This is a genomic window from Hymenobacter crusticola (genome assembly GCF_002154225.1).
GTDB classification, from domain to species: domain Bacteria; phylum Bacteroidota; class Bacteroidia; order Cytophagales; family Hymenobacteraceae; genus Hymenobacter; species Hymenobacter crusticola.
The window spans coordinates 519,045-749,730 of sequence record NZ_MTSE01000001.1 but is presented as its reverse complement, the minus strand read 5'-3'; the positions used below and the strand labels follow the sequence as shown (position 1 = coordinate 749,730).

Below are 230,686 nucleotides of genomic sequence, written 5' to 3'. Positions count from 1 at the left end.
TTCCCAGTAATGTACGGCTTGAAACATGGCAGCCTGCCCTTTCTCATCTTGCGAAGAGCGCCACGTATAGTACCCAAAGGCACCTACTACAGCCAGCACGACCACCGTCAGTACTCCTAGCAGTACAGTTTTATTCCGGCGCAAGAAGTCTTCCGAGTTAGCTAGGCGTTCTGCCAAAGCATCAGGGTTCTCTAGCAACGGATGCTCCGGATTCACCTCACCAAGGGGCTGGTTCGGGTCAGCGGGCACCTGCGTGGTTTGCTGGCGTGCCGTTGGGCTATTGCGCGTATAAGGAATCTTCGACATTCTGTAATTTCAAAGGACGACCTAGCAGTCGGCGGATATATAATGGAGGATGCTAGTCGCGGATGTAAGGGTAGTCCTGCTGCACGTACACGTCTTTGTACAGTTCATCAGGAGTTGGGTATGGCGACTTTTCTGCAAACTCCACAGAGGCATTAACTTGTTCCTTAATGCGCTCATCTATTGCCGTTAAATCTTCTTCCGATGCCATGTTGTTCGTCAGGATGGTATGACGAACTGCTTCGATGGCATCGCGGTGGCGGTACTCTTCTACCTCTTCTTTGGTGCGATACTTCGCTGGGTCGCTCATAGAGTGACCCTTGTAACGGTAGGTTTTGAATTCTAGGAACGTTGGCCCCTCACCGGCGCGGGCACGCTCAGCGGCGCGAGCTACAGCTTGGTGCACATCTTCCACGTTCATGGCGTTCACTGGCTCCGATGGCATGTCGTAGCTTAAGCCTAGCTTGTAGAGTTCCGTTACGTTGGAGGTACGCTGGACCGAAGTGCCCATAGCGTAGCCGTTATTTTCTACTACGAAAATAACGGGCAGCTTCCACAGCATTGCCATGTTGAAAGCCTCGTGCAGGGCACCTTGGCGCACAGCTCCATCGCCCATGTAGCAGATGCAGAGGTTACCCGTTTCGTTGTACTTCTCAGCGAAAGCGATACCAGCGCCTAGGGGTACTTGCGCGCCTACGATACCGTGGCCCCCCATGAAGTTCACTTCCTTATCGAAGATGTGCATGGAGCCGCCTTTACCTTTTGAGCAGCCCGTTGCTTTAGCAAACAGCTCAGCCATGATGGCATTCGGTGAAGTACCGAGGGCTAGCGGGTGCGCGTGGTCGCGGTAAGCGGTGATGTATTTATCACCTTTTTGCAAGGCCGATACGGCGCCAGCAGCGCAAGCTTCCTGCCCAATATAAAGGTGGCAGAAACCTTTGATCTTTTGCTGACCGTATAGCTGACCAGCCTTCTCCTCAAACTTCCGCATGAGTTGCATTTGCTCATACCAAGCTAGGTATTGCTCCTTCGAGAACTCTGGGTTCTCGGTCGATTCAGCTTTGGGCGAACCTGCTGCTGCTTCGGCTTCATCGTTAGAAGGCGGTAGCATAGGATCTGGCTGTTTTATCGTATCGGTAGCAGCTGTAGGGTTGTTAGCTCCTTCTTGGTTCGACGAGTTGTCCGCCGAGTTGGAAGCATTTGAAGCAGCCTTTACTTTCGTTTCCGCCATTGTGCTCTTGGTTGTTCGCGTTTGGGATGCGAAAATACGTAAAAGGATTGCAATTCCGAACCTGAATGATTCTCGAAAGTCTACACCTTCTGTTCTTTAAGAATTACGACGAAGCCAACTTAGGCTTCTCGCCCCACATCAATTGCTTTGTGGGCGATAATGGCAGCGGCAAGACCAACTTGCTAGATGCCATTCATTACTTGTCGCTTACTAGAAGTGCTTTTACTTCTACCGACGCACAGAGCATTAAACAAGGAGCCGAATTCTTTGTGGTGAAAGGCAAGTTTCGTACGCCACCAGATACGACCGAGACCATTCAGTGCAGTCTCCGCCTAGGGCAAAAAAAAGTTGTCACGCACAACAAGCAGCCCTATGATCGAATCACGGAGCACATTGGCCGCTACCCAGTGGTGCTTATCTCTCCTTATGATACTGATCTGATTCGGCAGGGCAGCGAAGACCGGCGTAAGTATTTCGATAGTATCATGTCACAACTCGATCATGAGTATCTGGAGTTGCTGATCAAGTACTCTCATTTATTACGTCAGCGCAATTCGCTCTTGAAACTAGCAGCCGACCGGCAGGGGTACGACCGCGATTATTTATTAGTGCTCGATGAGCAGCTGACCCCTTTGGGCGAACAGCTAGTACAGCAACGTCAACAATTTCTGATGGAGTTCATCCCGATCTTTCAACGGCATTACCAGCAGCTAGCCGACGGCCAAGAGAACGTCACCTTAGAGTATAAGAGCCAGTTGCCAGAAGCAGACTTCGGCCAACTCTTACGCATCAACGAGCGAAAAGACTTAGCATTGCAACGGACTACCACTGGGCCACATAAGGACGATTACGTATTTCTGATGGATGACTTGCTCGTTAAGAACTACGGCTCGCAAGGCCAGCAGAAGTCGTACGCCATTGCCTTGAAGCTGGCTCACTTCGAAATAATCGCCTCTCATAAGCACCACAAGCCGCTCCTGTTGTTGGATGATATTTTCGACCGTCTTGATGAAAAGCGCATCACTCGCTTAATGCAGCTGGTAGCTAACCATACCTTCGGTCAAGTTTTTTTGACCGATACGCACTTAGAACGCACCGACCGTATACTCCAAGGCGTGTCCGATCAGGTTGCTCGGTTTCGAGTTGAAAACGGTCGAGCCCACGCACTATAGCTGTCTAGGTTCGCTGTATCTTTGTTGCCCCTCCCACTCTTCGAGTGCCATAGTACTTTATTTTGAAAAAACCTACTTCTTCTGAAAGCTCCCGCCAAGCGGATATCGTACCGCTAAAAGACGGTATTAAGGCGTTGCTGAAAGCCTACCGTTTACAAGGCAAGCTAAACGAAGTAACGGTTGTGTCGAGTTGGGAGCGGATCATGGGCAAGGCTGTAGCGCTTAAAACGCAGGAGGTGTATGTGAGCAACCGTAAGCTCTTTGTTCGCCTCAGTTCTGCTCCTCTCAAGCATGAGCTTGTCATGGCGAAGACTCGCGTGATGGAAATCATCAATGCAGAAATTGGAGAGCAAGTTATCCAAGAAGTAATCTTCTTATAAGCGCCGCATCCTCTTACGTCTTCGCTTTTTTCTACCAGACCTCTTCTCGGTTTATTTGGCGTACTCGTCTTTGACGCAGCCAGCAAGAATGTCATAGACTTGTTTCGTGTGCTGTTTCGGAGCGCTGACTATTACTGTCTGTCGGCTCCTTTGCTCTCCTGTATTAAAGACATACTTAGCTCCAAATCTCTTAGCTATACTTAGCCTAATAGAATACGACCTAACTCAACAGAAGGCTAGATCATTTTCATATAGACGCTTGACTTGCGTCGTGGCTAGGTGTTGCGGACAGCAATAGCTCTGTAATCTGTGTGCTCTTGCTACTGCCTGTGTGTTCTGCACCTAGCAAGCATGTCTGTCTTTGTACACCCTATACCCTGGCACTGTACTTTCATATCAGCTAGTAGCTGGGTTCCTACTAGACTGACTCGCACAAAGTATAGCTGCTTCAAACCTCAACTTCCCTATGAGTGCTTCTTCACTTTTGCCCGACTTCCGTTCGGTCTCCTACTCACGTGTAACGCTCACTGAGCTGATGATTCCTGGATACGCCAACTTCGGCGGGAAGATCCACGGCGGTATCCTTCTATCGCTCATGGATAAGGTGGCTTATGCTGCTGCCTCCAAGCACGCCGGTACTTACTGCGTGACGGTGAGTGTCGATGGAGTAGATTTCTTGCAACCAGTAGAAGTTGGCGAATTAGTGTCGCTCCTAGCTTCCGTTAATTATGTCGGCCGCACCTCTCTCCTAGTTGGTATTAAGGTCATTGCTGAAGACGTGCGCACCGGTTTGGTGAAGCACACAAATACCTCCTATTTCACCATGGTTGCGAAGAATGATGCAGGTCAACCAACGATGGTACCGGGCCTCATTTTAGATAGCCCCGTCGACACCCGTCGCTTTCTTGAAGCTATCAAAAGGCGAGAATTTAAACAGCGTTACCAGCAAGATTTCGCAGCTGTTCGGGAGACCCTCACAGGTAACCAACAGGAAGAACTACTGGCCAAGGAGCGCTGCAAATTTGGGTATTAATCACACGATTTCGTAATCTACCTTTTACTGCTTCTCGCTCATTCTCGCCTGTCAGAATCGTACAATCTGATCCTGGATGATTAACAGAAATGTTCCACGTGAAACATTTCTGTTACTTGGGCCCATACACTTTCAACAGCAGTTCATTGTACGCCTCCAACAAGGCTATATACTTGGTTTGAAGAGCCAGAAGCTGTTTAATAGGGTCTGTATCGCTGCTTTGTGATACGAGTTGCTTAGGCATTACACCTTGTAACACAGGTTGTGTTACACTTGGCGATACAAGAGGCAACACCCCTTGTTGTAAATCTGTAAAATCTTCGGAAAAGTTATGCCCAATTATATCGCCTACCCTCTTTACAAAGTTGTAATCAAGTGTATCCTCTTTGAATTTGCGATAGATAGTTGGCCGTGTAATGCCTAGCTCATCAACAATCCTGGTAATTGAAATACCACTGTTCTTTATTGCTTCTTGAAGGATTTCGCCTTGATGTGGCATGAACCAAACTTGTAATGTAGCAGGAGATGTAAATATGTTAAACTTGTTGCATTTAACAAAAGAGTACATGTAAAACACACCACAAGATGTAACACCAGTTTGTACACTTGTAACGTATTGTGTGTATACACTTGTATTGATACACGTGTACACTGTAAATTATTACAGTGTGATACAGCAGATCTTTTTATTACATATAACGCTTGAAAGCGCCTATTAGAGTGTCCAAAGGTATTTTCAAGCATTGAAACATACGATCTTCGGACATTAAAGCTGGTGTACGTTTACCTTCCTGTTAAGTGAAGGCGAAACTGCAAAGTTGGAGCAGTAGGTAGCTACGTTGTAAACGGTGTAGTGTGCTGCACCCGATGGCTTACAGCCGCTGCAAAAAGTTAAGTAGCCGGTCGGGATAATCCGTTGTGATGCCATCGACACCTAGGGCAAGAAGCCGGCGCATGTCGGCAACTTCGTTGACTGTCCAGGGCACAATGCGCATGTCATGCGCCCGTACTTCAGCCATGAGTTTCGCATCGACTAATGGGAACTCCGGGCCATAGAGTGCAGGAATAAAACCTAGCTCTTGAAGGTGCTGATGGAAAGGTTCAGCGTCTTCTACTAGTAAGCCGAGTGGTAGCTCTGGAGCCTGTTGGCGGGCGGCTTGGAGTGCGCGTTTATCAAAGGAAATAAATGCGGTACGGGCAACGACACCAGCTGCGTGCACCTCCCCTAGTATTAGCTCTACAAACCTACTAGGTGCTGGGTGAAACACGGTGTCTTCCCTAGCGCTACTCTTCACTTCAATACTATAGTGGACGGGTGCGCGGTCGAGTTCTTGCGTGCGTTTTTCAACTGCCCGCAGTACCTCTAGCAGTAAAGGTTTGTACGCTGGCACTTGCTGCTGTTCGGGGAAACGGAGCTGCTGTTGCATCCCACAGTCACAACGTCGAATGTAGTCGTAGGGCAGCTGAAATAAGTTGAACGCTCGTTCTCTAGTAGGCTCAATGGGCCGCCCATCAGCATCCAAGCAGAGCGCCGCGGAAAGCCATGGCTCGTGCGAAACGACCACCTGCTCATCGGCAGAAATCACGACGTCGAGTTCCAGAGTGTCTACTCCTAGCTCTAAAGCATGCAGAAAAGCTGGCAGTGTATTTTCGGGTAGTAAGCCCCGGCACCCCCGGTGGCCATGTACCTCAGGGCTATTCGTGAAATAGGGTGTTTTTATCATGCGCATAGCTACGTAAAGCGAATGGTTGTAGCTATCAGCAAGCAACTGCTTTCGTGATCTTGCAGGACCACTAGCACCTATTAGAACTACTTATTTAACCAGCTTAGCTTGCATTAAGCAGAAGTAAGCTAGGTAATAACCGCCACACTTTAGCACCACTTTATGCTGCCAAACGGCTGCCTATAGGCTAGCTTGGCAACCATCTTTCCGCTGCCACGGTTAGCTAGGAGCCCCCATTTGAATGTCTCTTATGAAGAAAACTGTCGTTCTATTTGTGCTACTTGGCCTGCTAGCAGGTGGCTATTTTTATTATCGTAGTCTGGCTTCGGGGCCTACTTATGCTTTGATGCAAGCAGCACGGGCTTTTAAATCGCACGACGTGACGGCTTTTGAGCAATACGTAGATGTGCGTAGTGTGTCGTCCAGCCTGATCAATCAAGTGGCTGATCAAGGGTCAGCCTTAGGATTACCTAGCTCAAATAGCTTGTTGCTACAGGGCGCATTACAAGTACTCAAGCCCCAACTGTCTGAAATAGCTAGGCAGGAAGTGCAGCAGCTAGTAGCATCAGGTGCAGCACCCACCGCCGACAAACTACCTCCGACACCGCTAGGCAAGATCTCGGTGCTAGGTGCAGTAGGCAACGTGGTAGGTTCCAACAGCCAATTCAAAGGCATTGCCTATACGCGGCAAGAAGGCGACCAGGCCCTGGTAGGCCTCGAGCTAAATCAGCCTGCCTACGACACTACCGTGGTTGTGGAGTTGAAGATGCTCCGCGAAGGAGACCACTGGCAAGTGAAAGAAATTGCGAATGCTCGTGCATTGGTAAAGCGTTTAGCTCAATTAAAAAAGCGCAAGCAGTAGGACGTGAAGCATTGAGAATCCGAGCACAAAAAAGCCCCGCCGCAGAATTGCGACGGGGCTTTTCTAGTCAATATGGATGCCGTTTAGCTTGCGTTGCCACGACCGGCGAACAAGTAATACAGGATCAAACCACCTAGGGGGAAGACGAAAATAATGGCAGCCCACAGAAGCTTCTTACCAATCGACCAAGGCTGACGGAAAACATCGAACAAGGCCAATACGTCCAGGGCAAGCAAAACATAGCCCCAGATAGCTAGGCTGCCATCCGCATTGAAGCGAGCACAAGAGGACGTGATGAGCAGGAGTGCCAACATAGGCACGTACAGAAACAGGCGTGTCGAAAGAGAAGCGAGTTTGTTCATGGTGTGGAGAGAGAAAGTGAACATTGTTTGGCGTTTTTACGCACACCTCTCCGAATAGATATAAAATTGAACAATTTTATATTGTAAATCAATGATAATCAATTAATTAAAACAAATATTGTTTGACTTGGCTTAGAAAAATAGACCCAGCTTCCGGAAACATTATCAGCGTGACTAGCATGCCGTAGAGTGCACCGTAGAAGTGAGCATCGTGGTTAATGTTGCCTCCTTGTCGGCGCCCTTGGTAGTACGAGTAGCCTAGGTACAGCAACCCGAACAGGAAAGGCTGAATGGGAAATGGAATGGGAAAGACGTAAATACCACTTCCCTTGGGCGCTACTGGATTGAATAGGATACTCGCGAAAATAACAGCAGCTACGCCCCCAGAAGCACCTAGGCTCCGGTAGTCAACATCTTTGCGGTGGCGGATGTAAGACGGAATATCAGACACAATGATACCTCCTAAGTAGAGCACTAGGTAGCACAAGAGGCCATCTTGGGGGCCAAAAAACCGTTCGAAAACCGCCTGAATGATAACGCCAAATGAGTAGAAGGCAAACATGTTAAAGATCAGGTGCATCAGGTCGGCGTGCAGGAAACCGGCGGTCAGGAAGCGGTACCACTCGTTGCGCTTGCGCATCACAAAGGGGTTTAGGATCCAGCTATCCTGAAACTCAGGGTTCGACCAAGCATAGATGGAAATAGCTGCCGTCAGCAGAATCAGAACGAGGGTGGCATCGACTGCGAACATGGAGTTGAAAAGACGTTGTATGATGGGATTAATTACTTGATGCGCTAACCGGGGCGTGAAAGACTAGCCGAAAGCTATTCGGGCACACTGCTTCCACTTGCCGGCCTGCATCTAGCCTAGCTTTCGCGCTCCATGAGTTGAAGGGCTAAGCGGCGTAGCGGCTCTTTACGGTCGGCGGGAACAGCTACTTGGTCGAGGTGGCGCAGTGCTTGGACGAAGTATTCGTTGATGATTTCTTCCGTCTGCGGCCGTATCCCGAGGGTGTCGTACACGGCCGTGACGTCCCGCACTTTGGCCTCCGCATCTTGCACAGGTTGGCCGATGTATTGGGCGAGGGTTGCCTGCTGCTCGGCAGCTGCTTGGGCCTGGGCGGTGAGCAGCAAGAAGGTCTTCTTGTCCGATACAATATCACCGCCGACCCGCTTGCCAAAGGTGGCAGCATCGCCGTATACGTCGAGCAAATCGTCGCGCAACTGGAAAGCTAAGCCGATGTCTGTACCGAACTGCCGCAAGCGGTCTGCATCAGCGGCCGATGCACCCCCGAGCAGGGCGCCTAGCTCTAGGCAGAAGCCAAGCAGCACGGCCGTTTTCAGCCGAATCATGTCGAGGTATTGCGGGATGCTGACCTGGGTTTCCGTCTCGAAGTTCATGTCCCACTGCTGACCCTCGCATACCTCAGCGGCCGTCTGACTGAACTTGCGCAGCACAGTGGGTAGCAACGTAGGTGACACATCAAAGAAGAGTTCATAGGCCCGCACCAGCATTACGTCGCCGCTCAGAATAGCCACGTTGGGATTCCACTTTTCGTGTACTGTCTGCTGGCCGCGCCGCAGGGGCGCTTGGTCCATGAGGTCGTCGTGGAGCAGGGTGAAGTTATGGAAGACTTCAGTAGCTAAGGCAGGGCGCACCACCGGACCTAGGTCGTCGGTGAACAAGTGCGCCCCAAGCAAGGTGAGCAAGGGGCGAATGCGCTTACCACCCAGCGCCATGATGTAGCGGATGGGTTCATACAGGGCTTCGGGTGCGGCGCCGTAGCGCAGTTCAGCTAGGCCGGCAGCAATTTTTTGCGTGAAGAAAGAGAGGTCCACAGGGGCAAGAAGGGGTTGAGCGAACAAGGTACGGAGGAAACACTTGGTGGTTTGGACGCGGGAAAGTACGGTCGCTATTTATCCCTTCTGCCCTCCTCCAGGTACCTAGCCTAGGGCGTAAATCTTGGGCTAGCAAATAAGCTGTCTGGAAACGGGAGCACGAGCAGCATTTGCCATAAAAAGCCCCAACATCCACAGACATTGGGGCTCCTTACAAATAGCACCTAGCTTAGTCCTTAGCGCCGACGGCTGCCTTTGCCACCGCGCGACTCGCGCTCTGGTCGGCTGCCTTTGCCGCCGCTTCGGCCACCACGACCACCGCGGCTTTCACGCTCTTCCTGCTCCCGGCGCTTCACAGAATCGGGGCGGTTATCCACCAATTCGAAGTCGATGGTGCGGTCGAGCAGGTTGGCGGCTTTCACGATGATCTGCATCTCATCGCCGAACTGAATGATGCGCTTAGTGCGCTGCCCTACGATGCGGTAGTTGTCCTTGTCGAGCTCGTAGAAGTCGCCGGGAATCTCGCTCAAGCGCACCATGCCTTCGCACTTGTTCTCCTCGATTTCCACGAACATGCCCCACTCCGTTAGGCCTGATACCACGCCCTTGAAGGTCTCGCCAATCACGTTCGACATGAACTCGACCTGCTTGTATTTGATACTGGCCCGCTCAGCGTTGGCCGCTACTTTCTCGCGTTCCGAGGAGTGTTTGCAGTCTTCCTCAATCGGCTCGACTTCCACGTTCTTGCCACCTTCCAGATAATGCTCCAGCAGACGGTGCGCCATCATATCGGGGTAGCGACGAATGGGCGAGGTGAAGTGCGAATAGTGGTCGAACGCTAGGCCGAAATGACCTAGGGGTTCAGTGGTGTATTTGGCTTTCGACATCGTCCGTACTGCTAGCGTCTGGATGACGTTTTGCTCCGGGCGGCCCATCACTTCCTCCGAGAGGTCGTTGAGCTCATTGCTGAGCTTCTTGGGGTTGCTCAAATCGAGGGTGTGGCCGAACTTCTTTGCGAAGAGCGCGAAGTTCTCTAGGCGGTCTGGGTCAGGCGCATCGTGGGTACGGTACACCATCGTGAAGCGCGGCTTGCGAGACTTGAGTTTGAACACGAACTCAGCCACCTTACGGTTGGCGAGCAGCATGAACTCTTCAATCATCTTGTGCGCATCCTTGCGCTCCTTCACGTACACACCTAGGGGCTTGCCCTCGGCATCGAGACGGAACTTCACCTCTTGCGTTTCGAAGCTGATGGCGCCCTTCTTGAAGCGGGCTGCGCAGAGCTTTTTGGCAATGTCGTTGAGCAGATTGACTTCCGCAGCGTAGTCGCCTTCCTTGGTTTCGATACGTTCCTGTGCCTCCTCGTAAGAGAAGCGACGGTCGGAATGGATAATGGTTTTGCCAAACCACGAGTCGTACAGCTTGCCCTTTTCGTCGAGTTCAAACACGGCCGAGAAGGTCAGCTTATCCTCGTTTGGGCGCAGCGAGCAAAGCCCGTTGGAGAGGCGCTCGGGTAGCATCGGAATCACACGGTCGACCAAGTACACCGAGGTAGCGCGGTACTTAGCCTCACGCTCTAGCTCGGTACCAGGGCGCACGTAGTGGGTTACATCGGCAATGTGCACGCCGATTTCCCAGTGTCCATTTTCGAGCTGCTGAATCGACAAGGCATCATCGAAGTCTTTGGCGTCGGCGGGGTCGATGGTGAAAGTAGTTACCGAACGGAAGTCACGGCGGCGAGAAATTTCGGCGGCATCAATTACATCCGGAATACCTTGCGACTCTTCTTCCACAGCTGCGGGGAACTCGAAGGGCAAGCCAAATTCCGCCATGATGGCGTTGATTTCGGCCTCGTTCTCTCCGGCGGGTCCGAAGCTGCGCACCACCTCACCTACCGGCGAACGAGCGTAGTCGTTGGGAAACTCCGTGATGCGCACCAGCACCTTTTCGCCGTGCTTGGCATCGTGCAGTTCGGCTTCCGGCACAAACACATCGAAGTACAACTTGCGGTTGTCTGGCTTCACGAAACCAATGCCGCCTTGCACGTACAGTCGTCCCACAACTTCGGTACGCTGGCGCTTGAGCACTTCTACTACGTCGCCCACGGGGCGGCCGTCACGGGAGCCGCGCAGACGCACCCGCACGGTGTCGCCCTGCATGGCAAACTTCAGACGGTCGGTGAAGATGCGCACGTCGGTTTCATTCTCTTCACTTACCACAAAGGCATACTTATCGGTAGCCAAAGACACAACGCCAATAATGGTGTCGCCACCAGTATCACGCCGATGTCTTACCTCGGGCTGATCGGCATCGGGAAAGTCGAATCCGGCTTCCCGCCGGCGATGCACCACGGGGCCTTGACCGAATTCTGTTTCTATGGGCCGAGCGCCACCACGGCTTACGAGCGGCGTTTCGTTTTTGCGCGTTTTGCGGCTGCTGGCGGGCTCAGTAGCGTTCAGAAAGGTTGCGCCATCAGTTAGGCGGTAATCGTCGTTCTGAAGGTGCGTAAGCTGGTTGCTATTACGCAAGGCTTTCAGATGAGCAAACACGTCTTCGCGCTGTTCCTTCGTCGTCACACCTAGGCGACGCGAAAGCTGACGGTAGGACAATACTTTGCCAGGGTTGTCGGCAAAAATCCGGAAGACCTGTGTTTTGGTTACCGGAGTACGTTCGCCTTTCGGCGCACGGGTGGCTTTCGCGGCGGCGCGGGGAGCCGATGATTCATCTTTTCTTTTCATGTAGAAAATGGGCGCCGCCGGTTTGTTGTCGGTTTCTCAGGCGGCCAGAAAATGTAGATTGGAGCTTACGTAGATGCATCGCTCCAGGATTAAGAATAACTAAGTGCGGCACTAGCCAGCACATCACAGAACAACGGCTAGCTGCCGTGTTCGATCAGATACTACGGAATATATCTGAGAATAACTATTGGCAGCGCAAAATGCCGGGTCATGCGAGACTTACCATAGCTACCTGATTCAACGATAACGGCGTAGAATTCATTCAAAATAGGCACGCGTTTGTGGCATAACGCCTAGTCATTGCGCATCGTCCTACGACAGTGCTAGCAGCCACTCCCATCCTCCGTTTGACTGCCTGCTGCTGGTCCGGCGCTGTAAGTGTCCGACCGGTATTGTTGGGGGTTTTCTGACCCAAGGTTATGCGCCTAGCTTGTCCATACAACTGCACATTCACTGGCCAGGCACCTAGGTACCTGGCCAGTGAATGTGCAGTTGTAACGGTGCGCGAAACTGAGTCTTGGCGCTATAGGCGCCGGGCTACGGCTGCGCGAATGTCAGCCGGCTCATCCTTCGGGATGGCGCCGAGCAGCGTGCGGGTGTATTCGTGTTGTGGGTGCGCGTACACTTGCGCGGCGGGGCCACTCTCCACGATCTGCCCTTTGCTCATTACCAGCAAGCGGTCCGACATAAACCTAGCTACCGACAGGTCGTGGGTAATGAATAGGTAAGTGATGCCGAAGTCGCGCTTCAGATCATTGAGCAGATTCAGCACCTGCGCCTGCACCGAGACGTCAAGGGCCGAAACGGATTCGTCGCACACAATGCACTTGGGTTGCAAGGCTAAGGCACGGGCAATGCAGATGCGCTGGCGTTGGCCCCCGGAGAACTCGTGCGGGTAGCGCAGGTAATGATCATCGCGCAAGCCCACGGTAAGCAGTAGCTCTTGTACCCGCGCCTTTTGCTGTGCTTTGGTGCCGCCTACGCCGTGTACACGCATGGGTTCTAAGATGGCCTCACCTACTGTCATCATCGGGTTCAACGCCGCGTATGGGTCTTGGAACACCATCTGAAATTCGCGACGCCGCCGGCGTAGTTCGCCCGTTGGCAAGGCAGCTAGGTCGGTGCCTTCAAATAAGATCCGGCCAGCCGTGGGTTCCACGAGCCGTAGCAGCGCCCGGCCTAGGGTCGTCTTGCCGCAACCGGACTCCCCTACCAAACCAACGGTTTCGCCGCGGTAAATATCGAAGCTCACGCCGTCGACGGCCTTCACAAACTCTGGCTTGCGGTTGAAGAAGCCTTTACGAATCGGGAAGTACACCTGTAGGTTCTCGACCTGTAAGAGTGGCGTTGAAGCACTAGCAAGCGTTGCAGCTACTACGCCATTCTCCTGATGGGGACCATTTGCAGCAACCCTACCTCCTTGCTTTCCAGCGGTAAGATCTTCTATTACGCCAACAAGCGAGGGTACAGCAGCAGTACTAGGCAAAGGCTGGCCTGACTCTGTAGCAGGAGCCGTATTGAAGCCGACAAGCGGTTCGGCCAGCTGTGAAACGCGATGTTCCACGGGGAACGTTTTGGTAGTCTCATTGCTATTCTGAGGGTTGCTTATCGACAGGACAGCGCCTTCGCCATCAGCGGGTTGCGCAAAGGCAGTTTCAGTAGTAATAAAGCTCCCATCGGGTGCTTCCCGCATGAAATCAGCCACTACGGGCAATCTTTTTTTGCCTATTGATAATTTTGGTCGGCAAGCCAGTAGCCCTTTGGTATAGGGATGTTGCGGATTGGTGAAAATGTCGAGGACGCGGCCCTGCTCCACTACTCGCCCGCGATACATCACGAGGATGCGGTCGGCAATTTCAGCTACTACTCCTAGGTCGTGGGTAATGAACAGCACGGCGGTGTTATGCTCCCGGCGCAGGTCGTCAATGAGTTGGAGCATGCGCGCCTGCACCGTCACATCGAGGGCAGTGGTAGGCTCGTCGGCGATGAGGATGGCGGGGTTACAAGCCATGGCCATGGCAATCATCACACGCTGCTTCTGGCCGCCGCTGATTTCGTGCGGGTACGACGTGAAGATTTTCTCGGGGCGCGGCAGCTGTGCCATCGTGAATAGCTCCACGGTGCGGGCAGCGGCTTCCTTTTCGTTCAGCTTCGTGTGTAGGCGTAGTGCTTCCACCACCTGACTGCCGCAGGTGTACACCGGGTTCAGCGAGGTCATTGGCTCCTGAAAGATCATGCTGATGTCGTTGCCGCGCACCTGTTGCAGCTGCTGATCCGAGAGCTTTAGCAAATCAATTTCCCCGAGTTGCGCCGACTGAAACCGCGTCTCCCCCGACACGATGCGACCGGGCGGCATCGGAATCAGCCCCATCAAAGCCAGCGACGTCACCGACTTTCCCGAACCCGACTCACCCACAATAGCTAGGGTCTCTCCTCTGTGTAGCTCAAAGGAAATATTGTTCACTGCCCGCGTGGCACCCCGGTGCGAGTTGAAATCAATGGTAAGGTTGGAGACGGAAAGAAGAGGCTGCTGCACGAACAAAAGAAGCTAGGGGAAAGCAGTGGTTGTTACCAAAGCTACTTAAAAAACGGCGGTCCTGCTGATGCAAGAAGGACCTTATTGGCAACTCAAGGGCGAGAGAACTACGAGCAAAACGCGTGTCAGCCTAACGAAGCAAGGACCTTACCTCGCGAGCAACTTCTTGCTACTAGTACGAGGTAAGGTCCTTGCTTCGTCAGGCTGACACCTAGGTTCTACAGAAACATCAAACCGGCTGCACGGGCTCCGACGTGGAAGGCGCTTCAGTACTGTGGCGTGGTGCTTCCACCGTCGGGGCAGACTCTTCGTGCTCGAAGAAACGCTTCTGATTAAAGAGAATGAGTACAACGCCGATGAAGATGGCTGAGTCGGCGATGTTGAAGATCGGGTAATCCGGAATCATCTTTCCGCCGATGAGTGGCCACGCCGCCGGAAAGAAGCCATCGGGCGAATCGAAGAAAAGCATATCAATTACCTGTCCGTGAAACCACGGCGTAGGGGCTCCGAAGGGCGCGTTATTGTAAATGATACCGTAGAAGATAGAGTCGATGAGGTTGCCGATAGCGCCCCCTAAGATCAGCCCAACGCATACTAAGAAGCCGGCAGCTGCGTGCCGCTTCCAATAGTAGCGGATCAGGTACATGATGCCTACTACGGCTATTAGGCGGAAGCTTGTGAGCAGAATCTTACCGTAGGGCGGCGGCAGTTCCACACCGAAAGCCATGCCTGGATTGAGCGTGTAGTGCAGCTTAAACCAGTCGCCAAACACTGGAACTTCGCCGGGCATACCAGGCTGCATGTAAGTGTGCACGGCCCACTTCGAGAGTTGATCAATAGCGATGACCAACAATGCCACCAAGTAATATTTCCAGTACTTCATTCTTGAGAAGTGAGAGATTAGAAGTGAGAAGTGAGACTTCGCCTCTGACACGCTGTCAGACTTAGAACCTCTTCTCTCCTAGGGTACAAAGTGACGAAGATTTTTGGACTTTGCGGCATGGTCGTGCAGCGTGGCCTCTACGTGGATAGTATATGGTTCGGAGGGTGTTTTATGCCCTTTTTAACCGAATAAGCAGGGCGACAAAACGCTTTGTGCGGCGGTGTACTCACCCGCCTTTTCGAGGGGCAGGTGAGTCGTTCAGCCTCAGCTCGTTGCGACTTCTAGCCGCACGGGCACATTATAATCATCAAACTCCAGCACAGCACCGCCGTTCACATCAGCCGCGAAATCCAGAGCTAGAGCCTGCGTTTCGGTGCGAATGTAGTCGCCGAACGACTGCACGGCGGCGGTTAGCTCGGGCTGCTGGTTGCCTAGGGTCACCCGGATCTTATCCTGCACCTCCAAGCCGCTGTCTTTGCGCAGGTTCTGCAAGCGGTTCACCAACTCACGGGCTACGCCTTCCTGGCGCAGTTCCTCGGTCAGGGTCACGTCGAGCGCTACCGTGAGCGGACCGTCGGTGGCTACGAGCCAGCCGGGCAAGTCCTGGGTGCGGATTTCTACGTCGTCGGTGGTGAGCGTGTATGCTTCGCCTTCTGCTTCAACGGAGAGAGACCCTAGCTTTTCCAGCTGCGTGATTTCCTCTGGCGTCATCTGCTGGATGCGGGCACCCACTACCTTCAGCTTCGGACCGTACTGCTGGCCTAGGCGCTTGAAGTTGGGCTTCACCGACTTCACTAGTACACCGCTGGTATCGTCGAGGAACTCCACGTGCTTCACGTTCACCTCGGCGCAGATCAAGTCTTCCACCTTTCCTACTTGCTCGCGCGTCGACTCGTTCAGCACGGGCACCAAGATGCGCTGTAACGGCTGGCGCACCTTCAGCACCGACTTCTTCCGCAGTGAGTGGGTGAGCGAAGAGATGCGCTGGGCTAGCTCCATACGCTCTTCTAGCGCCGCGTCAATTAGCTCCGTGCGCGCTTCTTGCAGCAACGTCAAGTGCACCGATTCCACCTTCTCGCCTGTCGTCTGTGCCTCCATCAAGTTCTGATAGAGCCACTCAGCGAAGAACGGCGCGATAGGCGCCATCAGTTGCCCAACGGCGTAGAGGCATTCGTAGAGCGTATCGAAAGCAGCGCGCTTATCAGCCGTCAGTTCGCCTTTCCAGAAGCGGCGACGAGAGAGTCGCACGTACCAGTTAGAGAGCTGATCGGTTACGAAATCTTGAATGGCACGGGCCGCTTTCGTGGGGTCGTAGCTGTCGTAGTGGCCGCGTACTTCCAGCAGGAGCGACTGCAGCTTGCTCAATACCCACCGGTCTAGCTCAGAGCGCTCAGCAGCCGGTACGGCCGAAGCAGCATCGTAGCTATACTCGTCGAGGTTGGCATAGAGCGCGTAGAACGAGTACGTGTTGAACAACGTGCCGAAGAAGCGGCGCTGCACTTCCGTCACACCAGTTGGATCAAACTTAAGGTTATCCCACGGTGGCGCGTTCACAATCATGTACCAGCGCGTCGCGTCGGGGCCAAACTGGGCTAGGGTCGCAAACGGATCCACGGCGTTGCCCTTACTTTTGCTCATTTTCTCGCCGTTCTTGTCGAGCACGAGGCCGTTGGCAATCACGTTCTTGTACGCCACCGAATCTTCCAGCATGACGGCCAGCGCGTGCAAGGTAAAGAACCAGCCACGCGTTTGGTCGACGCCTTCAGCGATGTAATCGGCAGGGAAGTTCTTCTGGAATTTCTCGGCGTTTTCGATCGGGTAATGCCACTGCGCATAGGGCATGGCACCGCTATCGAACCACACGTCGATGAGGTCAGTTTCGCGGTACATGGGCTGCCCGCTCGGCGACACCAGGAAGATGTCGTCGACGTAGGGCCGGTGCAGGTCGAGCTTGTCCCCTTCTCCAAGCGGACTGTGCGTCATGATTTCGGCCGCTATGGCCTTCTCAATCTCCACCTTCAACTCTGCGATAGAGCCGATGCAGATTTCCTCCGTACCATCTTGCGTGCGCCAGATGGGCAACGGTGTACCCCAGTAGCGCGAGCGGCTCAGGTTCCAGTCAACCAAGTTCTCCAGCCAGTTGCCGAAGCGCCCGGTGCCGGTGCTCTCAGGCTTCCAGTTGATGGTTTTGTTTAGCTCGATGAGCCGGTCCTTTACCGCCGTCGTCTTGATAAACCACGAGTCGAGCGGATAGTAAAGCACGGGTTTATCGGTCCGCCAGCAGTGCGGGTAGGTGTGCTCATACTTCTCGGTTTTGAAGGCCGTGCCCGCCTTACGCATCTTGATGGCGATGCTTTCATCCAGCGTCTTATAGTCGGCGCCAGACTGGTCGTGGCCGTCGTAGTTCTTCACCCAACGGCCACCGAATTCGCCCATTTGTGGCACGTAGCGGCCCGTACGGTCTACGATGGGACCTAGCTTGCCATCGGCATCTGGCACGAGCAGTGCGGGGATATCTGCGAGTTGGGCAGCCCGGAAGTCATCGGCACCGAAGGTGGGCGAGATATGCACGATACCAGTACCGTCTTCCGTCGTCACGAAGTCGCCTACGATAACCCGGAACGCCCGCTCTTCGCCTTCAAACGCCGGAAAACCCTGATCTTGGCCAAACAGACGCTCGTAGTGGATGCCTACTAGGTCGGAGCCCACGAACTCGCCTTCTAAGCGCCAAGGCAGTACTTTGTCGCCAGCTTGGTACTCTTCCAGCGAAGTCGTAGCGCCTTTCTCCGAGAAGTAACGGCTCACCAAATCCTTCGCCAGCACCACGTGGATGGGCGCGTGCGTGTACGGATTGAAGGTGCGCACCAGTACATAGCGGATGTTCTTGCCCACGGCTAGGCCGGTGTTGGCAGCTAGGGTCCACGGCGTGGTCGTCCAGGCCATGATGTACACCGGAGCCTCATCGGTAGCGGCAGCAAACAGCTTCTCCGAAGCCTCCTCACGCGTCACCTTGAACTGAGCCACGATGGTGGTGTCCTTCACGTCGTGGTAGGTGCCGGGCTGGTTCAGCTCGTGCGACGACAAACCGGTGCCCGCCGCCGGCGAATACGGCTGAATGGTGTAGCCCTTGTACAGCAAGCCTTTGTCATAGAGCTTCTTCAGCAGCGCCCAGCAACTCTCGATGTACTCTGGCTTGAAAGTGATGTAAGGGTCATCGAGGTCGACCCAATAGCCCATTTTCTGAGTCAGGTCGTCCCACTGCGCCTTAAAGCGCATCACGGTTTCGCGGCACCGTTGGTTGTAGTCCTCGATGCTGATTTTCTTCCCGATGTCCTCCTTCGTGATACCTAGCTCCTTTTCCACCTGTAGCTCGATGGGTAGGCCGTGGGTATCCCAGCCCCCTTTGCGGGGCACTTGCTTGCCGAGCAGTGTCTGGTAGCGGCAGAAGATGTCCTTCACCGTCCGGGCCATCACGTGGTGAATGCCGGGCGCGCCGTTGGCCGAGGGCGGACCTTCATAAAACACGAACGTAGGCTGCCCCTCGCGGCTGCTCACGCTCTTCTCAAAGATGCCGTTCTCTTGCCACCACTTCAGGATGTCGGTGCCAACCTGCGCGTAGTTGAGCGGCTGTTTAAACTCGGGGTATTTCATGGTTGGAAAGTAAAAGCTATACTATAACCCGTCAGGCTGCGCTGGTCGAAGCACAACGAGTTGGTACTTAGGCACTCGGTGCGTCACCCAGCCGCTTCACGGTCATGCGGTTGAGGTTGAGTTCAGTGTCGTCGTCTTCCTCGTGGTAATCGTCGTCGTAGTGGCGCAGCATAGATTTGTCGATTTCCTCGTCCTTGCCGTGCTCGAAGGTAACGAGCAAGCAGGGCAACAAAATCAGGTTGGAGAAGTTCGTAATCAGCAAGCTAGCCGACATCAGTAGACCTAGGGCCTTGGTGCCGCCGAACTCGGAGAAAGCAAACACCGCAAACCCCAGGAACAACGTAATGCTGGTATAGAGCATACTGGTTCCCGCCTCGCTCAGCGTAGTGCGGATAGCGGCTTTCACGCGCCGACCGTTCACGGCTAGCTCCTGCCGAAACTTAGCCAGCAAGTGAATGGAGTTGTCGCCGTCGATACCGAGGGCAATGCTGAAAATGAGAGCCGTGCTAGGCTTCAGCGGGATGCCGAAGAAACCCATTAGCCCGCCCGTGAGCAAGAGCGTGACAAGGTTTGGCAGCAGCGTGAAGAACACCGCCCGAATGGAGCGGAACAGCAGCAACACCACCAGTCCCACCAAACCAAAGGCCCAAAACAGGCTTTCTTTCAAGGTGTTAATCAGAAACTCATTGCCTTTGGTGAAGATGATGGTGGTACCCGTCAGCTTCACATCCATGCCCGTGCCGTTGAAGATTTCCTTGATCTGGGGCTGAATCTGGTGGGTGAGCAGCGTATCGAGGTTGCGCGAGCCGATGTCGGCGATTTTGAGCGAGATGCGCGCCTTCTGTCCCGTCGAATCTACGAAAGAACGGAGCAGTTTGGCATTGCCGGCGCCAGTAGCCTGCGCTTTAGCTAGGTAGCTCAGCACGAAGTTTTTCTCCGAATTATCGGGCAGGCGGTAGTACTCGGGGTTGTCGTTGTAGAACGCTTGGGTAGCCGCTTTCAGGAACGTGACGATGCTGACTGGCGTGGTGAGTACTGGTTGGGTGCGCAAGAACGCCTCAAACCGGTCGATTTTTTCGAGGTTCTTCAGCTTGAAAATGCCGCGCTTTTTGCCCGTGTCCACCACGATTTCTAGGGGCATGATGCCATTGAAATGCTGCTCGAAGAACTTCAGGTCGCTGTTTACAGAGCTGTCTTTCGGCAGGTCGTCCACCATGTACGCCACCGATTTCACCTTCGAAATACCTAGCAGCGACAGCCCCACCATCACGACGGCAGCCACGTACACCGTAGCGCGCTTATCGAGTACGAGGTGCTCGAAGAACTCCAGCAGCTTGGTCAACGGCTTGGCGTCGAGGTGCTCCAGCTGCTTGGGCGTGGGCGGAGGCAGATAGGTAAACACCGCCGGAATCATGATAAACGAGATGATGAAGGCGGCGAAAATATTGACTGTAGCTACTAGCCCGAACTGGTAAAGAATAGCAATGTTGGTGAAGCAAAACACGAAAAAGCCGATGGCCGTCGTGGTGTTGTTCATCAGCGTTACGAGGCCAATTTTGCGGATAACGCGCGTCATGGCCAGCACTTGGTTGCCCGATTTGCGGAAGTCGTAGTGGTAGCGCGAGAGCAGGTACGTGCAGTTCGGGATGCTGATAACAATCAGAATGCTAGGTATCAGGCCCGTAAGCAGGTTGATTTTGAAACCAAACAGCACCATCGAGCCCACACACCAAATAACCACCACGGCTACTACCAGCAGCGGAAACAGCACCGCCGACCACGTGCGGAAAAACGTCAGGAGCGTAACGCCCATCACCAGGATGGTCAGCATCACGAAGAACTTCATTTCGCCCGCCACCTTCGAGGTCATGGTAGAGCGCACATAGGGCAAGCCCGCGTAATGCAGCCGAATACCAGTTTTCTGTGTGAAACGCTCGGCATGGCCTAGGATTTCGTTCATCACCGCTTGCCGCCGCGACGAGTTCAGGTAGGCCGGGTCCATGGTGAGGGCGAGCAGCGTAGCGCCGGTGGTGGAGCTAATGAGCTGGCCCTTGTAAAACTCCAGCCGATTTACCACCCGCATTAGGCTGTCGAGCTGCCCCTGCGTCTCGGGAAATTTTTGAAAAATGGGGTGCGCTACAAATTGTTGCTTCGCCGTGTCTTTGCCCAAGGCAATAAGCCTAGTGACCGAGAGCACGCCGTTGACACCTTTTACCTTCGTCAGGGTGTCGGTGAGGGCACGCAGCTCGGTAAAATTGCCAAGGCGGTAGATGCTGCTGTCTTGCAAGCCGAGCACCAGCACGTTGCCGTCTTCGCCAAATGTTTTCTTAAAGCGCTGGAAGTAGACCATCTCCGGGTCGTCGGGACTTACCACTTGGGCGAAGTCGTAGGTCATTTCTACGTCCTTAGCTTTCCAGGCCATAAACACCGTGATGACCGCTAGCAGGAGCAGCAAGAAGCGCCGCTGCTTGATGACGAATAAGGCAAGTTTACTCCACATAGGCCGCTAAAATGGAGCAAAGGTACGCAAACCTAGGCAGCTAGCTGATGCTCAATTCTTCAACCGCCTGATGCTATGACTTTTTAAAGAAAATAGAACTTTTTTATGCGGTTAAGCGCAACCTATTAGGCGAAGATTTGCGTACAATGCCCTTGTTCTGTCATTCTACCGCTCCCACCTAGCTCTTCACACACCGTTGCGCCGGCTTGCTGGCTTTGCTTCTCCCTGCAAATGACTTTGTACCAAACGCCGAATGCCTCGCTCATCTATCATTCGGATACGGCCACGCTACGCCTGCGCTACAACGCGCTGAGCCTAGAAGCGGGCTTTGAGCAAGCATATCAACAGGCACTGCAAACCATGCAGCAAGAGCAAGTCGCGAAGCTTCTGCTCGATCTGAAGCGCAACGCCCCTCCCACCGACGACGCCGAACAGTGGCTGCTAGGTCCTCTGGTGCAACAGCTGAGTACTTCGCTGCGCTATCCCATTTTCATCGCGGCGGTTGTTTCGGAAGGTCAATACCAGTACCAGGTTGGTAATCTACTCGCAGTAAGAGCGTTACCACCTAAGCAAATAGAGTTCAACTACTTTACGTGCCGGCGCGAAGCTACTGCTTGGCTCAGCACCAACTAACCTAAAAATTCCCACGTCGCCCACCCAGCGAAAAGCCCCGGCATTTGCCGGGGCTTTTTTTGTGCTAGGTTTATTTCTGATTTGCCAACGCGGAGCCTAGGCTAGCGGTTCACTTGCAGCCAGCCTTTCCACGACTCGCCCGTTTTGGTTAGGATCTGGTAGTAGTATGTGCCTACTGGAGTTGTCGAATCGCCCCAGCCGCCGGTGTAGTTCGCGTTTTCAAACACCTGTTTTCCCCACCGATTATACATCTTCAGCAGCACAGGCTGGGTACTTACCTGCGGTACGAAATGGTCGTTTAGCCCGTCATCATTGGGCGTGATGATGTTCGGGACAAAGACGTCGCGGATGGTAATCGACTGTGCGATTTCTTTCTGGCAGCCGTTTCCGTAAAAGGCGGTCATTTTGATGGCGTACGTGCCGGGGTTAGCGTAGCGGTGCGTCGGCGATGCATCGGAGCTGTTTTGACCGTCGCCGAAGTCCCAGAGGTAGCTAGTTGCGCCCTGCGACGTATTCAGAAAGCGTACGTCCCGGTTCACGTACTCTAGGGGCAGGTTGGAGAAAGCTAGGTTGGGCTGGGCGTAAATCAGAACCTGCACCCGGGCTTCGTTCGTGCAACCATTGGTGGCGTTGGCCCGCACCGTGTATTGCGTTGGCACTTTGGGCGAAGCAATGACACTTGGCCCCGACGTGGTATTTAGACCTGTAGCTGGCGACCAAGTGAACGTGCCGGCAATAGTTGGCGACACCGAAAGTGTAACGGAGGCATCAGGACAAATGGTGCGAGTAGGACCAAGAGAGATTTGTGCAGTAGGGTCTAGTCTTACCACTACGGTGTCTTTGTTTATACAACCATTAGGCACCGTTGCCGTTACGATATACGTTGTAGTAGCACTAGGAGAGGCTATTACAGTGCGCCCCGTGGTGGTATTGAGCCCAGTAGCGGGTGCCCACGAGTAGGTCACGCCTGGCCCAGCATCGGCAACAGTAAGCGTAGTAGTGCTACCGGCGCAGATCAGCTGATCTGCGCCGGCGGCGGAACGCGGCAAGCCATACACTTTGATCGTATCGACGATGGTGGCACTTTGTAAGCACCCATTCGGATCCGTGACGGTGAGGCGCACGGGGTAGCTACCCGGCGTTGTGTACAAGGTCGATACCGTACCAGTGGCCGTTGATGTCTGCCCGTTACCAAAATCCCAGCTTACACCGCCAGAAGCAGTAGTAGGCCGGAAGTACATACGCAGCGGCGCGCAGCCGCTCGTCACGCGCGGGCCCGCGGGGGTAGTAGAGGAAACGAAATCGGCGCTCAGCTGCAATACATCCAGCTTGAACGCTACAGCATTCCGACCGGCCGTATTGCCATAGGTAGTGGCCCAGGCGTTGGGTGTGACGGGCACCAGCGGATAGAATGACCCCGTACCGGAACAAACCGTTTGATAAATGACTCCGCGCTTATCAAAGCGGGAAGCGCCTCCATCGACGTGGAGCGTGCCGTTGCCGAAGTACGTTCCGTAGAGTAGCTGCTTTACGTCGGCCGACAGCTGCATGAGGTAAAAGTCGCCGTTGACGCTGGAGCTACCCGACGGGTTTGTGGGTTTGAGCTGAATAGCATCGGGTGTGGTGGGCATGTCGGAAATGTAGGCGCCGTAACCCGAGAGCAGAATTTGCCCGCAGTCATTCACCAAAAACGCCGTGGGCGAAATGTTGGTGAGCGAGCCCGACGCGTTTCCGTTGCCAATAACTGTGGAAAAGCGCGACGCGGTGAGCTCCGGGCTAAGCTTATGAATAAACTGCCGGCTGTTTGGGTTAACGTACAGGCCCGGCGTGACGGGGTAAGCGCCGCTGGTCTGCCCATACACGTACACCTCCCCCTGCCGGTCGAGCTGCACAAAGTACGCCTGATCGTAGTCATTGGTACCTAGGTAGGTAGCCTGCGTTAGCGTCCGGCCGTTAGCCGTGATGCGCGCCACAAAGCCGTCGGTACTTCCGCCCTGGTAAACGGCTTTGTACCCGTTCGTTACGCCCGGAAAGTTTGTGCTCGTTGTGCCGCCGCTCACAAATACGTTGTTGTTGCCATCCAGCTGAATGGAGTACGCAGCGTCTTGGCTCGTGCCACCCAGAAACGTGCTCCACTCGATAGCGCCAAGGCTACTAGCTAGCTTTAGTACAACGGCGTCGCGCGGACCTTGCAAGGTGGTTTGAAAACCGCCAACTACCGGAAAATCAGCAGAGATGGTAGAGGAAGCTACGTATACATTGTCCTGGCTGTCGGTCGTGATGTCGCCGCGGAACGAGTCCCCGAAGTTGCGCGACAATACGTTGCCGAAGGAGTAATCTGGCAGTTGCCCATCGGTGGAGCTGCCACCTAGGTAAGTGGAAGCTACCAGCGCTGTCCCCGTCGGGTTCAACTTCGTAACGATGATATCGGCGTCGCCTTTGAGCACACGACTATAAGCCCCGGCGGTGGTCGGAAAGTTGTTGGAGGAGGTAGAACCGTAGATAAGCAGGTTGCCCGCGTGGTCGACTAGCAAGCTGTGCGGATGTTCTTCGCCGCTGCCCCCTAGGTAGGTGGAGTACACACGACTCGCCGCACCTGAGGCCTTTGGGTCAAACTTCGTGATGGTGATGTCGCGCAAGCCGCTAAACATGACGCTGTAAGCACCCACGCTCGTTGGGTAGCCAATGCTGAAAGCCACGCTGCCGCAGTAAAGGTTGCCCTGGTCGTCGTAGGTGGCCGAATATCCCCAGTTGGTCGCGACTGAACCAGAGTAGGTCGAGTACACCAGCACTGGGTCGATAACGAGAGGCAAAGCCGAATTATAGCCCTTGGGCAAGCGGAACGAAACGGTGCTGCCGTTGGGGTCCAGCGCGTATTCGCACGCCACGGGTACTGATCGGTCGCCTATTTTCTGGTACGCATAGGGCCGCTGCTCTAGTACTTCCCCTACTGAGGTGATGATGTGCAACGCCCCATCCACGACGCGCACTTGCTGCTGCCCATCGTAGCGCAACCGGATCAGGCGCGGGTCGGCGGCGGGAGCTAGCTCAAAGTCGTACTCCAGCGTATTTTTGTGGGTATAGAAACGCAGGTTGGTGCCTTTGTATAGTTCCTGGTAGCGTACTTCGCCGTAGGAAGGCACTTGGCTAGCCCAGTGCTGCGGGTCGTTGCCGATGAAGTAATTCGTGACGTCGCCGGTTGCCGCCTCTCCTTGCACCAAAGCCGCCTGGTTAGCGCCTTCAAACGTGACGGAGTAGGCATGGGCCTTGATCCGCTGCTCTGCGTGCGCAGCGGCGCTTTCGTGGTGCGCGGCCACAGCTTTAACATCGTAGAGCACCTGAGTAAGACGCCCTTGCTCCATGAATAAGCGGCCACCCGGTACATCGGCGGCAAATAGCACCGGCTTGTCCCACTGATTTCGATTGGCCACAAACTGGAACGGCCGACTCGGGGGTGGGCCAACTACTTTGGCAGCAGTTTGCGCTACGGCAGGTACTTCTTGAAATAAACTTGCAAGTAATAACCCAACTAGCCAGCCGGCGCGGCCAACAAGTGTAGAAATGCGCATAAAAAGCAATAATACAGAGTGGAAAGTCAGGGCAAGTAGCCGCTGAGTAAAGCTAGCAATTCCTAGGCGTCTGACTTATCCTATAATCAGATTCGATAGTAATATTATCCTTGATGAAAAAGAGAGACAAACGATAGAGCGTATAAAAGCAGCGCAGGCTGATCAATATTCCAGTGGCCTAGACCCTGCGCATCCGCGTAGCTAGGCGGTTGGAGGTGACTGCTAACGGAATAGCTAGCCTTCGCTTGACGCCGCTTTCGGTCCACGAAACTGTTTTGGCTTCAGCTGTTGATCGGCTAGCTCTACGATTTCGGTAATTCGATTTTGGCGGGTTGTTGGCCATTTGGCCAAGACGAGCCATTGCAGCAGATTTCGCTTGTCGGTTCTGCTTAACTTTTCAAAATAGCGGTTGGCGTTTGGTCTTTGTTGAAGCGCCTGTTCCAAATCTGCCGGTAGCGTTAGCGCTTCTACCTCGTCTAGCAGTGTCCACGAGCCGTTCTGTTTGGCCAGCTCAATGCAAGCAAGGCCGGCTTGGGTCATCTGGCCTTCGGCAAGCAGCCGCTGTATTTTTTCCTTGTTGACCTTAGACCAACCGCTTTTCGGTTTTCTTCGGCTGAAAAACTGCCGGTATTTTTCTTCGTCCATGGGCTTGGCCTGACTATCGATCCAGCCAAAGCACAAGGCCTCATCTACTGCTTCGCTCCAAGTAAGAGAAGGAGTAGCCGCTTTCTTTTTGTAGTACACCAGCCACACGGATTGTTTGGTGTCATGGTGCGCTTGCAGCCACGTGCGCCACTCTTGGCGGCTGGCAGGACAAATCATTTCTGGCTCTTTCTCTGCGACCATGATCGTGTAGTTTTCTAGCTGACAATGCCTTACAAGAAGCTTACGTAGTAGCTACCTTGCTACTGACAAAGGTCGGGGCCGCCACTGACAACCCTTTGTCAGTAGCCGGATCGGAAGCGTAGAAAAGACAGGAACTCGTTGCGTCAGCTTGCACCAGAACCTAGGTTTAGCTGATCTTGCCTAGGCACTAGCGCCCCATAACAAAAGCCCCGCGCTCTACGCAGTAGAACGCGGGGCTTATTTGGTTTGAGACCTAGGTTATAGGTGCTCGAAAATACGGCGGAAGCTCACGGCCTCGCCGATGTAGTTGCGCAGTTCCGCAATTGGCATGCGTGTTTGCTCACGCGAGTCGCGGTGACGTACCGTCACGGTATCGTCTTCCATGGTTTGCCCATCGACCACGATGCAGAACGGCGTGCCAATGAGGTCCTGCCGGGTGTAGCGTTTGCCGATGGCGTCTTTATCTTCAATCAGCAACCGGAAGTCGTGGCGTAGCTCTTCGAAGATGGCCTGCGCCTTTTCGGGCATGCCGTCTTTCTTTACGAGCGGGAAGATGGCAGCCTTCACCGGCGCCAGGGCTGGGTGCAGCTTCAGGAAAGTGCGCGTTTTGGTTTGCTCTTTCTCGCCCTCGCCTTCCGTAATCGTTTCTTCGGTGTAGGCCTGGCACAGCGTAGCCAAGAATAAGCGGTCGGCCCCCACCGACGTTTCCACCACGTAGGGCACGTAGTTGCCGTAGGGCTTGCCCGTTTCGGGGTCTAGGTCGTTGTCGAAGTACTGCTGCTTTTTCCGCGACAGGGCTTGGTGCTGGGTCAGGTCGAAATCGGTGCGGGAGTGAATGCCTTCAATTTCTTTGAAACCAAACGGGAATTCGTACTCAATATCGACGGCCGCGTTGGCGTAGTGAGCTAGCTTGTCGTGGTCATGGAACCGGAGCTTATCGGTAGGCAAGCCCACGGCTTGGTGCCAACGGTGCCGCGTTTCCTTCCACTTGTTGTACCACTCCATTTCCGTCCCAGGCCGGATGAAAAACTGCATTTCCATCTGCTCGAACTCGCGCATCCGGAAGATGAACTGCCGCGCCACAATCTCGTTGCGGAAGGCTTTACCGATCTGGGCAATACCAAACGGCACCTTCATCCGAGCCGACTTCTGCACGTTCAAGAAGTTCACGAAAATGCCCTGCGCCGTTTCCGGACGCAGATAGATTTGCGCAGCATCGCCTTCTACGGCGCTGCCCTGCGTCGAATACATCAGGTTGAACTGCCGTACATCGGTCCAGTTGCAAGTGCCCGATACGGGACACATGATTTTGTAGTCGATAATCAGCTGACGTACACCAGCTAGGTCTTCGGCGGTGAGCAAGCGGCCCATGTCGGCTAGCAGGATGTCGGCGCCGGCCTGGTCGCCTTGCTTAGCTAGCTCGGCGGCTTTGTCTTCGATAAGTACGTCGGCGCGGTAGCGCTTCTTCGAGTCGAGGTTGTCGATCAGCGGGTCGTTGAAGCCATCGACGTGGCCACTTGCTTTCCACGTAAGTGGATGCATGAAGATGGCGGCGTCAATGCCTACTACGTTGGCGTTCAGCTGCGTCATGGCCCGCCACCACAGTTGCTTCAGGTTGTTTTTCAACTCCACGCCGTTGGGGCCGTAGTCGTACACGGCAGCTAGGCCATCGTAAATTTCGGACGACGGGAACACGAAGCCGTATTCCTTGGCGTGCGCCACGATGTCCTTGAGTTGGGTATTTTCGAGAGAAGGTTTTTGCGTCGGATTGCTCATGGGGACAAAGATAGTCTGAAGCGCAAATGGAAAAGATTTTCCGTCATTAACAAGCTTTGTTTGTTGACTTGCCTGTGCCCGCCGCTTAAGGGTCTTTCCCCGAATTCAAGAGTGCAACTTTTCGGTCAGCAGCTTGCATGCCTTAACAATTTCATAATCTTGCCGCCTTTGCCGGTCAGCCTACCTTTGACTGCCCAACATTTGATTTTACTTTAACGCACCCCTTATGCTTGGCTTAGAGCCTCATGTGCTGCTGTTGCTGCTAGCCTGTTTGCTGGCAGCCTGCGCCTTCGAATTTGTCAACGGCTTCCACGACACGGCCAACGCCGTAGCGACGGTCATTTACACCAATACCCTCCGGCCGTGGGTAGCCGTTATCTGGTCGGCTTTCTGGAATTTTATCGGCGTGTTTGCCGGTGGTATCGGGGTTGCGATGGGCATCGTGTACCTATTGCCCGTCGAAAGCCTCGTTGACCAGAACGTGTACCACGGCATAGCCATGGTGGGCGCGCTCATTGTGGCGGCCATTATCTGGAACGTGGGCACCTGGTACTACGGTTTGCCCTCGTCTAGCTCCCACGCCCTGATCGGGTCGATCCTAGGGGTAGGTATTGCCTTCTCCTTTCTGCCCGACTCGCGCGGGGCGGCCGTCAACTGGGGCAAAGCTGGCGAAACGGGCCTAGCACTGCTGATTAGCCCCATCTTCGGTTTTTCGCTCACCATTGTCATGATGTTTTTGCTCAAACGCTTCGTGCGCAGCAAAGCCATCTTTAAAGAGCCCCACAAGCGCAAGCCACCACCCCTCTGGATCCGCCTCATCCTGATTGTGACTTGTACACTGGTAAGCTTCTTCCACGGCTCCAACGATGGGCAGAAAGGCGTCGGCTTGGTCATGCTGATTCTGATTGGTATCGTGCCTACCTTCTATGCTCTTAATAAGGATCTCAACCCCTTGGACATGCGCGAGTCGCTAACCAAAGTGGAGCAGGTACTGGGGAAAGTAAACGCCGCCAGCTTGAGCGAAGCCGACCAGAAACTACTGGCCGAATCGCGCGCCCAGACCGCCGACCTCGACCGCATCTTCGCCGGCAAAACCAGCGTGGAAGACCTACCCCAGAAGGCTCGCTTTGAAATCCGCCGCGACATTCTACTGCTTAATAACCGTGCGTCCAAACTGGTAGCGAGCAAGCAGCTGCCCATCAGCACTGCCGACCGGGAGCAGTACGACGCCGCCATCAAAAACATGCGCACCTTCACCGATTACGCGCCCAAGTGGGTGCTGATTATTGTGTCGGTGTCGCTGGGCCTAGGTACCATGATTGGCTGGCAGCGTATCGTGAAAACCATCGGTGAGCGGATCGGTAAAGAGCACCTCACCTACGCACAAGGTGCTTCTTCCGAACTGGTAGCTGCTAGCATGATCGGGGTGACCACCGCCTTCGGATTGCCCACCAGTACCACCCACGTGTTATCGTCAGCCATTGCCGGTTCCATGGTCGCCAACCGAGGCATTAAAAACTTGAATCCACAGATGGTGCGCAACATTGCCCTCGCCTGGGTGCTCACCCTCCCCGTGACAATGTTCTTAGCAGGCGGCATCTTTCTGCTGTTCCGCGCTATCCTGTAAGCTGCTGAGGTTCCTTGAAATAACAACAAAAAAGCCGCTCCAGTTGGAGCGGCTTTTTTGTTGTCCGATTACTAAATCGTTACGCATCGATGAATTAAGAATTTATATTAATTCAAGAATTCATTTTTAGAAACCAAGCACCGGTAGTGAGTTATCCACTTATCCACAGTCTAAAAGGGCTGTTTTGTGGATAACTACTCAGTTAGCTAGGCCATTGTACTTCTAAGTCATCGTTGATGAACACACCAAAGTTGACAAACTGAAGCTCATCCTCATCAAAGTAAAGGTCAATCATTTCCTTTTCGTACGAGAGGCGCACTTCGCCGGTATCCATCTTCTCTATCTCACTGGTTTCGTGGCCGTGACGGCGCATCAGGGCCTGAATTTCCTGTTGTGATTTGCCATGAACCAGCTCTCCGTAGAGGCGCATGTCGGGGTCGTCGGTCTCGATGCAGCTCAGGCGATAGTCGTCTTCGCGGTCAAAGTACAGGGAGTATCCTTCGTCCAGGTAGTTCCAGGCTTGGTGTTCAAATTCGTCTTCGTCGTCCGATTCTTCGATTTCTTCCGGCTCGCCCATCAGGGCACGTACGTCGTCCATGGAAGCACCGAAGCGGAGCGGACCCATGCCGGTGCCCAGCACGATGTCGGCATCGGTAGTACCGGATGATTGGGGTTGGGGCGTTTGCATAGTGGTAAGCAACTAGTGAATGCTAGGTTAAAGGTAGGTATTCGGCGGTCAGCGGCCGTACTGAGCCTCGAAAGAGGCTCGCTGCTGCACGTAGTCGGGGTGAAGCTTAGCCTCGTCCCATTTCCGTTTGAAGATGGCAGCAGCGGCAGCTTTCTCAGCATCCTCCGGGGCACGTGGGAGTTCGGCCCGCCCGTGGGCGCCGCTCTGGCCTTTTTTATCGGCTGGTACTGGTCCTTCGTACTTCTTCCCCCCGCGGTGGTTGGCGTAGCGCCTGGCCCGTGTGAAGCCCATCTGTAAAAACTTGCGCGCCATATCGGCACCAATGAAATCACTGGCTTTGAGGTAATCGAGAAATAACGCATAGATGCGCTCCGATGATTCATGAGCTATTTCCGGCGTGCGAAAGCGCCAGTGCGGAAGTATCTCCGATTTGTACGGCTCAACCAGCAGTACGCCCTGCTCTCCTTTGCCGACCCGGTATAGTTCGGGATGCTGCCGAAAATCGACAGTGCGGAAATCCAGGTCGTAATTGAAAGGCATACGCGGCGGTAGGTGGTGTCAGTAGCTTATACGCTAGCGACGATTGAATAGCTAGCCCGTCCAAAGTTTTCCACATTCCGGGATGTGGAAAAGTGGATAACTCGTTTGCCAACCAGTTATCAATGAGGTTTTTGACTAGTTGAAATTCAGCTTTCAACTGCGCTACCTCCCTACTAGGCTTCTTACCCTATCTGACCACCGACATTTGCTACCGGGCGGGTGGCGCTCATTGACTCCATGGTGTAGCACCGGCGCACAATAAGCGACGAGCCGTACTCTGTGGGCCGGGACTATTGCCGCTTGACCTACGCACTTATCAACAGCATTGTAAACCCTAGCAGACCTAGCTCCTTGGACAAAGACACTACTTACGTACTGGCGCTGCTCAGCTAAGCGCACTTTCCTTTTCGCCGCAAAAGCCTCGCTACGTTTTTTCGCTTGCGTCAATGCTAACCTTGCTTTTCAGAAATGCGAGTTCAATTCACTTTTCCACACCGTTAATAACTTTTGAAAAAATATTTTTTAAATAAATCTTTTTAATCCCTGTCATTAGGGGTGTGCATAAGTGGATAAAAAATAAACGTTATCCACAGCGGGGAAAACTTGTGTACAAGTTTGCATTTATACACCGTCTATCAACAGGGTGTGTGGATAATAAAACTCTGATAAATAACGACTTGTAGCAATTATTAACAATCCACAGAGTTATCCACTAATCCACAATCCACACAAAATCCCCATTGTGGATTAGGGTGCTTTTCCCACGAAGTTATCCACGCTTATCCACAGACGAATTGCCCTGTGCTGGATTTGTGAACAGCAAAAAAACTTATCAGCAATTTCTCCACGAGTTATCCCCACATTTCCCCAACATTATCCACAGTTTACGCCAAGTAGGTGGTAGGCAGTGGAAAACTATGTGGAATACGTGTGGAAACGGCCATTACGTGTTGGAAGGGCGCTTTTTGCTGTGGATAAACTAGCTTGCTCCGCCGCGGATAAAGAGTTGCGGTGGAAAACCTAAGTCAGGCGAGTGAAGCAGCTAGTTGCTGCAAACGGTTACCTTTTGCTCATAGATGGCATTTGAGCCACAGCAATAGAGATTACCAAATGCTACCTAGCTCTGGTTGAAAACATGAACCCCATCCGTCGTCTCGCCTATCGCAAAGACAATGGATGGGGTTCAGAACAAGGCTAGCTTGTGAGTCCTAAAACTTCAGCAAGATTTTTTCCTGTTCCCAATTGGCGCGTACTGGTTGAGCAATTGGAAAAATGAAAAGCGGCTCAGCGGGTATCCGAAGGTTAGGGTCGCCGGCGTTCCATTTACCGTCGCCGTTAGCATCGATGAGCACCCGAAACCGATAAGCGCCCGGAGCTAGGTTTTCGAAGCGAAAGGTGCCTTTCGGATTATTCAGCATCGCAATCGGTTGATACTCGTTGTTGATAACCTGAAGCTGAAACTTCTGGTACTTAGTCTCGATGGTACCCGACAGGCTGCCTGTGGCTGATTGCTCAGTAATGCGTAGGCGAATGGGTTTAAACCGCATTGGTCGGCCGGTAACGGAGGTAAGCACGGTGCTATCGAGCAGTACGGTCACGAAGTCCTTGGCCTTCGTGTTAAGCGTAATGGTAAGCTGCTCCCGCTCCGTGTTCAGCACGGCATCCGTTGGGATGCGTAGGGGGCGCCGCTTGACAGAGTCTTCCACCAGTGTGGCGAAAGGCTTATCGGCTAGAAAGCGGACGGGGTCAGTGAACTGAATGCGCAACTGCCCTTGAGCGTTAATCTCCCGCGGGTTGCCTTCCACTGTGTAGGCCGCGCCGCGCCGCGGAGGCGGCGTGCCCGGAAACCGCACGTTGATGGTATCGCGGGAATTGTTGCCCACGCTGTCGGTAGAGGCTAGCACGTAGCGGCCTTCGGTTAGCACATTGGTTTTGTAGAGCACCACGGTGCGGCCGCGCTCGGCGAGTTGCAGGGCCTCGTTCAGAGCCGGCGTAAGCGCGGTAGGCGTTGCTAAGGGCGCGAGGCTAGCTAGCGTGAGCCCCTCGTTGTAGCCTATTTTGAACTGCACGGGGCCGGGCGTCTGGCTGACGGCCAACGGCCGGCGGGCATCGGGGCGCGTGAGCACGAGCGGGATGGAGTCGAGCCCAGCTTTCACCGTAACGAGGTCGGGCAGGTAGGCAATCTTCTCGCCCTCGTTGTAGCGGTTGTTTTGATTCTTATCGGCTAGCGCAAACAAGCGGTAACTACCTTCTTTGATGTAGCGGAACGCATAAATGCCTTTCTTATCAGTATGAGTAAGGTAGTAGGGTCGGCCTCGCCGGATGTTGGCGGTGTCTTTCTCCGGATATAGCATCACGGCTACCTCGGCTACCGATTTTGCCGTGAGCAGATCAGTTACCCGGCCCTCTACCCGGCCCGAGTCAAGCTCTGCGCCCGTGCTAAAGGCCACGATGGGATTTATGACAACGTTGCTTTCGGTGATGTCGGTAATGGCATTCCCGAAGTTGAAGGAATACGTAGTGTTGGTCGCGAGTGGCCTCTCGTAGGTCAGCGTAATCGCCGTCCGCTCCTGCCGGATTTTATAACGGTTCGAATCAGAAATAACTGGCGCTACAACCAGGTTTTTCTGCAAATCTTTGAGTTGCACCGTCTCCGAAAACTCCAGCCGAATCGACTGGCTTTTCACGTTACGAGCCCCATTCGTGGGGAAACTGTTCGTCAGCTTGGGCGGCTCTTTGTCGCGCGGTCCGCCTTGCGGCGAGCTAATAGCCGCGCAGCCACTGAGCAGCGCAACCCCAGAAAGTACAGACAACAGATGACGAACAGACATGCAAAAAGTACTAGGAGTATTCCCGTAGGGGCTCACCATTGAAGAAGTTGATTGTGAACGAACGCAGCCGCCAAATTAGCATACGCTTCGTCGCTCCTTGCCCCTCCCCTCCCCTACTACTTGCGCTTAGCGACGTAGGTCAGGCTCGAGTAATTACCGTCGCGCCGGGCCGCTTGCGCGTTCGAGTGGTAGCCTGTGCGCAGCACCGTCAATAGCCCTTCGCCACGCTCAGCCCGATTTTTCTCGCTGAGCATGCTCACGTAGTACGCATCCAGCATCATAGGCAAGGTCTCTTGTACCTGCATCTTATGCTTTTTCAGCAGTTGCGTAAGGGTTTTTGGGCTGAAATGGTACAGGTGGCGCGGCACGTCGTAGGCGGCCCAGTCTTGGCGGTAGTGTTGGGCGTCGGGGCTATCTACGTTGGGCACAGCAATGATCAGCGTGCCATCAGGCTTCAACAAGCCAATGAGCTGGCGCAAGGTATCGTTCAGGTCGTGAACGTGTTCGAGCACGTGCCACAGCGTAATGGCATCGAAGGAGCTAGGTTCAAAGGCACCTAGGTTGTCGGCTTCTATTGGCTTTCCGACGCGTTTCGTGGCTTCGGCGCGAGCCCGAGGGCTAGGTTCCACCCCTTGCACCTGCCAGCCATTGGCTTTGCAAGCCGCCAAAAAATGACCCGTGCCGCAACCATAATCCAGTATTTTGCCTTTGCGCGCCACCTTATTGAGCAGCGCTACTTTGCGTCGCATGGTAAAGAAGCGCGCTATTTTGTAGGCCTGGTTGATCAGGCCCGCCGCTGCGCTGTTGTGCGACACGTACTCGTCCGATTCGTAGTAGCGCCCAATGCTCGCCGCATCCGGCCGCGGATTCGTAAACTGAAAGCCACACGCCGTGCATTGCACGATGGCAAAACTTTCTTGGCTAACTGACTTATCCTCCACTACCAGCTTATTGCGAAAATCAGTTTTTCCGCACACTGGGCATTTTTCGAGACGTTCGTAAGACACAAAAGGAAATGTTGAATGCTAAATGTTGCGTGTTAGATGGTGAGTGTTGAATGAAAAGCTAGGTCTGACGACAACTTAACACCCAACACGCACCATTCAGCACGCATCATTACTTCCCAAGGTACACCATCAGTACCGAAATATCGGCCGGCGATACACCACTGATGCGGGCGGCCTGGCCGATGGTTTCGGGCTGCACGCGCAGAAGCTTCTCGCGCGCTTCGTGCGAGAGAGCCGGCATCTGCTTGTAGTCGAGGCGACCCTGAATCACGAAGTTTTCCAGTTCGGTGAGGCGCGCCGCTTGCAGGTGTTCCTTCTGGATGTAGGTTTCGTACTTGATGATAATCACCGCCTGCTCCAGGCTGTCGGGCGAGTACGGCGCTAGCTCCAAGGCCATCGTTGGCAAAGTGCGGGTAAGGTCGGCTAGCTCGAGGTTGGGACGGCGCAGCAAATTCACGGCGCGGGTTTTCTCGCTGATTGTAGCCGAACTTAGCTCCGTTAGCAAGCCGTTGATTTCGGCTGGCTCCACGGTTTTGTTCTTGAGGTATTCTACTACTTCGGCCGTTTCGCTTTCCTTCTGGCGCACTAGTTCCATCCGCTCTTCCGAAGCTAGGCCTAGGGCATACCCTAGCGGCGTGAGGCGCAGGTCGGCGTTGTCTTGGCGCAATAAGATGCGGTGCTCGGCGCGGCTCGTGAACATGCGGTAAGGCTCGTCGGTGCCTTTGTTTACTAAGTCATCGATGAGCACGCCGATGTACGCCTCGCTCCGCTTCAGGATGAACGGCTCTTTGCCGTGCACACGGTTGTGGGCGTTGATGCCCGCCATCAAGCCCTGGCAAGCCGCTTCTTCGTAGCCCGTCGTGCCGTTGATCTGGCCGGCGAAATACAGGTTCTTGATGCGCTTGGTTTCGAGCGTTAGGTTGAGCTGGGTGGGCGGGAAGAAGTCATACTCGATGGCGTAGCCAGGACGGAACATCTTCGCATTTTCGAAGCCCACGATTTTACGCAAGGCACGATACTGCACGTCTTCGGGCAGAGAAGAGCTGAAACCGTTCACATACACTTCCACCGTGCTCCACCCTTCCGGCTCCACAAAAATCTGGTGCCGGTCCTTGTCGGCGAAGCGGTTGATTTTATCCTCCACCGAAGGGCAATAGCGCGGGCCTAGGCCTTTGATGCGGCCTTGGAACATCGGCGACTTCTCGAAACCCTCGCGCAGGATTTCGTGCACCTCCGCGTTGGTATAGGTGATGTAGCACGGCCGCTGCTTGGTGAGAGCGGGCGTGTGGAGGTAGCTGAATTTGCTGGGCACCTCGTCGCCGGGCTGCTCTTCCATTTTGGAGTAGTCCAACGAGCGGCCATCCACGCGGGGCGGCGTACCAGTTTTCATCCGGCCGGCTTCAAAACCTAGCTCTTTCAACTGCTCTGTGATGCCAGTGCTGCCACGTTCGGCTGCGCGACCACCACCGAAGTTTTTCTCCCCGATATGGATCAGACCGTTCAAGAATGTGCCATTGGTAAGCACCACCGACTTGCCCCGGAACTCAATGCCGAGCTGGGTTTTTACACCTACGACGGTGTCATTTTCCACCACCAAGCCCATCACGGCTTCCTGCCAGAAGTCCACGTTCAGCGTTTGCTCCAGCGTAAGGCGCCATTCTTCAGCGAAGCGCATCCGGTCGCTTTGCGCGCGCGGGCTCCACATAGCCGGCCCTTTCGAGCGGTTCAGCATGCGGAACTGAATCATGGTTTTGTCGGTCACGATGCCGCTCTGACCACCTAGCGCGTCGACTTCGCGCAGGATCTGGCCTTTGGCCACGCCGCCCATGGCCGGGTTGCACGACATCTGGGCGATGGTGTTCATGTTCATCGTGACCAGCAGCACCTTGGACCCTAGGTTCGCAGCGGCCGCAGCCGCTTCGCAACCCGCGTGGCCGGCGCCTACTACAATGACATCGTATTCTTCTTGCTGAAACATGGCGGAAAGTTGTTCAAAAATGAGCAACAGATAAGACTTCTAAATTGTGCCCACAAGCTGTTATTCCCAAACTATTGCTGTGCCGACGAGGAGTTGGGCCACGAGTTCTTGTCTGGGCGTGAGCTGATCTGAGATAAGCAACCCTGTTTTTAGCAGTACTACAGTAAGAGGTGCTTGTAATGCTGCTAATGCGTACAGGAATGCCGTTCTCAAACCGTAGATGGTTGCCAACTCAAGCACTGCCGTTAAGCTCGCCGCTAGCACCCATCCACGGTAGGTAATGTAAAAAGCTTCTTCAACGACGAAGCTTCCAACCTTTTTAGTCATTTACTTTGAAAGTAAAAGACCGTCTCCTCGTCTAGTGGAAACGGTCTTTGTATCTCAATTGAAATAACACCTAATCTTCTCAGAGCGTGTGCAAAGATAAGCAATCTGCTGTTTTCATTCTCTTACCCTAGGTTTGCCGCATCGTCCTCGTCCACGTCCCAGTTGGCCAGCAACTCTTCCGACTGCCGGGCTACTTCCGGCCACGAAAAAGGCACCCAGTAGCCTCTGATAGAATCGAACACTTCTGTGGCTTCTCGACAGGCAAACAGCTTGTAGTCAAACTTGGGATAACCTTGTACCAGATAGCCGGGGTAGTAATAATACATCTGCTGGCTAAAGGCATACTCAATTTTCAACAACATCAAGTATTTGCCTAGGCTGTGGCGGCGATAAGCAGGATCGTAGAAGTTCATGATACCGGCTAGGCTTCCTATACCACTGTCGAAGATGCCTCCCGCAATCAGCTTTGTTCCATCCCGCACTTCAATGATGCTGGTGGTAAACACCGTATGGGTAGCTCCATCCAGCAAAAATGATTCGATAGTGGCAGGTGCATCAAAAGTGGTGGAGGCGCGATAACGGGCATATAAAGCCTCGTGCTCCTCAGTGAGTTGCAAGGGCCGGATGCTGACGGAAAACGGCTGGTTTAGGCGAAGCAAGCGGCGCTGCTCGGCTCCGAATTGCACCAGCGGCAACACCAAGCGCAGCCAATGAACCGTAAACATATTTCCATCGACGGGCAGAAACTGGCAGGTAAATAAATCCTGCTGCATGCGGTAATACCCTTGCGCAAGGTAATAATCCAGTGCATCGCCCCTAAGTACCGGATACTGCGGAATAGCAGACATGATGGGGAAACTGTTTAGAAATAGGTCAGAACGGGCAGGTTGCGACCAGCTCAACCTGCCCGTTCTTTCTGCTCACACAACCTAGCACAAAAAACGCCCACCAAAAAGGCGGGCGTCTCGGAGTAGGCTGAGTAGTGCAGCTAGAAAGCGCGCAACGATAAGCAATCGTCTTCTTTTTTGCGCATGGCCGTCTGGCTCAATAAATCTTTGTCGGCGTAGCCCAGCAGATGTAGCACGCCATGGATCATTACCCGGTGCAGTTCATCATGGAACGAAATACCGAGCTGCTGCGCATTTTCGCGCACCCGTTCTACGCTGATGAAGATATCGCCCTCAATTACATCCGATGTATCGGCGTTGTCGAAGGTGATGACGTCGGTGTACGTATCATGATCCAAGTACTCCACGTTCACCCGGTGCAGGTATTCGTCGGAGCAGAAAATGTAGGTAAGCTGCACGATTTCGTATTCGTGCACTTTCGCTACCCGTTCAATCCACGAGGTGAGCTCCTCGGCGTCGGACAGCTCGAAATCCACGTCTTCCACGAGGAACTCGATGCCGTGTAACTCGTGTGATTCTTCGGGCAGACCAGTATTCATTTCTCCTTCGGTACCGGGTGGATGCAGGTTCATGCAGTGGCTTGATCGGATGAGGTGGATGACTCAGAAGTAGACGCTTCCGCCGCTTCGGTGGAGGGATGCGTGAGGTAGAACGTGAGCGACACCAAACGACCATCATTGGTGAACTCCACTTCGTCGGCTAGGTGCCGAATCAAGAAGATGCCGCGACCACCAGGATTTTCGAGGTTTTCGGGCGCTGTGGGGTCAATTAGGTTGGTGTAGTCAAAGCCTTCGCCTTCATCTTCAATCTCAAACCGAACCTGATCCTTCTCCACATACAATGACAAGTTCACGTGCTTGTCCTTATCAAACTTGTTGCCGTGGCGAATAGCATTGTTCACAGCCTCCGTAACGGCGACCATGATATTGCCATAAATGTCATCTTCGATGTGAAAAGTATCCTTCGAATTGTCGATGAAACTTTCTACTACGCGGATGTTCTCGACAAGCGACGGAACCTGGATTTTAACCTGCTTCATAAAAGAGTAAGAGGGGCGAGAGCGGTAAAAGTAGCAGAAGGCTATTTCATTTTTTGAAAATATTCACTCACCTCCCGCTGATAGTATGGGGTGAGTGCCGGGGGCACTGTGCGCAGGAGCTCCGTTTGCCGCTCTTTCGCTTGTTTGTACTTGTCGAAAGCGGGCGGGAAAACGGGGGGAAGGTTCTTGGCCGTTTGCGCTTCTCGTTTATCGTCCTGGTCTCGCTCGCGGGCCGATTTCTCAGCTTCCAGCAAGCGAGTCATGATTTGGCGTTGGCGCATGATGGTCTGCTCCGTCAGCCGCTTGTTTACGAGGTCGGTTTCGGTTTGTTCCATCATTTTTTTAATATCTCCTACGCCGCCCATTCCATCCTGGCCTTTGCCGTCTTTGTTCATGCCTTTTTGCTGCCCTTGTTGCCCTTGCTTGCCCTGCTGCATCTTTTCGAGTTGGCTTAAGGCGTCGCGGAGCATCTGCTGCTGACCAGCCAATTTGGCTAGCTCTTCGCTCAGCGCCCGGCCCGATTTGCCGCTTTGCTGCAACTGCTGAATCTGCTGGTTGAGCTGCTGTTGCATCTTACCTAGCTGCCCATCGCCGGCGGCGCTGCCTTTTTTCTTCTTTTTACCCGATTTGCCTCCGCCTTGTTGCTGAGCTTGCTGACTTTCGCGTTGGGCCTGCTGCATATCTTTCAAAGCATCGTTGAGCATGAGAGCTAAGTTGTTCATGCTGGTCATGGCAAGCTGCTCGCTGTTGGTCGCCCGGCCCACGTTGCGCTGCCGAATGTAATTCAGCGACTCGTTCATGCGCCCGTTCATCTCTCCTACTTCGCGGGTGACGAAGCTCTGGATCTGCGGTACTTTCTTGGCCAACGAGTACAGCGAATCCTGGATTACGGCTGCGTCGTCCTTGAGCTTACGCTGCGTTTGCCCTAGCTGCACAAAGCGCGGATCAGTCTGGTCGACTTGGCGGAACTGCTTCATTAGGCTTTCTTGGTCAAAGCTGAGGGTGAGCAGGTTTTCCAGGATGTCACGCAGGTTGTCGATGTTCTGCTGCTGTTGGTCGCCCTCCTCTTCTTCCTGCTGTTCGCGCATTTGCTGGGCCATTTTCTGCATCTGCTGGGCCGCGTTGCGCTGGCGCTGGCTAGCTTTCTGATTTTGGTTTTTCGACAGCTGCTCCTGGCTTTCCTGCATTTCCTGGTCTACCTGTTCCTGCTGTTCCTTCATCTCGTTAGCGCCATTTTCGCCGTCGAGTTGCTGGTCCATCTTCTTCAGGTCTTCCAGTTCCTTCTTTACTTCCTCGAACTCCTGCTGCTTTTCGGCTTGCTGCTGCTTGAGCTCCTGCTGCTTTTGCTGCAAGTCCGCTTTCGAGTCTTTCTTATTGTCTTGGTTGCCTTTGTCGTTCTTGTCGGAAGGCATATTGCCCTTATCCGCTTGGTCTGACTTGTTCTTGTCGTCAGCTTTGTCCTTGTTTTTGTCTGCCGACTTATCATTCTTATCTGACTTGTCGGCTTGCTCGGTTTTCTCGGCTAGCTTCTCCTGCTCCTTGGCTAGCTCTTCTAGCTTTTGGGTAGCAGCTTCTTGCTTCTGCTCGTATTGTAGCTGCTTGAACATTTCCAGCGCCCGATCCAACTCTTTCTGCAAGGTGTTTTCCTTGTTCTCAAGTTTTTGTAGCAGCTGCTGCATCTCCATCTGGTTGGCGTCCTTCTGGTTTTCGAGCAGCTTTTGCAGCTCCTCATAGAGCTTCTTGGTTTCTGGATCGAGCAGCGATTCCATGAGCTTTTGCAACTCTTGGGCCTTCTCCGCTAGCTCCTGGTTCTTGGGGTTGAGCTGATCCTGCTGCTGATTCATTTGCTCAAACGCCTTCTTCATATCGGCCAACTGTTGCTCAAACTGCTGCTTTTCGTTGAGCATGTCTTGCAGCTGCTTGCGATCTTGAAAGCTGAGGTCGCGCTTCGTCTTAAGCTTGTCCTCCGACTTTGCTAGCTCACGCTCTAGCTGTTTTGACTGTTGTGCGGCGCGGCTTAGCTGGTTCTGTACCGACTGCGACTGCGCATTGAGTTGCTTTTGCATCTCGGTGCGGCTCGGCAGACGGAACTCCGCCGAACGGGTGCGGGCGCTCTTCGGACCGTGTACGCCGTCGTTGTCCCATACCTCCACAAAGTACTCTAGCCGGCTACCAGGCTTCAGATTTAAGGCTCGCAAATCCCATTGGTAGGCATACGTCTGGGCTGGACCACTTTGCAGCGGCAACGCTTTGGCTTTGTAGCCAGCATTCGGGTTCTGCGGTGACGTAATGCGGTAGTGCAGCTCCAGGCGGGAGAGGCCATAATCGTCGCGCACCGAACCACCTAGGGCTAGGTAGTTGCGCGAGGTTGTATCGGCAAAGGCTTCTACCGTCACTTCCGGCACTTGGTCGGGAATGGCAGTGAGCTGGTATAAGATCGGGTCGCGGTTGAGGCTAGCCTCGTTTTGCAGCCGAACGGCGTATTCTTGGCTGCGCATTACGCGGCGAGTAGCCTGATACTGGTCGTTGCTTTCTGTGGCGGTTACCGTCTCATCCGGACTCTTGAAGAGCAATTGGAGCCGGTCGGTAGCGACCGTAGTGAACTCCCAGCGCAGGGTGCTGCCTTCCGGTACCGTCAGGTTGCCACTGTTGCGAATAGTTTCGGCAGGCTTCCCAATGTACGTTGGATAGGTCACGTGCACGGCAAAGTCGCGCAGATTGGGCCGTTCAAGCACTGCTAGGTTATAGTCGTCGGAAGTGAAGCCAGCGGCGGCTAGCTTAAACTCCGTGTTACGCTGCAGCTGCTTGAACTCGTAGCTGTAGCGGTTGCCGCTTTCCTTCGTCAGGTGCCGCTCACGGCCACCGTACAAAATGCTGATTTCGTTTGGCAGCGCTTCGCCTTGCACAGCTACTTCCAGCTTGAAGTCTTCGCCACGAAAGGCTTTCAGATCTTTATTTGCAACCACAAACTGAAATGGAGCCGGCGGCGAATAGGCTCGTCGGTAGTTCAGAATGCGCTCTGTGCCCTGCACAAACAGCGCTGGGTACACTAGTAGTAGCAAAACGATGATACCCGCCGGCACGGCCACATATTTCCACAGCGGCCGGGTTTGGTCTTTTATTTTGATGCCTTCCGCAAATTCCAACCCAGTGAACTGTGCGGCGCGCTGTTCCAAGCTAGCGGCTATCAAGGCATTTTCACGGGCTTGGCCTTGCAGCTGCAAGGCATTCACCAGCTTGTCTTGCACCTGCGGAAACAGCTCCCCTACCCTGCGGGCTGCTTGCTCATCGGTGAGCAGGCGCCGCAGATTGGTGAGAGCTGCCAGCGGCTGCCAAATCCAGTGCACGAAAGCGTAGACAGCTAGCCCCAAGAAGCCGAACAGCAATCCGCCCCGCACCCAGGTGGGCAGGTACAGGAAGTACTCAAGAAGGTTGAAAACGACGAAAAATGTGAGCAGCAAGCCGCCCGCCACCAGTGCACCGCGCACCAGTAGGTTGAGGTAGAACTTGCGCTTGAAGGCATCCAGTTGGCCTAGCACCTGTTGCAGGGCGGAGGATGCGGTAGTTGTCTGTGAAGTTGTAGCAGCCACGGGTTCTTTCTCCACCAGCATGAAAATAGCCCACTAGCAGGCTAAAGCAAGATACGTTTTATCTGGAAGGTGCGCCAAGTGTTTAGTTTAGCTACCGGTATAACTACGGCTCAGCCATAAAAAGTGCCGAACGGTTGTGGGAGTAAAATTGGTGTAGAGACACCTACCTGGTGGCCCCTCAATGCTGATGTTGTTTACCTCGTGTCGATAGAGCTAGCTCGTTCACGCAAAGTCATCCGATAACGAGACACAAGTAGGAGCCCTACAACTTCACCCAAGCCGGGCAGTGGTCTGAATGCACGGCATCCGGCAGCAGGCCCGCGTCGGCAATCCTAGGTTTTAGCGCATCATCGACGAGCAAATGATCTAGCCGCCAGCCCACGTTCCGCTTGCGGGCCCCAGCCCGGAACGTCCACCAGGAGTAATGACCTGTAGCGTCGCCGTGGTGGTAGCGAAACGAATCGGTGAATCCATCTTTTAAGAAATCAGCAAACCACTTGCGCTCCTCGGGCGTGAAACCAGGGCTGTTCTGGTTGGCTTTGGGATTGTGCAAGTCGATGTCCGTTTGGCAGCAATTGTAGTCGCCAGCAATGACCAAGGGCGGCACACTTGCTTTTAGCTGAGCTACGTACTGGCGAAAAAAGTGCAGCCACGCCACCTTGAACGCCTGCCGCTCGGCGCCGCTAGTTCCCGACGGCATATACACGTTTAGCACCGAGCAATCATCGAAGTCTAGGCGCAGTACGCGACCTTCGCTGTCGTAGTCGGCGGTGCCGCAGCCAATTTCTACGGCGTTTGGCTTTTGCTTCGTGAAAGTGGCCACGCCGCTATAACCGGGCTTTTCCGCCGGGTGCAGGTACGCGTAGTAGCCTAGCTCTTCGAATCCCGAAACATCGAGCGGTTCTCTGCCCGCTTTTATTTCCTGCAAGCACAGTACATCGGGGTCCGCTTGTTTCACCCACTCTAGTAAGCCCTTCGTCAGCGCCGAGCGCAAGCCGTTGACGTTGTAAGAAATGATTTTCAAAGTAGAGAATTGTTAAATGACTGAGTGGCTAAAAGGCTGCTCATGCAAAGCCTAGGTTTAAACGAACAACTCTTCAACCAACCAGCCATTCAATCATTTAGTCATTATTAATCGTATCGAAGTACTCCAAAATGTGCCACTTCAGCATGCGCTCTTGCTCCTTTAAGTTGGCAAACGGTACTGGGCGCAGTAGCTTGTAGTGCGGCCAGCCATCCTCGTCCACGCTTTCTAGCTCGTAGTGCCCCGAGATGCTAAAGAGCCGGCAGGTAGCAATGTGCATCAGGTCCTGCTTTTGCTCCTTCGTAAACGGCCCCGCGCCCTGACCTAGCTCCTGCACGCCAATAAGCAAGAGCAAAGCATTCAGATCCGGTTTTTTGCCAAAACGGGCGCGCATCTCATTCATCAGGCTCCACCAGCGCGCTTCAAATTCGGCTTCGGTTTCCTGCGGGTCTAAGCTCATGCCTCGTGCGCGTGAGGTGCCGTGGGCGTAACGGCCTCTGCTTTCAACTCTTCCCAGTATTCCACGGCCCGACGAAAATGCGGAATCACGATGCTGCCGCCGATGAGGTTGGCAATGGCAAACACCTCATAGATTTCTGCATCCGTGAGACCTTCTTCGTGGCACTTGCCTAAGTGGTACTTGATGCAGTCGTCGCAACGCAACACCATGGAGCAGGCCAGACCTAGCATCTCCTTGGTTTTTACGTCCAAAGCGCCATCCTGGTAAGCATTAGTGTCGAGGTTGAAGAAGCGCTTAATGACCTTATTATCAGCCGCCATGATCTTCTCGTTCATGCGGGCGCGGTAATCGTTGAATTCGGTAACGAGGCTCATCCGAAAAAATGGTGAGAGGGTGAAAAGTGAATTTTGAGCAGCAAAGCTTGGCTAGATAATGGCTTTGCGAACACAAAGGTTTACAAAGTATCGATAATAAGAACCTAGGTCCCCGGTGTCATTCCGCGCGAAGCAAGGAATCTGGAAATGACTACTGGGTGATTATTCCTGTAACGGCTTCTCTACTCCATGCTGTTCCGCACTGCGCTATCCGATTTCGTCGGTCTGATCTTCCCGCAAGTATGCCTAGCTTGTGAGGAGCCCCTCGCTCGCGGCGAAGACTACCTGTGTACTCTGTGCCGCACGCAGTTGCCATATACCGATTACCACAAGCTGCCCGCTAGCGAGAATCCATTGGCTCGCCGCTTCTGGGGCAAGCTGCCGATACGCTATGCACTGAGCTACGTACGCTTTCTGCGCCGCGGCCGTGTGCAGCACTTGTTGCACCAACTCAAGTACAAGGGGCAGCGCGATATTGGCTTGGTGCTAGGTCGTTGGTACGGAGCTGAGCTAGCTGAGCAGGGTATTGCCACTGACTTTGACTTAATTGTTCCCGTGCCCCTTCACCCACGTAAGCTGGCCAAGCGCGGCTATAACCAGTCGGACACGTTCGCCGAAGGTCTAGCCCTCGGTATGGCTAGGCCGTGGAGTGCTAGCGCCCTGCGACGCACGGAGCACACCGATTCGCAGACGCGCAAAAATCGCACAGAGCGTTGGAAGAACGTGGCGGAAGTATTTGAGGTAGCTGAGCAGCTTGCCATTGTAGGCAAACACATCTTGGTCGTAGATGATGTACTGACCACCGGCGCTACATTGGAAGCTTGCGCCGCTGCTCTGCTGGCTGCTGGTGCGGCTGAGGTGAGTGTCGCAACCATTGCCTGTGCGGAACACTAACGTCGCCTAGCGTACTTCAAAGTCAACAGCATACGTTTTGGCAGGTACCTGCCCTACTACTTTGTTGTTCTGCACAATATCGATGGCCGTCGTAAAGGCCGTACGGTATTTTCCAACGGGCAATAGTTGCTGCGGACTACGGCCGCAGAAGAACCCAACGGTTGGAATTGCTTTGTCCTCCGCCCACGAAATTTCTTGTGTTAAGGTGCTGTTTGCTAGCAGCAGATTAGCACCTTGGTAGGTACAGAAAACACCCTGGTACGGTACCCCTAGGGAGATACCTGCATTGTCGTTTTTTTCGCGCTGATATACCTCGCAGAAGTGTTCCGTATTGAAGATGGGATTCTTTAGCCCAACATCCTGGCCTGATTTATTGCGGAGCTGAAAGCTGAAGATGACGTTGTCACCTGCCGCGAATACCGTCGTCTCCTGCCGCTTTTCATTCAGCAATACAAAGCGCGCTGTTAGCTGGTCTTGTGGTTTTGCCTCTTCTTTTCCACAGCCTAAGAAAAGCAGAGAAGTAGCAAAACCAGCGAGCAGGAGCGTTTTGCGCATCAGAATAGTAGCTATAATAGTGTTCTTTGTAGAGAGTTCTAGTTAACCTCCTCTGGTTGCATAGACAACAAAAAAAGCCCGAACCATTTGGTTCGGGCTTTCTTATGAAGTGAAGCTAGCTTACTTGTTCGAGCCAGCGTTGATCATCGCGCAGCGGAAACCGATAGTAGCCGTTGCCGAGTCTTCGGCCATGAAGCGGCGCGTACCAGGCGAGAGCCAATACGCTACGTCGCGCCAAGAACCACCTTTGTACACGCGTACGTGGTCGTCGATGAGTGACTGATAACCTTTCTTGTCATACTTCTCGGCAGGGTCCAAGAAACCGTTACGACGGAAGGGGTTCAAGTCTTCCACATCTTCGAACGACAGCGGACGGTAAATGTCCTGTACCCATTCGTTGACGTTGCCCGCCATGTTGTACAGGCCGTAGTCGTTCGGAGGGTAGTTGTAGATATACTCCGTGATCATGGCGCCGTCGTTGAGCGAACCAGCGATACCGGCGTAGTCACCACGGCCGCGCTTGAAGTTAGCTAGGAACTGACCCATCTTCGCACCGTAGGGGTTCCGCACTTGGCGACCATCCCAGGGGTAGATACGCTTGTTTTCTTGGTTCTCGTTGCCCGTTTCCTGGGTGCCAATGAGCGCCTGTGCAGCGTATTCCCATTCAGCCTCTGTGGGCAGACGGTAGTTGGGAAGCGTGTTGCCGTTCTCGATCGAAATCTTTGGTTTGCCTGAGTCGTCGGTGCCTTCGGCAGCCTCGCCACCAGCGTCACCGCCTTTCTTCTTTTTCTTGAAGAGGCCACCGCCACTGCTGCTGCCACTTTCGTCGGCGTTGCCAGCGAGGGTTTCGTTTACCTTGCTCGTACGCCACGTGCAATAGTCGTTGGCCTGGAGCCAGCTTACGCCTACTACTGGGAAGTAACGGAAGCCGGGATAACGCAGGTAGTAATCAACGTAAGGGTCGTTGAACGACAGCTCACGCGCCCACACCGTAGTGTCGGGTAGGGCTGACTGATAGAATTCCTCCGAAGAGTCCTTGCGGACAAAGTGCAGGTATTCGAGCCAGTGGATGTTGGCTACTTCGGCTTCGTCCATGTAGAACGAAGCAATCGTAACGGTCCGTTCTATGTTGTCGTGGGTCATTGCCACATCTTCCTCGGAAGAACCGAGTACGGTGCGACCACCTTCAATGAATACGAGACCAGGACCTTCAGGAATGCCTTTATAATCAGCAACCTTCATACCTTCCTCGGTATTGTATTCCATGCCTGTGGTGGAGCTATACTTACCGGGCTTGGTGGCTGTTGGCGGACCGTGTTTGCAAGATGCCAGCGCGAAGGCTCCGACAACAGCATACTGCAAGTACTTGGAAAAATTCATGATCGAGTTGAAACTACCTGAGAGAAAAGGTTTTATATAAGGCAATTGCGTACAATATTACAACAAACTAAAAGGCCGGGCAAGGAATGACGGGGTAATTCCGCCGTTTCAGCCGGCGCCAGGCGGCTTCGAGCATATCGAAGTTGCGCACGGCTAAGGAAATCTCGTGAGCTCCGCCAAAATCGGAGCTAAACTGACTCAGGCTAGCGTCATAGCTATAACCGAGCCGAAATGATCCGAAGCTCACTCCTACTACACTGGTTAGCACTTGTTGAGGGTGATTTGCACCCGGCAAAGGCAAGCCCCGGTACACAATACCGAGCGTTAGAGGGGTCACGGTACCGTATAACCCTACTTCCGCGCGCTGTGAGCCGCCTTGTTTGGCATAATTCACAACCGGTGAAAGGCTGATTTCACGATACTCTTGCTTAACGGTCGATTTCAAGAAATAATATTTGTACCCGGCATTAATATTCAGGCGAATAGGCAAATTGGTCTGGGTAACGAAACCTAGGTCGGGCTGATTGAGGTGATGCCCCGCTACTCCCAGCCAAAACTGATCGGAGTACAGCAACACTCCCGTGCCTACGGTGAAATAGTTGGTAGGTTTGTAATCAAAAGCTTCCGATGATTGGTTCAAAACGAGTCCGTCGTCAGAAAGTTGGTCGCCGAAAACCAGGTTACTGTAGCTGATACGTTGGTTGCCGTAGCTAAGGTTGATGCCGCCGCTTAAGCTCAAGCCTTCGGTAAGGCGCGTATGATACGCATACACACCACCGGCTTCGAAGCGTGTGTAGCCGATGCTACCGGTGCGGTCGTAATCGATGAGCAAACCAACGGCGCTGCGCTGACTTGGAAAACGGTAATCGGCGGCAAGTTGGCTAGTTTGAAAAGAGCCAGCTAAGGTCGGAAATTGATTGCGGTAGTTTAGCGTAACCCCGTAATCATCGAGTAAGCCGGCAAAGGCTGGGTTGGTGTGCAGGCGTGAAGCAAAAGGTTGAGCAAAATATAGGTCTTGCGCCGTAGCGGTGGTAAACACTCCGACACTAAGCCCCACAGTTAGCGTAGTAGCAGCTAGCTTCTGCCGAAATGGTTGCCACCGCCGAGTTAAAAAAGAAAGCCAATATCCACGCATAACCGGGCCTTCTAACGCGTTGGATAATCGGTTTCGTACATAGTGCCGAACAAAAGCCGGAACTAAAGTGCTTATTTCCATGGGTTGAATTAGGGCAACCGAGTTCGGAACGTTTTATGTGGTGGCGCAAGCCACGAAGCTAGGTTTGGCCAACTGCTCCGAGCAAGGAAACTCATAAATAGCTACTAGGTTGTTGGCTCAACTTCTATGTTTGACTTGAAATCCTATGTTATGAGTGCACGCCTAAGCTGCCTCTCGGCTGACTACCTCGTGCTGAACATTCATTCTGACTGCGTCGCAAGCTCCGAACGAGTTGCGTATTCGCAGCATAACTTTTTTTCTTATGCGTAAAATTTTTGTTGGCCTAGCAATCTTCCTGGTCGTGTTGGTGGCAGCGCTGGCGCTAGCGCCGGTGTTGTTTAAGGACAAAATACAGCAGGCAATTGACAAGCAAATTGCAGAGCGCGTGAACGCGAAGGTAGAGTACAACCCGAGCAACATTGATCTGAGCCTGCTGCGCGATTTTCCTAACCTAGCGCTGAGCGTAAAGGAGTTGCGCATCATTGGTAAAGATTCCTTTGCCCGTGATACCCTAGCTTACCTGCCCGCTTTCCGCCTGGGCATGGACCTGATGAGCGTCGTGCGTGGCGAGCAAATCAAGATCAAGTCCATTCAACTGGATGAGCCTACTATCAGCATCAAGGTGCTGAAAAGCGGCCGTGCCAACTGGGATATATTCCTGTCCGACTCCACTATGGCCGAACAGGGCAAAGACACGACGCAAAACAACATGAGCCTAGCTATCAAGGGCTGGGAAATCACGAACGGCAAGCTGCGCTACGAGGATTTGAGCATTCCGTTTGCGATGCGCGCCGCGAATGTGAACCACACCGGCTCTGGCGATTTCGAGCAAGACGTGTTCGATATGACGTCGAAAACTACAGCCGACAACTTTACCATGAACTACGCTGGCACGGATTACCTATCCAAAACCAAGCTCGATGCCGATGTGACGATGAGCATGGACCTAGCTAAGATGTTGTTCACCTTCAAGGACAATAACGTGCGGGTAAACGACTTCCCAGCGAGCTTCGCCGGCACCATTGCTATGCCGGGCAAAGCCATGGATTTTGACTTGAAATTCAAAGCGCTGGAAACCGACTTCAAAAACATTTTGAGCTTGGTACCGGGTGTATTTACTGAGAAGTTCAAGAACATCGAGACGAGTGGCAAGATGGGCTTCGATGGCTACTTCAAAGGCACGATGGACGATGTGCGTATGCCGGGTTATGGTGTGAACTTGCAAGTGAAAAACGGCATGTTTAAGTACCCCGACCTGCCGCAAGCCGCCCGCAACATCAACGTGGACATGATGGTGGATAACCCCTCGGGCTTTACCAACAACGTGAAAGTGAACGTGAAGCAGTTTCACCTCGACCTAGGGAAGAACCCCATCGATGGCAACGTGGCCATTGATGGCTTAGAGCCGATGAACGTGAATGGCCGCGTGAAAGCCAACGTAGACCTAGCCGAAATGATGAAAGTATATCCGGTGCAGGATCTGCTGTTGCGTGGTCTGTTGTTCGTGGATGCTACGGCCAAGGGCACGTATTCTAAAACGCAGATGCCCGTAGTGAATGCTGCCATGCGCCTGACCAACGGCTACGTGAAGAGCAAGCAGTTTCCGGCTCCCATTGAGAACCTGACGCTGAACGGCACTGTGGTGAACACCACCGGCCAAGTAAACGACACCCGCATTGATATTCCGCAGTTTCGAATGCTGCTGGATGGTGAGCCGTTGGAAGGCCGCGTGGCCGCCCAAAATATTGACAAGCCCGTGTTTGACGCCAATGTGAAAGGCATAATTGACTTAACCAAAATTACTAAGATCTTCCCATTGGAAGGCATGACGGTGACTGGCCGCCTCAGCGGCAACGTGGCGGCCAAGGGCAAAATGGCTGATATCGAAGCGGGCCGCTACCAAAGTGTGGTAGCGTCGGGCACGGTAAACGCCCAGAATGTGACTTATAAGAGCACCGATTTGCCACAAGGCATGAAGGTGACCAAAGCCACCGCCACCTTCAACAACGACAAGATTGTGCTGCAAGACATGACTGGCTTTGTGGGCTCGTCGGACATTGCGGCTTCTGGAACCATTAGCAACTACATGGGCTATCTGTTTACGCCCGGCCAGCCGTTACGCGGCAACCTGACGGTAAACAGCAACCGCTTCAACGTGAATGAGTGGATGGTAGATGAGGTATCCGCTAAGCCCACCACAACTGCGGCAAGCAAAGCCCCCGCTAAGGCGGAAGGCGTCCTGGAAATTCCAAAGTATTTCGACCTAACGCTGAATAGCAATGTGAACCAGGTGGTGTACGACAACCTAAACCTGAGCAACGTGAAGGGCGTGGTGACCGTGCGTGACCAAACTGCCACTCTCAACAACTTGAACTTTAACACCCTAGGCGGCGCCTTCGCTACCAATGGCAGCTACAGTAGCAAAGATCTAGCTCACCCGAAGTTCAACTTTGGTTTGAACATCAAAGACCTGAACTTCCAAAATGCTTTCCAAGCCTTCAACTCCATCAAGACGCTGGTACCGATGGCTGGTTTGGTGCAAGGGGTGTTTTCGACCAACTTCAATGTGAGCGGCGAGATGGGTCCGGATATGATGCCAAACTACAACACTCTAAACGGCAAGGGCTTGTTTGAAGTGGTGAAGGCAGCAGTTGGCAACTTAGAAGTGCTCAACAAGATCAGCAGCCTTACTCAATTGCAGGAGCTGAAGAACTTCGCAGTTGCCAATAAGGATATATCGGCCGAGATTGTAAACGGCAACTTTATTGTGAAGCCTTTCGACCTGACGGTTGGCCAAATTAAGATGACTATTGGTGGCTCAAATTCAGTGGCGGGCGCTTTGGCCTACGTAACGGCCCTGAACGTGCCTACCGGCAAACTAGGTAGCCAGCTTAATAGCAAGGTTTCGCAACTTGCGGGTGTTTCGAACCTGCAAGGCACCGACCGCGTGACCCTAGGTTTGAACATCGGCGGTACCGTGACAAGCCCGCAAGTGAAGCTTACAACTAGTAGCGTGAAAGATCAGGCGAAAACGCTCGTGAGCAACGTAGTGCAAGCCAAAGTAGACGATGCCAAGTTAAAGCTGCAAGCCAGAGCCCAAGTAGCCCAGGATAGCATGCAACGCGAGCTAGCTCGTCGGCAGCAAGATTTGCAGGCTAAGGCGCAAGCAGAAGTGGAAAAGAAGCGCCTAGAGTTGCAAGCTAAAGCCAAAGACAAACTCAGTGGTTTGCTTTTCGGTAAGCCCAAGAAAACGACCTCTACCAGCCCAGCGCCCGGCAGCGCCGATAGCACAAAAACAGAAAAATAGAAATGTTCTAATTTTTTGGTAGAGTTCTTGCAAACAAGAAGCGGATCGACCTCAGTGGCCGATCCGCTTCTTGTTTCAGCTCTTCTCCCTCCCATTCATGCACGTATCGCGCGCCCTCCTCTCCTCCTTTACCCTAGCTTCCATGACATTGCTGGCTAGCTGCGGCAAAGACAAAGACAGTGACTCCAACATGGCAAAAATGGAGGTTCGCTTGACCGACGCGCCCGGCGACTATAAAGCCGTGACGCTGGATGTACGGGGCGTGGAAGTAAACGTGAAAGGCGACGACGTAGACCCGCAAGGTTGGCAAATACTCACGCTGCTGAAGCCCGGCGCTTATGATGTGATGTCCTTCACCAACGGCAACTCAGCCTTACTCACCAGCGCTGATTTTCCGGTGGGTCGCATCTCTCAGGTTCGCTTAAAGCTAGGTGACAATAACTTCGTAACGACCAAAGATGGTCAGACGTACGACCTCAAAATCCCAAGCGGGCAAACTTCCGGGGTGAAGCTAAAAGTGAATGCTGACCTGACCAGAAACGTAACCTACGCACTGGTGCTCGACTTCGACGTGGCAAAATCCATCGTAGAGCGCGGCAGCTGGAAGCCCGGTAGTGACAAAAAAGAGCGTTTTCTGCTCAAGCCCGTTATCCGCACGGTGGCCAACGCGGTGGCTGGTGGCATCAAAGGCATGGTTGCACCTGCAGAGGCTAAGCCCACCATCCTAGCCATTCGTACTTCGACTACGCCCAACGATACAGTAAGCACCACTTCCGATGCCACGGGCGGCTTTCTGATGCGCGGCTTGCCAGCCGGCACGTACCGCGTCGAATTCAAAACGGTGTCGCCTTACAAAAATGCAGTGGCTACGCCAATTACCGTAACCAACGACCAGATTTCGAGCCTAGCTACAGTAAAGCTCGACTAAACAGTATTTTCTCTCTCCCAATGAGAAGCCCCGTTATCAGGATGATGACGGGGCTTTTTCACTTATTGAAATATTCGTTGCAGAACCTAGGTTAGCTTACCGACCAGTTGCAACAGCTCCTGTTGGGTCGATTGCGTTTTGTCTTTTGCATACCAGCCGTGGACTTGCGTCACAAAATCGTCGTGTGACACGCCTTGGGCTTTTAGCTGCATAAACATTTCCTGCGCCGCAGCCGGGCGCGGGCCCCAGTTGATGACTTCCACGAGCGTATCGGCGTGTAGTATCACGAGCTTCGGAATGGAGCGGCCACCATTGGTAAGGTAGTTATCCATGAGGTCTGGGTGCTCGTCGCGCAGCAAGTAGCGGGTCTCGATCTTACCGTCCGAGGCTTGCGCCGCGGCTTCTAGCACGGGCACAATTTGAGCAGCGTCGCCGCACCAGCCTTCGGTAATAATCAGCCACACGTAGCGGTTTTGCAGGTTAGCCAAGGCCTCGCGGAGTGCTGGTAAAAGTTGCACCGTTTTGTCGATGCGACTCATGCGCTGCACATTCAGGCGGGTGTATTTGGTCAGCTCCTCCGATTGGTTGGGGCCGGTGGTGCGGTCTTGGGCAAGGGCCGCATCAATGAGCTGACGGTAAGAAGAATAAGAGTAACCTGTAGCTAGCTGCTCAGCAGTCAGGACGGGCGTGGTAGTAACAGACGATTCAGACATAGGTCAGAAAACTAGTTTGATAGCATACAACAAGAAAGCAGGCGCTTTGGATAAGCGAAGCCGCGAGAATTTACGCTGAAGCCCGTTGACCAGTTAAGCAATACTAAAAAACGTGGAAGCCCTTTCATCTTGGCAGAGTGAAAGGGCTTCGAACTTAACTCAAAAGAACAATTATAAACTCATGTGGTCTTTGCCTTGCGCATCCATCTCGCGGCAATAGGTGATGAAGTCGGTGTTGATGGGCGTGAGGCCCGCATCCCGCATTTTGATAGCCACCTGGCCGCGGTGGTAGTTGGCATGCACGGGCATGTGGGTGAAGATGTCGGACACCACGCTCGTGAAAGCATCGCCGGCGGAGTTGGTGTACGTGATGGTGCGGTTCAGCTCGGTCTCATCGGCAGCGCGCACGATGCCCACCCATTTTGCCGAGGTTTCTCCGTGCATGCGGTGCAACTCTTCCAGGGCGTGCTCCTGCCACACTTTCACGGGGCTAGGTGTGTTGGTGAGGCGGCCGACCCAGATGTACTGCGCGTTGAGCACGTGGCTGAACAGACGTAAGATGTTAGCGGGAATTGGCTGACCCGTTTCGGCTACGGTTTTATCCAGGTGACGCAGCAGCGTCTCGTTCGCCCACACGTTGTAAATGGCGAGTTTCTCGTTGGTATTAACCATGATGGTAGTACTTGAATGGTAGTGCTTGGTGCTTAGACTGCTCGTACTTGGCCGTAAAGGTGAGTAAACCTTTACTCAAAAACCAAGCACTAGCCACCAAGCTCTACGTAGGAAAAAATCAACGTGCGTCTTGCCAGACGAGTCTTTCCTCGGTGCGTTCCTTCGTGAAGTCGGGGCAGTTACCATCACCTTTGCCCGTAAGACCGCCATCAGGTTTGCAGAGCACCCGGCCGCGACTGTCGTAGAGCGTAGTAAACTGGTCGCAGCAGGGGGCCGTCTCATAGTAAACGACTTGGTTGCGGTAGCGGTAGCGAAGAATCTGAATGGGTGGGTTCAGCTTTTCCTGCGTCGACAACTTCTGAATGCGAGCCTCCAGCCACGGTGGCCGCGCGGTGGTATCGAAGGTCGCCACGGCTGCGTCGGGTACGGGAACGTTGGTGGCCGCACTCGTCGGAGATGGCGTTAAAGTAGTCGTGGGGTTGGTGGTGCCGGTGTTAGGTGGGTCGTTGGGTGTTTGCACGGCCAGCTGTTGCTGGCAGGCAGCCGAGAGCAGCAAAGCCGCACCGGCAACGAATGTAGAAAGCTTCATCTGGCGAGGTATGGGGTTAGAACGGCGGACGCAGATTGTAGAGCCTAGCATGCGCGCAGAAGTTGCGCTGCGGTAAATTAGTTAGCTCTCCATCCTCAACCTCTAACGAGCCGGCTCAACAATAGTTAGTGCAGAAGCGCTAGCACCCGCGGACCAAAAATGAACAAACCAACCAGCAACGCGGCAAAGGCAGCAACTAATACCGCTCCGGCCGCCACGTCCTTGGCCTTACCCGCCAGCGGATGGTACTCGGGCGATACCAAGTCGGTAAGCGCTTCAATAGCCGTATTCACGAGCTCCGCCGTCCAAACAGTGCCTACGGCTAGGGTTACCAGCATCCATTCTGTAGCGGTAAGCTCAAAGTAGAAACCTAGGCCAATGACTACCACAGTCGCTACCGCGTGAAACTGCAAATGCAGCTCTGACCGCAAGGCCAGCCAAATACCCCGAAACGCATGCCCAAAACTGGCGACGCGCCGCTGAAGCAAGTTGCGTTTGTCGGTCCTCGCTTTAGCCACGGGCGTCGAACTCACGGAACACGCTGAGACACAGCTCGTCCCACTCGGGTTTCAAGATGCTGAAATACACCGTGTCGCGACGTTGCCCACCCTGCGTCAGCATGTGGCTGCGCAGGGTGCCCTCTTCTGTGGCGCCCATGCGCTGCATGGCCTCGCGCGACTGCCAGTTACGCGCGTCGGTTTTCAGCTCGACTCGTTCGCACCCTAGCTCGCCAAAAGCATATTTGAGCAGCAAGTGCTTGGCAGCTCGGTTTACGCCTGTGCGCTGAAACGGCTTACCAAGCCACGTAGCCCCGATTTCCACCCGTTTTTCCTCTGGGGTGATGCTCATGTAGCTCGTACTCCCCACTATTTGGTTGGTCATCCGGTCGATGATGACGAAGGGGTAGCGCTTGCCAATGGCTCGCTCTTTCAGGGCATACGTTAGGTAAGTAGCTAGCTCCACGCTGTTTCTAGGCATTGGCGTGGTCATGAAGCGCCACACTTCTGGCTCGAAGGCAATGGCTTTCAGGGCTTCAAAATCGGTGGCCTCCAGCGGGCGGAGCCGGACGCGGGAGTTTTCGAGCGTAATACAGCGGGAGCAGTCCATAGAGGGGTGGATTTGGGCCGCAAAGATAGAAGTCCGAAAAAAGAAAAGCTGTTTTAGGAGGAGAATGATAGTCTGCCACTAACAGCCATAGTTAGTGCAGGCAAAGCGACGAACCTAGGTATGCACGAATCACTTATCAACTTAAGGGCCTCACTGTGCTTCGAAAACAAGGAAGCCTCACACATCATAGCCTAGCCCGCGTAGCAAGGTCTCAAAATCAGTTGGCGACAAATGACCGCCGCTCGCCTGCGGGTGCCCGTGAGCAAAGTTGCTGGGCGGCACAGCGTTTAGGCGCGCAAAAGCGCCGCGCAGCAGTTCCGGAATGTGCAGGTCGCGATTGGCCGTGCGGCCAGCTACTGCTATGTTGCCATCCGGCAAATAACCTAGGTTAGCGCACAGCACCACTCGATCGGGCAGCCGCTGAATCCATTGCTGGGCAATAAGCGGATGAATCTGACAAGGTGAGTCCAGGGTGATGAGCGCTACCGGGGCCGCATCGGGGCTAGCTTTGGGGAAGCGTGGCGGCAGACGACGGGCGGCTTGCAGAGCGGCGCTTACCTCGGCGCGGTACTCGGCCAGCACCGTATCCTGGGCCAACGGGCGCGGGTTATCGTCGGCCATCAGGTGGTGTAGTGGCCGGTCGAGGTCGAATTCGCCGGCACGGCGGGCAGCGTTGCACAGCGCAACGGCTTCCTTGAGCCACTTGGCAGTGTACTGCTTTTTCGTTTCGGCCAGTAGTGGCCACGGGGCGGAATCACCTAGGTCGGAGATGATGCCAATGGCAGCTACCCATTGTAAGTCGTTGATTTCGAGCTCGGCCGCTACTAGTTCATAGGCCAGCCACGCGGAGCACGGCACGGGGTCGAGACCATAACCCGTCAATACGGTACTGTTAGCGGACGGATAGCCTTCCGGGATGTGGTGGTCGACGTAAAGCACGGGCACGCCGTCAGCTTCTAGGGTACCGTGGGCGTGGACACCTAGGTCCGTCACGATGAGGGCATCGGGCTTAAGAGCGAGTAGCTTCTCGCGGACGGAAGGCGTGAGAAACGCATTTTCGCCTTTGCCAGACGGCAGCACTTCCACTTGCCAGCTAGGGTCCATTCGTTGCAATCCACGACCGAACAGGGCGCCAGCGGCCAGCCCATCGGCATCGAAATGGCAGAACACGACTACGCGGCCGTTGGGCGGAATCTTATTGAGAAAGGCACGAAAAGGCGCCACAAATTGCGGGAAAGCAGCAGGCATAAAAAACGGACTGCCAGCATGGTAGCCAGCAGCCCGTTGTTCGTAAAGTTCGGCGCTAAGGTTGTAGCGCGAAGCTCCCGCTTATTTTGGCAAGTCGCCAACCATATCTTCAGGCTTGAGCCACTCGTCGAACTGCTCTTCCGTGAGGTACCCTAGCTTCAGCGCAGTGGCTTTCAAGGTGCTGCCTTCGCGGTGCGCAGTTTGCGCAATTTCGGCGGCTTTGTAGTAGCCGATGTGCGGGTTCAGGGCCGTTACCAGCATCAGTGACGAATCGACGTGCTTCTTGATGTTGTCTTCCAAGGGGCGGATGCCCACGGCGCACTTGTCGTTGAACGACACGCACACATCGCCGATGAGGCGGGCCGAGTGCAGGAAGTTGTAGATCATCAAAGGCTTGAACACGTTCAGCTCGAAGTGGCCGTTCATGCCGCCGATGTTGATGGCCACGTCGTTGCCCATCACCTGCGCTGCTACCATCGTCATGGCTTCCGACTGGGTGGGGTTCACCTTGCCGGGCATGATGCTGGAGCCGGGCTCGTTGTCCGGGATGAACAGCTCACCGATGCCCGCGCGCGGACCCGAAGCCAGCAAACGAATGTCGTTGGCAATCTTCATCAGGCTAGCGGCCACCGTCTTCAGCGCGCCGTGAGCTTCCACGATGGCGTCGTGAGCAGCCAGAGCTTCAAACTTGTTTTCGGCCGTGATGAAGGGCAGGCCGGTCAGGTTGGCAATATGCTTGGCCACGTTCTCCGAGTAGCCGGGAGGCGTGTTGATGCCCGTGCCGACGGCCGTACCGCCGAGCGCTAGCTCCGACAGGTGAGCGAGGGTGTTCTTGATGGCGCGCAGGCCGTGGTCGAGTTGCGACGCATAGCCCGAAAACTCCTGCCCTACCGTGAGTGGCGTGGCATCCATGAGGTGGGTGCGGCCGATCTTCACGATGTTCATGTATTCCTTCGACTTCTGGGCCAGCGTGTCGCGCAGCTTCTCGATGCCGGGGATGGTCACTTCCACCAAGATCTTGTAGGCGGCAATATGCATGGCCGTCGGGAAGGTGTCGTTGCTGCTCTGCGACTTGTTTACGTCGTCGTTCGGAGCCAGGGCTTTTTTCTCGTCGAGCAGGTCGCCACCTTGTAGCACGTGGCCGCGGTAGGCTACTACCTCGTTCACGTTCATGTTGCTCTGAGTGCCCGAACCGGTTTGCCACACCACCAGCGGAAATTGGTCGTCGAGCTTACCTTCCAGAATCTCGTCGCACACGCGGCCGATCAGGTCAGCTTTTTCTTGGGGCAGAATGCCGGCATCGAGGTTGGTGAGGGCCGCAGCCTTCTTGAGGTAGGCAAACGCGCGGATAATCTCCTTGGGCATCTTGTTGATGTCCTGCGCGATTTGAAAATTCTCAATTGAGCGTTGGGTTTGGGCGCCCCAGTAGGCGTCGGCGGGCACCTGAACGGGGCCCATAGTGTCTTTTTCGGTCCGGAATTGCATGAACGGGAAAGCTGATGAAAGAAATCCGACTTGGTGCGGCAAAAGTAAGGAACTACCGCATAGTACGGCTTTCAACTTACGGGCTAGAATTTGGAATGGCAGAAGGCCGAACTGTAGAGACGCGACACTTCGCGTCTCCCCATTGAGCTACCTACCTAGGTAAACAACATCAGCAACGAGGAGACGCAAAGTATTACGTCTCTACACCGTTCGGGCGAGAAGCTAGCCTCGAAGCCACACCCTTGTCGACCTGGCTTGCGTACAGGAGAGCCTACCAATGCACCTCCAACCCCATGAGCACGATCAAAAAAGTAATCGAAGTACTGGCTAGCTCGCCAACAAGCTTCGAAGATGCCCTCCAGCAAGCCCTCACCGAAGCAAGCACTACCGTGCGCGGCATTAGCTCCATTTACATCAAAGACCAGAGCTGCAAAGTGCAGGACAACAAGATTATCGAGTACCGCATCACCGCCAAAATCACTTTCGAGGTGATGCATAAATGGAACCCCACTACCATTAGCGCCGAGGAAGAAGCCGAAAATGTACCTGAAGGCGGCGGGGCTCCCGATTACAGCCACATCGAGATTAAAACCCAGCCCGACTTGCCCCGCGAAGTAGAGCCCGGCGGCAGCGCCACCGAACCTGAAAGCGGCGGCGGCTACAGCGGCTAGGTAGTGAAATAGTGAGGTGTCGTTTTGATCTGCGAGCAGAACAGAACGACACCTCACTATTTCACTGTAAACGGCACGTTTACTTTAACTTTTTGGGCGGCGGGGCGGCCTTTGATGATGGCGGGGCGCCAGGCGGGGCCTTCTTGCACGAGGCGCTTGGCTTCGGCGTCGCATTCTTCACTTAGGCCGTCTGTTACCTTGAGGTTTTCAATTTTGCCTTCGGGGGTTACAGTAAATTCTAGGCGCACGGTGCCCTCTAGGTGCTTGCTTTCAGCTTCTTCGGGGTACTTCAGGTTTTTCTTGAGGTATTCGTCGAACGCGGGGAAGCCGCCAACGGGCATTGCCGCTACGGGTGGCGGGGTAGGCATTTTGCTTTTGCGCTTGCTGCCGTAGCCTATCGTCACGACTTCATTCAACGCTCTGGTGTCGGCGGCTAAAGCAAGGGTCAAGGTGGTATCGTTGGCTAGCTTCTTCTCTTGCGTTTCGTAGCCAATAGAGCTGATTGTCAGGCTCTTTTTATCTTTGGGCACTACCAGCGAGAAGGTGCCATCGGGGCCGGTACTGGTGCCGAGCTTGGTGTCCTTTACTGTAACCGTAACGCCCGGCAATGCCTGCCCTTGTTGATCGGTGATGCGGCCGGTAACAAATTGCGTAGTTCGCCGCACGGAGGTAGTTATTTGCCCAAATCGGGCGGCCGGGCTGCGAGGAGCCTTGCTTACGGCCACTCCGGCCACAGTTCCGGTAAGTGGGGCTGCCACCGAATCGGGTATGCCGACAGAGTTAGGGGCACTGGCTTGCGCTACCATATCTTTCGGTTCGGTACTGATGCTGTCGGCTACAGTTTGAAGTCGGCTGGCCTTCATCAAAGCGGCCTCGCCGGAAGTTGCTGGCTTGGCGCTTCGCCGTGCCGAATACGACCGAGAGGCCGCGGCAGAGCTAGGGGCCATCGCTACTTCGGGTGCTGCTGGCGGTGGTGGGCTAGGTGCTTCTAAGGTCGGGGCCACTTCTGGGGTGGCCAGAGGCGCATCGGCGGGCTGGGCACTAGGCCGCACCGTCACGGTAGCCACTTCCCGCGTCGAGTGCCGCGTTTTGAACTTCTGCCGCCCCAGCCAGCCAACCGTGCCCACTAGTACAAACAGCAGCACCGCTGCCGCAATGGTCGACAGGCGTTGCCAGGCAATAGGGGCTTGCCGCGGCTCCTCCTGTTCGAGGCGGCTGCGCAGCCGCAGCTGCAACTGACTCAGTGCTTTATCGGTAGTAGCTAGGTCTGTCACCGACAAACCTTCTAAAATTTCGGCGCAGTACGGGCAGGCCAGCGTGTGTGCTTCTACCTCGTGCTGACTGGCCGGCGTGAGCGTACCGGCCACGTACTGCCGCAACAAGGCCAGCGGCAGGTGCCCACCCGATTGCGCGGGCAGCGAAGAGGACGGTGACGGATTAGCGGGCCGCATTGGCAGAAGATTCGAGCGAGCGTTTGAGGTTGCGTTTACCGTTTTGCAAGTGACTTTTAACAAGACCTAGGTCGAAGCCGGTTTCATCGGCTATTTCCCGGTAGCATTTCTTTTGAAGGTAAAACAGTTCCAGGCAGCGCCGTTGGCCCTCGGGTAGCTCGGCCAAGGCGTGTTCCATGGCTTGGAGGCGTTCTTCGGTGAGGGTCAGGTCGTCGGCGTCATCTTCTAGATGCGCGGCGGGTGCTAATTCCACAGCCGTGGCGTCGGGAAAGTGCAGCACCAGCGGTCCGCTTTCGGGGCCGGCGCGTTGGCGGGCGCGCAGCTGCATGAGGCAGTAGTTGCGCGCCGTGGTATGCAGCCAAGCCGGAAAGTTGCTCACCTCATGCTGCCGCAGCGTCACGACGAGCTTTTCAAATAACTGCATCACAGCATCTTGGGCGTCTTCGTCGGGGCGCAAGTAGCGGCGGCAAATGGCAAACACCGCTGGCATGTGCCGCTCGTAGAGCGCACCTAGGTCGGCTACCTCGCCTTCGCGGCGGTAGCGAACGAGCAGTTCCTCGTCGGATAGCTCGGCGGGCGACTTCGGGCGGCGCTTGAAAAACATGCGTCACAGAGTTAAGCAGATTTTTCGAAAGCCATAAAAAAATCCGGTGCCGGCGTGTGGAATTCTCCGCACCCCAGCATCAAGATTTTCAAACAGGCCTTTCACCAACCCTTTGCTACCATGAACAAGCTCTTTCTTGCCGTTCTCGCCATCATGCTAGCGGCTGTGCTGCTCGCCCACGGCCAAATTCCTGCTACTTCGAAAATAAAGCCGGTTGTGGCGAAGTCGGCACCCGATACGCTCACCGTGCGCGGCCGCGTGACGGACAGTAGAGGCCAAGGCTTGCCGGGCGTAACTGTGTTGATTAAAGGAACTACGAAAGGCACTTCCACCGACGCAAAGGGCGCTTACCATCTGGTGGTACCAGCCGGCAGCAGAATGTTAGTGTTTAGCGCTATCGGCTATGTAAGGGCAGAAAAAGCTATTGGAAAGCAGCGTGTTATCAACGTGACTTTGGCAGAAGATACCAAGCAGCTAAACGAAGTTGTGACGATTGGTTACAGTAGCCCCAAAGGTGCATTGTTGGGAAAAGTTAGTGGCGTTATTGTTAGAAAAGGGCGTGCAAGTGCACCCGGTAAGTACGAAGCAGTACCCGATCAAGAAGGGCTCAATGATATTGCTGGTGCTGCACCCGCGCAGGAACTCGTCGAAAATAAAATCTACACCTACGCGCTACCCACTCCCGAAACCCGCGAATCGTACGGCAAAATTCAGGAAAACAGCTTCCACTCTGCCCAGCAAGAGCCGCTTAGCACCTTCTCCATCGACGTCGATGCAGCAAGCTACGCCAATGTGCAGCGCTTCCTCAACCAAGGCCAGCGTCCGCCGCGTGATGCCGTGCGCATCGAGGAGATGGTGAACTACTTCACCTATGACTACCCACAGCCCACCGGCACCGAGCCTTTTTCCGTTACGACGGAGCTAGCTGCTTGCCCCTGGAACCCGCAGCACCAGTTGGTGCACATCGGCCTACAGGGTCGCAAAGTGGAGACAAAGAATCTGCCGTCGGCCAATCTGGTGTTCCTCATCGACGTGTCGGGCTCGATGATGGAGGCCGACAAGCTGCCGCTGGTGCAAGCTAGCTTGCGGCTGTTAGTGAAGGAGTTGCGCCCGCAAGATAAGGTAGCCATGGTGGTGTACGCCGGCGCGGCCGGCTTGGTACTGCCGCCAACCTCCGGTGCGCAGCGGGAAAAAATCCTAGGTGCCATCGACCAGCTACAGGCCGGTGGCTCTACCGCAGGCGGGGCCGGGTTGCGCCTCGCCTACCGGGTGGCCCGCGAGCAGTTTCAAAAAGGCGGTAATAACCGCGTGATCCTGGCTACCGATGGCGACTTCAACGTGGGCGAGCAAAGCAACGACGCCATGGAGCAGCTCATTACCCAAGAGCGCGAGTCGGGGGTGTTCCTCACGGTGCTGGGCGTGGGCCAAGGCAACTTGCAAGACAGCAAAATGGAGCTGCTCGCCGACAAAGGCAACGGCAACTACGCCTACCTCGACAACCTCGATGAGGGACACCGCGTGCTGGTGCAGCAGTTTGGCGGCACACTGTTCACCATCGCAAAAGATGTAAAGCTTCAGCTCGAATTTAACCCCACCCGTGTGCAGCAGTATCGCCTGATCGGCTACGAAAACCGCACCCTCGCCGCCGAAGATTTCAACAACGACCGCAAAGACGCCGGCGAGCTAGGTTCGGGTCACACCGTCACGGCTCTCTACGAAATCGTGCCCGTGGGTGCGCCACCGGTAGTGGATAAGCTTAAGTATCAACCTACTGCGACAGTTGCATCGGCTGCTGGCTCCGCTGATATTATGACGGTGAAGTTGCGCTATAAAGAGCCACAAGGCTCCACCAGCCGCTTGCTGGAGCGGAGCCTGCGCGGAGCGGCTAGCCCCATCGATAAAGCTTCCGAAAACTTGCGCTTCGCGGCGGCGGTAGCCCAGTTTGGCATGCTCCTGCGCCAGTCCAGCTACCTAGGTTCGGCTACGTATGCCAGCACCATCAACCTAGCCAACGGCGCCCGCGGCAAAGATGCTGACGGCTACCGCGCCGAGCTGGTGCGGCTGGCGAAAATAGCAGAAGGGCTGCGGACGGAGGCGCCAGTGTACGGGGCCCGTTAGCTATAGAAGTGACAACAACTAGCGATAAATCAGTTTGATCATTAAAACCCGCGCTGATACCTTTCACCACGCCAAAAAGCCCCACCGCAATGCAGTGGGGCTTTTTATTTGGCAGTGGAAAAGGAACAAGAGAAATTAGAACGAGAAACTTGCCGAAGCTTTAAAGACCCGGTTTTGGGCATCGTAGCGGTTGCTGTTATCCAGCGACGAGAGGCCGTAGTCGTAGCCGGCGCTCAGGCCTAGGCCGTTGTGGAACTGATAGCCGAGGCCACCCACTACGCCGAGGTCGAGGGAACGGAATTCATCTTTCACATTAATATCGTTCTGATAGCCATTGGTCTCGGTGGCGCCGCCCGCTGTTACGTGCACCGTGCCCTTGGCTAGGTAAGAGGCCTGCGGGCCTGCGTAGAGGTAAAGGCCCTTCGTGACATAGGCTCTAACTAACACTGGCACATCGATATAGCTCATGCGAGCCGTCGCCGAGCCCTGCTGCAGGATGGTGACTTCGCCTTGCTCAACCGGCACCGTGCCCATCGCCGTAACGCCTTTCTGCGAGTATTGCACTCCCGGCTCGATAGCGAAGTGCTTACCCAACGGAACGATGACAAATAGGCCAGCGTGGAAACCCGTCCGAGTATCTTTGGCTAGGGCGCCGTTGGCCAATTTGCTGGTAGCTAGCAGCGTTTGTGCCGCTTCTCCCGACCAATCGGATACGTTTAGCCCAGCCCGCACCCCAAACTTTATCGGGCGCGCCATGCTAGGGTGAATGGGCTCCTCATAATAGGTATACACTGGCCGGTGGATCGGCTTAAATACCTGAGCCTGAGCAGTGGAGAAAGAAGCAGAAAGAAAAAGAATAGCCACAGCTAAGCAGCTGCCAAGACGCAGGATGTTCATCGCTAAAAAAGAAGGAAGTGGAAAGAAGAATACGCCAGCGTCTACTCTTGCGCGCTACTCGGTAGCTGAGCGTTGTGCTAGGTATATTTGAAAAATCGTGCCAAATCGTGAAATAATACTGTGCCTGCTTGCTAACTAACATTCGTTCAGAGGATTGAATGTGAATAGTTATCATAGGCAAAGTGCTATAATCAGCGCGCAAGAAAAGTTTTGGTCCTACTTACTCCTAAAATGTTGCTGTAATGAGTAGCAGGCCTAGGTGCATGCCTCATGAACGTGCTAGGTAGGTGTGATATTTTATAACAGCTCGTGGAGCGGCATATCAGGACGCATAGCTGCGCCTCGCTCATTGCCACCTCTTATCCATTTCGATAAGCTACCCTTTCGACCAGCGAGAGAAAAGACGCGTGCTATTACACGGTGTTCTCTAGGGGTAAATTCTTCCGATATCACTTTTTTATTATAGCCAGATCATCCAACACTGGTTGTTTAAGGGCCCGCCGCAAAGGTGCGCCTCTACAGCCTGATCAAAAAAAAATCTGAGTGCTTGTAACGTTTGGCGCTGGCGCCGGTACTCCTGTCAAATTACCGAAAAACACACCCTTTCACCCCTAACCAAACCCTGGTGGAAACGACCGATGAGGCGCTCATGACGCAGGTACAGGCCGACAACCTGGATCAACTCGTGCCGCTGTTCGAGCGCTACCACCAGCCGTTGTTCAGCTTCTTGTGCCGGCTTACCGGCGACCGGGAGGTGAGCCAAGATCTAACTCAAAACGTGTTCTACCGCGTGTTGAAATACCGGGCTAGTTACCACGCTGGCCAACCGTTTCGGGCCTGGATCTACCAACTAGCCCGCAACGTGCACACCGACCACTGGCAGCAAAACCGTCGGCCGGCCTCCGATGTGGATCAGATCGAGCACACGGCCAGCTACGGCCGCTCGGCTCTGGCCCACGCCGCCGCCACCGACCGCGATGCAGCCTTGCAGGAAGCGCTGGCCTTGCTACCAGCCGATCAGCGCGAAATCCTAGTGCTACACCGCTTCCAAGGGTTCGATTACGCCGAAATCGGGGAGCTGCTAGGGTGCACCGCCGGGGCCGCCCGCGTGAAAGCCCACCGCGCCTTGGAGGCGTTGCGTAAAATTTACTTCAGCTGATTTGTTCTTAGTGCCATGCATACGTCTTTCACCTCTCACAATCTGCCTGCTTCCTGCGCCGCGCTGGAAGACTTGCTGCCGGCCTACGCCGAGGGCGAGCTAGCCCCAGATGAGCGGGCTCACGTGGAAGCACACCTCGCTACTTGCCCCGCTTGCCAGGAGAAAATAGCCCAATACCAGACCCTAGGCCAGGAGTTAGTTGGCTTGCCCCTCGCTTGCCCCACGCCGGAAATGCGCACCGATTTCATGGCGATGTTGCAACGGGAAAAAGCGGCTTTACCGACAGCACAAATTGCACCCGTGGCAGAAGCCCAGCCAAAGGTTGAGCAGGAAGCTAAGGTACTCTCGCTGTGGAACCGGCCGGCTACGCGGCAGTGGCTGCAAGTAGCGGCAAGCCTCCTATTGGTAGCTGTGGGTGTAGTGCTCGGCATGACGTTGCGGCCTCGCTCCGAGCAATTTGCTGCCAGCCAGACGCGTAAACCTTCGCTAGCTACTCAACTCGCAACCGCGGCCACGCAGCCCGCCACCGCCAGCGACCGGATACAACTGGTGAGCAACGCACCTACTGTCAATCAGCAGAATGATGCTACGGTGCTAGTGCTCGTTAATACGCTCAACACCGATCCCAACCCGAATGTGCGCCTAGCCGCTTGCGAAGCCCTTTACCGCTTGCGCCAAGACCCTAGGGTCGGCTCCGCGCTAGTGCATTCACTGCCTTTACAAACCGACCCCAACGTGCAGATTACCTTAATCGAACTGCTCGTGGAGCTGCGTACGCCCGAAGCAGTGCCTCAATTAGAGCGCCTCGCTCAACGCCGCGACGCTCTGCCAGTAGTGCGTCAACAGGCCGAGCAAGGCATTGGCTTACTGATCTAAACTGCATCTTCTCACCTATTGCTCAGGCTAGTTCGGCCGGATGAAAATATCCGGCGCAGGCCTGCTTTTGCCCAAATCAAACCAATTGTTCGTTATGAAAAAGTCTGTTTTGCTGGCCGTTGCCGGCGTCGTACTCGCCTCATCCTCTGCCCTTCACGCCCAAGAATACCGCACTAAGCTGAGCGGCAAGGCCAACAAGATTATCATCGAAATGCAAGCCGGCGATGTGAATATAGAGGGCACAGACGGCGACGAAGTTGTCATCAAAGGCAACGGCTACGAAGAGCCTAATAAGCGCGCCGAAGGATTGCATCCGGTCTATAACTCGGCCGTCGACAATACGAAGCTAGGGTTGTCGGTAACCAGCACCGACAACACACTGCGCATCGTGAAGGCCTCGCGTAAGGATGCTACTTACACCATCCGAGTGCCGCGTCGCGCCGATGTGTCTTTCACCCAAAGCGGCTGGGGTGGCGGCGGCGACTTGCTGCTCCAGAACCTGAACGGCAGTGTGGAAGTGGCCATGAAAAACGCCAGCGCTAAGCTCTTGAACGTGACCGGCCCCGTGGTTGCCAACACCGTGAGCGGCGACATCACCGTGCGCTTCGCTACTCTACGCCCTGAACCTAGCTCCATCTCTGTCGTGAGCGGCGACGTGGACGTGACGCTGCCTGGTAACAGCAAAACCACTCTCACGATGCGCTCCATCTCGGGTGAACTCTACACTGACCTCGACCTGAACGTGCCCAAAGGCAATGGAAACGAGACCATGCGCCAGGTAGGTGGCCAAACGGTAAGCGGCACGCTCAACGGTGGTGGCACGCCCATCAACCTCAAAACTGTGAGCGGCGACGTGTTCGTGCGCAAAGCTAAATAACACGACACCAGGGCAGTAACTATGCTAGGTGCTTGCAAAAAGCTGCGGCCTTCTGCGCTTCTCAGCAAAAAATAGCATTCGCCTTATCCCTGCAATTATCCCCCTACAAACTCTCAACTCATCTTTAATACACAACGTCATGCGTACTTCTTTCTTCTCCCTTCTCGTAGCTGGATTTGCGCTGGGCGTGGTGCCTAGTGCCGTAGCTCAAAAAATCATTGAAAAAAATGCGCCCGTTGCCAAAGGGCAGCGCATCGTGCTCAACCTGCCTCAAGGCAATGCCATCCGCATTCGGGCGGGTGTGGGTAAGGCGTTGGCCGTGAAAGCTAGCATTGATATCAACCAGAATAAGCTGAACGATGCACTACAGCTGACGCTCACCAACACCAGCGACGCCATTACACTCAAGTCGGAGCTAGACGATGAGATGCTAAAGAACTCGAAGGACAGCGACTGCCCTGAGAACGGCCGGCGAACCTACTCGAATTGGTCGAATGGCAAGAAAGGCTACTCCATCTGCACCAACATCACCTACGACATCACCGTCCCCGAAGGCATCGACCTCACGGTGAGTACCATCAGTAGCTCCATCGACGTGCAAGGCCCCACGGGTGAGCTCGACGCCAAGTCCATCAGCGGCGACGTGAACGTGAAAGGCGCCACGGCCGCTATTAAAGCCAAGTCCATCAGCGGGGCCGTGGACGTAAGCTGGCCCGCCGTTAAGGGGGCTGAGCTAGCTATGAAAACCATTACCGGCGAAGTGTATACAGATCAGGATATTGTCTTCCAAAACAAGCGCAATAATGCCGGCCCCGTCGGCTACCAACTACGTGGCACGCTCAACGGCACTGGCCCGCTCGTGCAACTAGAGTCTATTAGCAACGACGTGTACTTTCGCAAGGCGAAGTAAGTGCCATAACGACAGCTGCTTGCGCCTCATAGTTGAACAACTAGCCCCGAGCGACTTTCGCTAGAACGAACCTAGGCTAAGCAAGAGTAGCAATGAGTGAGACACAAATAAGTGTCGCTACAACAGCCAGCCAAACAGAGTAACCTCCTCCTACTCAGAATAAAAACGAAATATTTCGTAGGCTAAACTTGATACTACGAATAAGTTCGTATATTTTTGACATACGATAGGATTCGTAGCAAAATTTATTCCTCTGTTGCTTTTCCCGCAGCCCCTGCCGCAAGCATTACCTAGCCTCACGCTCCGTCTTGCTGCCAGCACCTAGATAGGCCCCAACCTCCTGCTTTTTTCCACTCTTCCTCTGCCCGCTTTGCTGGCAGCTAACTAGTTACGTGCCTTCATTGGAGCTAGCATGCTCTATCAAAACGCTCATTATGAAACACTTATTCTTAATTCCTGCGTTCATAGGGCTCAGCCAGTCAATGCTAGCACAAGCACCCCAACCGGTGGCTACTGCTGCAAAAACGGCTACCAGCCAAGGCAGCCTCACGGGCTCAGTTGTGAATGCCACTACAAAACAACCTGTTGAGTTTGCCACTGTTGGGCTGCTCGACCAAGCCACTGGCAACATGATAGAAGGCGGCGTGTGCGACGCCAAAGGGGAATTCGCCTTCAGCAAACTAGCCGATGGTGAGTATAAGCTGACTGTCAGCTTCGTAGGCTTCCAACCCCAAACGGTGGAACACGTGAAGGTAGCCAGCGGTAGCTCGCAAAAGCTAGCCGTTGTGGCACTAGCGCCTACGGCCCAGCAGCTAGGAGAGGTGAAAGTGACCGGCGAGCGGGAGCTAATTGAAAGCAAAGCCGACCGCCTGGTGTACAACGCCGAGAAAGACCAAAGCAACACAGGCGGTACCGCCGCCGACGTGCTCAAGAAAACGCCCATGCTCAGCCTCGATTCCGATGGCAACCCCGAGCTGCGCGGCTCTACTAGCGTGAAGGTGCTCGTGAACGGCAAACCTAGCGGCATGCTCGCCAATAACATCGCCGATGCCTTGCGTCGCATGCCCGCCGACCGGATCAAGTCGGTGGAGGTAATTACCTCTCCTTCGGCCAAGTACGATGCCGAAGGCGCGGGCGGCGTTATCAACATCATCCTGAAGAAAGGCGACTTGTCAGGCACAACGGGCTCCGTGAGCGCGACGGTCGGCAACATGAACAACAGCCTAAACAGCAGCCTGACGCAGCACAAAGGCAAGCTAACTACTACCTCGGAGCTAGGGTTGGCGTCGTACTTCAACCGCTACCGCAGCGACATTAGCCGCACCGACGTACTAGCGCCTGGCGAATTGGGCCAACTCAGCCAGCGCACCGCCACCCGCAACTACAATCAGGGCCTGACCGGACGCCTGAACTTCGACTACGACCTGACCACAAAAGACGTGCTGACCCTAGGTGCCAACACGGAGTTGTTTCGCTACCGTGGCACGCGCGGCATGACCTCGACGTACCTAGCGCCGGGGCTCCCCGATGATAGCTACCGCCGCGACATTGAATGGCCCTACGCTGATAACCGCTTTCCGAGCCTTGATGTAAATGCTGGCTACACCCGCACCGGCAAGCGTCCAAAGCAAGAGTTCAGCGTGTTAGGGTTGCTGAGCACCAGCTCGGGGCGGCAGGCATACTTCCTGGATCAGTTTCGGACGGAAGGCTTGGATTACCGGGAAACGAACGTGAATACAAGCCGCAACCGCGAGCTGACTTTCCAGACCGACTACGCCCAGCCCACCGACAGCACTGGCCTCCTGGAAATGGGCGCCAAAACCATCCTGCGCCGCGCTGGCAGCGACTACACCGTGCAGGCTGATAGCCTCGAAGGCCGCGGCTTGACCTTGGTGCCCTCTCGCTCCAACCAGTTTGATTATCAGCAGAATGTGTACGCGGGGTATTTGTCTTATGGCTTCAGCTTGCACAAAGTCTACAGCTTCAAGCTAGGTACCCGCGTAGAGCACACCAGCGTGCTAGGCGACTTCGCCACCTCCCCCGACCGGGTGCGGCAAGACTACACGAACGTGATTCCGAACGTGCTGGCCTCGTACGACTTCGGGGCGAATAAAGAGCAGAAGCTGAAAGCGAGCTACACCCGCCGCATTCAGCGCCCCGATATTTGGCTGCTCAACCCGTATGTGAACGTGAACAACGGTCGTTCGGCTCAGTCGGGTAACCCTAACCTGCGCGCCGAACTAGCCGACGCTTACGAGCTAGGCTACAGCACCAGCCACAAGAGCAGCACGCTAACCATTGCGGCCTCTTGGCGGCAAACCAACAATGCCATTCAGCAGGTGTTTACTTCTGTGCCGGCCCGGACTATTTTCCCCGACGACACCACCAACGCTAGCCTGCTCTACAGCACGTTCCAGAACGTTGCCCGCCGTTCCAGCTACGGCCTGAGCGTCACCGGCTCCACCAAGCCCAACCCCAAGTGGACCCTCAACGCGACGCTTAACACTTTCTACCTCAGCGTGAAAAGCCCACTGCTAGGTTTCAGTAACCAAGGCTTCATGTACAACGGTAACTTCTCTTCGGCTTGGACCTTCGAGCACGGCTATAGCCTTCAGGCTTCCATGTACGTCACCTCGCGCCGCGTCTTGTTGCAGGGCGATGTGAGTGGTTTTCAAACGCATACCCTTTCCGTGAAAAAGGAGTTGTTCGACAAGAAAGGCAGCCTCACGTTAAATCTCGAAAACCCATTCTCCCGCACTCTCCTCTTCCGCGCCAACTTCGCCGTACCCGACAGCTACAACATGCGCAGCGACCAATACGCTTACAATCGTGCTGTGCGCTTGAGCTTTAACTATCAATTCGGCTCCACGGATGCTGGCTCTTCTCGTCCGCGCAAAGCCATCCGCAACGACGACCAGAAGAAAGGCGAAGGCGGCAACTAATCGAATTGTAGCACGAAGTCTGCGCCTCGCGTATCGTTGACCAATGCGCGCCTGTCGGTCGGCCACTTCGGCTTCGCACCGGCAGGCGTAACCATTCTCTCACCTGCGAGTTTTACAGGGAATGGAACACTCTCCCATTCCAATCTTCCCGTTTGGCAGCTACCCGCAAGCCGAGGAACCTAGCTTCCAACCGGTACCCAGCGAAGCCTTGGAGCAGCTCGTGGTGTACCGCCGCGAAGACAAGTTTGCCACCTGCCGCCAGCATATGGAGCTGCACCGGCGGCAGTTCTACAAGCTGTCGATGGTGGAGCAAGGGGGAGGCACGTTTTACCTGAACGATGAGGAAATAACGGTAGCGCCCCATTCAGTGCTACTTGTCAAGCCGGGTACTGCCCTGAGTTGGCATTTGCACGACGGACCTCAAACTGGGCTCTACTGCTTTTTCTCCGCCGAGTTTTATAATGCGGGGTTGCTGCCGGGCTATCAGCTACATGCGGTGCTCTCAGGTGCGGCCCCATACGTGTATCATGCCTGCACGGAGGCCGAGTATGCCGCGCTGCGCCAAAGCGGCGAGCAACTCTGCGCCCAACAGCACCAAGTGGAAAAGGCCCGCCACCACTTGCGCCTGCTGCTCGCCGACTTACGGGAGTGGGACGCACTTGCTCCGTCACCAGCAGTTGCCGCTAGCCAGGCGTCACTGGTGCAACAATTTCAGCAGTTAATAGAAGCGCGCCTCGCCGCCGGAGAGCCCGCTGCGACTCTAGAAGTTTACGCCGATGCTTTGTGTGTGACGCCGAAGCACCTGAGCGCACTGTGCCGCCAAGCGACGGGGCAGAGTGCAGCTAGCTTGCTTAAGGAAAAGGTAATCACGGAAGCCAAAGTCCTCCTCACGGGCACGCACTTGCCGGTAAGTGAGCTGGGTTATCGGCTAGGTTTCTACGATGTTGCGCACTTTTCGCGCTGGTTCAAGCAGGCAGCAGGACAAGCGCCTTCGGCTTACCGTATGCAATTCGCGACGTACAAATAGTTCGGCACTTGATACAAAGAGGAGGAAGAGCGGGCGCCTAGCTTTGCTGAGCGCCTTGAGAAGGCGCAGCGTTGCAAAACGCAACGCCGCGTCGGACCAGCGGAGCAACCTGCCGTATACAAGAACGGCGTTGTGGCTACTTACTCGCGGGCGTCTTTTTTAACCTCCTCTATATCATGGATAAAATTGCTTTAATCGTTGGTGCTAGCGGTATCGTTGGTAGCAACCTCGCCAACGAACTGCTCACCACGGGCTGGACCGTTTACGGCCTCGCGCGCCGCCCCAGAACCGACGTACCCAGCCTCCACCCCGTCGCCGCCGACTTGCTCGACCCCGCCGCCCTCGAAACGGCCCTCGCCGACGTGAACCCCACGCACGTTTTCATCACAACCTGGATGCGGCAAGAAAACGAGGTTGAGAATATTCGCGTGAATAGCGCTCTAGTACGCAACGTTCTAACGGCGCTTTCGCCTAAGCATACGGTGCAGCACGTGGCGTTGGTCACGGGCCTAAAGCATTACCTAGGGCCATTTGAGGCGTATGCCAAGGGCGGCACCTTGCCTCCTACGCCCTTCCGGGAGGAGTTGCCGCGGCTTGATATTGATAACTTCTACTACGCCCAGGAAGACGAAGTGTATGCGGCCGCGGAGCGCGACGGTTTCACCTGGAGCATTCACCGCCCGCACACCATCATCGGTAAGGCGGTGGGTAATATGATGAATATGGGCACTACGCTAGCTGTGTATGCCAGCATTTGCAAGGAAACCGGCCGCCCGTTCCAGTGGCCTGGCTCGGAAGCGCAGTGGAACGGCCTCTCCGACGTAACCGATGCCCGCATCATTGCCAAGCAGCTAGCTTGGGCTGCCACCACGGAAGCGGCTCACAACCAAGCCTTCAACATCGTCAATGGCGACTATTTCCGCTGGAGCTGGCTCTGGGGCCGCCTAGCTGATTGGTTCGGCGTTGAAGCCCGCAGCTTTGATGGCACGGTACACCCACTGGAAGAGGAAATAGCCGGCGACGCTGAGTTGTGGCGCGACATGGCTGCTCGTCACCAACTAGTTGAATCTGACCTAAATAAGCTAGCCTCCGCTTGGCACACCGACCTCGACCTAGGTCGTCCGCTGGAAGTAATGACAGATATGTCGAAGAGCCGCAAACTAGGCTTCCTCGAATACCAGCCCACAGAGGATTCATTCTTCGATCTGTTTGCGCAATTGCGCACTGATCGGCTGATTCCATAGTGCCTGTAGCGCGTACTAGGTCTAAAGCTAAAAGCTAGTTCCCCTCCTTTTTTAAGGAGGGGTGCCCGAAGGGCGGGGTGGTTAAGGTCGTTGAAAGGTTACTAGAAACTAAAACCTAGCTCTAGCTGAACCACCCCTAGCCCCTCCTTAAAAAAGGAGGGGAACTAGCTTCTAGATTTAGAATTAGGTCTAGGTTATATTTTACTACTTCTCTTCAAGCTACTTATGTCTAACGCCGCCGAAGACCCACAGGCCGATAACCGCCACCGTCCACCCTACCGCGCTACATATCAGACCACGACGGAGCCGCTTATCGTCACCCCTACTTTCCTGACGCGGGCCGATGCAACGCCTCGCAGCGTGCGGCCGCAAGACGAAGGCGCTACCCGCAGCAAGCACGGCGACTCACTCGATAACCCCGATGCCGAACCCGCTGAAATAGCCTTGGAGGCCGACTCTAACCTAGGATATGAACACTGGGACGAATATTGGCGGAAGGTGCACGGGCCCAAGTTTGCCTACGAAGAACCGGGCAGCACCTCGGAGCCCGTGTTGCGCTACGACCAAATTCACCGCGTGGCAGGCGGCCCCTCGTCGTATTTCCGCCCGCCCTACCACGCCATGGTGACGGACGATCAAAAGCTAGTTGCTGATCCTTACGCGCGCGTTCCTGCCTATCAGCGCCCGCGCTGGGACGGCTTTGCATACATTGCCTACGCCGCCGAAGCCGACATCAACCGTGTGCTCAAGCAGCCGCAGTACGACAAGCGCGTGGTAGCCGACGAGCAAACGGCCTTTCGTATGGTCACGCGCTCCATTACCCGCGAATACATTCTGCTACCGAGCCCTACGCACCGCGACCCCATCAGCTTGGTCAAAATTCACTATCGCAAGCCAGAGCTCACGCGGGAGGCGTTCCAAGAACGCTTGCTCAACCAGCACGCAGAAGTGGTACTCGCACAGGCAGCTACGCACACCTACGTGCGGCGCTACGCCCAGCTCCACAACATCGGCTCAACGCAGTATGACCCCGAAGGCAGCCTGATGGATGCTATTTCGGTGCTATCGTTCGCCAGCATGAACGACGTAGAGGACTTCCTCGTGTCAGATGATTACCAGACGATTGAGGCAGATGAGGCGTCGTTCACGGACCTAGCCCAGTCAGAGTTCTGGACGGGTATCACGTACAGTGTAATCAACCGGCTCTTGCCCGAACTGGCTACTAAGCGCTAAGTACGAAAATGTCGCCTGCCGGTCCGACGCCCTAGGGCGTCCGACCGGTTGTCGTCTGTTAATGTCTGCACGATTTAAGCGGCCATAGGTTACTCCACCAGCAATCGGTCGGATGCCTAGGGCGTCGGACCGGTAGGCGCGAGTTGTTCAACGATGCGCAAAACGTAACATTCTCATCTCCACCTCCACAATTATTTTTTGCTTTTCCAAAAAGCTTTTCTCACTTTTAGCCCATCAAGCATTGCAATTTCATGCCTACCCAATCGGCCCGCTTCTTTTTTAGCTACTTTTTCTACTACGCGAAAGCATAGCAGCGAGGCCTTTTTGTAGCATAGTCATACAGAACACGAAAAGCGCCTCCTGCTCACAGGAAGCGCTTTTTTGTTACCAGAAAACAGTACACCGAATGAAATTCCTAGCTTCTTTTTACTACGGCTTTTACTTCTTCTTTTACCGGAAGAAGCGGGCCCTCCTTTGTAACTCCTGAGCTAGGAAACACAAACGAAAAGGGCCCCGCACCGCGGAAGCCCTTTTTTATTGCTTATCACTTTCAACCGTCATGAGTCCCAAAATTGCCATCCAGGGTTTCGAAGGAAGCTTCCACCAAATAGCCGCCCGCCACTATTTCGGGACGGACATTACGTTCGCGACGTGCGCCACGTTTTCGGAAGTGGTGCGACAAGTGACCAGCGAGGAAGTAGACTGCGGCCTGATGGCAATTGAGAACTCCATAGCCGGCAGCATTTTACCTAACTACAACCTGCTGCAACAAGCCAACTTGCGCGTAACCGGCGAGGTGTACCTGCGCATTCGCCAGCACCTGCTGATGCTGCCGGGCCAGTCGCTCACGGATATCCGCGAAGTACACTCGCACCCGATGGCGCTGCTCCAATGCCGGGCTTTCCTGCGCGAGCATCTCGATTGGCGCTTAGTAGAGACGGAGGATACAGCCTTAAGTGCCAAGAACATCCGCGAGCAGCATTTGACTGGTACCGCCGCCGTAGCGGGCAGCCTTGCCGCTGAGCTGTTCGATATGGATATCGTAGCGGAAGACATTCACTCCGACGACCAGAATTACACGCGCTTCTTGGTAGTGGAGCGGGCCGAGAAGGCGAAGCCGGTGGCCAACGCCAACAAAGCCTCCTTGTACTTCCACACCGACCACCAGCAGGGTAGCCTAGCCAAGGTGTTGGTGCGCATCGCCGACCGTGGCATCAACCTCTCCAAGCTTCAGTCGTATCCGCGGCCGGGCTATACGTGGCAGTATTACTTCCACGCCGACCTAGAGTTCGACGACGCCCAGCAGCTCGAACAAGTGCTGGAAGACATAGCTCCCGTGACCGACAGCGTGCGCGTGCTCGGGGTGTACCGCAAAGGAGAGACTTACTAGAAATCAAGCGTTTAACCCTAGGCTACGATTAGCACCGATAAACGAAGATGACCATACAAATCAGCACCGCCCAACGGCTAGCGCACACCGGCGAATACTACTTCTCTCAGAAGCTCCGCGAAATCGAGGGGCTGAACAAAGCCGGCGCCGACATCATCAACCTAGGTATTGGCAGCCCCGACATGCCGCCGCACCCCAGCGTGATCAAAGCGCTAACGGATTCGGCTGAGCTGCCGAACACGCACGCCTACCAAGGCTACAAAGGCGTGCCCGCTTTGCGTGAGGCCATGGCCAACTGGTACGAGCGCAGCTACGGCGTGACGCTGAACCCTGACACGGAAGTGCTGCCGCTGCTAGGCTCGAAGGAAGGCATCATGCACATCTGCATGACGTTCCTACAGGAAGGCGACGAAGTGCTGATTCCAAACCCTGGCTACCCAACGTATCGTGCTGCGGCTCAGCTGAGTGGCGCCACCATCGTGGACTACGACCTCACGGCCGAACGCGGCTGGCTCCCCGACCTAAAGGACCTAGCCCAGCGTGACCTAAGCCGCGCGAAGCTGATGCTGGTGAACTACCCGCATATGCCTACCGGCGCCCAAGCCACGCCGGAGTTCTTCGCGGAGCTAGTTGCCTTTGCGAAAGCGCACAACATCCTATTGGTGCACGACAACCCGTATAGCTTCATTCTCAACGACAACCCCACTAGCCTACTCGCCACACCCGGCGCGAAGGACGTAGTGCTGGAGCTGAACTCCCTGAGCAAGTCGCACAACATGGCCGGCTGGCGCGTGGGCATGCTAGTAGGCCGCGCCGACTTATTGCAAGACGTGCTGCGCTTCAAGAGCAACATGGATTCGGGTATGTTCCTTCCGGTGCAGCGGGCCGCCGTAGCCGCCCTGGGGCTAGGTGCTGATTGGTATCGGGAGCTAAACCAGCACTATCGCGCCCGCCGCGAGCTGGTGTATGAGCTGCTCACCACCATCGGCTGCACCTTCGACCGCCAGCAAACCGGCATGTTCGTGTGGGCCTCTATCCCGGAGGGGTACGCTGATGGTTACGCCGTGAGCGACAAGTTCTTGCATGAAGCCCGCGTGTTCATCACGCCTGGTGGCATCTTCGGCAGCAACGGCAACGCCTTCGTGCGAATCAGCCTCTGCCAACCTGAAAACGTGTTTCGCGCTGCTCTGGAGCGCATTGTAAAGTCCTTGCAACCTAGCTCCGCTAGCGTTTAGAAAATGGTAGTTACCATAATCGGAATCGGTTTGATTGGCGGTTCGCTGGCGTTGAGCTTGCGGCAAACGGATATTGCTTCCCGCATCATCGGCCTCGACCGTAATCCTGAAAACCAACAGAAAGCCTTGGAGCTAGGCTTGGTCGATGAAGTCACCGACGACCTAGCTTCCGCCGTGCATCGCTCCGACTTGGTAGTCGTGGCCGTGCCCATGGACGCCATGCTCACGGTGTTACCGCAGGTGCTGGCGCTGGTTGATAAGCAAGTAGTTATCGACGTGGGCTCTACGAAGCAACAGCTTCTGGAAGCCATCAAAGACAACCCCAAACGCGGCCGTTTTGTCGCCGTTCACCCCATGGCTGGAACTGAATATTCAGGCCCGGAGGCCGCCATTCCGCACCTGTTCGATGGCAAGACGCTCGTGATCTGCGACGCTGAGAGCAGCGATGCGGATGCAGTGGCCTTGGTAGAAAGCGTGTTTCAGCAGCTGCCCATGCGCCTCGTGTACCTAGGAGCCACCGAGCACGATGTGCACACGGCTTACGTTTCGCACATCTCGCACATCACTTCTTTTGCCTTGGCTCTCACCGTTTTGGAGAAAGAAAAGGAGGAGCAACGTATATTTGAGCTAGCCAGCGGCGGTTTTGAATCGACTGTGCGCTTGGCCAAAAGCTCTGCGGCTATGTGGGTGCCTATCTTTCGCCAAAATCGCACGAACGTGCTCGACGTACTTGACGAACATTTGCGCCAACTACAACACATGCGCGACCTGATTGCGCAGGAAAACTACCCGGCGGTGACTGACCTGATTCACCAAGCCAACCTCATCCGTAAAATCTTGAAGTAGTTTATAAACCATGGAACAAACCGCACCCGTGGCCGCCGCCGAGCAGCCCCTCATCCGCAAAAAGCCACTCATCATCTCGGGCCCTTGCAGCGCCGAAACCGAGCAGCAAACCATCGAAACCTGCACGCGCCTAGCGGCTACCGGCAAGGTAGACATGTTGCGCGCCGGCATCTGGAAGCCCCGCACCAAGCCCGGCTTGTTCGAAGGTATTGGCACGAAGGGTTTGCCCTGGCTGAAGAAAGCCAAAGACCTAACAGGTCTGCCCATCACGGTGGAAGTAGCTACGGCTAAGCACGTTGAGGACTGCCTAGCCTTCGACGTAGATGTGCTGTGGATAGGGGCCCGTACGACGGTAAACCCATTCTCGGTGCAGGAAGTAGCCGACGCGCTACGCGGCGTGGATATCCCAGTGCTCATCAAGAACCCCATCAACCCCGACCTGGAGCTGTGGATGGGTGGCGTAGAGCGTATTGCGAAGGCGGGTATCAAGAACATCGGCTTGATTCACCGCGGTTTCTCGAACTACGGCAACACCGAATACCGCAACGCCCCGATGTGGCACCTGCCCATCGAGATGAAGCGCCGCCTGCCCGATATGCCGCTCATCTGCGACCCAAGCCACATTGGTGGCCGCCGCGACGTGTTGCAGAGCCTCGCTCAGAAGTCCATCGACCTCGATTTCGACGGTCTGATGATCGAGTCGCACATCGACCCCGATAATGCGTGGAGCGACGCTAAGCAACAAGTAACGCCTGAGCGCCTCGCCGAGCTACTCGACGGCCTCGTGTGGCGTCAGGAAACCACGGATAAGCAGGAGTTTCTGACCGCGCTGGAGAAGCTACGCCAGCAGATTAACCACCTCGACGACGAGATTCTACAACTCATCAGCAACCGCATGGCGGTGGCCGAGAAGATCGGTACCTACAAGAAGGAGAACAACATCACCATCTTGCAGCCCAACCGCTGGAGCGAAATAATTGACCGCGGCGTAGCCAAAGGCGCCAAGCTAGGTTTGACCGAAGATTTCATCCATAAGTATCTGGATGCTATTCACCTAGAATCGATCAACCGTCAGAACCGCGTGATGAACGGCTAAGTTTGCCAGCTGCCTAATTCTAGAACGTCATACGGAGCTTGCCGAAGCATCTTTACCGCAGTAGTAATTAGTTACTGTGGCAGTAGAGATGCTTCGGCAAGCTCAGCATGACGTTCTTTTTTATTTTACTATCAATCAATCAACTACCTGTGATTACCGGCCGGTCGCTGTGACCTAGGTGGCGGTCCGGCGAGATACGGTCGCGCACGAGCTGCTTCAATTCCTTCGACTCTGGAAAGCGGCTAGCTTCTTTGCGCGAGAAGATCAACTCCTCATTCAGTCGTACCTCGAAGATGCCACCGGTGCCAGGTACTAGCGCCACTTCGCCTAGCTCGGTGTCGAAAGTAGTGAGCAGTTCTTGCGCCATCCAAGCGGCGCGCAGGAGCCAGCGGCATTGGGTGCAATACGTTATTTCGACGCGGGGCGTAGGCATTGACGGATGCTTCGAGTAGGGAGCCTAGGTTATTGCTTATCAGTGTTCTTGTCTTTGTTTTCCGGCTGTGCTGCCTCTGGCGCGGACTTGGGCGCATCAGCAGCGGCGGGCGCTGGGCTAGTGGCAGGCTTGGTCGCCGTTGAGTCTTTGGGAGCCGCTTTCAGATCAGGTTTCTTCGTAGAATTCCTGGCCGACGGCGACTTGGGGCGGGAGCCAATCTTGGTGCTGCGGGCGTTGGGCTTACTCGCCGTTTTCACCCCGATGCCTTTGATCCGGTCTTCAATTTCGCTGAGCAAAAAGGCCGCGTCCGACTTGGGTTGATCATCCTGAAACTGGTCGCGGGCCAGTGTGGCTTGCTCGCGGGCCTTATCGTATTGCTTCAACTCTAAGTACACGAAAGCTAGGTTGAGGTGCGTCGGCGGGAAGTCTTTGCGCAGGTCAATGGAGTGCAGGAACGGCGCCACGCTTTGCTTGAACTGACCTAGGCGTTGATACGCATAGCCCACAGCAAAGTAGGAGTAATAATCGCCGTATCCATTGTCGTGCGCTACACCGTAGTGCTTGATAATGAGCGGGAAAAGGTCGTCTTCCAGGATGCCTTTTTCGGCACAATCGCACTGTTGCAAGCTGAAATAGTAGTCGCCTAGGCCCCGGTCGAGCTTGTAGTTTTTGGGGTAACGGCGCTTGAGTGAATCGAGGGCCCGGCCAACCCGGAAGCGGTAGATGGTGCCCCCAACGCCATCCTTATAGCGGTTGTCGTCCAGGGTTTCTAGGATGGGTAAGTCTTTGAAGGTGAAGGTGTGGTATTCGCGCGTAGCAATACTGTAGTTAAGCGCGTATTCCTCCTTCTTTAGTACCACCGCTAGCTTGGTGTTATGCGGATCATACTCCTGTAGCATGCGGAAGGCAGTATCATATTTTTTCTGCGCGACGAGGTCATCAGCCTTGTGGAGCACAGCCATGTTGGTCTGAGCGTAGGCCGTACTAGTCAGAAGCAGACAGGTAGCAAGAGTGCGTAGAAGAAAGCGCATGGAAGAAAAAGGCAAGAAAAATGCGTGGTAGTACGCTCGAAGGCAAGTTCGGGAAGCTAGGGCCTGCGCACTGGCTTTCCTTTACTATGAATTCGGTTTACTCCATCAAACGTTGAAGACGATAGAATGCTTATTCCCGTAACGGAGTAGCCCCGAAAAATACTACGGATTTTGTATCATGTACGACGACTAGCTCGCGCAAGATCTAAATTACCCCGCTTTCCCGCCCCGCCCCGATGCTCTTTTACACCCTTATGAAACCCGTGGCGCAGCTTGCGCTACGTATCTTCTTTCACCGCCTAGAAGTGCGGCATCGGGAGAGGTTGCAACTGCCTGGTCCGCTGTTAATTGCTGCTAATCACCCGAATACTCTGATGGACCCGCTAGTCGTCGCCATTCACCGGCGCGACCCAGTGGCTTTTCTGGCAAAGAGCACCTTCTTCCAGAACCCGGTTCTGCGCCGGATCATGACCTCCGGCAATTCTATCCCGATTTACCGGCGGCAGGATGTAGATGCGAATAGTACTGTAACGCCGGCTGAGCTAGCTCGCCGCAACGAAGCCGCTTTCAGCCGCAGCTACGATTACTTGGATCAGGGCGGCACGGTCATGATCTTTCCAGAAGGTACCAGCATCTCGGAGCGTCGGCTGCGGCCCCTCAAAACTGGAGCGGCTCGCATTGCGCTGGGCGCTGAGGCTCGCCATAATTTTCAGCTAGGGCTGCATATTCTGCCAGTAGGCATCAACTACTTCGACCCTACTCGCTTCCGCTCCGATGTGCTCGTAAATATCGCGCCGCCCATCGTGGTGGCTAACTACGCGGCTGCTTATCAACAAGATCCAGAGGCTGCGGCTGATGCCCTGACCGAAGAAATTCGCTTGCGCCTTGAGCGCCGCCTCGTTATCACCCGCGATGCGGCCGAGGATAGGCTGGTGCAACAAGTAGAAGACACGTTCACCAATCACCTGATTGCCGATGATGAGGAAACGCTGTATGACAACTTCCAGCTCAGTCGCACGCTGCTAGAAGCCGTTGCCTTTTTTGAGAAGCACGACCCCGATCAGCTACAACAGGTGCGCAGCCAGCTTACCACCTACCTGCTCCACCTCGACCGCCTGCGCCTCACTGATGCAGCCTTGGAACCTAGCTCCAAAGAAGGCCGCCTAGCTCGTGCTCTTCGCACCCTCTTAAAGCTGACGCTAGGTGCGCCAGTGTGGCTTTACGGCTTGATTAACAATTACATACCGTACATCTTGCCTTCGCTTGTAGCAAAGCGAGCCACCAACGACGTGGCGTTTGTCGCCCCTATTATGCTAGTAGTGGGCATGCTCACCTTTCCTCTGAGCTATGCCGCGCAGACGGTTCTCGTTCAGCATCTTACCCATGATTGGCGCTGGACGACGCTTTACACGCTTAGTTTGCCCTTTGCCGGTTTTTACGCGCTCAGCTACTGGAACAGTCTTGAGGCTAGGGTCCGGCGCTTGCGCGCGTGGCACTTGTTTCGGCAACAGCGACCAGTAGCGGAGAATTTATTCCAACAGCGTGCGGCTATTCTGCGCCTGCTCGATGAAGCACGCACTGCTTACCTGAAAGCGACTAGCGACGTTATAAGCAGGTAGATACGAAGAGTGACGTACAGACTAAGTAGAGTACTCTCTCATCTAGAAACGCTACCGCCCGCCTGCTTTCAACCCTAGCCCTAGGGTTAGAATCTCGGGTAAGCTTAAGGACTTGTTGGTGAACTTACTAACTAGGTGTAAATCGTTGGTGCTCAACTCGCCGTAGAGCGTGGTGCGGCGTGGCAACCCATTCAGGTTGTTGCCCACCACTTCATGTGTAATCCGGGCGCCGACCAACGCTCCTATCCGCACTGCCGGCGACCACCAATAGTAGCCTTTAGGGTAACGGCCTGCCGATTGATTGGTCAAGAAAAACTGCTCGCCTGTGGTGTAGTTCACAAAGCCTCCTATCGATACTGGGCTCACTTGCCAGCCATTTTGCAAGCTTGGGGAATAGGGCGTATAGGTGGTTTTCAGGGTGAATATAGCCATTGCCCGCCCGCCAACTGACGGCGGCACGTACCCAACCAGTACCTCCGGCTCTAGCTTCTGATCCGCCAGCCAAAAGCCCCCGCCTACAGCTACCAAGCCCTGACCGCCGCCTATCTGTACGGTTAGGAAAAAGGGCCCGTGCCGGTCGGGGGTCGGGTCATTCTGGGCCTGTGCCGCCGTGGCAAGCAAGCACAAGGCCAAGATTAACAGTGCATTAAAGTGCGGGCGCATAGGCAACGGTTTCGAGGTTGAACTTCCGCCGACCCCACACCGACAGAATGTTGTAGTGCCGCTTCCGGAAATTATACGCCGTCAGATACTGTACGCTGTCGTGGAAGGGCTGCCCATTGGTGAAGCGGTGAATGTGGCCCGACAGGTGAAAAACTAGTTGCCGACTGCTGCGGATAGTGCGCGCGTATGGCTGCACTAGGTTCGGATCGAAGTCCTCGTCGGTGGGTGGTACGTGGCACAGAACAATGCTGCGGCGTGTGTTGGCGGTATCAGCCAGTTGTTTACCTAGCCAACCTAGGTCGGGTACCTGGCCCTGAAAGCCATACTCACGCCCATTGGTATCCAAACAGATAAACTTGGTGCCGCCGTACACGAAAGAGTAGTTCAGCGGGCCGAAGACACTCTCGTACACGGCCCGGCCGTTGCCTACCTCATCGTGGTTGCCGATAACGGTCAGATACGGCACATTCAGCTTGCGCAAGCGGTGATGAATCCAGCGCATTTCGCGCACCAAGCCAAAGTCGGAGATGTCGCCCGCAATGATGACAAAGTCAATCTTGCGTTGCTGGTTTACGCTAGCTACAAAATCTTCGGCCTCATCGTAAAAGCGCTGACAGTCACCAATAAAGACGAAACGCAACGTGTCGCTCTCCTGCTTAGGGCGGCTCGTCAGGCGAATGAGGTTTTGGGTGGTAAGCTGCCGTTCGGCAGCGGGTACCAAGGTTTGATTGGGGCTGAATTCCAGCAAGCCGCAACTGCTCAGCGCGCACATCCCCAAAAGGCCGCTCACCTGCATCCAAGGCTCTAATAGTCTGCGTAGTAGTCTTCTCATCTCGATTGCGAAGCCGCGCTTACAGAACCCGATTTCCGCTACCAGCGCACAGCTTAGTACTAGAAAAATCGGCAATATGTTCTGCCTGGTAGTCTCAGAAATAAGGGCCTCCTAGAAATCCACTTTAACGCCCAGGCCAAGAGTTAAAATTTGACCGAGAGCCAATCCTTTCGTGTTGGTAAGCAAACTGACAAAATACAAATCGTTGGTACCTAGCTCGTAATACGCGGAAGCTACCCGCTTGCGGCCGGTTCGCGTGTTAAATCCGTAGCCCACGCGGCCTCCTAAAAAGGCCCCTAGCCGCACCGTCGACCCCCACCAGTAGTAGTTCTTGTACGAGTATTTGTCGTCGCGGGAGCGGTTCAACATTTGGGAAGGCGTGTAATTAATTAGCGCCCCGATTGCTAGTGGCTTGATCTGCCAATGGGTATCCACCGGCAAAGTGAAAGGCGAGTAAGTGCCCTTAAGCGTGAAAATGCCGAAAGCACGGTCTCCTGTGTACGTGCCTGGTACGTAGCCAATCAGTACATCGGCGTCGAAGCGACGGTGCGCCCCGAGTGCGTAGCCTACCCCGCCTGCTATCATCCCAATGCCGCCGGCCGTTTGCAGTACGGCATGCTCTGGCACATACCATGGCTGGCGGCTAGGTTCAGTCACCTGAGCATGGCCTGATAAGCAGAACAGCAAAAAACTGATAATCAGAGAATAAGTGCGCATAACTCAGTAGGCTATTACATCGAGTTTGTAGTGCTTTTGCCCCCACAAGGTGAGCAGGAGGTAGTGTCGCTGCTGAACACTATAGCCACTGATGTAAGTGACGCCGTCATCGTACGGCTCACTTTCGCCAAACTTGTCGATATGGCCGCTGAGGTTGAAGACCAACCTAGGTGCCTGAACCAGCGTGCGGGCAAAAGGCCCCGTTAACGCGGGGTCGAAGTCCTCATTGAAAGGCGGCACGTGACAAACCGTTATTTGCCGACGAATTCCTACCGTATCGGCGAGCTGCTGTTGCAGCCACGGCACGTTGGGTACCTGCCCGTTGAAGGCATACTCACGGCCGTTGGTGTCAGCCAGAATAAAGCGCGTGTCGCCGTAGGTAAAGGCGTAGTTCAGCGGCCCGAACAGCTTCTGATAGGCGGCGCGGCCATTACCCACGAGGTCGTGGTTGCCCACGACGGTGAGGTACGGAGCTTGCAAGCCGTCAAGTTTCTCCTGTACCCAAGTCATTTCTCGGCTGAGACCAAAATCGGAAATGTCGCCGCCGAGCAAAACGAAAGCGACTCCCCGCTGCTGATTAATGCTGCTTACGAGCGGATCTAGCTCATCGTAGTAGCGCTGCGAGTCTGTTGTAAAAACGAAGCGAAGCGTATCGCCGCCGGTTGGCTTGGGCTGTGCCGCTAATCGTGCTAGGTTTTTGCGGGTTAGCTCTTGTTGGGTATCCGAAACCCGTACATCGTTGGGGCTAAACTCTAGCAGCTCGCAGCTACTTAGCAGCAGTGCCACACCCCCAAAAAGAGTGGCCTGAAGCATAGAAAAGGAAGGACTTGCCATATAAGGAGGCGAAAAGGGCTTCTCTGATAAGAGAAGCGCACGTAATCATACCACCCAACCGGGGCAGATGTTTAGAGTGCAACCGTAGCGCCGCAAAACCAATGAGTTTTGACCGGTACAACACTATTCAAGTGAAAAAACCTAGCTCTTGGTAGAAGACAAAAAAGCAGCAACTGTCCGTGAAAAATCTATTTTTTGTCAAACTTTCCCTCGTCGTTGCGCATTATATCCTTTTACCCTATCTCCTGCATGGCGAAGTTAAAAACCCTTTATTTCTGTCAGAATTGCGGTGCTCAGTCCGCCAAGTGGATTGGTCGCTGCCCAAGTTGCGGTGAGTGGAATACGTACGTGGAGGAGGTAGTGCAGAAAGAAGATACCAAAGCAGCAGGCTCCTGGAAACCGCCAACTTCAACTCCTGGCGCCAGTACGACCGCAAAGCCGCGCATCATCACCGATATCCATTACGAAGAAGAAGCCCGCTTTGACACCAACGATGGGGAGCTAAATCGTGTGCTCGGGGGCGGGCTTGTGCCGGGCTCCTTGGTGCTTATCGGGGGCGAGCCAGGTATTGGCAAAAGCACGCTGATGTTGCAGATTGCCATGAGCTTACGTCAGCTCAAAGTGCTCTACATTTCGGGTGAGGAAAGCGAGCAGCAAATCAAAATGCGCGCCGAGCGCCTCGGCGACCAGCACCCGAGCTGCTATATTCTTACTGAAACGAACACCCAGAATATCTTCCGGCAGATTGATCAGCTTCAGCCCAACGTTGTTATCGTCGACTCCATCCAGACGCTGCAGTCGGGACTAGTCGAGTCTGGGGCGGGGTCGGTGTCGCAGGTTCGTGAGTGCACGGCCGAGCTGTTGAAGTACGCAAAGGAGACGAGCGTGCCGGTGCTTCTCATTGGCCACATCACCAAGGATGGCTCCATTGCCGGCCCTAAGATATTGGAGCACATGGTCGATACGGTGCTTCAGTTTGAAGGCGACCGGCACCTGAGCTACCGTATTTTGCGCACCATCAAAAACCGGTTTGGCTCCACGGCCGAGCTAGGTATTTATGAGATGCAAGGCTCCGGCTTGCGGCAAGTATCGAACCCCTCGGAGATTTTGCTGTCGCAGCGCGCCGAAACACTGAGTGGTATGGCCATCGGGGCAACCCTGGAAGGAAACCGGCCGCTGCTGGTAGAAGTCCAGGCCCTGGTGACCCCAGCTACATACGGTACGCCGCAGCGTAGCAGCACTGGCTTCGACTCAAAGCGCCTGAACATGCTGCTAGCGGTCCTGGAAAAGCGGAGCGGGTTGCGCCTTGGGCAGCACGACGTGTTCTTGAACATTGCGGGTGGCTTGCGTCTCGAAGATCCAGCCCTCGACCTCGCGGTGTGCGCCGCGGTGGTGTCGTCGCTCAACGACTTACCCTTGTCAGCTGATGTGTGCCTAGCCGCCGAAGTAGGGTTGAGCGGGGAGATTCGGGCTGTGAGTCGCCTAGATCAACGGCTATCGGAGGCTGAGAAGCTAGGTTTTCAGGAAATGTACATTTCGCAGTTTAACGCACGGGGCCTCGACCTAGGTCGGTACGGTATTCGCGTGCATCCATTGGGCCGATTAGATGAAGTTTTGAGTGGAATCTTCGGCTAAGCAGCTATTGCAAAATTTTGGCAGGGTAGCTGCATACGAAAAAAGAACCTGCTTGGATTGTACTTTCCTGATTTAGAAAAATTATCTTGCCGTACTGAATTGTCTTTTACCTAGAAAATTGGCTTTCATTTATAAAAAACCAGATTTAAGAAGGTAATGGCAATTCGGTGCTTCTATAAAATTAGCTTATCCTGTTTACAATGACTTACCTCTCGCGTATTGCTGCCAGCCTGACTGTGGCGGCTTTATTCATATTGCCACACGCAAGTAGGGCACAGGGGACGGTGGTGTTGACCGGCAAGGTCAGCAGTCGGACGGCTGATACGGTGGCTGTATCGGTACGTGAGAATGCGCTCGACCCCAAAGAAAAGATCACTTACGCTCGCCTCGACGACAAAGGAGAGTTCCGGCTATCGATTGCTGTTGGGGGGCCTACGCGTGCCGACCTTGTGTATGGCGACGACGTAACGGATCTGTTTTTAGAGCCTGGTAATAACATGGACGTGCGCTTTAAAGGCAGCGACATGGCCACGACCGTGAAGTTCAAGGGCAGTGGGGCGGCCGCCAACTCTTATCTAAGCGAAATAGATGAGAAGTTTGTAGAAAATGACGGGTTTCAGGTGCTCCCTGATAACATTATGCTTTATGAAGCGCCCTTTCTGTCGTTTCTAGATTATCGACGCAAAGAAGAGCGCAAGTTCTTCGATAACTACGCCCAGGATAACCAGCTTTCGGCAGCCTTCAAGGCGTACGCCAAAGCTGAAATTGATTACAGCTACGCCAATGACCGCCTGACCTTCCAAGACCTGCGCGAACAAGTAGTTGCCACCGAGTCGCGCCTGAAAATGACGCCGACTTACTACGATTTCTTGAGCGACAAAAGCCTAATCAACAGCCCTGATGCAGGCGCGCTACAGAGCGGAATGTACCAGGAATTTTTACTAAACTACATTCACTATCAGGCTACTACTGCTAACCATCAACGCAGCGACCCTGATTTCTACCAGGTTTGTTACGACCTAGCCAAGACGCAACTAACGGGTTCGGCGCGCTTGGTGTGCATGGGTCGGGTGCTACAGGAGTCGTTTCGCTTTGGTCACGTGAAGCAATCGGCCGCCATGCTCGCCGACTTCCAAAAGGCAGACACGAAAAACCAGTATTATCAAGTGCTACAGAACGATTTCGAAATGCACAAAGCATTTGCTATCGGTTCGCCCGCACCTAACTTTCACTTGATATCTGCTACCGGCGACTCGGTGTCGTTGCAGAGCTTCGCAGGCAAACTTATCTATCTGAACTTCTGGCGTACAACCAGCGGCCTAAGCTTGCGCGACTTGCCCTACGCGCAGGAGCTAGCGAAGAAGTTTGAGGGCAAGAACATTGTGTTTTTGAACATCGCCCTCGATGAAAACGAAGGGGCTTGGAAACAATTGGTTATCAGCAAAAAGCTGCCTGGCGTGCACGTGCGCTCGGGTGGGGGCCTGCGCTCGTCGGTAGCTAAATCGTACATGGTGCAGGATGTGCCTTCCTACTTCCTGCTGGCGGAAGATGGTACATTCCTCAACGTAAAGCCCAAGCGCCTGAGCAGCCGCGCCGCCGTAGATGAAATCAAAGAGGCATTCGGCAAGGCCGCAACTTACACGAGCTTGCTGCCAATGAACACTGGTAAGTAAACAATTTGCTGGAGCATTTACTTGCTAAGAGCCTGCCACCCTGCTATTGAGCTAGGTCGGCAGGCTTTTTTATGGTCCTTGTCGCGGCACCCGTCGGCTATCTTCCCGGCGCATTGCCGACCTTTGCTTTCCTATGGCATCCTTGCTCTCCGATGGTCTGAATTTTCTTTCCAAAGCTACCCCTAGCCGGCTGCTCAATGCAGGGCAGGTGGTGGGAAGCTACGTGCTAAGTAAGTGGACTGGCAAGGCCCACCATAAGGGACTACCATTAGCCTTGTCGTTTGAGCCGACAACGAGCTGTAATCTGCGGTGTCCTGAGTGCCCAAGCGGGCTGCGTTCCTTTACGCGGCCCACCGGGATGCTGCCCGATGAACTCTTCAAACGTACGATTGATGAGGTGCACCGGCAGTTGTGGTACCTGATTTTTTACTTTCAGGGCGAGCCGTACCTGCATCCGAACTTCTTGGACTTGGTGAAGTATGCTGCGGACAAAGGCATCTATACTGCCACTAGTACCAATGCGCACTACCTCACCGACAAGAATGCCCGCCGCACCGTAGAAAGCGGCCTCGACCGGCTGATCATCTCGCTGGATGGCACCACGCAGGAAGTGTATCAGCAATATCGAGTGGGTGGTAAGCTTGATAAGGTGCTAGAGGGTACGCGCAACATCATCCGGTGGCGTAAGGAGTTGAAATCGAGCACGCCGCGTGTAGTGTTTCAGTTCTTGGTAGTGCGGCCCAATGAGCACCAGATTGAAGAGGCCAAGCAACTAGCCAAGGACCTAGGGGTAGATGACGTGTGGTTTAAAACTGCGCAGATTTACGATTACCAAAACGGCTCGCCCCTCATCCCTACCATCGACTACTACTCGCGCTACGAGAACAACAACGGCAGCTGGCGCATTAAAAACCGGCTCTTAAACCATTGCTGGAAGATGTGGCATAGCTGCGTCGTGACGTGGGATGGCCTGGTGGTGCCGTGCTGCTTCGACAAAGACGCTGAATATCGCCTTGGAGACTTGCAGCAGCAAAGTTTCCGAGCTCTATGGCAAGCGCCTAAATACCAGCGGTTCCGGGCGTCGTTGTTGAAGGGCCGCGACCAGATTGACATGTGCCGTAACTGCACCGAAGGCACCAAAGTGTGGGGATAAAGTCGTAATTGCTCGCTGTTTCTGTCTCCAGAGCTAGCTTCGTTTTCCACACCGACTTTCGCTTATGTTTTCTGCCGCGCGCATTGCTGCCATTCGCAAGAAAAAGGGCCTCTCCCAAGAAATGCTGGCGGAACAATCGGGCATAAGCCTTCGAACTATTCAACGGGTAGAGCAAGGCGACACCGCACCGCGCGGGTATACGTTACAGGCGTTAGCGGCAGCGCTCGGGGTGTCTCTGGAAGAATTTCAGGCAGAGCCAGAGCCGGCCGCTGTTACTCCGAGTGCAGTTTCACTATTGCGTAACGATCCTGATTTTTTACAAGTTTTAAATTTAAGTGCGTTAAGCTTTTTGCTGCTGCCGTTGCTCAACATTCTTGTGCCGTGGTGGCTGTGGCGGGCTAGGCGCCATACGACGGAGCACGTGGCCATGCTAGGTCGGCGGGTGGTAGGGTTTCAGCTGCTGTGGCAAGTGGCGAGCTTCTTTGCCTTTATGCTGGTGGTAGTAGGGCAACAGCTAACAGGAGGCGCCCACCGCAGGCTCATGCCCGGTATCTACCTAGGAGTACTAGTCTTGACGTACGCTACAAACGTGTTGGTAATTGGCTACAATGCGTGGCGCTTGCGGCAGGGCAACCTAAACGTGTATCCAATAAGATTCTAGGGCTGTTAGCCATTTAATTATATACCAGCGTGTTATATAAAGTGGCGGCTAAATGACGTCCAGATGACGCACGATTGAAGAGAGGTAAGCAGCACTTTTGGCTACATCAACCAATAGCCGTAAGTTCTTATGAAACTGCTTCTCAAAATCACTCTGGTCGTGCTGGTTATACTTGGAGTCAGTGGGGTTGGAGGCTACTTCTACGTGCGGTATAAATTTCAGCCGCCTGCTAATCAACTTGCCATTACGGGTCTGCCCGCTACGTGTTCTTTTACTTGGTCAGCTGCTGGTGCCGCTACGCCTGCGCTAGCCCACGCCGCCTTGCTCGTTCCCATTAAGCTGGTGGGCTGCCCACGCACCTGCTACTTGCAGTTTGATACTGGCGCTCCGTATTCTTTGCTTTATGCTAAATCATTGGCTGCACTACGGGCCGCTTATCCGGCCACCCAACGCTCGCTTACCACGCAGCACGATACCATTCGAGACCTAGCTTTCACCCTCGGCCAAGGGCGCGTGCAGGCACGCCGCATATTGGTACGGCCGCTCGGTATGAGCCAACTGCCTGCCGATAGCATTCCCTTTGTGGTGGGTACCCTAGGTACCGACGTGTTAGCCGACCAAGTGCTCGTGCTGGATTATCCGCGCCAGCGTTTCACCCTGTTGCAGCAAGTGCCAGCGGCCCTGACCCGCCAAGCCACGTTTGTGCCCCTCGACTTTGCTAACCGGCGTGTGTTGGTGCAGGCATCCTTGCGAGAGCAACCGCAACAGTTTTTGTTCGACTCAGGCTCCAGCGCCTTTTCACTCCTCACCAGCCGCGGTACTTGGGAAAAGCTCGCTCAACCAGCTGCCACCGAACAAGTTGCGAAAGTCAACTCTTGGGGTAAAATCTTAGTGGCCCATACGGTTGCCTCCGAAGCCGCGTTGCAGTTTGCCACCAAACGCATGCCCCTGCGCACCGTGACCTACATCGAAGGCACTACCCTAATGCAGCAAGCCCTGACGCGCTTCTCCGGCCTGACGGGCATGCTCGGCAACGCGCCATTTGATGGGCAAACTATTATTCTGGATGCCCGAGGCAGCCGTTTTGGTGTGCTGAACAACTAAATGTTGGCTGGAGAAATGCCGGATGTAGCCTGGCCTGGCACTAGACTGTACTACGAACGCAAGGTAGAAGGCAGCGGCATTCTCAGGGTTTTGCTTATGTAGGATGAAAATAGAAGAGCCCGCGCCAACCTAGGTTGACGCGGGCTCTCCACAGGGTGGGATATCGTTGCGAAGAATTACTTGTGATTCTTGTCGAGGTTCTTGCCTAGGTCTTCTACTTTCTTCAGGAACTCGTCCGTGTCTGACTCGGCGTAGGTGCCGAAAGCGGTGGAGATAGTGCCTTTTACGCCGTCGTTGCACACGATAGCGTACAGAATAGACATATCATCCGGGTTGCTCTCTCCTTCGAAGCGGTAGAAATCCACAATCGTCACTTCTTCAGGACCGTAGCTTTTCTGCGTATCGGTGCGAAACGTCTGCAAGCGTCCATCCACGACGGTGAAGTCTTCCGTGAAACCATCTTTGGTCAACTTGTTTTCGACGTTTACCAATGAGCGTTCTTCTTCTTTGTCTTGCATGATTGGAGGGGTTTCAGTTGGGAGAGATGTACGGAATGGGCCGCAAAAGCAAGCCCCCGTATCGCGCTATACGCAGCGAGTACGGGGGCAGGTTGCCTTTATTTCGGTAAGTGCAAAAGCTAGCTTGCGTTAGCTGACTGTGCAGCTTTCTCGATCGTGCGCTGCAGCCGGTCTACGTCGATTGTGCCACATGCACCGCCGCACCCTTTCGCGCAGCCACCCTGGCTCTTCGCGAAGAATGATTGCCAAAAGCGCCGCCCCACGTAGAACGTTGCGGCCGCGAACAGAAGTCCGATGATGAAGTATTGCAAGAGCATAACGAGGGCAAAACCACGTGCGTCTAGGAAAAGTTTACGCTAACGCTTGTGATTCTGAGCAACGTGAAGAATCTGGTACCTAGCTTTTCGCTCAGATTCTTCGCGTTGCTCAGAATCACAAATTACGCCCAATACTTGCGGATAATAGCCTGGGTCGCGTCGTGAATGTGACCGTTGGTAGCTACCACTTCCCGGCTGAAGATAGGCTCACCGTCTTCCATGAACTGCGTGACGCGGCCACCGGCCTCGCGCACCAACAGGATGCCCGCGGCTACGTCGTAAGAGTTAATGTTGAACTCGAAGTAGCAGTCGAAGCGGCCCGCGGCTACATAAGCTAGGTCCATAGCGGCCGAACCCACCCGGCGAATGCCTTGCGTGTTCTGCATAAACTGGCTGAGAATCTGCAAATAGCCGTCGAGCTTATCGAACTTGTAGTAAGGGAAGCCGGTGGCGATGAGCGTGTTGTGCAAGTCGTTGGCGGCCGAAACGTGAATAGGCTGCTCGTTGCAGAAAGCGCCACCACCGAGTGAGGCGCGGAAGCATTCGTCGCGGTTTATTTCGTACACCACACCTACCACCAGCTCCATGCCCCGGATTAGGGCAATGCTTACGCAGTAGGCCGGCAAGCCGTGAATAAAGTTCGTGGTGCCGTCGAGGGGGTCAATTATCCAGTTGAACTCCTCGGCCCGCTCGGCACCTTCCGTGCCTTCTTCGGTGATAAAACCAGCTTCGGGGAGCAATTGCCGGAGCTCATCGACCAATTGCTTTTCGCTCTGCTGATCGACATACGACACCAAGTCGTGGAGGCCTTTGCTTTGCACGCGACCTAGGTCAAACGTGGCGGCTTCCTGACGAATAAATTGGCCGGCCCGACGGGCAACCTCGGCAACTTGTAGGCTGAGTTGATTGAAATCCATTGAATAGGGATGAATTGAAAATCTTCTGTCACGCTGAACCTTGCAAAGCATCTCGCGTGCAGATAATGGCAAGCCTGCCGAGTGCAGTTGCTAGTGCACGCGAGATGCTTCGTAAGGTTCGGTGTGCTAATTAATAAGTGCTTTTGGGCCTAGTAACAAAACCTGCCACAATCACCAGCACTAGCAGCAACACCGCTAATACTTGCGTAGCGGGACCAATAAGCTCGCCGTGGCGCACGTAGAACGTCAGTTCGGAGTTGAGCTGTACAGGATAACGGCGGGCCGTTTGAAGCCACCAGCCCGTTTGCGTCATAATCTCACCCTTTTGGTTGATGAAGGCCGAGATACCGGTATTAGCTGAGCGGGCAATGTCGCGGCGCGTTTCGATGGCGCGCAAGGTGGCGTATTGTAGGTGTTGCAAGTGACCAGGCGAGTCGCTCCACCAGCCGTCGTTGGTGATGATGCCCAGTAGCGTTGCCCCATTCTGCACGTATTTCGCTACGAAGTCGCCGTACACCGATTCGTAGCAAATCAGTGGGCCTAGGCTCAACGGCGAGCTGGTAGCAGGTAAGCGGAAGACAGAACGTTCTTCCTGACTGCCGTAGCTGCCCACCGTGCCCCCTAGGTCGATGCTGGCAATGAACCTAGTAAGCGCCGGCGGAATCTTCTCCACACCCGGCACCAGGCGCGACTTGTGGTAAAATTCAATTTTGCCCGTGGAAGTGGGGAAGAAAGCCGCCGTGTTGAACACGTCGTAGTAGCCAGCATCGTCGCGGTAACGGGCCGTTTCGCTAGCGGCTTCCTTGTTGGGGTAGGTCTTCAGGCTGGTGATGCCCGTAACCAACGACAAGCCAGGGTGCCGAGCCAAGAAGCTCCGCACGTTCTGAATCTTCAAGTTCCCGTCGATTAGGTTCTCCCAATACGATTCTTCCAAAGCCGTTTCGGGCCACAGCACCAGCTTCGTTTGCGGAGTCAGCTGCTGCTCCGTCAGGCGGATAAGGCGATTTAGCTGCTCTTCGTAGGGTACGAAGTTGCTAGTTCCTTCGAATTTCTCCTGATACGGATCTACGTTTGGCTGAATAACGAGCACTTCGGCTTTGGGTCCCTTTTCTTGATAGGCCTTGCCAATCAGATAGGAAGCTAGAATCGGCAAAGCAATAGCTAGCCCTGGTGCCAGCCACCGAATTGGTCCTGGGCGGCGCTGGCGCAGTTTGCGCGGTTTGGTAGCTACTCCAAATAAGGCGCTGAAAACAAGAATGTTGGTAAGCCAAATCCAGACGGAGCCGCCGAGGAAGCCCGTGTACTCATACCACTGCACAAGACCATTCGCCTTCGCGAAGCCATTGCCTAGGGTTAGCCACGGCCACGTAAGGTCCCAGTGGAGGTGCAGCTGCTCGAAGGCTATCCAGTAGATCGGCAGCGACACATAGCCCACCAGCGCACCTAGCCTTTTTTTGGTGTGGTAAAAGGCCATGGTGGGCAGGCACATAAGCAAGGCATTGAGCACCACGGCCGCAATGCCGCCGCCTAGCGTGCTATAGCTCACCCACCACGTTGTGAAGGCGTTCCACAACACGAGCGTGAGATAGGTATAGCGAAACACCTTCCAGCCGCTGGCGCCACTCCTCACGAGAAGCTGCTCCATGCGTAAGTACGGCACGAAGGCCACTAACAGCAGCAACGCCAAACCGGCCGGGTGCACCGGCCAGCCGGCCCACAGCAAAGCGGCGCTGAGCAAGGCCAAAATACTGGGTTCCCAGCCAACGAGGCGTGCGGAGGTATAGTCGGCGCCGCCGGCGACGAACGGGGTGGAGGTAGGTTTAGTCAGCACGGCGCTCTTCCTTGTGTCCTTGAACCACTAGTACAATTTCTCCTTTGATAGATGGCCGGCCGCCAAAGTCAGCAGCTAGCTCGGTCAATGTCCCGTTCACGGTTTCCTCGAATAACTTGGTTAGCTCCCGGCTCACGGAGGCTTGCCGCTCAGCGCCTAAGGCTTCGGCGAGTTGTTCTAGCGTTTTTACCAACCGGTGCGGCGACTCATAAAAAATTAACGTGCGGGTTTCGGTGGCCAGTTCCCGCAAGCGGGTCTGGCGGCCTTTCTTCACGGGCAGAAAGCCCTCAAACGTAAACCGTTCGGCCCCAAAGCCTGATTTTAGTAGGGCCGGCACGAAGGCTGTTGCACCCGGCAAGCACTCTACCTTCAGCCCCTTAGCCAAACACTCGCGCACCAGCAAGAAACCTGGATCAGAAATGCCCGGTGTGCCCGCGTCCGAAACCAAGGCCATCCGCTCGCCGGCTTCGAGGCGGGTGAGCAAGCGCGCGACGGTCTGGTGCTCGTTGTGCAAGTGGTAGCTGAGCATGGGCTTTTTCAGACCTAGGTGCTGCATCAGGCGGCCACTCGTGCGCGTGTCTTCAGCCAGCACCGTGTCGACTTCGCCTAGAATCCGAATAGCCCGAAGCGTGATGTCTTCTAAGTTGCCGATCGGCGTGGGTACCAAGTACAAAACAGTGGGCGTAGGCGTTTCAGACATGAAAGCAAAGGTAGGATGATTTAAGTGCTAGCGCAGTAATCTGCTACGGCTACCGCTGGCTAGCTAGCGGCCGTCGGCGCCCAACTGGTTGTCGTTAGTTAACCTGATACTGCTCGGCTAGCTTGTCTATTTCGGCAGCTAGGCGATGGTCGCGCTTGGTAACGGTGTTACCGGCGTCGTGCGTGCGCAGCCGGAACTCAATGGTGCGGTACTCACTGGCCATCCACGGATGGTGGTCGAGACGCTCGGCTATAGTAGCCACATCAGTCATAAAGGCGAAAGCCGTCTTGAAATCCGGGAAGTAGAAAGTGCGGGTGAGTGCATTATCCTGTTCGAGCCACATAAGAGTTTAGGAAAAAGCGTGCTGCTAGCCGAAAGCTAACGAGAAATCATAATCATGGTGGAAGCTAGGTAAACCCAAACCCGCAAACCACAGTACAACCTAGGACCAACACGCCAAACCCTACTGCTATGGCTATCGATCCGCACAATCGCCCTGTTCGCGTCATCAACGACGATACAACTGAAGAAGAATTCAAAGCTGGTCATATCATTTCCGGCGGCGACCCACCCAAAAATGAAGCTGCTCGCGGCGGCTTCGGCAACCGCGACGGCAAAGAAGGCTACGGCACCGACAGCAACAGCGGTATTACTTCTACCTCCGTTAACGAAGAAGCTGACAAAGCCGACCACCCGGCCGACAACTTCCGCTCGGATGATGAAGGCCGTCGTGACCGCCCAAACCAAGATCTGCCCTCTCCCGAAGATATGGACGAGCGCCGGGTAGCACCAGCACTCGACGAAATTGAGGCGGCTCCCGACGAAGACAAAGACGAAATGTACAACCCGAACTCGCGCGTGGGCATGGGCCAAATGGACCAGCCCCAACCAAACGGTGCCGATGTAGGGGCTACCCCAGAAACCAACGCCGACCTGCTAGACCCTAATGCCCAAGAGTCGGGACTAGATATTGGCGAACGATAGAGCAGGCCTGCTCTCCTTTTATTCACTGGAAATTCCCACAACACATGGCAAAAGAAGGAAATCAAATCAGTTCGCAATCAGCGAAGCACCAAGGTTCGCCCGCGGGCGGTGGTCAGTCGAAAGCCGAGTCGCTGCCCGTAGAAGACCGCGACCAGCAAACGGAGGAAAACCTGCAAGAAGACGCGCAGGATGCTCCTCAGACCCATCCTAATCGGAATACGCACAAGTCGAAGTAAAACTGAGTTAGCCCCAGGCTAGCTTGCGCGGTGTTCGTTGCCAACTGGAAAAGATGCGCCGCGTTTCTGTAGTTGTTTCACCTTTATTGTTGTTGAAGTCATGCCGTACAAAAGCAATAACACCAACCACCAGTCAAAGGAAAATCACGGTTCTCCGTCCACTTCTGAACAGCACAAAGCGGCTGGCAACATGCCCCTTGGCAAGGAAGGAGAAGAAGTCGAACGCCTCGCCGATGAGTACACGAACGATGGGCTGGACGAAATTCCATCGGATCTGCAACGGCATCCCAACCGCAACCACGATAAGCCTAGCCTCGACAAGCCCTCTTATAGCTAGCAGCTAGGTTAGCACGCAAATCAACAAAAAAGCACCTGCAACAGCAGGTGCTTTTTTGTTGGGAGTACCTGTCGCAAAACGACAACTAAGTAGGAGGCATGCAGTATAAATCAGTCTCACCCTATTCCTTTGTGCCATGGCGCGCTACGTCACCACCGACTTGCATGGCTGCCTGCTAACGTTTCGCTACTTGGTAGAAGACGTTTTGCATTTGCAGCCTACCGATGAGCTTTATGTACTCGGTGATTACGTGAACAAAGGGCCTGATAGCCGGGGCATCCTAGACTATCTAATGCAATTGCCTCAGCGCGGGTATCAGGTGCACTGTTTGCGCGGCAACCACGACCAAGAGCTACTAGATGCTGCCCACGCGCGCAAACATCTCACATGGGCTTCGCCCGCCGACCAGCAGCAAACGCTGCAGAGCTTCGGCGTGAGTTCTCCCACCGAAGTTCCAGCGCCCTACCTAGCTTGGCTCGACGCCTTGCCATATCAACTGGAGCTACCGGACTTTGTGCTGGTACACGCGGGCTTCAACTTCCGGCTACCGCCCGAACGCATGCGCTCCGATTGGCACACGATGCTGAATATCAAAGAGTTTACATTTGACGTCTCTCGTTTGGGAGGTAAGCGGCTCCTGCATGGCCACGTGCCTACGCCCACTGCCGAAGTGCAGCGCCAAGTGCGGGTAGAAGCTGGCTCTATCGGCCTCGACACAGGGTGTGTTTATCGTCATAATCCGGAGCTAAGCCACCTAGCCGCGCTAGAGCTAGACTCTTTCAAGCTGACACTACAGCCCAACATCGAATCGCCTTACCCAATAGCTCGCCGCTAAGCTGCCGCGGATAAGTTGCGCTACTTACGGCTTCAATACATCCGCTTGCAACACCTTGCGGGCGGCTTGCTGGTAAGGATTATTGGCATCAGCTGCTACTTGCTTCAGCACGGCACTCGCCTCCGAAAGTTGGTTGGCTTGCCAATGTGCCATACCTAGGTGGTAGAGGGCTTTGCGGGCCAGTGGCACTTTGGGTTGCTGGCTGACGCGTCGTAAAAACGTGCGGGCGCCCGCCGCATCTCCATCGCGCAACAGAAAAAGGCCCGTGTAGTACAGCAAAGTATCCTGCCCAATGTTGTTGGTAGGCACGCGGCGCAAGGAACGCAGCGCCGCCGCGTATTGGCCTTCCCGATACTGGCTCATCGACTCAGCCAGCAGCGGGCGAAGATTCGCATCTGTCTCGGCAGGAGAGAGGCCCGGATCGGGCTGGTAGTACTGCTCCCAGGTAACTTCCGGGACGGGCGCGGGGCGGCGGGTGAAAATCCAGAATGCCATGGCTAGCACCAGCACACCCACTACAATGGCTACCCACCGGTTTTGGGTGTGGCGCTGTTGGTGCTGCATGCGCGAAATAGCTGTCTCGCGTTGGTCGAGGCGCCGGTCGAGCAACTCCAGGCGCAGGCGTAGCGTTTCGTGGCCGGCTACCCAGCGCAGATCGGCCGTAAGCTGTTCGTAAGCGGCGTGCGCTTGGCGCAGTTCGTCATCCTGCTCCAAACGCTCCTCAAATTGTTCTTGCTCATCCGGGGTCATCTGACCGTCAGCAAAGCGTTCTAGCAACTCTAGATAAAGGCGAAGATCGGCGGCCGAATTCATGCGTGATAAAGCACTTAAGAAGAAAGTAAGCTTACGGGTAGCGTAGCAACTTAGCTAAGCAAATAACACAAAGAGAACGATGCCCTACAGATCTGTAGGGGCGGCTGCAGAAGCCTGTGGGGCGGGGCCACGACCAACCAGCTCATAGAGCGTGCGCAGGCAGCTGGATTTTTGCAGGCGCGCCACAGTGGCATTGGCGTAGCCCATTTTGCCCGCCACCTTCTCAAAGTTATAGCCCCGGAAGTAGAAGTACATCAGCACCTTTTGGCAGTCGGCACCTAGGTACCCAAACAGTACGAGTAGCCGCTGACGCCGGCCGGCTTCAGCGAGCGGCAACACCGCCGCCGATTTGCCCGCCGCAATGCGTTCGTACGCCATACTATACAAGTGCGCGCGCAAATCTTCGGGCAGTTTTGTTAGGCGCCCATCTGCTACTTGGTCGTAAAATTCCAGTAGCACCGCCCGCAGGAGCTCGTGTGCCTCGGCTGCCGGCAGCTGGTGGTTCAGGTCGGCCCAGTGCGTAAAATGCTCCCGGTGCTGTTGGTAGAAGTTGATAATAAAGTTTTGGTTACCAACGCGTAATCTGGTTAGAACTTCGGCTAGGGGCTGCGCCATAAATCAAGTAACAACTACTATTTATCAGTTAACAGCACGAAAGACGCACCGCCGCAATCAATAACTACGGATGCAAGTTAAATCGGGATAGGCGCTATTCGGTATTGTTAAATGGTAAATGTTAATTGCTAGATGATAAACGACTTGCCCGTACCTTTGAGCCTATGGAAACCCGTATCGCACCTCTAACCCAGGACACCGTCCTATTCGACCTCATCCGTCAGGAAAAAGAGCGTCAGACTCATGGTATCGAACTCATTGCCTCCGAGAACTATGTTTCGGAGCAAGTGATGCGGGCGCAAGGCTCCATCCTGACCAACAAGTACGCCGAAGGCTTGCCCGGCAAGCGCTACTACGGTGGTTGTGAAATTGTGGATCAAATCGAGCAGCTCGCCATCGATCGGGCGAAAGAACTGTTTGGCGTAGAGTGGGTTAACGTGCAGCCGCACTCCGGCGCCCAAGCCAACGCCGCCGTGATGCTAGCCGTGCTCAACCCCGGCGACAAGATTCTCGGCTTCGATCTTTCGCATGGTGGTCACCTCACCCACGGCTCGCCCGTGAACTTCTCGGGTAAGCTCTACAAACCTAGCTTCTATGGCGTAGAGCCCGAGACGGGACTTATCGATTGGGAAAAAGTAAAAGAAACAGCCCGCCGCGAACAGCCCAAGTTGATCATCTGCGGGGCCTCGGCGTACTCACGCGATTGGGACTATAAAACTTTGCGCGAAGCTGCCGACGAAGTCGGCGCGTTGCTGCTGGCCGATATTTCGCACCCCTCGGGCCTCATCGCCAAAGGATTGCTAAACTCGCCTTTCGAGCACTGCCACATCGTGACGACGACGACGCACAAAACCCTGCGCGGACCGCGCGGTGGTCTTATCATGCTCGGTAAAGACTTCGAAAACCCTTATGGCCTGAAAACACCAAAAGGCGAGATTCGGATGATGTCGTCGCTGCTAGACGGCGCCGTTTTCCCCGGCACCCAGGGTGGCCCACTCGAGCACGTGATTGGCGCGAAAGCCGTCGCCTTCGGCGAAGCCCTGAGCGATGTGTATACCGAGTACACGCACCAGGTTATTCGCAATGCTCAGGCGCTGGCCAAGGGCTTCGTCGCACGGGGCTACCAGATTATATCCGGCGGCACCGACAACCATCTGATGCTAATTGATTTGCGCAGCAAAGGCCTGACAGGTAAGCTAGCCGAAAATACGCTCATCAAAGCCGATATCACCATCAACAAGAACATGGTGCCGTTCGACGATAAGTCGCCCTTCGTGACTTCGGGGATGCGCATCGGTTCGGCCGCTGTTACCACGCGTGGCTTGGTAGAAGCTGATATGGAGCGCATCGTTGGCTTCATCGACGATGTACTGATGCACCACGCCGACGAAACGCACCTAGGTCGGGTGCGTCAGCAAATCAACGAGTGGATGCAGCAGTTTCCACTTTTCGCTTAAGCGAGTGACTGAATAGGAGAGTAGCTGCGTACGATAGAAATTACAAAAGCTAGGTAAGGCTACATCCTACCAAGACTAGTTTTCGTTTGTTTCTGTGCTGTCTTGCTCAGTTACTCCGTTACTCAGCTACTCTTCTCCTCCGTTACTCTCTTACTCAGTTACCAATTAAGTGGATCAAACCCGCATAGAAGCTGGACGGACGTTGGACGATTCCCACGAAATGTCCTTTATTGATCATTTGGAAGCCTTGCGGTGGCACATCATCCGCTCGGCTATTTCCATCATTGTTTTTGCCACGGCGGCATTCTTCGCCAAGGACTTTCTCTTTCACGACCTCATCCTAGGTCCGTCGCGCCCCGATTTTTGGACGTACCGCATGTTCTGCCAGTTTGGCCAATGGGTCGGCAACCCGGAGCTGTGCATGGACAAGGTGGGCTTCGTGATTCAGAACCGCGAGATGAGTGGGCAGCTGACGATGCACATCAGTACGTCGTTTATGGTGGGCATCGTGCTGGCTTTTCCCTACACGTTCTGGGAAATCTGGCGTTTCATCAAACCCGGGCTCTACCCGCACGAGCGCGCCAACTCACGCGGAGCGGTGTTCTTCGTATCCATTCTGTTTGCGCTTGGTTTGCTATTTGGCTACTACATTGCCGCGCCGCTGAGTATCAACTTTTTGGCTTCGTACACGGTTGACCCGACCATCGAAAACCAGATTGACTTGCAAAGCTACTTGAGCACGCTCACCACCATGTCGTTGTCTTGCGCCTTCGTGTTCGAGCTGCCCATGATTGTGTTCTTCCTGGCTAAAGCAGGCCTGGTCTCGGCCGAAATCATGCGTTTGTATCGCAAGCACGCCATTGTGGTTATCCTCATCATTGCCGCCATCATTACCCCGCCCGATATTTCCTCGCAGCTCATCGTCACGATTCCAATTTTGCTGCTTTATGAGCTGAGTATCAATATTGCGCGCGTTGTTCGCCGCAACGCCACCAACCGCCTAAACGCGGAGCTAGCAGCGAATAGCGGCGTCAGCTAGAAGCGACTGAGTAGCTAGGTCTAGGTGACGGCGTGTTGTCCAACGATTCAACAAGCCGTCACCTACCTAGACCTAGCTACTCAGTCGCTCTTTTATATACCCTAGGGGTGGCTGTGGGTTTGTATTGTGCAAAAACGGCAGGCACCTTATAGCGCAGTGTAGGCAGTAAGCCTACTTCGTCGATGATATAGTCGGGCGGAATGGGGGTGAAATTGTGCGCGAGGCGTGCTACAGCAGCATACTCCTCCAGATGGCCAAAGTCAACCTGCGCCAATGACCAATCGAGGTACGGTGTTGCCAGCCGGTTATGGAGGTAAGGGCGTTGGTCGTTGCCAAGTACCAGGATGCGTTGCCCCTGCACCGCACCATAAGCTGGATTAGGTTGCACGGCATACTGGCTTTCGGCTGGTAATTGAAGCACCTGCTCTATCCCTAGAATAGTTCGGTAACGAACTGTAACAATGGCACCTAGCACGAGCAGCAATAACACTTCGAGCAGCCAGGCACGCCGGGCCTTTTGCCACAGAAATAAGCTGAAGTACGTTAGTGGGGGGAGTAGTAAAACCAGCGTACCAGGAGCCGTACCACGCCCGGCGGCTACCATAAGAACCGTTACAAGCAGCCAAACTAGCATAAGCTGCTGAAACTTAACCTGGAACACTAGGCCTAACGACGTGCCAAAGGTGCGCGCCAAAGCTAACAGCAGCACTACTCCCGGCAAAATGAACAAGCGCAGCTGCACAAACAAAGGCATGCCGTCGGCGCCTGCTACAAGGCCACGCAGCGTAGGTCGTAAGTGAAACTGCACAAAGTCGGGCACCGACTCGGCGTAGAGAAAGAATGTAGCCGCTACGGCATACGGAAAAAAGAACCCACACAGCAGCAGCAAAAAGCTACGGAAAGAGTTGGCCGCAAAAATGATAACGGCAAACAACCCAACCAACAAGAACAGCGCTAGCGGTAGATAGCACAGCGCGGCTACCCCGACTAGAAAGCCTGCTCGGAACAAGCGGCGGTTGTCGTAGCCTTCGCGGGAAGTAGGGAGCAAGGCGCTCAGCGACAAGATGATAAACGTGTGTCCTAGCAGTAGTGGGGAGAGCGTGTCGAGGTCGGAAGTGAGACTAGCGAGCAGCAGGTACGTAAGGGCCGCCAGAAAGCCGCGCTCTGGGTGGACATCGGCGCGGTTGAGTACCACATTGAGCCGTAGCGCTTGAAACATCAGCAAGGCCAATGCTAGCACTCGGTAGAGCCACAGCGGACGGCTTGCCACAAAATCGAGGGCGCCAAAGAAAGCTGTAGCGAGTGGTGCGGTGCTGTCGTAGAGGCCCCGGTAGAGCAGCGCTCCTTCGTGCAACCGTTCGCCCACGAGCAGCGCCCGCAACTCGGCCGGGGTAAGCGGTACACCTAGCCAAAGCAGTGGCAGGCGCACGGCTAGCACCAGTACTAGCAACATAACCAGCCGAGTAGGTAGCGGACTTTTAAAGAAACGAAGCAGAAACGTGCGAACTAAAAGATGAGTAACTAAGAATCGAGCGAAACTGAGCGTGTGAACCGCCCGGCGGCAACCTTCCACGCCAGACCACGTCCGCAAAAGTAGCATAGGCATAGTTGCCGTGCTTGCTCTGCTCGGTGGCTGACTGCGAATTACAAAACGTTAAATAGCCGGAAAGGCACCTCCAGCTTTGCCCCAACTCGTTAACCTTCGCACTGAGCAGCAATCCGTACGTCGCCAATCCCTTATCTTTGTTCACTCATTATGGAAAGTAAACGCCAGCAAAAGTTTTCTAGTCTTCTACAGCAGGAGCTAGCTACGGTTTTTCAACGCGACCTGCCGCACCTGTTTCCAGGTTTGCCGCCAGGCATCAGCACCGTGCGCGTTGCGCCCGACCTAGGAGTCGCCCGCATTTATCTGAGCCTGCTCCTAACCACTAATGGCGACGCTGTCTTGCAGGAGGTGCGCGACCACACCAAAGAAATTCGCTTGGCGTTGGCCAAGCGCATTCGGCAGCAAGTGCGCGTAGTGCCCACATTGGTGTTTTTCCTCGACGATAGCGCTTCGTACGCAGCGCACATGGACCAGGTACTGAGCGACCTCAACATTCCGCCGACGACCACTAACGACGACGAGCCAGACTCAACCACGGGCCCGAAACGACCGAAGCTCTTCGCCGACGAAGACGAATAGATGAGTGAATGGGTAACTGAATGAAGCCGTTAATTAGCTATCCATCATTTAGTTACTCTGCCACTTTTTGCTCCATTACTCACATACTTCGTTACTCTTTTGTATTACGATCCGATTAAAAAGTCGTTGGGGGAGGTGTTCAATCGTACGCCGTGGCTGCGTCGCACTTTCTACCATCTGCTTGATTTGCTGCTGCTTCGGACCTGGCACGTACACCGGGAACTGCGCCAGTGGGCCAAAGGCCGTCAGGATGAAGCCCTAAATATTCTGGACGCTGGTTCAGGCTATGGGCAATACACGTACTGGCTGTCGGGTATGAGCAAGAAGTGGCATATCCTGGCCGTCGATGTGAAGGATGAACAAATTGCCGATTCCAACCGCTTCTTCCGGCAGATTGGGCGCACCAATGTGCAGTTTGCCGTGCAGGACCTCGTGCTCTACCAAGAGCCCAACAGCTTCGACCTAGCCTTGTCGGTCGATGTTATGGAGCACATTCTGGAGGACGTAGAAGTATTCCGGAACGTGCACGCCTCGCTTAAAGATGGGGGCATGTTGCTGATTTCCACGCCGTCGGACCAGGGCGGCTCCGACGTGCACGCCGATGGCGAAACCAGTTTCATCGAAGAGCACGTACGCGACGGCTACAACATCCACGAGATTCAGCAGAAGCTGCGCACAGCGGGTTTCGAGCGAATTGAGGCCCGCTACAGCTACGGCGAGCCAGGGCAGGTTTCGTGGCGCCTGAGCATGAAATACCCCATTTTGATGCTAGGTGCCTCAAAGTGGTTTTTTGTGCTGTTGCCGTTTTATTACCTTATCACGTTCCCGTTCTGCCTCATTCTTAATACAATTGACGCACGCATGAAGCATGATTCGGGCACGGGCCTAATTGTGAAAGCTTGGAAATAAGACCTTTTGCAGTGCGCCGCGTATCTTGCTGCTGTTAGAACCTAGCTTGCCTGATTCTTGCTGATACTTTAACGAGAGCTGTGAAATAAGTAATCTGCATTATCAGCAGAAAACATAGTTTTGACAGCCACGCTGAAGCACTTAGCTAAAGAAGGAATTCGTACACCATGCTTGCTAGCTAATTACACGTATTCATTAACCCAATTAATTTACGCGTCCGCGCCGCATGAACGTTCCGCTGCTCATTGCTCGGCGTTATTTCTCCTCCAAGAAGAAGCGCAACATCATTAGCATCATCTCCAACATTTCCATGATCGGCGTGGCAGTGGGGACGATGGCGCTCATCATTGTACTATCCGTATTCAACGGACTAGAGGATTTGGTTCGCTCTCTCTACAGCAAATCGGACCCCGATCTGGTCATTTCGGCTACGAAAGGCAAAGCGTTCGAGGTGACGGCGCCATTGCTGACGAAGCTAAAGGCCACGTCGGGCGTGTCACTCGTAACGGAGGTAATTGAAGACAACGCCTTGCTTCAGTACCACGATCGGCAGATGGTGGTGAAGATGAAGGGAGTGAGCGAGAACTTCTTCGCGCAGAGTAACATTGATTCAGCCCTGGTTGAAGGTGACCACCAACTCATGCGCGGTGGTGAGCCGTACGCGTTGCTTGGAGCTGGCGTCCAGCACGAACTGAGCATTGCCCTGAATAACCGGTTTTCGCCGCTGCACTTGTTGTATCCCCGCAACACCGGCAAGAAGGCGTTGTCGCTCAACCCCGAAAATGCCTTCAACGAGCAGAACATCTTCGCGGGTGGCGTCTTTCTGATTGAGCAACACATCGACGACAGCTACATCTTCGTGCCGTTGGAATTTGCGCAGAGCCTGCTGCGCTATGGCAACAAGCGTACCTCCCTGGAGGTGCGAGTTGGCAATGGCTACAGCATTGCGGACGTGAAGGAAACGCTACGGAGTGAGCTAGGTACCAGCTTTCAGGTGCTCGACTCAGACGAGCAGCACGTGAGCCTACTGAAGGCCATTAAGGTGGAGAAAATGTTCGTATTCATCACGTTTGCATTTATCCTGCTCATCGCCTCCCTCAACATCTTCTTCTCGCTCTCGATGCTGGTAATTGACAAGCGGAAGGATGTGGCGGTACTAATGGCCATGGGCTGCACGCGCGTCACGATTCGCAATATATTCCTGTACGAAGGGGCTATCGTGGCCCTGGTGGGCGCTGTGACGGGGCTGGTGCTAGGCGTCACGATTTGCTGGCTGCAACAAACATTCGGCCTGGTGTCGATGGGCATGGCCACAAGTGTCGTTGACTCTTACCCCGTCAAGATGCAATTTCTTGACATTATCCTGACCGCTATTGCCATCATCGTGATTACCATCACGGTTTCCATTCGCCCAGCGTTGGCGGCATCCCAGCAGGATTTGCGCGAGAACTTGTAAGGCGCTATTAGCTAAATAGCAACGTAGTAGCCTTTAGATTATCAGATTGGTAGACACTAGCCCTGTTTACAACTATAGGGTGTTACTATTTGTAGATTTACTTTTACTTTATGATAAATAATATAGTATTTAGTATTTGTCCTTACTTTCAGCTTCCGATTATACGCGCTATTTATGAAAGTTTCTACTTCTCAACCATTTCAGATTGTTTATTCGCTCCTGGAGCATGAATACCTAGGCTATCTGTTTGAGTCGTATGTAATTCAGCGTAATTCGCGCGGCCAACTCACGTTGCAGCACCAGACTGTATCAGCTAAGAATGCATCGGAGTTTGCAAATGGCCTTGATGAAGTAGATTTTGAATTAATTGCCCTGACCGACCAAATCCAGCAGGACGCCGTCATCAAGGAATTCTGGCCCAAAAAAACGACGCCTGCTGACTTCTTCCTGAAGATATACGACGCCGACAAGGGCGACAAAGGCTTGCAGGATGCCATCTGCCGCTACGTACAGGAGCGCATGAGCCAGATTCTGGATCGGTTGGCGGGCAAGTGCGTGTTCATCATGGGGAAGGACGGGGAACCCACGTGGCGCGAAATTGGGCTAGCCCCAGAGCCCGCTTCAGTGCTATTCCATTTTCGCCGCAACGAAGACAGCACGCATTACTTTCCAACGATCCAATACAAAGGGCAAAAGCTTGATTTTCAGTTTAAAAACGCGGTGCTCGTTTGTGTGCATCCCGCCTGGCTACTGCTGGATAACCTGATTTATAACTTCAGCAAAGACGTTGACGGCAAGAAACTGCAGCCGTTCTTGAACAAGAAGTTCATTATCATTCCGCGGCAGGTAGAGGATAGCTACTTCCAGCGCTTTGTGGCACCATTGGTAGAGTCGTTCGACGTGCACGCCCGCGGCTTCGATATCCGCTCTGAGCGCTACATTGCTCGGCCGCAGCTTACGTTCTCGGATGCACCCCGCGCCGTCGTGGTGGAGGAAGAGCGACGCCCCACCGCGGGCCGGCCGCGCACGACCGACGTGCTAGTTCCCGCCGTGTCTGATCATATCCATTTCGACTTGTCGTTTCGCTACGGTGACCATACCGTCCCGAATAACTATGATAAGCGGGTGAGCGTGCAGCTTGAGAAAACATCCGATTCTTATGTGTTTCACCGCCTTATCCGCAACTTTGAGCAGGAGCAAGAAAGTTTGCGTGAGCTAGCCGATCGGGCATTAGAAGTGCGCAATGGTCGGGCTGTGATGGAAAAAGCCACCGCTTTCCGCTGGCTGCACAGCAACGCCGAAGACCTAGCCCGGCTCGGGTTCACTGTGAAACAAGGTACTACTTCCGGCAAAGACTATTTCATCGGCTCGGTGACGGTGCAAGTAGGCATCACCGAAACCAACGACTGGTTTGACGTGCATGGCACGGTGCATTTTGGGGAGTTCAAAATTCCCTTTATCAAGCTGCGCCCCTACATCCTGAACAAGCGCCACGAGTTCCGGCTGCCAAACGGCCAGATTGCCATCATTCCGGAGGAGTGGTTTACGCAATACCTGGAGCTATTTGCCTTCGCCGAAGAACAACAGCATAGCCTCACCCTGCGCAAGCACCACCTCGCCTTGGTGTCAGACTTGCAAAATGGCAACCTAGCTACCGTCACGATGTCGCGGAAGCTGGAGAAGCTGCGGGGCTTTGAGGCCGTGGAAGATAAGCCGCTGCCAGCTAGCTTTCGGGGCGAGCTGCGCCCCTACCAAAAGGCAGGCTACAACTGGCTGCACTTCGTGAAGGATTACCATTTTGGCGGCTGCCTAGCCGACGATATGGGGCTGGGCAAAACCGTTCAGACGCTGGCGCTGCTGCTGCACCGTAAGGAAAGCGGTGAGGCGGGCGGGGCAGCCTCATTGCTCGCCATGCCTACTTCGCTGGTATTCAATTGGATGAGTGAGGCCTTTAAATTCACCCCTAGCTTGCGCCTGTTGATCTACACGGGTACGTACCGCGACAAAAACGTGGAGCAGTTTGCCGGCTACGATGTGGTCTTGACTAGTTACGGTATCGTGCGGCTCGACGCCGAGCTGCTGCGCACCTACCACTTCGACTACATTATTCTGGATGAGTCGCAGGCCATCAAGAACCCTAGCTCTACCACGTCGCAGGCGGTGCGGGGCCTGAAGTCGCGGCACCGGCTTATCCTGACGGGTACGCCGGTAGAAAACAGCACCATGGATTTGTGGTCGCAGATGTCGTTTATTAATCCGGGGCTACTAGGGTCGCAAGCATTTTTTCGCAAGGAATTCCTGAAGCCTATCGAGAAAAGCAAGGATGAAGCGCGTACGCGCAAGCTGCACGCGCTCATCAAGCCGTTTATTTTGCGGCGGCATAAGGCGCAAGTAGCGAAGGAGTTGCCCGCTAAAATAGAGCACCTGAGCTACTGCTCCATGACGGAGGAGCAGGCACAGTGCTATGAGGAAACCAAGAGTTACTACCGCAACAAGATCCTGAAGAATATCGAGGAGCATGGTACGGCCGGTACGCAGTTTATGCTGCTGCAAGGCCTAACCAAACTCCGCCAGATTGCCAACCACCCGCGCATGGCCGACGAAGGCTACGAGGCCGAATCGGGCAAGCTGCGCGAGGTGATTCGCATGATCAAGGGAGTAGTATCAGAGAAGCACAAAGTGTTGGTGTTCAGTCAGTTTGTGAAACACTTGGACATTGTACGCGATTCGCTCGACGAGCGCCAGATTGCCTACGCCTACCTCGACGGCAATACCCGCGAGCGGCACCGTGAAGTGCAACGCTTCCAAGAAGATGACGACTTGCGCGTGTTTCTTATTTCGCTGAAAGCCGGTGGTGTAGGCCTCAACCTAACCGCTGCCGACTACGTGTTCATTCTCGACCCGTGGTGGAACCCTGCCGTGGAAGCGCAAGCCGTCGACCGTGCCCACCGCATTGGGCAGCAGCGTACCGTGTTCACGTACAAGTTCATCAGTAAGAACACCGTAGAGGAGAAAATCCTGGCCTTGCAGAACAAGAAGATTCAGCTTGTAACCGACTTGATAACAACGGACGAGGCTATCATTAAGAGCCTCACCAAGGAAGATATTGAGGAGTTGCTAGGCTAAAGCTAGGTTCGCCAATCTTGTTCTGGCCGTTGAGTAGGGGGTAGAGAGTGCCAGTTTCTTTGCCGTTTTGCGGCTAAGAACTTCCAGTCTGGCTATACCTAGGTCACCTCAGCTCAAGGCAGCTTCTAATGTTGGGTCTACTTGTGTGGCCCAAGCCGCCAGCCCGCCCGTCAGGTTTATCAAGTTGTCGAACCCGAATTTCTCTTGCAGCTGCTCAATGCCCGCGGTGCTGCGGCGCCCCGTGCGGCAGTATACTACCACTGGGTGATGGCGCGGCAGCTCTTCGACGCGCTCGGGCAAATAAGCCAACGGGATAAGCGTAGCCCCCGGCAAATGACCTAGCTCATACTCAGCCGGTTCGCGCACATCGAGTAGGAAGGGAGGCTCGTCTGACTGAAGTTGTGCTTGCAGCTCCTGGGCCGTAATCTCCTGAAGCGGCGGGTGGCACAGCTCGGCATAATCAGCGGAGTCGGCTGTTGCTAAGTCGATGAGGGCTCGCTCGGGGTGACGCGGGAAGCGCAGAATACGCGTTTGGAAAGACAAAGCGTCGAACAGCCATAGGCGGCCCCGTAGCACCTCGCCAAGGCCTAGGATTACCTTCATGGTTTCGGTGGCTTGGGCACAGCCAATCAGGCCGGGCAGCACGCCGAGTACGCCGGTCGCGTCGCAATTGGGCGCTTCGTTGGCGGAAGGAGGAGTTGGAAACAAGCACCGGTACGTGGGTCCGCCCTGGTAGTTGAACACCGATACTTGCCCTTCAAACTTGTAGATAGCTCCCGAAATCAAGGGCTTGCCTAGGCTCACGCAGGCATCGTTGAGCAGGTAGCGGGTGGGGAAATTATCGGACCCATCGACCACCACATCGTACTGTGCTACCAGTTCGCGCACGTCGGCTAGGTCGACGCGCTGCGGGTATACTTCACAGCGCACGGCTGGGTTGAGGCGCTGCACGGCGCGGGCGGCGGCCGCGGCCTTGGACTGACCTAGGTCGGCGTCGCCAAAAAGAACCTGCCGTTGCAAGTTGCTGGCTTCCACCTTGTCGGCGTCGGCGATGCCGAGAGTGCCCACGCCGGCCGCCGCCAAGTACTGAAGCACCGGGCACCCTAGGCCTCCGGCTCCCACCACGAGTACACGGGCAGCTAGCAGCTTCTCCTGGCCCGCCTCCCCAATCTCTGGAAGCTGCAAATGGCGACGATAACGCTGACGTTCGGTAGTAGAAAGCAACTGGTATAAGGTTAATGGTTGAAGGGTATGCGCTGGACTAATGGCTCAGCTTAAGCACTCAGCTAGCCTTGCCACGACTTATAGTTCTTGACACGTGTGTCGTCGCCTTGTAAAACTTACTTCTGACTTATAAGGTTAGATTATACCAACGCGAACGACAGAAAGATGTAGTGGGGTTCGTTCAACGATGCGCGAGGCGGAAGCTTTGCGCTCCAGATCGGTAGCCGCCGGCCCACTACTCAAAGATTCAACACTCAACACTCTGAGAAATGGCTTCTCCCGTTTTTTTGCCTGCTGCCAGCTATGATTATGCAACGGTGCAGCGCGTGGCCGGCGGTCAGGTCATAACCGAATCAGACCTGGTGGCGGCCGAGGAGCCGCTGGAAATTCGGCTGGGCTTTGGGCCGGCTGGGCAGCGTGAGCACCGCACGCTTTCAGTAACCATGCGCACGCCCGGTCACGATTTTGAGCTGGCGGCGGGCTTCTTGCTCACCGAGGGTATCATTCAGCGGCGGCAGGATCTGACTGGGGTTATCTACTGCCCCGACGTGGAGAAGCCCGAAGAGCGCGAGAACGTGGTGCGTGCCGAGCTAGCCTCGTCGGTGGAGGTGTCGATGCCGCGGCTGGAGCGCCATTTTTACACTTCCTCAAGCTGCGGTGTGTGTGGCAAAACCAGCATCGACGCGGTGCAGGCGGCCTCGTGCCCCGTACTCCCAACCGATGGCCCCTTCGTAGCGGCTGAGCTGATTCATGAGCTGCCGGCTCGGCAGCGGGCGGCGCAGGAACTGTTTGAGCAAACTGGCGGCTTGCACGCGGCAGCGCTGTTTTCGCCTACTGGCGAGCTGTTGCTCTTGCGCGAAGACGTAGGGCGGCACAATGCGTTGGATAAAGTGATAGGGGCGGCGCTGCTGCAAGAGTGGCTGCCTTTGCACAATAGCATTCTGCTGGTGAGTGGCCGGGCTAGCTTTGAGTTGGTGCAGAAAGCCGCCGTAGCGGGCATCCCAGTAATGGCCGCCGTGGGCGCTCCGAGCAGCTTGGCGGTACAGGCCGCCGCCGGCTTCGGCATGACGCTGTTGGGGTTTGTGCGCCAGCAGCGCTACAACGTCTACTCGGGCGCGTGGCGGATAACAGGCGCTGGCAGCTAGAGACCAAAAATTATGAACGGGAAGCTAGGATATAGGAGCATCTTTCCCGCTGCTATTCTATACCCTTTGCTTCTGTTGTACGTAACTCTTACTTGCATATCCACCCCTTCGCTTTAAGCTCCTCAGGTCTAACTCCCGGCTTCTAGCTCCTTTGTATCATGAAGCTCCGTATCGAAGATAATACCCTGCGCTTGCGTCTTTCTGAAGAAGAGGTACAGCAGTTTGGCGAGAAAGGCCGCGTTTCTGTCACTGTGAAGCTAGGCCCTAAGCCCAGCGACCAACTGGTGTATACCCTGGAACATTCGCCCAACCCAGAGGCAACAGCCCTGAAGGTGGTGTATGCCGTGGGTGCCCTCGACGTGCAGGTGCCACGTCAGCTAGCCACCGAATGGGTAAGCACCGACCGCCTAGGTTTTTCGGACACTATTCCCGTAACCGCTGATCAGCAGTTGCGCGTGCTGGTAGAGAAAGACCTTGACTGCAAGCACTAACGAAGCTAGCCTCGACTTTCAAACCTAGGCATCTGCCTTTTTGCTGCGCACCGCTTTATCTGTGCATCACTTGCTCCCTGCCCCTTCCTCCCCTCCCAAAATCAACCCCTAGCTCCTAGCTATTCAATGGAAAAGTCTCCTGCCCAAGAGCCCGATAAAAGCGGTAAAACGTCCGAGCAGACCGTCACGAACAACGTGCCCGTGAGCGGACAGCGCCCCGACCAGGGCGCGGCACCCACCAACGACCACTACGACAACGGCGGCAAAGCCGACGCCGACAAACGCATCATGGAAGCGCCCGACACCCTAGGAGCTAAGCACAAATACCCCGTGCTTGCCCAGCCGCCCGAAGAATTCACTGGTCTGAAGCTAGGCAAGCCGTTCAAGACGGCCGCTGGGGTGGAAGCGGTGCTAAAATCCATGCAATATTCGTGGGGCGAGGCTGGCTTGGTGCGTGGCTCTCACGCGCTGGTGAAGCTCAACCAGAAAGACGGTTTTGACTGCTCTAGCTGCGCTTGGCCCGACCCCGATGACCACCGTTCTGTAGCGGAGTTCTGCGAGAATGGTGCTAAGGCAACGGCTTCCGACACCGACCACCGCACCATTGGCCCCGACTTCTTCGCGCAACATAGCGTAGCCGACCTCTCGCGCTTCACCGACCGCGACCTAAACAGTGCCGGCCGCATTACGCACCCGATGGTACTGCGCCCTGGCACCACCCACTACACGCCCATTTCCTGGCCCGAGGCCTTCCGGATTGTGGCCGATGAGCTGAACGCGCTGAAATCACCCGACGAAGCGGCATTCTATACTTCAGGCAAAGTGCCCAACGAGCCGGCATATGCCTACCAGCTGTTCGTGCGGGAGTTTGGCACCAACAACTTGCCCGACTGCTCCAACATGTGCCACGAGAGCAGCGGCGCGGCCCTGACCAACACCACTGGCCTAGGTAAAGGCTCCGTGACGCTCAATGACTTCTACGAAGCCGAAGTCATTCTCATCATGGGGCAGAACCCCGGCACGAACCACCCGCGCATGCTCACGGCCTTGCAGAAAGCCAAGCGCAACGGTGCGAAGATCATTGCCGTGAACCCGTTGATGGAAGCGGGCTTGAATCACTTTAAGAACCCACAAGACTTCATGAACCCGCTGCGCGCCATCGGTGCGCTAGTAGGCGACGGTACCCAAATCACCGATTTGTGGCTGCAAGTGCGGGTGAATGGCGACATGGCCGTGCTGCGCGGCATCATGAAGTACTTGTTTGAGGCCGAAGAAAACAACCCTGGTCAAGTTATCGACCACGACTTCATCAAGGAGTATACGGCTCACTTTGATGAGTTTAAAGAAGAGATACTCAACACGAGCTGGGAAGATATTGAAGAGATGAGCGGCATTCCGCGCCAGCAACTGCTGGATGCGGCCAACATCATCGCCAATAAGAAAAAGATCATTACCTGCTGGGCCATGGGCCTTACCCAGCAGAAGAATGCTGTGTACAGCATCGGCGAAATCGTGAACCTGCACCTCATCAAAGGTGCCGTAGGCATTCCGGGTGCGGGCTTGTGCCCGGTGCGCGGCCACTCCAACGTGCAGGGCGACCGGACGATGGGTATTTGGGAGCGACCTAGCCCTCAGTTCCTCGATGCGCTAGAAAACGAGTTCGACTTCGCGCCCCCCCGCGAGCATGGCCTCGATTCCGTGGAGACGGCTAAAGCTATGTACGACAGCCGTATTAAGGTATTTGTGAGCTTTGGCGGCAACTTCCTATCGGCCATGCCGGATACGGAATTTATTGCCGAAGGCATGCGCAAGCAGCGCCTTACAGTATTCATTGCGCCGAAACTCAACCGCGGCCACCTCGTTACGGGCGAAACCTCACTGTTACTGCCCTGCCTAGTGCGCTCGGAGGTTGATAATCAGAAAACTGGTCAACAGTTCGTGACCTGCGAAAACTCGATGGGCGTGGTGAGCATGTCGAAAGGCATTCTCAAGCCGCTAGACGGTGAAATGCTTAGCGAAACGGCTATTGTGTGTGGCATTGCACTCACGACCTTAGAAGGACGGACGAAAACCGACTGGGTAGCCATGACGGAGAACTACGACGTGATCCGCAACCACATCGAGCGCACGATTCCGGGCTTCGAGAAATTCAATGAGAAGGTGCGCCATCCCGGCGGCTTCTACTTGCCTAATGGTCCGCGCGAACGGAAGTTTACCACCGACAACGCTAAGGCTAACTTCACGGTGACGGAAATGAAGAAGCACACGCTAGAGCCCGGCCAACTGGTGCTGTTCAGCTTGCGCAGCCACGACCAATTCAATACCACTGTGTACGACTACAACGACCGCTACCGCGGCGTGTATGGCGAGCGGCGCGTGATCTTCATGAACCCGCGCGACATGAAGGAGCGCGGCATTAAGGAGCGGCAGCTGGTAAACATCACGAGCCACTTTGAGGGGCAAAAACGTATGGCTGAGCGGTTCGTGGCCATTCCCTACGACACGCCAAAAGGCAACTGCGGCGCCTATTACCCCGAGATGAACGTGCTAGTGCCCGTAGCCAGCGTTGCCGACGTGAGCAACCAGCCTACCTCGAAGTGGGTGGTTGTGACGGTGGAAGCTGTAGCGGAGATGCTACCGGAAGGCGCTACCAAAGCAGAACGCATAGCGGTGCCAGCCTAGGTTGCTGATAGCGCTTAATACAAAAAGCCCTGCCGTTTATACGGCAGGGCTTTTTGCTTAGAAGGCTAGCTCAGCGCTTACTTGGAAAACGCAATGCCGTAATAACCAGCGTTCCAGAAGGGGAGATGCATTTTCACAAAGTTGGATTTTGGTATAGCTTCTTTGTAGAGCAGACGCCGGCCATGATCGTAGGAGTGCCACGAGGCAAGCACCTGCACACTGAAAGAGCATAATAATTAGGAAGCGAACAAGTGCTGTCTGTCCCTTCAAGCTAGCGGTTATCTTCGCGGCGTGAACGTTGCTACCGCTACCGAAGACAATGCCGCCGCGAGCGGCACATTTCCTTTGTCGTTGCTGTGCTTGTCCCGCAGCTGGGGCGGGCTAGAGCTAAACACGGTGCGCTTTGCCCACTGGATGCAACAGCGTGGGTGGCCGGTGCAGCTGATTACGCTACCCGATTCGCCCATAGCCAGCCGAGCGGCGGAGTTGCAACTGCCGGTGGCGCTGCTCGAAAATAGGTGGAAAGCAGCCGACGTGCCTGCCGCCAAGCGGCTGGCTCGCATCTTGGGCCGCTTTGATACCCGCGCGCTAATCGTCAGCCGCAACGGCGACCTAGGTATGGCGGTGCTCTGCAAAACGCTCTTTCTTCCTAGGGTGCGCGTGGTGTACCAACAGCACATGCAGCTTGGGCTGGCGAAGCGCGGCCTGATTCATACGCTGCGCTACCGTGCGCTCGATGCGTGGCTGTCGCCCTTACCGGGTTTGGCGCGGGAGGTACTTGCCAAAACCCGCCTGCCCGCCGAACGCCTGCACGTGGTGCCGCTCGGCATTGAGTTAGGTAAGTTTGTGGATGCGACACTGACGCAGGCGCAGGCACGGGCGCAGCTAGACCTCGCATTGCCGCCTGTTACGGTGCTGTTAGGGTTAGTGGGCCGCTTCGACGTAGATAAGGGGCAGGATTTTGTGGTGGAAGCAGTAGCTAGGTTGCGCCAGCGCCACCCGCGCCTCCATCTGCTGCTAGTAGGCGAACCTACCCGCAACAAAGACAACTCGTACCGCGAAGCTTTGCTGGCGCGGGTGCAGGAGCTAGGTTTGGAAGCAGTAGTGCACGTGCGCGCCTTCACCTTGCACCCCGAAGTGGCCTACCGCGCCCTCGATATTTCCATCACCGCTTCTACAAACGAAACCTACGGCATGGTGACCATCGAAGCAATGGCCTCCGGACTGCCGGTGGTGGCGTCAGCGGCGGGCGGTACCCTCGAAATTGTGGCGGATGGTCGTACGGGCCTGCTGTTTCCGCTGCGGGATGTAGCTGCTTTCGACGCGGCCATTGAGCGCCTGCTGCACGCTCCTGCGCTAGCCCAGCAGCTAGGCCAGCAAGCGCAGCAGGCAGCGGTAGCCACTTATTCGCACCACCGTCAATGTGAGCTGACGGAGCAGGTACTAGGTACGTTTTGAAGCGGTAGAGCCGTCGCGCGAAACAGATCTTCGTGCGACGGCCATAAAGGTTGCTACATTCTTTTTCGAAAATAATGATACCTTGAAGCAGCTGACAATCAAGCGTAACGTCTCTTTACAAGGTCACTTCCAACTTTATTGAACCCATGAAAGCTCTTCTACCAGTTCTCTTAGCCGGTGCACTCCTCGCTACGCCGGCAGTTGCCCAAAAAACGACGGCCAAGAAAGCCTCGACTAGCGCCGCCACAACGACGGCTACCTATAAGCTAGAACCCCAGCTCAGCACTCTAGGTTGGGTGGGCAAGAAGGTAACCGGCCAACACAATGGCACCGTTGATTTCAAGGAAGGGGAGGTGCTGGTAAAGGGCAACCAAGTGACCGGCGGCACGTTCGTGGTCGACATGACGACCCTAAAGGATGAGGACATCAAGGATGCCGGCGGCAACGGCAAACTCGTGGGTCACCTCAAGTCCGAAGATTTTTTCAGCGTAGAGAAGAACCCCACGGCTACCTTCAAAATCACGAGCTTGGCGCCCATCAAAGGGGCTGCCGCCGATGCCGATAACATGACCGTGACCGGTGACCTAACCATCAAGGGCATCACCAACAGCATCACTTTCCCGGCCAAGGTAGGCGTGAAAAATGGCCTAGCTGCCGCCAGCGGTACCGCCACCGTCGACCGCACTAAGTACGACATCAAATTTCGCTCGAAGTCGTTCTTCGAAAACCTAGGCGACAAGGTGATTGATAACGACTTCATGATGACCTTCAACGTGATAGCCAAGCAGCCCACGTCCGTAGCCAGCAATAAATAGCGGAGCCTGTGTTAAAAACGAAAAGCCCTTCTCACAGCTAGGTGAGAAGGGCTTTTTGCGTTTAAAAATTGCTCAATTTTAGAAAGGATAGCCGATAGCAACGTTCAGTTTAACGGCCTTATAGCCGGTATCGCCTTTAGAATACGTGTCGTTGCCGACGGTATACGTCGTCGAGCTGTCGTAAGGATACACCAGCGGGTAAGCGGCATCCAGACGAATGACGAAGAACTGTACGTCGATGCGAATACCGGCGCCAGCCCCCACGGCTAGCTCTTTGAGGAAGCTATTGATTTGAAACTGACCATTTTTGCCGTCCGGAACGGCTTGGCCATTTTCGCTCACGGTGTAGGTGACGCGGCTAGGGTCTTTGTTCATCAGCCAAACGTTGCCTGCATCCACGAACAACGCGCCTTTCACGTAAGGAAAGAGGTCCTGGCGATACTCCACGTTGGCTTCCAAGCGAAGGTCGCCCACTTGGTCGTAGTAGCTGTTGTTGTTTTTGCGGTCAGCATCCGTCGAGCGGTAGGTACCAGGGCCGATGCCGCGCGCGTTGAAGGCGCGCACGCTGTTGGGCCCACCAATGCCGTATTGCCGCAAGTAAGGCATCACGTTGGAATTCAGGTACGGCAAGCCAGCACCAATCAGCAAGCGAGTTGCAATCTTGTTGCCGCTAGACGAGTTCGAGGAAGTACGGTAGTAGTTGCGAAATTCCAGATCGAGCTTCGAGTACTGCGAGTACTGCTGCCCAAACAAGGCAAAAGCACTACGACCATCGGCCGTCGGCGTTTTGGTCGCGCCACCTAGGTTTTGCAGCAGATATGCTAGGTTACCCGACAGCTCTACGCCGCCGCTGAAGTAAACCTGGTTGCGGCGCTGCTCCAGCACTTGCTGGTTGTAGGTGTAGCGGTAGCTGCTACCTAGGATAAACTGCTGACGGAAACTGTTTTCCAGGAAAGGCCGCTCCGCCAAAATTACGTCGAAGCGTGGCTCCGTAGAAAGGCGAGCATACTGTAAGTCAATGGGTTGGAGTTGCTGCTCGTTGGTGATCTTGGTTTTCCAGCTGTAGCCATACCCTAGGTTGTACACCGTCTGCTGAAAGAAATCGGTGCGCAGCACATACTTGAAGCCCGCGTTGAAGAAGGTGCGTGGCTGGAAGTCAGAGTTGGTAAGGCGAATATCGAAGGGCGGCGTGATGAGGCGCGGCACCAGCAGTTGCCCGTCGATGCCATACTGCGTAGACGTCACCCCGGATAGCGCCCCCCGGCCCGTTTCGAAAGCCGCGTTGGCGTTGATCAGCAGCTGCTCGGCTCCGCGCAGCGCCGAACGGTTGCGGTACTGCACCACAAAGCTAGGCCCCGTGAAGATGTTGGAAGTGTTCATCTGCAACTCCGCCCGCAACGACTTTTTCGGCACCTGGGTCATGCGCACGAAGGCGTTCAGGCGCCCGTAGCCGGCCGAATCGGTAGCACCCCGGGCGGGCCGGAAGCGTACATCCACGAACTTGAACGTACCTAGGCTCATCAAACGGCTCAGCGTTTGGTCGGAGCGGCGGCGGCGGTACAGGCTATCGGGGTATAGGAAAACGGCGTTGGTGATGGCTTTAGCCTTAAACACCGACTCGTCGGGGTAGTAGCGGTAGCCCCGGTACAGAATTGGCTGGCGGCCCCGAGCGGCCGTGTCAGACAGCGAATAGTCGGTGTTCAGCGATACGCGGTCCAGAATGTAAGGCTTGGTCGCTTGGGCGGGCGTGTTGTCCTTGATCTTGAGGTACACGTTGGCCTGATTGTCCAGGGTGCTATCCACCTGGAACAGAATCATATCGGGCGAGAAGTAGTAGTACCCCTGGTTTTTCAGAACGCCATCAATGCGCACCCGCTCGTTCACGAAGGTTTGCAGCGTGTACGGGTCACCAACTTTCAGCAGGGAGCCTGCCTCGGTAGACTTGATGGCGCGGTTGACGAGCGAAGTGGGCTCCGGGAAATGAATTTCCTTGATCACGTACGGCTTGTTGATGGTAGCCGTGTAGTCGACCGACGCCGTTTTGTCCTTTACCTGCACCTTGCTGCTGACGGTGGGGTGAAAGTAACCGTTGTTGTTCAAGCGGTTCACCATCAGGCTCTTCACGTTGTTGGTGTCGACCTTGCTCAGCAACACGGGTTCTTCGCCATACTTGTCGGCCAGCCAATGACCTAGGCCTTTGGTTTTGCCCACGCCCATGTGCCAGAAGTAAAGCTTGGGCCGCATGCCCAGAATAGAAGTGTTCGGCTTGGGTGCAATAACGGCTTCCAGCGTGGTGGTCAGCTCCGATTCGTTCTTGATCGGGAACTGCGACTTGACCTTAACGGTGCTGCCCGTATAGAGCTTGGCATCGTCGGGAATAAACTTAGTGCCGCTGCAGCCTGCCAACGCTAAACTAGCTAGCCCTAGGCCCAGCCACTGCTTTCCAGAACGCCGCGGGGTATTGTTATTCTTTGTTTTGAGCATCAAATGATTGCCCACCCATTGCGAACTGGTTCCGAAAAGAAAGCGCAAGTGTTGGATGGGCCGCATAGGAGAGTCCGGTTTACTATCACTCATGTAGTATCGTTTGCAAATAAGTCCTGGGAGGAGCCACAACAAGGATGCGGCCCCGCCCAGGAGTACTTCTACCGACCTGCGCCAGTAGTTTGGGTAGCCACGTGCGTACGAGTTGAATCGCGGCGCGGGTCGTTGGTGACCGTCTTGGCCGAATCCTGCGCCGCTTTCTTTTCCTGTTTTTCCTGTTGGCGACCTTGCTTGCGCTCCTCCTTCAAGTTCTTATCGACACCCTTGAACAGGTCAGCTAGGTTCTGGTAATCGCGCTGGAAGATCAGGGAAGCACCGTTGCGCACATACTGCCCGTCGATGTCGCCGTAGGCGTTGTTGCGGTAGGCACGCAAACGCAGGCGGCCGTTGGCCAGAATGTCGTATTCCACGCTTACGTCGCCAGCAAAGCTACTCACGCTTTGCTGACCGTTGGAGGCTTGGTTGCCACCGGCCAGCGGCACGTCGGTGCCGAGGCGCACAGTCACGCGGTCATTGAACAGCTGGCGGCGTACGGCCACGTTCAGGTCGGTGCGGGTTTTCTCCGTGCCCGACGAGAAGTCAGCCTGCGAATTTACGCCTAGCTCCACCCCTAGGTTGGAAAGGTAGCTGCCCGTCAAGTTGTTGAGCTGCTGCGTAAGTACCTGGCTAGCACTGCCGCGCAGCTGCTCGTTCACGAGGCTGCCGCTGCTCGACTGGAAGGGGTTTTCAGCCAGGAAGCGATTGAGCACCAGCAGCGAGAACACCTGTTTGTTTAGGGCGTCGGCTTGGCTGGGTTCTCGTAGCTGTGCTAGGCGTGCCTCGATCTGGTCGCGGGCGGTAGCTACGCGAGTGTCCTCCGGTAGCTTGATGTCGAAGCTGATTAACGGCTTGAGCAAGTCGCCATCCACGTTCAAGAATACCCGGAAAGGAACCGCGTTGCGCAGTGTGGGGTCGGCGTTGGTGTTCGAGCCCTGGCCCGACAACAACTCGGCCGGTGATGCCTTCACGTTATAAATGGCCGACACGTCAACTAGCGCGTTGTATGGGTCGCCGCTCCAAGTGAGGGAACTGCCCTTGGCAATGTCGAAGTCACGCTCCGTCAGGTTGTAGAGCGACATATGGTAGCGGCCGCTCGTCACTTCGAGGCGGCCACTAAGGGTGATGCTGCCGGCTTGATCCAGGCTAGTGCTCAGCGTACCATTGGCCCGCACCTGCAAGTTGTCACCAGAAACCGGGTCAACGAGCACGGTAAATGGCGTAGCATCCGTGACGGTGATGGTCGCTGATACGTTATAGCCGCTCGCCGCCGTTTGAGCACTGTTCACCTTCGCTTGACGCTGCAACATGGTATCAATAGGCGCACTGAGGTCCACAAACTCCACAATGCCGTCGCTCTCCACTTTGCCAGCTTCATCGTTGGGCACCACCACCGTTAGGTTAGAAGGCTCAACAATGGTGGCCGTGGTGCGCACTACCGGCAGATTGATGGTGCCCGTAATACGCGAATCGGAGTCGACCACGAGCTTGCCGTAGTACAGCGGATTTTCGCGGGCCGAGCTTTGCACGGCAATAAAGTCGTCGGTGACGGCCCGCAGTTGCAAGCGGTACGTGTTGATGTCAGCGTAGTTATTGGTGAGGATGTACCCGTTCACCACCGCTTTGTTACGCAACGAATCCAGGATGGTGAAATCGTTGAAGGCAACACCGCGGTCATCTAACACCAAACTTTCGTTGGGCAGGGTGAAGGGCGAACCAAGTTGCGTGAGCGTGAAGCCAGCGTCGTTAGTATTCACTGTACCCCGAATTAGAGGCGCACTTACGGTACCCGTCACGGCCAGGTTACCGCTCAGGAAGCCCGTCATTTCCTGCAACTGCCCCGCCGAGAACGGCTCGATAATATCGATATTGAAGCGGTTCAGGTTGACGGCCATATCCAGGGCACCGTTGGCTAGGTACGAACCGGCCACGCGCACGTCGGTGTTGCCGGGGCCACCCGTCAGGCGGGCGTCTACTAGGTAGCGGTCGGCGGTGGGGTTAGTAGCCTTCAGCGTTATATCCCCAATAGCCGTCTTGTTGTAGGCAAAACCGTTCAAAGCTAGGTCGGCGGTGAAGGCCATGCGCGGCTGCCCGATGGCCCGCACCACGGCTTGCCCATTTAGGGTGCCTCCGTAGAGCGAATCTTGCTGACCCGCGGCTTTCGCTAACATATTCAAGTCGAGGTTACCGAGCCTAGCTTGCAACGGGTATTCCGCGCCTTCCAGCGTTTGCAGCTCAATGAACTGATTGCCTTGGCTCAGCCGCACATTGTTGGCCCGAATAGCGCCGCTGGATAAGGTGTAAGCAATCTGGTTGTCGGGTCCCACCGTCCATTGCTGGTTGCTTAGCACGAGCTTGGGGTCAAAGCTGAAGGCGTAGGTGTTAGCGTTGTTGAGCACCTGTAAGATACCCGCCACGTCGAGCATGGTGGTGCTGTCGCCCTCCGCGATGCGCAAGTGCGTACCTACTTTGTTGTCGGCAATGCTCCCAGTGAGTGTTGGGTTGGGCAGGCGCAAGCTCGTATCCTGCGAAGCCTGCCGCAGCCGCAATGCATAATCGAGCTTTTCCGCATCCGACGACACATTGAGGCGCATCGAATCGAGGCGGTAACCGGTGTACACAATCAGCGGGATGCGCGAGTTCACCGTGAGGTTGGCAGCGCGGCTATCGAAGCTACCATCCAGCTTGAAGGGCGAAATCTGCTTTAGGCCTGGCACCAGTCGCCGTACTAAGGCGGAGTCGAGTAAGTTCAAACTGAAGTCGAAGTTGCGCGCAGGTCCGCCGGCACGGTAGCGCACGCCCGGCAAGTCGAAGTAGCGGTCGATGTGCTCCTGCAACACAGTCGCTACGTCGCCAAGCGGCGTGTTGCCAGCTAGGTTAGCTTTGAGGATATTAGAGCTGAAAACCAGCTCGGTGCGGCCCGGCTTCTGCACCAAGCTGCCACTTAGCGAATCTAAAGCAATAGGCTGATTGTCGCGCACCACCACGATGTTACGCCCGCCGAAGGTGCCGTTGATAGAGTTGGCATCGGCACCGCTCAAGTCAGCCGTGAGGTTGCCCTGCACGCGCAAGTCGCCGCCGGTATAAAATCCTAGCTTCGTGAGGTTGGCACCTTGCAGGTTCACGTTGAAGGCGTACGCGGGCACGTTGGCGTTGCGCAGGTTTACGTTGCCGTTCAGGTCAAAAGCTAGGTTCGGGTCGCGTCGGCTCTTAGCTGCTATCACGTAACGGTTGCGGTCGATATCGACCGTAGCAGCTATGTCACGGTAGGTATAGGTCTGGTAACGGGCACTTTGCACCGTGGCAACCAGTCTCCCGCGCATCGTGGCCGGATCGAGGCCGCGGCCGTTGAAGGTGCCACTAGTAGTCACTTTACCAATGGTGGGGTCGCGCAACACTTTGCCCACATCGAAGCCCTGCACGTTGAAGCGCGCGTTGATCGGCTCCTGTCCTTGCGGCCCCGAGCCCATGTTCACCACGGCCGTGGCATTGCCGTAGCTGGTATTCACTTTCAGGTTGGTATCAAAGACTAAGGCGGTCGGGCGGCCTTTGAAAGTGCCGGAAGCAGCAATGCGTGGCGGCAGCGAGTAGCCGGCCGGAATAGTGCCTTTTGGGGTCAGGCTGCGAATGTCGGCGTCGGAAGTGGTGAACTGCCGGATGCTGAGGTCGGTGTACAGGCGGCGGTCGGTTTCGGGCAAGCCCTGGATACGGCCGCTGGCTTTAAGCGTGGTGTTGCGGAAGCCCACAAAATCGAGGTTGCGCACCTGGAAGTCACCCACCCGGCCGTTGATCAAGCCACTAATCAACACCGACTGGTTGGGGCCAGTGGTGAAAGGCGGTGTGCTAGCTAAGTCGGGTGCGAGGTAAAGGATGTCGCGGAAGCCCAGGCGGGTCTCGCGCAGGTCGCCTTCCAAACCTAGGTTCGGAATGTCGTCGGCAATGCCGCTCAGCGACTTGTAGCGCATGGCCAGCGTGCGACGAATGCGCGTGTGCGGCGTGATGAGGTCGAGGTTATCGAGGCGCGTTTCTACGGAGTCGAACACCACGTCGGCTTCCGTGTGCTCGATCTGAAAGCCGCTTTGCTCCTTGCCAGCCAGCTCATTAATGCGGCCCGTGGTGCGGTTCTCAGAGTAGAATAGGTTATCGGTAGCGAGCTTCAGGTCCGTGAACTTCAAGTGGTTGTAGTCCATGGCCGGCATGCGGGTACGTTGCTTGGGCTCGTCGAAGTTGTCGAAAGCCACAGCTAGGTTGCTCACGTCCGACTTTTTCAGCGTCACCACCCAGTTGGCTTCCTGACCCGTGGCGGTTTCGACCGACTCGTTGAGGTCGCGCACGGCTTCGGCAGGATTTACAAGACGTTTTTCGGTGGGCACATTCTCGTTCTGGGCGTAGGCAAAGCTACTGTTGCGCAGCGTGAGGGTGTTTAAGTCAACCCGCGAGTTAATCAGGTCGATGTTATTGGCCGTGATTTCCGCCGCTCCAATGCGCGTGTCAATGTACTGTGCCGAGGGCGCGTTGCGGTACGTTAGGCTCACTGTATCTAGGTTCGCCTTTTTCAGACCTAGGGTCAAGGTAAGGGGTTCACTGGCAGCAGTATCCGGCGGGGCTGTTTTGCTCTGGGTAATGTTGATGCCCGTGCGGCTGAGCTTGGCTTCGTCAATCTTATAAATAGACTTATCTACGTCGACCTCGTCCATAACCACGGCCAACTCGCCCACGCGGCCCCGTACGTTCATCCCTTCCACTTGGTCGTCGTACGTCAGGAAAATGTTGGTCAGGCGAGCATCACCAATGTTGTACTTAAAGCCGCTGCTGGTGGTGTCGACGGGCGTGACAGTGGTGGTGTCGGGGGAGGAAAAGGCGTTGACGATAAAATCGTAGTTGGAAACACTATCGGGCTCGGTGCGCTTAATATTTACGGTGCCGTCGTTCAGCTCCACCGAGCTCACGTTGATCTGCGACTTCGTAAGCGCCCACAGGTCGATATCGACCCCTAGGTGCCCCACAGACAACAAAGTATCCTTCTGCTGGTCTTCCAGGTAGACGTTGTCGAGCGAAATAGCGTGGCGAAAGTCTGTCCGGAATTTGCCGATGCGCACTTCCGTGCCGAGCTTCTTCTGGAGGTAGTTTTCCGCTTGGCGAGCCGCAAAATCTTGGGTAGCAGGAAACTGCAATGCCACTACTACTATCACGACGAGTAGGAGCACGAAAGCAAGCAGCCCCAACACGATGTAGAGGCCGCGACGGGCGTAAGTAGATGCAGTACTAATGGCGCAAGTAGGCTAGGGTTCAGTAGGAGCCAACGAAAAATAGGCCGTAGAAGTTATGCTTACTATTTAGCAGCTTCTTTTCCAATCGTTTGCGGCACTGCTCAACGGCTTCTTTCGCGGATTTGTTTTTCGCCGAGCAACTATTTTTTTCAAGAGGCTAGTGTTCAGAGCGAGTTAGCCGACTATAGAAAATAGCTGACCAGGCCAAACTCATTCTCACCTAGCTAGCCGCAACTGCCGTATGGCGAGAAGGCCATCTTGGCGGGTGGTTGTGCTCTTGCCCGGCGGAACCCTGCTATCTTTCGTCCCACTCCGATATTCTTACTTGCGCGCATGATTCTTCGCTTTTCTCTCCCGTACCGCACCACTTGGGGGCAACGGCTGCTGGTGTGTGGCTCTGAGCCTAGCCTCGGCCAGTGGGCTGCCGACCAGGCCCTTGCTCTGCACTACGACGAAGCCACTGGCCACTGGCAGCACGAAATCGACCTGCCCAACGCCTCAGGCGCTATCCATTATAAGTACATCCTGATGGAGTTTGACACGCTGCATTGGGAGTGGGGCCCCAATCGTACCCTCGAGTATGACGGCGGTCAGTACGAAGTTGTTGAGTTGAAAGACTACTGGCGCCCGCCCGCCGAGCCTGAAAACGAACTGGTTACGGCGGCCTTCACCCAGGCCTTAATGCGGCGGCTGACGGCGGAAGCTAGCTCCTCCAGCGCGCCAGCAACGGCTGATGGACCCGTGGTGCGGTTTCAGCTACTGGCTCCGCGTGTCGATCCTCGCTATCAGGTGTGCGTGCTCGGATCCGATTCGGCCCTGGGAGCCTGGGAGGCTAGCAACGTTCTGGTGCTCAGCGACGAGCAGTACCCCACCTGGACTGCCGACCTAGCTCTGGCGCAGCCCAACCAAACTACCCGCTACAAGTATGGTATCTGGGACCCGCAAGCGCAGCAGATAGTAGAGCTGGAAGGGGGCGACGACCGCCTCATTCAGCCGCAAACCGAGGCAAAGACCCTGCAAGTGCTGGCCGATGAGCGGTTTCGCTACACCACCGGCCACTGGCGCGGCGCGGGCGTAGCGCTACCAGTGTTTGCGCTACGCAGCGAACGGGGGCTAGGAGTAGGGGAGTTTCCCGACCTCAAGCTGCTCGTTGACTGGGCCGTAGCCACGGGTCTGAAGCTGGTGCAGGTGCTGCCCATCAACGACACCACGGCCACCCACACCTGGGTCGATTCGTACCCATACGCCGCCATTTCGGTGTTCGCCCTGCACCCGCAGTACCTGAATCTGGAAGCGGTGGCCGAGCTAACTAATCCTGCGGACCGCGAAGAGCTAGCCCGCCTCCGCACCGAGCTCAACGGCCGCGACTTCGTGGACTACGAGCCCGTGATGCAGGCCAAGTGGAAGTTTATCAAGCTATTGTATCAGCAGGAAAAAGCTAGGTTCCTGGCTGATCCAGAGTTCCTGGCGTTCCGCGAAGAGCAGAAATCGTGGCTGGTGCCGTACGCGGCTTTCTCCGCCCTGCGCGACCGGTTCGGCACAGCCGACTTCAACCAGTGGCCCGAGGAATACCGCACGCCCAAGCTAGCTACCGAGCTGACCCGCGAAGACCAACCCGACTTCGATGAGTTCGGTCTGCACTTCTTCACGCAATTTCACCTCGATAAGCAGCTGCTCGACGCCGTAGAGTATGCGCGCCACAAAGGGGTAGTTGTGAAAGGCGATCTGCCCATTGGTATCTACCGGCACTCTGTGGATGCCTGGACCCAGCCCGAGCTCTACCACATGGACCGCCAGGCCGGCGCCCCACCCGACGACTTCTCGCTCACGGGCCAAAACTGGCGCTTCCCAACCTATAATTGGGAGCGGATGGCCGAGGATGACTACACGTGGTGGAAGCAGCGCATGGGGCACCTAGCCCGCTACTTCGACATGCTGCGCATCGACCACATCTTGGGGTTCTTCCGCATCTGGGAGATTCCGGGGCATTCGGTGGAAGGCTTGCTAGGTCACTTTGCGCCCGCCCTGCCGCTTCACCGCCACGAGATAGAGCAGCGCATCGGGTGGTTCGACTACGGCCGCCTGTGCGAGCCCTACATCCGCTGGCACATGCTTACTGACCTCTTCCGTGAGCAGGCCCAGGCCGTGTACGAGGAGTTTCTGGATGCCACTGACCACGGCGTATTCCGTCTGAAAGAGTATGTGCGCACCCAGCGGCAGATCGAGGACGTATTTGAGCAAAAAATCAAAGCTGACCCCAGCAACGCCGAGCATTACCGTTGGCTGCGTACCAACCTCTACAAGCTCACGAACGAGGTGCTGTTTGTGCCCGCCGACGAGCCAGATTTCTATCATCCGCGCATCACGCTGCACCTGAGCGTGTCATTCCGTGAGCTGGATGAGCACACGCGGCACCGTCTCAAGGAGTTGTACGACGACTTCTTCTACCGCCGCCACGAAGAGTTCTGGCGCGAGCAAGGCTTGGTGAAGCTGCCGCCCGTACGCTATGCTACCAACATGCTCATTGCCGGCGAGGACCTAGGTATGGTGCCTGCCTCGGTGCCCGGCGTGATGCGGGACCTAGGTATGCTAGGGTTGAATATCCAGCGCATGCCCTCCGACCCACAAGTGGAATTCGGCAACCCCGCCACGGCCCCATACCTCTCCGTCGTCAGTCCCGGTAGCCACGATATGAGCACGTTGCGCGGCTGGTGGGAAGAAGACCGTACCCTTACCCAGCGCTTTTTCGAGCATCAACTCGGCCACTGGGGGCAGCACGCACCGTACTATTGCGAGCCGTGGGTGGTGCGCGAAATCATTGAGCAGCACCTAGCTTCCCCCGCCATGTGGGCCATCTTCCCGCTGCAGGATCTACTAGCCTTGGATGCGCAACTACGCCGCGAGAACCCGCTGGAAGAGCAGATTAACGTACCTGCTAATCCGCAACATTTCTGGAAGTATCGGCTGCATTTACCGTTAGAAAAACTTTTGAATGAAGTAGAATTTAACAAAGAAATAGAAGCACTGGTAAAAGATAAGGGCAGAAAGTAATTACTATACAAAGTACTAGCTGTCCGCCAAGAGTATACTATATATTTAATGCACAATATGCAGTTTTTCTGCGTGTTGTGCATTATTTTTTTGTTGACGATTTAATGTTTAATCAAAGTTGATATTAACATAGTGCAATTTATATGTTGTTTTAAGTAAATACATCCAGAGGTCCACCACTGATAGTTTATTTGGCTAATTTCTTGATGCAGGCATCGAGGTCATCGTATTATCTACCTGCTTTATATGAGAACACCTTTACGACTGCTAGGGCTGCTGATGGTTTTGTCTACCTGGGGAGCACCTAAGGTATGGGCACAATGCATGGTGTCAACCACCTTGGATTTTAGCGAAAGCAACACGGCTACTACCGGTGATTGGAAGACAGGAACTAGAAGTATCCCAAACAGCAGCGTCACTATTACCCCTACTTACACGTCAGGAACCAATACTACCTCTAGTAGTCTGATAAGAGGAACGGCGAATGGAATCAATACGCTGCGTTGGGATGTAAACTATGCCGGAAACTCAACCAAGACTTCAGTAGTTGTTCTTGAATTTAACCGGCCAGTTGCAAATCTTTCACTCCAGGTTCAAGATATCGATACAGGTACCGGACAAGTTGACGAAGTCACCTTTGAAGGATTAGATGCCAACAATACCGTATTAACAGCTCCATTGCTTACCAAAGCAGCAGCAGCAACATCAGTTGCAATAAACGGGAACGTTGCAACTGGAACTGCTGCTGGCGACGCTACTACTAGTACTGTGGTGGCTACTTTTAGCGTAGCGGTGAAGAAGCTTCGTCTGACTTACAAAAACAATACAACTGCTGGTAATCCATCGGGACAGGCAATCGGAATTGATAAGATAAGTTGGTGTAAATCACCTATTGCGGTCAACGACGCTGCGACAACCCTGCTTAACCAACCCATCACGGTTGATATTCTAGGTAACGACGTTGCTGGCGACGCAGCTATCAGCCCAGGCACGGTTGTATTAGCTGGCACGCAGGCCGGTGGTACGTTCACGGTCAACCCGACAACAGGTGCCGTAACCTTTACGCCGGAGAGCAACATCGCTGGTCAAACTCAGATTGGCTACACAGTGAAGGATGCAAACGGCGTTACTTCTAACCAAGGCGTACTAACTATCAGGGTAACGAACCCCCCTACCGCCAACAGTGACGATGCACAGACTCCTCTTAACACAAGCCTATCAAACATTGATGTACTGGCTAATGACGCCAGTAGTAGCGGTAATTACGCTATCAATAAGGCTTCGCTAGCGTTAGTTGCTGGCAGTCAGACCGGAGGCACTTTCACTGCAAACACGGCTGCTGGGGCCAACCAAGGTACTATTAGCTTCACGCCGAATACTGGTTTTGTTGGCGCTGCGAGCGTTAAATACACCGTAAGCAACGCCCTTGGTGAAGTGTCCAACCAAGCTATCCTGTCGGTAGTTGTAACAAGAGCTCCTACAACAACGGCTGATGCCGCGAGTATCTCTTATAATGCAGGTGCCGTGACAGTTGACGTTATCAGCAACGACACGCCTGCTAGCTCAGACGCGCCCAACTCTATCGATCCAAACTCTATTTTGTTATCCAGCGCTACGGGTACAAATGGTGGTACTTTCGCTGTGAGCAATGGCAAGGTTAGTTTTACCCCGCCTGCGGCTTCTACCTTCCCAAACAACATAACTAGCCGCGCTACAAGCGTTAACTACACGGTAAAGAATAACGCTTCTCCCGCGCAGACATCAAGCCCAACCGCTATTACCGTCACTTTAACGAACACGGCTCCTGTCGTGGTGGCCGATAACGTTGCCACGTTGCAGAACCGGGCTATGACAAACATCAACGTGCTGGCCAACGACGCCGACGCTGATGGTAACGCCACGATTAATAAGAGCACAGTAGCAGTAACGGGTACGCAAACAGGCGGCACCTTTACGGTTAATACGGTCGCTGGACCAAATCAAGGCACCATCAACTTTACGCCTACTAATAACTTCACAGGTAATGCCAGTGTGCAATACACCGTGCGAGATGAGAAGGGGCTCCTTTCTAATACTGCCTTCTTAACAATCGTAGTTACGACCACGACAGTGGACGTCGTGACAACCATGAGCGGACCCACTACGGCGTCTTCGGGGAGCTACGTAACCTACGCCGTCACGGTAAAGAACAACAGCAACGCGAATGCAACGAACGTATCGCCGCGGGTGCAGCTTCCAACAGGACTACAAACAGTAACTGCCTCGCTTGATGCTACTTACAACCCGGCGAGCGGTATCGTCGTTTTCCCATCCGCTACCTATGCTGCCAACTCAACAATACAAACGGCTACCGTTCGCTTTGTAATGCCCGCCAGTGGCTCAGTGACGGGGGTAGCTTCCAGCGTTTCCAGCAACACCGCCTTTACCACTCCTAGCAACGACGATGGTACGAGCGCCGCTAGTCAAGTAACTACTATCGCCACACAAGTAGCCGACGTAGCGGCCACTATCACGGGACCAACAGCTACGGCGCCAGGTGGCAGAACGGTGCTCAACATTGTGGCCAGCAACTATGGGCCTTCGGCGGCCACTAACGTACTGCTGCGAGCTACTATTTCGAGAAATCTTACGGGCGTTACCGTATCCGATGGGGGCAGCTACGACGCAAACACTGGTGTAATTACGCTCCCTGCTATTGCAAGTCTGGCACCGTCGGCCTCTACTGGTTTCAACGTAGCCTTGACGGCTCCCAAGGCCTCCGACCAACCCGTTGTTGGTACGGTCAGCAGCACGTCGGCCACTACGGATCCAGTTGCGAACAACAACGATGGCTCGGCTTCTTTCTCGAACATCCGGGTTGCTATCAGCAACACGGTTTCCAGCCAAGCGTGCCTTACCGTTTCTACGACGGACGTAACGACGGCCGCCAACCAGCAGATCAACACGTACTACGCAGGCCTAGGTACGGCGGCGGCTAACAGCAGCACGCTTACCGTCGGGCCAGCCTTATCGACAACTGATGCCGCGAACATTGTTCCCGGCGACTTGCTGCTCATCATCCAAATGCAGGGTGCGCAGATCGACTACAGCAACACGAACGCCTATGGGGATGGTATTGCCTCGACGGATTCGCCGGCCAATGGCACGCTAGGCACAAACCTGACGGCGGGCTTGTACGAATACCGCTACGTAGAAACTACTTCTGCTTCCGCAACCGTAGCCAGCGGCGGTACGCTGACCTTGTCGTCGCCGCTCACGAACACCTACACCAACGCCGATGCTACCGCTACTGAGGGTCAGCGACGCTTTCAGGTGATTCGGGTGCCGCGTTATCGCAACCTGACCCTAGGTGCTGACCTAGCACCCGCCGCTTGGAATGGTAAAACGGGCGGCGTCGTGGTGCTGGAAGTAGGCGGAACGCTAAACTTCAATGGCTACACCATTAATGCGAGTGGCATGGGCTTCCGCGGAGGTGCTGGCCGGCAGCTAGGCGGTACTAACGATGCCAGTGTTTCCAACCAAGACTATGTTACTTCGTCAAGTATAGCCGTCAACGGGTCGAAAGGAGAAGGAACGGCTGGTACGCCCCGCTACGTGAACAACAATGGCGCATTGCTGGACAACACAGCGGAAGGCTATCCGGGAGGCAGCTACGGCCGCGGTGCGCCCGGTAACGCTGGCGGTGGTGGCACTGACGGTACCACTGTTACCAACGCCAACAACACGGGCGGCGGTGGCGGCTCAAACGGGGGCTTCGGCGGCCAGGGGGGCAACTCCTGGAACCAGGGTGCTCCGACAGGGGGCAACGGGGGGGCGCCGTTTTTGCAGGCTAGCCCAAGCCGAGTAGTAATGGGCGGCGGCGGCGGTGCCGGTACTACCAACAACGGCACGGGTACACCCGGTGGTGGTTTTGCTAGCAGCGGTACGGCCGGTGGCGGTATCGTGATTGTGAACACCAACCAAGTGGCTGGCACGGGTACCATTAATGTCAACGGAGCCGATAACACGTCCACGGTGGCAAACGACGGCGCCGGCGGCGGTGGAGCGGGTGGTAGCGTGATATTTCTCGCGCAAGGGAACCTCTCGAATATTACAATATTGGCCAAAGGTGGGCAAGGTGGCAACGACAACCTAGCCCCCCAAGCCCAGGGTCACGGCCCTGGTGGTGGTGGCTCGGCTGGCGTCGTCTTCACGTCTTCGGCTATCAATAACTCCTCGGAAATTCTGCCGGGTGCTAGCGGCCAGACGGGCGGCAGCAACGGTAACTTTAGCTTTGGCTCTACCATTGGTACCCAGTTCGCCGGTTTGGTTCGTAATACGATTTTGCAGGGTGACGTGCCCAACATCACGCAGGCCAGCAATTGCACTGTCCTACCCTTGCCAGTGGAACTGATTCAGTTCGCGGTCAAAGTACAGGCCAGCCAAGTGCAGCTGAGCTGGACCACGGCTTCGGAAAAGAACTCCAATTATTTCGCCGTAGAGCGTAGCACCGACAGCTATTCGTTCGAGCAAATTGGCAAAGTGAACAGCTACGGCACCACGACTACCAAGCAGAGCTACACCTTCGCCGATACCGAAGCTAGCCGCTACGCTGGCCAGATGCTCTACTACCGTCTGCGCCAAGTAGATACCGACGGAACCATCACGTATTCGCCTGTGCGCTCGGTGATGCTAAAGGCCGGCGTGGCTACATTCGACCTCAGCCCCAATCCTACCTCCGATTACGTAACGCTCGACCTGACCACCTTGCCTACAGAGCACTTCCATGTGTCCTGCCACGATGTAAGCGGACGTAACCTAGGAAGGTTGGAGCAGGATATTCGAGGTGGTCAAGCTACGACTCTGAATGTATCTGCTTTGCCTGCTGGTATTTACATCGTAACGGTACAAGGAGCAACCCAAGTGCTTACGCGCCGTTTGGTAAAGCAGTAAGCTTTTCGAAGTAGCCTACTGAGGCGAAGCCAACCCGGCTGCTGCGTTGCCTAAACGCAGCAGCTGGGTTTTCTTTTGGTAGCGCTTTAGTGGCAGCTACGTGCCGAGCTTAGACACGCCGCTTGGCGTCATTTAAGAGCAACACGGAAATATCTTGGGCGCGAAGCCCAACTCCTAAGCCAATCTGCCGTTCTAAATGGCCGACTATCTGCTTGGTATGGCTACTTCCTGCGCTCCTGTTCATGTTCATCGTCCGTCAACTGTTACCTCTACTGATTACGATGTCGTCGTCATTGGGGCGGGTTGTGCGGGGCTAGGTGCCGCCCTCGTGCTTGGGCGCTGTCGCCGCCGGGTGCTCGTTTGCGACGGAGGCGCCCCGCGCAATGCGCCTTCCTCGGGGGTGCATGCCTTCCTGAGCCGCGACGGCATCAAGCCGCAAGAACTCTTGCGCATCAGCCGCGAACAGCTAGAACCCTATCCGGCGGTAATAATCCGGCCGGGTAAGGTCACGACGGTATCTGTCGAGAGTCACGGCTTCACGCTCACCGCCGAAAGCGAAACCGGCCGCCCAGCAACGATTACCACGCGGAAGCTGCTGCTCGCTACCGGTGTCGACGACGAGCTGCCCCCAGTAGATGGCATGCGTGAGCTTTGGGGCCAAGGGGTACTGCATTGTCCCTACTGCCACGGTTGGGAGGTACAGGACAAAGCGTTGGCCGTGTATGGGCGCGGGAAAACAGTGGCAGGGCTAGCTTTGCTGATCAGTCGGTGGTCGCGCGACGTTATCGTGTGCACCGATGGTCCTTCGGGTGTTTCTGCTAATGCGCGGCGGCGACTGCAAGCCCACGGAATAGGCATTCGCGAGGAGCCCATTGCGCGTCTACAAGGTAACCGCCGCGGCGACTTGAAGTGCATCATGTTCAAAAACGGAGAGGAGCTGGAGCGGGACGCTTTGTTTGTGCATCCGCATCAGCACCAGCGCGGTACGCTAGCTGAGCAGCTCGGTTGCCGCACCACTAGCAAGGGCGCCGTGTGGACCAACAAGTACTTGCAAACTTCTGTGCGAGGCGTGTACGCCGCCGGCGACATGACGCCCGGCTCCCAGCAGGCCCTGATTGCCGCCGCCGAGGGTACCCAGGCCGGCATTTTTCTGAATGAGCGCCTGACCAAAGAAGATTGCTTCTAAAACGGCAAGAGCAGCAAAACAAGCAGACCCTAGCGAAGAGCAGCAGGCAGTAAGGCGCTCTTTTTGCTGAGCTCAGAGAGAATCGGGGCGCTAGCTGAACCGTGAGGCACTAGGTACGCGCCGAAGAAGAAACCAAAAAATCATCTTCAACGACAAACTCTGTGAGTGCCTATTCGTCTAATGACAAGCGCTATCCGTCTAGGAACTGGTTTTTTCCTGCGGCCCGGTGTGTATCTTTCAAAGCTGGGAACTATGTCCGGCCCGCCCGGACTTGTTTGCTTGAATTATGAGAAATGTTTCCTTCCTGCTTTTCCTGCTGCTGACAATTGGCGTTTCACCGGTGTGGGCCCAGCGTATGGTACTGAGTGGGCAGGTTACGGAAGCAACTACTGGCCAACCCGTGCCTTTTGCGTCGTTGTTTCTGCCGGGTACGTCGGCGGGCGTGACGGCGGATGCGGAAGGACGCTACGAGCTAGCTACCACCCAGCGCGTCGACTCGCTGGCGGCTTCGGCCATAGGCTATAAGGTCCAGAAGAAGCGCATCGGCGCTGAGTTTCAGCAAACCATCAACTTTGCCCTGTCCACCAGTGGTGTTACGCTCGGGGAAGTAACCGTGCGCCCTACCGAGAACCCCGCCTACGAAATTCTGCGCCGGGTGCAAACCCACAAGCCCAAAAACGACAAACGCTACTTAGAAGCCTTTGCCTTCGATAGCTACAACCGGGTGGATGTGGCCGTAAACGACTTACCGAAAGGCGTGGCGCGTAGTCGCGTACTGCGCCAAATGACCGCCGTGGCCGATAGCCTCGGACAGGCCCGCACGGCAGATGGCAAGCAAGTGCTACCGCTGTTTGCCTCCGAGGTGCTGTCGCGCTACTTCGTGCGGCGCGACCCGCGGCGGAAACGCGAAGAAATCAAACGCACTCAGATGCGAGGCCTAGCCCCGCGCAACGGCTCGGTGCTGTCGCAAATCCTAGGTTCTTCTTTTCAGGATTGGGACTTTTACCCCAACTGGCAGCAACTGCTGGGCAAGGACTTCATCTCGCCCATCGCCGATGGCTGGAAGTTCACCTACGAGTACGAGCTGCAAGACTCGGTGTATCTGGGCAAGGACTGGTGCTACAAGCTGGCCGTGACGCCGCGCCGCCCCCAAGACCTAGCTTTCACCGGGACTATCTGGATTACAGCCAACTCTTACGCCCTGCGCCGCGTCGACCTCGCGGTGAGCCCCGAGGCGAACCTCAACTTCGTGAGCAAAATTCAGGTGTACCAAGACCTAGCCCCTACGGTGGCGGGACCCTGGTTGCCGACGCGCACTCGCGTGTACATTGCCATCAAGCCGGGCGGGGTGCAAGTGGCAGGCGTGACGGCTAAGTTCACCACGGTCAATCAGAACTTCGACATCAACAACCCCCAGCCGCTGCCTTTCTACGACCGGCCGGTGGTTGCTGCCCCCGACGCGTACGATGCTCCGGATGATTTCTGGGAGAAAAATCGCCCCGATACCCTATCGGTGGACGACCAGCGCACGCTCGCTATTCTGGATTCGGTGCAGAACCTGCCCTCCGTGCAATCGCTGAAGAAGGTGGCCGATGTCTTCGTGAACGGGTACAAGCGTGTGGGTATGGTGGACCTAGGTCCGATCTGGACGCTTTACGGGTTCAACAACATCGAAGGCAGCCGCTTCCGGGTGGGTTTTCGCACGACGCCCGAGTTTAGCCGCGAATGGCTGATGCGGGCCTACCTAGCCTACGGTACCCGCGATACGCGCCTGAAGTATGATCTGCGCATCAGTCGAATTTTGAACCGCGACAACTGGACGGTAATCACCGCCGAGCGTCGCCACGACCTCGATCAGTTAGCCCTGATCGATAACGACTACGCGCTGGAGAATCCCCTGTTTGAAGCGGCGGCCCGCCTAGGCAATATCACCAGCAGCCGGCCGCTGATGCGCAACCTCAACATGCTAAGCGTTCAGAGTGACCTGTTCCGGGGCTTCACGCAGCGAGTGACGGTACGGCAGCAGAACTTTGACCCCCTGTATCCTTTTGCCTACTACACCGACGAGCCAGTACCTGGTGCGCCGTTAGCAGATCAGTTTTCCTTGTCGGAGCTTGTGCTTGAATCGCGCTACGCCCGCGACGAAGTGCTGGTGCAAAGCCGCAACCAAAACCAGCGCTATGCAATTGGGCTGAAAAAGTGGCCGGTATTTACGCTACGCTACACGCTAGGGCTCGACAAATTTCTGAGCAGCGACTTCAAGTACCAGAAATTTACTTTCCAAGTGAGCCAAAGCGTGCGGCTAGGGCAACTCGGCCGCACCGATTACATCGTGGATGCGGGCTACATCCCGAGCACCGTACCTTACTTGATTCTGAAAACGCACCTTGGCAACCAGTCGCCTTTCTACAACGCGGGCGCCTTCAACCTAATGCGTTACTCCGAGTTCGTGAGCGACAAGTACGCGTCGTTTCAATTTGAAAATCACTTCGAAGGCTTTCTCGTGAACAGCGTTCCGGCCCTGAAGCAACTGAACTGGCGCCTGGTGGCAACGGGCAGCATCTTGTACGGCGGCGTAAGCGCCGCTAACCGCGCCATCACGCCCGCTGTCAGCTCGAATGGGGAGCCCCTCTTTACTTTCCAGTCGCTAGGTCGGCTGCCTTATGCCGAAGTTGGCTACGGGGTCGAGAACATCTTCAAAGTAGCCCGCGTGGATTTTCTGCACCGCCTCACCTACCGCAACTCACCTGGCGCCAAGGATTTTGGGGTGAAGGTAAGTCTGCAATTCAAACTATAAGAGCTAGAAAGCAGCAGTTGAAAGCCTGGGGCTAGGCTGTTGTGCCTAGCCTAACTACTTGTCGGCAAGGACTCAGGTAGCAATAAGGATAGTTCTTGAACGTCAGACTAACTGGCCGAGGCATCTCTACCGCAACAGTAACTACTTGCGTTGGTGGTAGAAATGCCTCGACCCGCTTGGCCTAGCCTAGCTGGTAGGCGCGACTTCTCGCTGCTAACCTTAACTCCTTATTTGTCCAAGGATTGTAGCCAGGGCAGCGCGTTCAGCATCATGGGTACGATGCTGGTGCGGTGGGTGCCACCCGGAATGGGGAAAAACGCTACGTTGGTAGCACCCGCGGCCTGGAAACGGGTATAGGTAGTGACGGAGGTGCTGAAGAAGACCGACTCGTCGTTGGTGCCGTGGTAGAGGCGCGTGGGGCTTCTGGGCACCCAGTTGTTGAAGCTGTTTTCCAAGAGTTGCTGCTTCAGCACCGGCTCACCGCTTGGGTTTTTCAGGTTGGCGTAGAAGGTGGGGTTAAACAAAGAAGCTAGGTTCGTGGTCAGCTCGGCGTTGATCTGGTCGATGTTCTTGGTACCGTCTAGCAGCGTCGGTATCTTGCCGGCGTAAGGTTGCTGAAAGAAGTCGGTCAGTGGCCGGTTCCACGTGTAGGTAGTGTTGTAGGCTTGAATGATGAACGCCAGGAACGACGGACTAGCGTACGTGGGCACAGTGGCAACCTGATTCAAGAACTCTGGTAAGTCGTAGCCACCCGCGCCGGCAGCGGCGGCCGTCAGCGTAAGCTGGTGGCCAGGGTGCGTTTCGATTTCCTGCTGAGCAGCCATCGTCACGTAGCCGCCCTCCGAGTAGCCTGCCAAAAACAAGTTGTTGTTGAGTGCCACCCCATCGCTTTTTAGAAAATATTGGGCAGCCTTCAGCATGTTCACGACCGTCAGGGCGCTGGATTTACGGTCGAAGTAGGGGTGAAAAATGTTCTGGGAAGTTCCGTAGCCGATAAAATCAGGGATGACGGTGATAAAGCCTGCCGAAGCAAACAGCTCGAAGCCACTGAAGGTAGCAGGGAAGTTGGAAGGCGCTTCGGCCTGCCGAAACATGGTGCCGTGCTGGGCACTGAGCAGCGCGGGCGTGGTGGGCATGCCCCGCGGAATCCCAAGCAGCCCCGAAGCCTGCACGTTCTGCCCCTGGTACTTCACTTTGTACACCATGCGGTAGAACGTCACGTCGTACTTAGCGAAGGGCGCGAAGCTCTCGAAGCCGGCTTGTATTGCTAAGTTTCTGAGGGTAGCCGCGGGCACCGTCCCGACGAGTTCAGCCGTTACAAACAGGTCTTTGCCACTCGGCTGCGGGTCGATGGGCGTGGGGTCGTCATTGATGTATTCGCAGCTGCTGAACACGGCGAGCCACAGCACGAGCAGCCACCGGAGGGAAGCAAGGTTTTTTAGCATGACATGAAGGAGGGTAGAGGTGTTCGATCGAAAAGGGGAGGTGTAGTTACTTGAAGGCTAGTAGTTTACACTTATTGAGCTACAACACAAAGTAAAAATCAAAAAATAAGTGATGGGCGTGGCGCCAGCTGCTGTTGGCCCTGAGTAACCTTCCGGCGTACCGGGCAGTAGACCCATGAAGAACCTGCCTTCGACAGCTGCCGCTTGCTGGTTGGGGCGCCTTAACACCATCCCCTCGTATGAGCTTCTCCATTGACCAGATCCTGCGCGGGGATATTCCGCGCGTGGAGCGGCCGCCTGCCGCAGACCCTAGCTTGGTGCCCGTCCGTTTGCGCGTCAACGGGCAAGACCACGACTTGCAACTAGAACCTAGGGTAAGCTTGCTCGATGCCCTGCGCGAGTTCATTGGCCTGACTGGTACCAAGAAAGGCTGTAACCAAGGCGCGTGCGGCGCCTGCACGGTGCTCGTTGAGGGCGAGCGGGTTAACTCCTGCCTGACCTTTGCCATCATGCACCAAGGCAAGGACATCACCACCATTGAAGGCCTAGGTACCCCCGATGCCCTGCACCCGCTGCAAGCCGCTTTTATTGAGCACGATGGGTATCAGTGCGGCTACTGCACGCCGGGGCAAATCTGCTCGGCCGTGGCCATGCTGAAGGAAGTGGAGCACGGCGACGCCAGCCATGTGACCTCCGATCTAATGGCCACCGACGTGCAGCTGACCGACGAAGAAATCAGGGAGCGGATGAGCGGCAACGTCTGCCGCTGCGGTGCTTACCTAGGTATTGTCGATTCGATTCGGGCCGTGTACGAACAGCAAAAAGGCCAGTAAGCATGAGAGCCTTCACCTACACCCAGGCCACAGATGCGTCGGCGGCACTACACGCCGCCCTACAGAACCCGGAAGCTAAATACATCGGCGGCGGCACCAACCTGGTGGACTTGATGCGCGAAGAAGTCGAGCGGCCGAATGAGGTTATCGACATCAACGCGTTGCCTTTCAGCCAAATCGAAGTGCTGCCAGATGGTGGCGTCCGTCTGGGCGCCCTCGCTCGCAACAGCCACACAGCCAACCATCCGCTTGTGCGGCAGCGTTACCCGGTGCTTGCGCAGGCCATGCTCAGCGCGGCCTCGCCGCAACTGCGTAACCTAGCTACCAACGCCGGCAACCTCTTGCAGCGCACCCGCTGCTATTACTTCTACGACACTACAGCGCCGTGCAACAAGCGCCAGCCCGGCTCCGGCTGCGCGGCTATTCATGGTGTCAATCGAATTCACGCCATCCTGGGTACCAGCGAGCAGTGCATTGCCACGCACCCCAGCGATATGGCGGTGGCGCTGGCGGCGCTTGAAGCCGTGGTGCAAGTGCAAGGCGCCAACGGCACCCGTCGCATTGCCATGGAGGAATTTCACCGCTTGCCCGGCGACCATCCCGAGCAAGATACCACCCTAGGTCGCGATGAGCTGATTACGAGCATCGACTTGCCCGCACTGCCGTCGACTGCCAACTCGCTTTATTTCAAAGTGCGCGAGCGGCCTAGCTTTGCGTTTGCGCTGGTGTCGGTGGCGGCGGTGCTGGAGCTTGAAGGTGAGCAGATAAAGAACGTGCGGCTTGCCCTGGGAGGCGTGGCGCACAAACCCTGGCGGGCTCGCACGGCCGAAGAAGCCCTGCTGGGCAAACCGGCTACCGCCGAGAACTTCCGGCAGGCGGCCGAAGCGGAACTACAAACCGCTATTGCCTATGAACACAACGCCTTCAAAATAGAGCTAGCCAAGCGCACCATCGTGCGGGCGCTACTCACGCTTGCCGAACGTCAACTCCTAGCCTAAGTCGATGAGAACGAAAGAAGTAGGTCGCCCGCTCGACCGGGTTGACGGCCGTCTGAAAGTAACTGGCCAGGCACGCTACACGGCTGAGTTTCCGGTTGAGCAAGTGGCGTATGGCGTGCTCGTGCGCAGCACCATCGCCCGCGGCCGCATCCTCGCCTACGGCACCAAGGCCGCTGAACAAACCCCAGGGGTGCTGGCCGTACTGACGCACGAAAACGCCCCGAAGCGCCACCCAACCAAGGAGTTTGACCCGAGCGACAAAGAACCTAGCGCCTCGCCCACGACCATCCTCGTCCTCAACACCGATGAAGTGAGCTGGCACGGCCAACCCCTGGTGGTAGTGATAGCCGAAACGCTCGACCAAGCCGAGGAAGCTGCTTCGTTGGTGCGCATCACCTACGCACCGGCCGAAGAGCTAGCTAAGTTGTCGATGCTGGACCAGAAAACGGAGGCCTTTGTGCCCAAAAAGGTGCTGAACGAAAAGCCGGAAGTAACGCAAGGCAACGCGGAAGAAGCTTTGGCGGCGGCCCCCGTTAAGATAGACCACACTTACACCACGCCGCCCTACAACCACAACCCCATTGAGGCGCACAATACCCTAGCGTATTGGGAAGGCGATGACCAGTTGACGGTCTATGATTCAACGCAGTACATCTTTGGGGTGCGCAAGATGCTATCGGAGATGTTTGCGCTGAAGGAAGAAAACGTGCGCGTCGTGTCGGCCTTTGTGGGTGGTGCTTTTGGGAGTAAAGGCCGGGCTTGGCCGCACGTCGGCCTCACGGCGATGGCCGCCAAAGTGGTGGGCCGGCCGGTGAAAATTGACCTACCGCGCAAGGATATGTTCTACATGGTGGGTGGCCGCACGCCCAGCGAACAGCGCGTAGCCCTAGGTGCCGATGCAGAGGGCAAGCTGCAAGCAGTGGTTCATACCGGCCTCACGGCCAGTTCTACCAGCAACACCTTCGCCGAACACTTTTCCTTTGTCACGCGCCACCTGTATGCTAGCCCTAACTTCCTGATTCAGCAAAAGTTGGTGCGGCTTGATATGGTGCCCAATACCTTCATGCGGGCGCCGGGCGAAGGCATCGGCACGTTTGCGCTGGAGTCGGCCATGGATGAGCTAGCCTACGCCCTGAACATGGACCCGATAGAACTGCGCCTGCGCAATGAGCCCGAGAAGGACCCCACCATGCACGTACCATTTTCGAGCCGCCACCTAAAGGAGTGCTTTGCGCTCGGAGCAGAGAAGTTCGGTTGGCATCAGCGCAACCCGCAGCCGCGTGGCCGGCGCGAAGGGCCGTGGCTCATTGGCCAGGGCACGGCAAGTGCCTTTTACCCAGCGAACAAGCGCAGTGCTGAAGTGAAAGTCAAGCTTTCGATTGACGGGACGGCTCTGTTGCAGAGCGCTACCCACGAAATGGGCACCGGCACGGCCACGGTGCAAGCCCAAAATGCCGCTGATCAGCTAGGGTTATCCGTTGAGAAGGTGCGCTTTGAGTACGGCGACTCCTTATTGCCGAAGGCCAACGGCAGCTATGGCTCCACCACGACCATCACGGTGGGTGGCGCCGTGGAGCTAGCCTGCGAAGATCTTAAGCGCCAGCTGCTACGTCTGGCTGTGAAGCACCCTAGCTCTGTCCTGCACGAGGCCAACTACGACGACCTTGAAGCGCGCGACAATGGGTTGTTCTACAAAGACAACCCAACCCGTGGCGAAACCTACGCTGTTATCCTTGCTCGTGAGGGCAAAGAAAACCTCGAAGCACAAGCTAGCTTCCCGCCTTTCTTGAAGGAAAAGCTAGAGGAAATGGCCTATTCCTTTCAGTCCTTCGGGGCGCAGTTTTGCGAGGTGCGCGTGCACGAGGAGACCGGCGAGGTGCTGGTGTCACGTTGGGTGGGCGTGTACGACTGCGGCACGATTCTGAACGATAAAACTGCTCGCTCTCAGTTCCTTGGCTCCGTGACTATGGGTATCGGCATGGCTCTGTGGGAGGAAACCCACTGGGACCTGCGCGACGGTCGCATCCCGAATGCTAGCCTCAGCGAATACCACGTGCCCGTGGCCGCTGGCCTGCCACGTATCGAAGTGTACTCCCTTGGCATTCCTGACCCGCACACACCTCTAGGGGCGCACGGCGCCGGCGAAATTGCCGTAACGGGCGCAGCGGCGGCTATTGCTAATGCCGTGTACCACGCCACCGGCAAGCGCATCCGCGACCTACCTATCACGCCCGATAAGTTGCTGTAGCGCGAAGCTTCTGCTTCGCGCATCGCTGAACATCTCGCCCCCGCCGGTCGGACGCCCTAGGCGTCCGACCGGTTGCCGTCAGAATTAAGTGCCGGAATAACGCTCCTAGCTCGTACTCGCTGCCGCAAACGTCCGCAGCCAACAACTGGTCGGACGCCTAGGACGTCGGACTGGCGGGCGGGTTATTCTTATTGCACCGAAAACCGGAAAGCGGCCGGTGTTAAGCCCGTCTTGCTCTTGAACAGGCGCGTGAAGTATTGTGGGTACTCGAAACCTAGCTGATACGCCGTTTCATTAATCGTGAGCGAGGTGCTAAGTAGCAGCTGCTTGGCTTTGTTGATCAGCGCATTGTGAATATGCTGTTGGGTATTCTGCCCCGTGAGGGTGCGGAGCATGTCGCTCAGGTAAGCGGGCGACACATGCAAGGCATCGGCGAAGTGCTGCACGGTCGGCAGCGGCTGTTCAGTTTCCCGCGCAAAATAAGCCGATAGTAGTGCCTCAAAACGAGTGAGCAAATCGTGCTCGGCGGTGCGGCGGGTGTGGAACTGACGGTGGTAGAAGCGGTTGGCGTAGCTCAGCAACACGTCGAGCTGCGACACGAGCACGTCTTGGCTGAAGGCGTCAATAGGCTGCTCGTATTCCATCCGAATGCCGTTAATCATGCCGGCTAGTAGACCCTCTTCTTTAGCCGACAAGTGCAGCGCTTCGTGCGATTGATACGAAAAGAACCCGTAGCTGAGGATCTTCTTGGCCAGTGGGTACTTCAGCAGCAAGTCGGGGTGAAACACGAGCATCCAGCCATTTATCTCCGAAATATCAAGCGTTTCATCGACGGCAAATACTTGATCAGGGCCTAGGAAAAACAGCACGCCCTCGGCGAAGTCGTAGGACTGGCGCCCGTAGTAGATCGTGCCTTTTATGCCGCGCTTCAGGGCCACGGTATAGAGCTGCTGCACCACAGGCGTGGTCGGGTGGGGTAGGCAGCGGGCTTCTTCCAGGTTAATGATGGTGAGCAGCGGGTGTGCTGGCGCGGGCAGGTTGTAGAAGCGGGTGTAGTCCGTCACGGTCGATAGCACACGGAAGTTCTGGGTGGTTTGCTTCATAAACGGTTGTTGTAAAGGCGGCTATAGTTCCTGTGATAAAAAAGCTAGCACCTCCGCGTTTAGCTCATCATGAAAGCTAGCCCGATCAAAGCCCGGAGGATCTTGCGAAGGCGGAAACGCCGGGCTAACTCTTGCTTCCGGGAACGGGCTGAGAAAGGAGAAGTGCCCAGCATTCTCGACTACTCGGTGCTGAACCTTTGCGGGGTCCGGTACCCCGTTGAGAATAACGTGGGCGTGTTCAATAGGCGTGTGCACATCAACTTCTCCCGTAAGCAACAGCGTCGGGGCCTGAATAGTATGCAACGCGCCTGCGGCCCGGAACCACATGGCTGCTGGTGCGAGCAGTACCAGCGCTTTCACCCGGCTATCGGTAGGTGTTGGTATCGGGTGAAACTGGTTGTCGGCCGATTCCCACGGAAAGGAGCTAGGGGCCCCGCCCGCTAGTGCCAACGCCGTATAGCCGCCTACGGAGTGACCAATAAGGCCTACCGTATCTGGCTTTAGGAACTTGGTAACGTGTGGGTTTTCGAACAATTCATTGATGGCTAGCTCCAAATGCCGAGGTCGATGCGTTAGGTTCTGTACCGTTTTCTCCCAACTATTATCCAGCCGATTGTTGAATGGGTGGTCTGGCAAACCTACCACAAACCCATGACGAGCTAGGTAGTGCGCCAGCAGACGGTGTGTCATCCCTGAGCCGCCATTGCCATGTGAAATCAGCACCAGCGGAAACACGCCCTCTCGGACAGGAGCTTCCTGCGCAACGTCGAGCTGATACATTCCTAATGCTTGCATTTTGCCCAATGTGATAGTCGGGTAGAAAACAATCATTGGGAACGTCAGACCTAGCTGCGGGTCAGCTACTTCGGCGCTGAAATATCCTACAAAGTCGCTCATGGTTTCGGGCGCTGCATGGTAGCTTATGGCACGTAACCCTGTCAGGGTTCGGAACCTGACAGGGTTGTGGTTGCAAGTAACTGAAAGCTACGCAGCCCAACCGCAACTTAGAACATGGCCGGGTACGCGGCGCCCGCTGAGCTACCAACCGGCATGATGGCTTCTAGTTCAGCTAGCTCTTGAGCGCTAAGGGGGATGCTGGCTGCAGCCACGTTGGCTTCTAAGTACTTACGGCGCTTGGTGCCCGGAATAGCGACTACATCTTGGGCCAAAACCCAGGCAATAGCAAGCTGAGCTGCCGTTACACTTTTGGCCTGCGCCAAGGTTTGCAGCTTTTCTACTAGCTCCAAGTTCTTGTAGAAGTTCTCGCCCTGGTAGCGGGGGAAGTGGCGGCGTGAGTCGTTGGCCTCAAGGTCGTCGGGCGATTTGATTTCGCCGGATAAGAAGCCGCGGCCCAACGGTGAGTAGGCCACGAAGCCAATTCCTAGCTCCCGAGCGGCTTGCAAGGAGCCGGTTTCTTCCACGCCCCGGTCGAAGAGCGAGTATTCTGTTTGCAGGGCCGTGATGGGGTGCACCTGATGGGCGCGGCGCAACTCGTCGGGCGTCGTTTCCGATACCCCTAGGTAGCGCACTTTGCCTTCCTCCACGAAGCGGCTCATCTCCCCAATGGTGTCTTCGATGGGCACGCTCGGATCGACGCGGTGCAGGTAATACAAGTCTACGTAGTCGGTGCCGAGGTTCTTCAGCGACCGTTCGATGGACTTGCGGGCGTAGGCGGGGTGGCCGTTCAGTTTGCCGGTCCAGTTTTCGGCGTCATCTACTTCAAACCCAAACTTCGTGGCGAGGATAATCTCCTGCCGACGACCCGTTAGGACTTTGCCCACCAGGCGCTCGTTGTGCATGGGGCCATACAAGTCGGCGGTATCCAGCAGGTTAATGCCTAGCTCCAGAGCGCGGTGCAGGGTAGCGAGGCTTTCGGTTTCGTCGGCTTCGCCGTACACACTCATGCCGGCTACGCCGCTCGTCATGCCCATGCAGCCTAGGCCTTCAACAGGTACGGTTAATCCTTGGCTTCCTAGGGGTACTCTTTTTATGGTGCTCATCTTGTGACTATTATAAGGTAAGGGGGGATTTTTTACCTTACAAAGATCTAACGTTGAGCTAGGTCATGGTTTATACAAACCGCCGCTTCTGCAACACAAAACGCGGCTACTTTTGCCCGACCACCTAGGTAAACAATATCAGCAACGACGAGACGCGAAGTGTCGCGTCTCTACATCAGCCTGGCGTTTACAACGAAGCGGGAGAGACGCTACGACAACCTCAGCAGGACGTTCTCTTTGGATGTGTTGGCTAGCTTCTGCTAAAATCACCAGCCCTGCACCGTGTAGCCACCGAAAATGCTGCGGTTCACGGCGGGCGTGAAAATGGGGTAAGGATACACTGGGTCGAGGGCGCTGGCTTGGTCTAGCTTCTGGAGCTGATGGGCGGTAAGCTGCACCTCCAAGGAGGCTAGGTTGTCGTGCAACTGCTCAAGTTTGCTGGCCCCAATGATGAGCGAACTCATGCCAGGTTGCGCCGAAGCCCAGGCAAGCGCCACCTGCGCCAGCGTAAGATTGGCCTCAGTGGCTACTTCGCGCAACGAATCGAGTACGCGCCAGTTGCGGTCGGTAAAGAGCTGGTCGCCAAAGGGGTTGGGGCCGCTGAGCCGGCCGTCGGTTGTGGCTTTGGGGTCTTCGCGCTGGTACTTGCCGGCTAGAAACCCCGCCGCCAGCGGACTCCACGGCGTGATACCTAGGCCCAGCGCCCGCGCGGCGGGCACATGCTCCCGCTCAATGCTGCGGTCGACTAAGGAATATTCGAGCTGCAAGGCAATGGGGCTAGGAATGGCGTGCGTTGAAGCTAGGGTAGCAGCTTGCGCAACGTACCAAGCGGGCACATTAGAGAAACCGAAGTAGCGAATTTTGCCCGCCCGCACCAAGTCGCCGAAGGTTTGCAGCACTTCCTCCACGGGCGTCACCATGTCCCAGGTGTGCAGCCAGTACATATCGACGTAGTCGGTGCGCAGGCGGCGCAGCGAGCCCTCAAGTGCCCGGTAGATGTTCTTGCGGCCGTTGCCGCCAGCGTTCGAGTTGCCAGGTTCGGCGTTGAAGGCAAATTTGGTAGCGAGCACCAGTTGGTCGCGTAGGCGACGCTCCGCGATGTAGCCACCCAGCAGCTCTTCGCTACGGCCCTTGGCGTACACGTCGGCCGTATCGATGAAGTTGCCGCCAGCTTCCACGTAGGCGTTGAAGACTGATGCGGAAACGTCATCGGGCGAGCCCCAGCGCGGGGTGCCAAACGTCATAGTGCCGAGGCATAGCGGGCTGACCACCAGGCCAGAACGGCCAAGGGTGCGGAAATTAGTAAGGCTCATGGAAACAGGTTCTTCTAAGAAAATAGTACCATCAAAGATCTAGCTGCTTCCACAGGTTAAACTTATACAAACCGTTGGTTCTGCTACACAAAATGCAGCTAGGTTAACCAATGAGCGCCTAGCTCAATAAGCCGCCATCGTAAGTGAACGTCAGTTCGACCAGCGGGAGAAACCTTGCGTGCATGGTAACTCTAATCGGTAGGGGTTACTACTGCACGCGAAATTTCTCCCGCTGATCGACATGACAGACTATCAACTTATTGGCTTAAGTAATACCCGCGCCGGCGCCCCGTCCGAACCTTTGATTTTTAGCGGCAAGCAAATCATCTCGTAAGCGCCGGGCTTCACGTGTTGCAAGGCTAAGCCTTCAATGACGGTGATACCATTATCAAGCAAGGCGTGGTGCGCCTCGGGGCCGCCAACCGACAGATAGTCAACCCCAACGCAAATCACACCTTTCGCCTGCAGGAACTTGGCCGCATCAGCTGCCAGCGCCACAAAGTCTTTCTTGAAAGGTGCCGTGCCCCATTCCGACGATGAGTTGCGGGTTTTGAACAATACTCGTTCGCCGGGCTGCAAAGGAAGGCTCTGGATTTCGGCCAGCTTAATAGCCTCTGGGTCTTCTATTTGCACCAGTCGCACCGGCCCCATCAGGGTAGCTAGGTCGAGCGTGGTTACGTCGTCGCCGTTGGCAATGAAGTGCAGCGGTGCATCGACGTGCGTGGAGGTATGGGCGCTCATCGAGAGCTTCGTCACGTTGGCCGCGTCGCCGTTGGCAATGCTAGACGTGTGCGTGATGTGAACGGGCGCGTTGTCGGGCCAGTGTACCATGCCATCTTCGATGGTGGTCGTGACGTCAATCCAGGTGTTGGAAGCAGGCATAAGAAAAGAGCTAAGAGCTAGATGTTTAGGTTCAGAGAAGTGGCTACGCGCAACACTTCGGCCACACTCCACGCTTGGGCCATACAGCCGCGCGGATGGTGTGGGGCCTGCCCGTCGAAGATTTCGGAGATAGTACCCACGCCAGCTTCGCGCAAGTGGTACGCAAAGGCATTAAGCACCTGCTGCGCCCGTTGCTTACCTAGCTTGGGGCCGTGCACGTGCAGCAAGGCATCCACGTACGGCCCCAGCAGCCAGCTCCAAACAGTGCCTTGGTGATAAGCCCCATCGCGCTGCAATAACGACCCTTCATAAATGGGCTGATACCTAGCATCTTCGGGGGAAAGACTACGCAAGCCAACTGGCGTGTACAGGTGCTGCTCAACAACGGTGAGTACTTGCTCTGCCCGCTCGCCGGTGAGCAGTGGAAAGGGCAGGCTGAGGGCGAAAAGCTGGTTGGGCCGGATGCTCGCGTCGGGGGAGCCGTCGGGCGTGAGGCAATCGTAGAGGCAACCTCGGTCGGCGTTCCAGAAGCTAGGTTGGAAAGCGCCAAAAAGGCGACTGGCCTGTTGTTCTAAGGTTTGCCCAGCTTCTGGTTGGCCAAAATCGTAGGCTAGGGTGGAGGCAATGCGTAGGGCGTTGTACCACAAGGCGTTTATTTCCACCGCTTTGCCCTGACGCGGCGTTACGACCCAGTTGCCCACTTTGGCGTCCATCCAGGTCAGTTGTTGGCCTTCTTCGCCAGCGGTCAGCAAGCCATCCGCCGCCACGTGAATGCCGTAGCGGGTGCCGCGCTGGTGCCAGGCCAGGATGTCGAGCAACACGGGCAACAAGGTTTCGCGCACAAATTCATCATCGGCGCTAGCCTGCCGGTAGTAGTAGATGGCCACAAAAAACCACAGCGTCGCATCTACGGTGTTGTACTCGGGTGCCTCACCGGAGTCGGGAAAGCGATTAGGCAGCATGCCCTCACTCACTGACTGCGCAAAGGCTTGCAGAATCAGGCGGGCGTCGGCGAGGCGGCCAGTGGTGAGGCACAGGCCCGGCAGGGAAATCATGGTGTCGCGGCCCCAATCCGTAAACCAATGGTAGCCAGCTACAACTGTTTTTAAATCCGCGTCGCGCCGTACGATGAACTGGTCGGCAGCTAGGGTGAGAATGCGCGCCAAGCTATCAGGGGCTGCGTTGGGTGGGAGCAAGGCTGTGCGGCGCTGTTGCTCCTGGGCTAGCAATGCCGCCGCGTCGCGGCCCGCCGGAGAGTCGGTCGAAACCAACAGGTGCAGGATGTCGCCGGGCGCTAGCGAGCGTGAGAAAGAACCCGGGCTAAACAGATCTTCGTGGGACTGCTCGCCGCGCTCCTGCTCGATGGCGTATTCTAACTGATAGAACCACAACGGCCTAGCTGCATAAGTAGCACCCGGAATAGCGAGGTACAGCTCCGGCGAGCTAGGTTGCGGCCTGATTTGGAATACGTCGTCGGTGCAAGTGAAATCTGGCTGCGGCGCGTCGTCGGCGTGGCGAAAATCGTGGGAATTGCGGCCGGCCAGCAGTGGCAGCAGCTCCAGCGCGAACGGCGCCACCGCCGTCAGGACTTCGTACCGGATGAGCGTGGTATTTTCGCCAGCCAGTGCCACGACGGTTTTGCGGAGTGTTACGTCACCTACTTCGTAAGTGAACTCCGGGAAAAGGTCGCGTCGAAACTGAGTAAGGTATTGATACCCTTGCGGCTGCACCGTGCTAGGGTATTGGTTGCAACCTAGCTCGTAGCGCTGCCCATCCACGATAAGCGTCTCATCCAGCTTCGACAACAGTACCTGCCGATCCACAGGCGGGCGGGTAGCGGCTACCAAAAGGCCGTGGTAGCGGCGGCTGTGCGCTCCGCTAATGGTGGAGCTAGCCCAGCCGCCTAGGCCATTGGTTTCCAGCCACTCGCGACTTATGGCTTGGTCAATATCCTGGGTGATGGTAGCGTCAAACGTCATTAGCTAGGTAGGCGGGGTTGCAATAGCTTGGCAATGAGGCCCGTCCAACCCGTTTGGTGGTTGGCACCTAGGCCGCGGCCCGTGTCGCCGTGGAAGTATTCGTGAAACAGAAGGTAGTCGCGGAAATTCGGATCGTTCTGCATGCGCTTATCGTCGCCAAAGGCGGCGCGTTGGCCGTTGGTATCGCGCAAAAACAGCTTCTTCAAGCGGTTCGTCAGGGCATCAGCAATTTCCAGCAGCGTCGAGTACTGCCCCGAGTTTGTGGGGTACTCCACCTTGAAATCGTCGCCGTAGTAGTGGTGGAAGCGTTGCAACGACTCGATAAGCAAGAAGTTAATCGGGAACCAGATGGGGCCGCGCCAGTTGGAGTTGCCCCCAAACAAGTCGGTGGCTGATTCGCCCGGCTCGTAGTTCACCGTAAATTCTTGGTCGGGGGTGCGGTACACGTACGGGTGGTCTTGGTGGTAGCGGGAGAGGGCCCGCACGCCGTATTCCGACAAGAACTCCGCTTCGTCGAGCATGCGCTTGAGCAGGCGTTTCACCCGGTGGCCGCGCAGCAGAGAAAGCAAATGCCGGTCGCCCTTGCCCGGCTCCTGCCACCGCGAAACGAGGCTTGCCAGCGCCGGCCGGTTGTCCAGAAACCAGTTCATGCGCTTCACGAACTTGGGCATTTCTTGCAGCAGGTCCTCATCAAGCACCTCCACGGCAAACAGCGGAATAAGGCCCACGATGGAGCGCACCTTCAGCGGGTGGCGACCGGTGGGCGTGTTCAGCACGTCGTAGTAAAACTCGTCTTCCTCATCCCATAGGTCCAGGCCGGCGTTATCGGTGTCGGTCATGGCCCCCGCGATGTAGAGGAAGTGCTCGAAAAACTTACTGGCTAGGTCCTGGTAGACGGGGTTGGTTTTGGTCAGCTCCAGGGCCATGCGCATCATGTTCAGCGTGTACATGGCCATCCAGGAGGTGCCATCGGCTTGCTCGATGTAGAAGCCGTGCGGCAGCTTGGCGTTGCGGTCGAACACCCCAATGTTATCCAGTCCCAAAAAGCCGCCTTGGAAAATGTTCTTGTTGTGGTTGTCTTTGCGGTTCACCCACCACGTGAAGTTGAGCAGCAAACGGTGAAACACCGATTCCAGAAAAGCCGTGTCGCCCTGCCCGCCGCGCTGCTTTTGCTCCATTTTATACACCCGCCACGTGGCCCAGGCGTGCACCGGTGGGTTCACGTCGCCAAGGGCCCACTCGTAGGCGGGCAGCTGGCCGTTGGGGTGCATGTACCAGTCGCGCAAAAGCAAGCGGAGCTGGCTCTTCGCAAATTCTGGGTCGAGCTGAGCGAGGGGGAGGCAGTGAAAAGCTAGGTCCCAGGCCGCGTACCACGGATACTCCCACTTGTCCGGCATCGAGATGATGTCGGCATTGTTGAGGTGGTGCCAGCCGCTGTTGCGCCCTTCGCGGCGCTGAGGCGGTGGCGGCGGCATGGCTGGGTCGCCGTCGAGCCACTGGGCTACGTCGTAGTAATAAAACTGCTTGCTCCAGAGCATGCCCGCAAACGCCTGGCGCTGCACATTGCGCGCATCGGCATCTTGGAGGTCTTTTTGAATTTCCTGATAAAACGCGTCGGCTTCGTTGCGGCGCTGTTTGAGAAGTTGGTCGAAGTCCTCAAACGGCTTGGCTAGGTCGGCGCTTCCTAGGCGCAGCCGTACCAGCTGGGTTTGGCCGGGCGCCAGGGTTAGGGTGTAGTGCGCAGCAGCCTTCGTGCCGTGCTGCTCAGGGTTGACGGCGCCTTTAGTACCGTGCAGCAGGTACTCATTGATGCCGTCTTTGAAATACTTCTCGGCCGAGTTGCCCTGGTAAAGCCGCGGAATATTAGTGGCATTCTCGCAGAACAGCAACTCCGGCTCCTGGTCACAGTAAAGGCGCAAATTGTCAAACTCCCGGTGCTCAACCGTGATAGCTCCCTTGGCGGAGGAACCTAGCGTAGGACGGTAGTCGTCGTAGCCCCAGGCCCAGGTGTTGCGAAACCAGATATGGGGCAGCACGTGTACCGTTGCTGGCTCCGGTCCGCGGTTCACCACGGAGTACTGAATCAGCAGGTCGTCGGAGCTAGCTTTGGCGTACTCGATGAACACGTCGAAGTAGCGGTCTTCGTGGAAAATGGCGGTGTCCAGCAGTTCAAACTCCGTTTTGGTGCGGCCGCGGCGGGCATTTTCCTGCACCAGCCACTCATACGGAAACGCATGGTGCGGATACTTGTACAGCATCCGCATGTAGGAGTGGGTGGGCGTGTTGTCGAGGTAATAGTACACCTCCTTCACATCTTCGCCGTGGTTGCCCTCGGCCCCACTCAGCCCAAACAAGCGCTCCTTCAAGATGGGGTCTTGCCCATTCCACAACCCTAGCCCGAGGCACAGCAGCTGCTCATTGTCGCTGACGCCGCCGATGCCTTCCTCACCCCAGCGGTAGGCGTAGCTGCGCGCCATGTCGTGGGTCACGTAGTTCCAGGCGTTGCCGTCGGGGCTATAGTCTTCGCGCACTGTTCCCCATTGTCGCTCAGAGAGATAAGGGCCGAACCGGCGCCAGGGGGCTTTTTTGTCCTTGGCGTCGGCCAAGCGTTGGTGTTCTGGAGTCATGGGGGAGGGCGGCTGGCAAATAGATAAGGAACCTCAGTCTGGTAAACCCGGCTTGCTCGATGCGCGCATTCCAAAGGAGAAGCCAGGGCTAGGCTCCCCTCCTTGAAAAGCAGGGGGCCTAGCCGTCGTTACTTTCCTAAGCAAGGCGCAACATGCGGCGAATTAGCCGTTATCCGCAAAACCAGGATACAATGTCATGCCGCCGTCGGCGAAGATGGTGGTGCCGGTCACGTAGTCAGCCTCGTCGGAAGCTAGCCAGGCAGCCACATCGCCAATGTCTTTGGGCTCGCCGATGCGGCCGTAGGGGATGAGCGTAAGCAGGCTCTTTTCTTCCTCGGGCGTGTCGCGGGCGCTGGCGTTAATGGGGGTGGCAATGGCGCCGGGTCCGATGCTGTTCACCCGGATTTTGTGCGGGGCTAGCTCCTGGGCTATGCTCTTCATCAGCAGCATGATACCGCCCTTCGAGCTAGCATAGTTCACGTGCCCTGCCCACGGAATCACCTCGTGCACGGAGCTCATGCAGATGATCTTGCCGGTAGCCTTGGAAATTTCGGGCTGCGGGCCGCGCCGTACAAATTCGCGGGCGGCTTCGCGGGCGCACAGAAACTGCCCGGTTAGGTTCACCCCGATTACTTTATTCCACTGTTCCAGGGTCATATCCAGGAACTTGGCGTCGTCTTGCAGGCCGGAGTTATTGATGAGGATGTGCACAGTACCCAGCTGCTCAACAGTCTGCTTGAACATGCTTTGCACTTCCTCCTCCTTGCTCACGTCGGCCTGCACGATGATGGCTTTGCCACCCATCTCCTCAATTTCTTGCTTGGTCTTGTTGGCGCCTTCCTCGTCGCTGTGATAGTTCACGACGACGGTAGCGCCGTCGGCGGCGAGTGACTTGGCGACGCCCGCGCCGATGCCGGAGCTAGCCCCCGTGACCAGCGCTACTTGGTTGCGTAATCGTTGTTTAGGTGAAAGTGCCATGGTATGCGTGTGGGTTTGGAGCGCAAAAAAGAAAATCGAATAAGCTAAAAGACGAGTGTTGACTACATGAAGTTGTGCCAACAGCTTTGGGCCGCTAGTGCGCTCACGCGAAAAACCGCGAGAAACAGGATGGTCACACGGGGCTGGTCGCCGCCTCTCTACCGCGGCAGCAATCATCTGCGCTGGCGGCAAAGAGGCTGCGGCCAGCTCCGCATGACGTTCTGCTGTACGTAAGCAAGTGCTCTTTCCTTAGGATCCGAACCGTTTCTTACTTGGTGCCTAAGGCAAAGCTGCGCACTAGCTCGGCCACGCGCGCCACATCGGCAGACGTATGCAAGCTGCTCAGGACGATCCGTGTAATGCAGGGGTCGGCGGGCGTTGGATATGCGAAGCTGGAAATCAAGACCTTATGCTTCTCCAGATAGGAAGAGAGGGCATTCACCGCCGTGTAGAACACCGGAAAGCCGGGCGCGAAATCGAACAGACCAAGTGGACCAATGGCTTCGGCAAACTGTGCTATATTGGCTTGCAGCTGCTGCCGCGCCTGCGCGTACAGCTCTTGGGCCCGTGTAAAGGCGTATAAATACGCAGGCACCACAGGCGAGCTAGCCCCGAAGAACCCGCTGCGCTGTAGCTGAGTCAAGAAGTCGGCGTCCGACAACACAACGCCGCCCGGAATACCATAGGCTTTGCCCAACGAGCTGACCACCACCAGCCGCACCGACCTAGGTACTTCTATTTCGGTAATGATGCCCGCGCCCTCCTGGCCGATGACGCCGAAACCGTGCGAGTCATCGAGCAGCAACGTAATGGGACGGTCGGTGGGTAAGTGAGCGGTCCAGCGGAAGTCGTAGCGCTCCACGTGCAAGGGATCCAGCGAGTTGCTAACGATAACTACCGGTTCGGGCGCCGTAGAACCTAGGCGATGCAGGAGGTCCTTGCTCCAGGTGTCGTATGTGATTGGGTGGTTCATGGCAGCCGGGTGCTCGGCAAGCCAAGCGGCCGGGTGCGTACCGGGCGCATACTCAAAACGGCCATGTTGGGCAAGCGCCCGCACGGCCATTTGTCCCGCCAAGTAGCCCGACGATACCGTGAGGGCCGACGCTGCGCCGGTTTGCTGCCGCAAAAGCTGCTCGGCTTCCTCGAACACTGCCAGTTGCAGGTTGGAGTGGCGCGAGCTGCTGTAGTTGGTGCCGTAGTGGTGCATGCCTTCCTGCACTAGGTCCATAAAAGCAGCATGGCGAGCCATACCTAGGTAGCTGGTACCGCTGCAAAACAAGTATTCGTGGCCGTCGACCACGAGGGTGCGGCCGGGTAAATGGTCGATTGTAGGCACGAGAACGTGAGATGAGGGGAAAAGCCAGGGACTGCAAAGATGCCAAACACGGAAGGTGCTAGCCGAGCAGGGCATTCATATACTTGCTTACGGCAAACAAAACAATTGAGGCTACGTTGCCTAGCTATGCACGTCACCCTGCGCACCTATGTTCGCCAATCGCCCGCCCAGGTTATGGCCGGCTTCACCCGCGCCTTGTTCCTGAGCCTAGCGCCGCCTTTCCCCAAGCTAAACCTGCTGCGCTTCGATGGCTGCCGCCGCGACGACGTTGTGGAAATTGAGCTACAAGCCGGCCCTGTGCGCCAGCGCTGGACTAGCCTCATCACCGACGATGGCGTGCTACCCGACGGCACCCACTACTTTGTTGATGAAGGCCAAACGTTGCCCAAGCCCCTGCGCTTTTGGCGCCACCGCCACCTCATCGAGCCTGCTCCTGGTGGCACGGGCAGCGTAATCGTGGATGCGCTGGAGTACCGCACGGCGTTCCGGTGGCTCGACGCGCTGCTGTACCCCGCCATGTGGGCGCAGTTTGCCTATCGCAAGCCAATCTACCGCCGCACGTTCCGCTAGGTGGCGCCCGCCGGTCCGACGCCCTAGGCGTCCGACCGGTTGTTGCGTGCTGACGCCTGCACAAGCTAGGTGAATGGCTATCGGTCCAAACGACTCGTTCTGACGACAACCGGTCGGACGCCTAGGGCGTCGGACCGGCGGGCGCGGGTTGTTTTAATAGTTTGTTCAGCGATACTGGTCGGCACCTGCATCGTCGGACCGGCAGGCAAGGCTTGGTGGAACTTTGCGCGGCGGTAACTGCTTCGGCGGATGTACCTTTGTCGCTTTCATTTCCGAATCAGTTGCTCATGCCCGCTACCATCACCCTCAAACCTGGTAAAGATCAATCATTGCGCCGCTTGCACCCGTGGGTGTTTTCGGGCGCTATTGCCCGCATGCAAGGGCAGCCGCAGGAAGGAGAGGTAGTAGCCGTGCAGGCTGCCAATGGTGAGCCGCTCGGGGTGGGGCATTACGCGCCGGGCTCCATTGCCGTGCGGATGTTGCGCTTCGGCGCCGATGCCGCCGAGCCAGACTCGGCGTTTTGGGAAGAACGGCTGCGCAACGCTTACCAGCTGCGCCAGAACCTAGGCCTGACCGGCAGCAACCCGCAAACCAACGTGTACCGCCTTGTGCACGCCGAAGGCGATGGTCTGCCCGGCCTCATCGTGGACGTGTACGACAACGTAGCGGTGCTGCAAGCGCACAGTGCCGGCATGTACCTAGCTCGCCCTCAGATCGCGGCCGCCCTCCAGCAAGTGCTCGGCAATAACCTGAAAGCCATCTACGACAAGAGCGCCGAAACCGTGCCCGCCAAAGCGGCTCCCGACGCGAAGAACAGCTACCTCTTTGGGCAGTCGAGCGGCGCCGAGCACATTGTGCACGAAAACGGTCAGCCCTTCGCCGTAGATTGGGAAACAGGCCAGAAGACGGGCTTCTTCATCGACCAGCGCGACAACCGGCAGCTGCTGGCCCGCTACGCGCCCGGCCGCCGCGTGCTCAATACCTTCTGCTACACCGGCGGCTTCAGCTCCTACGCCCTGCAAGCCGGCGCCGAGCTGGTGCACTCCGTGGATAGCTCCAAGCGCGCCATCGAGCTCACCGACCGCAACGCCGAACTCACCGGCCTAGCCAGCAAGCACGAAGCGTATGCCCAAGACGTGTTCAGCTTCATGAAAGCTAGCCAGGAGCAATACGACCTCATCGTGCTCGACCCGCCGGCGTTTGCCAAGCACCTTTCGGCCCGCCACAACGCCCTCATGGGCTACAAGCGCCTGAACATTGAGGGCCTGAAGCGCATTGCACCGGGCGGGCTGCTGTTCACGTTTAGCTGTTCGCAAGTGGTTTCGGCTGAGCTGTTTGAAGGCGCGGTGCTGGCTGCCGCCATCGAAGCCGGCCGGCCCGCGCGCATCCTGCACCGCCTCACCCAGCCCGCCGACCACCCCGTGAGCTTGTTTCACCCGGAAGGCGAGTACCTCAAGGGGCTGGTGTTAGCGGTGGGGTAGAGCTAGGTTTAGCGACTACGGTACTGCTTATGCTAAATGCTGAGGTATTAGGCACAGATGTGCTAGGTTGTGTATCGCTACGCACACTTTTTCATGCGCACGTGGAAGAAATAAAGTGAGTTTTGTGGTTTATAGTGCGTGCTAAGTGCATCTTACGAAAACTCAGTGGCCCGACCGAAACTCGCTTCCTCCCTCAAATCACCTGCTGCCGTCATTGGGGCGGGCATTGCTGGCATTGCTACTGCCGTGCGGCTGGCGCTAAAAGGCCACGCCGTGACGGTGTTTGAAGCCGCCGATACTTTCGGGGGGAAGATGCACCAGTTCGAACTGCCCGGCGGCTACCGCTTCGATGCCGGGCCGTCGTTATTTACAATGCCGCAACTAGTCGATGACCTATTTCGGCTGGCGGGGCGCGACCCCAAGGAGCACTTTCGCTATGAGCGGCTCGACCCCATTACCCACTACTTCTTTGCCGACGGCACGCGCCTCAACGCCTGGGCGGATACCAAGAAGTTTGCTGTCGAAATCGAGGCCAAGCTAGGGGTGCCGGCTGCTGATGTAGTGCGCTTTTTGGACCGAAGCGCCCACGCCTACGAGGCAACGGAGAAGACGTTTCTGCACAAGTCGCTGCACAAAGCGGGTACGTACTTCCACGCCGATGTGCTGAAAGCTTTGGCGGCGCTGCCGAGCCTAGGGCTCACGGGTACCATGCACCAGCGCCACGCCAGTGCCTTCCAAGATCCGCGCCTCGTGCAGCTCTTCGACCGCTTCGCCACCTACAACGGCTCCGACCCCTATCAAGCCCCAGCCACGCTCAGCCTGATTCCGCACCTGGAACACGGCATTGGCGCGTTCTACCCCGAGGGCGGCATCTACAGCATTGCGCGCAGCCTAGTGGAGCTGGCCGAAGAGCTAGGCGTAAGCTTTCATTACAACGAACCCGTGACGGAAATCCTGACGGCGGGTGGCCGCGTGACGGGCGTACGCACGCCCCAAGATGTGTACGACATGGGATTGGTGGTCAGCAATATGGATGTGGTGCCAACCTACCGCAAGCTGCTGCCGAGCCAGCCCGCCCCGGAGCGCACCCTAGGGCAGCCGCGCTCTTCTTCGGCCCTGATTTATTACTGGGGTATTGCCCATTCGTTTGATGAGCTAGGCGTGCACAACATCTTTTTCTCCCAGGATTACCAAAAGGAGTTCGACGCCATTTTCAAGCAGAAAACCGTCGCCGAAGATCCCACGGTTTACGTGAACATCACCTCCAAAAAGACGCCCACCGATGCTCCCGCCGGTCACGAAAACTGGTTTGTGATGGTGAATGTGCCTCACCACCAAGGTCAGGATTGGGACGCCCTTATTCAGCAAACCCGGCAAGCCGTGCTCGACAAAGTGAGCCGCAGCCTAGGCACGCCCGTTGAGCCGCTTATCCGGGCCGAGCAGGTGTGGGACCCACGCGGTATCGAGCAGCGCACGTCCTCGTTTGGGGGCGCGCTTTACGGCAGCAGCTCCAACAACCCCCTGGCCGCGTTTCTGCGCCACCCCAACTTTTCGCGGAAGCTGGAAGGGCTGTACTTTTGTGGTGGCAGTGTACACCCTGGTGGTGGTATTCCATTGTGTTTGCTTTCCGCCAAGATTGTAGCCGATCTTGTTGATTAACTTTGAAGGAAGAAAGCTGAATTAATAGCCAGTAGTAGCCTTTGGGCCGCCTGGCCAACGTAGCTAGCTAGCCACATTGCCAAAACAAATTCGCTCGGCGTCGTAAAGACCTGCAGCTTTCCAACCGTAGCCCCTCAGCATTTCTCACTAATGTCTTTTCCTGAATCAACTCAACAGGCTCCTCCTACGCAGTTAGCCGCGTCCGGTGCATACACGCGGCGGCTACGCGTGGCGCAAGGCGTGTTGTTGCTTTTCCACGTCACGGGCTTTATCGGGCTAGCGTTTTCCAAAGACCCTAGCTTTTACTTGCAGTTTGTACCGCTCAACCTGCTGCTCACCATGCTGTTGCTGCTGGCGTTTCAGCCCGACCGGGGCACGGCCTTCGTGGTGTTTTGCGTCACGGTAGCCGCCGTCAGCTTCTTTGTGGAGGTGGCTGGCGTGCAGACGGGCCGGCTGTTTGGACAGTATGAGTATGGGACGGTGCTCGGCTGGAAGTGGATGAGCGTACCCCTGCTTATTGGCCTCAACTGGCTTATGCTGACCTACATGGGCGGTATCCTGGCTGAGTATGTGCGCGTACCTAGCTTTGTGCGTGCCCTGCTTGCGGCGGTGCTGGTGGTGGGCATGGATGTGTGCATTGAGCCAGTGGCCGTACGCTACGACTTCTGGACCTGGCAGTACAACGTGATTCCGATGCAGAACTTCAAGGCTTGGTTTGCGCTGGCGCTTATCCTGCAAGTGTATTACAATCGCACCTACTTCGTGAAGCGCAATCCGCTGGTGCCGTTCGTGTATCTGCTGCAACTTCTGTTCTTTTTTGGGCTAGGTATGCTGAACAGATAATCGATTCTGGCAACTGCGCGGGGTAGTCTTGCGGTATAGATAAAAGGCAGTGGGAGCTTCAGCGGTGGAGCTCTCGCTGCCTTTTTCTTCTAACTCCTATGCGCTTTCTGCTGCTCATCCTGCTGGCACTCAGCAACGCTTACTCGGCCGAACCCGACGAGGCAGTGCGTTCGATGACTGTAGCTACGCCTCTTCGTATGCAAAACATCCTTTTCTTCGGCAATAGCCTCACGGCTGGGTATCAGCTTCGGGCCAGCGAGGCCTTTCCTTCACTTATTCAGCAACGCCTCGATTCTCTGCACCTGCCCTACAAGGCCATCAACTATGGCATCAGCGGCGAAACCACCGCGGGCGGCCGGCAGCGCATTGCCAGCGTGCTGGCCCGCCAGCCCGTCGACGTCTTTGTACTGGAGCTAGGTGCCAACGATGGCCTGCGTGGCATCCCGGTGCGCGAAACCACCCAAAACCTGCAACACATCATCGATCAGGTGCGGCTCAAGTACCCAAAGGCGCAGATTGTGCTTGTTGGGCTGGAGTTTCCCTTCGACCTGAGCATCCTAGGTGGGGGCTACGGCCGCTACGGCACCGAGTTCAAAGCGTTGTTCCGCACCCTGGCCGATAAGAACAATGTGGCCTTCGTACCCTTCTTGCTACAGGGCGTGATGGGCGTCCGAGAGCTAAACTTACCCGATGGTGTCCACCCAAACGCGCAGGGCCAGAAGATTTTAGCTAATAATGTATGGGCCGTGTTGCAGACGGTAGTAGCCCCCTGAACCACGAATTCGACGGATTCTTCGGATTTCACGGATTTTGTGGACGATTCTATTCATGTTTCTTCTTTCCTGATTTCAACAAAAAAGGCCTTCCCGCATGCGGGAAGGCCTTTTGCTAATAAGGGCCTAGGTAGTTAATCGACTACAAAGTCCGTGAAATCCGAAGAATCCGTCGAATCCGCGGTTTAGGCGTTGTACATCTTTTCGTAGTACTCCGTGGCCATACGGTTGGAGCCAAACTCGGGCTCGATCTCGCGCATGCCCGTTTTGGCGATGCTCAGGAACTTGTCGGGCTCGCCGTAGTACAGCGGCACAATTTCGTTTTCGAGCACGTCGAGCAGGTTGCTCGCTTCGATATCATCCTTCACGTTGTCGGGCTGGTTGATGTCGGTGTGCTCGATGATAAAGCCGTTTTCGCCGTGGCGCACAAACTCCGGAATCCAGCCGTCGGCGATGCTCAGGCTCAGGCTAGCATTCATAGCCGCCGTCATGCCGCTGGTGCCCGACGCTTCGCGGGGGTAACGCGGCGTGTTCAGCCAGATATCCGAGCCCTTTTTCATAGCGGCCGAAAGACCTAGCTCATAACCGACCAAAACGGCGCAGTTCTTCAAGCTCTTGGTACGCCGAATGATGCTGTTAAACAAGTTGATAGCACCATAATCCTTGGGGTACGGCTTGCCGGCCCAAATCACCTGCACGGGGCGGTCAGCGTTGTCAACGATCTTCAGGAACCGCTCGAAGTGGTGCAGGATAAGGTCGGCGCGCTTGTAGCCAGCGAAGCGGCGAGCCCACACCACCGTCAGCTTGTCGGGGTCGAGCAGCGTGCCCGTTTGGTCGGCTACAATCTTGAAGAACTCCTCTTTCAGCTCCCGCTTGCGCGCCTTCAAGGCTGCGTCGTCGTTGGCTTCCAGGGCTTCGTGCAGGGTTTTGTCGCGCCAGTACGTGCCGTTCTGGGCGTTGGTAATGGGGATGATGGGGCAAATGCCTTCGTAATGACCCCACATTTCCTTCGCCACGTCGCCGTGCACTTTCGATACGCCGTTGGCAATGCGCGAGAAGCGCAGGGCCGTGAGCGTGTAGTTGAGCGCATCGTTTTCAACGCGGGCCACGCGGCGCACTTCCTCACCCGGAACCGGACCGAAAAACGACATTTCTTCGAGTAAGCGCATCGAGTGCTCCTCATTGCCAGCTAGTTCCGGCGTGTGCGTCGTGAACACCAGGCGCTTCTGCACCTCTTCCAGCTTACGGCCGTGCTTCTCGTAGAGGTAAAACGCCAGCGGCAGGCCGTGGCCCTCGTTGAGGTGATACACATCCACGTTCACGCCTAGCAGATCGAGCAGCTTGCCGCCGCCCACGCCCAGTAGGATGGACTGCGCAATGCGGGCCGCGGTGTCGGCGTCGTAGAGGTGGTGGGAAATGGTGCGCGAAATGAAGTCGTTCTCAGGAATGTCGGTGGTCAGAAAGAACATCGGCGCGGTGCCGAAGGTCTCAGGAGCTAGGTACAAGGCCTTCACCTTCACCTCCGTATCGTGGATGGTGATGGGGAAAACTAGCCCGGTTTCTTCCAGAAAGGAGTAGTTTTTCTGGCGGAAATCGGCGCGCATGGTTTGGTCTTCGTTGCGGCCTTGGTCGTAGTAGCCGAAAGACCACAAGATGCTGATGCCAATCAAGTTTTGCTTCAGCTCATACACCGAGCGCATGTGCGAGCCAGCCAGAAAGCCGAGGCCGCCCGAGTACGTCTTGAGCGCCTGGTCGAGCGCAAATTCCATTGAAAAGTAAGCCGCCTGGGTGTTGAACTCAGGCGCGGGAGCGTAAGGGTTGAACTCGAAAGCCATGAAGGAAGGTAGAGGGTTCAGTAAAGAAGGTTAACTGTGTAGTCGGTTAGAACGGCCGTTACCCTAGCTACTGTGACAAAAAGCTAGGTGCGCGGCCAAAGAAGTACGCTAAGGATGCGCAGCAAGCTGCCCCGAAAAAAAGCGGAAACCAAACGTTCGTTCGATTTCCGCTTTTCGCTTAAGTGCTAGCCGCTATGGGTGGCTTACGCCCCCTAGGCTCTTGAGTTTCTGGTACGTTTGCTGCGAGGTTTCGTACTGGCGCTCAATGGCTTGGCGTACGGGTGCGGGCAGATCAGGCGTTTCCAGGGCATCTTGGTAGGCTTTCAGCGCCCACTCTTCCCCATACACGTTGGAGTTGAGGATGCCTTTTTCGTCTTTGCCCGTCACGAGGGCTTTGGCGTCCATCCAGCCGCGGAAGAACTTGCCTTTCGTAGTAGTGCTCGTTTCGGCATCGCCGCCGGCGCTGCTGGCAAAGCCATTCAGCTCATTAGCAAACTGTTGGCTCTGGCTTACAAGCTGCTGATAATAGGCTTTATGCTCAGGATCTTTGCTGTCTTCGACGGCGTGCTTGTAGCCTTCGATACGGTCGTTGATGAAAAGAGTAAGCTCGTTGAGCGTATCGACCACGTTGGAGTTAGTTGACATAGCGGTTGGTGTTCAGGGTAGGAAACAACTGGTAATGACCAGCTAGTAGTTTGCTGTCAGAAACGAAGGCGCCGCGAAAGAGTTGGGGTACGCACAAAAATCGGTTGGGAAAAGCGAGGGTGCGTAGCGCAAAAATTAGCACCGCAACGAGCGGAAGCTAGGTATTCGAATGCCAGAACTCGCGCGGCTTGCTGCGGCGCCGGTTTTCGCGCTACGGCCTTGTGGCTGACCACTGCGCCAAGGAGCACATGATTTTGCACAAAGCTTATAAGCTATTCATTCACTGCTGTTTGATAATAAAATCATAACATAGAGGTCGGGAAGGCGCTAGCTAGGTCCCGCTAGCTTTGTCTCGCCAAAGTCATTCTTAGTTCACTATTTCCCCTCCTCTGCGCATGAACTACTCTCTTCGCTGGCTATCGGCGGCGCTCCTCAGCCTGGCTGTTCTCTCCTGCGCCAAGCAGGAACTCGATCCGGGTGCGGGCGCCCCTACCGTCGTTACGACCACCACCCAAGACGTTAGCGCCACAGGTTTCCCCGAAACGTTCGAGACGGGCACCAAAACGGCGTACACGACCGGCAACGTCACGCTCGGCTCCGGCTCCTGGACCTTGAATGATGCCCTGCTCGGCAACACCACGGCCGATGCCAAAACGGGTAGTCAATCGGCCCGTATCCGGAACGTAGGCACGCTCACCATGAACGCCAATACCACCGCCGGCGTGGGCGTCGTGACGGTGCAACACGCCGTGTACGGCACCGACGGCAGCAGCCAATGGGAGCTGTGGGCCTCCACGAACAGCGGCAGCTCCTACGTCAAGGTCGGCTCGACCATCACCACGAGTAGCGCCACGCTGCAAACGGCTTCCTTCGCGGTGAACCTAGGGGGCAGCGTGCGGCTGCAACTGCGCAAAACTGCGGGCGGCACCAACCGCATCAACATCGACAACGTCACGGTGGAGCAGTACGGTGGCACCACGACGCCGCCACCGCCCACCACCAGCGGCAAGAAGTTTCTCTTCGACGCTAGCCACGGCGAGCTAGCCGGCAACGCCGATTGGGTGCTGGACGTCGACAATGGCGTTACGTCGCGCTACCCGTCACCCGCGCAAAGCGGCATCACGAGTACTACCGCCGAAACCTACTGGACCGGGGCGGTATCGGCTTGGGGCGTGGCGCTGGCGAAGCTAGGCAACACCGTAGAGCAACTGCCCAACGGTACTGCTATTAGCTATGGCAACACTTCCAACCCGCAAGACCTCGCCAACTACAGCGTGTTCGTGATTGATGAGCCCAATACCTTGTTTACGGCCGCCGAGAAAACAGCCATTCTGAACTTTGTGAAGAACGGCGGCGGCTTGTTCATGATTTCGGACCACGACGTATCGGACCGCAACAACGACGGCTACGACTCGCCCGCCATCTGGAACGACCTGATGACCAATAACTCGGTGCAGGCTAACCCCTTCGGCTTCAGCATCGACAAGACCAACATATCTGAAACTAGCAGCAACGTGCTGGCGAGCAGCACCAACGTGATTCTGCATGGAACCCAAGGCAAAGTCACGCAGCTAAAGTTCTCAAACGGAGCCACCATCACCAAGACGAGCGGTTCGGTCGCGCAGCCACTCATCTGGCGTAGCAGCGCCACGCAAGGACTCACCAACATCATGTGCGCGAGCAGCACCTTTGGTACCGGTTGCGTTGTGGTCGTGACCGATTCGTCGCCGGCCGATGACGGCACCGGCAGCCCCGGCAACACGGTGTACCCCGGCTGGACGGAAATTTCGAGCCATGCACCCCTGCACATGAACGCTTCGCTGTGGCTAGCCAAGCAGCAGTAAACGATTTTTTATAGGATCTAGGAAGCTCGGCGCTCATGCAGCGCCGAGCTTTTTTTAGGGCTGTAGGATTGCTATTGGAGCGGATGCGCTGAGAATGGGGAACAAACGCTAGTGGTTCATTTATAGTAATATATAATATTGTATATTATTATTAAATTAGGAATGATTTGTGTTTTTTCTTTATCTTAGTGTCATGAAAGCACTATCTACTTTTAGCTATTTGCTATTAATTCCGCAGCTCGGCTGGCTGGGGTCAGCCACCGAGGCTCCCAAAAAGGCTGCTATGTCAGCAGGTACGCACGTGGTGCAAGTGCGGGTATTCGGCAACAAACTCGACGGTTTGGGAGCAGAGCTGAACGTACGTTCAGTTGTAAACTGGGACAAAGGACACAACCCTGGGCCTACCTTAGAGAAAAAGTTTGATACTTCTTCCGTCAACGAGACCTACACGATTGGTACGTTCGGAGATATGGACTACGTGGAGGCTTCTATCTCCTTTAAAAACGTAGCCTTTCATAATACGACGCGTCCGCCAGCGGGCTCGCAGCTGCGCGTGGAGATAATCACCGATGGAAAAGTCGGCGAAAAAACCCGCTTGGATAGTAATGCACTAAACGACAAGGTGTGGAAAGTAGAATATGACCCATACCTGAAAGGCACCGTAGCAGTGGAAACCAACAAGCTGTAGGAGGTTTGCACCAAGCTTGAATTACTAAAAAGCCCGGTTCCACTTTGGAATCGGGCTTTTTTAGTGCCAATGCCTAGGCTACGTGAAGTAACGCATTGGCTAGCCAACGGTGTACTTCTAAAGGCTAGGGATAAAGCGTAGTTAGTCGACTATAGAGTAGTTTCCGGCTACTTACTCTTCTGTCGTTCTGCGCATGAAATCCACCCATCTCTTCTCGCTGCTGGGCTTCACCACCCTTCTGGCAACCCAACCAGCCACCGCCGAAGTTAGGCGAGTAGCCGACCTAGGTAGCGCCTCTGTCACTTTGGTGGCTAATCCTAAGGAAAGCGCCATCAGCCGCATCGACCCGACGTTTTGGTGGGTGGGCATGAAAAACCCGAAGCTGCAACTGCTGGTACACGGGCCGGGCATTGGCAGCAGCCAGGTGAGCCTGCGCTATGAAGGCGTAACCCTAGATGGTACCCAGAAGCTGGAAAACCCCAATTATCTGCTTGTCAATCTTACCATTAGCCCCACGGCTAAGCCCGGCAAGCTAGCCCTAGCTTTCAGCGGCAACAAAAAGACCACGTACCAGTACGAGTTGCGCGCCCGCAACACCGACAAAAGCCGCGTGCAAGGCGTCACGTCGGCCGACTTCATCTACATGCTGATGCCGGACCGCTTCGCCAACGGTGACCCAAAGAACGACGTGGTGAAAAGCACCCGCGTCAACCACATCGCCCGCGACTCGATGTACGCCCGCCACGGCGGCGACCTGAAGGGGATTGAGAATCACTTCGATTATCTCAAGTCGCTGGGTGTCACGGCTATCTGGCCCACGCCGGTGGTAGAGAACGACATGCCCAAGGCGAGCTACCACGGCTACGCTGTGACGGACTACTACGCCGTCGATCCGCGCTACGGCAGCAACGAGGAGTACGCGCAGTTTGTGCAGAAGGCACACCAACAAGGGCTCAAGGTCATTCATGATGTGGTGCTCAACCACATGGGCAGCTACAACTACCTGTTTCTCGACCAACCCGCCAAAGATTGGCTGAACCAGTGGCCCGCCTTCACGCGCAGCAATTATAACTCGCAGGCCCTCAATGACCCCTACGGCTCGCAGCGCGACCGAGACCTATACAACAAAGGTTGGTTTGACACCACCATGCCCGACGTAAACCAGTCGAACCCGCTGGTGGCTACCTACTTGATCCAGAACTTTATCTGGTGGGTAGAATACACAGGCCTCGACGGCTATCGCATCGACACGTATCCGTATTCTGATCCTACGTTCTTGATGGATTGGGGGAAAGCCTTGCTGGATGAGTACCCACAGCTGTGCATGTACGGCGAGGCCTGGGTGGGCAGCACGGCCCAACAGGCATTCTTCGCCCGCAACATCTTCCAGCCCGTCGACGGCTTCAAATCCAACCTGCCCGGCGTGCTCGATTTCCAGTCGAACTCTGCCATTCAGGATGCTTTGAAGGAAAACAGCAACGTCAGCCGGCTCTACGACGCCTTGCAGGGCGACTGGATGTACGAGGATGCGACGCGCAACGTGGTGTTCATGGACAACCACGATATGAGCCGCATCTACTCCGTGATAGGCGAGGACCTAGGTCGGATGAAGATGGGCTTTGCTTGGCTGATGACCACGCGCGGCATCCCGAACATTTACTATGGTTCGGAGGTGCTCATGAAAAACTTCTCGAACCCCGACGGCTTGGTGCGTGAGGACTTTCCCGGCGGTTGGGCTGCCGACAAGAAAAACTACTTCACAGCCGCCGGCCGCACGGGGCAAGCGGGCGACGCATTTAATTACTTGAGCAAGCTAGGTCTGTACCGCAAGGCGCACCCGGTGCTGCAAACCGGCAAGCTCATGCAATTCATCCCGCAAGATAACGTGTACACCTACTTCCGCTACGACGAACAGGGCAACACCGTGATGGTGATGCTGAACGGGAACAAGGACGCTAAAACGGTGGACGGTACTCGGTTTGCGGAGCGCACGAATGGGTACAGCAGCGGCACGGAAATCACGTCAGGTGCTGCGGTACCTAGCCTCAAGTCGTTCGCCATTCCGGGGCACACGGCTTGGGTGGTGGAGCTGCGGAAATAAGCTGCATCCACCCTAGTATCGAGGTATCAGGAGGAATAGAGCTATCTTCTAGTCTTTCAAAGAAGAAAACGTGTTTGAGTACTCCCGTAGTAGGGAGGGCCTAGGACAAACACTGGTACACTTCTGATAAATCTCCTAAAAGCAGATCGTATGGCCTCATTAGTTGAGTTTTCTGAGTTAGCGCCGTGCCTGGCGTGCCGGCGGCGTATTCAATTTCGTGGTAAGCCGTTATTTACTTCTTGTATGTGTATGAAGCAAGGCCGTCGTACTACGGCTACTTGCCTCGGGCTAACTGCCGCGGCCCTGGCAGCCCTCGCTATGACCGTAGCATGCACACCAAAGCAGTACAACCAGCCAAAGGAAAACTAGCCATGAACGACCTCACCAACCAAGTTGCCATTGTTACGGGCGCCAGTCGCGGCATTGGGAAAGCAACCGCATTGCTGCTTGCCATGCAGGGAGCCAGCGTAGTAGCCGTGGCCCGCTCCACCGACGAGCTAGAGGAGCTAGCTCTCAAAACACAAGGCCTCGCTATTTCCGCCGACGTGTGCGACGAAGAAGATGTGCAGAACGTGGTGGCCGAAACCCTGCGCTACTATGGCCACGTCGATATACTGGTCTGCAACGCGGGCATCGGCAGCTTCAACCCCCTCGAAAACTTCGAAACGGCCGAGTGGGACCAAATCTTCGACGTGAACGTGAAGGGCACTTTTCTGATGTGCAAAGCCGTAGTGCCGCACCTCAAGGCTCAGCGCCACGGCCACATTGTGGGTATTGCTTCCGACGTTTCGAAGCGCACCTTCGCCAACGGCACCGCATACGGGGCGAGCAAGTACGCCCAAGATGCCCTGCTCGGGAGCCTGCGCAAGGAAGTACGGCCCTACGGCATCAAGGTCAGCACCATCTACCCTGGTTTGGTGGATACCTACTTCAACGACAGCCAGCCCGGCGGCCCCGAAGTGGAAAAAACCCACCTCAAGCCCTCCGACATTGCCCAAGCGGTGCGCTACGTGCTCGAAGCCCCCGCGCACGTCGTCGTCGACGAACTAATGATTCACCCGCTTACCCAGGAATGGTAAAGCGTGACGGAGTAGCTGAATGATTGGGTAAGGTCGTTCAGGAAATTACTCAGTCATTCAGCCACTCAGTCACTCCTTTATGAAGAAATTTCTAGTACCGGTTGCCGCAATTACCCTGGCGTTGGTTTCATTTAGGCTTCCTTTCACCTCGAATCCGACGACTGCGCCTGTGACTGATTCTTTCACGCTTGCCGATCCGAACACGACGGACGAAGTGCCGCAAGACCATAAAATGGTCATTTACCAGATGATGACGCGCCTGTTTGGCAACAAAACGGCCGTCAACAAGATGTATGGCACCATCACCGAAAATGGCGTTGGCAAATTCAACGACATCACCGACCCGGCCCTGCAAGCCCTCAAAAACCTAGGGGTGAGCCACGTGTGGTATACCGGCGTGCTAGAGCACGCCACCATGACCGACTACACCCCGTACGGCATTGCTCCGGACGACGCTGATGTGGTGAAAGGGCGGGCCGGCTCGCCCTACGCCGTGAAGGACTACTTCGACGTGACGCCTGACCTGGCCGTGAATGTGAAGCAGCGCATGGCCGAGTTTGAGGCGCTAGTGAAGCGCACCCACGCCAACGATCTAAAGGTACTCATCGACTTCATTCCCAACCACGTAGCGCGTTCGTATAAGTCGGATGCGAAGCCCGCGGGCGTGGTGGACCTAGGGGAGCAGGACGACAGAAGCAAGGCTTTTGCGCCCAACAACAACTTCTATTATATCCCCGGCAAAGCCTTCGTGGTGCCCGCTGGCGCCAATCCGCTAGGAGCGGCCGTCGGCCCGAAGGAAGACCACAAGTACTTCGAGATGCCCGCCAAGGCCACTGGCAACGACGTATTTTCGGAGCATCCGTCCATTAATGACTGGTACGAAACTGTGAAGCTCAACTACGGCGTCGACTACCAAAACAACCGTCAACACCACTTCGAACCAGTGCCGGACACCTGGAAGAAGATGCGCGACATTCTGGTGTTCTGGACGCGCAAGGGCGTAGACGGCTTCCGTTGCGATATGGCCGAAATGGTGCCCATCGAGTTTTGGGCCTACGTCATTCCGGAGATTAAGAAGATCAACCCCGATATCGTATTCATCGGCGAAGCCTACAACCCGCAGGTGTACCGGCAGTATCTGGAGCAGGGTAAGTTCGACTTTCTGTATGACAAAGTAGGCCTCTACGACGGCTTGCGCCGCCTGATGCGGGGTGAAGGCAATACCGAGGATATCACGAAAGTGTGGCGAGAGGAAAGCCGCGACTTCGGCTCGCATATGCTGCGCTTCCTGGAAAACCATGATGAGCAGCGCATTGCTTCCCCCGACTTTGCCACCGACCCACGCACGGCCATCCCGGCCATGACGGTCACGGCTACCCTAGGTTCGGGGCCGGTGATGGTGTACTTCGGGCAAGAAGTGGGCGAGCCGGCCAACGGCGCCGAGGGTTTCAGTAGCCGCGACGGTCGCACTACCATCTTCGACTATTGGGGCGTGCCTGAGCACCAGAAATGGATGAACGGCGGCAAGTTTGACGGCGGCCGGCTCTCCGCCGAGCAAAAGCACTTGCGCGACTTCTACGGCCGCTTGCTGCGCCTCAGCACTAGCAGCGACGCTATTCGGCGTGGACGCTTCTACGAGCTGCAAGAAGCTAACAACCTAGGCAAAGAGTATGAAGCTCGCACCGTGTACAGTTACCTGCGCTACACGGATAAGCAGAAGCTGCTGATCGTGGTCAACTTCAGCCGCGACAAAACCCTGAAACCCACTATCCGCATCCCCACCGAAGCGAAGCAAGCTGCTGGCCTCGACCCCAACCGCTTCCTCACCTACACCGATCTGCTCAACAATGCCCCTGCCACGGGAAGCCTGACGCTAACCCTAGCCCCGCTGAGCGCTTATGTATTTGAAATTAAGCCAAAAGAGTAGCCGGCTAACCGACGAGTTTATACTTACCTTGAGTAAGGCAAGAAGCTAACCTGACCTTTCATCACCCCAACTCCCCACCCTATGGCAACCAGCGTAGTGGCTTCTACTGACTCCCGCGCCAAACCTCGCCTGAGTTTCTGGCAAATCTGGAACATGAGCTTCGGCTTCCTCGGTATCCAGTTTGGCTTCGCCCTGCAAAACGCCAACGTAAGCCGCATTTTTGAAACGCTAGGCGCCAAACCCGACGAGCTAGCTTTCTTCTGGCTGGCGGCACCGCTTACGGGCCTTTTGGTGCAGCCAATTATTGGCTATTTATCCGACCGCACGTGGAGCCCGCGCTGGGGGCGCCGCCGGCCGTACTTCACCATTGGCGCTATCTTGGCTTCCGCGGCGCTGCTCGTCATGCCCAATGCGTCGACGCTGTGGATGGCAGTGGGCACGCTGTGGCTCATGGATTCGAGTATCAACATTTCGATGGAGCCGTTTCGGGCGCTAGTGGGCGACTTGCTGCCAGATGAGCAGCGTACAATGGGCTTTGCGGCGCAAACATTCTTTATCGGTATTGGAGCCGTGGTAGCATCGTTGCTGCCTTACTTGTTTACCAACTACTTCGATGTGTCGAATACGGCGGGAGCGGGCGAGATTCCGCCTTCGGTGCGGTACTCGTTTTACTTAGGTGGGGCGGCCTTCCTAGGGGCCGTGCTCTGGACCGTGTTCCGCACGCGTGAATACCCGCCCGCCGACCTAGCTGCCTTTGAGGAAGAGAAGCGCCAAACGGCGGGCTTTGCGAATGGGTTGCGCGAGTCGTTCGCAGGCATTTTCAACATGCCCAAAACAATGAAGCAGCTGGCTATTGTGCAGTTTTTCTCGTGGCTGGCGCTGTTCTCAATGTGGATCTACACCACGCAGGCCGTTACGGCGCACATTTACCACACCTCCGATACCACCTCGAAGCTTTACAATGAAGGCGCTGACTGGGTGGGCGTATGCTTTGCCGTCTATAATGGGGTATCGGCCATCGCGGCCTTGCTCTTGCCTTTCCTAGCGCGGGCCACTAGCCGCCGGGTCACGCATATGCTCTGCTTGGTGCTAGGTGGCCTGGGGCTAATATCGGTATATTTCATTCAGAGCCCTGGCATGCTGCTGCTCTCCATGGTCGGGGTCGGCGTGGCGTGGGCCAGTATCTTATCGGTTCCTTACGCCATGCTAGCAGGTGCCCTGCCTGCCAACAAGATGGGTTACTACATGGGGGTGTTCAACTTCTTTATCGTGATTCCGCAGGTGGTGGCCGGCCTTATCCTAGGGTGGTGTACTAAGCACCTGTTTCACGATGAATCGGTGTATACGCTGGTACTTGGGGGCTTCTCCATGATTCTATCAGGATTGCTCACGTTGCGGGTGCACGATGCCGATGACGTACCTGCTACCGTCGAGCCGGCAGCGCTCAGCAATCCCGCCTACGATTCGCCACTCGAAACCGATCCGCGTTTGTAGCCAACAGGTTGATAGCTAGGTAATTTATGGAAAGCCTCTGTGTTGGTCAAACATGGAGGCTTTTTGCTGCACAAGCCAAAATGCTGGTATATCTCAATTTGTACATTACGGATTTATACGGAGTCGTTTCGCGTAAAATTCAGCACTTGCCCTCGTAACACTAGCTAGTAGGCTTGCCGTATTCAAATAGTCTTAATTGGCTTGCGGCTCCTCGGCGTATCAGAGCAACAGCAGCCACCAATGCTCGTGGCTGTTTATGTTGTTTCCTACTATTTTCTTCGGTGTCTTTTTCGGTCTGTTTGCGTTGTTTTTGCTCCTGCTGATGCGGGCCCGGCGCGCACCTAGGTCCCTGGATGCGAGGCCGCGCGTGAGTATCCTGATTGCGGCGCGCAACGAAGCCGCTACCATCGAGCGGTGCCTAACTTCCCTTCTGGAACTCAACTACCCCGCCGAGCAGCTCGAAATTCTGATCGGCGACGATGCTTCCACCGACGACACGGCCGCCGTCGTTTCACGTTTTATTGCCGATAAGCCGCAATTCCGACTCATGCTTATTCGGCACCGGCTAGGCACGGCCCAAGGCAAAAGCAATGTGCTAGCTCACTTAAGCCGCGCCGCTACCGCCGACTACTTTCTCATCACTGATGCCGATATGGCTCTGCCTCCCAATTGGGTGCAAACCATGCTGGCGGCCGCCCCGGAAGGCGTCGGTGTCGTGACAGGCGTGACAACAGCCGACGGCGGCTTGTTTGGTCGTCTGCAAGGCCTCGATTGGCTTTTTGGCCTGAGTATCATTCGCTTGCTCACCGACCTAGGTTGGCCCATTACGGCCGTCGGCAACAACATGCTCGTGACTCGTGCTGCTTACGAGTCTATTGGTGGCTACGAGGCCCTAGCGTTCAGCATCACCGAAGACTTACAGCTATTCGACCACATCGTGTCGCAGGACTGGGGCTTTCGCAACTTGGTCGATGGGCAAGTCTTGGGCGTGTCGGTGCCGCAGCCTACGGTGCAGTGCCTACTACACCAACGCAAACGTTGGATGAAGGGTACCAGCCGGCTGCCGTGGCAGCTATCGGGTTTGTTCGGGCTGTACGGGGCGTTTTATATGGTGCTGTTTTGGCCCGGCATGTTGCCGCCCCTCTATGTAGTGGGCTTATTTGCGGCGAAGCTATTGATGCAGACGCTTTTCCTACTCATCACGCTCCGGCAAGTCGACCGGCGCGAGTCGCTGCACGTGCTGCTCTTCTACGAGTTCTACCTTACCGTCATGTCCGTCGCCGTAATTGGCTACACGCTGCTGCCAGTGAGCATTCAGTGGAAGGAGCGCCGCTACCGCTGGGCAGAGGGGTAAGGGCGTGCATCAGAATAACATTCGCTCACGAAGCCGCTATCAAGCTGGGCATTACTGATGTATTACTGTAACGCTCTTTAACAAAGACCGTTGGCGTAGCGTCAAGATATACAGGCCAGGAGATAGAGTGGCTGCTTCTTGTAAGGTTACGGTCGTTGTACCTCGCGTTAGAGAAAGCATCCGATGCGCAACTACTCGGCCTAGGGCATCTGTGAGTTGCAGGATGGCCGGACCGGGTTGCTCCGTTTCTAAGCGTACTGTAATCTGATTTTGGAAGGGGTTGGGATATGCTTGTAGCTGTAAGCTTGTCTCTTTAGAAGAGTTGACTGGTAGGGGAGTAGCGGAATTAGTGCTTTGGCCTAGCTGCTGTGCATCTACATAAACCCAAGGGCTATAGCGCGGTAAGGCACCTGTGCCTCCAGTTCCTATCTGAGGCGTTATCGACGCAAGCGGAGAAACTGCACTATACTCTAACCGGGCGCGTACGCGTGTTGTACGTCCAACTTTTGGGATGAGACTTTTCAACTCCGTGGCGGTGCTTACGGGTAAGTCTGTCCAGGCACCACGTCCGGAGTAAGCAGTAGAGTTCGTGATGGAAGTTCCAGTAGAAAAAGGAACGCCATTGCCTACAGCTTCCCACACCAAGCGGGCTCGCACCCGCCCAAAGGCAGAGCGAGCCACAAGTCCTAAGCCTACTTGCGATTCCTTAACATTGGTCTGCGTCAAGGGAGTAGTTAGGTCAGCGTTATAAAAACGCAGCCGATCAACGCGGCTTACCCCTTCATTGCCAAGGTACAAATATGCGCTGCCCTGTTGTGGGCTTGCTCCGATGTTGGTGCTCCACGCGCCCACCAGCACATCGGCGTAGCCATCGCCGTTCACATCGCCCGTGCCTGCTACGCTGTAGCTGAAGAAATCAGTGCTACTGCCGGCTTGGCTAGTTACAAACGTATTGGGTGTTTGGCTTAGACCCGCGCTAGAGCCCAAGAACAAATAGGCTCGTCCGCCAGCGCCTCCCACCGGTAAGTAAGCTCCTATGAAGACATCGGCGTAGCCGTCGCCGTTCACATCGCCGGCGCCCGCTACACTTTGTCCAAAGAAGCCGGGGGCATTACCACCTGGGTTGTTGAGTATTAGACTTGGCGTAGTACTGAAGCCCGTGCTACGCCCTAGGTATAGGTAAGCGCGTCCGTTGCCGCCAATTGCTTTGTTAGCCCCAATGATAACGTCGGCATATCCATCGCCATTTACGTCGCCGGCACTCGACACGCTACAGCCAAATGAATCGTAAGAAGTGGTAGGATCAGGAAATGTTACACTTGGAGTAACAGAAAGGCCTGTGCTGCCTCCGAAGTACAGGTAAGCTCGACCTTGAAGGTTGCTAGCCCCAGGTGCCCCCACCACGACATCGGCATAGCCATCGCCGTTTACGTCGCCGGCACTAGCCAAACTGCTACCAAACACATCGCTGGCGGTAGCTGTAGGATCGAGGAGGGAAATACTGGGAGTTGCTGGTAGTCCGTTGCTACTGCCTAGGTACACATAGGCCTGACCTTGGCTAGTGGAGTTGCCATCGGCGCTGATCAGCACATCGGCATAGCCGTCGCCGTTCACGTCGCCTGCGCTGGCCACGCACTTCGCAAAATTATCATGAATCACGGCGAGCGGGTCGCGCAGTACAAGCGTGGCTTGCGCGCTCAATCCCGTGCTGGCACCTAGGTACAGGTAAGCACGCCCTTCCAATTTGTAAGCGCCAGGGGCACTCACTATAATATCGGCATAGCCGTCGCCGTTCACGTCGCCTACTCCGGCTAGGCCATAGCCAAACTGATCGTTGTTGGTCGCGGTTGGGTCGGAGAGCGTAGCAGCGGCCGTGGTACCTAGGCCGCTGCTGCTACCCAAGTAGAGGTAAGCCCGTCCTTGCGAGCTAGCCGTCCGGTTGGCCCCGATAAGGACATCGGCATAGCCGTCGCCGTTCACGTCGCCGGCGCTGGCCACTGTATACCCGAAGGAAGCGGCGCCTGACGCTGTAAAAGTGGCATTGGCATTCGTTAACAACGTAGCGGTGCTACCTAGGTAGAGGTGGGCGCTGCCGTTGCTGTTATTGCTGCCCCACGCCCCGATGAGTACATCCGCGTAGCCATCGCCATTGACGTCGCCGATTCCTGCCGCACTAAAGCCAAATTGATCATAGCGTGTAGCCGTTGGGTCATTAAGAGTCGTGGTCGGGGTGGCGCTCACGCCCGCGGCGCTACCTTGGTACACATAGGTGCGCCCTTTCAGATCATTGGTACTGGGAGAGCCGATGAGCACGTCGGCGTAGCCATCGCCATTCACATCACCAGCAGCGGCTACACACGAACCAAAGTTTTTGTCTTCTATGGTGGGGTCGGTCATCAGGGTACTGGGCGTGGCACCTAGGCCGGTGCTGCTGCCTAAGTACACGTAGGCACGGCCACGTAAATAATCGGGGCGGTAGGTGCCCACAACTACATCCGCGTAACCATCGCCATTTACATCGCCCGCGCCCGCAACACTAAAGCCAAACTGATCACCACTGGTGGCGGGGCTAAGGAGGGTGCTGCTGGGTGCTGAGGCAAGGCCGGTGCTACTACCTAGGTACAGAAAAGTCGCTCCGTTACCATTATATGCGGGAGCACCCACAATCGCGTCGGCGTAGCCGTCCCCGTTCACATCACCAGCAGCGGCTACGCTCCGGCCAAATCTGCCCGGGTTTTCCAATACTGATTGAGGATTTGCGCTGACGCCCGTGCGGCTACCTAGGTAGAGGTAAGCATGTCCCTGGCCTGTATTACCATCCGCGCCGATGAGAATATCGGCATAGCCATCCCCGTTCACATCACCAAGGCCAGCCACACTACGCCCGAACAAGCTGTAGGGGTTCGCAAGATTAAACGTAGTACTCGGGGTCGCACTTAGGCCGGTGCTACTGCCCAAGTACAAGTATGCGCTGCCTTGATCCGCGTTAGTGCCCCAGGCACCGATAATCACATCGGCGTACCCGTCGCCGTTTACATCGCCTGCGCCCGCTACGCTGAAGCCAAAGAGGCTGTATAGCGCTGCAGCGGGGTCTTTGAGCGTAGCCGCGGGTGTCTTGTTCAAACCACTGCTGCTGCCTAAAAATAGATACGCACGTCCTTGACTATCGCTGCCCGGAACGCCGATGATGGCATCAGAATACCCATCGCCATTCACATCGCCTGCGCCCGCTACGCTGTAACCAAACTGCCCGCTGTAGTTTGGCGCTGGGTCAGTGAGCGTCATGCTAGGTGTGCTAGCAAGTGGGTCGATGGTGACCGGGTAGGTGGCCTGCGTATCGTCTACTTCCAGCGCCAAGGCATGGGTGTTATCCTGCCAAGCTAGATGAGCCGGTAGTACACGACCCGTGGCATCCCAGGCGCGCAAACCGGAGTAACGTAGTAGGGTGGAGCCAGTGTTGGTAGTGAACGTGAGCGTGGTGCTGTCTTCTTTCCGTACGCGTAGCTGCGTTTCTAGGCGTAGTAATACTTGTAGCGGACCCGTGGATGCTGGGCGTTCGTTTACCTGATAGTTCTGCCGCACGCCCGCTGGAGAATTTACGTAATCAACAGAAAAGGCGGCTGCGTGCGCATACCTAATGGTGGTATCCGCAACGATAGCCGAAGCCTTAGCCTGCGGATGAAGGCTAACTCGCCCCCGCCGACCCAGCCCGCGCAGTACAAAGCGCACATTCCAAGCAGGTAGTGTAGCGTGAGCTCCTTCGCGAAGATGGCTTGAGGCAGATGAGGAGCGAGCAGCCGCTACACTGTAAGTAGCAGCGCCTAACTGAGCCGTCAGATGCTGAGCCGTGTTAGTAGCTAGGTACGTGGTAGTTTTTCCGGCAACAGGATCGAGGAAGTAGGAGCGGCGTTGAACATCGGCTAATGCGCCTGCTAAGCCTAGTACGGAAGTGTCGGCTGGGACAGGAGTTGGTTTGAGAAGGGCCGCTCGGGACGGTAATGCAGCTAGAAAGTGAGGAAGAGCAAGCGGTTTCAAATTGGCCGGTGCAGTACGCTCATCGCTGGTAGGAACCTTGGTTAGAAAATTAGTAAGCAATAACAACGTGCTTAGCACGCTTATCCCGCCTAGGCGGAGGATAGTAGAAAAACGCATGTATGTAAATTTATAAACGTAAGTATATTGGTATAAAGGTACAGAAAGAGTGGGTTCTCGTGCAAAGCGACCCATGCAGCTAGCTGCATGGGTCGCTTTGCACGAGAACCCACTCTTTCTGCTTGTAAACTAGGTAGTCTATTCGCTTATAGAAGCGCTTTTACAAACGGATCGGTGAAGTCGGCGGCGAAATGCAGCACGTTTGGCAGCGCGGCAAACTCATGCGCTTCGTGCGTTGTGGTAAGCACTACGGCTTGCATACCGGCATTCTGAGCGGCTTCGGCGCCTTTGGGCACATCCTCAAACACGATGCAGTCGGCGGGTGCTGCCTTGAGCAGCGCGGCTGCTTTCAGAAACGTTTCGGGGTGTGGCTTGCTCAACGTCACATCGTCGGCGCTGACGACGGCGGTGAAATAGCGCCGGATATTGAGGTTATCTAGTACAAAGTCGATGTTGAACGGAATAGCCGCCGAGCCGATTGCCATCGGGATGCCTTGCTGGTGCGCCTGTTCCAGAAACTCATCTAGGCCGGGAAGTAATTGCAAATAAGGGCGAAACTCTTGCTGATACCGGCGCTCTTTCTCAAGTGACAAGCGGTCCATCTCGGCTTCCGTAAACCGATCGGGGCCGAACATCCGCACGAGTACTTCGCTGTTTTTTCCGTACATCTGGGGCTTCACTTCTTCCCAGCTAAAGTTGCCCCCTAGTTCTTGGTTGAATAAGGATTGCCAGGCCCGCGTATGGTATTCCATATCGTGGATCATGGTGCCGTTCAAGTCGAAAATAAACGCTTTCATTCTACAGGTCGTTACTAATACGCAGCGCCATTGAGAAGACTAGCGCGGGGCAAAGGTCGGCCTTTCCGCCACTTCCGCCACGACGTATTGGTTATTCTGCCGTAGAAGGGGCCTGCTCACTACGCTGCGAGTATGAGCAATTGGCTGATTAAAAGTAGTTTAATCGGAGTATTTTGCTTGACGTTGCAGCGTATAAAAAGAAACCCCAGCTAAATAGCCGGGGCTTCAAAGGGAGAGAGGAATGAAAGGTCGGAGTTTGTGAGCCTTTTACCAAATGGCTGGCAACGTTCACTCGGTAGGCGCTGCCGTGTTGCTAGGCACATACAGAGGATGCGCCGCCGGTTTCAGGTCGCGCAAGCAGCACAGCGTTTAAATCGCAGTAGCTAAGGCTTTGCTGCTAGCCATTGCTGGGCAAACCGTTCTTCAGTAAAAGCCTGCACGGCGGTCGGCGTATGAGCCGGCAAAGGATTCGTTGCTTCTATCTCGCGTTGTCGTTCCTGAATGAGCATCGCGTGGTAAGGCGTCACGAAGTACGCCAAACGGCGGTCCAGATCGGGTAGCGCCGCGGCCAACGTCAGCCTGAAATCAACCATCACCCACCGAAAATCCTCGGCAGAAGCTAGGCCCCTGGTGCGCAGGTCGATAAGCCAATGGCCCACCTGCATCTGGCGGGCTAGGGAGAGGGCGGCCTGGTACCCTTCCTGATGCTCGGCCGATGAAACCGGGCGCGTCCAGCGCAGAAACAATACGTGCAAGTCGGAGCGGTAAGCCAAGCGTACGTAATCGAGGTCGAGGGTGTGCATGAGGGGAAGGAAAGCACCCTGAACGGGCGCTTTGGTAGCTAGAGCAAGCAGTACGCAAACGAAACGCTAGGCAGCGGGACGTTTTGTCGCGGCAGGGTCAGCGGCTGAGTAGTACCAGCAGCAAGAACCACACGCTGACGAAAAAAAGCCCTGACGAAGTGCCAGGGCTTTTCAACGATGGATAACATAAAAGAGTTGTACGGTTGAGCTTTGCTATTTGTTCGCCAAGCTTTTCTCGCGAATGGCTTTAAACTCCGAGCCTGGCTTCCACTGCGGAAAAGTTGTTTCATTGGCTAGGCGCAGGCCTACTTGGAACAGCAGCCGGGCATCTTGCTCCATGCCGCGCAAGTCCCACTTGGGGTTGTACTCGTCGGAGGGCTGGTGGTAGTGCTTGGCCTCGTACTCTTGGTGCTGCTTTTCCATGTACTCTTTGCCCTTGCTGCGACTATCGGCGCCGCCGCTGGCATACAGCGCCGGCACCCCGACTTTAGCAAAATTGAAGTGGTCGGAGCGGTAGTAATAGCCTTTCTCGGCGTTTTGGTCGGGTAAGATGTAGCGGTCCTGCTCCTTGGCCGCCGCGCGGGCATAGTCGTCGAGCTCCGACTGGCCGTAGCCAATCACCGTCAGGTCGCGCATGGGGCCGCTGGCAGGCAGGTCGTCCATGTTCAGGTCGGCCACCGTTTTGTTGAGCGGGAACACGGGATGCGCCGCGTAGTAGGCAGAACCGAGCAGCCCTTGTTCTTCACCGGTTACGGCCAAGAACACAATGCTGCGACCAGGCCCCTTGGGTAGCTGGGTGTACGCTTTGGCAATGCTGAGCAGCGCAGCGCAGCCGCTGGCGTTATCGAGGGCTCCATTGTAAATGGAGTCGCCGGCTACTGGCGCCCCAATACCTAGGTGGTCCCAGTGCGCCGAGTAAACCACGTATTCCTTCGGGCGAGTAGCGCCAGGAATTACAGCCACCACGTTTTTAGATGCAGTGCGACGCAGCTTGTTTTTAATGGTGGTGCTAACGGTCAGGTTCAGAGGCATAGCCTTGAAGCCAGGCTTGTTGGCGGCGGCATAAGCATCGTCGTAGCTTTGGCCAGCAGCCTGGAAGAGGCGCTTGGTGGCGTCCAGCGTCAGCCAGCCTTCTAGGGTGCACTTGCTGGCGCCTTTGTCGGCAGTTTGGGGCCGCAGCTTGGCCCCAGAGTAGCTGCTCTGCACCACCGACCAAGGGTAAGCCGCGGGCTTGGTATCGTGCACAATGAGCAGGCCCGTGGCGCCGTGCCGGGCAGCTTCTTCGTACTTGTAGGTCCAGCGGCCGTAGTAAGTCATGGCGTTGCCCTTGAAGAACGTAGTGTCGTTGCCGGCGTTGCCGGGGTCATTCACTAGCACCACCACGGTTTTGCCCTTCACGTCGAGGCCGGCATAGTCATCCCACTGGTATTCGGGCGCTACTACGCCGTAGCCGGCAAACACCAGCGGCGAATTGGTAACGGCTACCGAAGGCTTTTCCTGCTCGGTGAAAGCTACATAGTCGGTGCTCAGGTTCAGGGTGAGCGGGCCGCTCTTGCCACCGGTTATTTGCATAGTAGGCGCTGGCATCCCCGTGATTTCCACCAACGGTACCTTTTGGAAGTAGCTGCCGTCTGGGCCGGGCCTCAGACCTAGCTTTCGAAACTGATCGGCTAGGTACGCCGTGGTTTTTTCCTCGCCCGCCGTAAACGGCTTGCGGCCCTGGAAAGCATCCGAAGCCAGAACCTTAATATGCTCTCCCAGGTCGGCGCCGGTAATGCCGTCGTTGGGGGAGGTGATGGTCGTATCGGTTGGGGCTGCTGTGGGCGTGCCGCTTTCCGTGGAAGCAGTTGGCTTGGTTTGGCTCTGACAGCTAGCCAGCAAACCAAGCAGCAACGCGGGAGCTAACAAACGAGAAGGGGAAATGTGCATGCGCGAAGTGGAGAAGGTGAGGAAATGCGTGGCTACCAAAATAAGCGGCGCAATCCAATTTTGGTCAACATCGGGGCGGGCACTTGCGCAAAAAGAAGCTAGGTGTAAGAATCGGGCTTTTGCTCACTAGTCGGGCTGGACTCGTCACTCTGCGGTTGTGCTACGCGTAAGCTCTTTAAGACGAACTCTTACGCTTTTAGCATGGAAAAGAAGACGACGGGCGAGCCGAAGAAAACGGCGGCTAAACCCAAAGCCAAACCCGAAGACACTTACACCGACCTAGCCCTGCGCGAGCGGCTAAAGGAAGAAATAAAGGCCGGCGACAAGGGCGGCGATGCAGGAAAGTGGAGCGCCCGCAAGTCGCAGCTGCTGGCCAGCGAATACAAGAAAGCGGGTGGTGGCTACAAGAAAGACAAGCCCACGGAAGAGCAGCAAGACCTTAATAAATGGACGAAAGAGGATTGGCAAACCGCCGATGGCAAACCCGCCAAACGCGCCGGTGGCACCACGCGCTACCTGCCCAAGGAGGCCTGGGATGAGCTTTCGCCCGCCGAAAAAAAGGCTACCAACGCCAAAAAGCAAACCGGCTCGAAAGCAGGTAAGCCGACCGTAGATAATACCAAGGCCGCCAAAACTGCCCGCAAAAAAGCCACAGATAGCTAGCCGCAGTGCGGACGCCGTAGGCCGCGCTGCTCAAACAAGATTACCTAGGTTCGCAGTGGGGCTAGCCCGCCAAGATCATTTCAGCGACTTCGCGCCCAGTGGCAATAGCCGCATTCAGCGACGGGTAGGCCGTCCAGTCGCCGCAGCGGTAGAGGTCGTCGGCTAGCTTTAGAGGCTGGCGTGGCGGCTGTCCCGCTGCGTATACGGGCAGAGCATGGTCGATTTTGTAGGTGCGCAGGTGCTGCCACCCCGCGGCTTCAGGGCCAAACCAAGCGACCAACTGCGGCTGAAGCTGCGCCAACAGTTCCTCTTCGCTCAGGCCATGCAGGCCCTGGGTGCTCACAGAAATGAGTGCCCGGCCAGCCGGAGCGTAATCGGGTGCTACGTCGCTGAGGAAGGCAACATTGTGCGCTACTCCGTCGGGCACTGAGTTGAGGCGCAGGAGCCGGTCGCCGTGCCCCGGCGAGCGGTCGGCGGCGAAGTAGGTGCAAGTCGTTTGACGCCACTCGGTAGCTGACGTGCCGGCCAGTTGGGGCAGAAAGGCGCGGGCAGAGTCGCCGTCGGTGGCCACTACTACGGTCGCCGCCGTCAGGATTTCGCCGTTGCGCAGGCGCACTTGGGCGCCGTGCACCGCCTCGACGGGCGTATTCAGGCGCACGGTGCCGACCGGCAGCCGCGCTGCTAGCTGCTCCGGAATCTGCTGGATACCAAGGGCTGGCACAGCTGCTTCGCCTACAATGAACTGCTGAAACACGAACTCGAAGAAGTTGCTCGCCGTGCTCAGGTTACGGTCGAGGTAAATGCCGCCGAAGAAAGGACGGAAAAAGGAGTCAATGATGTAAGGGCTCCAGCCATACTGGCGCAAGTACGTGAGCGTATCGGTGCTGGGTTGAGCCAGCAGCTCCTCGCTGGTGTGCTGGCTAACCTGGCGAGCGAGCTTGGCAATCAGTAGCTTATCGGTGAGGCTACCCACCGGCGATGCTAGGGCTGAGAGGGCTGCCAGGGGTTGTTGCAGTGGGCTCACGAGCGTCGTTTCGCGGCCATCTGGTAAGCGCGTTACAGCTCCCGAGCGAAATGCTTTCAGGTTCAGAGCGCCGTAGTCGATCAGGCGCTGCACCTCAGGGTAGCGCGTGAGGAGAATCTGGAAGCCACGATCGAGGCGAAATCCTTCGGGCGTTACGTCGGTGCGCACGCGGCCGCCTACGGCATCAGCTGCTTCCAGCACTAGTACCTTCTGGCCCGCGCGGTGCAGGTAGTTGGCGCAAGCTAGGCCCGCCATACCTGCCCCGATAATGATGATAGGATCAGAAGAACTCATAAGCAAAGAATAGTGGAAGTGAGAGAAACGGCGTTACGTGTACAACAGCTATAAGTCGGTCCTGTTGAGACTAGGTTGCCTTTCACTCACTTTAGAGTTTCCGCGGGCGGGCAGGGAGGACCAATCTTGAACGTTTCCGCGGTGCTGTAGTCTTCCCAGTCATTCAAGGAGATACGCGACTGATCTAGGTAGTACTCGCCTGACGCTACGGTTATTCCGTTGCGAAAATGGCCATTCGCGTATTTTTCACTAGCTATTAGGGTTTTGCTACCTGTTAGCTGTTGTAGCCGCCAGCGGCCATCGGGGATACCATTGACCACCGTGCCGCCCCAGCGCACATCTTCCTCGTCGCGGTACCAAGTGCCATTGCCGTTGCGCACCAGTTGCTTGCCGGTTTCGTCCCAAAATTGTTGCACGATGGGTTCACCCCCCGCCCCGAAACTAAGTACTTGCCGCGGCTTGCCCGATGGATACCAGTAGGCCCAGTCACCAACTTGCTGGCCCTCATGGTAGTGTCCGCGGGCAGCTAGCTCTCCCGTGCGGTGGTAGAGTTCAAATACGCCTTCCTTCTTGCCATTGCGAAAAGCTCCTTTTAGTGCCAGCAGGTTGTTGTGCATCCAATAATCGCGCACGAAGCCTTTGAACACCCGCGTACTATCGAAGCGCACATGGCGCCGTATTGCGGCGCAACCAGCCGGGGTAAGCAGGTACCGGTCTGAGTAAAAGAAAGCTATGCTGTCCGGTAGGGCAGCCACGCGGTAACAGTCGCGCAGGTTGGCCGTTGGGGTGGCTGGAAACCTACGTTGCTGTCCCTGAACTGCTCCTACCCAACCGATAAGCAGACCCAATAAAACGAAGCAATAGCGCATAGATGATAGAAAAAGCTAGGTGCTGAGCACTACGTACTTGAAACGTAAGCTGAGGGCGGAAAAGTCAGAAGCTAGCCTAGGTGCAAAAATCAAAACAGCTTCGGCCTCGGCTTCATGACTTTACGCGTTTTCATGGTGTAGAACTCCGCCACGCCGGGCCGTGCTAGCTCTACCTGCCACACTCCCATCACTTGCCCGAGGCGGTAGCCGGTGGCTTGGTCGCGGGGGTAGTTTTTCTTGATCAGCGCATCATCGGCCGCCGTGATGTCGCCGCCCACCGAGCCGTGGCAGCGTAAGCACAATGCATCATCGAGCACAATAGGGCGCTGATAGGTGAACACCTCCGCGCTAGGCCGCACCACCAGCCGGGTGGTATCTGATTGAAGCTGAGCGGCTGGCAAGCTAGCGAGGTGCTCACGGTTACGTGGGCGGCTGCTCACACGGCGCGGCTTGGCTTGCAGGATACGCGCCATCGAATCCGTGGAGGCATAGCTTTCCGGGCGGCAGTAGGGAAGAGCGGCCGCCACCCCACCCTCCTCAAGCTTTGCTTTTAGCAAGCGGCGTAGCTCGCGGTCGGCGGTGCGGGTGAGCGTGTCGCCGGCCCAGCGCGCTGCGTGCAGTAAGTCGGCTGGCATAATGCGCTTCACCTCCCAGTTGGCGGCTTCCACGGCAATCTTCTTCGTGTCGCGCAGGTGTTGAATCTGGTCGGACGAACAAGCCGCAAGGCTGAGCAGCAACAAGGTAGTAGCAGAAAAAAGCAGGCGCATAAGAAGAGGAGAATACGTACTAGAAACCTCGTTCTAAGGCAATAAGTTGAAAATGTAAACCAAGTTTTAAGACTAGAGCTACAAAGCTCCCCTCCTTTTTTAAGGAGGGGTTGGGGGTGGTAAAACTCGTTGAACGACAGGCTAGGTCTAGTTTTCTAGCTCTAGCCAGCCACCCCAACCCCTCCTTAAAAAAGGAGGGGAGCTTTGTAGCTCTAGCTTTTAGCTTTACCAAGCGCTATGCAGTAGCTAGTAGGTATTCTTTTAGCTGCGCAAAGTCAGGCGCCAGTGGAATGCTTTTCTTTTCCTTGCCCAGAATGGCTTCCACCGCCGAGGGCAGCGCAATCTTCTCGTTCGTAATCGGTTCCACGGTGTCGTAGAATTTCACGGGGTGGGCCGTTTCGAGGAAGAAGCCTTGGTCATGGGGGTGCTGGCCTAGGTAGTCTTCCAAGGCATGATACGCCACTGCACCGTGCGGATCGAGCAGGTAGTGCTGCTCATTTTTCACGCGCTTGATGGTATCGGCTGTAGTTTCGTCGGTGACGGTGTAGCCGGTAATGGTGTTCTTGATGTGCTCGTAATCAAGCTTAAACAGCTCCTGAATGCGCACAAAGTTGCTGGGGTTGCCCACGTCCATGGCGTTGGAGAGGGTCGGTACGGCTAGCTTCGGCTCAAACTCCCCGCTGAGCAGGTAGGCTGGCACCGAGTCGTTGATGTTGCAAGCCGCCACGAAGTGCTTGATCGGCAAGCCCGATTCGTAGGCAAGCAGACCAGCACCTAGGTTGCCGAAGTTGCCGCTAGGCACGGCTACTACCGGCGGCTCCTCGCCCTGCCATTGTTGCCAAGCGTAGCAGAAGTAAAACTGCTGGGGCAGCCACCGCGCCACGTTGATGGAATTAGCCGACGTGAGCGACCGACGCTGCGTAAGCTCTTGATCTACAAACGCCTGCTTTACGAGCTGCTGGCAATCGTCGAACGTACCCTGAACTTCCAGCGCCGTGATGTTTTGGCCTAGGGTCGTGAGCTGTAGCTCCTGAATGGAGCTGACCTTGCCGGCTGGGTACAGAATGACCACATCGACGCCTTCCACGCCCAGGAAGCCGCTGGCTACCGCGCCGCCCGTGTCGCCGGAGGTGGCCACTAGCACGGTTACTTTGCCTTCGCGCTGCTGTGAAAAGTGACCGAGGCAACGGCTCATGAAGCGCGCCCCCACGTCTTTGAACGCAAGAGTTGGGCCGTGAAACAGCTCCAGCGTGCTGATGCGGTCGGTGATAGAAACCAGCGGAAACTCGAAGTCAACCGTTTCGGCGCAGATGCGGCGCAAGTCTTGCTCCGGAATAGCATTACCCACGTAGGGCTGAATGACTTCAAAAGCTAGGTCGGCTTTGTTCTTATGCTTGAGTTCTCGTAGAAAATCGGGGGAGAACTTAGGGATGCGCTCCGGGAAATATAAACCCATGTCGGGCGCTTGCCCGGCAATCGTGGCTTGCCGGAAGTCGACAGCCGGCGCCTGCTTCTTAAGGCTGTAATACAGCATGATCGAAGGGTTGTAGCGCGAAGCTCCAGCTTCGTGCATCGGTTGCACAATGGTTGCGAAACAGGACCCGGCGCAAGCTGTTCCGCAACGCGCGAAGCTGGAGCTTCGCGCTGTTCGTTTACTCAATCACCACGCGCACCCCTTCCGAGTTGATGGTGGTGACGTAAGTGTGAAAATCAATACCGAGGCGGGTGTAGGTTTCGCTCATGCCGGCCTCCACTTGGCGAGCCGTATCTTCATCCTGGCTCAGCATGAAGATAGAGGGGCCCGAGCCGGAAATGCCGCCACCTAGGGCACCCGCTTTCTTAGCTTCCAACTTCACATCGGCAAAGCCCGGAATGAGAATGCTGCGCACCGGCTCAATAATAACGTCCTCCAAGGAACGGCCGATCAGCGCGTAATCACTTTTCAACAGACCCGCCACTAAGCCGCCCACGTTGCCCCACTGCCGAATAGCATCCTTTAGCAGCACTTGCTTCTTGAGAATGTCGCGGGCGTCGGAGGTGCGCACTTCGATTTGGGGGTGCACCACGGTTACCCAAAGCGGCGGCGCGGCTAGCGGCACAATGTCGAGCGGCTGCGTGGCCCGGATGAGCGTAACGCCGCCGTAGATGCAGGGGGCAATGTTGTCGGCGTGCTGCACGCCGGACGCTATTTCCTCCCCGTACATGGCAAAGCGCACCAACTCGGCCGGCGAATAGCGGTTGCCGAGCAAGTGGTTAGCCCCCACCACCGCACCCGCCGCGCTGGCCGCGCTAGAACCAATGCCGCTGCCGGGCATAATGGCTTTGGTAATTTCTACCTCAAACCCCACCACATCGGTAGCGTCGCGCAGCAAAGCTAGGAGCGCGCCGCCGGCTACGTTGCGCTCGGCTTGGGTAGGCAGGTTGTAATCGTCTTTGTTGATGATCGTTACGCCAGGCTTGTCGGTCAGGCGCATACGCATCGTGTCGTAGGGCTCGTGCAGGGCAAAGCCAAGCACATCGAAGCCGCACACCACGTTGGCGACCGTGGCAGGCGCCAGCACGGTTACTTGGCTGGAGGATAAAGTCGAAGACATGAGAGTTGCTGAGTGGTTGTGACTGAGCACCTAGCCTCCTCTCGTGCGAGAAAGCTAGGTGCTGCGTCAAGCAGAGCGAGAGTCTTTAGATGCGCGCGGCGCGCATTACGTCGGCAAACACGCCGGCGGCCGTCACATCGGCACCAGCACCAGCTCCTTTCACTACCAGCGGTTGCTCGGGGTAGCGGTTTGTGTAGAAGAGCACCACATTGTCCTTGCCTTGCAGCTGATAAAAGTCGCTGTCGGGGCCCACGTGTTGCAGGCCGACGGCAGCTTTACCATCGGCGTAACGTGCTACGAATTTGAGCTTTTTGCCCTCGGCGCTAGCCTCGTCGTAGAGGCGGCGGAAGTGCGCCTCGTGCACGGCGAGCTGCTCGTAAAACTCAGGTACCGTGCCTTCCATGCAGGAAGCCGGCAGGAAGCTCTCGTTGGTGATGTCGTCCATTTCCATCACTTGGCCGGCTTCGCGGGCCAGAATCAATATCTTACGGGCTACGTCGGTACCCCCTAGGTCGAGGCGCGGGTCGGGCTCCGTGTAGCCTTCCTGTTGAGCGCGGCGCACCACGTCGGCAAAAGGAATGGTGCCATCGTAGTTGTTGAACACGAAGTTGAGCGTACCCGACAGCACCGCTTCGATACGCTGCACCACGTCGCCGCTACGCAACAAGTCGTTCAGCGTGCCGATAACCGGCAAGCCAGCACCCACGTTCGTTTCAAATAGGAAGGAAGCGTTGTAGCCCCGCGCCAGCGCCTTCAGGTTGGCGTACGACGCGTAGGGCGAGGAGCACGCCACCTTGTTGCAAGCCACCACCGATACGCTTTTCTCCAGCACGGCCGCGTAGGTTTTGGCAACTTCCCCGCTAGCTGTCACATCCACAAAAATGCTGTTACGCAAGTTCTTGGTGCGCACCATCTCTACGAACTCGTTGAGGTGCATGATTTCGCCATCGGCCAAGGCCGTCGACCAAGTTTTGAGGTCAAGGCCTTCGTCATTGGCTACAAAGTGCTTGCTGTTGGCAATGGCCACTACGCGCACCTGTAAGCGGAGCTTTTCGAGCAAGTAGGCTTCCTGCTGCGCGAGCTGTTCGAGCAGCTTGCTGCCCACGTTGCCGATGCCGACAATGAACAGATTGACCTGCTTGTACACCGTTTCGAAGAACGCTTCGTGCAGCACGTTGATGGCCTTGCGCACGTCGCTAGCCCGGATTACGGTGGAAATGTTGCGTTCCGACGAGCCTTGCGCAATAGCTCTGATATTCACGCCATTGCCCCCCAGCGCAGCAAATTTCCGGCCGCTGATACCTGGGTGGTTTTTCATGTTTTCGCCAACCACGGCCACAATAGCTAGGTCGCGCTCTAGGTGCACGGGCTCTAGCTTGTGCACCGCAATTTCGGGTGCAAACTCGGCGTTGGCGGCTGCTTGTGCGCGCTCAGCATCGAGGGCGCTGATGCCCACCGAAATCGAATGCTCCGAGGAGCTTTGCGTGATAAGGACTACGTTGACTAACTCCCGCGAAAGCGCCTCAAACAAGCGCTTCGAGAAGCCGGGAATGCCCACCATGCCGCTGCCTTCCAGGCTCAACAAAGCTAGGTTGCCCATGCTCGAAATGCCACGCACCACGTTCTGGCTCGGGGGCGGGGTTATCTCTACCAACGTGCCGTAATCGTCGGGGGCAAAGGTATTTTTGATCCAAAGCGGAATGCCGCGGTGCATCACCGGGTGAATGGTGGGCGGGTACAGCACCTTCGCCCCGAAGTGCGAAAGCTCCATAGCCTCCTGGTAGGAGATGTGCGAAATCGGGCGGGCCGTAGACACGAGGCGCGGGTCGGCCGTCATCATGCCGCTCACGTCGGTCCAGATTTCCAGGGAGCTAGCATTTAGCGCCGCCGCGAACAGGGCCGCGCTGTAGTCGGAGCCGCCCCGGCCTAGGGTCGTGGTGGTGCCCGCGCCGTCGGAGGCAATAAAACCGGGCACAACGTACAACGGTTGTGCCGTGGTGGCTACGTAGTCGGCAATCTGGGCGTAGGTGGTGGCTAGGTCTACCTCCGCAAAGCCGAAGCGGCTGTTGGTGCGAATTAGCTCGCAGCTGTTTTTCCACTGGTGCTGAATGCCGAGGGCCTGCAAGCGAGCCGCCACCAGCGACGACGACACATACTCGCCAAAGCTCATGATGCGGTCGAGGGTGCGGGTGGAAAGCTCGCCCAGCAGAAACACGCCGTCGCAGATGCCTTCCAGCTCGTTGCATTTCTTCTTCACCAAGCTAAGCGCGGCACTTTGATTCGCTACCGGAATCAGCGCTTTCACCGTTTCGAAGTGGCGTTCCTCGATGAGGCGGAGCTTGTCTTTGTAGGACTCTTGCCCGGCGGCCGCTAGGGTGCCGGCTTCAATCAGGGCATCCGTGATACCACCCAGGGCGGAAACTATAACGACGGTGGTGTCTTTCTGAGCCGCGGTTTCTACTACCCGTACTACTTTGTTGATATTCTCTGCGTTGGCAACCGATGTGCCCCCAAACTTTAAAACCTGCATACAAACGCGGTTGGTGAACTATGTGAAAAGCAGCGAAAGCGGGTTTAAACGCTTTCTGGCGGGGTGGGCCGAATTGCGGCACCATATTAGGGCATTTTTGAACAAATCCGGTACTCCAAAGGCAGAAAACCAACGAACTAACGGGAACAGGAGCCCATGGCAGTCGTGTTATATTCTGTACCTTTGCATACTAAATACAATTCTCTGAAGGCACTATGCTAGATAAACTGGAGGCCATTCGCCAGCGCTACGAAGATGTAAACGAACAGCTCATGCAGCCCGAGGCCATGAGCGACATGAAGCGCTATAAGGCCCTCAATAAAGAATATAAAGACCTCGGCAAGATCGTAACCGAGTATCGCAATTATCAACAGGTGCTCTCCAACATCGAGGGCGCCCGCGAAGTCATTGCTACGGAGAAAGACGAAGACTTCCGCGAAATGGCGAAGGCCGAGCTTGATGAGCTTGTACCAGAGCAAGAGCGCTTGGAAGCCGTTATCAAAGACCTGCTGATCCCGAAAGACCCCAACGATTCCAAGGATGTCATCATGGAAATCCGGGCTGGGGCCGGCGGCGACGAGGCCGCTATTTTTGCCGGCGACTTGCAGCGTATGTACATGCGCTATGCAGAAAAGCACGGCCTGCGCATGGATCTGATTGATGCAACGGAAGGCACCTCGGGCGGCTACAAAGAAATTGTGCTGTCGCTGAAGGGGGAAGATGTGTATGGCAAACTCAAGTTTGAGTCGGGCGTGCACCGCGTACAACGCGTGCCAGCAACTGAAACCCAAGGCCGTATTCACACCTCGGTAGCCTCTATCGTGGTAATGCCAGAAGCGGAAGAGCTAGATATACAGTTGGATATGAACGATATCCGCAAGGATCTGTTCATGTCGTCAGGCCCTGGTGGTCAGTCCGTAAACACGACGTACTCGGCCGTGCGCCTCACGCACATCCCAACGGGCCTTGTAGCGCAGTGCCAGGACCAGAAGTCGCAGCTCAAGAACTTCGATAAAGCGCTGCAAGTGCTCCGCTCACGCATCTACGAGATTGAGCTAGCCAAGAAGAACGAAGCCGAAGGCGCGCAACGTAAGAGCATGATCGGGGGCGGCGACCGTTCGGATAAGATTCGCACCTATAACTACCCCCAAGGTCGGGTTACGGACCATCGCATTGGTCTGACAGTTTATAACCTAGCAAACGTGATGGATGGCAACATCGACGATTTTGTGGAGCAGCTCCGCATTGCCGAAAGTGCCGAGCGTTTGAAAGAAGGCGTCGCGTAAACGTTGCCTATTGAGCATTCTGCTAACGGAACCTAGATCGAGCGGAGTGAAGAGCCTTACCACGGTTGAGCAATTATCGTCAAAGCGAATCGTTCAACGGTGGTAAAGCGCTTCACTCCGCTTTGCTGTACTTAGTAGGCTAGGTTCTATAAATTAGCTTCATCACTCGTTATCTATGCGCTACCTTTTACCCTTGCTGTTTCTTTTTGCTTGTGCACTTTGCTTGCTGCCCGGCTGTGAGCCGAAGGAAGATGTGCTCACCAAGGATAGCAGTGCTAAGCTGGAGTTCTCGGCCGATACAATGTTCTTTGACACGGTATTCGTGCAAACGGGCTCCGTAACCAAACGCCTGTGGGTGTACAATCGCAACAGCCGCGCGGTGAAGGTGGAGCAGATTGGCCTCGGTGAGCCTACCAACTCACCGTACACGCTTATCGTTAGCGGGCAGCAAAGCACCGCCCTACAGAATATTGAAATTCGCGGCAAGGATAGCCTGCTGGTGCTGGTGCGCACGACTATCACGCCCGGTCAGGAGAGTAAGCCTTTCGTGGTGGAAGACCAACTGCGCTTTCGCACCAATGGTAACGACCAAGATGTGAAGCTGCTAGCCTACGGGCAGAATGCTTATTTCCACCAAGATCAGGAGTATGTAGCCTGCAACAGCGTATGGCGTAACGATAAGCCGCACGTCGTGCTCGGTGCCGTGGGCGTTGGGCCCGGTTGTACACTCACTATCGAGGCCGGAACGAAGGTCTATTTTCACGCCGGAGCGGCGCTCGTAGTGAAAGGCCAATTACTAGTCAACCCTAGGTTTAATCCAGGCAACAACGAAGTGAAAGCCGACGACGCTAACATCGTGCGCTTCGCTGGCGACCGGCGTGAAGCCTATTACAATGACATTCCTGGGCAGTGGCGTGGTATTCAGTTTGATTCGACTAGTAGTCGCAACAGTATACGTTACGCCGAAATCAAGAATGCGAACTTTGGACTGTTGATCTACAACCCAGGCAACAAAACCCACCCCAAAGTGGCAGTCCAGAATACCGTTATCAAGAATATATCTGCTGCGGCTTTGTCGTTTGCAAGTGGTGGACAAGGCTTTGATGGCGCCGGCATCTTTGGTATCAGCGGCGACTTCGATTTGGTTAACACGGTACTCACCAACTGTGGTGAGTACGCTATCCGGGCGATTGGCGGCGGTGAGTACAACCTTAACTTCTGCACCATAGCGAACTACACGCCGCAGTTTAAACGTGAAAAGGCTTCGCTTGATTTCACCAATGCACCTGCCGTAAAGCGCGTAACCGGTCCGGTAGCCACGAGTATTACCATCACAAATTCCATCATTTGGGGAATCAACTCGGGCACAGTTAAAGAAGAGCTGAACTTTCAGAACAGCGACAGTTACCGGGGAAACATAAATGTATACAACAGTTTGCTGCGCACTACTGCTTACCTAGGTACTACAGAGGGGCCCAACAAACCCGGCCTAGGTCGCTCGGATTACCTGAACGTGCTCAACGAGGCGCCCAATTTTAAGCGGGCCTCCGATAGCCAAAAGCCCGCATTCGACAAGCTAGACTTCAGCCTCGATTCGCTCTCGCCGGCGAGCAATCGTCCTCTGTATCGGAACGATAGGTTCGTTGCGCGCGACTTGCTCAACCATCCGCGCAATCCGCGAAACCCTGACCTAGGTGCTTACGAGCGGGTAAACCCTTAGAAGCGTAACGGAGTAAGGGAATAACTGAGCAGGGAGTTCGAGAACGGCCTTACTCAGTCACACAGCTACTCAGTTACTCCTTTATGGTTTGGCTCCAGAAAAGATTGCGCTTGCCGGCGGTGCGCCGTGGCTTTCACCTCATCACCGATTTGCTCGCCGCCGAACTACCTGAGTTGGAACAGATCAAGATAGGTACCGCGCACTTTTTTATTCAGCATACGTCGGCTAGCTTGAGCATCAATGAGAATGCCGACCCCACGGTGCGCCATGATTTCGAGGAGTTTTTCAACCGTACTGCTCCCGAAAACGCCCCGTATTTCCGTCACAACTCGGAGGGGCCCGATGATATGCCTGCACATCTGAAAGCAGCTATGCTTGGTACGTCCGTGACCATCCCTATTACCAATGGGCAACTCGCGCTTGGCACATGGCAGGGCGTGTACCTAGGAGAGCACCGCAACCATGGCGGTCGGCGTTGGGTAGTGGCTACGCTGATGGGACAGCAGTAACGTGAAGCATCTCGTTTCGCGTGTTGTTGAACGACGACACTGACACGACCTAGGTATCAATTAGTTGACGAATACGCGGAGTTGAAGCTTCGCGCTACAGTCAGAATTCGAGCTACAACTGCACCCGCACAACGGCGGAGTAGCGCAGCGTATCAAATAGAATGAGCTTTTGCACACCGTTTACTTGGTAGTTGTTTAATACTCCATTGTTAGCGCGCAGCAGTAGCTCTTTGCGTGAGAAGAACAGTGCGTTATCTTGGCTAAGCCTAGCTCTGACTTCGCGAATTCCTTGTGGGCCTGACACTACTGTCATACTTTCTACAGCATTCTCAATGCCCGGCTTGCGACGGTACGTTTGCTGTTGCAAACCGTCGGTAGCAGGTATAGGCGGCTCAATAGTATAGGTGCCCCGCAAAGCTGCTTTGTTGATATCCGCTTGGTAGAAAAGCTGTAACTCTTTGTTCCAGTTAGTATGAGAGACTTGTGCGGTTTCTTCGTGCCCATCTCGAAGCTGCACAAGCTTCACTACTACCGGATTGCGCCGGTTCAGCAAGGAAGCTTGTGCATCCAAGAAGCCTTTTAGGTCGAAGTAAAGCGGTTTGCGCGCCGGTGCTGCTTGGCTATTGTTGCCACTGCTAGAATCGCAGGCGGTACCAACGAGTGCTAGCAGACCGAACAGCCACTCGTTACGCATTAGCTGGTTGCGTTTGGGGCGCTGGCTGTAGCAGCGACTGGCCGTTCATCTCGGCCGGCTGAGGAATACCCATTAAGGCAAGTACAGTCGGAGCGATGTCGCCTAGCTTTCCGTCGGCTAGGGTGCCTTGGTAATTGTTGTCGGCCAAGATGCAGGGCACCAAGTTCGTTGAGTGAGCCGTGTTGGGCGAGCCATCCGGATTAATCATCACATCGGCGTTACCGTGGTCGGCAATAATGATGCAGGCGTAGTCGCTAGCTAGCGCCGCTTCTACCACGTCTTTGGCGCATGCATCGGTTGCTTCTACAGCCTTCACTACTGCCTCAAACACGCCCGTGTGACCTACCATATCGGGGTTGGCAAAGTTCAGCACAACAAAGTCCGCAGACTTCTGCTGTAGCTCCGGCACCAAAGCATCGCGCAGCTCATGAGCGCTCATCTCGGGTTGAAGGTCGTAGGTGGCCACTTTGGGCGAAGCTCGCATGAGGCGTTTTTCACCTTCAAACTCATTTTCGCGGCCGCCCGAGAAAAAGAACGTGACGTGCGGATATTTCTCCGTTTCGGCAATGCGAATCTGCGTCTTGTGATTAGCCGCCAGTACTTCACCTAGGGTATTGCCGAGGTTGTCTTTGTCGAAGATGGGAGTGACGCCCGCGAAAGTAGCGTCGTAGTTGGTCATCGTCAGGTAGTGCAGGTTCAGGCGATGCATCTGGAATGCATGAAAATCCTGCTGGGTTAGGGCCTGCGTAATCTCCCGGCCGCGGTCGGTACGGAAGTTAAAGCAAAGCACCACGTCCCCTTCCTGAATGGTAGCGAGCGGCTGCCCATCAGCGCCCACCTTCACGATGGGTTGCATGAATTCGTCGGTTACTCCTTCTTTATAGGAGTCGAGCATCGACTGAATCAGGTTCTGCGAAGGTGTGCCCTTGCCGTTCACCAGCAAGTCGTAGGCTACTTTCACCCGTTCCCAGCGGTTGTCGCGGTCCATGGCGTAGTAACGGCCGACGATAGAGGCAATTTTGCCCCCGTTGCGCTCCAAGTGCTTTTCTAAATCATTTACGTAGCCCACACCTCCCTTAGGGTCAGTATCGCGCCCGTCGGTGAAGGCATGAATGAACACTTTGTGCACCTCGGCGTCGTGCGCTAGGGTGCACAAGGCTTTCAGGTGGTCGATGTGGGAGTGCACGCCACCATCGGAGAGCAAGCCCATCAGGTGCAGCGTTTTGCCGTTGGCCTTGGCATACTCGAAGGCTTTCGTCAGCGCCGGCATCGTACCTAGCTTCCGCTCCCGGATGGCTTTATTGATGCGCACCAAGTCTTGGTATACGACCCGACCCGCGCCAATATTCATGTGGCCAACTTCGGAGTTACCCATTTGGCCTTCTGGCAAGCCGACGGCTTCGCCCGAAGCCTGCAACCGGCTGTGCGGAAACCGCTGAAGAAGCGAATTGAAAAAAGGCGTTTTAGCGTGCGCAATAGCTGAAATTTCCTGGTTCTGTCCGAGGCCCCAGCCATCCAAAATCACCAGCAGTACCTGTTTGTTCATGGTCGCAAAGATAGGCGCAAAGCCTGTAATGACTACATTCAGCCCAATTACGTTTATTATAACTTAAAGTAGAATAAATTGAGTGGTAACCTTTTTTTATAATAGGTAGTTGGCATAATTTTAGCAAATGATATGACGCATTCTTTACTCTAGTATGAAACCTACCCTTTTACAAACCCTCGTTTTAGCGTGGCTGATGCTTCTGTCTGTCGTGGTACAGGCCCAAGGCGAGGCCTTCGTACCCGTTGGCGGCGCTATTCGTAGCGGTTCGTCCAAAGATTTGGCTCAGTATTTTGGCTCCTCCGTTGAGCTAGGCTTCGATGGCGATAAGCAAAGCTACAGCGCCACACAAGCTGAATTCGTGATGAAAGACTTCTTCTCTAAAAATCCACCGACTGGTTTTGTTTTCAATCACTACGTAAATGGTGACGGAGGAACCCGTTTGGCTGTTGGTAAATACAGCGGTAAAAGCGGAACCTACGACGTGTACGTGAAGATGAAACAAGACCATGGGACGTTAGTTGTCGATGGAATTGACTTTACGAAAGGCCAAGAGTGATTTATAAGCGGCGTTTAGCGGCTTGATTGAGAAGTATTTGTTATCCGAATAGCTGCGAATCGCTCAGTATTACTTTCCAACTCATATTATAGAAAAAGGCCCCGGCGTAAGTCGGGGCCTTTTTCTATTTTTGCACCGTGCAAAATACTTCTTATCTTACCTCAGAAGCTATTTCTACTTTCATCCGTACGGCCTTGGCCGAAGATGTAGGTGATGGCGACCATTCATCCTTGGCTGCCATCCCGGCGGAAGCGCGTAACCGGGCCAAATTGCTGGTGAAAGGCGAAGGAGTATTAGCCGGTGTAGAGCTAGCGCAGCTGATCTTCCGGGAGGCAGATGCTAGCTTAGTTATAGACTTGCGACTCACCGATGGCGCGTCCGTAAAGTACGGAGACGTGGCTTTCACCGTAGAAGGCCCCGCCCGCAGCATTCTGACGGCCGAGCGCTTGGTGCTCAACTGCATGCAGCGCATGAGCGGCATCGCCACGCATACCGCTTACCTTACGAGCTTATTGGTGGGCACAAAAGCCAAGCTGCTCGATACTCGTAAAACGACCCCCAACTTTCGGGTGTGTGAGAAGTGGGCAGTGCTCATTGGCGGGGGGGTAAACCACCGGTATGGGTTGTTTGATATGATCATGCTCAAGGATAACCACGTCGACTATGCCGGTGGTATCCAAGCGGCTATTGAGGCTACGCAAGCATACCTAGCCCGCACTGGTCGGCAGTTACCGATTGTCATCGAAACGCGCACCTTGGCGGAAGTACAACAAGTGCTCGAAACGGGTAATGTCGACCGAATTATGCTCGATAATATGTCGCCGGAGTTGATGCGTGAGGCGGTGACGCTCATTGACGGGCGTTATCCAACGGAAGCATCGGGTGGCATCACGGAGCAAACCATTGCCGCGGTTGCCGCTAGCGGCGTAGACTACATCTCGGTTGGTGCGCTCACGCACTCGGCCGGTATCATGGACTTAAGCTTGAAAGCATTCTAAGGTGTTGAGTGACAGGAGTGCGCCTAAGCTGGTTGTTGCTTTTTCCTAAGCAAAGAAGTACGCACGCGCAGCATCTCTCCCTTAGTTCATTACTCCATTAGCAAACCAGCACAAGAAATCAGCACATCATCTTATGATGCAACCCCCTAATAACCAACGTGGATTTCGTCAAGCGCAAGGTCCCTCACCGCTCGCTATCCGCACCAAGAAAAACCAGCTTGATACTAACACCTATACCCGCATGGCCATGGCCCAGGTATGGCGCAAGGAATGGTGGTATGCCCTTATTCCCCTAGCCATTGGCCTAGCGCCTGCCCTTATCTGGCACTCATGGTGGTGGGTACTGCTCGCTTTGGTACTGGTGCTGCTATTCGTGCTGCTACGGTCGGCGCAAGTGACAGGCGTAACGCAGATGGAGCAGAGCAAACCGCTGTTTGAGCGCCTGAGCTACGAAATAGACCAGCGCCAGATCTTACTACGTCGTAATGAGCGCGAAGGCATGAACCTAAGCTGGGATATGATCGGCCGCGCGGTGCGCGAACCAGATGCCTTTGTTCTCTACCTGAAGCAGGGTGAGGCGCCCGCTGATCTGGCTGGGTGGCGCCGTTGGATTGCTACGACATTCGACGTACCCGTATTTCTACACTTGCCGCTTCGCATCTTCAACTCGCCCAATGATATCAAGCTGTTCGATTCGATGTTGCGTCGCAAGAACTTGTTGCCGGTTATTGCGGTAGCTTCGAATTCTACCGCCGCGTAACTTTCAGCTTCGCTAGGCGGTATCACTTAACTGGTTGAATGGGTCCATGACTGCCTTACGTTGAGAAGGGAGTCGCCATTGCTAGTCAACTGCTAATCATTGAATAACTTAACCATTCAACAATTTTCACTAATGACTAAGAACCTTCTGCTCTCAGGATTGGCTCTTGCTACGTTGGCACTGAACGCGTGCAGCAGCGAACCTTCCGATTGGCGCCCCGATAAAAAAGTCTCGGTAGACATGATTGCGCCAGGTACTCGCACGGAAGAAGACTTCGACAAGGAAGCTGATCCGAACCAAGCTAAGGGCGGCGCTATTGCTGAGCCAATTAGCTCGCACGCTACCCTCGACCGCCGGGCGAAGCCTTCAGCTGAACAAGCTACTTCCGCTAATGCTGAGGAAGTGATGAACTCCAAGGACAAGACAGATGCGCGCAAGGTACAGGCCAAGCCTAGCCAAGAAGACACTACCAAAGGTGGCCACGAGGTACAGCGCTAAGCCAGGAATGCTAGTGAGTACCAAGAAGCTACCAATTGTGGGGCTGCTGCTGACGATGGCTGTTGCGCTCGTCGGTTGCGATTCGAAGCCCGCAGTCACCGACCAAGCAGCCACTTCTACTGCGCAGGCGCCGGTCAGCCAAGTGGCCGCTTACCGGTGCCCCATGGGGTGCGAAGGTAGTGACAGCGACAAACCAGGAAAATGCCCAGTATGCAACATGGAACTAGAGCGGAATCCTGATTACAAGCCGGCCGCTGCTACTGCTACTCCCGATTCGTTGTAGAGCGCAGACCATTACTTAATTCCTCTTTTCTGTAACATTGTTGCATGAAAGTAGATTAAGTAATGGTCTGTGTTTTTGCTAGGAAATGACCTAGCTAGTATTTTTTAATAGTAAGTACATGTGGTTTGCCGTTTTGCTGTTGTTCTGCACCGTGTTAGGGGCTGGTTTGCTAACTCGGCTAATGCCAACGGCGCGCACTACATGGATGAAACCCCTGCTCGCCTTTAGCGGTGCTTATCTGTTCACGCTCACCATTATTCACCTGTTGCCGGAAGCCCTGACGCTTTCGCCTCAGCAGGGCAATCGAATTGGCTATTTCATCTTGGCGGGATTCTTCGGGCAGCTACTGCTAGAGGTATTCTCACAAGGTGTTGAGCATGGGCACATTCATCATCATACCAACCACGCCGGCCACGTGCCGTTCTTATTGTTGTTTTCGCTAGTAATCCATTCTTTTTTGGAAGGCAGCATTTTGGTGCGCACGCCTGCACTAGAAACTTCGACAACGCAAAATTTCTACGCCATTCTGACGGGCATTGCGTTGCACCACATTCCGGCCGCTTTCGCCCTAATGGCGGCCTTGCTCTTGCGCCTAGGAAGCTTTAAGCGGGCATTGCCTTACTTAGTGCTGTTTGCGTTAGCGGCTCCTGCTGGCATTATCATAAGCAACTACGTTGTGCTGACGGAACTACTACAGGGCGGTTGGTATGCCGCGCTGCTTGGCTTGGTAGCCGGTAATTTTCTGCATGTATCTACTACCATCCTCTTCGAAACCAGCCCAGAACACCGCCTCAACTTACCTAAGCTAGCTGCTACGTTGGTAGGAACGTTGCTGGCGCTAGCAGCCGATTGGGTATAAGATAGTAATGATAGTGCGTCTTGACTACCTAGGGCTCCTCAGAACAGCCAGTCGTCGGCTTCGAGGGTAGGGCCGGCCTCTCGGAAGTGCCGCTCTAGTTGGGCCGCACGGGCAGTTTGCAGCGATAGGGCTTGCTGTAGGTGCAGAAGCCGGCGGCGCATAGCCAAGATGATATCGATGCCTTCCTTGTTGATACCTAGGTCGTGGTGCAGCCGCGCCAGCCGCGCAAGGTGTTCGGGTTCGTCGCGGATGGCATCGGGCGCTTCAGCAGCGCCAAGCAGACCTAGGTCCACAAACTCCCGCAGATCTTGTTCGCTTAAACCGTAGGTGGCCGCGCAGTCGCGGTAGCTGATCGTGATGATGTGCGTTTCCATAGCAGATTTGGGGTAAGCTTCTGGTTTGGGCGCCAAGGGTAGGCTATTCGCCGCGCAGAGCGGCTAGTTGTTGCACCAGTTCTTTTTCCTGGTTGCTAAGGTTCTGAGGTACCGTCAAATTCAGACGCAGGTACAAATCGCCAAATTGATCTGCCTGTCTGTAGACGGGGAATCCCTTGCCGCGCAGGCGTAGGCGTGTGCCGTTTTGCGTTTCGGGCTTGATCTTGATTTTTACAGGACCTGATAGCGTTTCTACGATTTGCTCGCCACCCAACAGCGCTTTATAGATGCTCACTGGGACATCCATCGTGAGGTCGTTGCCCGTGCGCGTGTAGCGTGGGTCCGGAGAAATGCGAAACGTGATGTACAACGAGCCACTAGGCCCGCCGTTGCGGCCTGGTCCGCCCTGGTCACGCAGCCGAATTGTTTGACCATCTTCTACGCCCGGCTGTACCGTTAGGCGCAGGTTCTTGCCGTTTACCGTGATGGTGCGCGGACCACCTTTGTAGGCTTCCTCCAAGGTAAGCTCTAGCTCGGCTTGGTAGTCTTGCCCGGCGCCGGGGCGAGTACTGCCGCCGGCCCGAGCACCACCCATGCCGCCGAAGATAGAGCTGAAGAAATCGGAGAAGTCAGCGCCCTCAAAGCCTCCTGCTTCGCCCCCAAATCCGCCAAAGCCGCCTGCGCTACCCTGGGCGTACTGCGACCAATCGAAGCCGCCAGCGCTTTGACCACGGCCTGGCCCGCCCGCTTGTTGGTAACGCTGCCAATCGGCACCCAACTGGTCGTATTTCTGGCGTTTTTCGTCGTCGCTCAGTACTTCGTGCGCTTCATTTACCTCCTTAAACTTTTGCTCAGCCTCCGGATTGTTCGGGTTCACATCGGGGTGGTACTCGCGCGCGAGCTTGCGGTACGCTTTCTTGATCTGGTCTTTGGTGGCTGACTTATCAAGCCCCAATATTTTGTAATAATCTTTGTAATCCACCGGATGATGGGAGTTGATGTGGTGACAGCTCTGGTACTGCCCTAGGATGGCACTCGGCCTCCACGAAGCGAATACCTACTGAGTCAGTATGTGCTAAAAATAGCACAGCAAAATCACTTTTTCAGCGGATCATGCCCCCAGTTCATCAGCGAATAGCGCCAGCGAGAATGCTCTACATCGTGCGCCGGGCCCTGGGCTAGGTGGCGGCTAATGTACGAGTGCACCTTGTGCATATGCTCCGCATCTGCATCCGTGAGGTCTGCTTTCTTCTTGTGTAAGATCTCAATAATCCGTTCTCCCGACTTCTGGCCAATGCTTGTACCATCGCCACTGTCCTGACCAACCGACGCAGATTCCTCGGTTTTGAGCCACTTCTCTAATTCGGCGGCCGTCATGTTCACTTGCTCTTTGAATTCGGCGTAAATGTTGTCAGATGTCTGTTTGTCGCTCATGGTAGCAGAAAATTTTGCGGTAATGCCCCGAAGGACAGCTGTTTATTTTCTGGCTTAACGTAAGCCCAACGCCGGGAGTTACTGGTTCGTAAAAACCTAGGTAGCGCGCACTGTACTTCCGCTTTATTTCGTTACTGGCCTGTATTCCACCCAACCGCTCTCATATGAAAAACCTATTGGCGTCCTCTTTTTTCTTGCTGCTCATATTAGGCAGCACCACTACCTACGCCCAAACGAAAGCAGCGCCCCGCAAAGCGGTAGAGCCTAAACCGCGCATGGTGAGCAATGGCGCCACGATGAAGGATGGCGTGACCATGAAAGAAGGCAAAGTACTCGTCACGCAACAAGGTCTTACCAACACACTGACGCAGGAAATGACGCTCACCAACGGCACCAAAATCAGCCCCGCTGGCAGCGTGACTATGGCTAATGGGTCTTCTGCTACCTTGCAGGAAGGCGATATGCTGTCGCTGAGTGGCCGGCTTACCACCGCCGCCATGAAAGCAGAGCAGGATAGCTTGCTCATGGCCAGCAAGGAGCAGGGCAAAAGCAAGTCAAAAAAGAAGAAATAAGCAGCATCGCTACCAATACAACTCCCCGTCGGCGCGCCTTGGACCTAGGTTTGGGCGCGCCGACGGGGAGTTGTATTCTGTACCGTGGAATGAAAGTGTATTTAGGAGGCTAGCAAGATGCCCATACGTTGGAGGCTTAGTATTGAGTATAGTCTTGCAAAATGGCGCTAGCTTCAGCGTCGTCTTTTGCCTCAACGACTTCATCCAGTACGTACTGGATTTCGGTTTCAGTCCAGCCTTGGGCCTCCGCGGCCTTTACAAATGCGCCAAGCGCCACGAAACGTGTGGCAGTGCTTGGTGCGGTCCATTTTACTTTCTTTCGAATACGCATCAGAGGACTAAAGAAAATTGGTAGAAAGGTATCGAGCTAGCTTTGGCAAGTTGGGCTGTTGTGTTAGCGACTGCCAGGCATAGCACGCACCACTTTCAGCTGCACTGGCGCTACGCCTGCTTGCACCAAGCCAATTCTACGCGCTGCTTTACGGGAAAGGTCAATGACCCGGCCCTTGGCGTGGGGCCCCCGGTCGGTTATCTTCACTTTTACGGAGCGGTGATTCCGCGGATTAGTGACGCGCACAATGGTGCCAAACGGTAAAGTATTGTGTGCTGCTGTACGTTTGCCAGGCCGATAAGTGGCACCACTGGCTGTTTTCTTGCCGTTGAACTTATCGGCATAGTAGGAAGCTTGCCCAGCTTGCGTGAATGCATGACGACCACTGCCACAGCTGGCCAGTAAGAAGCCCGTGAGAAGAAGCAGGTAGCGAAAAGAAGCAAAGGAGGTCATTAAGGGCAGAAGCTAGGCAAGGCAGAAAAAAGCTAAAACAGCAGTAATGTGTTAGTTGCGCGATGTGGCAGCCCTGGCCGGAATGCGTAAGGAAAGAAGGTTCTGAAAGTTTCCCTGGAACACGTTAAAATCGACGGCCCCGCGAATGCCTGGCACGTACGATTCGTCGCTGTGCTGCCAGATAATCCATTTCTCCTTGGGCAGCGCGGGGCTTGCTACCTCATAGTGCGCTAGCCACAGCGGATAGTTATCGAAGTGCCCAGCGAGGTGCCGCTGATAAAAGCTGTAGTTGGAGTACAAGATAGGGCGTACTCCGTAGTGCCGCTCCATCAGGCGCAGCCAAGTGCCAACGTTGCGACGCATCTGGGCCACGTCGTGAAACTCGGGCGCTTCTACATCTAGCACGGGAGGCAGGTCGCCGGCAATGAGGGGCACCGTGCGAGCGAATAAGCTAGCTTGTTTGGCGGCGTTGTAGTTGGGCTGAAAGTAATGGTACGCACCCCGCACGATGCCTGCCGCATGCGCATTGCGCCAGTTGCGCTGGAAGCGTGGGTCGCGTAGCGTAACACCTTCAGTGGCTTTGATAAAGGCAAACTGTACCTGGTGGCTCGCTACCTGCTGCCAGTCTATTGTGCCCTGGTAAGCCGAAACGTCAATGCCATGTACGGAGTAGCCGGGTAGCAACGGCGTCTTTTCGTGACCGGTAAGGCGGCTGCTTGTTAGGCTCGCGTAGGTGCGGCGCATGTAGCGGTTGAGCTGCCGCCAATGACGCGCATAGTAGGTGAGGCTCGCCAACAAGAAAACTCCCAAGGCGAGCGGAAGCAAACGGCGTGGTGTGCTAGGTCGTGGGCGAGAAACGGAGCGGCGAGGTTGGTTCATCAGCTTTACCATCCCAAATATAACGTACTACAGCTGGGCTCTGGTACCTATCACAAACCAAGATCTGTCGTATTAAGTCAGAAAATAGCGCAAAATCTGGATACCTAGGTGCTTTTTATAACCTTTGTCTCCGTAAAACTTTCGTTTGTATGGCCTCTTCTCCCGATTTATCTGATGCACGCGACGAGTCAGGGCATCTCATCCGCGAGCTGCACGGCGTGACCCTTGCTCAGATACTAGAATACTTGGTGGCGCACTACGGATGGGGCGAGCTAGATCGTCGCATTCGCATCAACTGCTTCGCCATGAACCCCAGCGTTAAGTCCAGTCTGACGTTTTTGCGCCGTACGCCGTGGGCGCGCACCAAGGTAGAAGAACTTTATATTCGCACGCGTTCGGAAGAAGTTACCAAGAAGTAATGAGCGCAGCAAAAGTGGGCTATATCCTATTACTCGTCAGCCTATTCCTTTAAACCGTTATAAGTTTACGCGCCACTTCTTCTACAACTTCATTATTCTACCGACATGGCTGATGTAGCACAAAAGTCAAGCGGTGCAGCGTTGGTAGTGGGCTTGCTGCTGTTCATCGTCTTCGAGACGGCCGCGTACTATCTGTTGCGCTTCGCAACCTCGGGCCTAGGTATGTCCGATCAGATGCAGCCCGAAAACACAATTGTCAGCAATTGGGTGAAAACCGTGGTGTTTCTGCTCCTGCACTTGCTTTTGGTGGTAGTAGCAGTGCTTGTGCTCAGTAACCGCTTGTCTCGGCGCTACCGTGGGCAGGTGATGGGATGGTTCTACTTGTCGCTGCTCACCGGGTTTCTCTTGCTGATCCCACTGTTTGGTTAAACTGGGCTAGAAACAAAAAAGCCACTGCGCGGGCAGTGGCTGAGGTGAGACAAGGGGGCCGGTCGGTCCCGGCGTTATATATATAAATAAGAGCAGCTTAGCGCTGCTTGATTTCAATTTCGCGCTGCTGGCTTGCGGGGTCTTTGTACGGAATGCGCACGCGCAACTCGTTTGCCTCGTGCACCGCATCAATGCGAGCTAGGTCGAGGTTGGCAGGTAAATCGATGGTCTGCGCAAACAGCGGAGCAGCTAGCTGGTCGCCGGGCTGATGGCGATATTCGCAGTACACGGTGAGGCGGTTGTTATTGAGCACCACATGGAAATTCTCGGGGCTAACCGAAGGAACGGCCACGCGTACCACCACACCTTTGTCGCGCTTATCGACGTGCAACATCGCCTGCGCCGTACCACCACCCAACGTGTTGAGCAGGTTAAGTTGCGGGGCAATGTTGCGGATGAATTCTTGGCTTATCAACTTCATGGCTTTCGTCTCTCTTGTGATTGGTAAGTGCTTAAAGTCAAACGACGTACCAACCTTAAAAACCGTCTTTTCGGCCTGTTGTTGCGTCATTTTGGCGGATTGTTTAGCTTGTTCTTAGGCAACTTATGGCCACAATGACAGGCTCCGATTAACCACAAATCCGGCGCACACAGACTGGTTTTTTAGGTTACATGCATAACAAAGGGCACCCGTTTAAGGTGCCCTTTATCTGTGGCTTTCTCCTGGGGGAGAACAGGCTTACGAGCCCACGCTAAGCCTGCGCTAGGCCGTGTTTGCGACACTTATTCAGTAAGCTCAGCCGCTATGCATTATTGGGTGAGTCAGCCGTTGTGTCAGCTTGCGTGGCACCGGCCTGCACCGGGATATCGGTGGCTTGCTGTCCTGTGCGGTCTGTAAGCTGTCCGCTCGGGTTGCTGCTATTTTGGCTGCCTCGTACCTGAATCTGGTGCCGCATCGTTTTGTGTTCGTCTTTGGGGACAGTGATGTGTAGCACGCCATCTTCGAAGGACGCTTCGATTTTGCTAGGGTCAACCGTGTCGGGCAACTGAAATGACCGGCTGAAAGAACCATACGAGCTTTCGACTACGTGATAGCGCCGCTGGTTCTGATCGTTGCGAAACTGCCGCTCTCCGGCAATGGTGAGGCGGCCCTGGTGAAAATCGACCTTGATGTCTTCGCGTTTCATCCCTGGCAAGGCAGCTTCAATTTCGTAGCCCCGCTCGGTTTCGTAGGCATCTATTTGCGGAGAGAAGCTGGCTACGCGGCCGCGCGAGGCCAGCGAGTCATTGAAGAAGCGGTCGAGCATGGAGCTGAAGCTTCCCGGCATCACGTCGGAAAACGAATCCTGATACTTCTGAATAGCCATGGTGAGTAGGTTATTTTAGCGTGTACAACAGGTTGTCAACTGACGCCTATTTTACTTGCTTAGTCACGGCTAGGTTTCAGAAAATAATGCGTTACGAGCTCATAGGCTGATATTCTGCCCACTTTGAATGCTCCATTACGACGAGCGCAAAGCTAGGCCGGGGCTGCCAAGAAGGGGAGGTAGTTTGCGAGACGTTAGGACCAGTAATGCCTCCTCTGAATCGAGGGGGATACACCGCACCTGATAGCCTAGCCGCCCGCCATCCATCGGTGGCAGTTCAAACGAAGCTTCAGTGCGTTGGCCGGTGCGCAGCATTTCTGCCAAGCTAGCCAGCACGGGCTCCGTCGCCAAGGGCGGCAGCACGTCGGCGAGGTGGTTGCCGATGAGCTGGTCGGCCGCTTGGCTGAGTAGCGAATCATCTCCAAGCTTGGCATCGTGCACAAAGCCCATGCGGCTGGTAACCAAAATAGTATCGGGCAGCGCCGTAAGCAAGGCGCGTACTCGGTGTTCACTGGCGCGAATACGGTCTTCTGCTTGGCGGCGCGCAGTGATATCAGCTCCGTAGCCAATCACCATATCTAGGCTATTATCGGCTTTGAATACGGGGTAATAGTAGTGTAGCCAGTAGCTGAGCGTGCCATCGGCACGCGGGGTTGTTTCTTCCCAACTCATCTGCCGACGATTGCGCACGGCCTCTTCAAAGAGGAAATGCCGTTGCTCAGCCATCGTACGGCTGCGCTGCTGGCGAAGGAAGTACTGGAAGTCGTCTTTACCAATAAGCCACTCGCGCAGATTTGGATCCCGAGCCGCCTGGTGATTGACGTACCGATAACGATGCGAGGCGTCAAAGACGGAAATATCGGCCGGCATATGATTTAGGATAGCGTTATAAAACGCCTCTTGCTCTTGCAGGCGTTGGCGCGCTTCTTCCTGCGTCGTAACGTCCACGCTGTGCCCCACCACCATCTGTAGTTGCCCGGCACTGCTCTGGACGGGCTGTAAGCTACGCAGCAAATAGCGCGAGGTATCGGCTTCGGTTACCTGCTCAATCCACTGTACGGGCTTTCCGGTGGCTGTGGCTTGTTCGTAGTAGCGTTGGCGTTGCTGCTGCACCTCTCCTGAAAACGGCCCCGAATCTTCAGCGGAGAACCCTTCTCGCAGCGTAGGGGTAGCTGCTGCCTGCGCATTTAGGAAAGTGTGGCGGGTAGTCATGTCCGTCGCAAATACCTCAGCGGGCAATTGGTTCAGGACAGTTTCGTAAAAAGCCCGTTCGCGCTGCTGTTGTTCGAGTTGCTGCCGGACTTCTGTGATGTCGCGTAGGCGCAGCAAAAAGCCAATGGATGCTACGGCTCCTTGTGCTGCTTCACTGGTAGGCAGGTAATCCCACACGAGCGTCCGGCCGTCGAGCATCAGTAGCTCCTGGTTTAGTACACTTTGGCCACCTTGCCAGAGTTGTTGTACATACTGCTGAAAACCAGCTGGGTCGGCGGTTTGTTCCTGCAGCCAATTGGCGATGTTGCGAATGGAATAACCTAGCCAGTTGCTAGCTGGCAGCGGCAAGCCAAACACATTGCAGCAATAGTCATTGATCAGCGCAATCGTACCCCTCGGGTCAACCAGCAACAACCCCTCTGGTAGATAGCTGGCAAATGTAGCGAGTCGGGCAGTTGCTGTCTGCGCGGCATAAGTAGCATCATCCAGCGCTCGACGTAGGTCCGTGTTGCGTAGTTCCGCCTGCGTCAGCGCTGCCTGGGTCCGGGCTAGCTGCTCAGCCAAGGAGCCTGATACAGAAGCGAAAGAATGACCGGATGCGGGAGCGCCAGCGGACGAAGCCATCGACGGCGGCCTGCTGGCTCCCAGCTGCGGCCGCACATCCGCCGAAGAAGCATCCGGCATGGAAAATGGGCGATGCTGATCCATTGGGGTTGCGTAAGCCAAATAGGTGGTACTAAATAGGGCGGAGCGAAAGAGCGTAGGGCGGGCAAGCGAGTACAGCAGCGCCTGAAGCTATGCTGTAGGCAACGGATACAAGAGGCACTAAATAAGGCTACACGAGGCATAAAAAGCGTTTGGTGCTATTATTTAGGCAAATTGTGGCAAGCAAAGCGTGGTACTTAGTAAAGAAACTTCAGCATTAAGTGTGAAGATAGATAAGCAAATATAAGAAATATTACATAGTTACAATATTATATTAATCCTAGTATTTATAGATAAATATAAATCAGTCAATGGGATATTTTCTGTAAGGATACAGTTAGGATCTAAAGAGTTTAAAATTAGACAAAGTTAAGATAGTAGTCTAATCTACAAATAGGTTTGGTGCAATAAACTTGCAGGCAGGCGTAAACCTAGCAAGCAGAAAGTATTTCAGCACCCGACGTTCTACAAGAGCCTAGTATCCAAAAAATACCAAGTAGGCGCTCTGCCTAGCCCCTGCTAATTTGTGTAGGGCTAAGCGGAGCATTTGCTACTATGGTAGGATTCTTACTGGCTTTTTATCTTGGTCAATAGCGACAAACGTAAATAGGCCTGTAACGGCTTTCTCGCGTTCTTCGGAGTACATCTGTTCCACGAATAGCTCCACGCGTACCTGCAAGCTGGTGCTTCCTACCCGCACCACTGTGCCAATCAATTCGACGAGCGTACCACCGGGAATAGGATGCGTAAAGTCAACTCGTTCGGAGGAAACGGTTACCATCTTAAGCCGGCTAAAGCGCGTGGCTGTAATAAAAGCCACCTCGTCCATCATGAGCAGTGTAGTGCCGCCAAAGAGGGTATCGTAATGGTTGGTTGTGTTCGGAAAGACAGCTTTAAAAATGCGGGTTTCTGAATGGGCTATTTTCTCGGCAAGTGCAGGAGTAGTAAGGTCGGTTTCGGCCATGAAGAGGTGAGGTAAAATGAAAAAACGCTGTTTGTACAAGCCAAGATGAACAAGAACTGTTTGGTTGGCCGCGGAAAAGTAGGTGAGAGCAGCCATTTGTGGGCTCGTTGCGTACTGTAAACCTTTCGGACTACTGATATTATGAAGACGCCCAACGCTTACGACCTGCTCAAGGTATCGACTCGTTCTCCCAAGGATTGCCACAAAGAAGCAACCGTCCGCGAAATGGAGCAAATCCGGCAGGAGTTGATCGAATTACAAGAACGGCTCTACGCCGAAAACCGCCGCAGCGTGCTAGTAGTGCTGCAAGGAATGGATGCTAGTGGCAAGGATGGACTAGTGCGCAAAGTGTTCAGCGGACTTAACCCGCAGGGAATCACAGTACATTCCTTTAAAGAGCCTACCAAGGAAGAGCTAGCGCACGATTTCTTATGGCGCGTGCATGCTCAAACTCCTGGGCGCGGCATGATTCAAATATTCAACCGCTCGCACTACGAAGATGTACTCGTGACCCGCGTGACGGATATCATCGACGATAAAGAGGCCAAGCGGCGGTTCGCACACATCAATGCTTTCGAGAAGCTGTTGCAAGATGCAGGTACAACCGTGTTAAAGTTCTACTTACACGTTTCGGAAGAAACCCAACGGAAGCGTCTTGCTGAACGCGTTAGCGACCCCGAAAAGCAGTGGAAGTACGAGGCAGGTGACGAGGATAAAGCTAAGCAGTGGCCTCAATACCGCGACGTGTACGAAGATGTGTTCAAGCATTGCAGCCCCGATAATTGCCCGTGGCATATAGTGCCCGCTGACCAGAACTGGTACAAAGCGTATTTCGTCGCGCATGAGCTTCGCAACACCCTCCGTAAGTTGGATCTGCGCTATCCACCGTCCAAACATGAACGCCCAGCTTAGATAGGGCGCAGCTATCAGTTAGGCTTATCTACCCAGGTGGGGTAGCTTTTGGCGAAGCTGATGCTTTGTTCTGTGCGCAAAAAGCACCGAAGGGCTAGGTTACGCTATATAAGTAAGCCGTGGGAGTAGCCAGAAAAGATAAATAGTGCTATCAAGCGTAGTGCATCTTGGGATAGACCCAGGATGTGCTACACTTGATAGCACTATTTATCTTTTCCAGGTACCAAACTTACCAGCGCGGTATTCCTGGTAAGCCTGCTCAATCTCCTCAGATGTATTCATCACAAAGGGGCCGTAGGCAACAATTGGTTCGTTGAAGGGCCGAGCATGACCTAGGAGTACTACAGCGTCGGTAAGGGCCTCTAGGCGCAATTCATCGCCGTCGTAGTTGAACTCGACTAGGTGGCGGGCTTCTGTTTCTTGCCCATTGACGCGTAACTTGCCCCGAATGGTGTAAAAGAAAATGGTATGGTCAGCCGGAATAGCTAGCTCAAGCTTTCCGTTAGCTTGCAAATCGATGGTGGCTAGCTGCACGTCTGCTAAGGACTGCACGGCCCCTTCCGTTCCCCTCCACTCGCCCGACACCGCATGGATGCGAATACGGCCATCATCGAGCGTGACGGTTGGAATTTCCGGTGCTTGCAAGCCAATGTACTGAGGCGCAGTGAGCTTATCCTTCGCGGGTAAGTTTACCCACAGCTGCAGAATCTCTAAATCGCCACCGGTACGTTTGAAACCAGGTGACGAAACTTCGGCGTGAATCAAGCCACTGCCTGCTGTCATCCACTGAATGCCACCGGCTTCAATGATGCTTTCGTGGCCGCCCGTGTCTTGGTGCATAATGTCGCCAGCTAAGATGAACGTAACCGTTTCGAAGCCCCGATGCGGGTGCGGGCCAAAAGGAAGGCCGCGATTATTAGGTGCATACTCTTGCGGGCCATGGTGATTCAGAAATAGAAACGGATCGAGATGTTCCACCGATTGGGTAGGTAGGGCACGGTAGGTAACTAAGTCGTCGATGGGCGCGCTGACGGCACGGTGCTGTTGCTTGATGGTGCGCATAGGAGTGAGGAATAGTAAGCGAAGAAGACTATGCAAATACCGAAGCTCCTAGCAGATAGTTTTTAGAAAGTTAGTCTAGCAAGGCTAGATTGTCACCTGTTGTGCAGCAGTAGGAGCGGGTAGACACAACTGATAAAGGACCGTTACTAAGCCTACATGAGAAAGTAGTGACTAAAGCGAGGTACAGCGGCATTGCTGATAATACCTAACAAAAACGAGCTAACCGGCACCCGCACACGTAGTGCAGAAGCCGGTCAGCTCGCTCTTCTATAAGTAATGATACGCTAGAACGTAGCTAGCCTACTTTTGCACATAAACCCGCTCTAAGCAGAAGTTTGATTCCTCGGCAGGAACCTCTGAAGCGCGGCTGTGCCATATTTCTTGGTATAGAGCCGCCTCCACGCTCCGATCCATTTTCTTTTTCTCAGAATAAAGCGCAACTAGCACGAACACAGAGAACAAGCTGCAATAAGTCCAGTAAGACGTTACCAGGATTAGTAGGAGTGTGATCATATAACAATAATACAAAACACAGATTGTCAAACAAAATTATCCTACTTGAAAAACGGAATATTTTTTTGGCCTATTATGAGCTTGATGCATATAATTCTGATTACTAATGATATGGATGGATATTAAGAAGGATAACGTCCTAGTTGCTTTAAATAGCTTTATTAATGAAAATGGAATAATTATATTTTATGTTTGTAAAGCCTAATTGTTACTGTAGCGTGTACTCTATGAATAGCTAGGTCTGTTTTGTATGATGTAGTTTATTTTTCTAGAGTAGCCATGCATCAATGAGCAATCCTGGGTTGCTCCTTCAACTACTTCGGACATAAATACTCGGTGATAACAGAGGAATCAGGAGAATGCGGTGAGTATTCAACTGGGTTGGGTATAGCTTTTGCGTTAAGCTCAAAATCCTACTTCCTTCAATATGCATAAGATTCTGCTTGTATTCTTCTTTTTGTTATTACTTGTGCCACAAGGACTACAAGCTGGCCCAGGAACACCTTATGCACGTGCAAAAGCGAAAGGCCGAGTGTACGTACATCGTCCTAGCTATAAGGTGTACAGGGGTTCACGGCGTCGGCATCACAAGCGACGGCTGTTCAAACGGTCAGCTAGCAAGCGGCGCCATACCACACCGGTGCAGCGGCGTCGGCATACCTCGCTGAGCAAGTAAAGGCCAAGTTGCATTGAGGGTAAAAGCTAGGTTACGATAGTTTATCACTTGGCTTTTACCCCCAACGCACGTAGCTCATCATCGATAGTACGATTCCAGCGTTCCTGCGCCATGGGGTTACCATGCGTCTCTGCGTCGTACTGATCCTGTAAGCGGTTCATTTCCCGGAAGGATTGCAGGTATTGGTACTGCAAGTTGCCCTGATAGTAATCAACATTGATGAGCGGATCGTTTTTTACGCGATGCTTGAAACGTTCTACTACTAGCTTCACAATATCAAAATGCCGCTGTTCATGGTTGAGGTTGTAGGCGTCGCGGCCCGTCGGCGCTACCCAAGAGGAGCTACGAACGACAAATACCTTAAGACTAAGGTTCAAGTGCACTTGCCCCTTGTCAATGGTAGGGAGGCCTTGATAAGCAAAGCTTGAGTAAACCACTGCGGCGGCTTTCCCTGGGCGAGGAGCCCCTCGGAAGTCAGCCCACGTCAGTGGTCGCGCCGGATCATAAAAGATGGTGTCATCTTCGGTATTTTGGGTATAATCCGAAAGAGCTAGCTTGAGGTTGGTTGCTAGCTTACTGCTGCGCGAGGCTTCTTGGTTGATCCATGTATTCAGATAAGTCAGGCCTGTTACCAATGATTGGCGCAACACTGCCGCAGTTTCTATGGGCTGCTGCGCTGGACGTACATAGCGGGCCGTGCCCCGGTAGTCTGTCAACGGGATTGTTTTGCCGTTGCGCTCCCACTCAAAATGCATCGCCAGCACTACCCGGCCTTCCACCTGCGCTTTGGAACCGGGTAAAAGTGCTTCGGTAACGTGGTACTCCTGTACCCGAATTGTGAGCGGCCGCAGACTTTTATCAGTGGGGAGGCTCTGCCGAATGAATTGCTGAATGGCAGTGCGGGCGCCTCCTTGCAAATCGCTAGGGTATGGTGTAGGTGTACTGGCCGGGAGCGGAGTTGGTAATAGATAGGCAACTGCTGTTCGGTCGTGTCGTTCATCAACGACGTCGGCGATGTAGAACTCGCGGGGGGTAAATGCGAGGGGTGTGCTACGTAATACAATGGGTTCTCGACCACTTGGGTGGCTAGCAGCGCCTAACCCTACTGCGGCTACGACCAACAAGAGCCAAGAGCCTCCTCGTAACCTAGCGCCCGCTACAAACTCGCCTACTGGTAGGCGACTAAAGAATTGCTTTAATAGGTTGGTGTTCAATTGATACGGCTGCCTAGGATAACCACGTGTGAACTACTGTACAACACACGGCTACTAGGTACTAGTGCCACCCTAAAGCAACTTTTATGGCGCGAAGCATGACTCAACTATTGCTTAGGTGGTACGGGGTAGCGGGCAAACAACGATTCCATTGCTTGCTCAATGCGCTTTTCTAGTTTGTCACTGTTTCGGGTGATGGTGCTGGCAACTGCGCCGCTCCAAACCCGCTCATTGCGGGCAGCATCTACCAGCTCTACCGTCGCCGTTCCTTCTTCGTATTGGTTTACCACTACCTCCTGGCTCTGCCAGTGATAGTTACGCTGACCGATGTAGCGTGGGGCATCACGGATATCAGTCTGGCGAGTTTGCACCCGGTCTTGCACGACCACGCCAATATTTACCCACATGTCGGGTTGAGCGGCTTGGCGGTAGCCCCGGCGTTGGAGCTGCGCGGCTACAGCTTCTTTCAACTGGTAGGTAACCCCGCCAGGCCCTGGAAGAGTGGCTTCACTACGCGCCGTAACATCCAAGAAATTGTAAGTCTTATAAGTGGTAAAATCTACGCCAGCTTGAGCATCGGTGGAGATTACGCGGGTGGGTGAGCAGGCTGCTAACAGCAGCGGGAGCAAAAGCAACGCTTTTTTCATAGCAGTTAGCAAGGCTGGTGAAAGAATCCTAGGAAAGCTAGGTTCTCTCTAAAGCCTAACGCGCTGCTGATTAGTTTCGTTATAGCGGCGTTTGCTAGCCGTGCTTAGTTAGCCAACGGGTTTGCTTCAACGCATTCTACTTGCAGCAGGAGTTTGTACAAACCGTCGGAGAGCTTAAGAATGGCTTCTGGATCAGCTTCAAGTTGCTTGAAGTTGTCAAGTACGTTGTTCATTATCTCCATCAGGGTGTTCACAATCAGCGGCTCGTGCTTATCGTAGTTCTTAGTTTCGAGCGTCTTTCGAATGATTGTGTAGGAAAACTGATGGTAATCTTGGTTCTGATACTGCTCAACTAAGGTTGAAGATTCACGCTCGTTGAAAAAAAGGCTGGGAGTCATATAGGTGCTGGTATATGTTTATCTTATGGTAAGATACGAATAATATTTTGTACTTAATGCGTACGAAATAGTTGCATGGCTAGAAGCAACGCGTATTCTGACAAGCTACTCATTCGTCTAGCTGGATGAAGATTGCGTTGTAAGTAGTTGTTAGTTAATAGGATAAAAGAGATATAAGGCGCTCATGAAACCTGAGCAAGGGATATAAAAAATATAATAAATATATTATTCAACCACTGTTGAGGTGCTAGATGGGGCTGCTGTTTGCAAGACCTGAGCATTTACAGCTTCTTAGCTAACCTGCATACTGAGCCTAAGTACAAGCAGAGAACTTGCTTGCATGGTGCAGATTGGTAGATCCTAAATTCAGAGAGATTATGCTAGGTGTTAAGCACTCGCTTTGCTTTCGGCGGGGCGATACACCAAACAACGCACAGGAAGCTAGGTACAAACCTACTCCAATGTAAAAAACGAAGCTAGCTCTAAACAACAGGTAGCATTTGCTTCAGCCACTTCTTGGTTTCGCTTACCGTCGAAAAGGTACGCGTCTCGAATGTATAGTGGTCGTTGTGCAGCACGTTCGTAACATATTGCTGCACTGCAATTTTTCCGAAGATGCTCTCTGGAATTACGATACCGATGTAGCGTACACCAGCGGCATAGGCCCGAGGGTTCCAATCGGTTTCGCACCAGGCTTGGTCATCGGGGGTAAGGGCGCTCAACTGGCGCGAATCGGCTATCCAACCTATAGGGGCCGGATGCTGAGCAATTTCAGTTTGGTAAGCTGCCAACGCACGGTCCATGAGCGAGCGGAACTGCTGCCGGTTTGCGAAGGTATGCCACTGAATAATTACGCAGGGCACTTCTGGGGCGAATAATACTGCTCCGTAGGGCTCTGAAGCAAGGGTAAGATCAGGCATGGAAAAGCCACAACTACATGGGGGCTGTACAGGCTCTACGCAGCTTGCAGGCGCAGGTTGTAGCCAACCTAGCTAAGCAAAGTAGCTGCCGAGTGAGCTACCGGCCAAGCCGCTGTATTCGTTTTTCTGGTTGAGGTAAAGAAGGTAACAAATAAGTTCTGACTGGCTACTTTTACGGGTACTACCTACCTCCATTAGTCCTCTATGAACCACTACGGCTTAAAACCGCTTCCAGCACTGCTCGCGTCGCTCCTTCTGTTTTCCTGCTCTTCAAAGGTCGCGACTTCGGGTGGCGAGTGGACGCCCAAACGTGCCGAACAATGGGTAAAAGGTGGAACCTGGAAAAACGGATTGAAGCTCGATGTGTACCCAGACGTGGACGCCGTGGCGTTTGCCAAGCAATACCAGGCCAACAAAGCCATCTGGGACGAGGCATTTGCTTACATGCGCGACCACGACCTAGCGGCGCTGCCCAATGGCTCGTCCAAGATTGATGGCGACCAACTGACTCTATCAGTAACGGAGCCTACGTCTAAGGAATTCGATAAAACCCAGTGGGAATCGCATAAGAAGTACATTGACTTGCAATACATCGTGCGGGGCAAGGAAAAGATGGGCGTGGAAGCTTTGCCCAAGCTCACCGTGACCGATCCTTACAACGACACCAAGGATGTGGCCCACTACAGTGGAAGTACCGGCAAATATTACGTAGCAGAACCAGGTACTTTCTACTTGTTTTTCCCTGAGAATGGGCACCGGCCTTCCATTAAAGTAGAGGGCTACGACGTCGTGAAAAAAGTGGTCTTCAAGATTCGGGTGGCAGGCACCTAGGCCCCAACGGATACGACCCACAACGCAACGGCCGCTAGCATTGCTAGCGGCCGTTGCGTTGTGGGTCGTATGAATTTCGTGATACTTACCACGAACCGCTGTTATCGTCATTATCATCAAAGCCTCCGCCCCCAACATCGTCCGACGACGTATCGTTGTAGGAATTGTCGTCGGCCGCGAAATAGTCGCCCGAATCATCAGAGCCGGCATCATTGGAAAAGTAATCGGGCTCGGTACCGCTGTCATTGTTACCGGTGCCGCCAAGGGCTGGAAACTCGCCGGAGGGAGTGCCGCTGTAGTTGGTGGGTGGGGTAAGGTTGCCAGCAGCGCCACCTAGGCCAGCTTCCGAGAGGCCGCTGCCCGTGGTGTCGTGGCCGCCGGAAGCCATGCGGTTTCCTATGTAAGCACCTGCCGCGGCGGCAGCGCCCGTGGCCAGAATGCCCCCAATGCCGCTACCACCACCGCCCATGTTACCCATGCCACCCATGTTGCCGGGTTGGTTTGGGTAGAAGTTGGGTGCTGAGCCATTGCCCTGTGGTCCCATAGGGCCACGGTTGTAGTTGCCGCCTTGGTTTTGATTACCAGGGCTGTTTGGATAGAAGCTAGGCGATTCTCCCGTTGGTGTGGTACCAGCACGCCGACGAAACATGCGCACTAAAAACCAGATAACTCCGCCAACAACCAGAGCACCAATCAATAGCGTACCTATGCCGAGGCCAGCCGAAGGCGTAGGGCTACTCACATCACTAGCGTTAGCCGTTGGTGAGTAGGGCGCCGTTTCTGGTTGAGCGGGAGTAGTAGCTAGGTTGCTGCTTACATCTTCGCTGCTAGCAGCGGCTCCCGTAGCGGCGGTAGCAGCGCTAGTCTGAGATTGATCTTTCTTAGGATTAGGATCGGTAGCAGCCATCAGCGTATTCAGCCCCGACCGTAACCCCGCAAAATAATTGCCTTGCTTGAAGCTAGGAGTCATTTTCTCGTTGATGACGCGCGAAATAACAGCCGGCGTGAGCCGGTCGCGTAGCCCGGAGCCGGCTTGGATAGACACCTTGTGCTCTTGGCCCGCCAGCAGCAGCACGACCCCATTGTTTTTGTCACGTTGGCCTACGCCCCACGATTCACCCAGGGCGCGGGCATAGTCGGCTACTTCGCGGCCTCCAAGCGTGGGCACCGTCACGACGACGATCTGAGTCCCTGTGTTGTCGGCGTAGCGCCGTAGGCCGCTTTCCAGCGTTTTGGCGTCGGCGGCGCTCAGCAAGTTTGCTTCATCGGTTACGAAGCGAAAAGGAGATGGGCGGGCGGGTAGCCCCTTGGTGGCAGACTGGGCCCAGGTGGCTGGTGCACCTAGGGTGGCTGCTACCAGCAACAGCAAAGTAAACAGGAAACGAGGCATTGCAAAAAAGGTAAGGTGAGAGAGAAAACCCTATTCTGTTGGCCTTTTACGCTTCTCACACTCAAGTGGCTATGCTTTCTTTCCGTACAGCAGGGTACTTTCGTTTGCTGCGGTCTAGAAAGCTAGTTCGCTACCCCTGAGGCTATGGTCTGCTATTAATTTTGAATAGAAGCAGTACTGTATATACGTTCTGATATCCCTAAGCCGTTAGGAATGCGTTAGGTTGATTATAGTAAGCCAAAACATCCACTTTATAAGTCAGTTTACGTGAGGGTTTATGAAGAAGAATCTGTGAGGAAGAAAGAGGAATAAGTAGCCCCGGCGCGTACCTTTAACTCTGTTTTCACCCTATTGCCCAGCTATGAGCGAGTACCTTGACGTAATTACTGCCTACTTCAATCTTGCCCAGCATCTTACCATAAATTCAGCGGCTTACGCTGAAGTGCTGCACCCCCAAGTAGAACAAGTAGAATTTCCGAATCTATTTAACAAAGTCGTTCAGCGTCGCAACTTCGAGGAGATCATCGACAACCTACGTGCTGGTCGGGAGCTACTGCGCGATACCCACTACGAGCTGCAGCGCATTATGCCTTCAAGCACAGATGCCAGCGTGATGATAGAAGGCCGCTGGGAAGCTACCTACACCAACGACCTAGGCCCGGTAACGCGGGGACAACGCCTAGGTGCTCAGATCTGCTCCATCTTTGAGTTGGCCGATGGAAAAATCTACCGCCAGCGCCAGTATATCTGCTACGACCAGGCGTAGGACCGTTCGGTTACGCTCGCAACTTTCTGAGTTGGGCAGGCAGGGCACGTACCACAAGTTACTTCGCGCCTTGGCTACATTGTGGGAGCCAGAGCGCGAAGTAATTTGCTTATATACAGATTGGTAGAGAAATCTGAAAGTACATCTTACCTATTAGGATGCACTTTGATGAAACTCTGCCCCCGGCGAAGCGGTATCTTTGTCGGACAGAAGGAACATGATCGTACCGAAGATTTACTTTCAGAATGTCGCAGGCCAACTGGTGGAAGACCCTGCCGGATTTTTGCGAGCTAACTGGCACGGCCAACCGCGTAGCTTCGACGACACGCGGACATTGTTCACGCAGATGCAACGTGCCCTGCAGCGCTACGGCTGGAGCCGAATTTTGATAAATCAAGTAGGCATGCGGCCCTTCTCGGCGCAAGAGCAAAACTGGGTAGCGAAAGAGTGGCTGCCCCAAGCCGTGCAGCAGGGGGGCTACCGGTACGGCGCCGTAGTTGTGTCGCGCGAGGTGCTCGTGCGCCTGGCTACGGCTTATATCACCACGCACGTACAAGGCATGCCGCTGATTTACCGCTCGTTCGATGCCGAAGCCGAAGCAGTACAATGGCTGCTGCAACAACCTAGCTTCTCATACTAATAGCCGCTAAGGTGGAATGCTTAGTTGCACTTACAAACACGGGCTAGCCACTGCAAGGACCTAGGTTTTTTCTCTTTTACACCGAATACCACTTCCGCTTTTTTCTTTTTATGAACGATCCACTCGCTGTACTTGAAGAGTATTTTCAGCTGATTCAGAATTTTAGTGTCGATCCTGCTGCCTACGCCACCGTGCTGCACCCAGAGGTAGAGCAAGTAGAGTTTCCTAATCCGCTTTTTAAAACCACTCAGCACCGTTCTTTCAACGACATTATTACCAATGTGCGAGTGGGCCGAGAGCTACTCCGCGACCCTAGCTTCGAGGTGCAACACACCCGGGTGTATGCCGATGGGAGTGTGCAAGTGGAAGGTCGCTGGCAGGCAACGGTGACGAACGATAAGCTGCCCGCAGTTCGCGGCCAGCGTCTTTCCGCGCAGCTTTGCCTGATCTTTGAGTTTAAAGACGGAAAAATCTACCGGCAGCGGCGGTATCCTTGCTTCGATACGTTTTAGCTGAAAAGCTAGCTTACTGGTGAGCTGGCAAACACGCACGCTACCCGACAAGCATAAGTGGCCGCCTCGTAGCTCTGCTGCGAGGCGGTTTCGTGGGTAGGTGTACCGTATTTGGCTGAACTCAGGCTTGCTGCTCCCCGTACGCAGTATAGTACCGTTCGGCGGCGCTGCGTGCCTACTCTGTACCTAGGTGGGCGGGCCGTAAGGCAACGGTGTTATTCCGCTCAGCCCTATCCTTTGTAAGCCCATGTTGCGCCCTCTCTCACTATCCTTGCTGCTGATGGGCTTCGTTGCTGGTGCCGCCCACGCCCAGAACAATGCCCCGGTCACGCCCACGCAGCGGAACCCCACGGAGCGCGTGAGCCCGCTGCCCGGCGTAACGCTTCCCAACGGCGTAGGGCAGGGAAAAGCCGAACCGCTGCCGATGCCCACGCAAGTGCGCCCCAATGGTGTGTTGCCCCAGCCCTATATTCCGAGCGGCAAAGTGACTGCTGGTCCGGTTGATACGCTCTCTAGCTCCGCCCCAGGCCGCCGGACCGCGCCGTCACAAAAAAAGCGCCCCTAGATAATTTTGCCATTAGCGTCTGTCATGGGCGAGGCGGCCACTACCTCGTAGCCGCCTCGCCAGTCTTGACAAATCAGTTATTGCGCCTGCGGCGCCGGCACTGCGAAGGTGTTGAGCAAACCGCTGATAGTCATGTACTGCCCGGCCAAACATATCAAATCGACAAGGCCTTTCTCCCCAAAAGCTACCAAGGCGCGCTCATACAGTGCCGGGTCAATTTGGTGCGTTGTAGTGAGCTGATGCGTGAAGTCGTAGGCTACGTCTTCCTCTATCGACAAGCCGTCGGGCTTCTGTCCGGCCGCTAGTAATTGAATTTTAGGCTCATCGATTCCGGCCTTTTCCGCCACTGCTACGTGGGCATATAGCTCATACGCTGCTTGCCAAGCTACACCCACAGTCAGAATAACCACCTGACGCACTTTCTCACTTAGCGCGGTATGCGCGCCTTCCGCCGCCGTCACTTCCATCAGGGCTTTGCTGATCAGGGGGCTGCGTAACAGGGCATTGAAAGGTCCAATCAGTTTTTCGTCTGACGTTTCGGCTTGAAACCCCGATTTCTTGGCCCATGGCACCATCGTGGCTTTGAGTTGGGTGTACAACGTTTGCTGGTCGGAAGAAAGGTCCTCGGGGGCGAGCAACGGAATGCGGCCGCCCAGGGTGTTGTCCGCAGGTATCATAAAGAAGGTGATAAAGTAAGGTGAGAACTCGCTTGCCGCACGGGTAGTAGTCCTGCGCTGGCTTAGCGTTGCGCGGCTTGGTAGCGTACCCACAGAATCCCTTCTGGTCGCTGCTCTACGCTAAGCAAGGTAAATGGCCGAGCCGGCGCGTTGCCTTGCTCAAAAATGGTGGGGGAGCTAGGGTCGCCGTCTACTACGGGGTAATGCAGCAGGCTCAGCTCATCTACCAGTCCAGCCTTGAGCAAAGACCCATTAATGTGGCCACCACCTTCCAGCAAAATAGTCTGGATGGGAAAAAGGCGACCTAGCTTGTCTAGCACCAGCGCGAAATCGAGCTCCTGGGCGCCGCCGAACACGTAGGATACGCCCACCCGGCGCAGGTATGCTAGGTATTCGTCGCTGACTTTCTCGGTGAGCACAGCAATGATATGCTCCTCGTCGATGTAGGCCGATTCCCAGCCGAGCTTGCCGTGCGCATCTACCGCTACCACGAATGATTCGGCGCTGTGCTCTGCCACGAAGTCTGAGCGGTCAAGGGGCTCAGCAACGGGCTGCAAGTCGGGAGCTAGGCCTTCGGTAAAATCCTTTTCCATGGTTACGCGGCCACACATCCACGCTTGCGAGTCGATGGTGGCCGCGGTGTTTTCGTACTCTTTGGTGTTGGGCGTGGTGCCCCAGCGGCTGGTAATAATGCGGCCGTCCAAGGAACTCATCATGTGGCAAATCACCCGAGGTTTCATAAAGCTAGGTTGGTTGAGGATGGCGTTGCGGGAGCAAAACGCTACGTACGGTCTTCCCGCTCCTACGTTATAATACCACTAGCAGTACTAATACAGTAGGGGCGCTACTGCTACCCTCATGGCTTCCAGATGGCCGTCGAATCGGCGGGAGTAAAATTTCGAGCTAGTACAACAAGCTGAGGGTCTTCGTAGAGGGTACGATAGTTCGGATCTTTTTGGAGTTGTTGTAAGGCCTGCCTTGCCTGATCAGGACTGAGGGGCCAAGCGGCTTGCTCGGTAGGCTCGCGCAAGAGCGCCACTAGTCGGGCTGTGCGCAACACCGGAAAAAGAAAAGTATCATGCCGATCGAGTAGGTGCGGCACCAGGCAGGAAGTAGCACTCAGCGGCAAACCTGCTTCTACCTGAGACAAGGCTACAGACAGGCCCGCCCGGTCGGGGTACGGACTTTGGTAATGCGCTGATACCAACGGGTTGTTATTGAGTAGATTATACCACTTGCTGTACCGGTCGCAGAAGGTGACGAGGGAAAAGACAATAGCGCCCATCAAGGCCGCCATTTGCGCTTGGCGTTGCAAATTTTTTCTGCCGGGTCGCGGGGCCTGCACCGCACGAGCTGGCTGACGTGGCCGGAGGGCATCGACTACTGCCAAGGCTAGCACAGGGGCAAACTCGATAGAATACTGCATGTTGATGCCCCAAAAGCCATACTCGTTGGAAAGCAGTTTCTGACCTAAAATAGGAACCAGCATGAGTGCATACCAGGGTCGCCAAACTAGCGCCCAGCCGCCCGAGATAAGCAGCGCAAACCACAGCTCCGCTTTTATGTAGTCGTATGCCGGCTCGGGAAGCGTATTGTGGAACAGGGCTGCCCATAGCAACGGCGGATGCAGCAGCACGTTGCTCACGGCCGCGCCCAAGGTAGGACCTAGGTGAGCGTAGCGCACCACTTGGGTGAAAGAGCGGTGCGTGGCATCTAGGGCTGGCATTACATAATGCGTTATTGCCAGAAAGTACCCCAGCGCGCACAAGGCTCCTACGCCTAGCCACCCCGCTACCTTGTAGCTTCGCCCATGCTGCCAAGCTAGGCCCATGAGTATAAAGACCAGCCAGAGCGCCATGTTCTCCTTGCTTACTAGCATAACCAAAGCAGCTAGTAAGGCCGGCACTACACGCCGCTGCTTTACCCAGAGCGCCAGCCAAGGCAACGCCATCGTGCCCACTACATTGTCGTGATAATCAAAGCTTAAAGCTGAGAAAATTCCCCACTGGCTAGCAAAGAGCACGAGGGCCCAGTTGGCTTCGCCGGGACTTGCCCCTTGGGCATAGGCATAGTGCCACACGCCCAAGGCCCCAAGCAGTAAGGCCGCTATCTGCACCAGCAACAGTGCCCAGGCTCCGCCGACTACATAATAGAGCGGCACCGCCAAAATAGGAGTAAGGCTGAAGTGCTGCCCCAGGAAGGAAGTGGGAGGGGCATCGAGCAGCAGGGTAGTACGGGGCCAGTGCAGGTGAGCGAAATCGGCTACGGCCTGCGCAATCAAACCTAGGTCAAGGGCTGCAGTACGAAAGTTATAGTGATTGACCAGCGAAATAGACCCATAAGCCAGGGCAAATAGCAGCAGCAGAATTGTGCGCCAACGCCGGGCGGTGGAAGTACCAGGGAGCAAAAGAGACATAAGGAAGAACTACGGTGTCAGAACGCCTGTACTTACCCTCCGGGAAGCAGAGGAGTAAGAGCGCCACCGACTGATAAGTGATGTGTGATCGAGTAGGAATAGGCCTTACATGGCCCTGCCAAGCAGATTATGTGAGGGAGGGCAATTATTCCCGGCAAGATGCCTTTAAATCAGAAAAGAAGCCAACGGGCTAGCCGATTCACTATGGGGACACAAGCCGATTTGACAGGATAGATCTGATAAACCGACCAGGATGGCCTTGCTATACTTTTGCTTGTGGGCAAGCCGTTTAGCTTCCTCTGGCTTAATATTTGAATTTCCTGATGCTCTCTTCACCTTTGTTTCTCCCATCCAATGAAAGTTTTCTTCACCGCCGCGCTCCTAACAGGAGCTGCCCTAGCTTTAGGTACCGCCCCAGCTCACGCCCAGCAGATTAATATCAACATCGGCCGGCCTGCCCCGCCGCCACAATACGTGGTAGTACACGAGGTGAGGCCCGTGCACGTGCACAAGGCTCCCAAGTACAAGAAGCGGCAAGTAATACTCGTTCCGGCGGGGCCCGCTTATTACGCTCCCCGCGAGTACGGCCACGGACACGGACATGGACACGGCCGGGGGCATGGTCACGGTCGACACTAACTGTAGTCAAACATCAACAAAAGGGCTTCCGCGCACGGCACGGAAGCCCTTTTTTATTGCTCCTGATTAACCTAAAAGCTAGCCTGCTGTCACAAGTCTGTCCTCTGTAAGAGCCACCTTAGGCAATGTGCATCAAAACCGAACATGTGGTCTGTAATCGAACACTTTTAGATAGGATAATAAAGGAAGATTTTATGTAAATAACTGAATTTCAGTAGTTTCTAATTGTGGTACGCGAGTTGGCTATCTACTCATACCGCCGCCGAATATTTGTTCGATAGTGAGCAAAGGCTACAAACAAAGCTAGGTCGGCGGTGCTGCTTCGGAATCGGCTTTCGGATCTGCGAAGCACTAAACACAGCCACTTTCTTTCTTAACCCTTACCGCTATGAAAAACGTACTTGCTTCCGCTCACTCCTTCGCACCCGCCGCCACTCGCGCCGACGGGCCCACCTCTCACTCCCTAGCTAGCCGCATACGGCAAGCAGCGCTCGGCTTGCTGCTGCTCGGCAGCATCAGCCTGACCACGCCTGCCGTGGCTCAGCAAACATCCCCTGTGACGGTAACGAAGGCTGACAATACCACCCTGCGGCTGCGCATCCAAAACCCCGAGCAGCAGTCGAACCGCGTGCGTGTAATTAGCCTAACGACAGGACAAACATTGTTCTACGAACGCTTCGACGCGCCCGCTTACGGCAAGTGCCTGGATTTCGCGAGCATGCAGGCTGGTGATTACGTCGTGCTGATGCAACTTGGCAAAAGCACGCATCGATACATGGTGCGGGTGAACAGTAACCCCCAATTCTCCGTCGTCCTCCGCACCGTGAAGGTGAAGACGCGCCTGCCCAAACAAGATGCGGCTCCAGAGGTCATGGCCGCTACACGCTAAGCCAGAACTCCTGGCCGCTCACCGACCTAGCTTCACCAAGCAATACGCGAAGAAACCGGTGCGCATTACTGCAAAGCGGATACGCCCATATTCGTGCTAGCCCCTCACTACATCTAACCAAGTAGCCGTACCAGGGGTAATACTCTACCAAATAGCCACATCTATAAAAGGCTTCTGCACGTCGCGGAAGCCTTTTTACATGGTTTGCGGAAATGGTGTCGATTAGACCTAGCCCCTCCAATAGCCAGGGTTTCGTAAGGTTGGCTTGGTCTGGCGCTAGGAGAGAAGCCGCTAGCCGCAGCCGGAGGGGTTGTTGCTGCCTCATCGGGTAGAGATGATACCCTAGGTTGGTAAAGCTTAGCAATCAGATTCGCTACCGCATTATAGAAGCTGAGCAAGCGCGGGGCGGAGCGGCTGGCTTGTGGCCAAGCGGCGGCATGGCGTGAACGCACGCTGGTTGAATACTCATCAAAAGCGATACGCTACTCCAAGAGCAGTTCCTGCTCCTAGCCCAACCCCGTAATAGCCAACCTGCCTCATAATGGTGTTAAATGATAGGTCAAGGTTAGTATTGAGGTGCGGATTGACAGCATAGCCAAAGCCTACGCCAAAGCTTATAAAGCCATTCACATCCTTCGCGTGCGAAGTCACTGGGTACCATCCATCAGTACTGACATTCGTGTTGAGCTGGTTATGGGTATGAGTTAGCCGAACCGAATAAACGCTAGCACCAACTATGCCCTCCACCCGGAACCGGCGAGTCGGTTCTGAGAAGGAGTAACGAAGCTCTGTTGGTACACTCCAAACACTTTCCTTGTAGCTATCTGCTACCTATTTAGGAGTGCCATCATCGAAAAAATTGTCGTCCAGTGAACCTCCACGTCCGTGGAGTATGCCAGTTTGCAACGTCAGCTTTGGCGTAATAGAGTATCCACCACTAAATGTTCCGCCAATAAGGTAAGCTCCTATTTCGTAGTCCTGGACTGCAAAATAATGCAGTGCAAGTGTAGGAGCAGCTTTAATATACCAACGCGGCGCCGGCGTAGTTGAGACTTGCGCAAAGCTGGTGAGCGGGCTAAGTTGGAAAATTGCCGCGAGAGTAAATAAGTTACGAGAAATAGTTGCTAGCATAGGAGAGCATCTTGGAGCTGATCACTACAAGATAGCTTGGTGGTTGTCTTCTTCTAAGAGTACAGTCCAGTTTATTCCGATGCCCCACACCAAACTCGCGCAGTCAGGGGAGAAATTATATAATATAATGATTTTGATTAAAACTTGATCTTTTTACATACCTTTCTTTTGTCCAGTTAATCTGCAAAGGCTTCTTAAGTGATGCGTTGCCAATGGGTTGTAAAACCTGTAGCAGCGCAAGCGACTTTGCCTTCTCAGTACCACCAATCTGTTAGTCTTCTCCCTTTTCAACCCACTCAAACAAAACTGCAATGCTTAAAAAACTAATCACTGCTTCCCTGCTGGCTACCGCTGCTCTGACCTTTACGGGGTGCCAAGAATTGCTGGATGAGATTATTCTGATCGGCAATCCGCCGGCGAGCACCAAGGTGAACCTGACGGCCACTATCAATGGTGCGCAGGAGGTTCCAGCCACGCCGTCTGCGGCTACCGGCACGTTCACCGGCGTATACGATAAGGCAACCAAGGTGCTGACGTACACCGTAACCTACCAGGGCCTTACGCCCACGGCCGGCCACTTGCACCGGGGTGCACCCGGCACCAATGGCCCGGTCGTGTATCCATTTGCTAGCTTGACTTCTCCCGTCTCGGGCACGGCTACCTTCACCCAGGCCGATGAAGACTTGCTACTCAGTGGCGGTTTCTACGCCAACTTTCACACGCCCGCGTATCCGGGCGGTGAAATCCGGGGCAACATTGTGAAGAAATAACGCCTGCGCCACGCGCGACGGAATTTATGAAACAGCAACGGTCCCTTACCTAGGTAGGGGACCGTTGCTGTTTTGGTACGCACGCTACGGGCGGGGCAAACGGAAGCACGCAGCTTATCTCGCAGACTTTGGTGCCCTAGCCAAGCGAATCCGTAGGTACTGCTGTAGCCACATCGGGTACACGTTGTAGAGGATGTTGAGAAAGACCAGGAGCGCCGCCCAACCTAGGTACCCATGAACCAACGCGTAGCCGCTGACCAGCAAAAAGAACACGAACATCACCAAATGGAACTGCTCCTGGTAGTAGGTGGCGCGCGCAAAGCTGGCTAACGCAGCGCGGGTGCGTACGTGCCGGTACTGCGGATACTTGCGCCGGATCAGTTCGTTGATGATGTCGCCGTGCTGGGTGAAGCGGTTGAGTGCCGGCACGCCCAACCGTTGGTAAGTCGCCGCCCTAGGGCTCAATTGGAAGTGCCGGAACCGCGAAACTGGTAACGCGTAGCCAAGCAGGCTAACGACCAAAAAACCGTAAAGCCAAGGCCGCTCTACATGCTGGTAGCAAAAGAGGCAAAGCGGTACCAGGCTCAGTGCCGACCACAACACGTTTGGGACAGCATTGTAGAGCCCTAGCAGGAGCGGAGAAGGTCGAGTAGGCTTAGAATCAGGCACTAGCATAAGCATGAGCTAGGGTTACCACTACTAGACAGCCCGACGCCGCCAAGCGAACTTTCTACTTCTTGGAACTGCCAGCATACTGAATAGGCTGCAAGCCTAAACCCACGCCAAGTAAAGCAACAACGGCAACTACAACACTCTCTAAACGCTACTTGTCGGTGCGCTATTCTTACACCGCCTTCCTAAGCGCAGAGAAGCTAGGTATAATTGTGCAAGAATTATAAATTGATGTAAGCTGCTGTCAGTCAGTATTTACAAAAGATAAACTTCAGGAAAAAAGCATAATCAGCGGCCCGCAACTACCTATTTCTTCCACCCAAAATAGTCGCGTATGAAACTACCTTTTACTACGAAAGCCCGCACCCCATTCCTCCGCGCCCTCCAACAGGCTTTTCAGCTGGCAACGATTGCCAACGAGCCCGGTGCCCCAACCGCCGACGAGCTAGCCGACCAAGCCACCAGCCAGAGCCGCCGCGACTTCCTTACTAACACCGCCAAGCTAGGTCTCTTGGTCGGCGCCGGGGGCTTGCTAGCCGCCTGCGAAGCCGACGTCGTAGCGCCCGCTGCCGCTAGCTTCGCAACCTCGCAAAGCCTCGACGGCAAGGACGGTTCGCAAGCACGCATCGTGATAGTGGGCGCCGGAATGGCGGGGCTGAACTGCGCCTATCAACTCAAGAAAGCTGGCTTGCGGGCCCACATTTACGAAGCGAGCAACCGCGTCGGGGGCCGCATTTACACGGCTCGCAACCTGATGGCGCCCGGCCTCACCACGGAGCTAGGGGGCGAGTTCATCGACAGCGGGCACAAGGACATGCTCCAACTGGTGCGGGAGTTTGGCCTATCGCTCTACGATGTAGAGTCGCCTAGTGAAACGGTGCTCCAGAAGGATACCTATTTCTTCAATGGGCACCAGCACACCGTGGCCGAGGTCATTGCCGCCTTCCAGCCCTACGCCCGTCAGATTCAAGCCGATATTCGCTTCTTGCCCAACAACACCATCACCTTTGAGAAGATGAACGCCGCGGCCGCCCGCCTCGACCAGCTTTCCATTGCTGCCTACTTCGACTCGATTGGGATGACCGGCTGGATTCGGACGCTGCTGGAGGTGGCGTATCTCACCGAGTACGGCCGCGAGGTAAACGACCAGTCGTCGATCAACTTCCTGTGGCTGTTTTCGGCGGATACCCACAAGGGGACGTTCGATATTTTTGGCGAAAGCGACGAGCGCTACAAGATCAAGGGCGGCAACCAGCAGCTCACCGACACCCTCGCCCAGCAGCTACCCGGCCAAGTGACGTTGCAGCACAAGCTGGTAGCGCTGAGCCAAGCCGGCAACGAATACCAACTCACCTTCGAGCAGGCCAGCGGTAAGCAGCTCACCGTAGCGGCCGATTATGTGGTGCTGACTGTCCCATTCTCGGTGCTGCGCAACGTGGACCTGCGCTTGCCCTTACCTGTTTGGAAGCGCAACGCCATCCAGAACCTAGGCTACGGCACCAACGCCAAGCTATTCCTGGGCTTCAACGGCCGGCCCTGGCGCACCAACGGCTACACGGGCTACCTATTTTCCGACCAAGCGGCGCAAAGCGGTTGGGATAGTGGCCAGCTACAGCCCACTACCCAATCGGCCTTCACGGTGTACCTAGGTGGGCAAGCGGGCCTCGACGTGGGCAGCGGCACGCCTGAGTCGCAGGCCAGTAAGTTCTTGCCGGTGCTGGATGCCGCGTGGCCGGGTACTAAGGCTAAATACAACGGCAAAGCCGAGCGCTTCCACTGGCCTACGCACCCCTACACGCTGGCAAGCTACGCCTGCTACCGCGTGGGTCAGTACAGCACCATTGCGGGCGCGGAGCGTAAGCCGGTCGGCAACCTGTTTTTTGCCGGCGAGCATTGCAGCGCCTCCTACCAAGGATTCATGAATGGCGCCGCCGAAACCGGCCGCATGGCCGCCGACGACGTGCAAGCTGCCCTGCGCGGCAAAGGTGTGGCCCTGCTGCAACGTCTGCGGCAGCGCGAGCAAGCGTTGGCTGCGGTATAGCACGCGGCCAAACCTAGGTGCTAGGCTTACGAGTTATTAGAAAAGGCTTCTGCGTGTTACAGAAGCCTTTTCGTTATTGCCTGCACCGGTTTAGAGGGTAGAGCCTGAAGCCCTTCTACTGTGTGAGCTTAGCGCAGCGTGACTGGTGTCTTACCTACTAGAACAACTTACGTCTGCATGCTAACAGCTTGGTATTGGTTTGCCGCTGTGCAGCAGATGAGGTACAACCTCATCACAAAGCTAGGCACGAGTTACGCTGTGTTAAACTCGCACCAGTTGGAAATTGTTTGTTAAATACCTCCAAGAGGTATTATCCATAATATACCTATTACTGTTCCAGCAGCAATTAAGCAAGCTAAAGTGAGTTCTGTATAAATTTGATTTTCATTAACTGTCTTTTTGGGCTTTGGTATGTTGTCAAGTTGGAGCCAAAATTCGCCCGGCAGATTATAAGGATCGTATTTTTTTAAAATAACATTGTTTTCATTAAGGAATTGTACTTTGAGTTTGTAATCTGAATAATATTTGTCTTTCCAAATCCTATATACAAACAGAGATATCGTATGATCAATAAAGTAAATCAAGGCAAATACGAATGCTTCTGCAAAAACAAATATCGCGATTAGGCCAAGACCAAAAAGAGCGTATTTGCTTTTTACCTTACTTGGTAAAAACCCTTTATAGTCTTTTTTTAACTGTTCTTCATATGTTATTTTTCCGTCTATAATTTGCCTATCGTTCATCCAAAAAGAGGGGCCTCTTGTTGCAGATGTATCGCCTTCGATATAAAGCCTCAGCCTTATTCTTTCTTTCGGTCTCCATTGAATGAATCTAAGATTTATTATTGTGTCAATATCAGAACGAAATGAAACATCGTTAAAATTATTTTCTGTAAAAGATCCATCTAATAATTTATAAGGGTGTGCTAAGAACAAAGATAAACTATCGCCTATTATATTCTTTTTATTCCCTTTGCCAATTATTGTAGTATTGCTAGTGTTTTCTATCCTTATGTCAAGAGTCCAAAAGTTTTTTATTTCTCTTTTTTTAAAAATATAAGTTGCTTTTAATCCATTTATTTTAGATAAACGTGTAGCCTGTTCAGAATTCTCAATACTTATATTTAAAATTGGTGACCTGTCCTCGATTGCTTCATGATATATGGTGTATATACCAGTCACTACGGCTATTACTGTACCAACTATAGTGATTGTTTTTAGCAAAATTCTTTGCATAAAATAAATCATTATATAACAAGAAAGACAGCTGTTTGGCTGCCTTTCTTGTTATTATTGACGAATATTTTACGAGCCGCAGGCCTCGCAAGCGTCTGGGTTATCCAGCGAGCAAGCCATGTCGCTCTGATTCTGGGCGGCTACGTTGAGCGGCTCCAGCGTCTCGGCGGCTTGTTTCTGCACCGTGAACTTGATGGCATCCACGGCCGACTTGGTGCGTAGGTAGTACATGCCGGTTTTCAGGCCGCGCTTCCAGGAGTGGAAGTGCATGCTGGTGAGCTTGCCGAAGTTCACGTTCATCACGTGCAGGTTCAGGCTCTGGCTCTGGCAGATGTACGCGCCGCGGTCAGCCGACATATCAATGATCCGACGCTGGGAGATTTCCCACACCGTCTTATACAGGTCCTTGATGTGCTGTGGCACCCGGTCGATGTTCTGCACCGAGCCGTTGGCCGCAATGATGTCCTGCTTCATCTGCTCGTTCCACAGACCTAGCTTCA

At 55.2% G+C, this 230,686-nt stretch carries 192 protein-coding genes (2 of these 192 only partly in view); 86 read left to right on the top strand and 106 right to left on the bottom strand.

The features are described 5' to 3' along the window. Positions 1-306, bottom strand: the start of a protein-coding gene (locus BXP70_RS03065) for a tetratricopeptide repeat protein (protein ID WP_143436351.1). 468 nt of this gene lie to the left of the window's left edge; the window shows 306 of its 774 coding nt (coding positions 1-306); it begins with the start codon at positions 304-306; its stop codon lies off the left edge, out of view. A 52-nt stretch (positions 307-358) separates the two neighbouring features. After that, positions 359-1,414 (bottom strand): pyruvate dehydrogenase (acetyl-transferring) E1 component subunit alpha, encoded by a 1,056-nt coding sequence (pdhA, locus tag BXP70_RS03060; protein WP_086592605.1) that lies wholly within the window; start codon positions 1,412-1,414, stop codon positions 359-361. Positions 1,415-1,599: 185 nt separating this feature from the next. Between pdhA and recF the strand changes: the two genes are divergently transcribed. From recF to BXP70_RS03045, 3 genes are all read left to right on the top strand, one after another. Further along, positions 1,600-2,706, top strand: coding sequence for a DNA replication/repair protein RecF (gene recF, locus BXP70_RS03055; protein ID WP_086592515.1), 1,107 nt, complete (start codon positions 1,600-1,602; stop codon positions 2,704-2,706). Between the two features lie 62 nt (positions 2,707-2,768). Next, complete coding sequence (locus BXP70_RS03050) at positions 2,769-3,086, top strand: DUF721 domain-containing protein (RefSeq protein WP_245849470.1); 318 nt, start codon at positions 2,769-2,771, stop codon at positions 3,084-3,086. A 466-nt stretch (positions 3,087-3,552) separates the two neighbouring features. Further along, entirely contained in the window at positions 3,553-4,119 is a 567-nt protein-coding gene (locus tag BXP70_RS03045) for an acyl-CoA thioesterase (protein ID WP_086592513.1), read from the top strand. Positions 4,120-4,231: 112 nt separating this feature from the next. On the opposite strand, the gene BXP70_RS03040 is transcribed toward BXP70_RS03045, so the two are convergent. Further along, positions 4,232-4,687: a helix-turn-helix domain-containing protein gene (locus tag BXP70_RS03040; protein ID WP_086592512.1), complete on the bottom strand. Its 456-nt coding sequence runs from the start codon at positions 4,685-4,687 to the stop codon at positions 4,232-4,234. A gap of 304 nt (positions 4,688-4,991) precedes the next feature. After that, positions 4,992-5,843: a glycerophosphodiester phosphodiesterase family protein gene (locus BXP70_RS03035; protein WP_086592604.1), complete on the bottom strand. Its 852-nt coding sequence runs from the start codon at positions 5,841-5,843 to the stop codon at positions 4,992-4,994. Between the two features lie 250 nt (positions 5,844-6,093). Here BXP70_RS03035 and BXP70_RS03030 point away from each other — a divergent pair, with 250 nt between their 5' ends. Continuing rightward, the gene (locus BXP70_RS03030; protein WP_179197562.1) at positions 6,094-6,705 is read left to right on the top strand and encodes a DUF2939 domain-containing protein; all 612 of its coding nucleotides are present in this window, start codon (positions 6,094-6,096) and stop codon (positions 6,703-6,705) included. 83 nt (positions 6,706-6,788) lie between these two features. Here BXP70_RS03030 and BXP70_RS03025 read toward each other — a convergent pair whose 3' ends face one another. The 8 genes from BXP70_RS03025 to BXP70_RS02990 form a co-directional block, all read right to left on the bottom strand. Next, positions 6,789-7,067 (bottom strand): PLD nuclease N-terminal domain-containing protein, encoded by a 279-nt coding sequence (locus BXP70_RS03025; RefSeq protein WP_179197561.1) that lies wholly within the window; start codon positions 7,065-7,067, stop codon positions 6,789-6,791. 106 nt (positions 7,068-7,173) lie between these two features. Continuing rightward, positions 7,174-7,818: a rhomboid family intramembrane serine protease gene (locus BXP70_RS03020; protein ID WP_086592509.1), complete on the bottom strand. Its 645-nt coding sequence runs from the start codon at positions 7,816-7,818 to the stop codon at positions 7,174-7,176. Positions 7,819-7,934: 116 nt separating this feature from the next. After that, positions 7,935-8,906: a polyprenyl synthetase family protein gene (locus BXP70_RS03015; protein ID WP_086592508.1), complete on the bottom strand. Its 972-nt coding sequence runs from the start codon at positions 8,904-8,906 to the stop codon at positions 7,935-7,937. A 236-nt stretch (positions 8,907-9,142) separates the two neighbouring features. After that, entirely contained in the window at positions 9,143-11,644 is a 2,502-nt protein-coding gene (gene rnr, locus BXP70_RS03010; protein ID WP_086592507.1) for a ribonuclease R, read from the bottom strand. Between the two features lie 523 nt (positions 11,645-12,167). Further along, a complete protein-coding gene (locus tag BXP70_RS03005; RefSeq protein ID WP_394334972.1) occupies positions 12,168-14,186 on the bottom strand; it encodes an ABC transporter ATP-binding protein in 2,019 nt (672 codons plus the stop codon). 223 nt (positions 14,187-14,409) lie between these two features. Continuing rightward, entirely contained in the window at positions 14,410-15,063 is a 654-nt protein-coding gene (locus tag BXP70_RS03000) for a lipoprotein signal peptidase (RefSeq protein WP_086592506.1), read from the bottom strand. Positions 15,064-15,327: 264 nt separating this feature from the next. Further along, entirely contained in the window at positions 15,328-18,714 is a 3,387-nt protein-coding gene (gene ileS, locus BXP70_RS02995) for an isoleucine--tRNA ligase (RefSeq protein ID WP_086592505.1), read from the bottom strand. 67 nt (positions 18,715-18,781) lie between these two features. Next, the gene (locus BXP70_RS02990; protein WP_086592504.1) at positions 18,782-21,214 is read right to left on the bottom strand and encodes an efflux RND transporter permease subunit; all 2,433 of its coding nucleotides are present in this window, start codon (positions 21,212-21,214) and stop codon (positions 18,782-18,784) included. Positions 21,215-21,445: 231 nt separating this feature from the next. Between BXP70_RS02990 and BXP70_RS02985 the strand changes: the two genes are divergently transcribed. Further along, on the top strand, positions 21,446-21,847 hold the full coding sequence (locus BXP70_RS02985) for a hypothetical protein (RefSeq protein WP_086592503.1): 402 nt from the start codon (positions 21,446-21,448) through the stop codon (positions 21,845-21,847). 101 nt (positions 21,848-21,948) lie between these two features. Here BXP70_RS02985 and BXP70_RS02980 read toward each other — a convergent pair whose 3' ends face one another. The 3 genes from BXP70_RS02980 to BXP70_RS02970 all read right to left on the bottom strand — a co-directional run bounded on the left by BXP70_RS02980 (position 21,949) and on the right by BXP70_RS02970 (position 28,038). Next, positions 21,949-25,416, bottom strand: a complete 3,468-nt coding sequence (locus BXP70_RS02980) for a DUF7948 domain-containing protein (RefSeq protein WP_086592502.1) — start codon at positions 25,414-25,416, stop codon at positions 21,949-21,951. Between the two features lie 234 nt (positions 25,417-25,650). Continuing rightward, a complete protein-coding gene (locus BXP70_RS02975; protein ID WP_245849465.1) occupies positions 25,651-26,160 on the bottom strand; it encodes a YdeI/OmpD-associated family protein in 510 nt (169 codons plus the stop codon). Between the two features lie 360 nt (positions 26,161-26,520). Next, positions 26,521-28,038, bottom strand: coding sequence for a glycine--tRNA ligase (locus BXP70_RS02970; protein ID WP_086592500.1), 1,518 nt, complete (start codon positions 28,036-28,038; stop codon positions 26,521-26,523). Between the two features lie 226 nt (positions 28,039-28,264). Between BXP70_RS02970 and BXP70_RS02965 the strand changes: the two genes are divergently transcribed. After that, positions 28,265-29,665, top strand: coding sequence for an inorganic phosphate transporter (locus BXP70_RS02965; RefSeq protein WP_086592499.1), 1,401 nt, complete (start codon positions 28,265-28,267; stop codon positions 29,663-29,665). 202 nt (positions 29,666-29,867) lie between these two features. On the opposite strand, the gene BXP70_RS02960 is transcribed toward BXP70_RS02965, so the two are convergent. From BXP70_RS02960 to BXP70_RS02900, 13 genes are all read right to left on the bottom strand, one after another. Further along, positions 29,868-30,353: a hypothetical protein gene (locus BXP70_RS02960; protein WP_086592498.1), complete on the bottom strand. Its 486-nt coding sequence runs from the start codon at positions 30,351-30,353 to the stop codon at positions 29,868-29,870. Between the two features lie 48 nt (positions 30,354-30,401). Next, on the bottom strand, positions 30,402-30,893 hold the full coding sequence (locus BXP70_RS02955) for a DUF4385 domain-containing protein (RefSeq protein ID WP_086592497.1): 492 nt from the start codon (positions 30,891-30,893) through the stop codon (positions 30,402-30,404). Positions 30,894-32,101: 1,208 nt separating this feature from the next. Continuing rightward, on the bottom strand, positions 32,102-33,724 hold the full coding sequence (locus tag BXP70_RS02950; protein WP_179197560.1) for an Ig-like domain-containing protein: 1,623 nt from the start codon (positions 33,722-33,724) through the stop codon (positions 32,102-32,104). A 116-nt stretch (positions 33,725-33,840) separates the two neighbouring features. Continuing rightward, a complete protein-coding gene (locus tag BXP70_RS02945) occupies positions 33,841-34,731 on the bottom strand; it encodes a methyltransferase domain-containing protein (protein WP_086592495.1) in 891 nt (296 codons plus the stop codon). 109 nt (positions 34,732-34,840) lie between these two features. Next, positions 34,841-36,709, bottom strand: coding sequence for a tRNA uridine-5-carboxymethylaminomethyl(34) synthesis enzyme MnmG (mnmG, locus tag BXP70_RS02940; protein ID WP_086592602.1), 1,869 nt, complete (start codon positions 36,707-36,709; stop codon positions 34,841-34,843). 60 nt (positions 36,710-36,769) lie between these two features. Next, positions 36,770-37,036 (bottom strand): hypothetical protein, encoded by a 267-nt coding sequence (locus tag BXP70_RS02935; protein ID WP_086592494.1) that lies wholly within the window; start codon positions 37,034-37,036, stop codon positions 36,770-36,772. A 122-nt stretch (positions 37,037-37,158) separates the two neighbouring features. After that, complete coding sequence (locus BXP70_RS02930) at positions 37,159-37,884, bottom strand: GNAT family N-acetyltransferase (protein WP_086592493.1); 726 nt, start codon at positions 37,882-37,884, stop codon at positions 37,159-37,161. A 140-nt stretch (positions 37,885-38,024) separates the two neighbouring features. Further along, positions 38,025-38,516, bottom strand: a complete 492-nt coding sequence (ybeY, locus tag BXP70_RS02925; protein ID WP_317044445.1) for an rRNA maturation RNase YbeY — start codon at positions 38,514-38,516, stop codon at positions 38,025-38,027. Further along, entirely contained in the window at positions 38,513-38,983 is a 471-nt protein-coding gene (locus BXP70_RS02920; RefSeq protein WP_086592492.1) for an ATP-binding protein, read from the bottom strand. The genes ybeY and BXP70_RS02920 overlap by 4 nt, the downstream gene beginning before the upstream one ends. Before the next feature lie 41 nt (positions 38,984-39,024). After that, on the bottom strand, positions 39,025-42,588 hold the full coding sequence (locus BXP70_RS02915) for a DUF4175 family protein (protein WP_245849463.1): 3,564 nt from the start codon (positions 42,586-42,588) through the stop codon (positions 39,025-39,027). Positions 42,589-42,835: 247 nt separating this feature from the next. After that, positions 42,836-43,597: an exodeoxyribonuclease III gene (locus BXP70_RS02910; RefSeq protein ID WP_086592490.1), complete on the bottom strand. Its 762-nt coding sequence runs from the start codon at positions 43,595-43,597 to the stop codon at positions 42,836-42,838. A 97-nt stretch (positions 43,598-43,694) separates the two neighbouring features. After that, the gene (locus BXP70_RS02905) at positions 43,695-44,057 is read right to left on the bottom strand and encodes a hypothetical protein (RefSeq protein ID WP_143436350.1); all 363 of its coding nucleotides are present in this window, start codon (positions 44,055-44,057) and stop codon (positions 43,695-43,697) included. Further along, positions 44,054-44,431 (bottom strand): carboxymuconolactone decarboxylase family protein, encoded by a 378-nt coding sequence (locus tag BXP70_RS02900; protein WP_086592489.1) that lies wholly within the window; start codon positions 44,429-44,431, stop codon positions 44,054-44,056. The genes BXP70_RS02905 and BXP70_RS02900 overlap by 4 nt, the downstream gene beginning before the upstream one ends. Positions 44,432-44,620: 189 nt before the next feature. Here BXP70_RS02900 and BXP70_RS02895 point away from each other — a divergent pair, with 189 nt between their 5' ends. Continuing rightward, a complete protein-coding gene (locus BXP70_RS02895) occupies positions 44,621-45,325 on the top strand; it encodes a ComF family protein (protein WP_086592488.1) in 705 nt (234 codons plus the stop codon). 6 nt (positions 45,326-45,331) lie between these two features. On the opposite strand, the gene BXP70_RS02890 is transcribed toward BXP70_RS02895, so the two are convergent. The 3 genes from BXP70_RS02890 to BXP70_RS02880 all read right to left on the bottom strand — a co-directional run bounded on the left by BXP70_RS02890 (position 45,332) and on the right by BXP70_RS02880 (position 48,395). Next, positions 45,332-45,880 (bottom strand): hypothetical protein, encoded by a 549-nt coding sequence (locus BXP70_RS02890; RefSeq protein ID WP_086592487.1) that lies wholly within the window; start codon positions 45,878-45,880, stop codon positions 45,332-45,334. A gap of 120 nt (positions 45,881-46,000) precedes the next feature. After that, a complete protein-coding gene (locus BXP70_RS02885) occupies positions 46,001-47,260 on the bottom strand; it encodes an SUMF1/EgtB/PvdO family nonheme iron enzyme (RefSeq protein WP_179197559.1) in 1,260 nt (419 codons plus the stop codon). 67 nt (positions 47,261-47,327) lie between these two features. After that, positions 47,328-48,395 (bottom strand): PorP/SprF family type IX secretion system membrane protein, encoded by a 1,068-nt coding sequence (locus BXP70_RS02880; protein WP_218779727.1) that lies wholly within the window; start codon positions 48,393-48,395, stop codon positions 47,328-47,330. Between the two features lie 343 nt (positions 48,396-48,738). On the opposite strand from BXP70_RS02880, the gene BXP70_RS02875 reads away from it, so the two are divergent. Together BXP70_RS02875 and BXP70_RS02870 are read left to right on the top strand one after the other, a co-directional pair. Next, entirely contained in the window at positions 48,739-51,783 is a 3,045-nt protein-coding gene (locus tag BXP70_RS02875; RefSeq protein ID WP_086592485.1) for an AsmA family protein, read from the top strand. A gap of 97 nt (positions 51,784-51,880) precedes the next feature. Next, positions 51,881-52,711, top strand: a complete 831-nt coding sequence (locus tag BXP70_RS02870; RefSeq protein ID WP_245849461.1) for a DUF4382 domain-containing protein — start codon at positions 51,881-51,883, stop codon at positions 52,709-52,711. A gap of 86 nt (positions 52,712-52,797) precedes the next feature. Here the strand turns inward: BXP70_RS02870 and BXP70_RS02865 are convergent, their stop codons facing one another. The 7 genes from BXP70_RS02865 to fumC all read right to left on the bottom strand — a co-directional run bounded on the left by BXP70_RS02865 (position 52,798) and on the right by fumC (position 58,525). Next, entirely contained in the window at positions 52,798-53,424 is a 627-nt protein-coding gene (locus tag BXP70_RS02865) for a thioredoxin family protein (RefSeq protein WP_086592483.1), read from the bottom strand. 171 nt (positions 53,425-53,595) lie between these two features. After that, on the bottom strand, positions 53,596-54,096 hold the full coding sequence (locus BXP70_RS02860) for a DinB family protein (RefSeq protein WP_086592482.1): 501 nt from the start codon (positions 54,094-54,096) through the stop codon (positions 53,596-53,598). A 118-nt stretch (positions 54,097-54,214) separates the two neighbouring features. Beyond that, positions 54,215-54,685 (bottom strand): DUF6970 domain-containing protein, encoded by a 471-nt coding sequence (locus BXP70_RS30470; RefSeq protein ID WP_245849459.1) that lies wholly within the window; start codon positions 54,683-54,685, stop codon positions 54,215-54,217. Between the two features lie 125 nt (positions 54,686-54,810). Then, positions 54,811-55,203: a diacylglycerol kinase family protein gene (locus tag BXP70_RS02850; RefSeq protein WP_245849457.1), complete on the bottom strand. Its 393-nt coding sequence runs from the start codon at positions 55,201-55,203 to the stop codon at positions 54,811-54,813. Then, complete coding sequence (locus BXP70_RS02845) at positions 55,196-55,792, bottom strand: GNAT family N-acetyltransferase (protein WP_086592481.1); 597 nt, start codon at positions 55,790-55,792, stop codon at positions 55,196-55,198. Before BXP70_RS02845 ends, BXP70_RS02850 begins: the two co-directional genes overlap by 8 nt. A 177-nt stretch (positions 55,793-55,969) precedes the next feature. Then, the gene (locus BXP70_RS02840; RefSeq protein ID WP_086592480.1) at positions 55,970-57,040 is read right to left on the bottom strand and encodes a DHH family phosphoesterase; all 1,071 of its coding nucleotides are present in this window, start codon (positions 57,038-57,040) and stop codon (positions 55,970-55,972) included. An 81-nt stretch (positions 57,041-57,121) separates the two neighbouring features. Beyond that, a complete protein-coding gene (fumC, locus tag BXP70_RS02835) occupies positions 57,122-58,525 on the bottom strand; it encodes a class II fumarate hydratase (RefSeq protein WP_086592479.1) in 1,404 nt (467 codons plus the stop codon). A 293-nt stretch (positions 58,526-58,818) separates the two neighbouring features. On the opposite strand from fumC, the gene BXP70_RS02830 reads away from it, so the two are divergent. After that, positions 58,819-59,196, top strand: a complete 378-nt coding sequence (locus BXP70_RS02830) for a dodecin family protein (RefSeq protein WP_086592478.1) — start codon at positions 58,819-58,821, stop codon at positions 59,194-59,196. A gap of 56 nt (positions 59,197-59,252) precedes the next feature. Here BXP70_RS02830 and BXP70_RS02825 read toward each other — a convergent pair whose 3' ends face one another. Both BXP70_RS02825 and BXP70_RS02820 read right to left on the bottom strand, forming a co-directional pair. Beyond that, the gene (locus BXP70_RS02825) at positions 59,253-60,647 is read right to left on the bottom strand and encodes a TonB family protein (RefSeq protein WP_086592477.1); all 1,395 of its coding nucleotides are present in this window, start codon (positions 60,645-60,647) and stop codon (positions 59,253-59,255) included. Continuing rightward, on the bottom strand, positions 60,634-61,251 hold the full coding sequence (locus tag BXP70_RS02820) for an RNA polymerase sigma factor (RefSeq protein WP_086592476.1): 618 nt from the start codon (positions 61,249-61,251) through the stop codon (positions 60,634-60,636). The genes BXP70_RS02825 and BXP70_RS02820 overlap by 14 nt, the downstream gene beginning before the upstream one ends. Before the next feature lie 120 nt (positions 61,252-61,371). Between BXP70_RS02820 and BXP70_RS02815 the strand changes: the two genes are divergently transcribed. After that, on the top strand, positions 61,372-63,369 hold the full coding sequence (locus tag BXP70_RS02815) for a vWA domain-containing protein (RefSeq protein WP_086592596.1): 1,998 nt from the start codon (positions 61,372-61,374) through the stop codon (positions 63,367-63,369). A 135-nt stretch (positions 63,370-63,504) separates the two neighbouring features. Here BXP70_RS02815 and BXP70_RS02810 read toward each other — a convergent pair whose 3' ends face one another. Further along, a complete protein-coding gene (locus BXP70_RS02810) occupies positions 63,505-64,266 on the bottom strand; it encodes a porin family protein (protein WP_086592475.1) in 762 nt (253 codons plus the stop codon). 625 nt (positions 64,267-64,891) lie between these two features. Between BXP70_RS02810 and BXP70_RS02805 the strand changes: the two genes are divergently transcribed. The 12 genes from BXP70_RS02805 (at position 64,892) to BXP70_RS02750 (ending at position 79,101) form a co-directional block, all read left to right on the top strand. Continuing rightward, entirely contained in the window at positions 64,892-65,425 is a 534-nt protein-coding gene (locus tag BXP70_RS02805) for an RNA polymerase sigma factor (RefSeq protein WP_143436349.1), read from the top strand. A 15-nt stretch (positions 65,426-65,440) separates the two neighbouring features. After that, positions 65,441-66,301 (top strand): HEAT repeat domain-containing protein, encoded by an 861-nt coding sequence (locus BXP70_RS02800; protein WP_086592473.1) that lies wholly within the window; start codon positions 65,441-65,443, stop codon positions 66,299-66,301. 94 nt (positions 66,302-66,395) lie between these two features. Continuing rightward, entirely contained in the window at positions 66,396-67,178 is a 783-nt protein-coding gene (locus tag BXP70_RS02795; protein ID WP_179197558.1) for a DUF4097 family beta strand repeat-containing protein, read from the top strand. A gap of 139 nt (positions 67,179-67,317) precedes the next feature. Further along, positions 67,318-68,088 carry a DUF4097 family beta strand repeat-containing protein gene (locus BXP70_RS02790; RefSeq protein ID WP_086592471.1) on the top strand — a complete coding sequence of 257 codons (771 nt, stop codon included), beginning with the start codon at positions 67,318-67,320 and terminating at the stop codon, positions 68,086-68,088. A 434-nt stretch (positions 68,089-68,522) separates the two neighbouring features. Then, the gene (locus tag BXP70_RS02785; protein ID WP_143436348.1) at positions 68,523-71,030 is read left to right on the top strand and encodes a TonB-dependent receptor domain-containing protein; all 2,508 of its coding nucleotides are present in this window, start codon (positions 68,523-68,525) and stop codon (positions 71,028-71,030) included. Between the two features lie 121 nt (positions 71,031-71,151). Continuing rightward, entirely contained in the window at positions 71,152-72,057 is a 906-nt protein-coding gene (locus BXP70_RS02780; protein WP_086592469.1) for a helix-turn-helix domain-containing protein, read from the top strand. Between the two features lie 176 nt (positions 72,058-72,233). Next, the gene (locus BXP70_RS02775) at positions 72,234-73,301 is read left to right on the top strand and encodes an SDR family oxidoreductase (protein WP_086592468.1); all 1,068 of its coding nucleotides are present in this window, start codon (positions 72,234-72,236) and stop codon (positions 73,299-73,301) included. 225 nt (positions 73,302-73,526) lie between these two features. Beyond that, positions 73,527-74,534 (top strand): EthD domain-containing protein, encoded by a 1,008-nt coding sequence (locus tag BXP70_RS02770; RefSeq protein WP_086592467.1) that lies wholly within the window; start codon positions 73,527-73,529, stop codon positions 74,532-74,534. 559 nt (positions 74,535-75,093) lie between these two features. Continuing rightward, the gene (locus tag BXP70_RS02765; protein ID WP_086592466.1) at positions 75,094-75,924 is read left to right on the top strand and encodes a prephenate dehydratase; all 831 of its coding nucleotides are present in this window, start codon (positions 75,094-75,096) and stop codon (positions 75,922-75,924) included. Positions 75,925-75,971: 47 nt separating this feature from the next. Next, positions 75,972-77,159 carry a pyridoxal phosphate-dependent aminotransferase gene (locus BXP70_RS02760; RefSeq protein WP_086592465.1) on the top strand — a complete coding sequence of 396 codons (1,188 nt, stop codon included), beginning with the start codon at positions 75,972-75,974 and terminating at the stop codon, positions 77,157-77,159. A 3-nt stretch (positions 77,160-77,162) separates the two neighbouring features. Then, on the top strand, positions 77,163-78,005 hold the full coding sequence (locus BXP70_RS02755) for a prephenate dehydrogenase (RefSeq protein ID WP_086592464.1): 843 nt from the start codon (positions 77,163-77,165) through the stop codon (positions 78,003-78,005). Between the two features lie 10 nt (positions 78,006-78,015). Continuing rightward, complete coding sequence (locus tag BXP70_RS02750; protein WP_086592463.1) at positions 78,016-79,101, top strand: chorismate mutase; 1,086 nt, start codon at positions 78,016-78,018, stop codon at positions 79,099-79,101. A gap of 139 nt (positions 79,102-79,240) precedes the next feature. Here the strand turns inward: BXP70_RS02750 and BXP70_RS02745 are convergent, their stop codons facing one another. Together BXP70_RS02745 and BXP70_RS02740 are read right to left on the bottom strand one after the other, a co-directional pair. Continuing rightward, positions 79,241-79,534, bottom strand: a complete 294-nt coding sequence (locus tag BXP70_RS02745) for a SelT/SelW/SelH family protein (RefSeq protein ID WP_086592462.1) — start codon at positions 79,532-79,534, stop codon at positions 79,241-79,243. 29 nt (positions 79,535-79,563) lie between these two features. Continuing rightward, the gene (locus BXP70_RS02740; RefSeq protein WP_086592461.1) at positions 79,564-80,565 is read right to left on the bottom strand and encodes a tetratricopeptide repeat protein; all 1,002 of its coding nucleotides are present in this window, start codon (positions 80,563-80,565) and stop codon (positions 79,564-79,566) included. 236 nt (positions 80,566-80,801) lie between these two features. Here BXP70_RS02740 and BXP70_RS02735 point away from each other — a divergent pair, with 236 nt between their 5' ends. Further along, the gene (locus BXP70_RS02735) at positions 80,802-82,184 is read left to right on the top strand and encodes a lysophospholipid acyltransferase family protein (RefSeq protein WP_086592460.1); all 1,383 of its coding nucleotides are present in this window, start codon (positions 80,802-80,804) and stop codon (positions 82,182-82,184) included. 51 nt (positions 82,185-82,235) lie between these two features. Here BXP70_RS02735 and BXP70_RS02730 read toward each other — a convergent pair whose 3' ends face one another. The 4 genes from BXP70_RS02730 to BXP70_RS02715 all read right to left on the bottom strand — a co-directional run bounded on the left by BXP70_RS02730 (position 82,236) and on the right by BXP70_RS02715 (position 85,209). After that, positions 82,236-82,847: a hypothetical protein gene (locus tag BXP70_RS02730; RefSeq protein WP_086592459.1), complete on the bottom strand. Its 612-nt coding sequence runs from the start codon at positions 82,845-82,847 to the stop codon at positions 82,236-82,238. Next, positions 82,831-83,679: a metallophosphoesterase family protein gene (locus BXP70_RS02725; RefSeq protein ID WP_245849455.1), complete on the bottom strand. Its 849-nt coding sequence runs from the start codon at positions 83,677-83,679 to the stop codon at positions 82,831-82,833. Before BXP70_RS02725 ends, BXP70_RS02730 begins: the two co-directional genes overlap by 17 nt. A gap of 111 nt (positions 83,680-83,790) precedes the next feature. After that, complete coding sequence (locus BXP70_RS02720) at positions 83,791-84,396, bottom strand: hypothetical protein (protein ID WP_086592457.1); 606 nt, start codon at positions 84,394-84,396, stop codon at positions 83,791-83,793. Between the two features lie 3 nt (positions 84,397-84,399). Then, positions 84,400-85,209 carry a metallophosphoesterase family protein gene (locus BXP70_RS02715; RefSeq protein ID WP_245849452.1) on the bottom strand — a complete coding sequence of 270 codons (810 nt, stop codon included), beginning with the start codon at positions 85,207-85,209 and terminating at the stop codon, positions 84,400-84,402. A 270-nt stretch (positions 85,210-85,479) separates the two neighbouring features. On the opposite strand from BXP70_RS02715, the gene radA reads away from it, so the two are divergent. The 5 genes from radA to BXP70_RS02690 all read left to right on the top strand — a co-directional run bounded on the left by radA (position 85,480) and on the right by BXP70_RS02690 (position 91,456). Beyond that, on the top strand, positions 85,480-86,865 hold the full coding sequence (radA, locus tag BXP70_RS02710) for a DNA repair protein RadA (RefSeq protein WP_086592455.1): 1,386 nt from the start codon (positions 85,480-85,482) through the stop codon (positions 86,863-86,865). A 200-nt stretch (positions 86,866-87,065) separates the two neighbouring features. Continuing rightward, on the top strand, positions 87,066-88,538 hold the full coding sequence (locus BXP70_RS02705) for a TlpA family protein disulfide reductase (RefSeq protein WP_086592454.1): 1,473 nt from the start codon (positions 87,066-87,068) through the stop codon (positions 88,536-88,538). A gap of 133 nt (positions 88,539-88,671) precedes the next feature. Beyond that, positions 88,672-89,691, top strand: a complete 1,020-nt coding sequence (locus BXP70_RS02700) for an SPASM domain-containing protein (RefSeq protein ID WP_086592453.1) — start codon at positions 88,672-88,674, stop codon at positions 89,689-89,691. Positions 89,692-89,755: 64 nt separating this feature from the next. Beyond that, positions 89,756-90,352 carry a helix-turn-helix domain-containing protein gene (locus BXP70_RS02695; RefSeq protein WP_086592452.1) on the top strand — a complete coding sequence of 199 codons (597 nt, stop codon included), beginning with the start codon at positions 89,756-89,758 and terminating at the stop codon, positions 90,350-90,352. Positions 90,353-90,481: 129 nt separating this feature from the next. Continuing rightward, on the top strand, positions 90,482-91,456 hold the full coding sequence (locus BXP70_RS02690) for a hypothetical protein (RefSeq protein ID WP_086592451.1): 975 nt from the start codon (positions 90,482-90,484) through the stop codon (positions 91,454-91,456). 176 nt (positions 91,457-91,632) lie between these two features. Here the strand turns inward: BXP70_RS02690 and BXP70_RS02685 are convergent, their stop codons facing one another. The 6 genes from BXP70_RS02685 to BXP70_RS02660 all read right to left on the bottom strand — a co-directional run bounded on the left by BXP70_RS02685 (position 91,633) and on the right by BXP70_RS02660 (position 96,082). Further along, positions 91,633-91,974, bottom strand: coding sequence for a hypothetical protein (locus BXP70_RS02685; protein ID WP_086592450.1), 342 nt, complete (start codon positions 91,972-91,974; stop codon positions 91,633-91,635). Between the two features lie 119 nt (positions 91,975-92,093). After that, positions 92,094-92,291 carry a FeoB-associated Cys-rich membrane protein gene (locus BXP70_RS02680; RefSeq protein WP_086592449.1) on the bottom strand — a complete coding sequence of 66 codons (198 nt, stop codon included), beginning with the start codon at positions 92,289-92,291 and terminating at the stop codon, positions 92,094-92,096. Between the two features lie 122 nt (positions 92,292-92,413). Next, positions 92,414-93,208, bottom strand: a complete 795-nt coding sequence (locus BXP70_RS02675) for an inositol monophosphatase family protein (protein WP_086592448.1) — start codon at positions 93,206-93,208, stop codon at positions 92,414-92,416. A gap of 130 nt (positions 93,209-93,338) precedes the next feature. Beyond that, positions 93,339-95,039 (bottom strand): apolipoprotein N-acyltransferase, encoded by a 1,701-nt coding sequence (lnt, locus tag BXP70_RS02670; RefSeq protein WP_245849450.1) that lies wholly within the window; start codon positions 95,037-95,039, stop codon positions 93,339-93,341. Continuing rightward, positions 95,029-95,739: a 16S rRNA (cytidine(1402)-2'-O)-methyltransferase gene (rsmI, locus tag BXP70_RS02665; protein WP_086592447.1), complete on the bottom strand. Its 711-nt coding sequence runs from the start codon at positions 95,737-95,739 to the stop codon at positions 95,029-95,031. The genes lnt and rsmI overlap by 11 nt, the downstream gene beginning before the upstream one ends. Before the next feature lie 94 nt (positions 95,740-95,833). Further along, positions 95,834-96,082 carry a 4a-hydroxytetrahydrobiopterin dehydratase gene (locus BXP70_RS02660; RefSeq protein ID WP_086592446.1) on the bottom strand — a complete coding sequence of 83 codons (249 nt, stop codon included), beginning with the start codon at positions 96,080-96,082 and terminating at the stop codon, positions 95,834-95,836. A 128-nt stretch (positions 96,083-96,210) separates the two neighbouring features. On the opposite strand from BXP70_RS02660, the gene BXP70_RS02655 reads away from it, so the two are divergent. The 4 genes from BXP70_RS02655 (at position 96,211) to BXP70_RS02640 (ending at position 98,131) form a co-directional block, all read left to right on the top strand. After that, positions 96,211-96,723, top strand: a complete 513-nt coding sequence (locus BXP70_RS02655; RefSeq protein ID WP_086592445.1) for a hypothetical protein — start codon at positions 96,211-96,213, stop codon at positions 96,721-96,723. 44 nt (positions 96,724-96,767) lie between these two features. Further along, on the top strand, positions 96,768-96,959 hold the full coding sequence (locus tag BXP70_RS02650; protein WP_086592444.1) for a hypothetical protein: 192 nt from the start codon (positions 96,768-96,770) through the stop codon (positions 96,957-96,959). Positions 96,960-97,059: 100 nt separating this feature from the next. Continuing rightward, positions 97,060-97,296 (top strand): hypothetical protein, encoded by a 237-nt coding sequence (locus BXP70_RS02645; protein ID WP_086592443.1) that lies wholly within the window; start codon positions 97,060-97,062, stop codon positions 97,294-97,296. A gap of 136 nt (positions 97,297-97,432) precedes the next feature. After that, positions 97,433-98,131, top strand: a complete 699-nt coding sequence (locus tag BXP70_RS02640) for a metallophosphoesterase family protein (RefSeq protein ID WP_086592442.1) — start codon at positions 97,433-97,435, stop codon at positions 98,129-98,131. A 24-nt stretch (positions 98,132-98,155) separates the two neighbouring features. On the opposite strand, the gene BXP70_RS02635 is transcribed toward BXP70_RS02640, so the two are convergent. Both BXP70_RS02635 and BXP70_RS02630 read right to left on the bottom strand, forming a co-directional pair. Then, positions 98,156-98,944, bottom strand: a complete 789-nt coding sequence (locus BXP70_RS02635; protein ID WP_086592441.1) for a tetratricopeptide repeat protein — start codon at positions 98,942-98,944, stop codon at positions 98,156-98,158. Positions 98,945-99,028: 84 nt separating this feature from the next. Beyond that, a complete protein-coding gene (locus BXP70_RS02630; RefSeq protein ID WP_086592440.1) occupies positions 99,029-99,559 on the bottom strand; it encodes a hypothetical protein in 531 nt (176 codons plus the stop codon). Between the two features lie 164 nt (positions 99,560-99,723). Here BXP70_RS02630 and BXP70_RS02625 point away from each other — a divergent pair, with 164 nt between their 5' ends. Together BXP70_RS02625 and tatC are read left to right on the top strand one after the other, a co-directional pair. Next, complete coding sequence (locus BXP70_RS02625) at positions 99,724-101,016, top strand: serine hydroxymethyltransferase (RefSeq protein ID WP_086592439.1); 1,293 nt, start codon at positions 99,724-99,726, stop codon at positions 101,014-101,016. A gap of 220 nt (positions 101,017-101,236) precedes the next feature. After that, complete coding sequence (gene tatC, locus BXP70_RS02620; RefSeq protein ID WP_086592438.1) at positions 101,237-102,055, top strand: twin-arginine translocase subunit TatC; 819 nt, start codon at positions 101,237-101,239, stop codon at positions 102,053-102,055. A 76-nt stretch (positions 102,056-102,131) separates the two neighbouring features. Here the strand turns inward: tatC and BXP70_RS02615 are convergent, their stop codons facing one another. Then, on the bottom strand, positions 102,132-103,508 hold the full coding sequence (locus BXP70_RS02615; protein WP_086592437.1) for a hypothetical protein: 1,377 nt from the start codon (positions 103,506-103,508) through the stop codon (positions 102,132-102,134). A gap of 303 nt (positions 103,509-103,811) precedes the next feature. On the opposite strand from BXP70_RS02615, the gene BXP70_RS02610 reads away from it, so the two are divergent. The 4 genes from BXP70_RS02610 (at position 103,812) to BXP70_RS02595 (ending at position 109,731) form a co-directional block, all read left to right on the top strand. Continuing rightward, positions 103,812-104,240, top strand: coding sequence for a ribosome-binding factor A (locus BXP70_RS02610; RefSeq protein WP_086592436.1), 429 nt, complete (start codon positions 103,812-103,814; stop codon positions 104,238-104,240). 99 nt (positions 104,241-104,339) lie between these two features. Continuing rightward, entirely contained in the window at positions 104,340-105,149 is an 810-nt protein-coding gene (locus tag BXP70_RS02605) for a class I SAM-dependent methyltransferase (RefSeq protein ID WP_086592435.1), read from the top strand. A gap of 226 nt (positions 105,150-105,375) precedes the next feature. Continuing rightward, positions 105,376-106,605: an FtsX-like permease family protein gene (locus tag BXP70_RS02600; RefSeq protein WP_086592434.1), complete on the top strand. Its 1,230-nt coding sequence runs from the start codon at positions 105,376-105,378 to the stop codon at positions 106,603-106,605. 174 nt (positions 106,606-106,779) lie between these two features. Beyond that, positions 106,780-109,731, top strand: a complete 2,952-nt coding sequence (locus BXP70_RS02595; protein ID WP_086592433.1) for a DEAD/DEAH box helicase — start codon at positions 106,780-106,782, stop codon at positions 109,729-109,731. 108 nt (positions 109,732-109,839) lie between these two features. On the opposite strand, the gene moeB is transcribed toward BXP70_RS02595, so the two are convergent. Beyond that, positions 109,840-110,955: a molybdopterin-synthase adenylyltransferase MoeB gene (gene moeB / locus BXP70_RS02590; protein WP_086592432.1), complete on the bottom strand. Its 1,116-nt coding sequence runs from the start codon at positions 110,953-110,955 to the stop codon at positions 109,840-109,842. A gap of 269 nt (positions 110,956-111,224) precedes the next feature. On the opposite strand from moeB, the gene fdhD reads away from it, so the two are divergent. The 5 genes from fdhD to BXP70_RS02565 all read left to right on the top strand — a co-directional run bounded on the left by fdhD (position 111,225) and on the right by BXP70_RS02565 (position 117,546). Then, positions 111,225-112,100 (top strand): formate dehydrogenase accessory sulfurtransferase FdhD, encoded by an 876-nt coding sequence (fdhD, locus tag BXP70_RS02585; protein ID WP_086592431.1) that lies wholly within the window; start codon positions 111,225-111,227, stop codon positions 112,098-112,100. Positions 112,101-112,258: 158 nt separating this feature from the next. Next, complete coding sequence (locus tag BXP70_RS02580) at positions 112,259-112,591, top strand: DUF7009 family protein (protein WP_086592430.1); 333 nt, start codon at positions 112,259-112,261, stop codon at positions 112,589-112,591. Positions 112,592-112,717: 126 nt separating this feature from the next. Further along, a complete protein-coding gene (locus BXP70_RS02575) occupies positions 112,718-115,273 on the top strand; it encodes an FdhF/YdeP family oxidoreductase (RefSeq protein WP_086592429.1) in 2,556 nt (851 codons plus the stop codon). Between the two features lie 291 nt (positions 115,274-115,564). Next, positions 115,565-116,731: a glycosyltransferase family 4 protein gene (locus tag BXP70_RS02570; RefSeq protein ID WP_086592428.1), complete on the top strand. Its 1,167-nt coding sequence runs from the start codon at positions 115,565-115,567 to the stop codon at positions 116,729-116,731. A gap of 146 nt (positions 116,732-116,877) precedes the next feature. Further along, positions 116,878-117,546 carry a YceI family protein gene (locus BXP70_RS02565; RefSeq protein ID WP_086592427.1) on the top strand — a complete coding sequence of 223 codons (669 nt, stop codon included), beginning with the start codon at positions 116,878-116,880 and terminating at the stop codon, positions 117,544-117,546. A 78-nt stretch (positions 117,547-117,624) separates the two neighbouring features. Here the strand turns inward: BXP70_RS02565 and tamL are convergent, their stop codons facing one another. After that, complete coding sequence (tamL, locus tag BXP70_RS02560) at positions 117,625-120,123, bottom strand: translocation and assembly module lipoprotein TamL (RefSeq protein ID WP_086592426.1); 2,499 nt, start codon at positions 120,121-120,123, stop codon at positions 117,625-117,627. A gap of 68 nt (positions 120,124-120,191) precedes the next feature. Further along, entirely contained in the window at positions 120,192-125,354 is a 5,163-nt protein-coding gene (locus BXP70_RS02555; protein ID WP_218779725.1) for a translocation/assembly module TamB domain-containing protein, read from the bottom strand. Between the two features lie 375 nt (positions 125,355-125,729). Between BXP70_RS02555 and BXP70_RS02550 the strand changes: the two genes are divergently transcribed. The 4 genes from BXP70_RS02550 to BXP70_RS02535 all read left to right on the top strand — a co-directional run bounded on the left by BXP70_RS02550 (position 125,730) and on the right by BXP70_RS02535 (position 137,362). Further along, the gene (locus BXP70_RS02550) at positions 125,730-128,447 is read left to right on the top strand and encodes a 4-alpha-glucanotransferase (protein WP_086592424.1); all 2,718 of its coding nucleotides are present in this window, start codon (positions 125,730-125,732) and stop codon (positions 128,445-128,447) included. 771 nt (positions 128,448-129,218) lie between these two features. Continuing rightward, complete coding sequence (locus BXP70_RS02545; protein ID WP_179197556.1) at positions 129,219-133,379, top strand: Ig-like domain-containing protein; 4,161 nt, start codon at positions 129,219-129,221, stop codon at positions 133,377-133,379. Between the two features lie 217 nt (positions 133,380-133,596). Beyond that, entirely contained in the window at positions 133,597-134,565 is a 969-nt protein-coding gene (locus BXP70_RS02540; protein ID WP_179197555.1) for an NAD(P)/FAD-dependent oxidoreductase, read from the top strand. Positions 134,566-134,851: 286 nt separating this feature from the next. Further along, positions 134,852-137,362, top strand: coding sequence for a DUF5686 and carboxypeptidase-like regulatory domain-containing protein (locus BXP70_RS02535; protein WP_086592421.1), 2,511 nt, complete (start codon positions 134,852-134,854; stop codon positions 137,360-137,362). 227 nt (positions 137,363-137,589) lie between these two features. Here the strand turns inward: BXP70_RS02535 and BXP70_RS02530 are convergent, their stop codons facing one another. Continuing rightward, on the bottom strand, positions 137,590-138,807 hold the full coding sequence (locus tag BXP70_RS02530; protein WP_086592420.1) for an alpha/beta hydrolase family protein: 1,218 nt from the start codon (positions 138,805-138,807) through the stop codon (positions 137,590-137,592). A 239-nt stretch (positions 138,808-139,046) separates the two neighbouring features. Between BXP70_RS02530 and BXP70_RS02525 the strand changes: the two genes are divergently transcribed. Genes BXP70_RS02525 through BXP70_RS02515 form a run of 3 tightly spaced genes read left to right on the top strand, consistent with a single transcriptional unit; the run spans position 139,047 to position 142,886 of the window. Beyond that, positions 139,047-139,640 (top strand): 2Fe-2S iron-sulfur cluster-binding protein, encoded by a 594-nt coding sequence (locus BXP70_RS02525; protein ID WP_086592419.1) that lies wholly within the window; start codon positions 139,047-139,049, stop codon positions 139,638-139,640. 2 nt (positions 139,641-139,642) lie between these two features. Next, complete coding sequence (locus BXP70_RS02520) at positions 139,643-140,638, top strand: FAD binding domain-containing protein (protein ID WP_086592418.1); 996 nt, start codon at positions 139,643-139,645, stop codon at positions 140,636-140,638. 4 nt (positions 140,639-140,642) lie between these two features. Next, positions 140,643-142,886, top strand: a complete 2,244-nt coding sequence (locus BXP70_RS02515) for a xanthine dehydrogenase family protein molybdopterin-binding subunit (protein WP_086592417.1) — start codon at positions 140,643-140,645, stop codon at positions 142,884-142,886. A 188-nt stretch (positions 142,887-143,074) separates the two neighbouring features. Here BXP70_RS02515 and BXP70_RS02510 read toward each other — a convergent pair whose 3' ends face one another. The 9 genes from BXP70_RS02510 to BXP70_RS02470 form a co-directional block, all read right to left on the bottom strand. Continuing rightward, complete coding sequence (locus BXP70_RS02510; protein WP_086592416.1) at positions 143,075-143,989, bottom strand: helix-turn-helix domain-containing protein; 915 nt, start codon at positions 143,987-143,989, stop codon at positions 143,075-143,077. 21 nt (positions 143,990-144,010) lie between these two features. Further along, the gene (locus BXP70_RS02505) at positions 144,011-144,886 is read right to left on the bottom strand and encodes an alpha/beta hydrolase family protein (RefSeq protein ID WP_218779724.1); all 876 of its coding nucleotides are present in this window, start codon (positions 144,884-144,886) and stop codon (positions 144,011-144,013) included. A 107-nt stretch (positions 144,887-144,993) separates the two neighbouring features. Then, complete coding sequence (locus BXP70_RS02500) at positions 144,994-145,989, bottom strand: aldo/keto reductase (protein WP_086592415.1); 996 nt, start codon at positions 145,987-145,989, stop codon at positions 144,994-144,996. 266 nt (positions 145,990-146,255) lie between these two features. Beyond that, on the bottom strand, positions 146,256-147,302 hold the full coding sequence (locus BXP70_RS02495) for an aldo/keto reductase (RefSeq protein WP_086592414.1): 1,047 nt from the start codon (positions 147,300-147,302) through the stop codon (positions 146,256-146,258). 252 nt (positions 147,303-147,554) lie between these two features. Continuing rightward, positions 147,555-148,184: a cyclase family protein gene (locus BXP70_RS02490; protein ID WP_086592413.1), complete on the bottom strand. Its 630-nt coding sequence runs from the start codon at positions 148,182-148,184 to the stop codon at positions 147,555-147,557. Between the two features lie 17 nt (positions 148,185-148,201). Next, positions 148,202-150,163, bottom strand: a complete 1,962-nt coding sequence (locus BXP70_RS02485) for an amylo-alpha-1,6-glucosidase (protein ID WP_086592412.1) — start codon at positions 150,161-150,163, stop codon at positions 148,202-148,204. Next, positions 150,163-152,790 carry an MGH1-like glycoside hydrolase domain-containing protein gene (locus BXP70_RS02480; protein ID WP_086592411.1) on the bottom strand — a complete coding sequence of 876 codons (2,628 nt, stop codon included), beginning with the start codon at positions 152,788-152,790 and terminating at the stop codon, positions 150,163-150,165. Before BXP70_RS02480 ends, BXP70_RS02485 begins: the two co-directional genes overlap by 1 nt. A gap of 162 nt (positions 152,791-152,952) precedes the next feature. After that, the gene (locus BXP70_RS02475; RefSeq protein ID WP_086592410.1) at positions 152,953-153,768 is read right to left on the bottom strand and encodes an SDR family oxidoreductase; all 816 of its coding nucleotides are present in this window, start codon (positions 153,766-153,768) and stop codon (positions 152,953-152,955) included. Positions 153,769-154,036: 268 nt separating this feature from the next. Further along, positions 154,037-155,104: an aminotransferase class I/II-fold pyridoxal phosphate-dependent enzyme gene (locus BXP70_RS02470; protein ID WP_245849443.1), complete on the bottom strand. Its 1,068-nt coding sequence runs from the start codon at positions 155,102-155,104 to the stop codon at positions 154,037-154,039. Positions 155,105-155,230: 126 nt separating this feature from the next. Between BXP70_RS02470 and BXP70_RS02465 the strand changes: the two genes are divergently transcribed. The 5 genes from BXP70_RS02465 to BXP70_RS02445 all read left to right on the top strand — a co-directional run bounded on the left by BXP70_RS02465 (position 155,231) and on the right by BXP70_RS02445 (position 160,430). Continuing rightward, entirely contained in the window at positions 155,231-155,674 is a 444-nt protein-coding gene (locus tag BXP70_RS02465; protein WP_086592408.1) for an SRPBCC family protein, read from the top strand. A gap of 287 nt (positions 155,675-155,961) precedes the next feature. After that, the gene (locus BXP70_RS02460; RefSeq protein ID WP_086592407.1) at positions 155,962-157,155 is read left to right on the top strand and encodes a class I SAM-dependent rRNA methyltransferase; all 1,194 of its coding nucleotides are present in this window, start codon (positions 155,962-155,964) and stop codon (positions 157,153-157,155) included. A 165-nt stretch (positions 157,156-157,320) separates the two neighbouring features. Then, positions 157,321-158,814 (top strand): 1-hydroxycarotenoid 3,4-desaturase CrtD, encoded by a 1,494-nt coding sequence (crtD, locus tag BXP70_RS02455; RefSeq protein ID WP_086592406.1) that lies wholly within the window; start codon positions 157,321-157,323, stop codon positions 158,812-158,814. Between the two features lie 150 nt (positions 158,815-158,964). Then, the gene (locus BXP70_RS02450) at positions 158,965-159,657 is read left to right on the top strand and encodes a carotenoid biosynthesis protein (protein WP_086592405.1); all 693 of its coding nucleotides are present in this window, start codon (positions 158,965-158,967) and stop codon (positions 159,655-159,657) included. A gap of 98 nt (positions 159,658-159,755) precedes the next feature. Next, positions 159,756-160,430, top strand: a complete 675-nt coding sequence (locus tag BXP70_RS02445; protein ID WP_245849441.1) for an arylesterase — start codon at positions 159,756-159,758, stop codon at positions 160,428-160,430. Positions 160,431-160,615: 185 nt separating this feature from the next. Here BXP70_RS02445 and glgP read toward each other — a convergent pair whose 3' ends face one another. Together glgP and BXP70_RS02435 are read right to left on the bottom strand one after the other, a co-directional pair. Then, positions 160,616-162,265, bottom strand: a complete 1,650-nt coding sequence (gene glgP / locus BXP70_RS02440) for an alpha-glucan family phosphorylase (protein ID WP_086592404.1) — start codon at positions 162,263-162,265, stop codon at positions 160,616-160,618. Between the two features lie 192 nt (positions 162,266-162,457). Beyond that, a complete protein-coding gene (locus BXP70_RS02435) occupies positions 162,458-162,910 on the bottom strand; it encodes a ferritin-like domain-containing protein (protein ID WP_086592403.1) in 453 nt (150 codons plus the stop codon). 395 nt (positions 162,911-163,305) lie between these two features. On the opposite strand from BXP70_RS02435, the gene BXP70_RS02430 reads away from it, so the two are divergent. The 7 genes from BXP70_RS02430 to BXP70_RS02400 all read left to right on the top strand — a co-directional run bounded on the left by BXP70_RS02430 (position 163,306) and on the right by BXP70_RS02400 (position 173,397). Continuing rightward, on the top strand, positions 163,306-164,754 hold the full coding sequence (locus tag BXP70_RS02430; protein ID WP_086592402.1) for a hypothetical protein: 1,449 nt from the start codon (positions 163,306-163,308) through the stop codon (positions 164,752-164,754). 193 nt (positions 164,755-164,947) lie between these two features. Beyond that, on the top strand, positions 164,948-165,442 hold the full coding sequence (locus BXP70_RS02425; protein WP_086592401.1) for a hypothetical protein: 495 nt from the start codon (positions 164,948-164,950) through the stop codon (positions 165,440-165,442). A 193-nt stretch (positions 165,443-165,635) separates the two neighbouring features. Beyond that, positions 165,636-167,543 (top strand): glycoside hydrolase family 13 protein, encoded by a 1,908-nt coding sequence (locus BXP70_RS02420; protein ID WP_086592400.1) that lies wholly within the window; start codon positions 165,636-165,638, stop codon positions 167,541-167,543. Positions 167,544-167,872: 329 nt separating this feature from the next. Beyond that, positions 167,873-168,622 carry an SDR family oxidoreductase gene (locus tag BXP70_RS02415; protein ID WP_245849439.1) on the top strand — a complete coding sequence of 250 codons (750 nt, stop codon included), beginning with the start codon at positions 167,873-167,875 and terminating at the stop codon, positions 168,620-168,622. A gap of 79 nt (positions 168,623-168,701) precedes the next feature. Then, complete coding sequence (locus BXP70_RS02410; protein WP_086592399.1) at positions 168,702-170,549, top strand: alpha-amylase family glycosyl hydrolase; 1,848 nt, start codon at positions 168,702-168,704, stop codon at positions 170,547-170,549. A gap of 81 nt (positions 170,550-170,630) precedes the next feature. Next, entirely contained in the window at positions 170,631-172,043 is a 1,413-nt protein-coding gene (locus BXP70_RS02405) for an MFS transporter (RefSeq protein WP_218779723.1), read from the top strand. 256 nt (positions 172,044-172,299) lie between these two features. Beyond that, complete coding sequence (locus tag BXP70_RS02400; protein ID WP_143436345.1) at positions 172,300-173,397, top strand: glycosyltransferase; 1,098 nt, start codon at positions 172,300-172,302, stop codon at positions 173,395-173,397. Between the two features lie 51 nt (positions 173,398-173,448). Here BXP70_RS02400 and BXP70_RS02395 read toward each other — a convergent pair whose 3' ends face one another. The 4 genes from BXP70_RS02395 to BXP70_RS02380 all read right to left on the bottom strand — a co-directional run bounded on the left by BXP70_RS02395 (position 173,449) and on the right by BXP70_RS02380 (position 181,078). Continuing rightward, positions 173,449-177,549: an FG-GAP-like repeat-containing protein gene (locus BXP70_RS02395; protein WP_179197554.1), complete on the bottom strand. Its 4,101-nt coding sequence runs from the start codon at positions 177,547-177,549 to the stop codon at positions 173,449-173,451. Between the two features lie 146 nt (positions 177,550-177,695). Next, entirely contained in the window at positions 177,696-178,346 is a 651-nt protein-coding gene (locus BXP70_RS02390; RefSeq protein WP_086592396.1) for an HAD family hydrolase, read from the bottom strand. Between the two features lie 383 nt (positions 178,347-178,729). Next, positions 178,730-179,149, bottom strand: a complete 420-nt coding sequence (locus BXP70_RS02385) for a hypothetical protein (protein ID WP_086592395.1) — start codon at positions 179,147-179,149, stop codon at positions 178,730-178,732. 213 nt (positions 179,150-179,362) lie between these two features. Beyond that, positions 179,363-181,078 (bottom strand): M28 family metallopeptidase, encoded by a 1,716-nt coding sequence (locus BXP70_RS02380; RefSeq protein ID WP_086592590.1) that lies wholly within the window; start codon positions 181,076-181,078, stop codon positions 179,363-179,365. A gap of 201 nt (positions 181,079-181,279) precedes the next feature. Between BXP70_RS02380 and BXP70_RS02375 the strand changes: the two genes are divergently transcribed. Beyond that, positions 181,280-181,741 (top strand): hypothetical protein, encoded by a 462-nt coding sequence (locus BXP70_RS02375; protein ID WP_086592394.1) that lies wholly within the window; start codon positions 181,280-181,282, stop codon positions 181,739-181,741. Between the two features lie 61 nt (positions 181,742-181,802). Here the strand turns inward: BXP70_RS02375 and BXP70_RS02370 are convergent, their stop codons facing one another. The 6 genes from BXP70_RS02370 to thrA all read right to left on the bottom strand — a co-directional run bounded on the left by BXP70_RS02370 (position 181,803) and on the right by thrA (position 189,819). Then, on the bottom strand, positions 181,803-183,059 hold the full coding sequence (locus tag BXP70_RS02370) for a protoporphyrinogen/coproporphyrinogen oxidase (protein ID WP_143436344.1): 1,257 nt from the start codon (positions 183,057-183,059) through the stop codon (positions 181,803-181,805). A gap of 86 nt (positions 183,060-183,145) precedes the next feature. After that, entirely contained in the window at positions 183,146-183,928 is a 783-nt protein-coding gene (locus tag BXP70_RS02365; protein WP_086592393.1) for a toxin-antitoxin system YwqK family antitoxin, read from the bottom strand. Between the two features lie 89 nt (positions 183,929-184,017). Beyond that, positions 184,018-184,695 carry a c-type heme family protein gene (locus BXP70_RS02360; RefSeq protein ID WP_086592392.1) on the bottom strand — a complete coding sequence of 226 codons (678 nt, stop codon included), beginning with the start codon at positions 184,693-184,695 and terminating at the stop codon, positions 184,018-184,020. Positions 184,696-184,930: 235 nt separating this feature from the next. Then, on the bottom strand, positions 184,931-186,268 hold the full coding sequence (gene thrC / locus BXP70_RS02355) for a threonine synthase (RefSeq protein WP_245849438.1): 1,338 nt from the start codon (positions 186,266-186,268) through the stop codon (positions 184,931-184,933). A gap of 79 nt (positions 186,269-186,347) precedes the next feature. Continuing rightward, positions 186,348-187,289, bottom strand: a complete 942-nt coding sequence (locus tag BXP70_RS02350) for a homoserine kinase (RefSeq protein ID WP_086592391.1) — start codon at positions 187,287-187,289, stop codon at positions 186,348-186,350. 85 nt (positions 187,290-187,374) lie between these two features. Continuing rightward, on the bottom strand, positions 187,375-189,819 hold the full coding sequence (gene thrA, locus BXP70_RS02345; RefSeq protein WP_086592390.1) for a bifunctional aspartate kinase/homoserine dehydrogenase I: 2,445 nt from the start codon (positions 189,817-189,819) through the stop codon (positions 187,375-187,377). A gap of 215 nt (positions 189,820-190,034) precedes the next feature. Between thrA and prfA the strand changes: the two genes are divergently transcribed. The 3 genes from prfA (at position 190,035) to BXP70_RS02330 (ending at position 193,334) form a co-directional block, all read left to right on the top strand. Continuing rightward, positions 190,035-191,105, top strand: a complete 1,071-nt coding sequence (prfA, locus tag BXP70_RS02340; RefSeq protein ID WP_086592389.1) for a peptide chain release factor 1 — start codon at positions 190,035-190,037, stop codon at positions 191,103-191,105. A gap of 175 nt (positions 191,106-191,280) precedes the next feature. Further along, positions 191,281-192,825: a hypothetical protein gene (locus BXP70_RS02335; protein ID WP_086592388.1), complete on the top strand. Its 1,545-nt coding sequence runs from the start codon at positions 191,281-191,283 to the stop codon at positions 192,823-192,825. Between the two features lie 83 nt (positions 192,826-192,908). Continuing rightward, the gene (locus tag BXP70_RS02330) at positions 192,909-193,334 is read left to right on the top strand and encodes a secondary thiamine-phosphate synthase enzyme YjbQ (protein WP_086592387.1); all 426 of its coding nucleotides are present in this window, start codon (positions 192,909-192,911) and stop codon (positions 193,332-193,334) included. A 112-nt stretch (positions 193,335-193,446) separates the two neighbouring features. Here BXP70_RS02330 and BXP70_RS02325 read toward each other — a convergent pair whose 3' ends face one another. Together BXP70_RS02325 and gpmI are read right to left on the bottom strand one after the other, a co-directional pair. Next, positions 193,447-194,028: a hypothetical protein gene (locus BXP70_RS02325; protein ID WP_086592386.1), complete on the bottom strand. Its 582-nt coding sequence runs from the start codon at positions 194,026-194,028 to the stop codon at positions 193,447-193,449. Then, entirely contained in the window at positions 194,021-195,574 is a 1,554-nt protein-coding gene (gpmI, locus tag BXP70_RS02320) for a 2,3-bisphosphoglycerate-independent phosphoglycerate mutase (RefSeq protein ID WP_086592385.1), read from the bottom strand. Before gpmI ends, BXP70_RS02325 begins: the two co-directional genes overlap by 8 nt. A 154-nt stretch (positions 195,575-195,728) precedes the next feature. Here gpmI and BXP70_RS02315 point away from each other — a divergent pair, with 154 nt between their 5' ends. The 6 genes from BXP70_RS02315 (at position 195,729) to BXP70_RS02290 (ending at position 199,531) form a co-directional block, all read left to right on the top strand. Continuing rightward, positions 195,729-196,133, top strand: coding sequence for a DUF4783 domain-containing protein (locus BXP70_RS02315; protein WP_086592384.1), 405 nt, complete (start codon positions 195,729-195,731; stop codon positions 196,131-196,133). Between the two features lie 137 nt (positions 196,134-196,270). Beyond that, on the top strand, positions 196,271-197,131 hold the full coding sequence (nadC, locus tag BXP70_RS02310) for a carboxylating nicotinate-nucleotide diphosphorylase (protein ID WP_086592383.1): 861 nt from the start codon (positions 196,271-196,273) through the stop codon (positions 197,129-197,131). A 133-nt stretch (positions 197,132-197,264) separates the two neighbouring features. Further along, complete coding sequence (locus tag BXP70_RS02305) at positions 197,265-197,891, top strand: hypothetical protein (protein ID WP_245849436.1); 627 nt, start codon at positions 197,265-197,267, stop codon at positions 197,889-197,891. A gap of 132 nt (positions 197,892-198,023) precedes the next feature. Continuing rightward, entirely contained in the window at positions 198,024-198,389 is a 366-nt protein-coding gene (locus BXP70_RS02300) for a hypothetical protein (protein WP_086592382.1), read from the top strand. 7 nt (positions 198,390-198,396) lie between these two features. Then, positions 198,397-198,672, top strand: a complete 276-nt coding sequence (locus BXP70_RS02295) for a heavy metal-binding domain-containing protein (RefSeq protein WP_086592381.1) — start codon at positions 198,397-198,399, stop codon at positions 198,670-198,672. A 205-nt stretch (positions 198,673-198,877) separates the two neighbouring features. Next, entirely contained in the window at positions 198,878-199,531 is a 654-nt protein-coding gene (locus BXP70_RS02290) for a ZIP family metal transporter (RefSeq protein ID WP_245849434.1), read from the top strand. Between the two features lie 38 nt (positions 199,532-199,569). Here BXP70_RS02290 and BXP70_RS02285 read toward each other — a convergent pair whose 3' ends face one another. From BXP70_RS02285 to BXP70_RS02275, 3 genes are all read right to left on the bottom strand, one after another. Continuing rightward, positions 199,570-199,905, bottom strand: a complete 336-nt coding sequence (locus tag BXP70_RS02285; protein ID WP_143436342.1) for a chaperone modulator CbpM — start codon at positions 199,903-199,905, stop codon at positions 199,570-199,572. A 43-nt stretch (positions 199,906-199,948) separates the two neighbouring features. Then, a complete protein-coding gene (locus BXP70_RS02280; RefSeq protein ID WP_086592378.1) occupies positions 199,949-200,887 on the bottom strand; it encodes a DnaJ C-terminal domain-containing protein in 939 nt (312 codons plus the stop codon). A gap of 113 nt (positions 200,888-201,000) precedes the next feature. Further along, positions 201,001-201,339: a DUF3140 domain-containing protein gene (locus BXP70_RS02275; protein ID WP_086592377.1), complete on the bottom strand. Its 339-nt coding sequence runs from the start codon at positions 201,337-201,339 to the stop codon at positions 201,001-201,003. Between the two features lie 164 nt (positions 201,340-201,503). Here BXP70_RS02275 and BXP70_RS02270 point away from each other — a divergent pair, with 164 nt between their 5' ends. Further along, positions 201,504-201,911, top strand: coding sequence for a DUF6799 domain-containing protein (locus tag BXP70_RS02270; RefSeq protein WP_086592376.1), 408 nt, complete (start codon positions 201,504-201,506; stop codon positions 201,909-201,911). Positions 201,912-202,047: 136 nt separating this feature from the next. Here the strand turns inward: BXP70_RS02270 and BXP70_RS02265 are convergent, their stop codons facing one another. The 3 genes from BXP70_RS02265 to BXP70_RS02255 form a co-directional block, all read right to left on the bottom strand. Continuing rightward, positions 202,048-202,242: a hypothetical protein gene (locus BXP70_RS02265; RefSeq protein ID WP_086592375.1), complete on the bottom strand. Its 195-nt coding sequence runs from the start codon at positions 202,240-202,242 to the stop codon at positions 202,048-202,050. A gap of 63 nt (positions 202,243-202,305) precedes the next feature. Then, a complete protein-coding gene (locus tag BXP70_RS02260) occupies positions 202,306-202,695 on the bottom strand; it encodes a septal ring lytic transglycosylase RlpA family protein (RefSeq protein ID WP_086592374.1) in 390 nt (129 codons plus the stop codon). A gap of 51 nt (positions 202,696-202,746) precedes the next feature. Beyond that, entirely contained in the window at positions 202,747-203,574 is an 828-nt protein-coding gene (locus BXP70_RS02255) for a glycoside hydrolase family 25 protein (RefSeq protein WP_179197553.1), read from the bottom strand. A gap of 149 nt (positions 203,575-203,723) precedes the next feature. On the opposite strand from BXP70_RS02255, the gene BXP70_RS02250 reads away from it, so the two are divergent. Continuing rightward, the gene (locus BXP70_RS02250) at positions 203,724-203,993 is read left to right on the top strand and encodes a VF530 family protein (protein WP_086592372.1); all 270 of its coding nucleotides are present in this window, start codon (positions 203,724-203,726) and stop codon (positions 203,991-203,993) included. 105 nt (positions 203,994-204,098) lie between these two features. Then, a complete protein-coding gene (locus BXP70_RS02245) occupies positions 204,099-204,422 on the top strand; it encodes a hypothetical protein (RefSeq protein WP_086592371.1) in 324 nt (107 codons plus the stop codon). Between the two features lie 97 nt (positions 204,423-204,519). Here BXP70_RS02245 and BXP70_RS02240 read toward each other — a convergent pair whose 3' ends face one another. From BXP70_RS02240 to BXP70_RS02225, 4 genes are all read right to left on the bottom strand, one after another. After that, positions 204,520-204,993: an Hsp20 family protein gene (locus tag BXP70_RS02240; protein WP_086592370.1), complete on the bottom strand. Its 474-nt coding sequence runs from the start codon at positions 204,991-204,993 to the stop codon at positions 204,520-204,522. Positions 204,994-205,225: 232 nt separating this feature from the next. Next, positions 205,226-205,789, bottom strand: a complete 564-nt coding sequence (locus BXP70_RS02235; protein ID WP_086592369.1) for an Hsp20/alpha crystallin family protein — start codon at positions 205,787-205,789, stop codon at positions 205,226-205,228. Between the two features lie 135 nt (positions 205,790-205,924). Continuing rightward, positions 205,925-207,685 (bottom strand): PAS domain-containing protein, encoded by a 1,761-nt coding sequence (locus BXP70_RS02230; protein ID WP_179197552.1) that lies wholly within the window; start codon positions 207,683-207,685, stop codon positions 205,925-205,927. 574 nt (positions 207,686-208,259) lie between these two features. Then, positions 208,260-208,670 (bottom strand): acyl-CoA thioesterase, encoded by a 411-nt coding sequence (locus BXP70_RS02225; protein WP_086592586.1) that lies wholly within the window; start codon positions 208,668-208,670, stop codon positions 208,260-208,262. Between the two features lie 141 nt (positions 208,671-208,811). Here BXP70_RS02225 and BXP70_RS02220 point away from each other — a divergent pair, with 141 nt between their 5' ends. After that, on the top strand, positions 208,812-209,582 hold the full coding sequence (locus tag BXP70_RS02220; RefSeq protein WP_086592367.1) for a PPK2 family polyphosphate kinase: 771 nt from the start codon (positions 208,812-208,814) through the stop codon (positions 209,580-209,582). 207 nt (positions 209,583-209,789) lie between these two features. On the opposite strand, the gene BXP70_RS02215 is transcribed toward BXP70_RS02220, so the two are convergent. From BXP70_RS02215 to BXP70_RS02195, 5 genes are all read right to left on the bottom strand, one after another. Further along, entirely contained in the window at positions 209,790-210,644 is an 855-nt protein-coding gene (locus BXP70_RS02215) for a pirin family protein (protein ID WP_086592366.1), read from the bottom strand. Positions 210,645-211,877: 1,233 nt separating this feature from the next. Further along, positions 211,878-213,047, bottom strand: a complete 1,170-nt coding sequence (locus BXP70_RS02210; protein ID WP_245849432.1) for a hypothetical protein — start codon at positions 213,045-213,047, stop codon at positions 211,878-211,880. 107 nt (positions 213,048-213,154) lie between these two features. Next, positions 213,155-213,694: a DUF4136 domain-containing protein gene (locus tag BXP70_RS02205; RefSeq protein ID WP_086592364.1), complete on the bottom strand. Its 540-nt coding sequence runs from the start codon at positions 213,692-213,694 to the stop codon at positions 213,155-213,157. A gap of 104 nt (positions 213,695-213,798) precedes the next feature. Then, complete coding sequence (locus tag BXP70_RS02200) at positions 213,799-214,092, bottom strand: hypothetical protein (RefSeq protein ID WP_086592363.1); 294 nt, start codon at positions 214,090-214,092, stop codon at positions 213,799-213,801. A 482-nt stretch (positions 214,093-214,574) separates the two neighbouring features. Then, positions 214,575-215,012 carry a hypothetical protein gene (locus tag BXP70_RS02195; RefSeq protein ID WP_086592362.1) on the bottom strand — a complete coding sequence of 146 codons (438 nt, stop codon included), beginning with the start codon at positions 215,010-215,012 and terminating at the stop codon, positions 214,575-214,577. A 204-nt stretch (positions 215,013-215,216) separates the two neighbouring features. On the opposite strand from BXP70_RS02195, the gene BXP70_RS02190 reads away from it, so the two are divergent. Further along, positions 215,217-215,843 (top strand): YhcH/YjgK/YiaL family protein, encoded by a 627-nt coding sequence (locus BXP70_RS02190; protein ID WP_086592361.1) that lies wholly within the window; start codon positions 215,217-215,219, stop codon positions 215,841-215,843. 85 nt (positions 215,844-215,928) lie between these two features. Here BXP70_RS02190 and BXP70_RS02185 read toward each other — a convergent pair whose 3' ends face one another. After that, positions 215,929-217,233, bottom strand: a complete 1,305-nt coding sequence (locus tag BXP70_RS02185; protein ID WP_086592360.1) for a TPM domain-containing protein — start codon at positions 217,231-217,233, stop codon at positions 215,929-215,931. Positions 217,234-217,594: 361 nt separating this feature from the next. On the opposite strand from BXP70_RS02185, the gene BXP70_RS02180 reads away from it, so the two are divergent. The 4 genes from BXP70_RS02180 (at position 217,595) to BXP70_RS02165 (ending at position 219,716) form a co-directional block, all read left to right on the top strand. After that, a complete protein-coding gene (locus tag BXP70_RS02180; protein ID WP_086592359.1) occupies positions 217,595-217,999 on the top strand; it encodes a nuclear transport factor 2 family protein in 405 nt (134 codons plus the stop codon). 217 nt (positions 218,000-218,216) lie between these two features. Next, complete coding sequence (locus tag BXP70_RS02175; protein ID WP_086592358.1) at positions 218,217-218,639, top strand: hypothetical protein; 423 nt, start codon at positions 218,217-218,219, stop codon at positions 218,637-218,639. A 110-nt stretch (positions 218,640-218,749) separates the two neighbouring features. After that, a complete protein-coding gene (locus tag BXP70_RS02170; protein WP_086592357.1) occupies positions 218,750-219,151 on the top strand; it encodes a nuclear transport factor 2 family protein in 402 nt (133 codons plus the stop codon). Between the two features lie 247 nt (positions 219,152-219,398). Continuing rightward, entirely contained in the window at positions 219,399-219,716 is a 318-nt protein-coding gene (locus tag BXP70_RS02165; RefSeq protein WP_143436341.1) for a hypothetical protein, read from the top strand. Between the two features lie 77 nt (positions 219,717-219,793). Here the strand turns inward: BXP70_RS02165 and BXP70_RS02160 are convergent, their stop codons facing one another. The 3 genes from BXP70_RS02160 to BXP70_RS02150 all read right to left on the bottom strand — a co-directional run bounded on the left by BXP70_RS02160 (position 219,794) and on the right by BXP70_RS02150 (position 222,809). Beyond that, complete coding sequence (locus BXP70_RS02160) at positions 219,794-220,393, bottom strand: carboxymuconolactone decarboxylase family protein (protein ID WP_086592355.1); 600 nt, start codon at positions 220,391-220,393, stop codon at positions 219,794-219,796. A gap of 62 nt (positions 220,394-220,455) precedes the next feature. Then, the gene (locus BXP70_RS02155; protein WP_086592354.1) at positions 220,456-221,133 is read right to left on the bottom strand and encodes a RibD family protein; all 678 of its coding nucleotides are present in this window, start codon (positions 221,131-221,133) and stop codon (positions 220,456-220,458) included. Between the two features lie 116 nt (positions 221,134-221,249). Further along, complete coding sequence (locus BXP70_RS02150) at positions 221,250-222,809, bottom strand: DUF2079 domain-containing protein (protein ID WP_086592353.1); 1,560 nt, start codon at positions 222,807-222,809, stop codon at positions 221,250-221,252. Positions 222,810-223,163: 354 nt separating this feature from the next. Between BXP70_RS02150 and BXP70_RS29335 the strand changes: the two genes are divergently transcribed. Together BXP70_RS29335 and BXP70_RS02145 are read left to right on the top strand one after the other, a co-directional pair. Next, entirely contained in the window at positions 223,164-223,448 is a 285-nt protein-coding gene (locus BXP70_RS29335) for a hypothetical protein (protein ID WP_143436340.1), read from the top strand. A 388-nt stretch (positions 223,449-223,836) separates the two neighbouring features. Continuing rightward, on the top strand, positions 223,837-224,337 hold the full coding sequence (locus BXP70_RS02145; protein ID WP_086592352.1) for a hypothetical protein: 501 nt from the start codon (positions 223,837-223,839) through the stop codon (positions 224,335-224,337). A gap of 831 nt (positions 224,338-225,168) precedes the next feature. On the opposite strand, the gene BXP70_RS02140 is transcribed toward BXP70_RS02145, so the two are convergent. After that, positions 225,169-225,468 (bottom strand): hypothetical protein, encoded by a 300-nt coding sequence (locus BXP70_RS02140; protein WP_086592351.1) that lies wholly within the window; start codon positions 225,466-225,468, stop codon positions 225,169-225,171. Between the two features lie 311 nt (positions 225,469-225,779). Between BXP70_RS02140 and BXP70_RS02135 the strand changes: the two genes are divergently transcribed. Then, positions 225,780-226,238 (top strand): CHRD domain-containing protein, encoded by a 459-nt coding sequence (locus BXP70_RS02135; RefSeq protein WP_086592350.1) that lies wholly within the window; start codon positions 225,780-225,782, stop codon positions 226,236-226,238. A gap of 114 nt (positions 226,239-226,352) precedes the next feature. On the opposite strand, the gene BXP70_RS02130 is transcribed toward BXP70_RS02135, so the two are convergent. Further along, positions 226,353-226,913, bottom strand: a complete 561-nt coding sequence (locus BXP70_RS02130; protein WP_086592349.1) for a glycosyl-4,4'-diaponeurosporenoate acyltransferase CrtO family protein — start codon at positions 226,911-226,913, stop codon at positions 226,353-226,355. Between the two features lie 331 nt (positions 226,914-227,244). Between BXP70_RS02130 and BXP70_RS02125 the strand changes: the two genes are divergently transcribed. Next, positions 227,245-228,951: a flavin monoamine oxidase family protein gene (locus tag BXP70_RS02125; RefSeq protein ID WP_086592348.1), complete on the top strand. Its 1,707-nt coding sequence runs from the start codon at positions 227,245-227,247 to the stop codon at positions 228,949-228,951. Positions 228,952-229,241: 290 nt separating this feature from the next. Here BXP70_RS02125 and BXP70_RS02120 read toward each other — a convergent pair whose 3' ends face one another. Next, positions 229,242-230,186, bottom strand: a complete 945-nt coding sequence (locus BXP70_RS02120; RefSeq protein ID WP_143436339.1) for a hypothetical protein — start codon at positions 230,184-230,186, stop codon at positions 229,242-229,244. 69 nt (positions 230,187-230,255) lie between these two features. After that, positions 230,256-230,686 carry the 3' portion of a ribonucleoside-diphosphate reductase subunit alpha gene (locus BXP70_RS02115; RefSeq protein WP_086592346.1) on the bottom strand. It continues 1,948 nt past the right edge of the window, so only the last 431 of its 2,379 coding nucleotides appear in the window; the start codon falls outside the window, past its right edge; its stop codon occupies positions 230,256-230,258.

What these genes read in the sequence shown, in the direction of transcription:
- pdhA (WP_086592605.1), bottom strand. Translation starts at nt 1,414, where the DNA reads ATGCTACCGCCTTCTAACGATGAAGCCGAAGCAGCAGCAGGTTCGCCC.
- recF (WP_086592515.1), top strand. Translation starts at nt 1,600, where the DNA reads ATGATTCTCGAAAGTCTACACCTTCTGTTCTTTAAGAATTACGACGAA.
- BXP70_RS03045 (WP_086592513.1), top strand. Translation starts at nt 3,553, where the DNA reads ATGAGTGCTTCTTCACTTTTGCCCGACTTCCGTTCGGTCTCCTACTCA.
- BXP70_RS03040 (WP_086592512.1), bottom strand. Translation starts at nt 4,687, where the DNA reads ATGTACTCTTTTGTTAAATGCAACAAGTTTAACATATTTACATCTCCT.
- BXP70_RS03035 (WP_086592604.1), bottom strand. Translation starts at nt 5,843, where the DNA reads ATGATAAAAACACCCTATTTCACGAATAGCCCTGAGGTACATGGCCAC.
- BXP70_RS03030 (WP_179197562.1), top strand. Translation starts at nt 6,094, where the DNA reads ATGAAGAAAACTGTCGTTCTATTTGTGCTACTTGGCCTGCTAGCAGGT.
- BXP70_RS03025 (WP_179197561.1), bottom strand. Translation starts at nt 7,067, where the DNA reads ATGAACAAACTCGCTTCTCTTTCGACACGCCTGTTTCTGTACGTGCCT.
- BXP70_RS03020 (WP_086592509.1), bottom strand. Translation starts at nt 7,818, where the DNA reads ATGTTCGCAGTCGATGCCACCCTCGTTCTGATTCTGCTGACGGCAGCT.
- rnr (WP_086592507.1), bottom strand. Translation starts at nt 11,644, where the DNA reads ATGAAAAGAAAAGATGAATCATCGGCTCCCCGCGCCGCCGCGAAAGCC.
- BXP70_RS03000 (WP_086592506.1), bottom strand. Translation starts at nt 15,063, where the DNA reads ATGAAGTACTGGAAATATTACTTGGTGGCATTGTTGGTCATCGCTATT.
- ileS (WP_086592505.1), bottom strand. Translation starts at nt 18,714, where the DNA reads ATGAAATACCCCGAGTTTAAACAGCCGCTCAACTACGCGCAGGTTGGC.
- BXP70_RS02990 (WP_086592504.1), bottom strand. Translation starts at nt 21,214, where the DNA reads ATGTGGAGTAAACTTGCCTTATTCGTCATCAAGCAGCGGCGCTTCTTG.
- BXP70_RS02985 (WP_086592503.1), top strand. Translation starts at nt 21,446, where the DNA reads ATGACTTTGTACCAAACGCCGAATGCCTCGCTCATCTATCATTCGGAT.
- BXP70_RS02980 (WP_086592502.1), bottom strand. Translation starts at nt 25,416, where the DNA reads ATGCGCATTTCTACACTTGTTGGCCGCGCCGGCTGGCTAGTTGGGTTA.
- BXP70_RS02970 (WP_086592500.1), bottom strand. Translation starts at nt 28,038, where the DNA reads ATGAGCAATCCGACGCAAAAACCTTCTCTCGAAAATACCCAACTCAAG.
- BXP70_RS02965 (WP_086592499.1), top strand. Translation starts at nt 28,265, where the DNA reads ATGCTTGGCTTAGAGCCTCATGTGCTGCTGTTGCTGCTAGCCTGTTTG.
- BXP70_RS02960 (WP_086592498.1), bottom strand. Translation starts at nt 30,353, where the DNA reads ATGCAAACGCCCCAACCCCAATCATCCGGTACTACCGATGCCGACATC.
- BXP70_RS02955 (WP_086592497.1), bottom strand. Translation starts at nt 30,893, where the DNA reads ATGCCTTTCAATTACGACCTGGATTTCCGCACTGTCGATTTTCGGCAG.
- BXP70_RS02950 (WP_179197560.1), bottom strand. Translation starts at nt 33,724, where the DNA reads ATGTCTGTTCGTCATCTGTTGTCTGTACTTTCTGGGGTTGCGCTGCTC.
- mnmG (WP_086592602.1), bottom strand. Translation starts at nt 36,709, where the DNA reads ATGTTTCAGCAAGAAGAATACGATGTCATTGTAGTAGGCGCCGGCCAC.
- BXP70_RS02935 (WP_086592494.1), bottom strand. Translation starts at nt 37,036, where the DNA reads ATGACTAAAAAGGTTGGAAGCTTCGTCGTTGAAGAAGCTTTTTACATT.
- BXP70_RS02930 (WP_086592493.1), bottom strand. Translation starts at nt 37,884, where the DNA reads ATGTCTGCTATTCCGCAGTATCCGGTACTTAGGGGCGATGCACTGGAT.
- ybeY (WP_317044445.1), bottom strand. Translation starts at nt 38,516, where the DNA reads ATGAACCTGCATCCACCCGGTACCGAAGGAGAAATGAATACTGGTCTG.
- BXP70_RS02920 (WP_086592492.1), bottom strand. Translation starts at nt 38,983, where the DNA reads ATGAAGCAGGTTAAAATCCAGGTTCCGTCGCTTGTCGAGAACATCCGC.
- BXP70_RS02905 (WP_143436350.1), bottom strand. Translation starts at nt 44,057, where the DNA reads ATGAGCTTAGACCCGCAGGAAACCGAAGCCGAATTTGAAGCGCGCTGG.
- BXP70_RS02900 (WP_086592489.1), bottom strand. Translation starts at nt 44,431, where the DNA reads ATGAGCCTCGTTACCGAATTCAACGATTACCGCGCCCGCATGAACGAG.
- BXP70_RS02895 (WP_086592488.1), top strand. Translation starts at nt 44,621, where the DNA reads ATGCTGTTCCGCACTGCGCTATCCGATTTCGTCGGTCTGATCTTCCCG.
- BXP70_RS02890 (WP_086592487.1), bottom strand. Translation starts at nt 45,880, where the DNA reads ATGCGCAAAACGCTCCTGCTCGCTGGTTTTGCTACTTCTCTGCTTTTC.
- BXP70_RS02885 (WP_179197559.1), bottom strand. Translation starts at nt 47,260, where the DNA reads ATGAATTTTTCCAAGTACTTGCAGTATGCTGTTGTCGGAGCCTTCGCG.
- BXP70_RS02880 (WP_218779727.1), bottom strand. Translation starts at nt 48,395, where the DNA reads ATGCGTGGATATTGGCTTTCTTTTTTAACTCGGCGGTGGCAACCATTT.
- BXP70_RS02875 (WP_086592485.1), top strand. Translation starts at nt 48,739, where the DNA reads ATGCGTAAAATTTTTGTTGGCCTAGCAATCTTCCTGGTCGTGTTGGTG.
- BXP70_RS02870 (WP_245849461.1), top strand. Translation starts at nt 51,881, where the DNA reads ATGCACGTATCGCGCGCCCTCCTCTCCTCCTTTACCCTAGCTTCCATG.
- BXP70_RS02865 (WP_086592483.1), bottom strand. Translation starts at nt 53,424, where the DNA reads ATGTCTGAATCGTCTGTTACTACCACGCCCGTCCTGACTGCTGAGCAG.
- BXP70_RS02860 (WP_086592482.1), bottom strand. Translation starts at nt 54,096, where the DNA reads ATGGTTAATACCAACGAGAAACTCGCCATTTACAACGTGTGGGCGAAC.
- BXP70_RS30470 (WP_245849459.1), bottom strand. Translation starts at nt 54,685, where the DNA reads ATGAAGCTTTCTACATTCGTTGCCGGTGCGGCTTTGCTGCTCTCGGCT.
- BXP70_RS02845 (WP_086592481.1), bottom strand. Translation starts at nt 55,792, where the DNA reads ATGGACTGCTCCCGCTGTATTACGCTCGAAAACTCCCGCGTCCGGCTC.
- BXP70_RS02840 (WP_086592480.1), bottom strand. Translation starts at nt 57,040, where the DNA reads ATGCCTGCTGCTTTCCCGCAATTTGTGGCGCCTTTTCGTGCCTTTCTC.
- fumC (WP_086592479.1), bottom strand. Translation starts at nt 58,525, where the DNA reads ATGCAATTCCGGACCGAAAAAGACACTATGGGCCCCGTTCAGGTGCCC.
- BXP70_RS02830 (WP_086592478.1), top strand. Translation starts at nt 58,819, where the DNA reads ATGAGCACGATCAAAAAAGTAATCGAAGTACTGGCTAGCTCGCCAACA.
- BXP70_RS02825 (WP_086592477.1), bottom strand. Translation starts at nt 60,647, where the DNA reads ATGCGGCCCGCTAATCCGTCACCGTCCTCTTCGCTGCCCGCGCAATCG.
- BXP70_RS02820 (WP_086592476.1), bottom strand. Translation starts at nt 61,251, where the DNA reads ATGTTTTTCAAGCGCCGCCCGAAGTCGCCCGCCGAGCTATCCGACGAG.
- BXP70_RS02815 (WP_086592596.1), top strand. Translation starts at nt 61,372, where the DNA reads ATGAACAAGCTCTTTCTTGCCGTTCTCGCCATCATGCTAGCGGCTGTG.
- BXP70_RS02810 (WP_086592475.1), bottom strand. Translation starts at nt 64,266, where the DNA reads ATGAACATCCTGCGTCTTGGCAGCTGCTTAGCTGTGGCTATTCTTTTT.
- BXP70_RS02800 (WP_086592473.1), top strand. Translation starts at nt 65,441, where the DNA reads ATGCATACGTCTTTCACCTCTCACAATCTGCCTGCTTCCTGCGCCGCG.
- BXP70_RS02795 (WP_179197558.1), top strand. Translation starts at nt 66,396, where the DNA reads ATGAAAAAGTCTGTTTTGCTGGCCGTTGCCGGCGTCGTACTCGCCTCA.
- BXP70_RS02790 (WP_086592471.1), top strand. Translation starts at nt 67,318, where the DNA reads ATGCGTACTTCTTTCTTCTCCCTTCTCGTAGCTGGATTTGCGCTGGGC.
- BXP70_RS02785 (WP_143436348.1), top strand. Translation starts at nt 68,523, where the DNA reads ATGAAACACTTATTCTTAATTCCTGCGTTCATAGGGCTCAGCCAGTCA.
- BXP70_RS02780 (WP_086592469.1), top strand. Translation starts at nt 71,152, where the DNA reads ATGGAACACTCTCCCATTCCAATCTTCCCGTTTGGCAGCTACCCGCAA.
- BXP70_RS02775 (WP_086592468.1), top strand. Translation starts at nt 72,234, where the DNA reads ATGGATAAAATTGCTTTAATCGTTGGTGCTAGCGGTATCGTTGGTAGC.
- BXP70_RS02770 (WP_086592467.1), top strand. Translation starts at nt 73,527, where the DNA reads ATGTCTAACGCCGCCGAAGACCCACAGGCCGATAACCGCCACCGTCCA.
- BXP70_RS02765 (WP_086592466.1), top strand. Translation starts at nt 75,094, where the DNA reads ATGAGTCCCAAAATTGCCATCCAGGGTTTCGAAGGAAGCTTCCACCAA.
- BXP70_RS02760 (WP_086592465.1), top strand. Translation starts at nt 75,972, where the DNA reads ATGACCATACAAATCAGCACCGCCCAACGGCTAGCGCACACCGGCGAA.
- BXP70_RS02755 (WP_086592464.1), top strand. Translation starts at nt 77,163, where the DNA reads ATGGTAGTTACCATAATCGGAATCGGTTTGATTGGCGGTTCGCTGGCG.
- BXP70_RS02750 (WP_086592463.1), top strand. Translation starts at nt 78,016, where the DNA reads ATGGAACAAACCGCACCCGTGGCCGCCGCCGAGCAGCCCCTCATCCGC.
- BXP70_RS02745 (WP_086592462.1), bottom strand. Translation starts at nt 79,534, where the DNA reads ATGCCTACGCCCCGCGTCGAAATAACGTATTGCACCCAATGCCGCTGG.
- BXP70_RS02740 (WP_086592461.1), bottom strand. Translation starts at nt 80,565, where the DNA reads ATGCGCTTTCTTCTACGCACTCTTGCTACCTGTCTGCTTCTGACTAGT.
- BXP70_RS02735 (WP_086592460.1), top strand. Translation starts at nt 80,802, where the DNA reads ATGCTCTTTTACACCCTTATGAAACCCGTGGCGCAGCTTGCGCTACGT.
- BXP70_RS02730 (WP_086592459.1), bottom strand. Translation starts at nt 82,847, where the DNA reads ATGCGCCCGCACTTTAATGCACTGTTAATCTTGGCCTTGTGCTTGCTT.
- BXP70_RS02725 (WP_245849455.1), bottom strand. Translation starts at nt 83,679, where the DNA reads ATGAGAAGACTACTACGCAGACTATTAGAGCCTTGGATGCAGGTGAGC.
- BXP70_RS02720 (WP_086592457.1), bottom strand. Translation starts at nt 84,396, where the DNA reads ATGCGCACTTATTCTCTGATTATCAGTTTTTTGCTGTTCTGCTTATCA.
- BXP70_RS02715 (WP_245849452.1), bottom strand. Translation starts at nt 85,209, where the DNA reads ATGCTTCAGGCCACTCTTTTTGGGGGTGTGGCACTGCTGCTAAGTAGC.
- radA (WP_086592455.1), top strand. Translation starts at nt 85,480, where the DNA reads ATGGCGAAGTTAAAAACCCTTTATTTCTGTCAGAATTGCGGTGCTCAG.
- BXP70_RS02705 (WP_086592454.1), top strand. Translation starts at nt 87,066, where the DNA reads ATGACTTACCTCTCGCGTATTGCTGCCAGCCTGACTGTGGCGGCTTTA.
- BXP70_RS02700 (WP_086592453.1), top strand. Translation starts at nt 88,672, where the DNA reads ATGGCATCCTTGCTCTCCGATGGTCTGAATTTTCTTTCCAAAGCTACC.
- BXP70_RS02695 (WP_086592452.1), top strand. Translation starts at nt 89,756, where the DNA reads ATGTTTTCTGCCGCGCGCATTGCTGCCATTCGCAAGAAAAAGGGCCTC.
- BXP70_RS02690 (WP_086592451.1), top strand. Translation starts at nt 90,482, where the DNA reads ATGAAACTGCTTCTCAAAATCACTCTGGTCGTGCTGGTTATACTTGGA.
- BXP70_RS02685 (WP_086592450.1), bottom strand. Translation starts at nt 91,974, where the DNA reads ATGCAAGACAAAGAAGAAGAACGCTCATTGGTAAACGTCGAAAACAAG.
- BXP70_RS02680 (WP_086592449.1), bottom strand. Translation starts at nt 92,291, where the DNA reads ATGCTCTTGCAATACTTCATCATCGGACTTCTGTTCGCGGCCGCAACG.
- BXP70_RS02675 (WP_086592448.1), bottom strand. Translation starts at nt 93,208, where the DNA reads ATGGATTTCAATCAACTCAGCCTACAAGTTGCCGAGGTTGCCCGTCGG.
- rsmI (WP_086592447.1), bottom strand. Translation starts at nt 95,739, where the DNA reads ATGTCTGAAACGCCTACGCCCACTGTTTTGTACTTGGTACCCACGCCG.
- BXP70_RS02660 (WP_086592446.1), bottom strand. Translation starts at nt 96,082, where the DNA reads ATGTGGCTCGAACAGGATAATGCACTCACCCGCACTTTCTACTTCCCG.
- BXP70_RS02655 (WP_086592445.1), top strand. Translation starts at nt 96,211, where the DNA reads ATGGCTATCGATCCGCACAATCGCCCTGTTCGCGTCATCAACGACGAT.
- BXP70_RS02650 (WP_086592444.1), top strand. Translation starts at nt 96,768, where the DNA reads ATGGCAAAAGAAGGAAATCAAATCAGTTCGCAATCAGCGAAGCACCAA.
- BXP70_RS02645 (WP_086592443.1), top strand. Translation starts at nt 97,060, where the DNA reads ATGCCGTACAAAAGCAATAACACCAACCACCAGTCAAAGGAAAATCAC.
- BXP70_RS02640 (WP_086592442.1), top strand. Translation starts at nt 97,433, where the DNA reads ATGGCGCGCTACGTCACCACCGACTTGCATGGCTGCCTGCTAACGTTT.
- BXP70_RS02635 (WP_086592441.1), bottom strand. Translation starts at nt 98,944, where the DNA reads ATGAATTCGGCCGCCGATCTTCGCCTTTATCTAGAGTTGCTAGAACGC.
- BXP70_RS02630 (WP_086592440.1), bottom strand. Translation starts at nt 99,559, where the DNA reads ATGGCGCAGCCCCTAGCCGAAGTTCTAACCAGATTACGCGTTGGTAAC.
- BXP70_RS02625 (WP_086592439.1), top strand. Translation starts at nt 99,724, where the DNA reads ATGGAAACCCGTATCGCACCTCTAACCCAGGACACCGTCCTATTCGAC.
- tatC (WP_086592438.1), top strand. Translation starts at nt 101,237, where the DNA reads ATGTCCTTTATTGATCATTTGGAAGCCTTGCGGTGGCACATCATCCGC.
- BXP70_RS02615 (WP_086592437.1), bottom strand. Translation starts at nt 103,508, where the DNA reads ATGTTGCTAGTACTGGTGCTAGCCGTGCGCCTGCCACTGCTTTGGCTA.
- BXP70_RS02610 (WP_086592436.1), top strand. Translation starts at nt 103,812, where the DNA reads ATGGAAAGTAAACGCCAGCAAAAGTTTTCTAGTCTTCTACAGCAGGAG.
- BXP70_RS02600 (WP_086592434.1), top strand. Translation starts at nt 105,376, where the DNA reads ATGAACGTTCCGCTGCTCATTGCTCGGCGTTATTTCTCCTCCAAGAAG.
- BXP70_RS02595 (WP_086592433.1), top strand. Translation starts at nt 106,780, where the DNA reads ATGAAAGTTTCTACTTCTCAACCATTTCAGATTGTTTATTCGCTCCTG.
- fdhD (WP_086592431.1), top strand. Translation starts at nt 111,225, where the DNA reads ATGGCTTCTCCCGTTTTTTTGCCTGCTGCCAGCTATGATTATGCAACG.
- BXP70_RS02580 (WP_086592430.1), top strand. Translation starts at nt 112,259, where the DNA reads ATGAAGCTCCGTATCGAAGATAATACCCTGCGCTTGCGTCTTTCTGAA.
- BXP70_RS02575 (WP_086592429.1), top strand. Translation starts at nt 112,718, where the DNA reads ATGGAAAAGTCTCCTGCCCAAGAGCCCGATAAAAGCGGTAAAACGTCC.
- BXP70_RS02565 (WP_086592427.1), top strand. Translation starts at nt 116,878, where the DNA reads ATGAAAGCTCTTCTACCAGTTCTCTTAGCCGGTGCACTCCTCGCTACG.
- tamL (WP_086592426.1), bottom strand. Translation starts at nt 120,123, where the DNA reads ATGAGTGATAGTAAACCGGACTCTCCTATGCGGCCCATCCAACACTTG.
- BXP70_RS02550 (WP_086592424.1), top strand. Translation starts at nt 125,730, where the DNA reads ATGATTCTTCGCTTTTCTCTCCCGTACCGCACCACTTGGGGGCAACGG.
- BXP70_RS02540 (WP_179197555.1), top strand. Translation starts at nt 133,597, where the DNA reads ATGGCTACTTCCTGCGCTCCTGTTCATGTTCATCGTCCGTCAACTGTT.
- BXP70_RS02535 (WP_086592421.1), top strand. Translation starts at nt 134,852, where the DNA reads ATGAGAAATGTTTCCTTCCTGCTTTTCCTGCTGCTGACAATTGGCGTT.
- BXP70_RS02530 (WP_086592420.1), bottom strand. Translation starts at nt 138,807, where the DNA reads ATGCTAAAAAACCTTGCTTCCCTCCGGTGGCTGCTCGTGCTGTGGCTC.
- BXP70_RS02525 (WP_086592419.1), top strand. Translation starts at nt 139,047, where the DNA reads ATGAGCTTCTCCATTGACCAGATCCTGCGCGGGGATATTCCGCGCGTG.
- BXP70_RS02520 (WP_086592418.1), top strand. Translation starts at nt 139,643, where the DNA reads ATGAGAGCCTTCACCTACACCCAGGCCACAGATGCGTCGGCGGCACTA.
- BXP70_RS02515 (WP_086592417.1), top strand. Translation starts at nt 140,643, where the DNA reads ATGAGAACGAAAGAAGTAGGTCGCCCGCTCGACCGGGTTGACGGCCGT.
- BXP70_RS02510 (WP_086592416.1), bottom strand. Translation starts at nt 143,989, where the DNA reads ATGAAGCAAACCACCCAGAACTTCCGTGTGCTATCGACCGTGACGGAC.
- BXP70_RS02505 (WP_218779724.1), bottom strand. Translation starts at nt 144,886, where the DNA reads ATGAGCGACTTTGTAGGATATTTCAGCGCCGAAGTAGCTGACCCGCAG.
- BXP70_RS02500 (WP_086592415.1), bottom strand. Translation starts at nt 145,989, where the DNA reads ATGAGCACCATAAAAAGAGTACCCCTAGGAAGCCAAGGATTAACCGTA.
- BXP70_RS02495 (WP_086592414.1), bottom strand. Translation starts at nt 147,302, where the DNA reads ATGAGCCTTACTAATTTCCGCACCCTTGGCCGTTCTGGCCTGGTGGTC.
- BXP70_RS02490 (WP_086592413.1), bottom strand. Translation starts at nt 148,184, where the DNA reads ATGCCTGCTTCCAACACCTGGATTGACGTCACGACCACCATCGAAGAT.
- BXP70_RS02485 (WP_086592412.1), bottom strand. Translation starts at nt 150,163, where the DNA reads ATGACGTTTGACGCTACCATCACCCAGGATATTGACCAAGCCATAAGT.
- BXP70_RS02480 (WP_086592411.1), bottom strand. Translation starts at nt 152,790, where the DNA reads ATGACTCCAGAACACCAACGCTTGGCCGACGCCAAGGACAAAAAAGCC.
- BXP70_RS02475 (WP_086592410.1), bottom strand. Translation starts at nt 153,768, where the DNA reads ATGGCACTTTCACCTAAACAACGATTACGCAACCAAGTAGCGCTGGTC.
- BXP70_RS02465 (WP_086592408.1), top strand. Translation starts at nt 155,231, where the DNA reads ATGCACGTCACCCTGCGCACCTATGTTCGCCAATCGCCCGCCCAGGTT.
- BXP70_RS02460 (WP_086592407.1), top strand. Translation starts at nt 155,962, where the DNA reads ATGCCCGCTACCATCACCCTCAAACCTGGTAAAGATCAATCATTGCGC.
- BXP70_RS02450 (WP_086592405.1), top strand. Translation starts at nt 158,965, where the DNA reads ATGTCTTTTCCTGAATCAACTCAACAGGCTCCTCCTACGCAGTTAGCC.
- BXP70_RS02445 (WP_245849441.1), top strand. Translation starts at nt 159,756, where the DNA reads ATGCGCTTTCTGCTGCTCATCCTGCTGGCACTCAGCAACGCTTACTCG.
- glgP (WP_086592404.1), bottom strand. Translation starts at nt 162,265, where the DNA reads ATGGCTTTCGAGTTCAACCCTTACGCTCCCGCGCCTGAGTTCAACACC.
- BXP70_RS02435 (WP_086592403.1), bottom strand. Translation starts at nt 162,910, where the DNA reads ATGTCAACTAACTCCAACGTGGTCGATACGCTCAACGAGCTTACTCTT.
- BXP70_RS02430 (WP_086592402.1), top strand. Translation starts at nt 163,306, where the DNA reads ATGAACTACTCTCTTCGCTGGCTATCGGCGGCGCTCCTCAGCCTGGCT.
- BXP70_RS02425 (WP_086592401.1), top strand. Translation starts at nt 164,948, where the DNA reads ATGAAAGCACTATCTACTTTTAGCTATTTGCTATTAATTCCGCAGCTC.
- BXP70_RS02420 (WP_086592400.1), top strand. Translation starts at nt 165,636, where the DNA reads ATGAAATCCACCCATCTCTTCTCGCTGCTGGGCTTCACCACCCTTCTG.
- BXP70_RS02415 (WP_245849439.1), top strand. Translation starts at nt 167,873, where the DNA reads ATGCACACCAAAGCAGTACAACCAGCCAAAGGAAAACTAGCCATGAAC.
- BXP70_RS02410 (WP_086592399.1), top strand. Translation starts at nt 168,702, where the DNA reads ATGAAGAAATTTCTAGTACCGGTTGCCGCAATTACCCTGGCGTTGGTT.
- BXP70_RS02405 (WP_218779723.1), top strand. Translation starts at nt 170,631, where the DNA reads ATGGCAACCAGCGTAGTGGCTTCTACTGACTCCCGCGCCAAACCTCGC.
- BXP70_RS02400 (WP_143436345.1), top strand. Translation starts at nt 172,300, where the DNA reads ATGTTGTTTCCTACTATTTTCTTCGGTGTCTTTTTCGGTCTGTTTGCG.
- BXP70_RS02395 (WP_179197554.1), bottom strand. Translation starts at nt 177,549, where the DNA reads ATGCGTTTTTCTACTATCCTCCGCCTAGGCGGGATAAGCGTGCTAAGC.
- BXP70_RS02390 (WP_086592396.1), bottom strand. Translation starts at nt 178,346, where the DNA reads ATGAAAGCGTTTATTTTCGACTTGAACGGCACCATGATCCACGATATG.
- BXP70_RS02385 (WP_086592395.1), bottom strand. Translation starts at nt 179,149, where the DNA reads ATGCACACCCTCGACCTCGATTACGTACGCTTGGCTTACCGCTCCGAC.
- BXP70_RS02380 (WP_086592590.1), bottom strand. Translation starts at nt 181,078, where the DNA reads ATGCACATTTCCCCTTCTCGTTTGTTAGCTCCCGCGTTGCTGCTTGGT.
- BXP70_RS02375 (WP_086592394.1), top strand. Translation starts at nt 181,280, where the DNA reads ATGGAAAAGAAGACGACGGGCGAGCCGAAGAAAACGGCGGCTAAACCC.
- BXP70_RS02370 (WP_143436344.1), bottom strand. Translation starts at nt 183,059, where the DNA reads ATGAGTTCTTCTGATCCTATCATCATTATCGGGGCAGGTATGGCGGGC.
- BXP70_RS02365 (WP_086592393.1), bottom strand. Translation starts at nt 183,928, where the DNA reads ATGCGCTATTGCTTCGTTTTATTGGGTCTGCTTATCGGTTGGGTAGGA.
- BXP70_RS02360 (WP_086592392.1), bottom strand. Translation starts at nt 184,695, where the DNA reads ATGCGCCTGCTTTTTTCTGCTACTACCTTGTTGCTGCTCAGCCTTGCG.
- thrC (WP_245849438.1), bottom strand. Translation starts at nt 186,268, where the DNA reads ATGCACGAAGCTGGAGCTTCGCGCTACAACCCTTCGATCATGCTGTAT.
- BXP70_RS02350 (WP_086592391.1), bottom strand. Translation starts at nt 187,289, where the DNA reads ATGTCTTCGACTTTATCCTCCAGCCAAGTAACCGTGCTGGCGCCTGCC.
- thrA (WP_086592390.1), bottom strand. Translation starts at nt 189,819, where the DNA reads ATGCAGGTTTTAAAGTTTGGGGGCACATCGGTTGCCAACGCAGAGAAT.
- prfA (WP_086592389.1), top strand. Translation starts at nt 190,035, where the DNA reads ATGCTAGATAAACTGGAGGCCATTCGCCAGCGCTACGAAGATGTAAAC.
- BXP70_RS02335 (WP_086592388.1), top strand. Translation starts at nt 191,281, where the DNA reads ATGCGCTACCTTTTACCCTTGCTGTTTCTTTTTGCTTGTGCACTTTGC.
- BXP70_RS02330 (WP_086592387.1), top strand. Translation starts at nt 192,909, where the DNA reads ATGGTTTGGCTCCAGAAAAGATTGCGCTTGCCGGCGGTGCGCCGTGGC.
- BXP70_RS02325 (WP_086592386.1), bottom strand. Translation starts at nt 194,028, where the DNA reads ATGCGTAACGAGTGGCTGTTCGGTCTGCTAGCACTCGTTGGTACCGCC.
- gpmI (WP_086592385.1), bottom strand. Translation starts at nt 195,574, where the DNA reads ATGAACAAACAGGTACTGCTGGTGATTTTGGATGGCTGGGGCCTCGGA.
- BXP70_RS02315 (WP_086592384.1), top strand. Translation starts at nt 195,729, where the DNA reads ATGAAACCTACCCTTTTACAAACCCTCGTTTTAGCGTGGCTGATGCTT.
- BXP70_RS02305 (WP_245849436.1), top strand. Translation starts at nt 197,265, where the DNA reads ATGATGCAACCCCCTAATAACCAACGTGGATTTCGTCAAGCGCAAGGT.
- BXP70_RS02300 (WP_086592382.1), top strand. Translation starts at nt 198,024, where the DNA reads ATGACTAAGAACCTTCTGCTCTCAGGATTGGCTCTTGCTACGTTGGCA.
- BXP70_RS02295 (WP_086592381.1), top strand. Translation starts at nt 198,397, where the DNA reads ATGCTAGTGAGTACCAAGAAGCTACCAATTGTGGGGCTGCTGCTGACG.
- BXP70_RS02290 (WP_245849434.1), top strand. Translation starts at nt 198,878, where the DNA reads ATGAAACCCCTGCTCGCCTTTAGCGGTGCTTATCTGTTCACGCTCACC.
- BXP70_RS02285 (WP_143436342.1), bottom strand. Translation starts at nt 199,905, where the DNA reads ATGGAAACGCACATCATCACGATCAGCTACCGCGACTGCGCGGCCACC.
- BXP70_RS02275 (WP_086592377.1), bottom strand. Translation starts at nt 201,339, where the DNA reads ATGAGCGACAAACAGACATCTGACAACATTTACGCCGAATTCAAAGAG.
- BXP70_RS02270 (WP_086592376.1), top strand. Translation starts at nt 201,504, where the DNA reads ATGAAAAACCTATTGGCGTCCTCTTTTTTCTTGCTGCTCATATTAGGC.
- BXP70_RS02265 (WP_086592375.1), bottom strand. Translation starts at nt 202,242, where the DNA reads ATGCGTATTCGAAAGAAAGTAAAATGGACCGCACCAAGCACTGCCACA.
- BXP70_RS02260 (WP_086592374.1), bottom strand. Translation starts at nt 202,695, where the DNA reads ATGACCTCCTTTGCTTCTTTTCGCTACCTGCTTCTTCTCACGGGCTTC.
- BXP70_RS02255 (WP_179197553.1), bottom strand. Translation starts at nt 203,574, where the DNA reads ATGAACCAACCTCGCCGCTCCGTTTCTCGCCCACGACCTAGCACACCA.
- BXP70_RS02250 (WP_086592372.1), top strand. Translation starts at nt 203,724, where the DNA reads ATGGCCTCTTCTCCCGATTTATCTGATGCACGCGACGAGTCAGGGCAT.
- BXP70_RS02245 (WP_086592371.1), top strand. Translation starts at nt 204,099, where the DNA reads ATGGCTGATGTAGCACAAAAGTCAAGCGGTGCAGCGTTGGTAGTGGGC.
- BXP70_RS02240 (WP_086592370.1), bottom strand. Translation starts at nt 204,993, where the DNA reads ATGACGCAACAACAGGCCGAAAAGACGGTTTTTAAGGTTGGTACGTCG.
- BXP70_RS02235 (WP_086592369.1), bottom strand. Translation starts at nt 205,789, where the DNA reads ATGGCTATTCAGAAGTATCAGGATTCGTTTTCCGACGTGATGCCGGGA.
- BXP70_RS02230 (WP_179197552.1), bottom strand. Translation starts at nt 207,685, where the DNA reads ATGCCGGATGCTTCTTCGGCGGATGTGCGGCCGCAGCTGGGAGCCAGC.
- BXP70_RS02225 (WP_086592586.1), bottom strand. Translation starts at nt 208,670, where the DNA reads ATGGCCGAAACCGACCTTACTACTCCTGCACTTGCCGAGAAAATAGCC.
- BXP70_RS02220 (WP_086592367.1), top strand. Translation starts at nt 208,812, where the DNA reads ATGAAGACGCCCAACGCTTACGACCTGCTCAAGGTATCGACTCGTTCT.
- BXP70_RS02215 (WP_086592366.1), bottom strand. Translation starts at nt 210,644, where the DNA reads ATGCGCACCATCAAGCAACAGCACCGTGCCGTCAGCGCGCCCATCGAC.
- BXP70_RS02205 (WP_086592364.1), bottom strand. Translation starts at nt 213,694, where the DNA reads ATGAAAAAAGCGTTGCTTTTGCTCCCGCTGCTGTTAGCAGCCTGCTCA.
- BXP70_RS02200 (WP_086592363.1), bottom strand. Translation starts at nt 214,092, where the DNA reads ATGACTCCCAGCCTTTTTTTCAACGAGCGTGAATCTTCAACCTTAGTT.
- BXP70_RS02195 (WP_086592362.1), bottom strand. Translation starts at nt 215,012, where the DNA reads ATGCCTGATCTTACCCTTGCTTCAGAGCCCTACGGAGCAGTATTATTC.
- BXP70_RS02190 (WP_086592361.1), top strand. Translation starts at nt 215,217, where the DNA reads ATGAACCACTACGGCTTAAAACCGCTTCCAGCACTGCTCGCGTCGCTC.
- BXP70_RS02185 (WP_086592360.1), bottom strand. Translation starts at nt 217,233, where the DNA reads ATGCCTCGTTTCCTGTTTACTTTGCTGTTGCTGGTAGCAGCCACCCTA.
- BXP70_RS02180 (WP_086592359.1), top strand. Translation starts at nt 217,595, where the DNA reads ATGAGCGAGTACCTTGACGTAATTACTGCCTACTTCAATCTTGCCCAG.
- BXP70_RS02175 (WP_086592358.1), top strand. Translation starts at nt 218,217, where the DNA reads ATGATCGTACCGAAGATTTACTTTCAGAATGTCGCAGGCCAACTGGTG.
- BXP70_RS02170 (WP_086592357.1), top strand. Translation starts at nt 218,750, where the DNA reads ATGAACGATCCACTCGCTGTACTTGAAGAGTATTTTCAGCTGATTCAG.
- BXP70_RS02165 (WP_143436341.1), top strand. Translation starts at nt 219,399, where the DNA reads ATGTTGCGCCCTCTCTCACTATCCTTGCTGCTGATGGGCTTCGTTGCT.
- BXP70_RS02160 (WP_086592355.1), bottom strand. Translation starts at nt 220,393, where the DNA reads ATGATACCTGCGGACAACACCCTGGGCGGCCGCATTCCGTTGCTCGCC.
- BXP70_RS02155 (WP_086592354.1), bottom strand. Translation starts at nt 221,133, where the DNA reads ATGAAACCTCGGGTGATTTGCCACATGATGAGTTCCTTGGACGGCCGC.
- BXP70_RS02150 (WP_086592353.1), bottom strand. Translation starts at nt 222,809, where the DNA reads ATGTCTCTTTTGCTCCCTGGTACTTCCACCGCCCGGCGTTGGCGCACA.
- BXP70_RS29335 (WP_143436340.1), top strand. Translation starts at nt 223,164, where the DNA reads ATGAAAGTTTTCTTCACCGCCGCGCTCCTAACAGGAGCTGCCCTAGCT.
- BXP70_RS02145 (WP_086592352.1), top strand. Translation starts at nt 223,837, where the DNA reads ATGAAAAACGTACTTGCTTCCGCTCACTCCTTCGCACCCGCCGCCACT.
- BXP70_RS02140 (WP_086592351.1), bottom strand. Translation starts at nt 225,468, where the DNA reads ATGCTAGCAACTATTTCTCGTAACTTATTTACTCTCGCGGCAATTTTC.
- BXP70_RS02135 (WP_086592350.1), top strand. Translation starts at nt 225,780, where the DNA reads ATGCTTAAAAAACTAATCACTGCTTCCCTGCTGGCTACCGCTGCTCTG.
- BXP70_RS02130 (WP_086592349.1), bottom strand. Translation starts at nt 226,913, where the DNA reads ATGCTAGTGCCTGATTCTAAGCCTACTCGACCTTCTCCGCTCCTGCTA.
- BXP70_RS02125 (WP_086592348.1), top strand. Translation starts at nt 227,245, where the DNA reads ATGAAACTACCTTTTACTACGAAAGCCCGCACCCCATTCCTCCGCGCC.
- BXP70_RS02120 (WP_143436339.1), bottom strand. Translation starts at nt 230,186, where the DNA reads ATGCAAAGAATTTTGCTAAAAACAATCACTATAGTTGGTACAGTAATA.